Source organism: Marinoscillum sp. HNIBRBA16962, assembly GCF_057801515.1.
In genome coordinates this window covers 403,701-634,386 of the sequence record NZ_CM173603.1, presented here as the reverse complement: position 1 = coordinate 634,386, position 230,686 = coordinate 403,701, and the positions used below count along the sequence as shown (strand labels likewise).

At 43.2% G+C, this 230,686-nt stretch carries 196 protein-coding genes, 1 tRNA gene and 1 riboswitch (2 of these 198 only partly in view); of the genes, 57 read left to right on the top strand and 140 right to left on the bottom strand.

The genetic code is table 11. The features are described 5' to 3' along the window. From lacZ to AC3E9V_RS02615, 28 genes are all read right to left on the bottom strand, one after another. A protein-coding gene (gene lacZ / locus AC3E9V_RS02750; protein WP_488751656.1) for a beta-galactosidase, LacZ type crosses the window boundary here: on the bottom strand, positions 1-2,391 show its 5' portion. The gene continues 747 nt to the left of window position 1, outside the view; only the first 2,391 of its 3,138 coding nucleotides appear in the window; its start codon is at positions 2,389-2,391; its stop codon lies beyond the left edge, outside the window. Positions 2,392-2,399: 8 nt separating this feature from the next. Further along, a complete protein-coding gene (locus AC3E9V_RS02745) occupies positions 2,400-3,578 on the bottom strand; it encodes a glycoside hydrolase family 88 protein (RefSeq protein ID WP_488751655.1) in 1,179 nt (392 codons plus the stop codon). 224 nt (positions 3,579-3,802) lie between these two features. Next, complete coding sequence (locus tag AC3E9V_RS02740; protein ID WP_488751654.1) at positions 3,803-4,483, bottom strand: DUF4998 domain-containing protein; 681 nt, start codon at positions 4,481-4,483, stop codon at positions 3,803-3,805. A 19-nt stretch (positions 4,484-4,502) separates the two neighbouring features. Further along, positions 4,503-5,744 (bottom strand): DUF5000 domain-containing lipoprotein, encoded by a 1,242-nt coding sequence (locus AC3E9V_RS02735; RefSeq protein WP_488751653.1) that lies wholly within the window; start codon positions 5,742-5,744, stop codon positions 4,503-4,505. 22 nt (positions 5,745-5,766) lie between these two features. Next, entirely contained in the window at positions 5,767-7,734 is a 1,968-nt protein-coding gene (locus AC3E9V_RS02730; RefSeq protein ID WP_488751652.1) for a RagB/SusD family nutrient uptake outer membrane protein, read from the bottom strand. 45 nt (positions 7,735-7,779) lie between these two features. Then, positions 7,780-11,322 (bottom strand): SusC/RagA family TonB-linked outer membrane protein, encoded by a 3,543-nt coding sequence (locus AC3E9V_RS02725; protein ID WP_488751651.1) that lies wholly within the window; start codon positions 11,320-11,322, stop codon positions 7,780-7,782. 25 nt (positions 11,323-11,347) lie between these two features. Then, positions 11,348-12,361 carry a FecR family protein gene (locus AC3E9V_RS02720; protein WP_488751650.1) on the bottom strand — a complete coding sequence of 338 codons (1,014 nt, stop codon included), beginning with the start codon at positions 12,359-12,361 and terminating at the stop codon, positions 11,348-11,350. A gap of 194 nt (positions 12,362-12,555) precedes the next feature. Beyond that, entirely contained in the window at positions 12,556-13,590 is a 1,035-nt protein-coding gene (locus tag AC3E9V_RS02715; protein WP_488751649.1) for a FecR family protein, read from the bottom strand. 58 nt (positions 13,591-13,648) lie between these two features. Further along, entirely contained in the window at positions 13,649-14,305 is a 657-nt protein-coding gene (locus AC3E9V_RS02710; RefSeq protein ID WP_488751648.1) for an RNA polymerase sigma factor, read from the bottom strand. A gap of 334 nt (positions 14,306-14,639) precedes the next feature. Continuing rightward, on the bottom strand, positions 14,640-15,995 hold the full coding sequence (locus tag AC3E9V_RS02705) for a sugar porter family MFS transporter (RefSeq protein WP_488753649.1): 1,356 nt from the start codon (positions 15,993-15,995) through the stop codon (positions 14,640-14,642). Between the two features lie 22 nt (positions 15,996-16,017). After that, complete coding sequence (locus AC3E9V_RS02700; RefSeq protein ID WP_488751647.1) at positions 16,018-17,256, bottom strand: glycoside hydrolase family 88 protein; 1,239 nt, start codon at positions 17,254-17,256, stop codon at positions 16,018-16,020. A 377-nt stretch (positions 17,257-17,633) separates the two neighbouring features. Next, the gene (locus tag AC3E9V_RS02695) at positions 17,634-19,316 is read right to left on the bottom strand and encodes a glycoside hydrolase family 43 protein (protein ID WP_488751646.1); all 1,683 of its coding nucleotides are present in this window, start codon (positions 19,314-19,316) and stop codon (positions 17,634-17,636) included. Between the two features lie 52 nt (positions 19,317-19,368). Beyond that, the gene (locus tag AC3E9V_RS02690) at positions 19,369-20,316 is read right to left on the bottom strand and encodes an ROK family protein (RefSeq protein WP_488751645.1); all 948 of its coding nucleotides are present in this window, start codon (positions 20,314-20,316) and stop codon (positions 19,369-19,371) included. Positions 20,317-20,330: 14 nt separating this feature from the next. Then, positions 20,331-23,111 (bottom strand): endo-acting ulvan lysase-like protein, encoded by a 2,781-nt coding sequence (locus AC3E9V_RS02685; RefSeq protein ID WP_488751644.1) that lies wholly within the window; start codon positions 23,109-23,111, stop codon positions 20,331-20,333. A gap of 240 nt (positions 23,112-23,351) precedes the next feature. Then, entirely contained in the window at positions 23,352-25,298 is a 1,947-nt protein-coding gene (locus AC3E9V_RS02680) for a glycoside hydrolase family 97 protein (RefSeq protein WP_488751643.1), read from the bottom strand. Positions 25,299-25,522: 224 nt separating this feature from the next. Further along, the gene (locus tag AC3E9V_RS02675; RefSeq protein WP_488751642.1) at positions 25,523-26,536 is read right to left on the bottom strand and encodes a family 43 glycosylhydrolase; all 1,014 of its coding nucleotides are present in this window, start codon (positions 26,534-26,536) and stop codon (positions 25,523-25,525) included. Positions 26,537-26,554: 18 nt separating this feature from the next. After that, on the bottom strand, positions 26,555-27,967 hold the full coding sequence (locus AC3E9V_RS02670; RefSeq protein ID WP_488751641.1) for a glycosyl hydrolase family 28 protein: 1,413 nt from the start codon (positions 27,965-27,967) through the stop codon (positions 26,555-26,557). Positions 27,968-27,990: 23 nt separating this feature from the next. Further along, complete coding sequence (locus AC3E9V_RS02665) at positions 27,991-30,357, bottom strand: glycoside hydrolase family 2 TIM barrel-domain containing protein (RefSeq protein WP_488751640.1); 2,367 nt, start codon at positions 30,355-30,357, stop codon at positions 27,991-27,993. Positions 30,358-30,403: 46 nt separating this feature from the next. Beyond that, positions 30,404-32,287 carry a glycoside hydrolase family 97 protein gene (locus tag AC3E9V_RS02660; RefSeq protein ID WP_488751639.1) on the bottom strand — a complete coding sequence of 628 codons (1,884 nt, stop codon included), beginning with the start codon at positions 32,285-32,287 and terminating at the stop codon, positions 30,404-30,406. A gap of 279 nt (positions 32,288-32,566) precedes the next feature. Further along, a complete protein-coding gene (locus AC3E9V_RS02655) occupies positions 32,567-39,010 on the bottom strand; it encodes a cellulose binding domain-containing protein (protein ID WP_488751638.1) in 6,444 nt (2,147 codons plus the stop codon). 80 nt (positions 39,011-39,090) lie between these two features. Continuing rightward, positions 39,091-43,890 (bottom strand): LamG-like jellyroll fold domain-containing protein, encoded by a 4,800-nt coding sequence (locus tag AC3E9V_RS02650; protein ID WP_488751637.1) that lies wholly within the window; start codon positions 43,888-43,890, stop codon positions 39,091-39,093. 109 nt (positions 43,891-43,999) lie between these two features. Then, on the bottom strand, positions 44,000-45,082 hold the full coding sequence (locus AC3E9V_RS02645) for an IPT/TIG domain-containing protein (RefSeq protein ID WP_488751636.1): 1,083 nt from the start codon (positions 45,080-45,082) through the stop codon (positions 44,000-44,002). Between the two features lie 72 nt (positions 45,083-45,154). Continuing rightward, positions 45,155-46,927, bottom strand: coding sequence for a RagB/SusD family nutrient uptake outer membrane protein (locus tag AC3E9V_RS02640; RefSeq protein WP_488751635.1), 1,773 nt, complete (start codon positions 46,925-46,927; stop codon positions 45,155-45,157). A gap of 13 nt (positions 46,928-46,940) precedes the next feature. After that, complete coding sequence (locus AC3E9V_RS02635) at positions 46,941-50,117, bottom strand: SusC/RagA family TonB-linked outer membrane protein (RefSeq protein ID WP_488751634.1); 3,177 nt, start codon at positions 50,115-50,117, stop codon at positions 46,941-46,943. Between the two features lie 330 nt (positions 50,118-50,447). After that, the gene (locus tag AC3E9V_RS02630) at positions 50,448-54,614 is read right to left on the bottom strand and encodes a hybrid sensor histidine kinase/response regulator transcription factor (protein WP_488751633.1); all 4,167 of its coding nucleotides are present in this window, start codon (positions 54,612-54,614) and stop codon (positions 50,448-50,450) included. Between the two features lie 205 nt (positions 54,615-54,819). Beyond that, positions 54,820-54,894 (bottom strand) — tRNA-Val (locus tag AC3E9V_RS02625). 220 nt (positions 54,895-55,114) lie between these two features. Continuing rightward, a complete protein-coding gene (locus AC3E9V_RS02620) occupies positions 55,115-55,771 on the bottom strand; it encodes a DUF2461 domain-containing protein (RefSeq protein WP_488751632.1) in 657 nt (218 codons plus the stop codon). A gap of 102 nt (positions 55,772-55,873) precedes the next feature. Next, entirely contained in the window at positions 55,874-57,154 is a 1,281-nt protein-coding gene (locus tag AC3E9V_RS02615) for a UDP-N-acetylmuramoyl-tripeptide--D-alanyl-D-alanine ligase (RefSeq protein WP_488751631.1), read from the bottom strand. A gap of 26 nt (positions 57,155-57,180) precedes the next feature. Here AC3E9V_RS02615 and AC3E9V_RS02610 point away from each other — a divergent pair, with 26 nt between their 5' ends. After that, the gene (locus tag AC3E9V_RS02610; protein WP_488751630.1) at positions 57,181-57,558 is read left to right on the top strand and encodes a hypothetical protein; all 378 of its coding nucleotides are present in this window, start codon (positions 57,181-57,183) and stop codon (positions 57,556-57,558) included. 83 nt (positions 57,559-57,641) lie between these two features. Here the strand turns inward: AC3E9V_RS02610 and AC3E9V_RS02605 are convergent, their stop codons facing one another. Genes AC3E9V_RS02605 through AC3E9V_RS02590 form a run of 4 tightly spaced genes read right to left on the bottom strand, consistent with a single transcriptional unit; the run spans position 57,642 to position 60,110 of the window. Continuing rightward, a complete protein-coding gene (locus tag AC3E9V_RS02605) occupies positions 57,642-58,433 on the bottom strand; it encodes an amidohydrolase (RefSeq protein ID WP_488751629.1) in 792 nt (263 codons plus the stop codon). Beyond that, positions 58,430-58,981 carry a peptide deformylase gene (gene def, locus AC3E9V_RS02600; protein ID WP_488751628.1) on the bottom strand — a complete coding sequence of 184 codons (552 nt, stop codon included), beginning with the start codon at positions 58,979-58,981 and terminating at the stop codon, positions 58,430-58,432. The genes AC3E9V_RS02605 and def overlap by 4 nt, the downstream gene beginning before the upstream one ends. Further along, the gene (gene ruvX, locus AC3E9V_RS02595) at positions 58,978-59,391 is read right to left on the bottom strand and encodes a Holliday junction resolvase RuvX (protein WP_488751627.1); all 414 of its coding nucleotides are present in this window, start codon (positions 59,389-59,391) and stop codon (positions 58,978-58,980) included. Before ruvX ends, def begins: the two co-directional genes overlap by 4 nt. After that, complete coding sequence (locus tag AC3E9V_RS02590) at positions 59,391-60,110, bottom strand: iron-sulfur cluster repair di-iron protein (RefSeq protein ID WP_488751626.1); 720 nt, start codon at positions 60,108-60,110, stop codon at positions 59,391-59,393. The genes ruvX and AC3E9V_RS02590 overlap by 1 nt, the downstream gene beginning before the upstream one ends. A gap of 127 nt (positions 60,111-60,237) precedes the next feature. On the opposite strand from AC3E9V_RS02590, the gene AC3E9V_RS02585 reads away from it, so the two are divergent. Beyond that, positions 60,238-61,869: a S41 family peptidase gene (locus tag AC3E9V_RS02585; RefSeq protein ID WP_488751625.1), complete on the top strand. Its 1,632-nt coding sequence runs from the start codon at positions 60,238-60,240 to the stop codon at positions 61,867-61,869. 14 nt (positions 61,870-61,883) lie between these two features. Then, positions 61,884-63,044, top strand: coding sequence for a homogentisate 1,2-dioxygenase (locus AC3E9V_RS02580; protein ID WP_488751624.1), 1,161 nt, complete (start codon positions 61,884-61,886; stop codon positions 63,042-63,044). Between the two features lie 193 nt (positions 63,045-63,237). On the opposite strand, the gene AC3E9V_RS02575 is transcribed toward AC3E9V_RS02580, so the two are convergent. Further along, positions 63,238-65,073, bottom strand: a complete 1,836-nt coding sequence (locus AC3E9V_RS02575; protein ID WP_488751623.1) for a glycosyltransferase — start codon at positions 65,071-65,073, stop codon at positions 63,238-63,240. A gap of 318 nt (positions 65,074-65,391) precedes the next feature. Here AC3E9V_RS02575 and AC3E9V_RS02570 point away from each other — a divergent pair, with 318 nt between their 5' ends. Both AC3E9V_RS02570 and AC3E9V_RS02565 read left to right on the top strand, forming a co-directional pair. Further along, complete coding sequence (locus tag AC3E9V_RS02570) at positions 65,392-65,613, top strand: hypothetical protein (protein ID WP_488751622.1); 222 nt, start codon at positions 65,392-65,394, stop codon at positions 65,611-65,613. A 121-nt stretch (positions 65,614-65,734) separates the two neighbouring features. After that, entirely contained in the window at positions 65,735-66,655 is a 921-nt protein-coding gene (locus tag AC3E9V_RS02565) for a hypothetical protein (RefSeq protein ID WP_488751621.1), read from the top strand. A 41-nt stretch (positions 66,656-66,696) separates the two neighbouring features. Here AC3E9V_RS02565 and AC3E9V_RS02560 read toward each other — a convergent pair whose 3' ends face one another. Together AC3E9V_RS02560 and dusB are read right to left on the bottom strand one after the other, a co-directional pair. Further along, positions 66,697-67,605, bottom strand: a complete 909-nt coding sequence (locus tag AC3E9V_RS02560; RefSeq protein ID WP_488751620.1) for a DMT family transporter — start codon at positions 67,603-67,605, stop codon at positions 66,697-66,699. 11 nt (positions 67,606-67,616) lie between these two features. Further along, positions 67,617-68,609, bottom strand: coding sequence for a tRNA dihydrouridine synthase DusB (gene dusB / locus AC3E9V_RS02555; RefSeq protein ID WP_488751619.1), 993 nt, complete (start codon positions 68,607-68,609; stop codon positions 67,617-67,619). 38 nt (positions 68,610-68,647) lie between these two features. On the opposite strand from dusB, the gene AC3E9V_RS02550 reads away from it, so the two are divergent. The 6 genes from AC3E9V_RS02550 to AC3E9V_RS02525 all read left to right on the top strand — a co-directional run bounded on the left by AC3E9V_RS02550 (position 68,648) and on the right by AC3E9V_RS02525 (position 73,256). Further along, entirely contained in the window at positions 68,648-69,592 is a 945-nt protein-coding gene (locus AC3E9V_RS02550) for a CPBP family intramembrane glutamic endopeptidase (protein WP_488751618.1), read from the top strand. Continuing rightward, a complete protein-coding gene (locus AC3E9V_RS02545) occupies positions 69,585-69,791 on the top strand; it encodes a putative signal transducing protein (protein ID WP_488751617.1) in 207 nt (68 codons plus the stop codon). Before AC3E9V_RS02550 ends, AC3E9V_RS02545 begins: the two co-directional genes overlap by 8 nt. Beyond that, on the top strand, positions 69,769-70,602 hold the full coding sequence (locus AC3E9V_RS02540; RefSeq protein WP_488751616.1) for a phosphatidate cytidylyltransferase: 834 nt from the start codon (positions 69,769-69,771) through the stop codon (positions 70,600-70,602). The genes AC3E9V_RS02545 and AC3E9V_RS02540 overlap by 23 nt, the downstream gene beginning before the upstream one ends. 153 nt (positions 70,603-70,755) lie before the next feature. Beyond that, positions 70,756-72,030 carry a Glu/Leu/Phe/Val family dehydrogenase gene (locus AC3E9V_RS02535; RefSeq protein ID WP_488751615.1) on the top strand — a complete coding sequence of 425 codons (1,275 nt, stop codon included), beginning with the start codon at positions 70,756-70,758 and terminating at the stop codon, positions 72,028-72,030. 5 nt (positions 72,031-72,035) lie between these two features. Next, positions 72,036-72,692: a phosphatidylserine decarboxylase family protein gene (locus AC3E9V_RS02530; RefSeq protein ID WP_488751614.1), complete on the top strand. Its 657-nt coding sequence runs from the start codon at positions 72,036-72,038 to the stop codon at positions 72,690-72,692. 87 nt (positions 72,693-72,779) lie between these two features. Next, the gene (locus AC3E9V_RS02525) at positions 72,780-73,256 is read left to right on the top strand and encodes an RDD family protein (RefSeq protein ID WP_488751613.1); all 477 of its coding nucleotides are present in this window, start codon (positions 72,780-72,782) and stop codon (positions 73,254-73,256) included. 7 nt (positions 73,257-73,263) lie between these two features. Here the strand turns inward: AC3E9V_RS02525 and AC3E9V_RS02520 are convergent, their stop codons facing one another. Both AC3E9V_RS02520 and ribD read right to left on the bottom strand, forming a co-directional pair. Beyond that, a complete protein-coding gene (locus AC3E9V_RS02520) occupies positions 73,264-73,740 on the bottom strand; it encodes a GAF domain-containing protein (protein WP_488751612.1) in 477 nt (158 codons plus the stop codon). Positions 73,741-73,744: 4 nt separating this feature from the next. Next, complete coding sequence (ribD, locus tag AC3E9V_RS02515; protein ID WP_488751611.1) at positions 73,745-74,764, bottom strand: bifunctional diaminohydroxyphosphoribosylaminopyrimidine deaminase/5-amino-6-(5-phosphoribosylamino)uracil reductase RibD; 1,020 nt, start codon at positions 74,762-74,764, stop codon at positions 73,745-73,747. Between the two features lie 17 nt (positions 74,765-74,781). On the opposite strand from ribD, the gene prmC reads away from it, so the two are divergent. Further along, the gene (gene prmC / locus AC3E9V_RS02510; RefSeq protein ID WP_488751610.1) at positions 74,782-75,633 is read left to right on the top strand and encodes a peptide chain release factor N(5)-glutamine methyltransferase; all 852 of its coding nucleotides are present in this window, start codon (positions 74,782-74,784) and stop codon (positions 75,631-75,633) included. On the opposite strand, the gene AC3E9V_RS02505 is transcribed toward prmC, so the two are convergent. The 3 genes from AC3E9V_RS02505 to AC3E9V_RS02495 form a co-directional block, all read right to left on the bottom strand. After that, positions 75,621-77,969 carry a KAP family P-loop NTPase fold protein gene (locus tag AC3E9V_RS02505; RefSeq protein ID WP_488751609.1) on the bottom strand — a complete coding sequence of 783 codons (2,349 nt, stop codon included), beginning with the start codon at positions 77,967-77,969 and terminating at the stop codon, positions 75,621-75,623. The two genes, prmC and AC3E9V_RS02505, sit on opposite strands and share 13 nt — an antisense overlap. A 190-nt stretch (positions 77,970-78,159) precedes the next feature. Then, positions 78,160-79,536 carry an energy transducer TonB gene (locus AC3E9V_RS02500; RefSeq protein WP_488751608.1) on the bottom strand — a complete coding sequence of 459 codons (1,377 nt, stop codon included), beginning with the start codon at positions 79,534-79,536 and terminating at the stop codon, positions 78,160-78,162. Continuing rightward, positions 79,523-80,098, bottom strand: a complete 576-nt coding sequence (locus AC3E9V_RS02495; protein WP_488751607.1) for an RNA polymerase sigma factor — start codon at positions 80,096-80,098, stop codon at positions 79,523-79,525. The genes AC3E9V_RS02500 and AC3E9V_RS02495 overlap by 14 nt, the downstream gene beginning before the upstream one ends. A gap of 114 nt (positions 80,099-80,212) precedes the next feature. On the opposite strand from AC3E9V_RS02495, the gene AC3E9V_RS02490 reads away from it, so the two are divergent. Beyond that, positions 80,213-82,042 carry a vWA domain-containing protein gene (locus AC3E9V_RS02490; protein ID WP_488751606.1) on the top strand — a complete coding sequence of 610 codons (1,830 nt, stop codon included), beginning with the start codon at positions 80,213-80,215 and terminating at the stop codon, positions 82,040-82,042. 43 nt (positions 82,043-82,085) lie between these two features. On the opposite strand, the gene AC3E9V_RS02485 is transcribed toward AC3E9V_RS02490, so the two are convergent. Beyond that, positions 82,086-82,721 carry a hypothetical protein gene (locus AC3E9V_RS02485; RefSeq protein WP_488751605.1) on the bottom strand — a complete coding sequence of 212 codons (636 nt, stop codon included), beginning with the start codon at positions 82,719-82,721 and terminating at the stop codon, positions 82,086-82,088. A 50-nt stretch (positions 82,722-82,771) separates the two neighbouring features. Between AC3E9V_RS02485 and AC3E9V_RS02480 the strand changes: the two genes are divergently transcribed. After that, on the top strand, positions 82,772-83,350 hold the full coding sequence (locus tag AC3E9V_RS02480; RefSeq protein ID WP_488751604.1) for a DUF4136 domain-containing protein: 579 nt from the start codon (positions 82,772-82,774) through the stop codon (positions 83,348-83,350). Positions 83,351-83,381: 31 nt separating this feature from the next. On the opposite strand, the gene AC3E9V_RS02475 is transcribed toward AC3E9V_RS02480, so the two are convergent. Together AC3E9V_RS02475 and AC3E9V_RS02470 are read right to left on the bottom strand one after the other, a co-directional pair. After that, positions 83,382-85,829 (bottom strand): TonB-dependent receptor, encoded by a 2,448-nt coding sequence (locus AC3E9V_RS02475; protein WP_488751603.1) that lies wholly within the window; start codon positions 85,827-85,829, stop codon positions 83,382-83,384. A 60-nt stretch (positions 85,830-85,889) separates the two neighbouring features. Beyond that, a riboswitch (TPP riboswitch) is annotated at positions 85,890-86,012 on the bottom strand. Positions 86,013-86,040: 28 nt separating this feature from the next. Further along, the gene (locus AC3E9V_RS02470) at positions 86,041-86,559 is read right to left on the bottom strand and encodes an AAA family ATPase (protein WP_488751602.1); all 519 of its coding nucleotides are present in this window, start codon (positions 86,557-86,559) and stop codon (positions 86,041-86,043) included. Between the two features lie 65 nt (positions 86,560-86,624). Here AC3E9V_RS02470 and AC3E9V_RS02465 point away from each other — a divergent pair, with 65 nt between their 5' ends. Beyond that, positions 86,625-87,152 carry a hypothetical protein gene (locus AC3E9V_RS02465; RefSeq protein WP_488751601.1) on the top strand — a complete coding sequence of 176 codons (528 nt, stop codon included), beginning with the start codon at positions 86,625-86,627 and terminating at the stop codon, positions 87,150-87,152. Here AC3E9V_RS02465 and pnuC read toward each other — a convergent pair. Next, a complete protein-coding gene (pnuC, locus tag AC3E9V_RS02460; RefSeq protein WP_488751600.1) occupies positions 87,149-87,757 on the bottom strand; it encodes a nicotinamide riboside transporter PnuC in 609 nt (202 codons plus the stop codon). The two genes, AC3E9V_RS02465 and pnuC, sit on opposite strands and share 4 nt — an antisense overlap. Positions 87,758-87,845: 88 nt before the next feature. Between pnuC and guaB the strand changes: the two genes are divergently transcribed. From guaB to AC3E9V_RS02425, 7 genes are all read left to right on the top strand, one after another. After that, positions 87,846-89,312 carry an IMP dehydrogenase gene (gene guaB, locus AC3E9V_RS02455; RefSeq protein ID WP_488751599.1) on the top strand — a complete coding sequence of 489 codons (1,467 nt, stop codon included), beginning with the start codon at positions 87,846-87,848 and terminating at the stop codon, positions 89,310-89,312. Between the two features lie 86 nt (positions 89,313-89,398). Next, the gene (locus AC3E9V_RS02450; protein WP_488751598.1) at positions 89,399-91,447 is read left to right on the top strand and encodes a SpoIIE family protein phosphatase; all 2,049 of its coding nucleotides are present in this window, start codon (positions 89,399-89,401) and stop codon (positions 91,445-91,447) included. Positions 91,448-91,451: 4 nt separating this feature from the next. Beyond that, a complete protein-coding gene (locus AC3E9V_RS02445) occupies positions 91,452-91,793 on the top strand; it encodes an STAS domain-containing protein (protein WP_488751597.1) in 342 nt (113 codons plus the stop codon). Continuing rightward, complete coding sequence (locus AC3E9V_RS02440) at positions 91,783-92,199, top strand: ATP-binding protein (RefSeq protein WP_488751596.1); 417 nt, start codon at positions 91,783-91,785, stop codon at positions 92,197-92,199. The genes AC3E9V_RS02445 and AC3E9V_RS02440 overlap by 11 nt, the downstream gene beginning before the upstream one ends. Beyond that, positions 92,196-93,050 carry a peptidyl-prolyl cis-trans isomerase gene (locus AC3E9V_RS02435; protein ID WP_488751595.1) on the top strand — a complete coding sequence of 285 codons (855 nt, stop codon included), beginning with the start codon at positions 92,196-92,198 and terminating at the stop codon, positions 93,048-93,050. Before AC3E9V_RS02440 ends, AC3E9V_RS02435 begins: the two co-directional genes overlap by 4 nt. Further along, on the top strand, positions 93,004-94,356 hold the full coding sequence (locus AC3E9V_RS02430) for a peptidylprolyl isomerase (RefSeq protein ID WP_488751594.1): 1,353 nt from the start codon (positions 93,004-93,006) through the stop codon (positions 94,354-94,356). Before AC3E9V_RS02435 ends, AC3E9V_RS02430 begins: the two co-directional genes overlap by 47 nt. A gap of 18 nt (positions 94,357-94,374) precedes the next feature. Further along, positions 94,375-95,340, top strand: coding sequence for an AAA family ATPase (locus AC3E9V_RS02425; RefSeq protein WP_488751593.1), 966 nt, complete (start codon positions 94,375-94,377; stop codon positions 95,338-95,340). A gap of 1,231 nt (positions 95,341-96,571) precedes the next feature. Here AC3E9V_RS02425 and pheS read toward each other — a convergent pair. The 10 genes from pheS to AC3E9V_RS02375 all read right to left on the bottom strand — a co-directional run bounded on the left by pheS (position 96,572) and on the right by AC3E9V_RS02375 (position 106,242). Then, positions 96,572-97,582 (bottom strand): phenylalanine--tRNA ligase subunit alpha, encoded by a 1,011-nt coding sequence (pheS, locus tag AC3E9V_RS02420; RefSeq protein WP_488751592.1) that lies wholly within the window; start codon positions 97,580-97,582, stop codon positions 96,572-96,574. Positions 97,583-97,624: 42 nt separating this feature from the next. Then, positions 97,625-98,728, bottom strand: a complete 1,104-nt coding sequence (locus AC3E9V_RS02415) for a glycosyltransferase family 4 protein (protein WP_488751591.1) — start codon at positions 98,726-98,728, stop codon at positions 97,625-97,627. A 353-nt stretch (positions 98,729-99,081) separates the two neighbouring features. Beyond that, on the bottom strand, positions 99,082-100,467 hold the full coding sequence (locus AC3E9V_RS02410) for an undecaprenyl-phosphate glucose phosphotransferase (RefSeq protein ID WP_488751590.1): 1,386 nt from the start codon (positions 100,465-100,467) through the stop codon (positions 99,082-99,084). A 511-nt stretch (positions 100,468-100,978) separates the two neighbouring features. After that, a complete protein-coding gene (locus AC3E9V_RS02405; RefSeq protein WP_488751589.1) occupies positions 100,979-101,920 on the bottom strand; it encodes a GDP-L-fucose synthase family protein in 942 nt (313 codons plus the stop codon). A 92-nt stretch (positions 101,921-102,012) separates the two neighbouring features. Further along, positions 102,013-102,267 carry a hypothetical protein gene (locus AC3E9V_RS02400; RefSeq protein ID WP_488751588.1) on the bottom strand — a complete coding sequence of 85 codons (255 nt, stop codon included), beginning with the start codon at positions 102,265-102,267 and terminating at the stop codon, positions 102,013-102,015. 10 nt (positions 102,268-102,277) lie between these two features. Further along, positions 102,278-102,571 (bottom strand): hypothetical protein, encoded by a 294-nt coding sequence (locus AC3E9V_RS02395; RefSeq protein WP_488751587.1) that lies wholly within the window; start codon positions 102,569-102,571, stop codon positions 102,278-102,280. A 58-nt stretch (positions 102,572-102,629) separates the two neighbouring features. Beyond that, entirely contained in the window at positions 102,630-102,809 is a 180-nt protein-coding gene (locus tag AC3E9V_RS02390; RefSeq protein WP_488751586.1) for a PIN domain-containing protein, read from the bottom strand. Continuing rightward, entirely contained in the window at positions 102,806-103,009 is a 204-nt protein-coding gene (locus AC3E9V_RS02385) for a hypothetical protein (RefSeq protein ID WP_488751585.1), read from the bottom strand. Before AC3E9V_RS02385 ends, AC3E9V_RS02390 begins: the two co-directional genes overlap by 4 nt. 476 nt (positions 103,010-103,485) lie before the next feature. Continuing rightward, a complete protein-coding gene (gene gmd, locus AC3E9V_RS02380) occupies positions 103,486-104,598 on the bottom strand; it encodes a GDP-mannose 4,6-dehydratase (RefSeq protein ID WP_488751584.1) in 1,113 nt (370 codons plus the stop codon). 966 nt (positions 104,599-105,564) lie between these two features. Continuing rightward, positions 105,565-106,242 carry a hypothetical protein gene (locus tag AC3E9V_RS02375; protein WP_488751583.1) on the bottom strand — a complete coding sequence of 226 codons (678 nt, stop codon included), beginning with the start codon at positions 106,240-106,242 and terminating at the stop codon, positions 105,565-105,567. A 299-nt stretch (positions 106,243-106,541) separates the two neighbouring features. Between AC3E9V_RS02375 and glmS the strand changes: the two genes are divergently transcribed. Beyond that, a complete protein-coding gene (gene glmS, locus AC3E9V_RS02370; protein WP_488751582.1) occupies positions 106,542-108,386 on the top strand; it encodes a glutamine--fructose-6-phosphate transaminase (isomerizing) in 1,845 nt (614 codons plus the stop codon). A gap of 291 nt (positions 108,387-108,677) precedes the next feature. Here the strand turns inward: glmS and AC3E9V_RS02365 are convergent, their stop codons facing one another. The 22 genes from AC3E9V_RS02365 to AC3E9V_RS02260 form a co-directional block, all read right to left on the bottom strand. Then, complete coding sequence (locus AC3E9V_RS02365) at positions 108,678-110,045, bottom strand: transposase (RefSeq protein ID WP_488751241.1); 1,368 nt, start codon at positions 110,043-110,045, stop codon at positions 108,678-108,680. Between the two features lie 205 nt (positions 110,046-110,250). Next, positions 110,251-110,973 (bottom strand): WecB/TagA/CpsF family glycosyltransferase, encoded by a 723-nt coding sequence (locus AC3E9V_RS02360; RefSeq protein WP_488751581.1) that lies wholly within the window; start codon positions 110,971-110,973, stop codon positions 110,251-110,253. Positions 110,974-111,019: 46 nt separating this feature from the next. Beyond that, positions 111,020-112,207 carry a glycosyltransferase gene (locus AC3E9V_RS02355; RefSeq protein ID WP_488751580.1) on the bottom strand — a complete coding sequence of 396 codons (1,188 nt, stop codon included), beginning with the start codon at positions 112,205-112,207 and terminating at the stop codon, positions 111,020-111,022. Beyond that, on the bottom strand, positions 112,204-112,923 hold the full coding sequence (locus AC3E9V_RS02350; protein WP_488751579.1) for a hypothetical protein: 720 nt from the start codon (positions 112,921-112,923) through the stop codon (positions 112,204-112,206). The genes AC3E9V_RS02355 and AC3E9V_RS02350 overlap by 4 nt, the downstream gene beginning before the upstream one ends. A gap of 34 nt (positions 112,924-112,957) precedes the next feature. After that, complete coding sequence (locus AC3E9V_RS02345) at positions 112,958-114,259, bottom strand: glycosyltransferase (protein ID WP_488751578.1); 1,302 nt, start codon at positions 114,257-114,259, stop codon at positions 112,958-112,960. Further along, positions 114,199-115,344, bottom strand: coding sequence for a glycosyltransferase (locus AC3E9V_RS02340; RefSeq protein WP_488751577.1), 1,146 nt, complete (start codon positions 115,342-115,344; stop codon positions 114,199-114,201). The genes AC3E9V_RS02345 and AC3E9V_RS02340 overlap by 61 nt, the downstream gene beginning before the upstream one ends. After that, positions 115,328-116,629: a hypothetical protein gene (locus AC3E9V_RS02335; protein ID WP_488751576.1), complete on the bottom strand. Its 1,302-nt coding sequence runs from the start codon at positions 116,627-116,629 to the stop codon at positions 115,328-115,330. The genes AC3E9V_RS02340 and AC3E9V_RS02335 overlap by 17 nt, the downstream gene beginning before the upstream one ends. A 31-nt stretch (positions 116,630-116,660) precedes the next feature. Further along, entirely contained in the window at positions 116,661-117,512 is an 852-nt protein-coding gene (locus tag AC3E9V_RS02330) for a nitroreductase family protein (RefSeq protein ID WP_488751575.1), read from the bottom strand. A 49-nt stretch (positions 117,513-117,561) separates the two neighbouring features. Next, a complete protein-coding gene (locus AC3E9V_RS02325) occupies positions 117,562-119,232 on the bottom strand; it encodes a hypothetical protein (protein ID WP_488751574.1) in 1,671 nt (556 codons plus the stop codon). Positions 119,233-119,235: 3 nt separating this feature from the next. Further along, entirely contained in the window at positions 119,236-120,084 is an 849-nt protein-coding gene (locus AC3E9V_RS02320) for a glycosyltransferase (protein ID WP_488751573.1), read from the bottom strand. A gap of 15 nt (positions 120,085-120,099) precedes the next feature. Then, the gene (locus AC3E9V_RS02315) at positions 120,100-121,545 is read right to left on the bottom strand and encodes a lipopolysaccharide biosynthesis protein (RefSeq protein ID WP_488751572.1); all 1,446 of its coding nucleotides are present in this window, start codon (positions 121,543-121,545) and stop codon (positions 120,100-120,102) included. Beyond that, entirely contained in the window at positions 121,538-122,305 is a 768-nt protein-coding gene (locus tag AC3E9V_RS02310; protein ID WP_488751571.1) for a class I SAM-dependent methyltransferase, read from the bottom strand. Before AC3E9V_RS02310 ends, AC3E9V_RS02315 begins: the two co-directional genes overlap by 8 nt. Then, on the bottom strand, positions 122,302-123,540 hold the full coding sequence (locus AC3E9V_RS02305) for a hypothetical protein (RefSeq protein ID WP_488751570.1): 1,239 nt from the start codon (positions 123,538-123,540) through the stop codon (positions 122,302-122,304). The genes AC3E9V_RS02310 and AC3E9V_RS02305 overlap by 4 nt, the downstream gene beginning before the upstream one ends. A 10-nt stretch (positions 123,541-123,550) precedes the next feature. Further along, a complete protein-coding gene (locus tag AC3E9V_RS02300; RefSeq protein ID WP_488751569.1) occupies positions 123,551-124,492 on the bottom strand; it encodes an SDR family oxidoreductase in 942 nt (313 codons plus the stop codon). A 3-nt stretch (positions 124,493-124,495) separates the two neighbouring features. Next, positions 124,496-125,596 (bottom strand): non-hydrolyzing UDP-N-acetylglucosamine 2-epimerase, encoded by a 1,101-nt coding sequence (gene wecB / locus AC3E9V_RS02295; protein WP_488751568.1) that lies wholly within the window; start codon positions 125,594-125,596, stop codon positions 124,496-124,498. Beyond that, positions 125,593-126,645, bottom strand: coding sequence for a Wzz/FepE/Etk N-terminal domain-containing protein (locus tag AC3E9V_RS02290; protein ID WP_488751567.1), 1,053 nt, complete (start codon positions 126,643-126,645; stop codon positions 125,593-125,595). The genes wecB and AC3E9V_RS02290 overlap by 4 nt, the downstream gene beginning before the upstream one ends. 2 nt (positions 126,646-126,647) lie before the next feature. Continuing rightward, positions 126,648-127,901 carry a nucleotide sugar dehydrogenase gene (locus AC3E9V_RS02285; RefSeq protein ID WP_488751566.1) on the bottom strand — a complete coding sequence of 418 codons (1,254 nt, stop codon included), beginning with the start codon at positions 127,899-127,901 and terminating at the stop codon, positions 126,648-126,650. 41 nt (positions 127,902-127,942) lie between these two features. Continuing rightward, positions 127,943-128,398, bottom strand: coding sequence for a Wzz/FepE/Etk N-terminal domain-containing protein (locus AC3E9V_RS02280; protein WP_488751565.1), 456 nt, complete (start codon positions 128,396-128,398; stop codon positions 127,943-127,945). 560 nt (positions 128,399-128,958) lie between these two features. Continuing rightward, entirely contained in the window at positions 128,959-129,195 is a 237-nt protein-coding gene (locus AC3E9V_RS02275; protein WP_488751564.1) for a YgiT-type zinc finger protein, read from the bottom strand. Next, positions 129,192-129,509, bottom strand: coding sequence for a DUF4258 domain-containing protein (locus AC3E9V_RS02270; protein WP_488751563.1), 318 nt, complete (start codon positions 129,507-129,509; stop codon positions 129,192-129,194). The genes AC3E9V_RS02275 and AC3E9V_RS02270 overlap by 4 nt, the downstream gene beginning before the upstream one ends. A 754-nt stretch (positions 129,510-130,263) precedes the next feature. Continuing rightward, positions 130,264-130,515, bottom strand: coding sequence for a hypothetical protein (locus tag AC3E9V_RS02265; protein WP_488751562.1), 252 nt, complete (start codon positions 130,513-130,515; stop codon positions 130,264-130,266). A gap of 193 nt (positions 130,516-130,708) precedes the next feature. Next, a complete protein-coding gene (locus tag AC3E9V_RS02260) occupies positions 130,709-133,204 on the bottom strand; it encodes an SLBB domain-containing protein (protein WP_488751561.1) in 2,496 nt (831 codons plus the stop codon). 953 nt (positions 133,205-134,157) lie between these two features. On the opposite strand from AC3E9V_RS02260, the gene AC3E9V_RS02255 reads away from it, so the two are divergent. Together AC3E9V_RS02255 and AC3E9V_RS02250 are read left to right on the top strand one after the other, a co-directional pair. Then, a complete protein-coding gene (locus AC3E9V_RS02255; RefSeq protein ID WP_488751560.1) occupies positions 134,158-134,391 on the top strand; it encodes a DUF433 domain-containing protein in 234 nt (77 codons plus the stop codon). 8 nt (positions 134,392-134,399) lie between these two features. Beyond that, entirely contained in the window at positions 134,400-134,738 is a 339-nt protein-coding gene (locus tag AC3E9V_RS02250; protein ID WP_488751559.1) for a DUF5615 family PIN-like protein, read from the top strand. 1,430 nt (positions 134,739-136,168) lie between these two features. Here AC3E9V_RS02250 and cysQ read toward each other — a convergent pair. The 11 genes from cysQ to AC3E9V_RS02195 form a co-directional block, all read right to left on the bottom strand. After that, positions 136,169-136,939 carry a 3'(2'),5'-bisphosphate nucleotidase CysQ gene (cysQ, locus tag AC3E9V_RS02245; RefSeq protein ID WP_488751558.1) on the bottom strand — a complete coding sequence of 257 codons (771 nt, stop codon included), beginning with the start codon at positions 136,937-136,939 and terminating at the stop codon, positions 136,169-136,171. 247 nt (positions 136,940-137,186) lie between these two features. Continuing rightward, positions 137,187-138,488, bottom strand: coding sequence for a sulfate adenylyltransferase subunit CysN (gene cysN / locus AC3E9V_RS02240; RefSeq protein ID WP_488753690.1), 1,302 nt, complete (start codon positions 138,486-138,488; stop codon positions 137,187-137,189). Next, positions 138,475-138,843 (bottom strand): four helix bundle protein, encoded by a 369-nt coding sequence (locus AC3E9V_RS02235; RefSeq protein ID WP_488751557.1) that lies wholly within the window; start codon positions 138,841-138,843, stop codon positions 138,475-138,477. Before AC3E9V_RS02235 ends, cysN begins: the two co-directional genes overlap by 14 nt. A gap of 49 nt (positions 138,844-138,892) precedes the next feature. Continuing rightward, positions 138,893-139,798 (bottom strand): sulfate adenylyltransferase subunit CysD, encoded by a 906-nt coding sequence (gene cysD / locus AC3E9V_RS02230; RefSeq protein ID WP_488751556.1) that lies wholly within the window; start codon positions 139,796-139,798, stop codon positions 138,893-138,895. A gap of 3 nt (positions 139,799-139,801) precedes the next feature. After that, positions 139,802-140,398, bottom strand: coding sequence for an adenylyl-sulfate kinase (cysC, locus tag AC3E9V_RS02225; RefSeq protein WP_488751555.1), 597 nt, complete (start codon positions 140,396-140,398; stop codon positions 139,802-139,804). A 160-nt stretch (positions 140,399-140,558) separates the two neighbouring features. Continuing rightward, positions 140,559-141,818 carry a nucleotide sugar dehydrogenase gene (locus AC3E9V_RS02220; protein ID WP_488751554.1) on the bottom strand — a complete coding sequence of 420 codons (1,260 nt, stop codon included), beginning with the start codon at positions 141,816-141,818 and terminating at the stop codon, positions 140,559-140,561. 230 nt (positions 141,819-142,048) lie between these two features. Beyond that, a complete protein-coding gene (locus tag AC3E9V_RS02215; RefSeq protein ID WP_488751553.1) occupies positions 142,049-142,993 on the bottom strand; it encodes a UDP-glucuronic acid decarboxylase family protein in 945 nt (314 codons plus the stop codon). Beyond that, a complete protein-coding gene (rfbC, locus tag AC3E9V_RS02210) occupies positions 142,993-143,535 on the bottom strand; it encodes a dTDP-4-dehydrorhamnose 3,5-epimerase (RefSeq protein ID WP_488751552.1) in 543 nt (180 codons plus the stop codon). Before rfbC ends, AC3E9V_RS02215 begins: the two co-directional genes overlap by 1 nt. Next, on the bottom strand, positions 143,526-144,392 hold the full coding sequence (rfbA, locus tag AC3E9V_RS02205) for a glucose-1-phosphate thymidylyltransferase RfbA (protein ID WP_488751551.1): 867 nt from the start codon (positions 144,390-144,392) through the stop codon (positions 143,526-143,528). The genes rfbC and rfbA overlap by 10 nt, the downstream gene beginning before the upstream one ends. Before the next feature lie 312 nt (positions 144,393-144,704). Next, complete coding sequence (gene rfbB, locus AC3E9V_RS02200; RefSeq protein WP_488751550.1) at positions 144,705-145,751, bottom strand: dTDP-glucose 4,6-dehydratase; 1,047 nt, start codon at positions 145,749-145,751, stop codon at positions 144,705-144,707. 101 nt (positions 145,752-145,852) lie between these two features. After that, positions 145,853-146,872, bottom strand: a complete 1,020-nt coding sequence (locus AC3E9V_RS02195) for an NAD-dependent epimerase (protein WP_488751549.1) — start codon at positions 146,870-146,872, stop codon at positions 145,853-145,855. Positions 146,873-146,964: 92 nt separating this feature from the next. Between AC3E9V_RS02195 and AC3E9V_RS02190 the strand changes: the two genes are divergently transcribed. From AC3E9V_RS02190 to rodA, 15 genes are all read left to right on the top strand, one after another. Next, positions 146,965-147,618, top strand: coding sequence for a heme exporter protein CcmB (locus AC3E9V_RS02190; RefSeq protein ID WP_488751548.1), 654 nt, complete (start codon positions 146,965-146,967; stop codon positions 147,616-147,618). Between the two features lie 14 nt (positions 147,619-147,632). Further along, entirely contained in the window at positions 147,633-148,292 is a 660-nt protein-coding gene (gene ccsA, locus AC3E9V_RS02185; protein ID WP_488753689.1) for a cytochrome c biogenesis protein CcsA, read from the top strand. Beyond that, positions 148,285-148,503, top strand: a complete 219-nt coding sequence (locus tag AC3E9V_RS02180) for a CcmD family protein (protein WP_488751547.1) — start codon at positions 148,285-148,287, stop codon at positions 148,501-148,503. Before ccsA (AC3E9V_RS02185) ends, AC3E9V_RS02180 begins: the two co-directional genes overlap by 8 nt. A gap of 5 nt (positions 148,504-148,508) precedes the next feature. Then, positions 148,509-148,913, top strand: coding sequence for a cytochrome c maturation protein CcmE domain-containing protein (locus tag AC3E9V_RS02175; protein ID WP_488751546.1), 405 nt, complete (start codon positions 148,509-148,511; stop codon positions 148,911-148,913). Positions 148,914-148,919: 6 nt separating this feature from the next. Next, on the top strand, positions 148,920-151,454 hold the full coding sequence (gene ccsA, locus AC3E9V_RS02170) for a cytochrome c biogenesis protein CcsA (protein WP_488751545.1): 2,535 nt from the start codon (positions 148,920-148,922) through the stop codon (positions 151,452-151,454). Between the two features lie 185 nt (positions 151,455-151,639). Then, positions 151,640-152,197, top strand: coding sequence for a transposase (locus AC3E9V_RS02165; protein WP_488751544.1), 558 nt, complete (start codon positions 151,640-151,642; stop codon positions 152,195-152,197). A gap of 160 nt (positions 152,198-152,357) precedes the next feature. Further along, positions 152,358-153,170, top strand: coding sequence for a Rossmann-like and DUF2520 domain-containing protein (locus tag AC3E9V_RS02160; protein ID WP_488751543.1), 813 nt, complete (start codon positions 152,358-152,360; stop codon positions 153,168-153,170). Between the two features lie 120 nt (positions 153,171-153,290). Next, positions 153,291-154,166 (top strand): geranylgeranylglycerol-phosphate geranylgeranyltransferase, encoded by an 876-nt coding sequence (locus AC3E9V_RS02155; protein ID WP_488751542.1) that lies wholly within the window; start codon positions 153,291-153,293, stop codon positions 154,164-154,166. Beyond that, complete coding sequence (gene purN, locus AC3E9V_RS02150) at positions 154,157-154,729, top strand: phosphoribosylglycinamide formyltransferase (RefSeq protein WP_488751541.1); 573 nt, start codon at positions 154,157-154,159, stop codon at positions 154,727-154,729. The genes AC3E9V_RS02155 and purN overlap by 10 nt, the downstream gene beginning before the upstream one ends. A 44-nt stretch (positions 154,730-154,773) precedes the next feature. After that, the gene (gene purH / locus AC3E9V_RS02145; RefSeq protein WP_488751540.1) at positions 154,774-156,300 is read left to right on the top strand and encodes a bifunctional phosphoribosylaminoimidazolecarboxamide formyltransferase/IMP cyclohydrolase; all 1,527 of its coding nucleotides are present in this window, start codon (positions 154,774-154,776) and stop codon (positions 156,298-156,300) included. Positions 156,301-156,361: 61 nt separating this feature from the next. After that, positions 156,362-157,390 (top strand): rod shape-determining protein, encoded by a 1,029-nt coding sequence (locus AC3E9V_RS02140; RefSeq protein WP_488751539.1) that lies wholly within the window; start codon positions 156,362-156,364, stop codon positions 157,388-157,390. Between the two features lie 7 nt (positions 157,391-157,397). Beyond that, entirely contained in the window at positions 157,398-158,219 is an 822-nt protein-coding gene (mreC, locus tag AC3E9V_RS02135) for a rod shape-determining protein MreC (RefSeq protein ID WP_488751538.1), read from the top strand. Beyond that, positions 158,216-158,731, top strand: a complete 516-nt coding sequence (locus AC3E9V_RS02130; protein WP_488751537.1) for a hypothetical protein — start codon at positions 158,216-158,218, stop codon at positions 158,729-158,731. Before mreC ends, AC3E9V_RS02130 begins: the two co-directional genes overlap by 4 nt. Beyond that, the gene (gene mrdA / locus AC3E9V_RS02125; protein WP_488751536.1) at positions 158,728-160,620 is read left to right on the top strand and encodes a penicillin-binding protein 2; all 1,893 of its coding nucleotides are present in this window, start codon (positions 158,728-158,730) and stop codon (positions 160,618-160,620) included. The genes AC3E9V_RS02130 and mrdA overlap by 4 nt, the downstream gene beginning before the upstream one ends. Then, positions 160,589-161,857, top strand: a complete 1,269-nt coding sequence (rodA, locus tag AC3E9V_RS02120) for a rod shape-determining protein RodA (RefSeq protein ID WP_488751535.1) — start codon at positions 160,589-160,591, stop codon at positions 161,855-161,857. The genes mrdA and rodA overlap by 32 nt, the downstream gene beginning before the upstream one ends. Positions 161,858-162,003: 146 nt before the next feature. On the opposite strand, the gene AC3E9V_RS02115 is transcribed toward rodA, so the two are convergent. Next, positions 162,004-163,266: a DUF8457 domain-containing protein gene (locus AC3E9V_RS02115; RefSeq protein WP_488751534.1), complete on the bottom strand. Its 1,263-nt coding sequence runs from the start codon at positions 163,264-163,266 to the stop codon at positions 162,004-162,006. A 19-nt stretch (positions 163,267-163,285) separates the two neighbouring features. On the opposite strand from AC3E9V_RS02115, the gene AC3E9V_RS02110 reads away from it, so the two are divergent. From AC3E9V_RS02110 to chrA, 6 genes are all read left to right on the top strand, one after another. After that, on the top strand, positions 163,286-163,606 hold the full coding sequence (locus AC3E9V_RS02110; protein WP_488751533.1) for a 2Fe-2S iron-sulfur cluster-binding protein: 321 nt from the start codon (positions 163,286-163,288) through the stop codon (positions 163,604-163,606). Continuing rightward, positions 163,607-164,191 carry a thymidine kinase gene (locus tag AC3E9V_RS02105; protein ID WP_488751532.1) on the top strand — a complete coding sequence of 195 codons (585 nt, stop codon included), beginning with the start codon at positions 163,607-163,609 and terminating at the stop codon, positions 164,189-164,191. It abuts the gene before it with no gap. Beyond that, positions 164,172-166,343: a type IX secretion system anionic LPS delivery protein PorZ gene (gene porZ, locus AC3E9V_RS02100; RefSeq protein ID WP_488751531.1), complete on the top strand. Its 2,172-nt coding sequence runs from the start codon at positions 164,172-164,174 to the stop codon at positions 166,341-166,343. The genes AC3E9V_RS02105 and porZ overlap by 20 nt, the downstream gene beginning before the upstream one ends. After that, positions 166,343-167,032, top strand: coding sequence for a DNA repair protein RecO (recO, locus tag AC3E9V_RS02095; RefSeq protein WP_488751530.1), 690 nt, complete (start codon positions 166,343-166,345; stop codon positions 167,030-167,032). Before porZ ends, recO begins: the two co-directional genes overlap by 1 nt. A 177-nt stretch (positions 167,033-167,209) precedes the next feature. Then, positions 167,210-168,172: an isopenicillin N synthase family dioxygenase gene (locus tag AC3E9V_RS02090; protein WP_488751529.1), complete on the top strand. Its 963-nt coding sequence runs from the start codon at positions 167,210-167,212 to the stop codon at positions 168,170-168,172. Further along, entirely contained in the window at positions 168,172-169,353 is a 1,182-nt protein-coding gene (gene chrA, locus AC3E9V_RS02085) for a chromate efflux transporter (RefSeq protein ID WP_488751528.1), read from the top strand. The genes AC3E9V_RS02090 and chrA overlap by 1 nt, the downstream gene beginning before the upstream one ends. Before the next feature lie 73 nt (positions 169,354-169,426). On the opposite strand, the gene AC3E9V_RS02080 is transcribed toward chrA, so the two are convergent. The 12 genes from AC3E9V_RS02080 to AC3E9V_RS02025 form a co-directional block, all read right to left on the bottom strand. Further along, a complete protein-coding gene (locus AC3E9V_RS02080) occupies positions 169,427-169,972 on the bottom strand; it encodes an OmpH/Skp family outer membrane protein (protein ID WP_488751527.1) in 546 nt (181 codons plus the stop codon). A gap of 177 nt (positions 169,973-170,149) precedes the next feature. After that, a complete protein-coding gene (locus AC3E9V_RS02075) occupies positions 170,150-170,695 on the bottom strand; it encodes an OmpH/Skp family outer membrane protein (RefSeq protein ID WP_488751526.1) in 546 nt (181 codons plus the stop codon). A gap of 75 nt (positions 170,696-170,770) precedes the next feature. Beyond that, complete coding sequence (locus AC3E9V_RS02070; protein WP_488751525.1) at positions 170,771-171,310, bottom strand: OmpH/Skp family outer membrane protein; 540 nt, start codon at positions 171,308-171,310, stop codon at positions 170,771-170,773. A 2-nt stretch (positions 171,311-171,312) separates the two neighbouring features. Further along, entirely contained in the window at positions 171,313-173,970 is a 2,658-nt protein-coding gene (locus tag AC3E9V_RS02065; protein WP_488751524.1) for a BamA/OMP85 family outer membrane protein, read from the bottom strand. Between the two features lie 2 nt (positions 173,971-173,972). Further along, on the bottom strand, positions 173,973-174,713 hold the full coding sequence (gene uppS, locus AC3E9V_RS02060) for an undecaprenyl pyrophosphate synthase (protein WP_488751523.1): 741 nt from the start codon (positions 174,711-174,713) through the stop codon (positions 173,973-173,975). 84 nt (positions 174,714-174,797) lie between these two features. Continuing rightward, positions 174,798-175,505, bottom strand: a complete 708-nt coding sequence (gene porG, locus AC3E9V_RS02055) for a type IX secretion system protein PorG (RefSeq protein ID WP_488751522.1) — start codon at positions 175,503-175,505, stop codon at positions 174,798-174,800. A gap of 2 nt (positions 175,506-175,507) precedes the next feature. Continuing rightward, a complete protein-coding gene (locus tag AC3E9V_RS02050) occupies positions 175,508-176,635 on the bottom strand; it encodes a DUF6089 family protein (RefSeq protein WP_488751521.1) in 1,128 nt (375 codons plus the stop codon). A 53-nt stretch (positions 176,636-176,688) separates the two neighbouring features. Further along, positions 176,689-177,564: an NAD kinase gene (locus AC3E9V_RS02045; protein WP_488751520.1), complete on the bottom strand. Its 876-nt coding sequence runs from the start codon at positions 177,562-177,564 to the stop codon at positions 176,689-176,691. A 4-nt stretch (positions 177,565-177,568) separates the two neighbouring features. Continuing rightward, positions 177,569-178,234 carry a CBS domain-containing protein gene (locus AC3E9V_RS02040; protein WP_488751519.1) on the bottom strand — a complete coding sequence of 222 codons (666 nt, stop codon included), beginning with the start codon at positions 178,232-178,234 and terminating at the stop codon, positions 177,569-177,571. Continuing rightward, the gene (locus AC3E9V_RS02035; RefSeq protein WP_488751518.1) at positions 178,231-178,989 is read right to left on the bottom strand and encodes an alpha/beta fold hydrolase; all 759 of its coding nucleotides are present in this window, start codon (positions 178,987-178,989) and stop codon (positions 178,231-178,233) included. The genes AC3E9V_RS02040 and AC3E9V_RS02035 overlap by 4 nt, the downstream gene beginning before the upstream one ends. A 22-nt stretch (positions 178,990-179,011) precedes the next feature. Further along, positions 179,012-179,557, bottom strand: a complete 546-nt coding sequence (locus tag AC3E9V_RS02030; RefSeq protein ID WP_488751517.1) for a CvpA family protein — start codon at positions 179,555-179,557, stop codon at positions 179,012-179,014. A 4-nt stretch (positions 179,558-179,561) separates the two neighbouring features. Beyond that, positions 179,562-180,011, bottom strand: coding sequence for a GatB/YqeY domain-containing protein (locus AC3E9V_RS02025; RefSeq protein ID WP_488751516.1), 450 nt, complete (start codon positions 180,009-180,011; stop codon positions 179,562-179,564). A gap of 49 nt (positions 180,012-180,060) precedes the next feature. Between AC3E9V_RS02025 and AC3E9V_RS02020 the strand changes: the two genes are divergently transcribed. Together AC3E9V_RS02020 and AC3E9V_RS02015 are read left to right on the top strand one after the other, a co-directional pair. Then, positions 180,061-180,774, top strand: a complete 714-nt coding sequence (locus AC3E9V_RS02020) for a pyridoxine 5'-phosphate synthase (RefSeq protein ID WP_488751515.1) — start codon at positions 180,061-180,063, stop codon at positions 180,772-180,774. Between the two features lie 15 nt (positions 180,775-180,789). Continuing rightward, on the top strand, positions 180,790-181,551 hold the full coding sequence (locus tag AC3E9V_RS02015) for an alpha/beta fold hydrolase (protein ID WP_488751514.1): 762 nt from the start codon (positions 180,790-180,792) through the stop codon (positions 181,549-181,551). Here the strand turns inward: AC3E9V_RS02015 and AC3E9V_RS02010 are convergent. After that, the gene (locus AC3E9V_RS02010; RefSeq protein ID WP_488751513.1) at positions 181,543-181,755 is read right to left on the bottom strand and encodes a DUF2905 domain-containing protein; all 213 of its coding nucleotides are present in this window, start codon (positions 181,753-181,755) and stop codon (positions 181,543-181,545) included. The two genes, AC3E9V_RS02015 and AC3E9V_RS02010, sit on opposite strands and share 9 nt — an antisense overlap. Between AC3E9V_RS02010 and AC3E9V_RS02005 the strand changes: the two genes are divergently transcribed. The 4 genes from AC3E9V_RS02005 to AC3E9V_RS01990 all read left to right on the top strand — a co-directional run bounded on the left by AC3E9V_RS02005 (position 181,754) and on the right by AC3E9V_RS01990 (position 184,880). Beyond that, positions 181,754-182,470, top strand: a complete 717-nt coding sequence (locus AC3E9V_RS02005) for an SAM-dependent methyltransferase (protein WP_488751512.1) — start codon at positions 181,754-181,756, stop codon at positions 182,468-182,470. The two genes, AC3E9V_RS02010 and AC3E9V_RS02005, sit on opposite strands and share 2 nt — an antisense overlap. A 56-nt stretch (positions 182,471-182,526) precedes the next feature. Next, entirely contained in the window at positions 182,527-183,780 is a 1,254-nt protein-coding gene (metK, locus tag AC3E9V_RS02000; protein WP_488751511.1) for a methionine adenosyltransferase, read from the top strand. A gap of 20 nt (positions 183,781-183,800) precedes the next feature. Continuing rightward, entirely contained in the window at positions 183,801-184,535 is a 735-nt protein-coding gene (locus AC3E9V_RS01995; protein WP_488751510.1) for a TerC family protein, read from the top strand. 186 nt (positions 184,536-184,721) lie between these two features. Continuing rightward, on the top strand, positions 184,722-184,880 hold the full coding sequence (locus AC3E9V_RS01990) for a hypothetical protein (protein ID WP_488751509.1): 159 nt from the start codon (positions 184,722-184,724) through the stop codon (positions 184,878-184,880). 108 nt (positions 184,881-184,988) lie between these two features. On the opposite strand, the gene AC3E9V_RS01985 is transcribed toward AC3E9V_RS01990, so the two are convergent. The 9 genes from AC3E9V_RS01985 to AC3E9V_RS01945 form a co-directional block, all read right to left on the bottom strand. Beyond that, the gene (locus AC3E9V_RS01985) at positions 184,989-185,174 is read right to left on the bottom strand and encodes a hypothetical protein (protein WP_488751508.1); all 186 of its coding nucleotides are present in this window, start codon (positions 185,172-185,174) and stop codon (positions 184,989-184,991) included. 136 nt (positions 185,175-185,310) lie between these two features. After that, positions 185,311-185,664, bottom strand: coding sequence for a HepT-like ribonuclease domain-containing protein (locus AC3E9V_RS01980; protein ID WP_488751507.1), 354 nt, complete (start codon positions 185,662-185,664; stop codon positions 185,311-185,313). Then, positions 185,661-185,951, bottom strand: a complete 291-nt coding sequence (locus AC3E9V_RS01975) for a nucleotidyltransferase family protein (protein WP_488751506.1) — start codon at positions 185,949-185,951, stop codon at positions 185,661-185,663. Before AC3E9V_RS01975 ends, AC3E9V_RS01980 begins: the two co-directional genes overlap by 4 nt. Positions 185,952-186,223: 272 nt before the next feature. Then, complete coding sequence (locus AC3E9V_RS01970) at positions 186,224-186,376, bottom strand: hypothetical protein (protein ID WP_488751505.1); 153 nt, start codon at positions 186,374-186,376, stop codon at positions 186,224-186,226. Positions 186,377-186,588: 212 nt separating this feature from the next. Beyond that, entirely contained in the window at positions 186,589-187,059 is a 471-nt protein-coding gene (locus AC3E9V_RS01965) for a heme-binding domain-containing protein (protein WP_488751504.1), read from the bottom strand. 30 nt (positions 187,060-187,089) lie between these two features. Next, positions 187,090-187,776 (bottom strand): SDR family oxidoreductase, encoded by a 687-nt coding sequence (locus AC3E9V_RS01960; RefSeq protein ID WP_488751503.1) that lies wholly within the window; start codon positions 187,774-187,776, stop codon positions 187,090-187,092. An 87-nt stretch (positions 187,777-187,863) separates the two neighbouring features. Next, positions 187,864-188,517, bottom strand: a complete 654-nt coding sequence (locus tag AC3E9V_RS01955; protein ID WP_488751502.1) for an SDR family NAD(P)-dependent oxidoreductase — start codon at positions 188,515-188,517, stop codon at positions 187,864-187,866. 53 nt (positions 188,518-188,570) lie between these two features. Then, positions 188,571-189,215: an NADPH-dependent F420 reductase gene (locus AC3E9V_RS01950; RefSeq protein ID WP_488751501.1), complete on the bottom strand. Its 645-nt coding sequence runs from the start codon at positions 189,213-189,215 to the stop codon at positions 188,571-188,573. Between the two features lie 49 nt (positions 189,216-189,264). Next, entirely contained in the window at positions 189,265-189,690 is a 426-nt protein-coding gene (locus AC3E9V_RS01945; protein WP_488751500.1) for a MarR family winged helix-turn-helix transcriptional regulator, read from the bottom strand. A gap of 107 nt (positions 189,691-189,797) precedes the next feature. Between AC3E9V_RS01945 and AC3E9V_RS01940 the strand changes: the two genes are divergently transcribed. The 3 genes from AC3E9V_RS01940 (at position 189,798) to AC3E9V_RS01930 (ending at position 192,566) form a co-directional block, all read left to right on the top strand. Beyond that, positions 189,798-190,160 carry a BlaI/MecI/CopY family transcriptional regulator gene (locus AC3E9V_RS01940; protein WP_488751499.1) on the top strand — a complete coding sequence of 121 codons (363 nt, stop codon included), beginning with the start codon at positions 189,798-189,800 and terminating at the stop codon, positions 190,158-190,160. Beyond that, the gene (locus AC3E9V_RS01935; RefSeq protein ID WP_488751498.1) at positions 190,157-191,893 is read left to right on the top strand and encodes a hypothetical protein; all 1,737 of its coding nucleotides are present in this window, start codon (positions 190,157-190,159) and stop codon (positions 191,891-191,893) included. The genes AC3E9V_RS01940 and AC3E9V_RS01935 overlap by 4 nt, the downstream gene beginning before the upstream one ends. Before the next feature lie 274 nt (positions 191,894-192,167). Beyond that, entirely contained in the window at positions 192,168-192,566 is a 399-nt protein-coding gene (locus AC3E9V_RS01930; protein ID WP_488751497.1) for a hypothetical protein, read from the top strand. Here the strand turns inward: AC3E9V_RS01930 and AC3E9V_RS01925 are convergent. The 4 genes from AC3E9V_RS01925 to AC3E9V_RS01910 all read right to left on the bottom strand — a co-directional run bounded on the left by AC3E9V_RS01925 (position 192,483) and on the right by AC3E9V_RS01910 (position 196,296). Beyond that, positions 192,483-193,673: a sodium ion-translocating decarboxylase subunit beta gene (locus tag AC3E9V_RS01925; protein ID WP_488751496.1), complete on the bottom strand. Its 1,191-nt coding sequence runs from the start codon at positions 193,671-193,673 to the stop codon at positions 192,483-192,485. The genes AC3E9V_RS01930 and AC3E9V_RS01925 overlap by 84 nt on opposite strands. Before the next feature lie 4 nt (positions 193,674-193,677). Further along, positions 193,678-194,097 (bottom strand): hypothetical protein, encoded by a 420-nt coding sequence (locus AC3E9V_RS01920; RefSeq protein WP_488751495.1) that lies wholly within the window; start codon positions 194,095-194,097, stop codon positions 193,678-193,680. Between the two features lie 66 nt (positions 194,098-194,163). After that, positions 194,164-196,035, bottom strand: a complete 1,872-nt coding sequence (locus tag AC3E9V_RS01915) for a biotin/lipoyl-containing protein (protein ID WP_488751494.1) — start codon at positions 196,033-196,035, stop codon at positions 194,164-194,166. A 6-nt stretch (positions 196,036-196,041) separates the two neighbouring features. Next, positions 196,042-196,296 carry an OadG family protein gene (locus AC3E9V_RS01910; protein WP_488751493.1) on the bottom strand — a complete coding sequence of 85 codons (255 nt, stop codon included), beginning with the start codon at positions 196,294-196,296 and terminating at the stop codon, positions 196,042-196,044. A 125-nt stretch (positions 196,297-196,421) separates the two neighbouring features. Between AC3E9V_RS01910 and AC3E9V_RS01905 the strand changes: the two genes are divergently transcribed. Then, positions 196,422-196,718, top strand: coding sequence for a hypothetical protein (locus AC3E9V_RS01905; protein ID WP_488751492.1), 297 nt, complete (start codon positions 196,422-196,424; stop codon positions 196,716-196,718). Between the two features lie 148 nt (positions 196,719-196,866). Here the strand turns inward: AC3E9V_RS01905 and AC3E9V_RS01900 are convergent, their stop codons facing one another. The 11 genes from AC3E9V_RS01900 to AC3E9V_RS01850 form a co-directional block, all read right to left on the bottom strand. Continuing rightward, positions 196,867-197,142: a DUF2442 domain-containing protein gene (locus AC3E9V_RS01900; protein WP_488751491.1), complete on the bottom strand. Its 276-nt coding sequence runs from the start codon at positions 197,140-197,142 to the stop codon at positions 196,867-196,869. Beyond that, on the bottom strand, positions 197,142-197,399 hold the full coding sequence (locus tag AC3E9V_RS01895; RefSeq protein ID WP_488751490.1) for a DUF4160 domain-containing protein: 258 nt from the start codon (positions 197,397-197,399) through the stop codon (positions 197,142-197,144). The genes AC3E9V_RS01900 and AC3E9V_RS01895 overlap by 1 nt, the downstream gene beginning before the upstream one ends. Positions 197,400-197,522: 123 nt before the next feature. Continuing rightward, positions 197,523-197,966: a type II toxin-antitoxin system VapC family toxin gene (locus tag AC3E9V_RS01890; RefSeq protein WP_488751489.1), complete on the bottom strand. Its 444-nt coding sequence runs from the start codon at positions 197,964-197,966 to the stop codon at positions 197,523-197,525. Continuing rightward, positions 197,963-198,217, bottom strand: coding sequence for a DUF6364 family protein (locus AC3E9V_RS01885; protein WP_488751488.1), 255 nt, complete (start codon positions 198,215-198,217; stop codon positions 197,963-197,965). The genes AC3E9V_RS01890 and AC3E9V_RS01885 overlap by 4 nt, the downstream gene beginning before the upstream one ends. A gap of 70 nt (positions 198,218-198,287) precedes the next feature. Further along, the gene (locus tag AC3E9V_RS01880) at positions 198,288-200,129 is read right to left on the bottom strand and encodes a glycoside hydrolase family 13 protein (protein ID WP_488751487.1); all 1,842 of its coding nucleotides are present in this window, start codon (positions 200,127-200,129) and stop codon (positions 198,288-198,290) included. A 7-nt stretch (positions 200,130-200,136) separates the two neighbouring features. Then, positions 200,137-203,757, bottom strand: a complete 3,621-nt coding sequence (locus AC3E9V_RS01875; RefSeq protein ID WP_488751486.1) for a DUF8578 domain-containing protein — start codon at positions 203,755-203,757, stop codon at positions 200,137-200,139. Between the two features lie 265 nt (positions 203,758-204,022). Then, positions 204,023-205,480, bottom strand: a complete 1,458-nt coding sequence (locus AC3E9V_RS01870; protein WP_488751485.1) for a cadherin repeat domain-containing protein — start codon at positions 205,478-205,480, stop codon at positions 204,023-204,025. A gap of 22 nt (positions 205,481-205,502) precedes the next feature. Then, positions 205,503-206,984, bottom strand: a complete 1,482-nt coding sequence (locus AC3E9V_RS01865) for a RagB/SusD family nutrient uptake outer membrane protein (protein ID WP_488751484.1) — start codon at positions 206,982-206,984, stop codon at positions 205,503-205,505. 38 nt (positions 206,985-207,022) lie between these two features. Then, complete coding sequence (locus tag AC3E9V_RS01860; RefSeq protein ID WP_488751483.1) at positions 207,023-210,040, bottom strand: SusC/RagA family TonB-linked outer membrane protein; 3,018 nt, start codon at positions 210,038-210,040, stop codon at positions 207,023-207,025. A 709-nt stretch (positions 210,041-210,749) separates the two neighbouring features. After that, the gene (locus AC3E9V_RS01855; protein WP_488751482.1) at positions 210,750-213,632 is read right to left on the bottom strand and encodes a triple tyrosine motif-containing protein; all 2,883 of its coding nucleotides are present in this window, start codon (positions 213,630-213,632) and stop codon (positions 210,750-210,752) included. 254 nt (positions 213,633-213,886) lie between these two features. Then, the gene (locus AC3E9V_RS01850) at positions 213,887-214,132 is read right to left on the bottom strand and encodes a hypothetical protein (protein WP_488751481.1); all 246 of its coding nucleotides are present in this window, start codon (positions 214,130-214,132) and stop codon (positions 213,887-213,889) included. Positions 214,133-214,428: 296 nt separating this feature from the next. Between AC3E9V_RS01850 and AC3E9V_RS01845 the strand changes: the two genes are divergently transcribed. Next, positions 214,429-215,049, top strand: a complete 621-nt coding sequence (locus tag AC3E9V_RS01845) for an ERCC4 domain-containing protein (protein WP_488751480.1) — start codon at positions 214,429-214,431, stop codon at positions 215,047-215,049. 189 nt (positions 215,050-215,238) lie between these two features. Here AC3E9V_RS01845 and AC3E9V_RS01840 read toward each other — a convergent pair whose 3' ends face one another. The 15 genes from AC3E9V_RS01840 to AC3E9V_RS01770 all read right to left on the bottom strand — a co-directional run. Then, complete coding sequence (locus AC3E9V_RS01840) at positions 215,239-216,006, bottom strand: ABC transporter permease subunit (protein WP_488751479.1); 768 nt, start codon at positions 216,004-216,006, stop codon at positions 215,239-215,241. After that, positions 215,993-216,721 carry an ABC transporter ATP-binding protein gene (locus AC3E9V_RS01835; RefSeq protein ID WP_488751478.1) on the bottom strand — a complete coding sequence of 243 codons (729 nt, stop codon included), beginning with the start codon at positions 216,719-216,721 and terminating at the stop codon, positions 215,993-215,995. Before AC3E9V_RS01835 ends, AC3E9V_RS01840 begins: the two co-directional genes overlap by 14 nt. After that, on the bottom strand, positions 216,718-217,962 hold the full coding sequence (gene nosD / locus AC3E9V_RS01830; RefSeq protein ID WP_488751477.1) for a nitrous oxide reductase family maturation protein NosD: 1,245 nt from the start codon (positions 217,960-217,962) through the stop codon (positions 216,718-216,720). Before nosD ends, AC3E9V_RS01835 begins: the two co-directional genes overlap by 4 nt. A 1-nt stretch (position 217,963) precedes the next feature. Continuing rightward, entirely contained in the window at positions 217,964-218,386 is a 423-nt protein-coding gene (locus AC3E9V_RS01825) for a hypothetical protein (protein ID WP_488751476.1), read from the bottom strand. Positions 218,387-218,490: 104 nt separating this feature from the next. After that, entirely contained in the window at positions 218,491-219,081 is a 591-nt protein-coding gene (locus AC3E9V_RS01820; protein ID WP_488751475.1) for a hypothetical protein, read from the bottom strand. 59 nt (positions 219,082-219,140) lie between these two features. Further along, positions 219,141-221,150: a Sec-dependent nitrous-oxide reductase gene (gene nosZ, locus AC3E9V_RS01815; RefSeq protein WP_488751474.1), complete on the bottom strand. Its 2,010-nt coding sequence runs from the start codon at positions 221,148-221,150 to the stop codon at positions 219,141-219,143. Between the two features lie 54 nt (positions 221,151-221,204). Further along, the gene (locus tag AC3E9V_RS01810) at positions 221,205-221,708 is read right to left on the bottom strand and encodes a c-type cytochrome (RefSeq protein WP_488751473.1); all 504 of its coding nucleotides are present in this window, start codon (positions 221,706-221,708) and stop codon (positions 221,205-221,207) included. Between the two features lie 114 nt (positions 221,709-221,822). After that, positions 221,823-223,148, bottom strand: coding sequence for a hypothetical protein (locus AC3E9V_RS01805; protein WP_488751472.1), 1,326 nt, complete (start codon positions 223,146-223,148; stop codon positions 221,823-221,825). Positions 223,149-223,305: 157 nt separating this feature from the next. Beyond that, positions 223,306-224,382 carry a DUF8744 domain-containing protein gene (locus AC3E9V_RS01800; protein WP_488751471.1) on the bottom strand — a complete coding sequence of 359 codons (1,077 nt, stop codon included), beginning with the start codon at positions 224,380-224,382 and terminating at the stop codon, positions 223,306-223,308. 266 nt (positions 224,383-224,648) lie between these two features. Then, entirely contained in the window at positions 224,649-225,431 is a 783-nt protein-coding gene (locus AC3E9V_RS01795) for an ABC transporter permease (protein ID WP_488751470.1), read from the bottom strand. Continuing rightward, entirely contained in the window at positions 225,425-226,126 is a 702-nt protein-coding gene (locus AC3E9V_RS01790) for an ABC transporter ATP-binding protein (protein ID WP_488751469.1), read from the bottom strand. The genes AC3E9V_RS01795 and AC3E9V_RS01790 overlap by 7 nt, the downstream gene beginning before the upstream one ends. Then, positions 226,123-227,358 carry a nitrous oxide reductase family maturation protein NosD gene (locus AC3E9V_RS01785; protein WP_488751468.1) on the bottom strand — a complete coding sequence of 412 codons (1,236 nt, stop codon included), beginning with the start codon at positions 227,356-227,358 and terminating at the stop codon, positions 226,123-226,125. The genes AC3E9V_RS01790 and AC3E9V_RS01785 overlap by 4 nt, the downstream gene beginning before the upstream one ends. Positions 227,359-227,432: 74 nt before the next feature. Then, positions 227,433-228,461 carry a nitrous oxide reductase accessory protein NosL gene (locus AC3E9V_RS01780; RefSeq protein ID WP_488751467.1) on the bottom strand — a complete coding sequence of 343 codons (1,029 nt, stop codon included), beginning with the start codon at positions 228,459-228,461 and terminating at the stop codon, positions 227,433-227,435. Between the two features lie 134 nt (positions 228,462-228,595). Continuing rightward, positions 228,596-230,554 (bottom strand): Sec-dependent nitrous-oxide reductase, encoded by a 1,959-nt coding sequence (gene nosZ, locus AC3E9V_RS01775; protein WP_488751466.1) that lies wholly within the window; start codon positions 230,552-230,554, stop codon positions 228,596-228,598. Between the two features lie 20 nt (positions 230,555-230,574). Next, positions 230,575-230,686 carry the final stretch of a fasciclin domain-containing protein gene (locus AC3E9V_RS01770; RefSeq protein WP_488751465.1) on the bottom strand. 464 nt of this gene lie beyond the right edge of the window, so 112 of the gene's 576 nt are visible here — the last part of the coding sequence; its start codon lies beyond the right edge, outside the window — the gene reads right to left on this strand; it ends in the stop codon at positions 230,575-230,577.

Genomic DNA, 230,686 nt, shown 5'->3' with positions numbered 1-230,686 from the left:
AAGTCTGAGCCACGTATCCCCATTTCTGTATTGGGAAAAACCACCCCTCTCTTTATTGAAAACTCCTGAAATGGATCCGGATGAAAACTCGATCGAATTTTCTTTTTCTTCAATCTTCAAATCACCTGTTACACTTTCAGGTTTAAAGTAATTTTCTTTTTCACCCAGCAAGAGTTGCTCCCGGGCTATCTCATGGTCTGCAGGAAGTACCTCTGTGGCGGTTTTAGTATAAGCAAACAGGTTTAGATAGTATTCATCTTTTGCATTGGTTTGAATTTTTGGCAGCTTGAGCTTTACCTCCGCCTTTTCATGCGGGCCGGCTTTTACTTTGAAGGGTTGACTCTCCACGAGACTTCCGTTTTTGTACAGTTCCCATTTAAAGGTGTATTGATCAAGATTTGTAAAATCGAACAGGTTTTGTACCTCTACCACGCCCATCGGATCTTTCAATGAGAAGAGCACATTCTGGTAAACCTTTTTTACCTCTACAATCCCCGGATGTGGTGTCCGGTTAGCCGATACAAGTCCATTTGCACAGAAATTTTCATCATTCTGAAAATTCAATCCTCCCAGATCTCCACCATATGCCCAGTAAGTTCCCATATCGTCTTCAGCCTTAAGGCCCTGATCTACCCAGTCCCAGATAAATCCTCCCTGCATCTTCGGGTCACTCATAATGATGTCCCAGTACTCCTGAAAGTTACCGTTACTGTTGCCCATGGCGTGAGAATACTCACACATGATGTACGGCCTGGTTTTTTCGTCTGATTCGGCATATCGTTTCATACTTCCCATACCCGGATACATAGGGCCTACAATATCCGTATTCCAGTCTTCGCCTGCCTGCTCAAACATCACCAACCTGGATTCGTCGCGTTCTTTGATCCATTTATAAGCATCATGAAATACGGGGCCATTTCCACATTCATTACCCATAGACCAGATAATTACAGATGGGTGGTTCTTATCCCGTTCTACGGCCCTTTTGATACGATCCATGTGGGCTGGCGCCCATTGAGGGAGATATGCGGGGTGCTTATCTTTATCAAACCACCCCTGATGCTCTGCACCCATAGCATGTGTTTCTATATTGGCTTCATCCACCAGATACAGTCCATACTTATCACACAGCTTATACCAGGTTGGATGCTGAGGGTAATGACTGGTACGTACAGCATTGATATTATGAGCTTTCATCAGCTGGATATCTTTGATCATGGTTTCTACAGATGGGACATGCCCCAGTTCATCATGATGGATATGAAGGTTTACTCCTTTCATGAGGACTGGCACTCCGTTTACCAGCATCTGAGCATTTTTCAGCTCCACTGTGCGGAATCCTACCTGCTCACCGGTTACCATTAGTGTGTTACCTGAAGCATCTTTTAGTGTCAAAATGCAATCATAAAGGTTTGGGGTCTCGGCACTCCACCTGGCTACATTTTTGACAGTAGTAGAAAATTGTACAGGCTGCTGTACTCCATTAAATGATTTTTCATCTGAATATACGGGCTTTTCTTCGCCTGCTTCTATCAGGTCTAATTTGATGCTGCCCGAAGCAGGTACTTCGCTATCAAAAGCTTTGAGGTCCACAGAAGCGCTGAAGACTCCATTCCGGTAATTTTCGTCAAGTCCTGCTTTCAGGAAGAAATCCCAGATGGATAGCTTTGGTAAGCTATACAAATAGACATTTTGCTCGATCCCGCTCAATCGCCAGAAATCCTGATCCTCCAGATACCGCCCATCATGCCATCTGAAGACCTGAACAGCTATCAGGTTTTCACCAGTTTGTGCATACTCTGTAACGTTAAATTCGGAAGGTGACTTTGATACTTTTGTCATACCTGCTTCCTTTCCATTGACGAATACTCTTGCATATCCTGAGATCGATCCGAAGTGAAGAATGATCTCACGCTCATCCCAGGTAGCTGGCACTTCAAAGGTTCTCCAATAGGTTCCTACAGGATTATACTCATTATCTACGTATGGTGGGTTTTTTGGAAATGGATAGGTAATGTTTGTATAAATAGGTAATCCGAAGCCTTCTATTTCCCAGTTGGATGGCACGGTAATGTTTTCCCATCTATCTCCCTGTTCAAGCAGATCTTCTGTGCTGAATCCTTCAGGTCGATTGGCCGGTTTCTTAACAAAATTAAACTTCCACGTACCATTTAAAGATTTAAAATATGGAGACCGTTCGTACTCATCAGCTCTGGCGTTGGGAAGGTTGTCATAAGCTATAAAATCGGTATGTCCCTCTAGCTTATTCCGATCAATGATGGTCGGATCTTCCCATTCATTACTTTGACCCTGAGCACAGGCTATTGATAAACCTGCTATTACTCCAATTAAAAATGTCTTAATTCTTTTCAATGCTACGATTCTACTCATTTTCTTAATTAATCTTCTACGTACCTATGTAAAGCTTCTACAAAATAATAGTCTGAATACGAGAGTGGAACATCCACTTCTGTTCCATCAGGCATATTACCTACATTATGCTTTATTATAAACCCACCATTTGTGCCTTTTTCAGCTATGTATTCAGGACTTGAAAGCGTTTTGATCATAGTTTGTGCTGCATTGAAATAACGCTTCTTATTCTTATCACTTACGTAATCCTTTAATTCTAACAAAGATGAGGCAATTATCGCTGCTGCGGAAGCATCACGTTTCGCTTCAGGAATATCCGGAGCATTAAAATCCCAGTAGGGGATTTTATCGGCTGGTAAATTAGGGTGATTCAGTATAAAATCAGCAATGCCTTTTGCCTGATCCAGATATTTGGGGTCCCTGGTAAAGCGATACATCACTGTAAACCCATAAAGCCCCCACGCTTGTCCTCTTGCCCAGGCCGACTCATCCGCATAACCCTGATCGGTATTTTTCTTCTCGACCTCACCAGTCAACGTATCATAGGAGACTACGTGATAACTACTAAAATCCTCCCGGAAATGATTTTGCAAGGTTGTATTTGCATGAGTTATCGCAATGTTAGTCAGGGTGGTATCACTAAAGTTTTCACCGGCCCATAGCAGTAATTCCAGATTCATCATATTATCGATGATCACCGGATACTCCCATTTAGCATTCCATGGTGCTGGATCCCACGACCTGATACACCCTACTGTAGGGTCAAAACGGGTCGCCAGTGATTTAGCCGACTGATAAATTACTTCCTTATGCTCTGCCTTACCAGTAATCCTATACGCATTACCAAAGCTGCAAAACATCATAAAACCCAGATCATGGGTTGTGGTATTATACTTTTCCTTCTCCAGGACTTTCAGCATCCGGTCAGCCTCTTCCAAAAGGGCCGAGTCCCGGGTGTGTTCATATAAATACAAAAGTGTACCGGGATAAAACCCGCTACACCACCACCCGGAATTACTCGTCTTTAGTTGGCCATCTTCGTAGGTTTTGGGGAATTTGTCAGAAGAAAGGAGGCCTTTCATATGCTTATATTGTGATACAGCACTCTGAAAACTATCCCCTATCACGTGATTTTTATCCTGACCATTTTTACACGAAATGAGCAAAAACAAGATCAGGATATAAATATGAATTTTATGCCTCATTATCAAATATTATAACTGATGCGCCTTTTAATTCGAAACCTATTTAAAAACAACAATCAATCCCCACCCCTTTAAAGCCTAAAAATAAATGTACTTTTTACGATTATAATAAATTATGTCAAAATTCTTGTCATTTTTTTTCGATTTTGACGTGAAGGCATTGATTGTTGGTGACTCAGTTCGTTCAGAACTTATGCCTAAAATCTCAGTTTTAAAACAAACGGCTAATCAGTATTTATTTCCTCAAAATCCGTCCAAAACACATCTATACAGGTAGAATCAGGCCTGAAGAATGTTCTGTATTTCAGTCCGGTACCATCATAGTCCAGTATGAACGTGGTGTCCGCAGACAATGGCGTCCTCAGGGATTTTGTGTTAGTCCCCAAGTTGTACTGAACCTCAGTTTCATAGGCTCCGGTGGAGAGATCCATACCTGCCCATGCTATTGCTATGGAATCAGACTCCTCTACATACGATGTATTAATGACCGGACGGTTATAAAGTTGAGCTTCAAAGTTATCTCCATAGGATTGACCAGTAGTATTAACCACCACAGACCTGTTTCCCTCATCATCCATCGTGATAAATTCGAAGTTATGTATACCCTCCTCTGCTTCTATAACCTCATCCAGGGTATCTACAATGTTGGTCCGGGATACCGGGAAAATAATTGAATCCTGACGAATATTCCAGTAAACCAAACACTGAGTGACCTTCGGATCACTGATAAAAAGTCCATATAACCTAACCTGTCGCTTACCGGAATAAACTCTTGCATTCTCGATTTTGCCAGGATAATAAATTTCTCCTCCCTCCAGAAATTTCCTGTACTCATCTTCCTCTGAACAATTTGTGAAAAAACAAATGCTCAAAGCCGTCAAAAAAGTTATTACAAAGTATTTCATCTATCTCTATTATTAAATCTTAATCATTATTGGAAGGATCTCCGTCATCTCCATACAGTTCAATTTCGGCTATGGCCATAAAGGTCCCTCCTTCCCAGTTTTCCAAACACCTGAACCTCAAATAGCGGACTTCTGGTATAGATGGTGGAAACTCATAATCAAACCCTCTTTGTCCGGCTTCTATGTCATCATTATTTACCACCCACTCAGGAAGACCCGAGGGCTTTATACTTTCAAACTCACCCAGCTTTACCCAGGTACTGTCAAGCTCCCCGTTAGGATTATATTCTGTAGATCCCCACACCTCAAACCTTCGCATAGCTCCCCGTGCATAATATACATTCTGTCCACCATCGCCCCATTCAGGATAATCCCACAAGTGAACCCTGCTTAACTGAACCTCACTGCCAATGTCCACTGTAATCATATGAGGCACAAAAGGAGTATAGGCACTCTGGGTCAATAAGACGGTGTTTGGCCAACCTGCAATGTTCCCATCCCACAAAGCTTGTGGGTTTGTCGTAGAGTTATGCCTGGGAGCATCTTCCGGAAGCACCCTGAATGTGTAATTATCTGAAGGGATCTCTTCTTCAAATAAAGGCTTGATGGATTTGAAAATAGTATCTGTATAGTTTTCAAACCGATCTCTTATAACCAACCCAAATTTGTAAGTAGAATCCGAATCATAGCCACGTAGCGTATAATTAATTTCCTCAGCTCCACTGTACAGGGATGTAGAAAGCGCTTCCCAATCACCTGTAATCTCATCCTGCTGCAGGATCAAATAGGCCAAATCATCCCGTGCAGCATTAGTTGCCTGCAGGTTCATACCACCGAAAGTAGCCGACAATTGAATGCTTCTAAAGGTATCCCAAAAATCAGGCTCTAAAGGCTTGAAGTTAACTTCTACAGGGTCAGAACTTACTTCACTCCGGCTGACAGCATAGAGTGTAATTGAGTGCTCTTCAGTATCACCCAATCCCTCAACGATCAGGTAATTGTTATAGAAAGAGGATTTTACCTCTACCTCCCTGCCATTCGCTAACCTATACACACCTCGGATGTACAGCAGATTGTCATCGTTCGGAAGTGTGTATTGGATCAGGGCTCCTCCGGGACGTGAAGTAACCTGTATATTACTTACAACCCCGGGTTTAGTGGATTCACTATTAATGGGTTCATGATCCGGACCATTCTCTTCACATGCTAATATCAGGAGCAAGCCCGTCAATAGCCACATTATATTGTATAACTGTTTCATTGTGTAAGTTTTTCTTTCAATTCTACCATCCAACATTTTGTACGAGGTTAGGATTCTCAATTAGGTCCTGCTCCGCAATCGGCCAGAAATAATCCCTTGGAGCCACAAACTCTTTATTCCAAAGGGTGGTGGTTTGATAGTAAGAGACATATTCCTGTCCTTTTACGTACCACCCAGTGATGGGATCATTAAATTCCTTCACGGCCCGTTTCCAACGCAACAGGTCCCAGTACCGATGTCCCTCAAATGCCAGCTCGATGAGTCGTTCCTGCTGTATAATCTCTCTTCTGCCCAGCTGAGTTGTATACTTATTAGGGTTATTAGAATAGTTGGACCATGCAGTTTGGACATCTTCCAGCCCAGCCCGCTCTCTGACCTTATTAACATATTCCAGGGCCACTGTTGCATCAGCACCAGCTTCATTTAAAGCTTCCGAATACATCAGGTACAGGTCGGCAAGCCGCATTTCAGGCCAGGCATATGGTCTTACAATAGAAACTCCTTCAGCTGGCGTAGCGATATTATAGTCTACCAGTTTTTTTATGTAGTATCCTGTAACATTGAAAAAGAACGTATGGCTACTGCCACCATATTCACCGTTTAGTGCATGCAGCACAAAAGTATTTTCGTCTGATGCTTCATTGCTTCCATCTTGCTTCCCTCGTTTATACCAAACACATCGATCAAAACCCAATGAAGCATAAAACCGGGGCTCCCGATCAAAATTTAACCTGGCGGTAGTTCCTCCTTCTTCTATGTAAAAGCGTTCATCCTCAGTAGCTACCCTGGGTTCTGCTTCACCCGAAAAATCCAGTGTTCTATCCTCACTTATGGGTACGCCATTTTTGGAGTAAAACAGCCTGGCCATTTTTAATGGTGCACTAAAAACCTTTCTGGCTATTCGATGGTCCACTCCAGGCTCTAAAGGAGGAATACAATTGAATTGAAGTGTAGTGACCATGCTCTGAGTATTAGGCCAGACTACCTCATCACTCCATCGCTCAGTGACAGCCTGACGTAACGAAAGCTCTAAAAGGGTTGTGTCAGAAAGCTCAGTTGGTGTCTCATTTACATATTCAAAAAGCTTGTGTCCCGCTCCTTCTGCTGCATCAATAGCTGCCTTTGCTGCATCAGCTGCTTTTTGCCATTTTTCGACACTGACCTCTTGATTGAACAAAGGAGTTCCATCTTTATTCATAAGCCCTGCCATATCAGGGTTGCCATTGAAAAGAGGGCTAGCTGCAGTTAACAGAACTTTTGCTTTTAGCGCAAGAGCAACCGGAGCAGTGACTCTACCTAGCTCTGCTCCTCTGTTTAAGATGGAGTTTGGTAGAATCTGCGTTGCTTCATCAAGCAGGCTTACGATATAGTCCACACACTCATCCACCGGTCTCCGAGATACCTGGACCTCTTCTTCAGATGCTGAAATCGGTATATTCTCGTACATCACGGGGATCGGGCCATACATACGCAGTAAGTAGAAATGATAATATGCTTTCAAAAATTTTACTTCTGCCAGCCATCGTTCCCTGTCACTATCGTTTAGGTCGGGTATTTTGTTATAGTCAGAAACATTTTCAATAAAGGTGTTGCACTCTCTGATTGCACGATAGAGGCCATAATGGTCCCTGCCATAAGGTGCCAGCTTATGTGGTCTGTCAGTAGGTGTCGCACCATTTGTCCCTGACCACATGTTAAAATATGGATCCGCCGCTCGTTGTGCTCCTCTGGCTATAAAAAAAGGAGCTCCCTGTCCAAAACCTAATTGGTCAAACCAAACTTCATCACCACCCAGCAAACCAATGTTATAAGAAGGGTTACCGTGTCTGGGTAAATACGAATAACAATTATACAGATATCTTTCCGCATTTTGTCTTAACGAGAAGGCATCTTCAATTGTCGCTACGTTATCAGGGACAACATCCAGGTAGCTCTCACAACCAGCCAGAAATACTGTTGCTACAACTAGTATATATCTTCTGATCCTCATTTTAATAGTTGAAATGTTTATACTCATCATTCTTCTTACTCCCGATTAAAAGTTAACTAAAGCTCCAACTGCATAAATAGCCTGGATAGGGTACCCTAAACCATTTCCTCCCATTTCAGGATCCCATAACTTGAACCTGCTCCAGGCATAAAGATTGGTTCCCCGTCCGTAAAGCCTGAGACTTTCCAGGTGAAGTTTATCCGCCACCCTCTCAGGGAATGTATAGCCGATTTCCACGTTCTTCAGCCTGAGGAAGGAGCCATTTCGCATCCACCAGGTAGAAGTTCTGGTATTATTATCTACAATCGTATTGCTAAGCCTTGGCCAAAATGCATACACATCTCGATGTTCCTCTGACCAGTAGCTGTCTGCAATGGCTTTAAGTAATCCATTTTGGGCCAATCCTTCCGAACCTTCCAATCCATACAAATCAAAAGGTGTGATTTTTCTGGGATCTATGAAAAATGAGGTTCGAGCTGCTCCCTGGAAAAATACTCCAATATCAATACTGCCAAAACCGATTGTACCTCCAAAACCGTAAATGATTTCCGGAACTGTAGGGAAACCAATAGGTACCTTGTCTGCATCAGAAATAATTCTGTCACCATTTACATCACGGTATTTGATATCACCACCCTGGTAAATCCCAAACTGTCGCGGGGAGTTGGCGACCTCATAATCGTCAACAAACAGACGCTCAGCAATAAAACCAAATGTTTGGTTAACAGAGTTGCCTATGGTTGACCTGTATTCCTCACCTTCAGGAAAAGAAACTTCATCCCGGGCTAATATCTTACTGGTGGAATAAGTCATGTTCCCCCTCAGTTGAAGAAATTTATTCCTCCCGTAATACTTATTATAGATAGCAGAAAGGTCAATCCCTTTACTTTCAGCTTTTCCGGTATTAGCCTGGGGTTCAGCCACTGGATTGAGACCCATCGTAGATCCTATGTAAGTCCGTTTGTTTAGTATGTTAGTCCTGGTTTGTTTGAAGATCTCGGCAACAATGTCCAATGAATTGAACAGGGTCATGTCAACACCTATATTGTATTGCTCGGAAGTTTCCCATGAGATCTTGCTATTTGCATACCGGTTTATTAATACTCCATCTCTTTCTTCAGTAAGAAATTCCCCAAACTGAGCACCGTAAAACTCATTGGCCAGTTCAACATTAGATAAGTAGAAAAATCGATCATCGTTACCGCCAATCTGGTCATTTCCTACAAACCCGTAAGAAAAGCGGATCTTTAGATCGTCCATAAACCCTTTGATAGGCGTCCAGAAATCTTCATTAGAAATATGATATGCCACTCCTACCGAAGGGAAAAAGCCAAACCTGTTTTTCTTTGAAAATCGCTCACTACCATTATATCCAAAATTAAATTCAGCAAGATATCTATTATCAAACCCATAAGTGAACTTACCGGAAATCCCCTGGTTTCTTCTCGGTAGGGATCCTTGTAAGCCACCTCGAACATCTCCTGTTTCAAAACTTTGCAGCAAACCAATGAGAAACGCAGTTACGTCATGCTTTTCATTGAACGTTCGACCATAGTTGAGTGTAGCCTGCAGGTAAACCCTTGAGTCTGCTACATTTCCTGCAGACTCAAACCCGAGCGTTTCTGATCCCGGAGTCCCGATAGATGTATTATTCTCACCATGATTTAACAACCTCAATTCTACATCACCGGTTGTGGTGGGAGTAGAAGTATAATAAAATGGGTCATAAGATCTCTTAATAGTATATCGAGAATACCTTCTCACATATCCCATTACTCCCACTTTCAAGCCTTTAGTGAGAAAGGACAGGTCCTGATTTAGTTCTATCTGAGGTTGAAGGGTAGCAGCCTTATACACTTCATACCCTTTTACCATCTCCGCATATGGATTAACCAAAAGGGAATTCCCATTGCTACTCACAGCACTTCCAAAGAGCGGATGTTCAATAAACGGCCTTAATTCAGATGGATAGACAGCAGGAAACTTCACAGGATTGGCTGCGATTGCCAAATTAAATATGCGCTGTCCTCCACTTATACTATTTCCATCCCTGTCCTTACCGCCTAAAGGTCCTGTGTAATCATCAAACTGACCATAAACCCTGATAGAAGCATCCAGACTTTTGGTAAGCTGGATATCCACATTAGACCGTATAGAGTAGTTGATAAGTTTGATATTGTTATTAAAATCATTGATGGGTTCCACATTGAGCACTCCATTATCTACATTATAAGTGCCCGATAAATAATACCTGGCTCGTTTCCCTCCACCACTGGCACTCATATTATAAGATTGATTAAGGGTATAGGGCTTAACAAGCAGGTCTATCCAGTCATTACTGGGATACAGAAGTGGATTATCACCGACAGCAGTTCTTTCAATATCCTTAGGAAAATTAGGAGTTTGTAAAAATCCTCTGGTAAGGAAGGCTTCATTCTCCATTTCCATATAGGTTATATTATCAGCCAACTTAAAGTTCTGCGTATTGGCTGATAATTTATTTTCAGCCCTGAATTGAAACTTCGTCTCACCAGCCTCTCCGGACTTAGTTGTCACCAGAATTACTCCATTGGCTCCTCGTGCACCATAAACGGCCGCTGCTGTCGCATCCTTTAATACTGAAAAAGCTTCAATATCATCGGCCTGAAGTCTCGCAAGATCGGTAGTAGTAGACTCGATATTATCTATCAGGATCAGTGGGTCGCGTTTACCAGCACCGAAAGTACCCAGACCCCGAATGAAGAAGTCCGAGTTGTCCTGGCCCGGCTCACCTGATCTCTGGTAAGAAATCATTCCGGGAATCCTACCTGCAAGAGCTGTTGTTAAATTACTTGAAGAGACTTTAAGGTCTTTTGCACTGACCGTAGTGATAGAGCTAACAAGGCTTTCCTTCTTCTGGGTATTTCCATAACCAGTTACTACCACTTCTTCCAACGCCTGAACATCTTCTTGTAATATCACGTTTATGACACGCTGATCACCAACCGTTACCTCCTGAGGAGTAAAGCCTACGGATGTAAACACTAAAACCGAACTTTCAGAGGGCACCTCTATTGAATAGTTGCCATCTATATCCGTGACAGTACCTGTTGAAGTTCCCTTGACTAAGATATTCACGAAAGGTATTCCTTCAGGTAATTCTTCAGAATTTACCTTTCCTATCACTTTGATACTTTGCATAGGGACTGCTGATTTTCGACTGGATTCTTCATTTCCCTTGCTTCGAACATTGATGTTCTTATTTACCTGTCTAAACTGCAGGTCAGAAATTTTTGAAACCTCAAACAACAGGTCATAGAGTGAAACATACTTATGGAAAGTGAAAGAATATTTTTTTCTCAGCACTTCATTATCGTAAAAGAATTTAAAATCAGTACGTTTCTCAACTTCACCAAAAAGTTGCTTAACCGAGGCTTTCTTCAGGTCAACGTCTATATAGACTTCCTTAAGGTTCATCGAAATGTCATTTCCTGAAGTAGTTGCTGTCAGGTCGCCAGCCTGCACATAACTCATGGAAAAGACATTCATTAATAATACGCTTAATAAATTCATGTAAACTCTTCTCTTAGAGTGTAAAATTGCTTTCATAAAATTCTCATATCTTAATTTACTATTATTCACAACTTATTTTTACTTTTTTATTTTCAATGTAATAAGAGATGCCATGGGTAAACTGTACGCCTATAAGCAACTCTTCCAAAGACTCATGCTTAAAATGTCCGTTTACATTCCACTCCTTTGATGGCATTTTTTGCACCTCAATTTCAACTCCATACCAGCGTTCCAGAACTTTCACAAAGTCACGAAAACTTGTATTCTGAAATGCAAGCACACCATCCTTCCAGCCGACCTCATCAATGGCCTGAAAGCGTGTCTTTTTAAATACAAAAGAGCTCTTGTTGTACTGAAACTTCTCCCCGGGTAGGAGGAGCTGCGTAGAGGGGGTACCATTCGGAGACTGAGTATTGATCATCACTTTACCTGTCAGCAGAGCAATCCCGGTTTCCTCATCCGTTTTATAAGCGTCTACATTGAAGGTAGTTCCAAGCACCCGTACCTCAAGGCCATCAGTCTTTACCAGAAAAGGCCGTTCGTTGTACTCAACTACTTCAAAATAAGCCTCACCATCCAGCTCGACCCAGCGAAGGGAATCAGGAAATTTTGTGGGAAATGATAAACTACTCCCCGAGTTTAAATTGACCATGGTACCGTCAGGTAACCTGACTTTAGACTTCCTTCCTTCCGGATTTTTGATGGTACGGATGAGATGAGTCCCGGTAATTGAACCTCGAGATTCCCAGGGTCTGAGGAGCACTAAAAACACAGCCATAATCGCAAATGAGGCCGCCATCATAAACCACCACTTTGAGCGGTTATCAGACTTTTTTCGGGGTGTATTAAGGTGCTGCCGTCCACTGGAATCCTGCTCAGATATTATACTTGTAAGAATACCTTCCAGACGATCACTATCCAGGTAATCTTCTTTAAATCTTAGCTTTAAAACAGCATTCCTCGCCCCATTTACCAGCTCTCTTTTATCTTCATTGACTTTAATCCACTTCTCCCAATATTGATTCCGGTTTTCAGTAGGATAATTTATCCAATCCCTGAAATCCTTATTCGCCATTAAAGATTTAAATAAATGTCTATCGTTGTCCTTCACTACAAGTCTCATTACTCATAGTTATAAGGACAGCAGGCCTGAAATGATACCGTGTAAACCGAAAAAAATTGAAGGGAACCTGAATTAAGCAAACCCCAAACCACGCCCTCCCGGGAAATTGGAAGGTTTTAGTGAGTGAATAGTTATTGGGCTTGCAATTAGTCGTTAATTATTAAGGCAACTTTTTTTCCCTGGATCTCAAAGTCTATGTTGTAGGTAAACTGGACACCAAGCAATACTTCTTCAAGGGACTCATTATCAAACCGTCCATTTACCCTCCACTCTTTCTTTGGTTTATTGACGGTCAGTATTTCCACACCGTACCATTGTTCCAACCTTTGAACAAAGGCCTCAAAAGAAACATCCCTGAAAAATAAAACTCCATCCTTCCACCCCACTTCCTCTGCCGGATTAAACTCACTTTTTTGAAATAACTCTTTTTCTTTCAAATAGCTCACTTTTTGACCCGGAAATAACGTTATGCTTTCATTACTCTGGTCTTTTCTAACCACTACCTGCCCTTCCACGAGAGCTACATGAACAGAGGGTTTGGAGTCATAGGCATTCACATTAAAGGAGGTACCCTTAACTTCCACATCTACTCTATCTACGTGAACGATAAAGGGCATGGATGGTAAACCTTTCACCTGAAAAAAAGCCTCACCTGTAAGGGTCACAATTCGGCTTTTACCACTAAACCGCTCAGGGAAAGAAAGTGAGCTATTGGCGTTTAATACCACAGAAGATCCGTCCGGAAGCTTAATTTGCGATTTTTGACCAGCCGGATTAGAAACATGCTTCATCGCAATTGCAGAGCGATCACCTGAAAAAAGTGATCTCAGGTCATCCCTAAACAGGAAACCAGCTACAAATACTACTGCTAGAGAAGCAGCAACTGCCACCCAGGGAAATCGCCTTTTGGTTTTATGAAGGTCTTTTAAGTTTTGATCTGGCTTATCTTCTGAAATGATATTCGAGAGCATTTTCTCCAGTTGGTCTTCTGAAAGAAAATCTTCTTTGAAACGATAATTCAGAATGCACCGCTTTGCTTTATTGACTACTTCCAGGTGATGCTCATTTGATTCAATCCACTTATGCCAGTATTCATCCCGTTCCTTGGTTGGGTTATTAACCCAGTCGCGGAAATCCTGACTGGCCATCAAGGTAGTATAAACATCGTCCTCCTTAGACACCACGTGGTATTTTAAACTTTATAGAATTCGTCCCGGTTTAGGCAATATAACCGTTATCCTAAAACAAGCCTATAATGAACACCAAAAATACGAAAAAAAGTTCCTTAAGGTTACCAAGCGCCCTATAGATTAGCCTTCTGGCTGAAGAAACATGAGAAAATTCCAATAATTCAGCTATTTCTTTATAGCTCAGCCCCTCATAATAGAAAAAGAATACAGCCTCACGTTCCTTATGGTCAAGTTTTTCTAATGCTGCATTCAGCTTTCTGGTCTGCTCCTCCTTAGCCTGTGCATCGATGTATTTCAACTCATGAGACACTTCTACCTCCAGCTGAAATGCAAGCGAATTGCTATTTCGCTTCTTTTCATTTAAGGATTTGGTGACATACTCAATGACTCTTCTTCTGAAGGATTTAAGTAGATAAAGCTTAATGGAGGTCGTTTTACCAAGTCTTTCTCTGTTTTTCCTCAGGTAAAGGAAAAAATCCTGCAAGCAATCCTCAACTAATTCTTTGTCCTGAGAAAATTTTGATCCGTAGTTGTACAACAGATTGGCATAGCTTCTGTAAATGAAGATAAATGCTGCTTCATCTCCATCCTTGAAAGACTGCCAAATATGCTCATCGCTCTGGTCTTTAAACTCCACAGGGGTCGGCACTGATGTATCCGTATTCGGCGAATACTGGATCTCGTGTTTCTGAAGATTGCTCACCATTAGACGTACAGATTGGTTAGATAATTAACTGTAGTAAATACGATTATAGCAAAAATATATTAAAATCCAACCTGGAAGCTTAGATATTTTTTTAATTCATAAACGAAGTGCCTTAAAATAAAGGTTAAATACCATTTTTATAATCAAAGCTATTATCCGCTTCTTTCGGAACGCCAGCTACCCACATGCTGCAACAATAGGTCATGAAACAGAACCTTGCTCTCAGAGATTTCTTAGAAGCAAATGGTAAGAGTATTTAGACAAGCTGGAAGAAGGTTTTTGGTTAGGGTCTCATTCTACCGGATAATCATCAAAAGCCGGGTGGACATTTCCTTCATCTGATTACGAGTTCTTTTTCCAGCTCTTCAAGGGATTTCCTTTTTGTTTCCGGCATTAGGAAATGAACAAATAGCAGCTGCAAAACCATAAATCCACCGAAAAAGGCAAATGCAACCCATGGCTCAAAGGTATTGATCAATACGGCTCCAAACAACGTGATCAGGGCAGCAAACACCCAATGGGCACCACTCCCCCAGGCCTGTCCGTAGGCTCTGACCTTATTGGGGAAAATCTCTGATATAAATATCCAGATCACCGCGCCCTGCCCCACTGCATGAGACCCAATAAACATCAGAATAAATACCAGCTTGAATGATGCATCTGCCTCTACATAAAACCCATAAGACACCATGAACAGGCTAATAATATAACCTATGGAACCAATATACATCAGCTGCTTGCGGCCGGCTTTATCAATTAAGCTCATTCCCAGGAGCGTGAAAATGAGGTTCACTAATCCGATAGCGATAGAGCTGAAAAGAGAATCGGAAGTACCAAAACCTGCTTTCTCCAATATTTCAGGAGCGTAATACAGTATGAAGTTTATACCAGAAAGTTGATTGAAAAACGCAATCAAAAAAGCAAGTGACAGACATCTCCTATATTTTATTGAAAACAGGCCTGCTACATCGTTCGCACTTTTCTTTTTTTCAATTTCAATTTCCAGAAGCATTGATTCAGCTACATTTCTACCCTTAGTAAAGGCCCTGAGGGTATTTATCGCTTCGTTTACATCTCCCTTATGAACAACCAACCACCGGGGACTTCTGGGGATCGCAAAGACGAGCAATGTATAGACCAAAGCGGGTAAAGCCTCTACCCCCAACATAATTCTCCAATCATTCGCTCCCCCTATTCCTTCCAGCAGGTAGTTGGAAATGAAAGCTATCAAGATCCCAAAAACAATATTAAACTGGTACAAAGCTCCCAGTCTGCCTCTGTTTTCAGCGAGGGATATTTCAGAAATATAAGTAGGAGCTGCAATTGAGGAAATACCCACGCCCAAACCGCCAATAAATCGAAAAAAAGAAAACATAAAGGGATCGGTGGCTGTCGCCGAACCCACGGCTGAAACAAAGTATAAAACACCAACCCAGATAAGGGTTTTTTTCCTGCCTAACAGATCTGTTGGGTAACCTGCAAGTAAGGCACCCACTACGGTGCCCCATAATGCCATGGACATAATGAAGGTTCCATGAAACCAATCCGAAGTATTCCACAACTCTTTAATTGGAAGGTTAGCTCCGGAAATCACTACCGTGTCAAAGCCAAACAAAAATCCAGCAAGTGATGACACGACTGATGCTGCCAGCAGTTTTTTGTTCATTAGGTCGTCCTTTAGAGGGGTCAGAAACTGTGTGAATAATGTGGTCTTATTGCATTCCTGTATAGGCTGTATCTATCACTTGCTGCCCGGAATGCAGCCTTTTCAACCGCATCAATCCTTCAATGTAGTAGTAATCCGCATAGATGATCGAGTAGTCGATCTCACTTCCATTTGGATAATGTCCGGTGGAATGCAGAAGAAATGCAGGGTTTTGATCACCGCTTTGGTATTTTTCACTTGAAAGCTCAGACAACATGGCTTCAGCTTTGGTGCGGTACTCATCAGCCAGCTTTGTATTTTCCGTATAGGTGCTCAACTCCAGGAGAGCTGATGCTACCACTGCTGATGCTGAAGCATCTTTAGGCTCATCCGGAATCCCGGGAGCATCAAAATCCCAGAACGGGATCAGATCGTCGGGAAGCCGATCCAGGTACGGACGGGTTACTTTATGAGCAAAATCCAGAAATTTTGGATCCTGCGTCTCACGATATACCATGGTATAACCATAGATCGCCCATGCCTGCCCGCGAGCCCACATACTTTCATTATTGTATCCCTGGTGAGTAACTTTCTTGATAGGGCCTCCGGTCAGCGTATCATAGACCACCACATGATAAGATGTATAGTCCGGTCTGAAGTGATTCTCCATAGTCGTCTCCGCATGCGTGACCGCCATATTATACAATGATTTATCTCCCCCATTTTTGGATGCCCAAAACAAAAGCTCCAGGTTGATCATGTTGTCCATGATGGTATTGTGCTGGGGCCACTCCATATCAGGTACCGGCCTTGGCCATGACAGTATAGTACCTACATTGGGGTTAAACAGGGAAGTTAGTGTATCCGCTGACCTGAGGACGATCTCCTTATAATCCTCATCACCAGTCAAGCGATATCCGTTTCCAAAACTATTGAATACCTGGAACCCTATATCATGGTCTATAGCTGGCTGTAACGAGAGTGGAGTAAGGTAACGACTGAATCTGTCTGCCTCCTTTTTCAACTTTTCATCTCCGGTATACTCATATAGATACCAAAGCGTTCCCGGCCAGAAGCCACTGGTCCAGTCTTTATACTGTATATATTTCCATGCAGATCTATCCGGCGGAATATTTCTCGGAATCAGCGAATCTGCTGGAATAGAGTCCAGTGTCCTCAATACCTGATCAACACAGTAATCCAGGTTTTTATCAATATCAAAAACTTCTTTTTGCCGCTGCTGGCAACTTCCAACCAACACCAAAATCAGTAATACCAAGGAAGAAAAAAAAATATATGCTCTCATGTAATTTTAGTTGATCAATTTCCACAATCCGGTCAGGAAATTTTATACCTACAATGGTCGCAGAAATACCAAAAAAAGGAGATCAACTATGGCTCAGAGAGCATAACCTATGACCCATTATTAAAAAAAGCTTGCAAAAAACTTAATAGCTACCATTTTATTGTTCGCCCGGATTACTCAATGTGAAAGTTCACCTGTATGGATCCGACTCCCCGGTACCTGACCTCATTCATAGAAGATTCATATGAAAAGAAATGCCCTCATATCAATTATAATCGTGTGGTGAATAAACTATTATTATGATCATACCAATTTAGAGATTACTAATCCATGGTACTGAAGCTATGCATTAAGTTGTAGTAGTTCCTGTGCTTCGATCACTTCCCCACCCTGAACCAGTCAAAATCCGCATAGCCACCCATCCATACATCGGGCTCACTTACTGAGAAAATACCCATCTTGGCACTGATCCAGAGATCTTTTTCTGCCTTAAAACTTTTACCTATTTCTTTAAAATCTTTTCCGTTTTTACTGAAACTGAAATAGCAAGTGGCATCAGGGGAGCTCACCTTCATCCGGAGAAAGATTTCGTTGGATTCAAGTGGAATCTCTTCTATTACTTCTTCAGGATTTCCATTGATGGCATCCGGACAGGTTGTTTGCTGCACCCAATACTTTTCATCATGGTAAGAGATGCCAACATAGGCATAGGACTGCCCCATCATCATGAGCCCGGCTGTCTTGCCCGGTGTATTCCACTCAGTGGTCAACTTCACTTTGGTGGTAGCAGTAAAATCCGGAGCGGGTAGCTTCTGCATCAATAAATTAGGCACATCCCATAGATTAGGGAGACCCTTTTTGCTCATAGCGAATAATCGTAAACAGTCGGTATCCGGGATCTGCGCGCTCCATTTCACCGATGGATTCGCATACCATTGCCACTGCAATCCAGGCCTTCCATTTTCAAATTCATCCGGTTCCTGTGGTGTAGCGAGTGGATACTCTTTACCCACATTTGGTTTCTGATAGACCTTCAAAGGCTCCCCAACACCATTTCCATCCAGGTCTTCGCCCATCAGCGGCCAGCCATTTTCCCAGTTGATCTTATTTAGCCAAAGTACCCGGCCATACACTCCCTGATCCTGGAAGTGCACAAACCAGTCTTCACCGGTTTGTGTTTGTACCCAGCCACCCTGATGAGGTCCGTTGATATTAGTGCTACCCTGCTCCATTACCACCTTTTTCTCGTAAGGACCATAGATGTTTTTGGATCTTAAAGCAAGTTGCCACCCTGTGGCTACTCCTCCTGCAGGGGCCAGAATGTAATAGTAACCATCTTTTTTATATAGCTTGGGACCTTCCACGGTATGGTGATGGTCATGTCCGTCAAAGACATGCCGACCTTCGTCCAGGACTTTGGTTCCTTCTGCATTCATTTTTCGAATGGTCAAAAGACTGTTGATGCCTGCCCGGCTACCTGCCCAGGCATGAATGAGGTAAGTATTTTCTCCATCCCAAAGTGGGCACGGGTCGATAATCCCCTTCCCGGCCAGCACATGTACAGGTCCTGACCACTGGCCAAACGGATCTTTAGTTTTCACCATATAAACCCCAAAATCCGGGTCACCCCAATAGATGTAAAACACACCCTTATGATAGCGAATAGATGGCGCCCAGACTCCCTTACTGTGCTGAGGTTTATTGAAAACCTCCTCTGGGATTTGTTTATCAAGAGCATAATTCACAATCGTCCAGTTCACCAGATCTTTAGAGTGCAGGATTGGTAGGCCCGGGGTACAATTGAAGCTGCTTACGGTCATGTAGTAATCATCACCTACCCGAACCACATCGGGATCGGAGTAGTCAGCATATAAGACGGGGTTGGTAAAGGTGCCATCTCCCTGGTCTGAGACCCAGACTTCTGAAACGTATGGTGTTGCTTCACTGGTGTTTTCTTCCTGGGTGACATCCTTCTTTTGCTCACAAGCAACTATCAGAATGGCCCAAATAATGAATAGTGTGTAATGATTCCCCTTCACTTCAGTTTTATTTTTCTGCATTCCAGCAAATAATGTATCGGTAGATCTCAGCTACAGGCAACTTTTTCACCACTCATATTAATTCCATTCTCTTATTGTCTACTGTTAAAAACGCCGCACCAAAAACACCCGCACTGTCTCCCAGCATTGGTTTCACTACCGGCGCAGTAAACTCCCGGTTGAAAACTTTCCGGCTGATTGCCGCCACACCATTCGTATAGATCTCATCAATTGTGCCTACTCCTCCTCCGATCACGATCACATCGGGGTCTATAGCATTGATAATCACACTGATAGCTTCAGCAAAACCATAAGTCAGCCGACACAAAGTGGCCCTGGCTGCTTCGTTCTTACCTAATCTCGCAAGCTTTACGATCTGTTTCAGGCTTTTCTTCTCGCCTGACTCCTTTTCGTAATACCACTCCAGGGAAGGCCCTGATAAGATGCTCTCGTTATCTCCTGTCTTCCCACAGAAACATGTTCTCCCTTCAAACCCTGGCAAATAATTGTGCCCCCATTCTCCACCAATGCCATGGTGTCCGTTGATCACCTGGCCATTGACGACCAGTCCGCCACCTACTCCTGTACCCAGTATTACACCAAAAACCACCTGAGCATCAGGATACTTTTCTTTGACTACCCCCAGCTTTGTTTCTGCCAGCGCGAAACAATTGGCATCATTGGCCATTACCACCTCTATTTGTAACAGCTCCTCCAGGTCGGCTTTCATGGGCCTTCCATTGAGTGCGGTAGCGTTGCTGTTTTTCATCAATCCTGTGGAAGGAACCAATGTTCCCGGTGTGCCTATGCCGATCCTTTCAGCTCTATAGCCTGCTTCCTCTTCCATCACATCCAGCAGATAGCTGACCTGACTGAGCACGTGCTCATATCCCTGATCAGCCTCTGTGGGCACGCGGTATCTGAATAATACCTCCGGATCTGTCGCAGACTTGAGAATGGCTCCCTCTATCTTAGTGCCTCCCAGGTCTATCCCCCATATATTTAGTTCTCTGTGTAACATCTATCTCTTTCCGGTTATTTCCCTACCTTCATCTTCACTGGCATGTAATCCAACGCAGGTAAGCTGAAGTGTACTTTCCCGGCTTTTTTATTCACAGTACCTTCATAGGTCCTGCCATTTGCATCTTCCAAAACATAGTCGGCTTTCACATCATCAATATTAATGCTCAGACAGGCAGCTTCCCGGGTCATCACATACCACTGGCCGTTTTTGGATTCAAAAGCCCTGGCAGAATTAACCTCCGAAATCAGCTGATAACCTTTGTAACTAATGGATTTTCCATTGCCCAAAAACATGCTGAAATCCTCACCTGAAACGGACACCACGGCGTAAGTCCCTGCTACTTCAATCCCCTTTTCTTTCCTGATTTCAGTCCCGTCAATTGAAGAAAAGATGATATCCTCCCGACCTGACCGGCTTGTAACATGAATGCCCGTAAAAGTACCTTCTCCAAAGTAATCCACTGAAGCGATGGCCGACTCGCCATTTAGCGCTGGCTCGTAGATGGCCACAAACGGCCGGTTCCATGCTTCACCTGCCTGTCGTACCACCAGTGTTGGAACGGGTAAATCATTCAGTTTTTCCGGTAATGGTCCATGCCGAAACGCCGTGGATTTCGGGCTCCGTACCGAAAAAATTTCCCGACCCGGTGCACCTTTCATCCACAGGTTCATGGAAACCGCTCTATCTACCATTTTCAGATTAAACTGACCTTTGAAATGCTGACTGGTCTCGATGGATTTTTTATCCCACATATAATCGTAGGCCATCAGATCGCCATCACCAAAGGCCAGTTTGCTGGTTGGTAGTAACTCTAGTGCTTTTCCCTGCTGGTCAGCTAACATCAGACTCTGACCCAGGTTGTGATAGAAATACTCGTGCTTTACATCCTTTCCTTCTCTTTGTTTGGAGCGAAAAATATCAATGTAATAACCAGAAGATTCGTCGGATACAATGCCCATAACTCTTCGCTGGTCGCTGTAGGTCTCCGGCTCCAAAAAGCTGACATCTGAAAACGTAAATCCGGGTATGTTTCCTTCCTGTTTTCCGCTTTGCGGATATGCCGTATCGACTGTAAAGGCATGGTTGCTTTTCATCTCCGGGTATTTAGATTTCCCGTTCACAATCACGGTATTGTGTGCTGGAAACTGCGTGTAATACTCGGCGTACTCAATGGAAAAGTAGCTGGACCCGTGTCCCATTTCGGGAGCTAGCGGAAGGCCGTATCCGTACAATTCCATAGCAATGCCATTGGAATGCATATGATTACCAAGTGACCCGGCCTGACTGATCATGAGTCCCGAATCACCCGCTCCCTGTCTTTGCACGAGCCAGCTGGTATTGGGTGCATAGAAGAGTGGTGAGGTGAAATCTTCCAATTTTCCCGGTGAGATATCCTCAGTCATAGTATGACTCTTACGGAAAAGATCTTCAATATGTCTTCGCTTGAATTCACTGGCATAAGCATTTTCGCCAAACAGAGTCTTGACCATACGGGTAAAAAGGATTTCATCTTGCTCTTTGCCATATTTTTTGGCGTTTTCGATCATGTACAGCATCGGTCCTGCTTCCAGCCTAGCGTAATGCCCATCTCCAAATGCTACTCTGTAACCATTGGGATACAGGTACTGTGGGGTAGCAATCACTGCCTCTCTAAGCACTGGCAATGATTTTACCAGGTCAATATCAAAGGTATGGTCGTAAAATTCAGCGAAATGGACAAAATCCCTGAGCACACCCAGTGCATATCCGGGGCTTTCGTTCCAGATGCCTGTTTCAGGATCGTAACCGTAATCAAGAAGTTTGGTTAGCGACCACTGCCGGGTACTGGTATGGTTCATGATCTGATCGAGGTAGTACTGTGCACCTTTGCCATTTGCATAGGCATCATCATTCTCCAGCACCAGGGCAATGCGTGACACGTGCCCGGCCTGGAAGAGGTTCCAGTTGTTGAAACTAACCCCGTTTTTGATCACCTGGTCCGCCCACTTCTGGAGGGTTTTGGTATACAGGTTGATTTTGTCCGGCTGGTTTTTGGACACATAGCCGTGCAGGAAATCATAAATTTGAGTAACCTCCGCTATGTAATGTTCCTGGATCACTTCAAACTGGGTATATGCAACCAGTGTTTGATGGTGACCATGACTCAGGTCGATGGGTTCTTTCAGGTAATAGATACCTGTGAGGTAGGTATCCAGAATGCCGGCAGCCAGCTTCGCATAAACTTCCTCTCGCGTAAACCAAAACAAGAATGCTGCATCCCTGGCTATACTCAATATTTCCCGATTGATGGATGCCACGATACCTCCGGTAGCAGGTATGGGCACCCACTCCCACTGACCTTCCGAATCGCTCCTTTCCAGGTAAAGTCCCCCTGGATCATCCATGTAAGGCAAAACATCCTCCAGTTTAGGTCTATTGTGATAAGTTTTGGTACCTCGTCCACCAATAAACTTCACTGTAGGTGCAGGGGCTTTTCCTTCAGCATGTGAATAATTTCCTCCATTGATGTATATCTGATTGTGTCTGGATTTCCAATACATCTGCAGGCGGGAAACCAGCCATGTCGGGTCTTCCTTGTAATGAGCGATGTATGGGGCCAGTCTTTCCTCCGTCTTTTTAATGATACCGGCAGCCCATTCTTCATTTTTCACCAAAACCTTTACCTCAGCCAGATCCATGTCGCGACCGAAACAGCGAGGATGTTGGTTGCCAATGTCAGCGGGCACGGGAAGTGTCTGTGCGCCGCACCAAAAAACCAAATGTACCAATAGATATATGCCCGTCAGCCTCATGCTTATTATTTTCCAGTTTCCCTGATCCAAAATGCCGTTCCATCTGCAATTTTGTGCAAAAGACAATTAAAGGATGTCACTTATCGTTCAGGCATGATAAACTATGAGCCATTTGTGGATTATTAGGTACATGGCTATGGGCAGGGTTTTGTCTGCTTTATACTTTCTTTCTACAGGCATATTTGCCCATTGCCATAACTGCAAAATATAATTTTCTGCTCCTCCTTTTTAAAATCGTAGTTAATAGATCACCGCCCCACCCTCAGGTAGTAGTGTCAGCTTCACTTTTCCCTTCTTGTTTACTTTCAGTTTTTTGATGCCTGCTGTGCGGTCTTCCTTGTCAAACATCAGGTTCACCTCCTGATTGGCCAGCATCGGCAGGGCCACCGTCAACTCCTTCTCCTTCTTTTCACCATTCACGGCTACCATATACCATTGTTCATCCTTTCTTCTAGCCATTACGATATGTTTGCCCGGATAGCCATCGATAAACACGGTTTCATCCCATGTGGTAGGTACCTTCCGCATAAAATCAAGGACATACTCCGGTTGCTCCTCAAGGTTGTTGGGAGTGATTCCAAAATGCTGTACCGGTGAGAAGTACAATACGGAAGTCGCTACTTCAAAAGCATCGGTCGTGCGTCGAACCGATCCCCGGTTTTGGTCACGGGAAAGTTTCTTATTGAAGAAAACAGGCCCAAAATCCATAGCAGCTACCGAATTCCTGGTAAAGGGCAAGATGGTAGCCCAATAAGCATGTGCATCAGAATTTCCCTGACTAAAAACCAGATTTTCAGAAGCCAGTACAGCTTCAGAGGTTACAAAATTGGGGTACATACGCTCCCAACCTCTGGGAAGTGTGCACCCATGAAAGGTAACAACAATACCATACTCATTGGCATCCGAAAGGATGTCTTCATATAGTTTCATGGTTGCCTGCTTATCGCCACCAAAGAAATCCACCTTGATCCCTTTTACCCCAATACGCCGCATCCATGCCATTTCTTTTTTACGGGCAGGAGCAGAATCCATACCATTTTTCGGGCTCTGAGGAGCATCGTTCCAATAGCCGTTGGAATTGTACCAAAGCAGTACTTCTACATTTTTCGATGCTGCATATTTCACCAGTTCTTCCATTCGCTCCCGACCAATATTCCGGTCCCATAAGGCATCAACAAGAATGTACTCAAAGTCCATGGCGCTTGCCAGATCAATATACTTTACCTGGTCCTCGTAGTTCATACTGGCGTCCTGCCAGACTATCCAGCTCCAGGAGGCCTTACCCATCTCATAATCCTGTGAGGGTTCGTAAAGGGGCTTTACTACATCAAAGGCCACGGTGGACTCCACAATAGGCTTGAGGGTTTCACCAACGGTGATGGTACGCCATGGTGTCTGTGCCGGAAGTGCCACTGCCGCATAGGTGCCCCCAAGGAAATTGTTTTCTCCCGCCTGTGGAAACTCTAAAGGATAAAAACCTGCTTTGGTGCCTTCCCCAAGTCTGGAACCTACATAGCGGCTATCCACTCCTGTTTCGGAAATCAATGCCCAACCTTTTTCTCCTATTTTAAAGAGTGCCGGAAATGTGTAGCCTACACCATTTTTTGAGGGAGTACCCACTGGTTCATCATAAGTATAGCGCTCCTCATAGCTGGGTTTGGTTTTTTTCCAACCTGTCATTGGCAATGCCTGAGGCGTAATGAACGTCGTAGTATAGTCCGGGAGATCAAAACCGGTAGCTTCCCCATGAATCAGCAGGTTCGTCTTGTCACTGGTCACCGTCACCCGGTAAGAGAAGGCCACATCATAATTGCTCACTCGAAATATGATATGCAGTGTATCACCATTCGCGTTCAAATACCGGGATACGAGTTCATTGGCCTCATAGTTTACCTGGCTTACTTTGCTCTTCTTCGATTCATAAGTCTCCTTAACCGTCCGGGTTTCGTGGGAAACATAAGTCATCGAATCAGAAAAGTTACCAATAGATGTTTTAAGCCCCAAGGGGGAAGGCTCCAGGAAAACCTCACCATTGTAGCGAACAGTGTAAAATGGACGACCCTCGTTTAATTCTACTTTGATTTCCAGCTTGCTGTCAGGTCCTTTTACCTCAGTCTGTTCCTGGGCTACGGCACAATAGGATAAAATGTACAGAACGCTAATAAATAAATACTTTTCCCTTTTCATTCTTTGTAATTAATTTGATAATCCCCATTCTGTTTTTGAACCATTAAGGCATTAAGTGAATGAAGAGTGTTCCTAATGTTTCTTAATGGTTATAACTTTCTAATCCCGTTTCCCAAACCATTATGAAACCTGTTTCAAACCATTAAGGCATTAAGTTTGACTTATCCTTAATGTTTCCTTAAACTTCCGTCAGAGGTCGGACAGGCATTAATGGTTATTCTTTCCTACAGTACAAAATTTACCACTCCGCGATGGGTTACTTTCCGGATATTTCCTTCTGCGTCGAAATTCAAACTATCAATGACTAATTCACGGAGCAACGGCCCGCTGTTGTCCCGGATTCGGTGATACAGAATATAGTCCTGTCCTTTTTCTGAAAAGACGGTATGATGCCCCGGCCCCAGTGTGGTAGAGTCTTCGGTGGTGGCAAGTATAGGACTTTCCGCTCCTTCTGTCCAGGGGCCATAAGGTGTATCTCCCACAGAATACCTGACCTGATAGGTGCCGTTGGTACATTTTCCATGAGAATACATGAGGTAGTACTTGCCGTTTCTCTTGATCATATAGGGCGCTTCGAAATAGTGTGGAGGAGTGACATCTTGTATATCCTCTTCCTTGAAGGAAACCATATCGTCTTCAAGCTTTACTACAAAGCAATGACCGTTTACCCAATTCAGCCCTGAGCCCCAATATAAATAGGCCTGACCGTCTTCATCAATGAACGCATCTCCGTCAATCATGTGATATTCGGGAAACATGTTGCCCCTGATCAATGGGGTGCCATCCGGTTTGGCATTTTTCCACGGCCCCAGCGGGTGGTCTGCCACACCGGCCCAAAGTTCGTTGTGCACGGTTACATACATGTAAAATTTACCATCCTTGCCTTTTATGACACCCGGAGCCCATATTTTATCTTCCCTTGATGTAGGGCTGGTGCAGTCTTCCAGGTTAGGCCATTGGATGTGTTTTCTCTCCCAGTTCTTAAAATCTGACGACTCCAGCACAACAAGTTCTTCGCCTCCCCAGGGATCTACGGTTGCGTAGATGTAATACTTGCCATCATGCTTTACGAATGAAGGATCCGCGCAGGAGATTTCTGAAATCGGATTGCTGATCAACTCAGGAATTTCCTCTGATTTTCCAGACCCTGCCTCTGTGGTTCGTTTCTTTTTGCAACTGGATAATCCTGTCAAAAGCACACACGCACTAATTATGATAAGGATTTTTGATGTATTCATATTTTGTAGCATACTATTTTACTTTTTGAACTTTACATTTTCTACATACGCTCCGATGATGATATTACCCACCTCGGCATTGGTAATCTTTTCACCATTGATCTTCACATTTTCGATAGTCACCCCATTTACATTCCGGTTTTCATTGTACCCCATGATCTGAGAGGGACGCAATCCGGAACCATTGTAGGTAATTTCTTTGAAATAAATGTTCTCGATCGATCTTCCTGATTTGGTATTGTACTTCGGGTTGTTCAATACACGCAAATCAAACAAACGGCCCTCCTGGATATCTTCTATCCGGATGTTTTCATAAGTAACATTCCGCACCAGGTTGTTATCAGCTGCTATGATGGCCATGGTGCCCAGGCAGCACGGGTCATCTTCATCGTGTTCCAGGATGTCGATATTTGAGAAGATGATATTTTCTATTGTGTCACCTTCATGCTCCGTATTTCCATGGGCTCCTATATTGGTAGGATGGGCAATATCGGCCCAAAGAGTAGAATTGGAGATCTTGTAGTTTCTGGCATTGCCGAAGAAATCCCAGCGATGTGCGTAGATGGCAATGCAGTCATCGGAATTTCTCATAAACACACCATCTATCTCTACATCCGAACAGCTCATCAGGTCTATCCCGTCAGTCCATGGCCCACAGCTAAACGATGTAATATTCCTGATCTTTAATTCCTTTGACTCGCCCCCGTAAACGGTATAGTGTTTGGGATTGACGACATGGATGCCGTCAATTTCTACATTTTCCGAATGCCTTATCTCCACGCCCCGCTCGGGATTCAAGATCATACCTCGCCCAATGATCCGCACATCTTTTACCTTATCGCAAAGCAGTTTCCCCTTGACGGCAGCCCCGCCATGGATATATACGGTCTGTCCACTTTTGATCTGAAAGACATCCCCCGGTTTATCCGGCGCTTCGTGTACACCCGGGCCAAAATACACGACATTAGGGTCATTGGGATCCGGACGGCTATCCTCAACCGGCTGGGCAAACAGGTGCAGGTTGTGTAGTTTGTCTCCATTCACCTCGATGGAAATATTCCTGGACCTGTCGAGGGTAAACTGAATGATATTCCCGTTCACTTCGGGAGTAATCCCATAGTACAATGGCCGAATAGCGACTGATCCTACGAGCCCATTATTCTTTTTTATTTTTACTTCCACCTTTCCGGAAAAGTCAAAATGAACCATGGAGGCATTAGACTCTGTATCCATATCTACTTTCACATTGTACTCATAAAGGTCTTTCCATGGCCCTCCGGGCTTTCTTACCTGCACGGTAAAATCATCATTGTGCATAGAATAGAAGAGTGCTTTGGGGACATCATAAACAACCAGGTTGTCCTGCGAAAAGGCTGTATTCGCCAAGGTGATCCAGAGCAATAAAACGACAAGAAATGGTAATTTTTTCATCAACATTACATATTAATTAATTCTTATTTGGTTAAGATCTGTAAGGTCCCATCAGGCAACCCTTTGGACTTTACAATTACTTTTATATCCCCTTCTGACCGATCTGACTGAACGGTAAGCAAGGCTTTTCCGAAGTAGGTTGGCATTGAGTTTCCAGTGAAGGGGTCTCGCAGATCGCCGTTATCTAACCCCAACAATCTACCGTTTCCAAATACTTCAACCGTAATTTCCTGGTCTGCATTGGGGATCGCCACACCCTGGTCATCTACTAGTTTGACGGTAATATGTGATAAATCCTGTCCATCAGCAGCAATCTGGGTACGGTCAGCTGACAATAAGATCTGTGCAGGTGCTCCGGCTGTCTTAAGTTCATAGTGAGCGGCTTCTCTGCCACCTTTGTAGCCTTTTGCTTCAATTTTACCGGCCTTGTATTCGACATACCAAGAGATCGTATTGTTGGGATAATCTGCAGCCCTTCGAACCCCCAAAGACTTGTTATTAAGGAACAATTCCACACTATCACAATTAGTAGTGGTTTGAACCTGGATAACATGCCCTTCGTATTGAGGAAAACTCCAGTGAGCAGCCAAAAAAGGCCAGCTCCAATGAGATTTTCCGGGATCTATATCTAATGACTGATCAGCCACTGCGATCCTCACCATGGGCTTATCGTTCCAGACAGACCGATGAAATGCGGCAGATGGTTTTTCAAACATGCACACATCAAATGGACCGGTCACCCACCCGGTGCTTGGCCAGCCGGTACTCTCTCCCAGGTAATCGACCCCTGCCCAAATGAACTGGCCAAAGACATAGTTATTGTTGGCTACATCGTACCATGGGTTGACAGGGTAATAAGCATAATATTCTTTACCTTTCCCGCGGAAGTAGGGATAAGCTTCTGATATGTACATGATCCGGTCAGGGAATTGCTTCTTCTCATCTTCCAGCCACTGCTCCTGGTAGTTATATCCAACTACGTCCAGTGCCTGAGCAAACCCCGTTTTATTGTACGTTCGGGATTTATCCGGCTGAAGTGCTGCGGTGACTAACCGGCTGGGTTCAAGCTTGTGAACATAATCCCTTAACATAATGGCACGCTCTGCACCTTCTTCAGTTTTATCATGCTGCTCACCTGTTTCATTTCCAATACTCCAAAGAACTATAGAAGGATGATTGCGGTCCCGTAGCACCATGGCATCCATGTCCCGCTGCCACCACTCATCAAAGTATTTTTTATAATAACCGCTTTTCCATTTATCAAACGCCTCATCGATTACAACAAAGCCCAGGCTGTCGCACATATCTAAAAATTCAGCCGTGGGAGGATTGTGTGAACATCGGATAGCGTTGACTCCATATTCTTTGAGGATTTGAAGCCTGCGCAGGTAAGACCGATCAGGGACTGCCGTGCCCAAAGACCCTGCATCCGGATGGAGGTTCATGCCTTTCATTTTGATATTCTCTCCATTGAGGAAAAAGCCTTTATCTGCATCAAACCTGATATCCCTGACACCAAATGTCGTCTTGTATTGATCGACTGTTTTGCCGCTCACCTTTACGGTGGTTTCCATGAAATATAAGTTTGGCGTTTCGATTGACCAGAGCTGAGGTTCCTTGAGTGTTAAGAATTGTTGCAGTGTTTCCTGCTTCGATGCCCCGACCTGAAGCTTTGACTTCTCTACTGCTACCTTCTTTCCCTGCTTGTCAATGATCTGGTTTTGCACCAAAACTTCTACAGGATCCGGACTACTATTGTCAATGGTGGTAGCCATGCTGACTTTCGCTTCCTTTTCTGAAATCTCCGTAGTGGTGATATAGGTACCCCATGTGGCGACATGTATTGGATCGGTCACTTTTAGCCAAACATGTCTGTAGATCCCCGAGCCTGAATACCAACGTGATGAAGGCGCATCGCTATGGTCTACTCGCACGGCAATCGTATTCTCCCCTCCATAGTTCAAATATGGGGTCAGGTCATATTCAAATGTGGTATAGCCATAAGGGTGAAACCCTAAATGCTCACCATTGATATACACGTCGCTCTGATGATATACCCCGTCAAATTGAATGACAACTTTTTTCTCTTTATAATCCACAGGGATTGTAAAGCTTTTACGGTACCAGCCAATACCTCCCGGTAAATAGCCCATGGAGCCTTCCATCCAACCTTTGCCGGCATTCTCCTTTGACACAGGTTGCTTTATGCTCCAGTCATGGGGCAATTGCACTTCCTGCCAATCCCTGTCATCGTAATCAGGGCTCTTGGCTTCAGTGACATCTCCGAGTAAAAATTTCCAGTCAAAATCAAAATTCGTTGCCTCCCTTTGGCGCTGTGCCACGCCAAGGACAGATATAAACAGTAAAATAGTTATGTGGATAATTCTCATTTTATTCAATTTTATCTGTTTCAAAACTCCCTTACAGGTAATACTCCTACAGCTCTCTTACCCATATTGCTACTCCACCTGAAGCTTTCAAAGGCAGTTTTATCTTTGATTTACTGGTCAGTTTTTTCTGTTTCAGCGACACTTGCGTACGGGTATTAACTGATTCATCATCCTCATAAAAGGTGGCAATATACTTTTTCCCTTCCTCAAGAAAATCAAAATTCAATTCGATCTCGCGGGCTTCATTATTCGTAATCCCACCTATAAACCATTCATCACCAGAGCGTCTTGCTGTGACAATATACTCTCCTATCCGGCCATCCAGCACCTTGGTATCATCCCAAACCGTTGGAACTTTGTCAAAGAATTCGATTTCAGGCTCTCCCTGATAATCTGAAGCCTGATCGTACCAGAATAATGTTTGTAAAGGGCTATACATAATGACCGAAAGGGCCAATTGATGCGCATGCGTGGTTTTTATCCCTGGGGAATAATAACATACCGTATAATCACCCATACCAGCTATTCCCCGGGTAAAAGGCAATATGGTGTTATGTGTAGCATCGGGCATTTCTTCATTGCCACGGATACCCTCTACGGTCATGATGTTGGGCCAGGTACGTTGCTCTCCTGTCAGTCGGAATTCATCGTGGATATTGACCATGAGTTGATTTTCAGCGGCTCGCTGCACCGATTTATGCAGCCATTTGGTCCAGCGATGGGAACCTGCCTGGACGAATCCATATTTTACCCCTGCCACTCCCCATTCCTTGTATAATGGAAATAGCTCAAAATCCTGTTTAGCAAGGGCTTGCTGATTCACGTATAGGAATGTACCGATTCCTTTCTCATTTCCATATTCAATTACTTCTTTCAACCCCATATCGATTCGCACCTCCTTCGCATCCGTATCCCAACCGAAGTGCTCACCATACCAACAGCAGTCAATTAATAAATACTGCAGATTATGTTCAACTGCAAAATCTATCCATTCTTTGGAACCTTTATCCGTGAGGGACTTATCGCGAACAATTTTCCCGGGTTTAATCCATCCAGAAGTTTCGCGATCAATTTTGGAAGGAGCATTAAGATTCAATAAAATATCATTATTTTCGATCAGTTCACCAGGAGTTTCTGCCGCCATGATCACCCGCCATGGTGTTGAGAAATATGGCACCTTGTCTACGGATTCGTGCAGCACTGTTTTTACGGTATGGGGTTTATTTTCAGCCAGTTTAAATTTGGTCCTGACGAAATCTACCATAGCCGCTTCAGCCAGACAGGCATAAAGGCCGTTTTCCAACTCTAGAGTCAACGGTCTTTCACTTTCGGTGGGCCAGTCGGCCAAAGGCATCTTTGTGAAAGGACCCTGTGCCCAAGGCTCGAACCACGCTTGAGTACCTTCGGGAAAAGTGAATTCGGTATTCTCTTCAGTGATCCTGTAATAGATTCCCGTTGGGTTGGTATGGAAATAATATCGGATGGCTATACCTTCATCATAAGCGCGAAGCTGAATGTCCATTTTGTAGTTTGCGCTGGCCTTTTGCTCAAAAGTCAGGATCAACTCGTTGTACTTCTCTTGTATAACCGAGCGTTCGCCATAGACCGGTGTCCAGGAAGAATCTACCCTTCTAGTTTTCGTCTCCTTCAGCTCCAGCTCCTCCATCCAGCTACCTTCAGGTTTTTCTTTGATGGCCATGGCCCATTCGGAGAGGTGGTTGTCCAGGGAGATGGACAACCGGGATGAGTCAACTACCGGCTTCCTCTTATAATCTACCTTGTATTTGATTTGACCGGAATCATCTCCGGTTATCATCAACTGGTATGATTCATCCGGAGATGTGAATTGCTCTTTCCATTCCTGCGCTTTAGCATGATAAAATATAACCAGGGTTATTGCTACCCAAATAGCTTTAAATCGAGCGATCATTAATTTTTACTTAAAGGATTTGAATACTTTAAACATATAAACTATTTCACCATACAATTTTGCTAAAATGACAATAAAGAGTATATCACAGAAGATCCAATAAAGATAAATTATGGATCAACCCTTCTTACAGTAGACAAAGAAAAGGTCTCCCAAAATTTGGAACACCTTTTCATTCACATCATCAAGTATTGTTCTGTGCTTTCTGACCTATCAGATTTTCCATAAACACTATGGAATAATGAAGGCCGAGCTGCCCTCATTATTCCAACTAAATTCCTACTGCTTGACTATCCGTCTGAAAATGCTTCCTTGCTCATGTTTCAGAACAAGAAAATATACTCCGGACGGGATGCTGCTGAGATCAAGGGTGTGTTCTCCAATATGCATTTTAGCTGTCATGATCAACTGCCCTGATCCATTATACAGGATCAGATCGTTGGTTGCCGTTGAGTTACCGAACCGTATAGTAAGCTTGTCCACTGTAGGATTGGGATATACCTGCAACCCATTTTGAACAAGATCACCATCTTCATAGATATCTACGGACCGGGCATTTGCCCCTGAAGGCTCTGTTCCGTAGACCAGCTCCCCCTGGTAGTACACCGTGATATGATCGTTTTCGGCGAACAAAGCTTTTGGCAAATAGGAATAATCATCCGACTCCTCAAACTTCGACCAGTTTGATTTTGTGATCCGGTATTGAATGTTTCCTGAACTGCTCAATGGGTAAAGCGTACCGGCAGTTGTATCAACTGTCATTTCGAAATAAGTATCTGCGCCATCAACTGGCAGATCAAGTGCTACAAACTGACCTAATACATTCGATTTACCCAACTTCGCATAGTCTATCCAGTATTTCAGATCTGCTTCACTGTCTTTCGTAAACCAATACCTGATACTCAGGTCACTGTAATCTACCGGCACATTCCCTTCATTATTAAGTTTCAGGAAAGTATGGATCTTATTGGTGCCGGTATTCGCGTTTTTATTTTCAGAATATACCTTCAAACTCAAATCTGTAGCAACCTGTACCGGTTCTGTTCCCCAAATAAGGTATCCATTTCTGTACAGGGTGATGTGATCATTGGCAGCATAGGTCCTATTTGAATCATAAGAATAGTCATCTGATTCGTCCAGTTTTGTCCAGTCGGTATTGGCCAGCCTAGATTGTATAGGACCGGAATTACCACCGGCTGTTGAAATGCCCGCAAGTGAGCCAAAGCTGTACTCCACATAACCGAAAGCACCACTATGTGGATTTTCCAGGGCTACATAGTTCGCAGAAACCAAATCTTTACCCAACGCTGCATAGTCTACCCAGGTGTTGATACCTGCATAATTCTCCGGAGTCAACCAGTAGCGTATGGTTAGTTCATGATAAGCAACTCCAAGGCTATCTTCATTTACGATTTGCAAATGAGGCATGATCACGCTATTACTCACGTTGTTTTCTCCGCTTTTGTGCAGCACGCTGATATTCAGCGGGATTACCGTAAAGCTTTGGTTAACCGGTCCGGCAGGATAATAAATACTATCGCCTGCTTGTGAAGCTGTGATAATACAAGTGCCCACTGCATTGATGTGCAGGTTGTTGCCATCAACAATGGTAGCTACCGTGGTATCGGAGCTGCTGTAGGTAACTGGCAAACCTGAACTTGCAACAGCATTAAGTGCAAAATCGGCATCACCAATGTGTTTTGCGGGCAAGGAACTGAAACTAATGGATTGGTTTTTCTTAATTACCATCTTCACAGTATCCGTGCCTGAACCATAATAATTAGTAGCGGTGATCGCAACAGGGAAGGTTCCCGCTTCTTTAGGTGCACCTGAAATAACACCTGTGCAGGTATCTATGCTTAAACCCTCTGGCAATCCGGCAGCCACGAATTCTTCGGGCAAATCAGAAGCCACAGTCGAATAGTAAAACGCAGAATCGTAAGTACCTTTTACAACACTGTCACTGCTAACTTCCGGTAAACGCGCAGGCAGCCCATAAAACTCAAGCTCGGCAATGCTTCCATAACCGTTTGGTGACAAGTACCGAATATAGCGATAGCCCCCGCTATTGGAAATGGTTCGTTCCGTCATTACCCATTCAGCGGGTCTTGGAATAAAAAGTAGTGTTTCAGCATCACTGAAATCGGGGTTATTGGCGCCCTGGATCTGTGATCCGTTCATACGGTGTGAATGACGGGGACGTGGCGCGTAACGCACTTTTGTGATCATACTCCTGCCATCTTCACCCAGATCATACCCTACCCAGGCGGTACTAGTCGAAGCGTCGAAATACGTGCCCAAATTGCCATCTACTGCAGCTTCTTTGGTCGTAGCTGGGTTATTGCCCCCAGAGCCCTCCGTACCTATTAATGTACCTGACAGTTTGGTCCCCAACCAAGGACTTGAAGGCGATGAATCCGCGCTTTCGCCCACGTTATTAATAGTCGACACGGTGTAGAAGTACTTTTCGCAATTAACCGCAGTTTCATCTATGTAGCTGGTGTCAACTACGTTGGCAATTACCTCAAACGGACCTTCTATATCAGTAGCCCTTTTGATATTATAACCGTTTCCTCCCAACACGGCGGTCCACCTTAATGACATCTGGTTATTTCCTGCAACAATGGAAAGGTTATTCGGAGCTGCAGGTGGCAAATATGCGAAAGCCATTTCTGCTATATCTGAAGCGCTCAGTGCCTCGCTATAGATCCTGAAATCATCTACCTGCCCTGCCAGCAAAGGATCTGGCCACTGCGACTTACCGATCCAATTTTGAGGTGTATTGCCCAGGCTAGACGGGTTGAGCGTCATGCTGGTATTTCGGCCTACTTCTACGCCATCCAAATAAAGAATGGCAGTAGTACCGGATTGCGTCACAGCCAGGTGATACCATCTACCTGTGGTTAAAGTAGCACTTGTATTAATTTGCTGCTCTCCGCCACCAGTTTTAATAGCGTACCGCAATCTGCCGTTGGATCCGTTTTTTGGTGTGATAAACATGTAATTGCTTGTTCCCGAACCAAAGTCAAAGAGACGTGCCCAGTTGTTCACTTTATCAAGCTTTACCCAGGTGGTGATGCTAAAGTCCGTCAAAGAACTTACCATCCCTTCTGGGAGTGTAACATACCCATCGCTTCCATTCAAACTGACGGCATTGTCTATCAGGCCCTCTGAAAAAGTTGCTCCTGAACTCAAAATTCCATCATTTTCGCCCCAGAAATCAACAGCACTTGTGCCTGTTGTTTCATCAAATTTCAGATAAGCAACACGACCTCCATTCGGAGTACCACTTATTTCTTCGCTATAAGCACTTTCTTCGAGAGGTGTGGTAGCAGTTACTACATAATAGTAGGTAGAATCATTAAGCACTTCCGTGTCCAGATATTCATTGACTAAAGATGTGCCAACTTGTGCATAAGGCCCTCCGGAAATGCCTGATCTATAAACCGTGTAGCTGGTGGCTCCCTGAGAATTATTCCATTTCAGGGTGATCTTATTGTCGCCAGGTGCAGCCAGTAGGGAAACAGGCGCTACTGCAGGAAAATCCACCGCATTGAAAAGTGAGTCCACCTCTGCTGCTTCCAGCGCCCTGCTATAAATTTTAAAATCATCAACCAGACCTTCTAACAACGGGTCAGGATATTGTGATTTACCAATCCAGTTTTGGGGCGTATTGCCCAGACTGGATGGATTAAGGGTCATATTATCATTTCTACCTACTTCCACTCCATCCAGATAAAGAATAGCCATAGTGCCGGATTGTGTCACGGCCAGGTGATACCATCTTCCGGAGGTTAAAGTAGAACCTGTATTGATTCGTTGCTGGCCTGTTCCGTTATTTATACCATAGCGCAAAGTACCAGAGGCACCATTTCTTGGTGTAACGAACATAAAATTATCTCTTCCTGAACCAAAGTCAAAAACACGCGCCCAGGTATCTACTTCATCAAGCTTAATCCATGTAGAAATACTGAAGTCTGTCAGGGAGCTTACTATCCCTTCAGGGAGTGTCACATACCCATCACTTCCATTCAAACGCACTGCATTATCTATCAGACCTTCTGAAAATATTGTGCCTGAACTCAAAGCTCCCATATTGTCACCCCAGGAATCAGCGACATCTGATCCTTCCGTCTCGTCAAATTTCCAATAGCTTACCTGCCCGGGTGTTGCTCTCACTTCCAATGAGTTATCTGATTCTCCAAGAGCATTTATCGCAGAGATCACATAATAATAAGTAGTAGAATGTGATACAGTCATATCACTATGTAAAGTGGTATCCGGGCTGGCAATGGTGGTATAGGGTCCACCGCTTACCGTGGCACGTTTTACATGATAACTTGTCGCGCTTAAACTTGCATTCCAGGAAAGATTGATTTGCTGTCCTGATACTGACTGAGCAGTTACTTCTTCAGGCGCCGGTGCAATAGCTAATTGAGGCGCAACACTTACCTCCGAAGAGTTGACACTCTCTCCGGAAAGGTTGGCAGCTGAAACCACATAATAGTAGGTAGTACCATTCTCCAAACCCTTATCTGTATACTGAGTGACATTCAGGTTTGTAGCCACCACTTCATAGGGACCTCCACTGGTTGTAGAGCGTTTTAGGGTATAGCTGGAAGCTCCGCCTACTGCATTCCAGCTTAAAGTATCCTGTGTATTGCCTGCTACCGCTGTCAATCCGGTGGGGCTATCGGGTACCACTGTTCCACTCGAAACAACAGACACGTGATCAAATCTCGTTTCATTCAAAGAAGTGGTATTCCCCGAACTGTTAAAGAGTCCTACATAAACATCCTCAGCCATTTCTATGGTACGGCTGCCTACTTCAAACCACACATCCTTGTTGTTGGACTCATACACGGTAAAAGTGTTTCCTGTACGGGTAATCCTGAACCAGATATTGGGACGCCAGGTGTAGCGGTTTCCATCTACCCATCCCATGTTTGCTCCTGTCTCGGTACGTGATCCCATTCCAGCGATACGCCAACCACCGTCACCAATTTTCATTAGTACGGTCTTGGCATCAGGATCCAGCGATTCACGAATCATGATCCCTGTTTTTTGTACGCCTCCAAAGCCAGCTACCCTTGCGGTGATTGTGACATCACCTGAAGCAATTCCATAGGTGAATCCCAGGGCATCGGATGTTCCACCGATACTACCTGCTCCTTTGGTGATAAAGGTATGTCCGGTATTGACCGATGCATAACTTGACTCCCCTTCAACACTCACGTTGCCGATGTCTGTTCGGGTCCATCCTATTGGCATCTCTTGTACCGCATCCATAGGCGTGGCTGAGATCTCAACTGACTCAGGGCCTTCTCCCGCTTCATTCCTGGCAGAAACCACATAATAGTACGTCGTACCGTTTTCTACATCGGTATCAGTATATCGCGGGTTCGTTCTGCCTGTCCAGGAAGCAATGGTGGTGTATGGTCCGCCCGGACTTGTAGAACGCTTCACGGTAAACCCTTCTGCATCCATGGTTTCAACTGCATTCCAAATCAATTCTACCCTGCCGATGCCCTCTAGTACAGTAAGACCTTGCGGCTGGCCGGGAGGTGCTGTTAAAGCCACCGGGGAGGCGGCTGCATCCTGTGTAAAAGTGAGCGTACCATGCCCCAACTGGTCATTGGTACTGCCCGCAAACCGCATGATCTGTGCCATGGCCGCCACGTGCGGTGCTTCCAGCCCTTGTTTTACCACATAATGGTTATAAACGATTTCCCAAACAGGCTGGTCAAAATATCTTCCCAGTTGATTGCTGGCTACCCAGCGGTGCCCGCGGTTGGAGCAGGTGTTTAATTCTTCAAAAAACGGTGCTTCGAGCGAAAGAGCGCCGGTACGGGCTACATATTCCGCTCCTTTTAAGAAAAGGTTGTCGTCATAGCCATACAGATCCACTCCCTGGTTCCAGGCCATTTGGCAGGAATTGGCCATCAACCCGATACCCAGCAAAGCATGTGACTGATCCCTTCCGGATTCCTGCCATTGGCCAAAATCTCCCTGAACAAAAGGGATGGCGTTATGGATATTTCCACTACCAACCCCGCTTTTAAAATACTCCACTCCCTCGTTGAAAATATCCCGGTCATCTACAAGAATACCGATAGCTATTAGTGCGGAAATATTGTTCAGGTCCCAGTTGGCCCAATAATGTGTGGGGCAGGCACCGCGGTGGTTGGTCAGGAAGTCGTGGCTTACGGGGTAGAAATACTCCTTCATCATGAACTTGAATTTATCAAAGTCCTCCGGAGCCCAGCCCTCATAGAGCCTCATGATCTCTGCCCCCATGGCCATCGCTGTAAAACCTATACCTCCCAGCCCCAAGATATCGGTATTTCCGCCTGAGGGTATCTGGTTTACAACATTGGCGTAGGTGTTGTATATACTAATCGCCTTCTCCGCATGGGCTACGTCCCCGGAGATGTACCAGCGGAGTGCGTTCAGGTAAGCTGCCTGTGCGTCCCTGTTCATGTTTTGTCGCAGGTTCGCATTTTCCCTGGCACCATTGGTCATACCGTAAGTAGCACTCGATTTCCAGTCGGAAATCAGTGCATTCCAGCCCTCTATCCAGGGACTTTCCCCGGCGGCTACTTTTTCTTTCATACGGTTGAGGTCTTCCAGCGTATGGAGACCACCAGGGTGGACAAATGCCTGGGATAAGGCATTCCCTGCAAAAACAAGGATTATTAATAATGTGGTTAAATAGTTTTTCATAGTAATTCTAAGTTTAGATTATCATTTTACATCGAGTTAATTAGTCCTCTATTTTGCTTTACCCGATATTCAAATAGACCTTATCGTTTAATGAATTTCTTACTCCATAATTGGCCCGTATCACCTGTGATTCGCAACAAATAGACTCCCTGTTCAAGGACGTTCACGTCCACGAACTGCTTTTTCGTTGAAAGTTCCGTTTCCACTAAAAGTCTTCCACTTAGATCGAACACTTTTGCATTTCCATTCACAAATTCTGCTGGCAGATCAATCGATAAAATTGAGGAAACGGGATTAGGGTAGTATCGAGGATCTGTAACTAAGTCACTTGCCGCTTTCGCTACGTTTTTATTATTTTCAGAGGTCCCTATTCTGGCTGAACTTGCCGAAGACGAAACAGAGATCAATTCCCATTGCGCATTTGTGCTGGTGGTATTTGCCCATTGTCCGCAGGCATCTCCATTGGCTGTTCGGCCCATTCCGTCAAGGAATAAACCCGTCGCACGATTTTGAAGCCTGTAATATACGCCATCATATTGTTGCATTTTCCAATGGGAATTATGGTGAGTGGTGTTGGCCCACTGACCTACATCAGAACCATTGGCAGTTCGACCCATTCCGTCAAGGAGCATTCCTGTATTACGGTTACGAAGCTGGTAATAGTCACCTCCCTGACTGATCAGTTCCCAGTGAGAATTATGATGGGTGGTATTGGCCCATTGACCGCAGGCACCTCCATTAGTCGTTCGGCCCATTCCATCAAGAGAGAGGCCTGTACTTCGATTATTCAACTGTATATAAGCTCCATCGACTACTTTGAAAGCTGCTATTTCCGAGGCACTCAACGCTCGATTGTAGATCTTAAACTCATCGATAGCGCCCTGCAACATGGGGTCATCAGTCTTCTGTCCTTTTCCAATAAAGTTATTGTGAGTATTGCCCAGGTCTGAAGGCCGCTTAGTAAATTCGGTACTGAAAGCTACCGTATCCCCATTGATATACATAGTTGCTGTATCACCACTCAACGTCACGGCTATGTGCGTCCAGGTGTCCAGTGGCCAGGTATAGTTATACGAAAGCTTGGGATATCCACTTGTGGTCTTAATGGCAAACCGGATCCCTTCGCCGGAAGTGGAGGTCTGCGGGACCAGGAACATGGAGTTGTTGTTCACAGTGCCAAAGTCAAATATTCTTGCCCAGGTTAAAACAGTATCTAATTTTACCCAGGTGGAAATGGTAAAATCACCGGTCGAACTCATCAGACCATCAGGAAGATCCACATACCCACTACTGCTTCCATCAAGGTAAATACTATTATTGACCATACCGGAAGTCAGGCTTGCCCCGCTAAGAAGTGTTCCATCACTATTGCCCCACGAATCCGCTGCCAGCGTGCCACTAGTTTCATCAAATTTCCAGTAGTTCATTTTGCCGGACAAGGAGCTTTTCACCTCAATCGAATTACCAGAAGCTCCATATTCGTTCGCTGCTGATACCACATAATAATGGACCTCATCATTGGTAAGGTTGGCATCACTGAATATAGTACCAGAAAGGCTGCCAATGACTGTATAGGGGCCACCGCTTTTATCCGCACGTTTTACGTAATAGTTTGTTGCACCTGACACAGCCGACCAGGCCAGGGAAACCTGATTATTATTGCCAGTAATAGAAAGTATAGTCGGTGTTGCAGGGGAAGCCGGGTTGTTGGACAGGTTTGAAATTTCCGAAGCATTCAAGGCTCTCGCGTAGATCATAAATTCATCGATAGCCCCCTGTAGCATCGGGTCATCGTTCTTCTGCCCTCTTCCTATAAAATTATTGGGAGTATTGCCCAGGTCTGAAGGCCGCTTGGTGAAATCTGTACTGGAAGCTACCTGATCACCATTGATGTACATGGTGGCAGTATCACCACTCAGGGTCACTGCTATATGCGTCCAGGTGGCCAGTGGCCAGGTATAGTTATAGGATAGCTTGGGATATCCATTTGTGGTCTTAATGGCAAACCGGACCCCTTCACCGGAAGTTGAGGTTTGCGGGACCAGAAACATAGAGTTGTTGTTCTCTGTACCAAAGTCAAATATTCTCGCCCAGGTTAAGACGGTGTCTAGTTTTACCCAGGTAGCAATGGTAAAATCATTGGTGGTACTCATCAGATCATCAGGAAGGTCAACATATCCACTGCTGCTTCCATCCATGTAGACACCATTATTGACCATTCCGGAAGTCCAGCTTGCGCCGCTATTGACTGTTCCGTGGTTATCTGCCCAAGAGTCAGCAGCTACTGTGCCACTTGACTCATCAAACTTCCAGTAGGCTAACCTTCCAGGTGTTACACTTACTTCTTCGGAATCAGGGGATTCTCCCAGTGAATTGACTGCTGTAACCACATAATAGTAAGTCTCAGAAGAACTTACATTTGTATCGGTAAATGAAGCGATCGATGGACTGCCAATGGTTGTGTAAGGGCCGCCAACTGAAGTAGCTCGTTTGACATTATAGGTTTCCGCTGTAGGGCTTGCACTCCATGCCATGCCGATTTGTTGAACTGAAAAGGCTGTAATAGATAAGTTATTCGGTTCCGAAGGTATCGATAACTGAGGAGTGGCATTTACTTCTGTTGAATGACTACTCTCTCCTCCAAAACCGGATGCCGTCACCACGTAATAATAAGTAGTCCCATTATCCAGGCCGGTATCAATGAACTCAGTATCATTTAACCCCAATCCTACTAGTGTATATGGACCTCCACTAATAGTTGCCCGCTTTACTGCATAAGACCTGGCACCCGTTACAGGATCCCAACTAATGGTATCCTGGGTGTTCCCGGCTTTTGCTATGAGACCAGCAGGTACATCAGGCGCGATTAAGCTTGATGGATCAGTAATGGTAACATTATCAAATGTGACCTCACTCAATTGGTCATACTCACCCGAACAGGAAGCAAGGCCAATATAGTAGGTGTCGGCCATAGACATGGTCACACTATTGACTTTGTGCCACTTAATGCCATCTGCCGATTGGTACCCTGTAAATGTATCACCGACGCGGTCCAACCTAAACCAGGTATTGCTCCAGGTGTACCTGTTTCCATCCGTGTAGCCCATTGACCCACCAGTAGTTGTGCGAGCCCCAAAGCCACCAATTCGCCACCCGGTATCCCCTCTTTTTACGAAAGCGGTTTTGGCACTTTCATCTAAAGACTCCCGCATCATCACACCATATTTCACAATGTTGCTAACATCAGTATGTCGTACGATAATAGTGGCGTCACCGGTAATCTCGCGATAGGTGAAACCAAGCGCATCCGTCTGACCACCAATCTGACCGCCTGCTCCTTTTACAATAAATGTCTCATTAGCAGGAGTATATGTGGCCGATGCACTTACAGTGAATGGAATAGTACCGTCACTAATATCAACGGTAGACCAGCCTTGAGGAAGGGTAGATGTGGCTGCAAGAGGAGTGGCGCTCACTTCGGCTGAATGGTTACCTGTCCCTGACTTATTGTTTGCAGCTACTACATAATAATAGGTAGTCCCATTCACCACATCCCTGTCCGTATACCTTGGGGTGGTGTTGCTGTTCCACGAGGCTATGGTGGCGTATGGCCCACCACTGTTGGAGGCTCGTTTAATGGTATAGCCTTGTATGGAAGTTTCCGCAGGCATGTCCCACTCCAGGTATACCCTGGATTCCCCTGCTGTAGCCTTAAGCCCTGTTAAGGTTTGCGGAATTGAGTATCGTTTCACCGGGGATGCATTCGCATCTATAGTAAAAGCAAGCGTTCCAAAACCAAGATGATCACCACTTCCCCTTTCTGGCCGTGCCAGGTGTGCCATGCTTTCAACATTGGGTGCATTGAGGCCCTGACGTACCACGTAGTGATTGTAAAGTATCTCCCAAACCGGACGTGTAATCCTTCCTATATTATTTCGTGACAACCAGTACTGGTTTACGTTATCACAGTTATCATAAAATTCATAAGGGACCGGCTGGGACAGGTTGGTACGGGCAACATATTCCGCACCTGCCAGCAAAAGGTTGTTGTTGTAGCCGAAAAGGTCATCGCCCTGGTTCCAGGCTATCTGGCAAAGCTCAGCCATCATTCCTACCCCAAGGGTGACATGCGGCTGGTCACGGCCACTTTCCTGCCACTGACCAAGTCCGTTGGGGTGCAGGAAGAACACTGAACTATTGATATTACCATTACCAGCCCCGTTTTTGAAATATTCAATTCCTTCATTATAAATGGTGGTATCATCCACGAAAACCCCCATGGCTATAAGTGCTCCAATGTTACAGATGTCCCAATTGGCCCAGTAATGAGTAATACATGTGCCCCTGTGATTGGTCAAAAAATCATCAACCACCGGGTAGAGATAGGTAGTCATCATGTTTTTAAACTGATCGATATCAGACTGAGGCCACCCGGGGTAAATCCTGAGCACTTCTGCCGCCACCGCGAAATGGAAGGTGTAAATCCCCGATAATCCAGGTTGGTCGACACCAGAAGGCACCTGGTTTACTGTAGAGGACCAGGAGTTTAAAATATTGACAGCGGTTTCTGCATGAGCGACATCCCCTGAAATGTACCAGCGAAGTGCATTGAGATAAGCTGCCTGGGCATCCCTGGCCGCCCTTTGACGGTTGTCGCCCATATTAGCACGAGGGGCCGGCTGGTAAGAACTCTGAGCCCTACTATCCTTAATCATCTCATTCCAACCCTCCATCCAGGGACTGGCTCCTTCGGATACTTTCGTCTTCATCCGGTCCAGATCTTCTTGTGTATGCAGGCCTCCGGGGTGAACGAATGCCTGGGACAAAACAGTCCCTGAGCAAGCAAAGAATAGTAGTATCGTGAGTAATTTATTTTTCATAGTGATTCCCATTTTAGAATAATTTGACTTCTTACTTCAGGTAATCATTGTGGCCTGGTTAATAGGGGAGCGGGTATTCATTTTTAATCTTACTGTGTTCGGAATATGCTTATCCAATGTTATATGGCCGGGATACCCAGGATGAACAATTACCTTCCCACCAGTCGATCGTTCCGGATAGATCACCAAAAACAGGATCGGCCACCAGAATCTCCGCGCTTAGGCTAGCATCACTGGCACCATTTATCGTGGTTGTGTTAAGCCAGTTTGCCCTGTCAGGAAAATTTCTTAGACCATACATGTTCATACTCAAGACAGGGCGTTCAATATTATCCCATACAGCCCGGGCATCACCTCCATAAGAATTACTAGGCACATGACGCCCCATGATCACCACATCTGCTTCATTTAATTGGGCCAGGTCAGACTCCTCAATAACTGATTTTGGCAATATGGTGACGTTAAATACAACAAAATCTCCGTCCCTATAATTGTTAATACTATCAGCTACCGCTATATCAAAAGATTCCTCCGAACTGGTAACAAAAAGTACCTCTCTTATCCGTGTTTCAACAGATGGAGCCATAAAAGGACCTGCCAGTGTGTAATCGTCAAAGGTTGCGGTTATCCTGCCAGTAGCATAGCCTTCAGGAGCAATCACCTCTATTGAGGTACTCTCTAATGAAGTGATCTCCGCCGGTGTTCCATTGAATTGCACAGTTACTCTCTCAGGATCTGTATAAAAGTTTACTCCTGAGATGATTACGGTTTCACCAGGAGCAGCAACGTCCTCGCCATCACCACCTTGCGAGATTGCGGATGCTATTGCAGGCGTCGGCAGAACGGTAAATGTTTCAGTAGTGTCTGTTTTTGTCCAAACCTGGACTTCAAGTGGCCCAGTAACCGCATCTTGAGGAATGACAACTACCATTTCCGTATCACTATAACTCACAAATTCGGCAGCTACACCATTGATCGATACGGAAGCAGCTTCCACACGGTCTCCAAAGTTTGTCCCTGTAATGGTCACTTCCGAACCTAACATGCCGGCTTTGGGAGTAAAATCAGTAATCGAAAACTCAGGATAGGTTACTATATCCGCTTCATATTCCGACTGACATGACACTAGCAGTACAATGCCAAAAACAAAGGCTAAAACGCCTGTGAAATATTTTAGTTTATTCTTTTTCATGATATAAAATCTTTTTAGGTCTTTAAGGCAGGACAAATCTGACCTGCCTTAAGAAACCTTTTGATTATCAAATTAATATCCGGGATTTTGTAATAGATCTTCATTCAAATTGATCTCTTCGGCCGGGATGGGAAGCAAATAATTTGAACGACTCCAGCTTCTGTTTTCTGCAGGGTCCAAAACGATCGCTCTCCTTGGCCCCTCTGCTGTATACTCCTTTATGACTTCTCCATATTGATATTTCGATGGATCATACAAATCAGGGTTACCTTCATAGTCCGTACCTTCTATAATGGGTCCAAATACAGGTTCATTTAACTCCTCCTCTGCAATGCCCCATCGCTTCAGATCATTAAATCTGCTGTTTTCCTGGAACAACTCTACCGTTCTTTCTCTTCGGATCTCCTCCAGGATATCAAGGTCATTAGCAGTAGCCAGTGCATTTGTGAGTGGCGCTACTCCTGACCTTTCCCGCACTTTGTTCAGCGATTCATTAAGTTGCGCATCAGTTATAGATCCATTCAGTTCATACAAAGCCTCAGCATAGATCAGGTACACTTCTGCCAGCCTGATATGTGGAAAATCTGATGACTCTGTAGCCGCTTCCCGATAATTGGGATAATTATAAGACCTGAATTTACGGTTCCAATAAGGAGCTCCTCCTCCTAAAACTGGTGTTTCTGCTACTATATTTACCTCTTGTTCATTACCACCCGCATATGCATATAGCCTGTAATCCCGGTTATACCATTGTTGATAATGGTTTTGATATCCCTGGAATAATGGTGATTTATCAACGGGCAACCCATCAGTACAGAGCACCAGGTCCATAAATTTCTGATTTATAGACGAATAGTAAGAAGCATGGCTAATATTAGTTTTTCCCTGACGTAAGACATAGTCATATTTACTGTAAAATATGAATTCCTTGTTGGTAGATTTATCCAATCCAGCCGGATTGGACCCGGCATCTTCCAGGTTAAAGAGGTAGTACATAGTCAGGTTGTTCAACTCATCATTGTAATTCCACAACTCAAATCCGCCATTGTCCATCACGTCTTTTGAGAGATCTACTGCCTGTTGTAACATCTCATCAGTTGAAGGATATCCATCCGGTTTTGCTGATCCTGCCCCTGCTGATACCCCATCGCCATCTGTAGTAGTTCCCACATATTTCTCCCAGGTAGCTTCAAACAGAAGTGCTTTGGCCAGAAGTGATTGTGCAGCTTCTTTGCTGATATGGCCTTTATCACCAGAGGCGATGTTTGCCTCCCTGGGCAACCCTTCAATGGCATCTTCCAAATCACTCTTTACCTGAAAGAGGACTTCATATCGGGAGTTCCTTTTGCCCAATAACTCAGGAGAATCGACATCCGGCACAACAGTAATAACCGGAACACCTCCGAACCTTTGCATGAGGAAGAAATAATGATAGGCCCTAAAAAATTTAGCTGCCGCTACGTACTCATCGATTTCTTTAGGATCTCCGGAATATTCCTCAGCTTTTTGCAAAAGAATATTTGTTTCTCTGATATATTTGTAGGAATCTGTCCAAACAACATCTGTGTTAGGAACAGTAATATTTCCTCTTCCATAACCTGTAAAAAAACTGTTTAAGTCAGAACCCCTGTCTAAAAGAAACCACTGAGCATTTCCCCCATCGTGCCAACTCCAGGACCAAAGGCCTTTATAAAAATTATTGGCAACAGTTCTGAAGTGATCAGGTGTTTTGTAGTAGGACGTTTCCGACAGTGCATCCGGTCTTTCCAGATCCAGAAATTTATCTTCACAGGCTGTTGAAAACAATAGTCCCAACAGCATCAATATATAGTTAAATTTTTTCATTACTTCCAATTTTTTAGAATGTCACATTTAAGCCCAGTGAGTAAGTCCTGTTAAAAGGATAGGAGCTATTGCTACTGGAACCAAACTCAGGGTCCCAACCATCTTTTACGGTTGTAAATTCGAACAAGTCGTTACCTGAAAAATACACTCGAACCCTATCCACTGCATAATTTCCAATATTTAACTTGCTGAAAGTGTAGCCAACCACCAGTGTTTTCATTCTGATGTAGCGATTGTTCTGCAGCATAAAGTCATTGTTTTTCCAGTTCCAGCGAGCCCTGTTTGTATTGTACGTTAATCTTGGATACGCAGTATCGGGAGTTTCTTCTTTCCAGGTTTTGCCACGATAAGCTGTGGTCTGGTTGTTGCCCACCGTAACAAATGGATAAGCCATACCATCCGTTCTCACGATGTTTTGATTAAGCACGCCCTGAAAGAAAGTACTGAAATCAAATCCTTTGAACTGAAGCCCTAAATTGATACCGTAGGTATAGTGAGGAGCGGCATCCCCCATATATTTAACATCACCGTTTCCATCGACTATAGTGCCAGAGCCAAGGATGATATCATCGCCATCCAGATTCACTTTCTTTGTATCACCCGGACGTAGACGTTCAGACTGACTATCGGCATTAGGAATTTCCCCTCCATTACCAACTTGTTCATAATAAGCCTCCACTTCTGCTTCACTGGCAAAAAAGCCATCAGTCTGATAGAGAAAATAGGAGTTCAACGGATATCCTTCCACAAGTCCATTTAACCCGGCATGGTAACTACCAACACCTTCCATGCTAACCAACTCATTTCTTGTATCACTCATATTCAGCGACACATTATATTGTAAATCACCCATGTTTGAGTTCCACGAAAGCATGGCTTCCCAACCCTTTACTTCCAATACTCCACTGTTTGTTTTTGGGGCCTCTCCACCCAGCACATCCGGATAGTTTACCGCGATCAACATGCCATCGTTCTTCTTGGTGAAATAGTCAAATGATCCGGACAACCTACTGTCCAAAAGCCGGAATTCCACCCCGTAATTGGCCATGCCTATCCTTTCCCAGGTACGAGTCAAACTGGTAAGCTTTTCAATATATGCAGTGGTTTGAGGGGAAGCGCTTGTCCCGAAAATAGTGGATCCCAAAATTACTGCAGAAGAATAATCATGGTTGCCTATGCCAACCTGTCCTCCCATTTCCCCATAACTGGCTTTGAGTTTAAGAAAATCCAACACGGGAATATTCTGCATAAAGGACTCTTCTGTTACTACCCAGCCAACAGAGGCCCCACCGAAGTTAGACCACCGGTAATCCGGGTGAAACTTGGAGGTTCCATCCCTTCTTCCAGTTAGCTCCAGCAGGTATTTATCTTTATAGCTATAATTAAATCGTCCTAAATACGAAAGGAAGCCCCAGTTGGAAGATCCTCCTTTATTTGTAACATTCTGTTCAAGTGATGCTACATTCAAGTCATAGATTCCATTATCTTCAAATCCTTGCCGGTATCCTTGCAAATTGTCGGTTTTTCTCAGTTCAGCAGTGGACCCAACCATTACACCGAAGCTATGATCTGTCCAGAGCGTCTTATTGTAATTAAGAAACCCTCCATAGTTTTCGTAACTAATATTATTTTTTTTCTTTTCAAATGAAGGGGTAGTGTTGACAGACTCCGGTGCTTTTTCGCCAAACCAGGTGTACATCGGAATGTTAATTTTATAGATTTCCTGGTCCCAGAATTCCTTATCCACACTGGCCGTCGCTCTGAAATTCAGATCGTCGGTAATATCCCAGGTAGCTGCCATGTATAATTTTAGTTGGTCAGCATAAGATTCGTCCCGGCCACCTTCCAGGACGTTGGCTATAGAGTGCCTGTTTCCGGCAACACCAAAATTGGCATACCACTGACCATACGGGTTTTTGGCTGGGAACAATGGAGGGTCATACGCTAATGAAGTAATCCCCAGGCCACCTGAAGGACCAGAAATATGAGATCTAAAGTAAGATACTCCGGTTTCGATATTTATTCGATCGGAAATTTGATAGTCGTGATTAAACCTCAGGTTATATTGTGTCTTCCCGTCATAAGCAGGTTGAAGATTACCTACGTTTTCAGCAAAACCAGCAGAAACGCGGTATTTGGATCTCTCTGATCCCCCGGAAACACTCAGATTCGTCTGGTGTGAATAAGATGTGCCATACATATCGTCAAAGCGGTTGCCCTCGCCAAGGTAAATATCCCCCCAGTATTGGGTGGTATATACGCCGGGGCCTTCATCCCGCATTCTCACAAGTGTTTCCCTGTCTACCCAACCCCAATACCAGGCAGACCCGGCATAAGCCAAATCCTCATCAGTAGCCTCGATAATCATACCGGCATAATCGCTCAAACCGGAAACTGCAGGTCGAATCCCGATGGCATTTACCCGAAAATTGCTTGTCAGGTTCACCTTGATTTCTCCGGCAGAGCCCCTCTTAGTGGTAACCAGGAGCACACCATTAGCTGCCCTTGATCCGTAAATAGAAGCTGCTCCGTCTTTCAGGACACTTATTGATTCTATGTCATCCGGATTCATGTTATAAAAAGCATTATCATTAACAGCCGGAACCCCATCAATTACAATCAATGGCGAACCGCCGTTGACTGATGTAGCTCCCCTGATTTGCAACTTGAGATCCTCGTTACCAGGCCTGGATGAACCACGGGTCACTACCAATCCGGGTGTTTGTCCCTGAAGGGAGAGTGCGGGATTAGTGATTGCCCTACTTTCAAATACTTTAGAATCTACCTGCTCAACAGCTCCTGTGAGCGTGGCTTTACTTTGCTCTCCGTAGCCTACCACTACCACTTCCTGCAGGCTGGTGTAATCAGGTACCATTCGAATGGTAAGGTTGGTCTGATCTCCAACACTTACTTCCTGCTGTGAAAAACCCACAAATGTGATCATCAGTACCGCTTCATTTGAAACAGTCAAACTAAACTTACCATCCACATCCGTAATGGTCCCGTTTGATGTCCCCTTTTCCAGTACGGTAGCTCCGGGAAGCGATTCACCGTTGTCATCAAGGACAACTCCCGTTATGGCTTGTCCTTGTGCAAAAGCATGCATGCTGAAAAGAAACAGCATGACTACACATAAAAGCAATCTGTCCAGATGCTTTGTATTAATAGATTTAGTTCGTAATATTCTCATACAATAATTTTCTTGTCTGAATAAATTTCATTTCTTACTATACCAGAAAGTGCAACTGGTCTTAATCCTTATAAGGATATGTTTCTCTCTCCCCTCTCTTTGAAATGGTTATGCATTCCAGGTTTCTTTGTAAATGGTCTTGACATATTCGATAGGTTTTGATTGACTTTATTGATTTTCCTTTACTGGTGAAGATGCGCGCAATTTCACCTCTACAAGATTAGTATTTACCTACCCGGATGGATATGACTCATGATTCAATATTGATAAAATATGGACCATTCATGAGTTCACAATTATAAAAAATGCAAGAGCAGGGGGTTTAAACAGCTATTTATTCAGGTTGTTCTTAATGAATTCATTTGGGGTCACTTCAAAAAGTTCCCTGAAAGTTTTGGAAAAATAAGCGGTAGAATTGAAGCCGGACCTGTAAGCAACTTCCTTGATGGAGGATGTATTTTGCTTGAGAAGCTCAGCGGCATATTTGAGGCGGACAGTCCGTATGAAATTGCTGGGGTTTTGCCCGGTGAGTGATTGTATCTTTCGATAAAAGTGCGACCTGCTGACTCCTACTGTCTGGAGCAGTTGATCCAGCCCAAAAGCTGAGTCGCTCATGTTGTCAAGTATAGCCTTAGTAGCCTTGTCCAGGAACTGTTCGTCCAGCGTATTGGTAGTGATCTCACTGGATGGCAGGATGTTGGTTTGCTTTAAGAATTTTTCTTTCAGCTTTCTCCTGGACTCCAGCAGGTTGTTGATCCGAACTTTGAGTACACTTACGTTAAAAGGTTTTGGCAAATAAGCATCAGCTCCCATGCTATACCCTTCCATCCGGTCCTCCTCGAGGCTCCTGGCCGTGAGTAAAATGATGGGAATATGGCTGGTTTCCATGTTGCTCTTGAGGCTGTGGCACATTTCAAACCCATCCATTTCGGGCATCATAACATCACTGATAATAATGTCCGGATAAAATTTCAAGGCTTTGTCCAGCCCCTCTTTACCATTAGCGGCATCCTTGATCCTGTAGCGAGCTCCAAGCTCGTTTTTTAAATGAATGCGAAGCTCCCTGTTATCCTCTACGATCAGCACCGTCTGACGTACGGAAGATATCTCTTCATCATCGTTGGTGAAATCGTCGGTTATGGCCAGATCGTATTCGAGGGACCTGATACTATTCAGGTCAAATTCTTTGCCCGCACTCCTGACTTCTTTATTGGACTTAATAGCCTCGTCCACTTTCTTACTGTAAACGGGCAATCGAACGATAAACCGGCTGCCTTTTCCATACTCGCTCTCTACGGTAATTTCTCCATCGTGCTGCTCTACGAGGCTTTTGGTAAAATTCAAACCAATACCGGTACCTGTCTGAGTATTGTCCACGTGAAAAAACCGCTCAAAGACGGCATTGAGTTGATCCTTTTTCAGCCCAACACCTGTGTCCGTCACAACAATCTCGATGTATTCAAGCTTATCGGATTTTCCCATCAGTTTATCCCTGATCTGCTTTTTCTCATAGCGGCTCAATGAAAGCTCCACTTTGCCGCCGGCATTGGTAAACTTGATGGCATTGGAAAGAAGATTGCCTATGATCTTCTCCAGCTTATCCGGATCAAACCACATATAAAAGGAATCAACGGAACAGGAAAATACGAACTGAATGGATCTTGAAGATGCCAGCTCCTCATAAAAAGCAAAGATGTCTTTGGTAAACTTCACCAAATCTGCTTTGAGTGGATCTAAAGGCGCTTTTCCCAAATCGAGCTTTCTGAAATCCAATAACTGGTTGACTAAATTCAGCAGCTTTCTTGCACTTCTCCGGATCGTATAGGCCGAGTTTTTTACAATCTCGGTGTCAGAGTAGGCTGATATTATCTTGTCCACGGGGTTGAGGATCAAAGTAAGTGGAGTTCTGAACTCATGGGACACATTCATAAAGAACCTGAGCTTCATCTGATCCAGCTCATGCTTCCGGTCCTCATTCATCTTATTGACGTAAATCCTGAAGCTTCCCCAGGTAACTAAACCAACGACAAACATGTACCCAAGGTAAGCCCACCATGTCCTCCAGGGTGCAGGTAAAACCGTTAACTTAACCCTGGAACTCTCTGCGTTTTCCCACTTCCCATCCAAAGAAGCTTTTACTTCAAAAGTATATTCACCTGATGGTAACCCAGAATAGCTTGCCAGTCGATTGGAACCAATATTAATAAACTGCTTATCCAGCCCATCCATCCTGTAAGCATACTGTACCCTTTCAGGATTACGATAATAAAGAGCTACAAAGTCAAACGTTATGTAACCTTCATTATGCTTTAACACCAACTTCTCGGTTTTTGAAATAGATCTTTTGAGCAAAACCCTATTGTCAACTGTTTGGCCCACCTTTATTTTATCGTTAAAGAGCCTGAGGGAGGTAATGAAGGGTTTGACACCCTGTGAAACTACATCAATTTTATTCGGATCAAAAATATTGAACCCATTGATACCCCCTGCTAAAATCCTCCCGTCTTTTGTTTTATCAATGGACTTACTTTGGAATTCCATCCCCTGCAAGCCATCATGAACATTAAAGTTTTTGAATTCCCCACTTTCAGGGTCAAGTCTTGAAATACCACTCTTGGTAGTAATCCACAAGTCGTGATTATTGTCTTCTTTAACACCGATCACCAAATTATTTGGTAGCCCGTCCAGAGTGGAATAGGTTCTGATCGAATCCAATTCAGGACTCATCTTATGTAACCCCAAATCAGTCCCGACCCAAATATTCCCCAAATGATCCTCTGTTACATAATTAATACGTTTTCCCTGCAGGTTGTCCTTATTGATCTCCTTAAATTCAATTTTCTCAGGAATAAACTTGCTCAATTTTGCAAGATGTACCACCTCCAGCCCGATTGATGTGCCAACGAATAACCGATCGCGAGAGTCGATAAACAGGGAGAACACAAAATCACTAATTATGCTGGATGGATCATCCGATTTATGCTGGTATTTTGTGAACTTTCCATTTCCTGGGTTGTACACATTTAAACCTGCCGTTTGAGTCCCCAACCATAGTCGTTCTTTAGAATCTTCTACAGCACACCACACCGTATTCTGTCCCAGAGAAGTTGAATCATCCAGATCATGTTTGAAACGATCTACCTTTCCATCCTGGGGATAAAACCTATTGAGACCGCCATCCCATGTACATACCCATATGCTTCCATTTTTACTTTCCTCCAAATACAGGATCTTGTCAGAGCTGATTGTCTGATCATCCCCGGGATCGTGCCTAAAATGCCTGAAGCTACTCCTTTCCTCATTAAAGAGGTTTAAACCTCCTCCATCAGTCCCGATCCATATTCTACCCTGACTATCTTCCAGTACGGATTGTGCTATGGGAGTGCTTAAGGTATTTTCAGATTCAGGCACATGGAAATAGTGACCAAAAGATAATTTATTGATAGCCAGTTTATTTACACCTTTATTGTATGTAGCAAGCCAAAAAATACCATCCTTATCCTGTATTATCTTAGACGGCTGATTATTAGGCATGGAAAGGGGGTCTGCAGGGTTGTGTTCCAGATGCTGAAGGAGTCCCTTTTCCTTATCTATAATGTATATTCCATACCCATCAGTAGCAACCCATACAAGCCCATTATCATCCTGATACATATGAAAGACCGGGATACTTCTATTTACAGGGGATATTTGTTTGAAGTCTTCAGTCCTTTTATTCCATATAATCAACCTGGATAAATCATTACCGATCCAGAAATCACCCTCATTGTCTACCAAAAATACTTTAGGTAAGTGATCCAGTTCGAAAGAATCTGGTGTCTCGAGTAAGATCCGGTGAAAATTATCTGTATTGCTATTATAATGGTTTAAATATTTCCCTTGTGTACCTATCCACACATCTCCGGCTCTGTCTTTAATAATACTCACCACGTCATTGTTGTCAATCGAAGTGGAATCAGTAGCGTCATACAAATAGTGCGAAAACTCCAAATGGTCATAGGTGAGCTCCCTGGATGGATCAAGGTGTAGCTTGCTTAATCCATTCTTGGTGCCAACCCACAATGTGTTGTCAGAAGGGTCATATAGTAAGTCGTTGATTACATCTCTTATCTGAAAATCGCTCGTATACTCTTGAGATAAATTTATTCTATAGAACTTCTCAGTATTCTTATCGAGCACATTCAAGCCATTACTAGTGCCAACCCACAGGTTTCCATCTCCATCCTCTACAATTGCATTAACACGATTATTACTTATGGAATGGGGGTCATTTAATATTGGTCGGAATATTTCAAAATCATACCCATTGTATCTATTCAATCCATCGATAGTACCAAACCACAGGAACCCCTCTCTATCCTGATAGATTTCTACACATGTGCTACTGGAAAGTCCTTCCGGAGTGGAAAAATTTTGAAACTTGAGGTTTGCATACTGTGCCGATAAACACTCAGATACACAAACACTAACTAATAAAAGGAAAAGCCGAATGAACATTTTTGAAGCCCCTGCTAAACACTAACTCAATCTCACCAAAAACAAACTCATGCAATACTAAAGCAACAGCAAATTTATAAAAATAAGAATTAAAATGGTTCTATCGGTTTGGACGTCTTATTCCAACTATAAAATGGTCTGTGCGGCTCTCATCCAGCAGTGTATATAACGACAAAACCCAGCCGAATGGCTGGGTTTGTATATGTGGGCCCTGCTGGATTCGAACCAGCGACCCCCTGCTTGTAAGGCAGGTGCTCTGAACCAACTGAGCTAAGAGCCCGAAAATGTATTTGGCCTTAGAAAATTAGCAGATCACCTTAATCTGGTGCTCTGATGCCGACGATTCTGTCGGCATACTGACAAGCTTCGCTTCGTCAGTAACCAACTGAGCTAAGAGCCCTTTAACGCTGCTTTCAAGGCTGATCCCTCAAAAACGGATTGCAAATCTAGTACAGTTTGTAAGTATTGCAAACACTTTTATTTTTTTCTTGCAAAAATTTTTAGCTTACCGCTACTCCCAGGTAATCTTTGAATGGTTTCATGATCCTGAAGTACTCCAACACCTGATCTGCCAGACCCTCAGAAGTAGCTTCTTTATCGCTGATCTCAGTCATAACCGTAAAGCTCTTTAACTTCAGAAACTCCAGGTTTGGATGGTCTTTTGGATAACCCTTCGGAGCAGTTTTTAGCTTTTCACCTCTAATTGCCCCATATACATTTTTAAAACTTTCTTCCTCCACAATTTTCTTCAGCTCTTCAGGATTGTAGTCCACCTCCTGCCTGATCTTCTTAAGTACATCTGCGGGAGGCATGTAGATACCACCACCTATGAAGTTCTGACCAGGCTGTAAATGAAAGTAATAAGCAGGATTATCAGACTTTTTACCCCCCTCGGAGATGGCAGCTCCAAAATTAGTTTTATACGGACTTTTATCCTTGCTGAAACGGATATCCCGGTTGATCCGAAAGATGCACTTTTTGGCCTCCAGACCAGCAACTGACGGGTCAAAAACCTGCAAACCCTTCAAAAGCTTATCTACAAACTCAATAAACTCGGCACGAGCCTCCTGATACAACGGTTTATTGGCATCCATCCAGTCTTTATGATTATTAGAAGCAAGCTGGGCAAGAAATTGGTGTGATTTAGATAGGTTCATCTCTGAATTGATTTATTGTGTTTTTTTAATAGACGAAGATCAAGATGAAAAATGGACTATTTCCATCATTTTTTCAAAATCCGGACTTGCTTATAACAATCTTCAGCCTTTTTGTCCCAGTTCTTCTACGATCGTGTCCAGTTTCACACTCCTTGAGGCCTTTACCAAAACGGTACATTTTCCAAAATTATGACTCTTCAGGTACTCTTTTAATTCATCCAAACTACCAAACCATTTCGATGACTTTACCTCTTCATGTGCATGCTTCATATCAGGACCCATCAGCAAGACCTCATCGATCATAGCTTCCTGAATAAACCGGCCGAGCTCCCTGTGCTTTGCCGCACTGCTCTCCACTTCTTTCATTTCACCCAAAATAGCAACCTTCTTCCCATCCACCTGAGAAAGATTTTCAATGGCTGCCTGCATGGAAGTAGGGTTGGCATTGTAGGAATCGTTAATGATCTGCAGTTCACCTTTTTGTATCAATTGTGATCGTTGGTTGGACGGAGTGTATTCACCGATAGCATCCAGAATGGATTGATCATCCACCCCAAATGCTCTCCCCACAGCTACTGCTGCCGCAATATTTCCAAAATTGTATCGGCCAACGAGCTTTGTTGCCACTTCCCCACCAGCCAGCTTCACCACAAGGAAAGGCTTTGTTTCCACCAACTCCAGATCTTTATCCGGAAAAATGACCGCATTATTGAAGCGCTTTGCCATATTGGCCAACCGTTCATCATGCTGATTAATAAAAGGCACTCCTACGGTCTTTCTCAGATGATCAAACAACTCGCTCTTACCCCTCAACACACCTTCTATGCCTCCAAATGTCTCCGTATGAGCCTCTCCTATATTGGTGATCAGCCCATAGTTTGGGTTTGCATAGCTGCAGAGCTCAGTGATCTCACCCACATGATTTGCTCCCATCTCAACCACTGCTACCTCCACCTGAGGATGGATATGCAAAAGTGTCAAAGGAACGCCAATGTGGTTGTTGAAATTCCCCTTTGTAGCATGTACGATGTATTTCTTGCTTAATACAAGGTTGATCAGCTCTTTGCTCGATGTTTTCCCATTGGACCCGGTTATGGCAAGAAGCTTGCGTTTGTACCTGCTCCGGTGAAAGACCGCCAGATCCTGCAGGGCTTTCAGGGAGTCACTGGCCAGGATAATATGAGGATCATCCGCATATTTTTCCTCATCTACTACTGCATAAGCAGCTCCGTTTTCCAATGCCTTTTTAGCATATTCATTGCCATTGAAATTTGGTCCCTTCAATGCAAAGAATAAATTATCAGGCTCAATAGAGCGCGTGTCAATAGAAACACCGTCACTTTGTAAAAATTTAGAATAGAGGTACTCAATAAAATTTTCCATTATTGCAAATATATCCCGTCTCAATCATGAAGAAAGAAAACCGAGCCATCATCCTGATACAACTGCTGCCTTCCAAAGAAGATGCTAAATTCAATTCCGAACTGATGGCATTTCTTCAGCAACAAAAAGGTCAGTCAGATGTCTTATTTTCTCTGGACAACTTTTCTGATGCTATTACTACGCAATATGCCCTTCGCCTGTTGGATGAAACTGATGAAGCCATTATCATATGTGAGGTAAATGGTAAGGTTGAAAGCCTGGGTGCAGTAATGGCCATTTTAAATAAGGCAATAAGAAAAGATGTAAAGCTTTACGCAAACAAAGACCTGAACATTCTGAAACCTTTTATGAAACACCTGCAAGGAAAGGTGTTTGAATCAACGGATGAGTTAAATATATCCTAAAGAACCCGCCAAAATTCCAAGCCCGATCAAAGCAACAGCAACCAAAACAATCATTGAAGGAATAAAAATTGCTTTCCCTGGTGCTACTTAAATTCAAAACCATCCGCATCTTTCTGAAAAGGGAATCGATCCCGGAAAGCACTCAATTCTTCATGAGGTAAAGTGACGGTGATTATATCTTCCTGATCAGTAATTTTCAGCTGCTCTCCTTTATAATTGTACACCGCCGAATGACCGATATACTCGGCTCCCACTCCATCCGTACCTATTCGATTTACACCTGCACAGTACGCAGTGTTTTCTATAGCCCTGGCTGCCAGTAATGTATCCCAGGCGTTTATTCTTGGTTTTGGCCAGTTAGCCACATACAGCAAAAGATCATATTCATAAAGTCCGTCTACATTTTTCTGAGAACGGGACCACACCGGAAACCGCAGATCATAACAGATCAATGGCATCACCTTCCAGCCTTTCACCTCAAAAACAAGCCGCTTACCTCCCGGTGTATAATCCTTCCCTTCGCCAGCTAGCCCAAACAGATGTTTCTTATCATACTGGTGCGAAGATCCATCCGGATAAACCGCATAAAGTCGATTGTAATAGGTTGTGCTTTCTTTGACGACATAGCTCCCAACCACTACAGCGCCCGTCTGAGCAGCCTGCTGCTTCATCCACCGAAAAGTTTTGCTGTTTACAGGCTCGGCAACCTGCTGTGGATTCATGGTAAAACCCGTACTAAACATCTCAGGCAGGAGAATCAGATCAGTTTTCCCTTTTATTTGCCAGACCTTTTCTTCAAACATAGCCAGGTTGGCTTCTGTATTTTCCCAATGGAGATCTGCCTGGATCAACGATATGGTCAGGTCCTGTTTCACCTTTTTACTGCCACCCTTACCCTGTAGTCTGCGTCTACCTTACCTTTACTGATATTGGCAAGCTTCCCCTTAAGAAGCCGTTTTTTGAAAGATGAAATATGATCTGTAAATAAAACACCCTCTATGTGATCATACTCGTGCTGGATCACCCGGGCATCAATATCACTATACTCCTCGATATGTTCATTCCAGTCCTCATCGTAGTATTTGATCTTGATGTGGGGTTCGCGTTTTACATCCTCGCGGATACCGGGAATACTCAGGCACCCTTCTTCAAAAGCCCAGGGCTCACCCTCTTCTTCCAGGATTTCCGGATTGATGAAGGCCTTACGGATCCCCTGTCCTTCTTCATCATGCATAGGAGAAGAGTCTACTACAAACAGTCGGATTGACTTGCCAATTTGAGGAGCTGCTAAGCCTACTCCCGAGGCTGCATACATGGTTTCAAACATATCTGCTACCAGCTCTTTGATGTCTTCTCCATGAGGGATGTCTTCAGCCGGCTTTTTCAATACCGGATCGCCATAAAGTACTATCGGATAAATCATGAAATGGATTCCAAATAAGATTGTAATATGATGGTGGCACTCACCTTATCAATGTTTTCCTTTTTTCTTCGGTCCTTCTTTTTACTGCCCGCGGCAATCATTGCATCCAGAGCCATCTTTGAAGTAAACCGCTCGTCGTGCAAAAATAGTTTCTTATCGGGAAATAGTTTACGGAATCTTTTTTCTGCAGCTTGTACCAGTGGAGTGGCATTGGTAGGAGACCCATCCGAGTTTTTTGGCATTCCCATCACCACCTCACTAACCTCCTCCTTGCTGAAGTAGTCGCGCAAAAAATCAAATAAGGTGTGAGAAGGCACAGTATCCAATGCCGTGGCTATCATTCCCAAAGGGTCCGTTACAGCCAGCCCGGTACGCTTAGCGCCATAATCGATAGCCATAATTCGAGCCATCAGTTAAGTTTGCTCAGTTCTGAGATTCGCTCCCTGATTTGAGCTTCTAAAGCAATGGCTTTGGGGAAAAGGATCTTATTTTCAATTTCAGCATGGTACCACATTTCCCGGTCAAAGGATTTGATCTCCTTGCATATGACCTGCCAGTGTATGGACCTTGAGTAAGTATCTCCCTCAATCAATGCACGAATACCAGCCAGTTCGTCCTCCTCCTTATGCTCAGCATGAATGTCCCGCAGCGAAATGGCATTATAGCTCCAGAGAGCTGAGGCAGGATTAAGAAATGGTTTTTTCTTTATATCGATCAACCTTTCCACATAGTGAAAAAGCGTGTCTTCTTCTTCATAGATGTGATTGATAAATTCCTCCACAAATTCAGGAAAAATAAGCTTCAAATCATCCTGCTCAGGATATTTATTGATAAGCCGGGCTATGTAAGGCAACTTGTCTTTGATAAAAAGATGATGCGAGTGCTTCAGGTACTCCAGGACGATCTCCAAAGGATATCTATCCAATTCCTTAAACGAAAACCGGTGAGACCGATCAAACAAATAAAAGGTCTTCAGTACGCGACTCTCATCCAGTCCCATTTCAGCGCAGACCTCTTTCAGCTTCCTATCGGGATAGAGATAAAACTCCACTCCCAGATAGTTAAGTGCCCTGGCATAGATGTAGTTCTCATCTACGAGAGACCGAATCGTGAGATCAAAGACGCGCATGATCTTCAAAGATACCAATACTCTGTGAAATGTCTACCTGATTTTGGCAGAAACGATTTAGATAGTTAATGCGTTTAATTTTGATCAGAAGAAAGCTAATTTAGAGTTTGGATTAAATCAGAGAAATTTGGAAAAGGAGAAACATAACAATACCACCAGCGCAATCAGACTCCCATTATTTATTGGTGCAGCCATTGCCCTGGGCATTTTTATAGGTGCCAATATGACCTCAGGAGCAGGCACAGGCGAGAGTCTTTTTAAAAGTCTTGCTAAATTCCGTCAGGTCCTGACTCACATCCAAAATGATTACGTGGATGAAGTAAACACGGATGAGTTAGTAGAAAATGCCATCGAAGAAATGCTGGCAAAGCTGGATCCACATAGTGTTTACATTTCTGCTGAAGAGCTGGAACTCACCAAATCACAACTCGAGGGAAATTTCGAAGGTATTGGCGTGGAGTTCAATATTTTTAAAGATACAATCCATGTCGTCACCCCCTTAAGCGGTGGACCGTCTGAAAATCTGGGGATCTTAGCCGGTGATAAGATCGTCACTGTAGATGGTAAAAATGTAGCAGGCGTGGGCATAACCAATCGTGATGTCATCTCCATGCTGAGAGGAGAGAAGGGTACCGAAGTAAAAGTAGGGATCCTGAGAGGTGGTAACAACGAAATCATTGAATACACTATTGTAAGGGATGTCATTCCGCAGTATTCCGTAGATGTCTCCTACATGATCGATGAGGAAATCGGATACATCAAGGTCAGCAGATTTGCTGCTACCACCTTCATGGAGTTTAAAGAAGGTTTAAGTAAGCTCAAAAAAGCAGGGATGGAAAAGCTCATCCTCGACCTCACCGGCAACCCGGGAGGTTATATGGACCCTGCCGTGCGGATGGTAGATGAGTTGCTCGGTGGCAAACAGATGATCGTTTACACTAAAGGAAAAGATTCCTCCCACAACTCAGAGTATTACACACAGACAGATGGCGATTTTGAAGAAGGTTCTATCATTGTTTTGATTGATGAAGGTGCGGCTTCAGCTTCTGAAATTGTATCAGGAGCCCTGCAAGATCATGACCGGGCACTCATCGTTGGTCGCCGGTCTTTCGGAAAAGGACTTGTTCAGCTACCTATAGAACTTAACGACGGGTCTGCTATGCGACTCACCATCTCCAGGTATTACACCCCAAGCGGACGGTGTATCCAAAAACCATATAATGGATCTCTGGAGGATTATCAGATGGAGTTTTACAAGCGATTTGAAAATGGAGAAATATACTCCAGGGATAGTGTAAAAGTAAATGACAGTCTGGTTTATAAAACAGACAAAGGACGGATCGTATACGGTGGGGGTGGCATCCTGCCAGACTACTTCGTTCCTCTGGATACTTCAGCAAACAGCTCCTTTATGACCAGGCTCTTTAACAGCAACAGTGTAGCAGAGTTTACTGTTCTCTATGCTGAGCAGAATAAAAATGCACTTGAAAAAATGTCTCTCGCTGATTATCGGGAAAATTTTGAGGTGACTGATGAGATCCTTGACCAGCTGATCGCTACGGGCAAAGAGAACGGAGTAAAATTTATGCGCACTGATTACCTGAAGTCAAAAGAATTGCTTAAAACTTACGTGAAGGCGTATATTGCGAGAAATATCTGGAACAACGATGGCTTCTACCCCATCTTCAACGAACAAAATGAGATCTTACAAAAGGCACTGACGCTGATTGATGAAGCCAATCGATTAGCTTCAAAATAAAAAACACAAACAACATGACCTACTATCACAGACTTGGCGAAATCCCCCCGAAGCGCCACACACAATTCAGGCAGCCTGATGGCAGCCTCTATGCTGAAGAGCTGGTGTCTTCCAGGGGGTTTTCGGGAATTTACTCAAACCTGTATCACACATACACTCCTACTCGTGTGAAGTCGATAGGCAAACCAAAATCCTATGGAACGAAGATTGCAAAGGATTATGGTTTAAAACAAACCCACTTAAATACCAGCAAACTTGGTGAAACCGGAAAAGATTACCTGGGAGCGCGTAAAGTGCTTTTGATGAACAATGATGTAAGTATGGCCATCTGCAATCCCTCCAGCCGAAGCATGGATTATTACTATAAAAATGCAGAAGCAGATGAGGTAGTCTTTATTCATGATGGCAATGGCTGGCTGTACTCTCAGTTTGGGAAACTCCGGGTGAAACAAGGCGACTATGTAGTCATACCCCGAACCACCATCTATAAGTTCGAGTGGGAAGATGAGCCCCTGAGACTATTGATCATTGAATCCGCCCACCCGGTAGAAACAGTAAAGCGCTACAGAAACGAGCTCGGCCAACTGCTGGAGCACTCCCCGTACTGCGAGCGGGACATTCGACCTCCGATGGAGCTTGTCACCGAAACGGAGAAAGGAAACTACCACATGCAGATAAAGAAAGGTGGAATGCTTCACCAGTACGAATATGAGCATTCCCCTTTCGACCTGGTGGGTTGGGACGGATACCTGTTCCCATATGCTTTTTCCATTCACGATTTTGAACCTATAACAGGACGGATCCACCAACCGCCACCTGTTCATCAGACCTTCCAGGCACAGGGCTATGTAATCTGCTCATTCGTGCCCAGATTATTTGACTACCATCCACTGTCAATTCCCGCACCGTATAATCACTCAAACATTGATAGTGATGAGGTGCTCTATTATGTGGAAGGCAACTTTATGAGCAGAAAAGGCATTGACCGGGGCTCTTTTACCCTACATCCCGGTGGTTTGCCACACGGACCACATCCGGGCACAGTAGAAAAAAGCATCGGAGCAAAAGAAACTGAAGAACTTGCCGTGATGCTCGATACGTTTCGTCCCCTTCATGTAACAGAAGAAGGGCTGGAGTTTGTAGACGAGAAGTATCCGATGAGCTGGACAGAGTAACTTTTGCAGAATGTAGCCATAAGATCCTGAGGTGGAACTTTCCAGGATCTTATCTCATGTGTTCAAAAATCTACTGAAATAAGCGGTTTGCCACCCAATTTTGATCATACCCGGCCTGCCTTTGCACGCTGGCGCTGAAGCTTTAGCGTAAGAGTCCGAAAGTGCTACTGCAGGCAGGTTGGACTGCGCGTCCTCATTTCATGGATAAAGCCTTCAAATACGCCTGCTCATAATATTTGTGCAGATTAGTCCAGTCAAAGAGTGTGGAAGAAGCCTCAGTTCTGTTACGAAGGTCTATCCTTTCCCTTCTGGATAATCGCACATAATTATAGAGCCGGTTTGCCAGCTGCCCGGCAGCCTCATGGAAAGACCTCTGATTTCTTTTGATGAGATAAATTCCCCGCTTGTCATGATCTGGCACATGTTCGTAAACAAAGTCACCAAACCCTGCCAGATCACTTGTCACCGTGGGTACACCTGAGGCGATGCACTCCAAAGGAGTATAGCCCCATGGCTCATAGTAGCTTGGAAATACACCAAGATGGCATCCCCGAACAAACTGCCCGTAATCCATCGCAAAAAGTGGATTAGTATAGTTGATAAAGTCCGGGTGATAAACCACTTTCACTTTATCGTGAGGATTATTTACCAGGTTTGAGCTTCGGAGGAAATTGAGGATATCATCATTTGCATCATCCTGCAAGTTGTGGGTGATAACAGGCGGCAGATTGTTTGACTTCCAGCTCTGAAGTGTTCTGCGGTACCGCAACCTCCAATAATCATCCACAAACTTATTGAGATCGGGGAGCTTGGTATCCTTCCGATTCGCCGCATCAAATAACAGGCGCTCACCTACCTGTCTCTTTATAGAATCTATCGTGTGCCTAAACTCTTCCAGTAATGCCCGACTCTGTAAAATATCCGGGTTGATCGTATAGTAAGGTCGCTTTGTTATAAAGAACATTACTACGGTCACATCCGATTTTTCCGTCTGAAGCCGATGATTGAGACGAGCCAGCGCCTCCAGCGTCAGGTCGTAGCCTTTATTCAGGTATTCGTAACGGCCCGAAGTGAAGAAATACAGTGTTTTATCCAGATCAAATGTATAGCTGCTGAAAAAATGGGCCATGGTAAACGAATGGATCTGGTTTTTGTGCTGGACGTGCAAATTCTGAAATTCGTGCAGCGCTTCGAACCGCTCGTTGTTTATCCCATTTGGCAGGATAGCATCCGGATCTCTCCCAAGTAGCTGACGACATTCGCGTGCAGTCACATCACTTACCGTGGTGAAAACGTGAGCTCCATGTGCCGCTGCCCGCTCCAGCATTACATTGCTCTCTATATTAAAATTGCGAGCTTCTTTTTGCCAATCCATAAAGGATAAATGATTATAAAACTGCGGATCATTCATGGCCAGGTACCTGCCAAGCAACGTGGCATGTGTTGTGAAAATGGTGCTGACATTTATTCGCTCTCTTCGTATATCCGGCAACCCCGTTGCTGCCATCCATTCGTGAAAATGGGCCAGTACTTTTTTGGACTTGGATTCCTGGGCGATTTCCGAAAGAAATATTTTCACCATTTCTCCAAAAGCCAGTACGTCGTTTAGCAAGTGATCTTCTCCAGGGGTAGAAATACCGTGGTGTTCCCACAAAAGATACTTGATCTCCCCGAGGCGATGCATTACTGTACTCAGATCAAAAAGTATACACTTTGGTCTGCCTGAAACCAGCCAAACCCCATAGTGAACCCCATATCCCTTATCGCGCATTCTTTTCACAGCTTTGCCGAAAGGATCATCCAGATTCTCAGTCGGTTCAAACTCCGCAGCTACATTGTGAGGCATATATGGCCCGATCAGGCAATAGTTGCCTCCCCATTTCTCACAGACTGTAGGAGCCTTAGACCGGATCACAGTGTAGATCCCTCCTACCTGATTTAGCACTTCCCAGGCAATCTCCAGGAGGAGTGCATTATTCACATGGCTTTTGGTCAATCTTTTTAGTTTACTATTTTCCTTTATAGTCATGAGGCACAATGATTATCTGATGTATTAAATAAAGTCAATAATTGCCTTTTTCTCTAAAAGAAGCCAAAGTATTTACAGCTTCACTGTAACGTTTGACTAAGTCCGAGGTAATTCACATAGAGTCATGCAACTATTAAGATGGATTTCTCATCTTCTAAATAGCTATGAAATGAGCATGATGCCGGGACGCGTAGCCTCAACCTACGCGGTCCGACCCAAATATTGAGAACACCGAGTCGCGTAGACCGGGCCGCGCAGGCCAACTAGGTATTATCAAAATTGTGCGGCAAACGGCTGATTTTGACAACTTTTGAACACATGAAATCCAACAAAGTTATATCGTTTGTTCTTCTACTTGGCCTTTTCATGTTTCTCATGGAAGCTGAAGGCCGGTTGTCCTCCAGGATCAAAGCTGATGCACCTACCTATTTCCACATTGATTCTATTGAAACAAAAACCAGGCAAATGCTATTTCAACTGGCCGGAAAGGCACCAAAAGAAGAAAATAGCTCTGAAAAATTCCTCTCATTTCAGAATTAAATTCTAATTTGTATTCCATATTCATTAAGTTCGTACCAAACCATTTTGGGGTTTAATTGTCTTAAAAATTATTTTGATACTTGAGCCATAAGATTAACTTTAACATTCATTTGAGAGAACTATGAAGCAAAACGATTCATACCTGGCCTTTCTTGACATATGGCATGAGGTCATGTGGTACCTGTTTTTGGCAGCTGCCGGAATAGCAGTATTGATAGTAATCATCTATCTTATCCGATATGCATCACAAGATGGATATAAAGCCAAATATGACCTGGCCAGCAGGAAGGAGACTCAGGCCTATTTAAGAGCTAACTACGTATTAGCAGCTGGTATATTTTTCTTTTTAAATACGGTATATGATGAGACGGTAGCGTTAAGTAATGTCTGGCTGTTTATCCGTGCATTTATTTCATTCTGTATCGGTACACTCCATGTGTACATCACTTACCTGGTATTTAAGTACTATTATCCCGGCCCGCTCAACCGAAAACTGAAAAAGCTAAGATATACGCCCAGAATAAACCCCAATACCGGAAATAAAATGAAGCTTTTGAGTGAAGATGAAGAGGATGCTTATCTGGATGAAGGGATGCAGGCAGAAGAAGAAGCATTTTCCGTGGATTATGATGTCTGGATTGATCCGGTAACCAGTGAAACCAAAATTGAAAAGTATAAAGGGCACCTTGGAGCATTGGAGTGTGACCGCTGCGGTTTTCAAACCCTCAAATTGCAAAAAGAAGAGGTCCTTCAAAAACCCACTGATTATGCTGACGGGCTGCTTGAAAAAGAATATAAATGTGCTTATTGTGGCAGGATCAAACGAAAAACGGTCAATCTGACTAAAAACATGAACATCGAGGCAGCAACTGCTAAATTAGTGGCTGACCCCCTTGATAAAACGAAGAAAAAAGAAGTAGAGGCCATTATGATCGAAATAAATGGCACAGATGGTCATCAGAAGAAGTTTGAATTCCAAAGTGTGGAGCAGGCAAAAAGCTTCCTGGAAAAATTTGATTACCAGAAGATAAGGAATAGCTAACTTACCTAATCTAAATCCTCAAAAAGGGCCTGTTCAATCGATCAGGCCTTTTTTTGTGCCAGAGATTTATTCCTCTGACGGTTGGCTATGAATACTCCCAATAAAATCGCCGCGATCCCTACTCCATGTGAAACCAGTAATATTTCCCCATCCAAAACACCCCACACCACAGAAACAATCGGTATGATGTAGGTAACAGATGAAGTAAAAACGGGATCGGTGATGTTTACCAGCTTGTTGAAGATAATAAGGGCAATAGCTGTACCTACTACACCGAGAACCAGTATAAAAGAGGTAGCAAGTAATGTGCCCTCTACATGGACAATTTTATACGGAAAATCAGTGAAAAAGAAAAGCTGAACTGCCGCAACCGGCCCTACAGTAAGCAATGAAATGCTGGTAATTGTCATAGACTTCAGATCCTGCAGGTGGCTTTTGATCAGGTTCAGATTAAAGGCATAAAAAAGCGTAGCAAGCACTACAAAAAAGGCATAAAAGTTGAAATTGCTGATGTCACCTCCGGAACCTGCAGTGACCAAAATAGCGGTCCCAATAAAACCTACCAACACCCCTGCAAATACCTGAGAGGGTTGCTTCTTTTTATAGAGTACTATTCCTATCAGAACGGTAAATAACGGAGTTAGCGCATTGAGCACTCCTGTAATGGCACTTTCCAGCCTGGTCTGAGCAATGGCAAAGAGAAAAGCCGGGAAAAAGCTACCTACCAGGCCCACAGAAACCATGTACTTTAGATGTGATCTTCTGATCTTTTTGAGGTTTCTTATAGCAAAGGGTAACAGAAAAGCAGCCGCTGATACGATCCTGATCGAACCTACTTCAAGGGGTGTAAGACCTATCAGTCCTTTTTTGATCAATATAAATGAACTCCCCCATATCAGGGAAAGTGTAATTAGAAGGCCCCAGGCCTTCAGGGGTGTTTTTTGGGTCATGTAAATGAAGGTTACACCGGTACCACTTCAGTAAACGTTTCTGAAATCTCATCAAGAATATTCATCAGTTCATTGAAGGTATCGGTTTCCACCAGTTGGGCTCGGAATGGTTTGAAATTCGGAATTCCCCTGAAATAATTGGTATAGTGTCGTCTCATCTCAAAAATACCTTTTCGCTCCCCTTTCCACTCCACTGAAAACTCCAGGTGTTTTTTAGTTACTTTCACTCGTTCTTCCAACGTGGGTTTCTCCAAATGCATGCCAGTCTTCATATAATGCTTGATCTCCTCAAAGATCCAGGGATAACCTATGGCAGCCCTGCCGATCATAATACCATCTACACCATACTTATCTTTATACTCCACAGCTTTTTCAGGAGAATCTATATCTCCATTGCCAAAGATCGGTATATGGATGTCCGGGTGATTTTTTACTTCGGCAATATAGCTCCAGTCTGCCTCCCCTTTATACATCTGTTTCCTGGTGCGGCCATGAATGGTGAGTGCCTGTACGCCCACATCCTGGAGCCTTTTGGCTACTTCCACAATCTTTATCGTGCTATCATCCCAGCCCAACCGGGTCTTAACTGTTACGGGTTTATTTACAGCTTTGACAATTTCTGCGGTCATAGCTTGCATTTTGGGTACATCTAGTAAAATCCCCGCACCAGCCCCTTTACAGGCTACTTTTTTCACCGGACAACCGTAGTTGATGTCTATGATCTCCGGGTTAGCTTCTTCAGCTATAGCGGCAGCTTCACGCATTGATTCAATCTTATCCCCAAAGATCTGAATGCCTATGGGACGCTCGTAATCATAGATGTCCAGCTTCTCTACACTTTTGGCTGCATCTCTGATGAGTCCTTCGGATGAGATAAACTCCGTATACATCAGGTCGGCTCCATTCTCTTTACACACTGCCCGAAACGGGGGATCACTCACATCCTCCATGGGAGCCAGCAAAAGCGGGAAATCGCCGATTTCAAGGTTTCCTATTTTGACCACAGTCTAATCCTAAATTTTGCCGTAAATTTAGGGCAATTATGCAGAATATCCTCAGAAACACCACTACAGGTGACCGATCCATTACCCCCTGGATCTTAATACTTATTTTAATTGGATATGTTTTAGCAGCCCTGATCTTATTTCAACTATTGGCCCAGGTTATCATACTTCCCTTTTTTGATTTTAGTCTTGAGAAATCACTACAAGAGCTCACAAATCCGTATGGCTCGGAAAAGGCTAAGCTGCCGATGATGATCATCCAGGGAGTCACTTCTCTGGGGATGTTTATCCTGGTACCCTTCTTCTTTATACGAAGAAACCTGCACCTTCCTTTAAAAGATTTTTTCTCATTTAGCGGGACCCTGAAACAGCCCGTTTTTATGACAGTCATTATCATGTTTTGCTTTATGGTAGCAAACAGTGTCATCATCGAATGGAATCAGAGTGTGGAGCTACCCGGTGTCTTTTCATATTTTGAAGACATGGCACAAGCCAAGGAGGCACAGCTGGAAAAACTCACCAGGTACCTGACAGCGTTTAACGGGATAGATGAGTTTTTATTAGGTCTGGTAGTCATTGCCATTATCCCCGCCATAGGAGAAGAATTGTTGTTTAGAGGATTGCTTCAAAATTTATTTAACAAAGCCTTCAAAAACCCTCATGTAGCCATATGGGCTACGGCCCTGCTTTTCGGTGTTTTTCATCTCCAGTTTTACGGAGTAGTCCCCCGAATGCTTTTGGGCGCCTTGTTTGGGTACCTGTACTACTGGTCAGGGCAGCTATCTCTGGCTATGGTAGGGCATTTCGTCAATAATGGGTTTACATTGATCATGCTGTATCTTGGCCAGCTCAGTGTAATAGACTTTGACCCTACTCAGGTAGAAAGCTCTCCGCCTGTCTACATCATTTTAATTTTCTTTATTATCGGTTCGGTTTTATTATACTTGTTCAGGAACTATTTTAAAGCCAAATCTGATGCGTGACTGGCAAAGGGTGTATCGTGACCAGCTTGAATACCGTGCTGAGATGGTTAGGTCCATTCTGGATGAGCATGATTTGAATCCGGTATTGCTGAGCAAAAAGGATTCCTCTTACCAGTTTGGGCATTTTGAGGTACTTGTAGCTCCTGAGCATGTAATTCAGGCACTTAAAATCATCAATGAGAGCATTAAGTTTGAATAAGTTTTCAGATCTATACCAAAGAATCTTTTCGGCAGCTGCAGGTGCCTTTATCATCGTATCCAGTTTGATCCTGGGCGAATGGAGTTACTTTGTCGTATTCTTTATGATCTCCCTCCTTGCACAATGGGAGTTTTACCGGTTGATCAAACTCCAGAGCTATCTGCCCATCAGACTGCTGGGCGTGGTAATCGGCACTTCTTTATTTGTTTTGTCCTTTTTCATTGCCAGGGGGTCTCTCCATCCTAAATATTATTTTGCTATTTTCCCGATCGCTTCACTGATCTTTCTGGTAAAGCTTTACAAAAAGAATGATAACAATCCGTTTTTGAATATTGCGCTTTTTTATCTCGGGCTTACCTATGTGGCTTTGCCTTTTGCACTGATGAATGTAGTGGTCCACTACCATGGATGGTACAGCTACGAAATCCTGCTCGGCCTCATGCTTATTATCTGGTCCAGCGATACCGGCGCTTATTTTGCTGGGATCCGCTTTGGCAGGAGAAAATTATTCGAACGGATCTCTCCTAAAAAGTCCTGGGAGGGTGCCATTGGCGGAGCGCTTACCGCTGTAGGTATGTCAGTCCTGCTATCACATTTTTATACCGATCTTGCCTTGTGGCAGTGGATTTGTGTTGCCCTTATTGTGGTTATAGCAGGAACATACGGCGATTTGGTGGAGTCTATGTTTAAGCGTACCATGCAAATCAAGGACTCCGGCACATCAATTCCCGGTCACGGAGGGTTTTTAGATCGCTTTGACAGCCTGATTCTTTCAGTACCGTTTATTGTCGTATTTCTGAAATTGTTTTAACAAACACCCTGAAAGCCACGCTCTTGTCTAATGTACCTACAGTTAAAATTCACTTACTAAATCAACAGGCGAATGCAGGTATATATCTGGAAAAACTTAGCTTTGCACCCAAAAATAAACAAACAATAACCCTACTATAAATTTTATATAAGCATGGCTTACATTGAACCGGCTCCCATAAAGGACAAGGGAAATCCTTTCGAGTCCATGATGTCGAGATTTCATATCGCAGCACAGCACCTCGGGCTGGATGACGAAATCTACAATGTGTTAAAATCCCCAACCAAGCAGGTTATCGTGTCGCTCCCCATCACGATGGATAATGGGTCCATAAAAGTCTTTGAGGGCTACAGGGTCATTCACTCAAACATCCTGGGCCCATCAAAAGGCGGTATTCGATACGACCTGGATGTAAATCTTGATGAGGTGAAGGCCCTGGCTGCCTGGATGACATGGAAATGTGCTGTGGTGGACATCCCGTATGGTGGCGCCAAAGGTGGGATCAAATGCAACCCGCGTGAGATGTCACCAGGCGAAATTGAGCGGCTAACCCGGTCTTTTACTCAGGCTATGCATGAAATATTTGGCCCGGACCGGGACATCCCGGCACCTGATATGGGTACAGGCCCCAGAGAGATGGCCTGGCTGATGGACCACTATTCACGAGCACAGGGTATGACCGTAAATGCAGTAGTAACCGGAAAGCCGATCGTATTAGGTGGTTCTCTAGGCAGGACAGAAGCCACGGGACGTGGTGTTATGATCTCCGCTCTTGCCGGCATGGAGAAAATGAGGATCAACCCATTCAAAGCTACCTGCGCGATCCAGGGATTTGGGAATGTGGGCTCATGGGCCGCATCGCTACTTGCAGAACGTGGCGTAACGATCGTATCGGTATCTGATCTTTCAGGCGCATATTACAATCCACAAGGGATCAATATTCCGGAGGCCATTAACTTCCGAAACCAAAACAACGGATCCCTGGAGGGGTTTTCCGGAGCGGAAAAAATATCACCGGACGACCTGCTCCTTTTGGAAGTAGATGTACTGGTCCCTGCTGCCGTGGAGGATGTGATCACGCAGAAAAATGCAGAGCAGATCAAGGCAAAACTTATTGTGGAAGGAGCAAATGGACCCACCTCCGCCAAAGCCGATGCGATCCTGAACGATAAAGGAATTTTAGCTGTTCCTGATATCCTGGCGAATGCCGGTGGTGTAACAGTATCTTATTTCGAATGGGTACAAAACCGGCTGGGCTACAAATGGACAGCAGAGCGTGTAAACCGACGGTCAGACCGGATCATGAAAACGGCATTTGATAAAGTCTATGAAACCGCTCAGGAATATAATGTATCCCTGAGAATTGCAGCCTACATAGTAGCCATTGACAAGGTCGCCAAGACTTACAAATTCCGGGGAGGTTTTTAAAAATTATGAATATTCACAAAGAAGGGTACAAAATAATCCCAATAGCAGCGCTGATCCTGGGGCTGCTATACACCGGACTTTATTTTCTCATTCCGGTTCAGGTCGTACAGATCACTCTGGCTGTGGCAGCCATTATTTTTTTCATTTTGATCGTTCGTTTTTTCCGGGATCCGGATTTTCCTGTAGAAAAAAATGACAAGCATGTCCTGGCGCCCGCTGATGGCAAGGTGGTAGTCATTGAAGAAACCGAAGAAACTGAATACCTGAAAGAGAAACGGATACAGGTGTCCATTTTCATGTCACCTCTAAACGTACACGTAAACCGAAGCCCGGTCAGGGGGGAGATCTCCTACTATAAGTATCATCCGGGTAAATTTTTAGTGGCCTGGCACCCAAAGTCCAGCACCGATAACGAGCGCACGACCATCGGTCTTAAGCTGGAATCCGGGCTTGAAATCGTCATGAGGCAGGTTGCCGGGGCTGTGGCCAGAAGGATATGCTTCTACTCAAAGGTAGGGGATCAGGCAGAGCAAGCGGAGAAGTTTGGGTTTATCCGTTTTGGCAGTCGTATTGATCTTTACCTCCCGCTGGATGCTGATATAAAAGTTAAAATCGGTGATACTTCAAAAGGCGGCAAGACTATCATAGCAGAGCTCCCATAAGCCAACGCCGGTAAATCAGATATTTTTGCTTTTATGGTAATTTGAATATTGCTATATTGAAAGACAAACCTTAAACTATCTAACAAAATGTCTGATTCTAAATATGCCGGTTTCTGGCTGAGATTCGTCGCTTACCTCATCGATGGGTTTATCATCGGAATTGTACAATCTTTTATCATCGTACCTATGCTGGCCATGTTTGGCATGGGACTAGCCACCATGGACAATATGGAATACATGTCTGAAGATGATACCATTGCAATGGTCATAGGAGCTTTTAGTGCCTTCAGCGCTGTTCTTTTGGTCTCCTTTGTAATAGGGATCATCTACTACACTATTATGGAATCCAGTAAGCACCAGGCTACTTTAGGAAAAATGGCTCTGGGACTTAAAGTCACCGACATGGATGGAAAAAGACTTGATTTTGGTCGCTCCCTCCTGAGGAACCTTGGAAAGATCATCTCCCAAATGGTGCTGATGATCGGATACATCATGGCAGGGCTTACAGCCAAAAAACAGGCTCTCCACGACATGATTGCCGGAGCATTGGTTGTAAAAAAATAATCTGCCTTTATCTGGAGAGGCTCTCGGCCAGTCTCTCCAGATATGCTTTATCTACTTCATCAAAGGTGTTTAACTGATCGCTGTCCACGTCCAGCACACCAATCACCTGTCCTTCTTTGATCAGGGGCACAACGATCTCCGACTTACTATCCGAGCTGCAGGCAATGTGGCCCGGATATTCATCCACATTTGGTACAATGATCGTCTCGGCCTTCTCCCAACTCTGACCACAAACCCCCTTACCTTTCTTAATTCGTGTACAGGCGATCGGTCCTTGAAATGGGCCAAGCACTAACTCATCATCTCTTACCAGGTAAAACCCCACCCAGAAAAATCCCATGCCATAACGAAGAGCAGCTGCTGCGTTAGCCAGATTTGCCACCAAGTCTTCCTCTCCTGATACGAGAGCTTCAACCTGGGGGATCAATGCTTCATATTTCTCTTTCTTATCCGTGCTCTCTACTATGTGTAGTTCTTCAGCCATTTAGCTATGTATTATTTCTATAATAAGTCAACCTGTCTTCCAAAACGCTTTCCTCACAAAAAGGGTTTCTATTTATTTTGGGTGCAGCTATCCCTTTCCCAAATGATTGATTTGAGGTAAATACCCTTGCTTCGTCCCATAGGTTTTCATTCAGAAAAGACTGCAAAAGCTTGCTCCCACCTTCTACAATCAGGGACTGCACACCCCGTCTGTTGAGGTGATCCAGCATCCCTGACAAATCCACTTTTGGCAGGTTGACCACCTCGCAGTTTCGGCCGTCAGTTTCTCGCTCAGCAAAGCAAATAGTTGGGACTGCTCCGTCAAAAAGATGCATTTTCAGATCAAGGGCTAAATGCTTATCAATCACAATACGCATAGGGTTTTTCCCATGCCAGTCACGAGTAGTCAGAGATGCATTATCATACCTGGCCGTGTTGGTCCCGATCATGATAGCATCCTCCTCGCTGCGCCATTTGTGGACCAATTGCCTTGAGTATTGGTTGCTGATCCACTTGCTATCATAATTTTCGCGGGCAATAAACCCATCCATGGTTTCTGCCCATTTCAAAATAATATAGGGCCGCTTCTTAACCATAGAGGTGAAAAAACGACGGTTAAGATCAAGGCCTTCTTTTTCTCTAACTCCTGTCAGAACTCTTATCCCTGCATCCTCAAGTTTTTTAATACCCTTTCCTCCTACCAGCGGGTTAGGGTCCGTATTGCATATAATGACCTCCTTCACGTGATGACTCACCAGCAAGTCTGCACACGGAGGGGTTTTCCCCTGATGAGCACAAGGCTCCAACGAGACGTACACCACCGCCTCTTTCAAAAGAGACTTATCCCTTACTGCGTCTATTGCATTTACTTCAGCATGTGGTCCACCATATTTTTGGTGATACCCTTCCCCAATGATCTTTCCTTCATGCACAATGACACAGCCCACCATCGGGTTTGGACTCACACTTCCCCTGCCCAGCCCAGCCAGCTCTAAAGCCCTTCCCATAAACAGATCATGCATCATTTTGGTAAATTCGTGCTGTGAATACAAAAGTGTCTGCAATTTACAAAGAAACCGTGCAGCGGCTGACTGAAATCTATGGAGAAAGTGAAGCACAGTCTGTGGCTAATATTCTCTTTGAAGATCTTCTCAGAGTGAGTAAGATCCTGCGGCTTACAAATACTGATCTGTCACTTTCTGAGGAGCAAATGAAGCAATATGAGCCAGCCCTTTCCCGGTTACTCAGTCATGAACCTATCCAGCACATTCTTGGCTATACCTATTTTTATGGCCGCAAATTTCAGGTAAACCAGCACACCCTGGTCCCCCGACCCGAAACTGAAGAGCTGGTGGAACTGATCATTCTCGAAAATTCAAAATCAGGGCAGAAAGTACTCGATATCGGCACTGGAAGCGGATGTATTGCCATTTCACTCGCCCTTGGTTTGAAAGATCCGGAGGTTACATCCTGGGACATTTCGGCAGAAGCATTAAAGATGGCAAATGAAAACGCCCAGGCTCTCGGAGCGAATGTGTCATTTAACCTGGTAGATGTGCTGAATTACGCGGGGGAAGAAACCTTTGATATCATTGTGAGTAACCCACCCTACATTCCGGATCAGGAAAAAGTATCAATGCATGAAAATGTACTCCACTATGAACCGGAAATGGCACTTTTTGTACCGGATGATGATCCCCTGCTTTTCTATAGAAGAATAGGGGAATTAGGGCAAAAGAACCTTACCAAAGGTGGAAAACTCTACTTTGAGGTCCATGAAAACTATGGAGCGGATGTCAAAAGGCTTTTGGAAAATCAGGGTTATCAACTGGTAGCTGTTTTTAAGGATATGCAGGGAAAAGATCGGATGGTGCGGGGGAGTCAGGTTAAATAATTACTAATTGTTTGGTCCTCTATTCCATTTAATAGTTCTGAAATTTCTTCCTTCTGAGGATTTTTTAAAGATTTCAATAGCTCATTTTTGGGCTTCTCATTATCTAACAGCTCAGAAGCATATTCTGGCCATTTCGAAGTAAAAATAACCCATTTGACTAATTCCTTACTGGATATACCAACCAAGCTTTTACCCTCTAAAAGCAACTCCTGCCTTTTGAGAGAAAATTGATTATTCAATCGTATAATTTGTCTGGGATTGCTAGGAATATATTTCACGTAATCGAGCAAAATATGAGTGACCTCTTCTTGGTGGTCGCTATCAATCTTTGACAATTTCTTTGACATTTCTTCAATCATTTTTTGACTGTGCTGAACTTCGTTCCTTTGAGATATCTTATCGAGATCTTCAACACTTGCAGCTGATTTTATCTCGTTCATAACTGCTTCTTTATCTCCAAGATTATCAGTTGTGTTTTCATCCATTTTTAAAACTTTCCTTAAATAGGACTCTTTTAATTCATCTGAAATTTTTGGGACGTTAATAGATAATTGGAAAGATTTCTCTAAAAACTGATTACCAAGAGAATGCCCAGTAGGAGATAAGTCGGTGAAAACTGAATATGTTTCCTCGAAACAATTCTTAATCCATTTAGCGTCACCGGAGACGATGTATAAAACTTTTGACTCCTTAAATAGCGTCTGAATACCTTCCAAAAGTTTAACCGTAGGCCCAGGATTACAACGATCTAGATCATCGATAAAGATTGCTAAATTATTATCCTCAGTGACCGATTTAAATCTATCCTTTATTGGTTTAAACGGATCAGAGGCATTTGACTTAATATATTCTAATGAAGAAATACTTTTATGAAATGCACTCTTCAATATTGATTTAAATATCAACCATACAGCACCCCCAATAGACAAATAAGTGGTTATCAGATTAAGTGTTTTTTCAAATGGATCATTTTCAGAGACCGTAAATCTTAATATATCTGTGAAAAATAAAATCAAAACAAAAAACGCGAATGTAAGAACCCCAACCAGATTAAAATGCAATGATTTGAAGGTCCACCAGAAATGCGAAATCTTACTGGAAGCTGACTTACTAATCTTATTTATCAGCACCCACCATGGATGTTCCAGTCTTTGATGCTCCCACGCATTGAATTCAATAACTTTCCAATTCTTCTTCTTCTTCAAACGCTCCTTAAAAAATCGAAGGATTGTGCTTTTACCACTACCCCACTCCCCATTCAAATGGATCATGTATGGTTCATCCTCACTGTCTTCCCATACTTCAAAAACTTTTTCAAGGACCCTATCCACAAAAATTTCTCGCCTCAATTCATCAATATTACTTGGATGATCAGTTTTTAGACGAGTCCTTTCTAATTTGTTAATTATTGAGCTCTTAGATTCAGAATCTGGCTCTTCTAATGGCGTAAAGAGCCTAATATTCAAGTCCTTTGAAAAAACATAAACCGGCTCTAAATCAAGATCTTCTTTTTTATTAGCATGTAGATATACTGATCCAAGAATGTGATTCTCTGGTTCATATTCATATTTGTCTTCCAACTTTTTGGTATCAGGTCGAGTACAATAAAAGTGATCTGATTCTTTAAGCGACTTACTTCTTCTAAAGTACCTAGCCAAGCGATTAGAACTTTTTGAATCTTTAGTCAAGTACCCTACTAATTTGGGATCATTGAATTGATGACCCTGGAGTTTTTCGTTCTCCAAATTGGTCACATATAAGTAATCATCCTCATCTTTTAGGTAGTATTCCCATAATGCTTTATTATCAGTACTTTCATTCTTTTCTATATAACCAATAAGCCCCTGATTGTAGAAACCTTCCTTCAACAAATTACTATCACTTTTAACTACTGATAAGGCATGTTTTAAAACCATTCCATCTTGGTTCGTAGGGTTGGTTTCCTTTGGTAAACCCAATAATTCGTTAATTAAAGGCACATGGGAGGAAATTATATCGAAGCTTAACTCATCAACCTTTTGTATGGATGCTTCCGAATCAAATTTAAGGTCAATTCTCTGTCCTTTATCAGAGATTTTATGCCACAGATTTACTCGAAGAGCATTGTCATATTTCTTACTTACAATTCCTAAAGCCATGATAGTTGGCTCTACGAAGTTTCCAACCTCTCCCCAAAGAATAAGAAGGTCTCCAACCTGGACCGTTTCAACTTGTTTTGAATCCCTGTAGGCATTCGAGAAAGGAAATTTTGAGTTAATAGAAGGTTCATAAACCTTGTCATTGATAATCCTTTTAAGCTCTGATTGATTAGAGTATTTTACGGCATAGTATTGCATAGTCATGAAAATACCATAAAACGGAGCTCAATGCAAGTTTAGGATGACGGAACACTGAGTTTTGGATTTCTTTCGCATTACCAGGAAAGATTTTAGTCTTTCAAATGCTTATTAGCCTGTCAGGGGACAGGCTTGAAGCAGGGCTAAGGCTAATTTTACATGACTGTCTCTCCCTGACAGCCAATCAACCCTACAACTCAAATTTAACCTTCACCCTCACCGTACTTTCAATAGCCTGGTTATCTCTTTTCGCGGGCTTCCATTCAGGCCCCTCTCTTACCAGCCGGATCGCTTCCTCATCACAGCCATAGCCCACACTTCGCTTTATTTCAATATCGGTTATTTCACCAGCAACATCAATAGTTAACTTCAAAACTACCTTGCCCTCAACTTCTTTTTCTTTGGCTTCTGTTGGATATACCAGGGAATTTTCCAGGTAGGATTTAAAAGCATCTAATCCTCCGGAAGGTTGAGGTTTTTCATAATTATTTGTGAGGTCTTCCGTATCTACAGTCGTAACAGCTCCTGTAACACTTTTTTTCTTTGATACTCCATAGCCAACTACCACGACCTCACTCAAAGCCGCCACATCAGACTCCAGCTCCATATTCACTTCAGACTTGCCGTTTACAGGAGTTTCAGCGCTTTCCATTCCTATGAATGAAAATCGCAATACCGCATTTTCATCAGGAAGGGTTAATTGATAGTTTCCATTGAGATCAGTCACCGCCCCGGTAGTGCTACCCTTTACCACTACACTAACTCCGGGAAGGGGCTCCCCTACCTCATCAGTCACCTGACCTGAAACCTGCAGATTCCCCATGGAGCTGGATCGGGAGACACCAGAGGCTGCTCCTCTTATGGAGAGGGCTGCCGGTTCTGCTTCATTGAGTTCCTTGGCAACCCCATCGGCTTTTTTGGACCTTTCAGTTGCCACGGCTTCCGTAGCCTTTAACTTCAGCTCTTCGTCCAGCATCTCCTCATTGAGGTCGAAAATGATCTCATCCTTACCTTCCACTGCCATATAATCCTGAGCTTCAGCCGAAGTAGATTCCTCCTCAGCAGATTGGTGTAGCGGAACAGTTGCATCTGCTAATGGCTTTGCTGAAAATGTTGGGTGGGCTTCGGCTTTTGGTTTTTCTTGTAATGGCTCACCAGTTTGTTTCTCTGGCACATCAGGAGGCCTGATTTCATCCTGATCTTGTGGTCCGTGAGGTGGTGTGACTGTCTCTTCCTTCATGGCAATAGTGCTGCCCGAATCGCTTTGCGTACCCAGAAGCCACCATACAACTGACACAGAAACCATCAGGAGGACAACAGCTACAGCCACCCGTAACCAGGGAGTTCCCTTCCGTACAGACCTGTCCATAACTCTTTCCCGCAAGTGACTTAGATCCTGAAAAGTATCGATGTTTTGCTCAAAGCCTTCCAGAGCTTCCTGATCAAAGGAACTGTTGAGTAGGTGGCGTTCTATCTCATGAGCTTTCCTGCCTGAAATTTTACCAGCCAGATAATCTCTGATCTCCTCCTCAGATAATGTACGATATGTCTTTTTATCTTTCGACATGATGTTTTTCCAGACAGACCTTCAGGTTTCTTTTTCCATTCTGGATATAGCTTTTCACTTTACTCATTTTAAACGAACACAGATCCACAATTTCCCGGTAGCTCTTCTGCTGTAAATAAAACAGCCGGACACACCGCTGCTGATCCTCACGCAGTTCCTTTAAACATCGCTCCAAAGCTTCCAGATCTGAATCGATCGTATCTTGCTCTTCTACTATAGGATGCACCATCACCTCATTTTCCATAAAACTGCCATTGAGTTTTTCAGTTTTCTCAGCTTTGCGAAGCTCCATGAGGCAGTGGTTCTTCGATACCATGTATAGCCAGCTTTTAAAATAGGTTACCTCATGGGTCTTTAGCTTTTCAGCCAATGATTCAAAAACACTCATCACAGCATCCTGTGCATCTTCCCGTGATTTCAGGTATTTCAAACAAAGGCCGTAAATCAGGTGGATATAGCGATTATACAGCACTCCCAAAACCTCCTTATCCGAAGATTTCCGGTAGTGCTCCAGCAACTCCTGGTCACTGTACTCATCCCTATTTATCCGAAATAAACCCAATTTTAACTCTCTGTAAAACAGAAGTTTAACTTACTATTTAAAAAAATTAAATCTTTTTTATGGAAAATCAACGGGTTTCCCATCTCAAGGATACAAATCAAAAAGTATACCGACATGCAAAAGATCATACTATTACTCGGAATCCTGTTGATCTCAACAGCGCAAACGCAGGTGATAACCGTAACCGGCACAGTATATGACGAGCAGGGCAATTCATTGCCCGGCGTATCCGTTATGGAAAAATCCACCACAAATGGTGCCATTACAGACGTCAATGGAAAATATTCAATCCAGGTCAATGGTGAAAAGAGTACCCTGACTTATTCATTCGTAGGTTTTAAAACTGAAGAGATCAAAGTTGGGAGCAAGCGAAAAATTGATGTGATACTCAAGCCCGATGTGAAATCACTTGAGGAAGTGGTTGTAGTAGGCTACGGAGAAGCCAAAAAGTCCCGCAGCGTTGCGGGCGTCAGCTATGACCAGGCTGGAAACGGAGCAGTAAGTTACATGATGTCGGCTCCTGCAGAAGCCGATCCATATTTCAACACCGAATCTTATGATGCTATTGAAGAAAATATCTTCCACACCAGTACTGACAAACCACTCTCTACTTTCTCAATAGATGTGGATGCAGCTTCTTACAGCAACATGCGTAGATTTCTGAATATGGGACAAATGCCTCCGAAGGATGCTGTGCGGATCGAGGAGATGATCAATTATTTCAACTATGAGTATGAAGGACCGAAAGATGAGCATCCATTTGCCATCCATACTTCCAAAATGAAAGCTCCGTGGAATGAAGATCACTTCCTGGTGAAAATAGGGATACAAGGGAAAAAACTGGAAATGGAAGAACTACCCCCTTCAAACATAGTTTTTTTACTCGATGTGTCCGGCTCCATGAACAGCCCCAACAAATTGCCTTTGCTGAAGTCTTCTTTAAAAATGCTAACCAATGAGCTACGCCCGCAGGATAAGATATCCATCGTAGTGTACGCAGGTGCAGCCGGTCTGGTCCTGCCACCTACAGATGGCAACAATAAGCAGAAGGTCATAGATGCCCTGGAAAACCTGCAAGCGGGTGGTTCAACTGCCGGAGGAGCAGGCATCAAACTGGCTTATAAAACCGCCAAAGAGAACTTTGTAAAAGGAGGCAATAACCGAGTGATACTGGCTACTGACGGTGATTTTAATATTGGTGCTTCCAGCAACGGGGAGATGCAACGTCTGATTGAAGAAAAAAGAGAAGAAGGGGTATTCCTTACAGTCCTGGGCTTTGGAATGGGTAACTATAAAGACTCCAAGATGGAAATCCTGGCAGATAAAGGAAACGGCAACTATGCTTATATTGACAATATAATGGAGGCTAAAAAGGTCCTGGTAACAGAGTTTGGTGGCACACTCTTTACCATAGCCAAGGATGTAAAGATCCAGGTAGAATTTAACCCCAATGTGGTTCAGGCCTATCGTTTGATCGGATATGAAAACCGAATGTTAAAAGATGAGGACTTCAATGATGATAAAAAAGATGCTGGTGAGCTTGGAAGCGGACATACCGTCACTGCCTTATATGAAATTATTCCGGCAGGGGTGGAAAGCAGCTTCGTAAAAGATATCGATCCGCTAAAGTACCAGAATCAAAAAACTATCGGAAACACCGATGAAATGCTAACTGTGAAGTTCCGCTACAAAGAACCTGATGGGACAAAAAGCAAGCTCATCGTAAAACCATTGAAAAATGATGACCGGCTTGACAATGACCAAAATCTCAAATGGGCGGCCTCAGTTGCCGGGTTTGGAATGTTGCTCAGGGATTCTGAGTTTAAAAATGACCTTACCTATTCTGAAGTGATCAATCTGGCCCGGTCTGCCAAAGGCGCCGATGAGTTTGGCTATCGAGCCGAATTTATCAGCCTCGTGGAGGTTGCCGGTCAATTGCAATGACACACAGGTGAATCAGCATCCCGGTCACACGGATCGGGATGTTTTATTGAAACTCTTCACTGATTAGATAAGGGGCCTTGTTACAATTGATAGAAATGTCTCCTTCCCGACTCTTTTTCAGCTCGATACCTTCCTGTAGCCACTCCTCCTCAAGGTCAAGGTCAAAACCTTTAGTGGAAAAATAGCTTCGATCCTTCAAGGGCATGACTGATATTTCTGAAAATGATGGCAGCCATTTCTTATACAAAAGGCTTTTCTGAAGGATATGTCGCTTACTTTCCGTATGGATTACCAAATCAAAGGAGGTGATCCATTGTAATGAAAGTCGAATCACTTCAAACAGGGAAATGTCATCTGTAATGATATTTACTGCCTTATGTCCCTTCTCATGCAGGAGAGAAAGTGCGGTATAAAGGAAGCGATCCTCTTCCACAGCAATGATCCTCACAGGCATTTGTTGCTTTAGCTCTTCTTCATATTTCACAACCTGCTGAAAACCAACCAATGCCACATCCAGTTTATGTCCATACTTCGAATATATGTCAATGGAAGGTTCGCAGCATATGACTGTAGGGGACCATTCGAGCAAAGCGTGCAAAACTTCGACCGGAAAATACTCTAATTGGTCGATTATTAGAGCTGGTTCTTGCTGATCACGGACAATATGATGTGAAGACATTTCTATTTGCGGAAATTCATGACTAAATTATAATGCCTAAATGATAAAAGATGAAAAATTTACTTGCAATAGGAACAATGATTTTCCTTTTCAGCTGTGTGGCTGAAAGAGATTTTGTGGTAGAGTACGACTACAGTTACCGGGGAAAATTTAAAAAGTACGAATCCTTTGGTTTTTTGAGCTCCGGGGATACGGTAAACTTTAACGGGCTGAGTGATCAGCTGATCAAAAAGGAAATTGAAAGGCGCATGCAATCACAGGGCTATCGGTACAAGGAGAAAAACCCATCACTTTATGTTGCTTACAAAGTCTTTTCAAGTGACATGAAATTCAGAGGGTATGAGCAGCTGGACCTTGAAAGCTGGGACAACCTGTACAGTGAGCGAGCCGAGAACGAAAAGAACCTGGAGTATATCAAAGAGGCCAAGTATGATGAAAAGAAGATAGATCTGAAGGAGGGGACTCTTTTGATCGACTTCATTGACCGTAAAAGTCACGGGGTGATCTGGCAAGGATATGCCAGTGGGCTTTTTGATAACCGTACATATTTCAGTAAAGACGTGAAATATGCTGTCAGAAGTATCCTGAATCAATACAGACTACTTGCTGCAAATTATCAGTATAATTAAAGCTGCCCCGAAACGAGGCAGCTTTAATTTGCTAAAACTTCAGAGATAGTGATGCCAGAAAATTAATACCCGCCTGTGGGTAGTAATAATTTTCCCTAACCACGTAATCTCCCCCTCTGTAACCAAACGTATATCCGTTTGAAACATACTTATGGTCAAATATATTGTTTACCATAAGCGAGAAAGTAGTTTGCTTCAGCAGCTTGATGTCAAAGTCGTAATCCAGTTTGAAATCATTTACAAAATAAGGGTCAATACTTCTGTCATCATTTGAGGTATTGTCCAGATACTGTTTTCCTACATATTTAGAAAACAAGGATACCTCAAGATTTCTGAGTGGAGAAAATGAAATCTGGCTACCTGCGATGACATTGGGAGAAAATGAAATATCTGTATTTTCATATTCATTTTCGATAATGTTAAACTCATCAAATGCAGGTCCATAATCGTAAATGACTTCTGTGAACTTTTTGATTATATTTCTACTCAAAGTCAGATTTGCGGTCCACCTCAGGTTGTCGAAAATTTCTACACCACCAACCAATTCTATACCAGTGCGGTAGCTATCCGGCACATTGACCCGCACTGAAGATCCCACGTCATTGAGTTCTCCCGTTAATACAAGCTGATTCAAATAATCCATCAGGTAATAATTAGCAGAAAACGAATAATCTGAAGACCGTGTGCGATAACCCACTTCCAGGTTACGTAATGTCTCTGCCTTTGGCACTTCTCCGTTTGGTGCATCAATAAAGTCATTCCGAACCGGCTCACGATGCCCTACAGCAAATGAAGCATATAAATTACTGTTCTGCTCCAGTGAATAAGTCAATCCGGCTTTGGGATTGAAAAAAACATATTCATCACCGACATCTATCATTCGCTGATCATTATCTATACCCACCGTATGATAATCAATGGTTCTCAGCTGAGCATCAGCAAATAGATTAAGCCCACTGGTAAGCTGGTAATTTCCTTTTAGATAGACGTTGAAATCCTTCTTCTCACCCACATTATCGTAATAGCGCTCCCTGATTTCACTGGTACTTGCATATTGAGCCCAGATGATTTCTCCAAAATGATCTCCTTCATAATTATTCCAGGCACCTCCTAATGTAAGATTCCACTTGGCTTGTGAGTAATTGGCTGAAAACGTCATTCCGTAAAAGTCATTATCAAGCCATCTCCTACGTATCAAATCAGTTGAAGTGATGGTACTGTCTCCAATAGTCACATCCGGAAGATTATAATCAGCAAACTCGTCATCATTCCTGTACTGCTCATAATATCCTCGCCCATATGTATAATGCAAGGCGGCATTGATATTGAAGCTGGAGTTGAATGTATGATTGAAATGAAGCTGGTAATGATCCTGCTGATAGTTATCCACTTCATTTTCATAAAGGTAATAATTGAAAGTCCTGCCGGAATTTAATAGGTTTTCAGCCTGCTCTTCCGTATAGCCATTATTAGCAATAACCTCTTGCATACCTTCCATATCATTTTCCAATCGGGACTCAGGGGTACCCCACCAGGATTGATAGGTTACTTCCTTGCCGGCAAAGGTCAGTACTTTGATAGTTGTGTTCTCGCCATAATAGCCTCCTGCCAGGTAGTAAGACTTGAGATCAGATGAGGACCTGTCAATGTAGCCGTCTGATTTTAATCGGGATAGTCTTCCTTCAAATGACCAGCGGTTATTGATAAGACCTGTATTATATTCTACAGTGTGTTTTCTGGTGTTAAACGAGCCATAGCTGTTATCCAGTCGGGCAAATGATTCCTGAGAAGGCATGTCTGTCTGCAAATTAACTGTAGCCCCAAAAGCCGCAGCACCATTAGTGGATGTTCCTACTCCCCTCTGTATCTGTATATTATTTACCGATGAAGCAAAATCTGGCATGTTAACCCAAAAAACTCCATGAGATTCAGAATCATTTAGCGGGATACCATTTACAGTCACATTGATCCGGGTAGGATCACTCCCTCTGATTCGCATTCCGGTATAGCCTACACCATTGCCAGCATCAGAGGTAACCACCATAGAAGGAGTATACCTAAGCACAAATGGCATATCCTGGCCTAAATTCCGTTCTTCTATCTCTTTATTAGAAATATTCGAGAAGGTGGTAGGTGTTTTTTCATTTGCCCGCGTCGCATAAACAATTACCTCCTCTCCTCTTATTACACTCTCTTCAAGCGAAATGGATAAATTCAAGTCAATAGATACCTTGATTTCCTGTGCATGTGTTTTGTAACCCACATAAGAAACTTTGAGTGTATAATTCCCTTCAGGTACCTTCTTTAAAGAAAAATTGCCCTCGTTATCCGCTGCTGTTGCAAAACGAGTGTTTTCCAGAAGGACATTGGCTGCCGGTAAGGGAGCGCCAGCCTGGTCAATAACCTTACCGCTTACTTCATACTGCGCATAAGCCCATATAGGTAGCAATGCGACGATAGCCGCAATTAACGTTTTCATAAAATTGAACAATTAACTATTTAACCATATGGGAAGCGGGGAACTCCCCTACCTGGTTATCATACTCGTTCCTCTAAGGTCCCTACGCCGGCATTACCCGGATCAGGTTTATGGGTATGATCTCAGCCCGAATTCACCCCTGACTCATTCACTTGCCAGGGAAGGGCACCCCTTTGAAATACAAACATAGAAGAAAACTTATTGTTCCTGCTCAGTCTTTAAAAAAACCTTCGATTAACGCTTTTGCACAATGCACTCTATCCTCTTCAATGCCTGATACAATTCCGTAGGGAAGGTCATGATCTTTCAGGTAATTTTCATAGATATCAAAAAAGTGTTTACGCAGCTTTGGGTGTTCTCGCTGCGGGTCCGGTCTCCAGATGAGGTCTGTATTGCCCAGAAGGTAAAAATCATAAGACCGTTTTTCCAACTCGTTCAAAATCCAGGGATGTGTCTCACCGTACTTGTGATCACTCCAGACCTTCATCACGATCAGGTTGGTATCACAAAAAAGGTACTCTCCTGCGTACCCGGCTTTATCATCTTCCCAGGCCATTTGACCCTTCGCTATTTCCAGCAGGTCATCTTTCTCATAGGGTCGCCCTAGCCGGTCCAGGTAAAATCGGGCGTATTCGGGTACCCATTCCGTATCATATATCCTTGCCAGATGCTGACACAATTCACTTTTCCCGGTAGACTCTGGCCCAATGATGGCTATTCGTTTGGTCATAAAGGCTAAAAAACGCCAAAACTATATTATTTTTGATACACATGGACAATAAAGGCAATCTGAGGATGAGAGTAAACCAACTTGAAGAACAATTGAGTAACACTTTAAAAGCTGTCGATAGTTTCCATGAAGAAATGAAGGTTTTTAAAGAATATCTCCTGGAAAACAGCAAAGTAGTGAATGGCCTACTACGAAAACTGGACGACCATGACGAAAAATTTGACAAGAACCATGAATTTTTGAAAGCTCAGGAAAAGAAGATTGATCTGAGATTTCAAAAAATGGAGGAAAGGCTTGAGAAAAATGACAAGAAAATGGAAGAGAGGTTCCGAAAAAGTGACCTTAGGTTTCAGAAAATGGAAGAGCAGTTTCAGAAAAACGATCTGAAGTTTCATAAAATGGAGGAAAGGCTTGAGAAAAATGACAAGAAAATGGAAGAGCGATTCCGAAAAAGTGATCAGAAAATGGAGGAAAGATTCCAAAAGTCTGATGAAAAGATCAATTCCATTTTAAAAGCAATGGAATCTGATCGTAAACTTCAGGAGGCCCGATTTGAGTTGGTTATGAAAAGGTTTGAAAAACTGGACTCTTAGCCATCAGCCTCTTCTAACAATGATCTCCTCCAGGAGAAATACCCCCAGGTTGCCAGAATCGTAAACACTAAAAACTGAAAGCTGAAAAAGTAAAGCTCCTTGTAAAAATATAGCGGAGTAGCAATCAGGTCCGTTAATATCCAGTAGATCCAGTTTTCTAACTTCTTTTTGGCCATAAGCCACATCCCGGTAATCGCAGTAGCAGTGGTAATTGCATCCAGGTTGGGTACATCACTGTCCGTATAGTCCAGCCCAAACCGGATCAAAAAAAATGACCCCACAGTTATTCCGGCTGCAATCAAATGCTCCCGCAATGAAGACCTGGTCACGGGAACCTGAGGCCTGTTTGGGTCCGCATGAGTCCAGTAGTACCAGCCATACACGCTCATTATGAAATAATACGTATTGATACCGGCTTCTGCATATAGCTTTGAGGTAAGGGTGATGTATACAGCAATAACGACACTTACAATCCCGGTTGGATAAACCAGAATATCCTCTTGTTTGGAGTACCAAACACTTAATAAACCAAAAATTACTGCAATTCCTTCCAGCCAGGAGGTATTTGAAGCTTGCTCCAGTAGGGTAGAAAAAAAATCCTGCATTCAGCTATAAATTAAATCTTCAATTAAGTTTCAGAATCTCGTGTAACTAGCTAATTTTGCACGGCAAATAATAATAAATGTTATTTGCATGAATCTCGATAACAAATTTCTCTTTGAAGCGCTCACCTATGATGATGTGCTTCTGCTCCCCGGTTTTTCTGAAGTACTTCCACGAGATACCGATACATCTTCTAAAATCACGCGCAATATTAAGCTGAATATTCCACTTGTGTCCGCCGCAATGGACACAGTGACGGAAGCCGGCCTGGCTATTGCCATGGCTTTGGAAGGAGGCATAGGGTTTATCCATAAAAACATGCCGGTTGATAAACAGGCAGCCCAGGTACGAAAGGTGAAGCGATCGCAAAGCGGAATGATCCTGGACCCCATCACGCTGAACGATGACAGTGTGGCCGGTGATGCAGAGAAGATCATGCGTGAAAACAAGATTGGGGGGATTCCCGTCGTGAATAAAGACAAAAAGCTGATCGGGATCATTACCAACAGGGATTTGCGCTTTCAAAAAAACATGAAGCGCCCCATCATCGAGATCATGACCAAAGAAAACCTCATCACCGCTGAGGTGGAAGTTGGCCTGAAAGAAGCTGAAGAGATCCTGCAGGAGTACAAGATCGAAAAACTACCAATCGTAGATAAGTCCGGAAAACTTACCGGCTTAATCACTTATAAAGACATTTTGAAAAATAAAGACCGGCCAAATGCCTGTAAAGATGAATTTGGTCGTCTGAGGGTAGGGGCAGCTGTGGGTGTCACACCGGACCTTCATGATCGCATTATAGCTTTGATCAATGCCGGGGTTGATGTGGTTAGTATAGATACGGCTCACGGGCACTCCAGGGGAGTGATAGATGCTGCCAAACGGGTGAAAAAAGAATTCCCTGACCTGGAGCTGGTGGTAGGAAACATCGCTACACGAGAAGCCGCTGAGGCCCTCATGGAGGCCGGAGCAGATGCTATCAAGGTAGGTGTAGGCCCGGGAAGTATCTGTACCACCCGTGTAGTAGCCGGAGTAGGTGTGCCTCAGCTATCCGCAGTTTATGAATCTGCACAGGCTGTGAAAGGTCAGGTACCAATTATCGCCGACGGGGGCATCAGGTTCTCGGGAGATGTGGTAAAAGCTTTGGCCGGAGGCGCCAGCAGCGTAATGATCGGCTCACTGCTGGCGGGAACAGAAGAGGCCCCGGGGGAAATGATCATTTATGAAGGCAGGAAATTTAAGACCTACAGAGGCATGGGCTCAGTAGAAGCCATGGAAGAAGGCTCGAAAGATCGATATTTCCAGGATGCGGAGGACGACATCAAAAAACTGGTCCCTGAAGGAATCGTGGGACGCGTACCCTATAAAGGTATGGTTTCGGAAGTACTTTATCAGCTCACTGGCGGTTTGCGGGCTGGCATGGGCTATTGTGGTGCAGGAACGATTGAAGACCTGCACAATGCCAAATTTGTCAAAATATCAGCAGCCGGAGTAGCAGAGAGCCACCCTCATGACATCACCATAACCAGAGAAGCTCCAAACTACAGCAGACGTTAAAAAGCGTTAATAATATCGAAAAGCCCTCTACATCCAATAGAGGGCTTTTTTATTAGTGGACACCCCCCTATTTTTGTACCACCTAAATGCTATCGAATAAACTCAAAATAAGGCTCAGTTTTCTGGCAGGTCTCCTTTCGTGGTTGCTCTTCACGTTTTTTGATCTTTACCTCCTATTTGTTGAGCGGTATGAGCTAAATGTAAACCTATCGGAGATACTTCCCCAGGTCTTTCTTACGGCTTTTATCGTATCCACTTTATTCTATTACCGGTATGTTATCACCAAAGCAGATAGCATCAATTTCATAGATCTGCTTTGGAGGGTGTTTATTACGGGTTTGGTAACGACAATCGGCTCACTGATCATTCGGTTGTTCTTTTATGTGTTTGGCAACTCCGCAATCAGTGAAAACCCGCTCACGATCAACCTGCTTTATCACATCCTGATCGGCCTTGTCACAATCTACCTCATCTCCACCTTCGTCGTATGGAAGCGGCTGATCCTGTATCAGAAGTCGAAGAATCTCATTCAGCTCTGGGGCTTTTTTGAATATAGCTTATTGGGTAGCCTGGCTTTTGACTTCATTGGAAACAGGTTCATGAGTGTCAATTTCAATACGGCACTCATCTTTCTTGGCGGCATGGCGCTGATCCTCTCTTTTAACCTGAAATGGATCGCTTACCTCAACTTCAAGCAGAAATGGAAAAGTATCCTTTTCATCCTTCTTTCGGGGATCTATATCTACCACTTCATGCTCAACCTCATCACCTTTTCACAAACTGAGGTTCTCACCATTGATCTGCTCGACCGGGTATTTATAGTTGCCATCTTTATTTTCATATTCCTTTATGCAGGCATTTCCATACTGGTTACATTGTTCAACCTGCCCACCTCCTCCGTTTTTGAGCGAAAGCTTCAGGAGGCTATAGATTTCCAAAAGCTTAGTCAGTCTATTCCCTCCGGTCAAAGTGCAGAGCAAACTTATGACCTGTTACTGGACAGTTCTATGAGCGCGGTCTTTGCTGACGCCGCCTGGCTCGAGATCAAAAACGACCATCCTTCCCTGATCACCCGGGGAATTCGTGAAGCTACGGTAGAAGATATCAAAGGAGTAGTAAAGCAGGATCTCCTGAAAGACATACTCTTTTATCAGTTTAAAGGTGACTTTTCATCCAGCAAAGTCATTGGCTCCATCAATCACCCCGACTTCAGAAGCATAATAGCCCTGCCCATTATGGTCAAAGGCAAACAGGTGGGGACGCTGGTCCTTTTGCAGGAAGTGGCAGATGCTTTTAATCGCGAAATGGTAGAAATCATTACGACTTTTGTCAATCAGGCGAGCATCTCTCTTGAAAACTTCATGCTGATCCAGGAAGCCATTGAGAACGAGCGTTACAAAGAGCAGCTCAAAATTGCCAAAAGCGTCCAGAAAAGCCTTCTACCATCCGAGCTGAAAAACAATAGCTCCTTTGACATCACCGCATACAGTATGGCAGCAGACGAGGTAGGAGGTGATTATTATGATATTCTGGAGCCCGTTTCAGGAATTTACAACCTGATCATTGGGGATGTTTCAGGTAAAGGAACTTCGGCAGCCTTTAACATGGCCCAGATGCGGGGCATTTTTCACAGCCTTGCCCAGGTGAAGAAAAGTAGTCCGCAGAAGTTTATCATGCAAGCCAATGCAGCCATGGCAAGGTGTCTGGAGAAGACGTCTTTCATTACTGCATTCTACTTTCAAATAGATACCAGAGAAAAACAGCTCAGCTACTCGCGTGCAGGTCATTGTCCGGCTTTATATTACTCTGTGGAAGAAAAGAAAACCTGCTACCTGGAAAGTGACGGACTTGGATTAGGAATAATAAGAAACTCAGAGTATGATCAATACGTTGTAGAATCTACGCTGACCTACACGCCTGGAGACTTGTTGGTTCTCTACACAGATGGCATAACTGAAGCCAAAAATCACGACAACCAACAATATGGATCTGAGGGACTGGAAACCTCGCTGCTCAAACACATAAACCAACCGATAGAAAAGATAAAAGAAGGTTTGATTGACGATCTTATTAGATTTTTAAATGGAAATAAACTGGACGATGACTATACGCTGACCATCGTCAGGTTCAAGTAAGGATATGGTAAATATTACAACACAAGAAGAACAAGAATGTCAGATCATTTCAGTAGAGGGAGAGATCGATGCGAGCTCCTCTATTGAACTTGATAATGCACTGAAAGAGGCTGCTGAAAATTACAAGAAGATCATCGTGGATCTGAATCAGCTTGAATATATATCCTCTGCAGGATTAGGTGTTTTTATCTCCTATCTGGAGGATCTGAAAAAAGAAAACATAAAGCTTGTTCTTTTTGGGCTACAGGAGAAAGTCCGGGAAGTCTTTGATATCCTGGGGCTACAACATTTGATGAATATCACAACAAACAAAGAAGAGGCCATCAAGCAGTTAGATGAAATATAGTCTCACGATATCATGTAATAAATCAAACCTCGTCAAGATCAGGCATTTTGTAGCAGAAGTGCTGGAGCAAAATCACCTGAAAGAAATTGAGGCGCACAAGCTCGTTCTTGCAGTGGACGAAATATGCGCCAACCTGATCATTCACTCAAACCAGTGCAATCCGACTAAAAAGATCGATGTGCTTGTGGACCTTCACCCTACAGATAAGGTGATTTTTATTATCAAGGACAAAGGCATAAGTTTTGATATCCGTACTTATTCTGAGCCTACAATGGACGAAATCATTGCCTCCAAACGAAAAGGAGGCATGGGTCTGATGCTTGTCAAAAGAATAATGGACAAAATAGAGTTCTCTACCGAGAAGAATTACAATATTTGCAGGTTGACAAAAAAGCTAACAAAATGAGGACTGGATGGATTCTGCTGATCAGTTTATGCATCAGCTGTGAGTTTTTCAAGCCCAAGGAGGTCATCACGGAACAACCCGTCGCGGGTGCAATGGACCAGCTCCTGTATCCTTCAGACCTGGATGGCCTGTTTCCTGAAAATGTATCTGATGCAGATAGCACCAAGCTTGCTGAGAAATATGTGGAAGACTGGATCAAGAAGCAGCTTATGATCTCCAGGTCTACACAGGAAGTGGATTTTAATGAAGCAGAGATCGAGCGAAAAGTACTGAACTACCGATATGCCCTGATCGTACATGCATTTGAGAAAAAGTACATTGAAGAAAACCTGAACAGGCAGGTGAGTGACTCGGCAATTGTAAAATACTACGAGGAAAAGTCCGATAACTTTCTGCTACGCCAAAATATCATGAAAAGTATTTTTGCCCAGGTACCCAAAAACGCCCCAAATCTGAATCAATTCAGGAGAAATTTCAGAGCATACCCTGATAGCAACATAGAAGACCTGAAAACCTACATAAGCCAGTTTGCTATCAAATCTTACCTGGAAGACACCACCTGGATTATCTTTGATGAGGTTATTTTAGGCACTCCGCTTCAAGACATACAAAATAAAACGCAGTTTCTGAGACAGAATACGTTTTCTGAAACCTCTGACGAAGATTACATTTATTTTTTAAAAATCTTCGACTATAAAATCTCAGATGAAGTTTCACCGTTGGAATTTATCAGAGAAGACATAGAAAATATTATAATCAACAAACGAAAAATTGCACTGAAGAAGGAGCTTGAAGAAAAAATATATGAGGAAGCAAAAGCAAACGATGTTTTCAAGATATATCGCGATTAGCCTTTTGGCTGTCATCCCCTTTTTGGGATCTGGTCAGTCCGAAGGAGTGGTCGTAGACAAAATCATCGCGAAAGTGGATAATTATATTGTCCTGAAATCCGATCTGGAAAAAGCCTATCTGGATTATCTGTCAAGAGGGGAGTTTCGCGGAAGCAATGCCAAATGCCAGATACTGGAGCAACTGGTTGTTAACAAAATGTTAGTGGCTAAAGCTGAAATTGACTCAGTGATTGTTTCTGACGCAGAAGTACAGGCTAACCTGAGCCAGCGGATGGAGTACATGATCTCTCAGATCGGTTCTCAGGAAGAGATAGAGCAGTACTATGGCAAAACTGTGGAGCAGCTGGAGGATGAGCTCTTTGAAAGCATCAAAGAGCAGATGGTCATCCAGAGAATGCAGCAGGAGATCACTTCCGGTTTAAAAGTTTCCCCAGCCGAAGTGAAGAAATTTTTCAACAAGATCCCTCAGGATTCATTGCCTTATTTCTCCACTGAAGTGGTAGTGGGACAGATCGTGAAGCAACCCAAGCCAGGCAAAAAGCAAAAAGAAGCAGTCAAAAAACTTATGTATCAGCTCCGGGGACAAATTCTGAGTGGAGCCTCCTTTGCGGACCTGGCCAGACAGTATTCGGAAGACCCGGGATCTGCGGCAAGAGGTGGTGAGCTTCCTTTTTATAAGCGAGGAGATCTGGCGCCGGAGTTTGAAGCCACTGCGATGACGTTGGAGGAAGGTGAATTATCCAACCCTATAGAAACGCAATTTGGTTATCACCTGATCGAGCTCCAGCAGAAGAGAGGAAATACCTTTAAGACCCGTCACATTCTGATCTCCCCCGAGCCCTCGCAAGAAGACATAGAGAAAACGGAACGGTATCTGGATAGCTTGCGAACTGCTATTATTAACGACAGCATTGACTTTGAGGAGGCAGCCAAAGAGTATTCGGATGACAAAAATACCTCGTCCAATGGTGGGTTTTTCCTCGATAACAACGGCTCTAACCGGGTATCTGTGGACCAGCTGGACCCAACGATCTTTTTTACGTTAGACACCATGACTGTGGGAAACATCACCAAACCCGAGAAGTTTCAGCAGCAGGACGGAAGTGATGCTTTTAGGATCCTGTATTTCAAAAAAAGGATTGCACCGCATCAGGCCAACCTGAAAGATGATTATCAAAAGATTGCCAGTGCGGCTTTAAACAATAAAAAGAACAAGATCCTTTCAGATTGGTTTGCAGAGGCCAGGGAAAACGTATATATAGAAGTAGACCCGGAGTATAATTATTGCAACCTTCTGGAACAATAACTTAAGAGACTATTGCATATGGCAGAACTAGAAAATGAAGTAGAAGCAGCAAACGAACTACATAAAGCTTACACAAACCTTGAAAACGAAATAGGGAAAACGGTAATCGGCCAAAAGGAGGTGATCAGGCTACTGATCATTTCTATCTTCTGCGGCGGCCATTCCCTGTTAGTGGGGGTTCCCGGGCTGGCAAAAACTTTACTGGTTCAAACCATCTCCAATGCATTGGGGCTAAACTTTAACCGGATCCAGTTTACGCCTGACCTGATGCCGTCAGATGTTATAGGAGCTGAAACCCTGGACCAGGACCGTAATTTTCGATTCATAAAAGGCCCCATCTTCTCCAATGTGATCCTGGCCGATGAGATCAACAGAACTCCTCCCAAGACCCAGTCTGCCTTACTGGAGGCCATGCAGGAGGGGGCCGTAACCACCGGTGGTAAAAATTATGTTTTAGATAAGCCATTCTTTGTGCTCGCCACCCAAAACCCCATAGAGCAGGAAGGAACTTATCCGCTGCCTGAAGCCCAGCTCGACCGTTTTATGTTTATGATCAAGCTGGAATACCCTTCCCTGGCCGAAGAGCTGGATATTGTTAAGCAAACCACCTCGGGTGAAGATAATGAGATCAATAAAGTATTAAGCAAAGATGAGATCCTGAAATTCCAGAAGCTGGTCAAAAAGGTACCCGTTCCGGACAATGTCTTTGAATATATCGTCAACCTGGTTCACAAAACCCGGCCTGAAGGCGAGCGCGGAGCTGATGAAAGCAAAGAGTTTTTGGAGTGGGGAGCAGGTCCCAGAGCCAGTCAGTTTCTGGTGCTGGCCTCAAAATGCAATGCGCTTCTGAAAGGTAAATACTCGCCTGATATTGAGGACGTGAAAGATATTGTTACTCCTATTCTTCGTCATCGCATCGTCCGCAATTTCAAAGCTGAAGCCGAAGGAATGACCGAGGAAAAGATCATTGCAGCATTGTTGTAATTGACCTTTAATTATAGAATTAACTACCAATCATAAGCTAAGTAACTCCCCACCTGGCCTTCATAATAACAGAAAAAACCAGAAATCAGAGGCTCCCTTCTCCTGCAGGAGAAGGGCTGGGGATGAGGTCTGGCCTTGTCAATATATGTAAGCCGACATCACTGATTGGGATAGTCTGTCACTCATAGGGGAGAATCTATGGGCCAGCGCTTCTTGTCAGTCACTCATAGTTCAGTCCGCCACAAGGAAAACAACCCCCCAACCCCCTTTGGTAAGGGGGAGCCGTGCACGTTTTAAATTATAATCACCTGAATTCAGATAACAGTATAACTACCAACCATAAACGCAAACGACTCCCCTCCTGTTTTAGGGCCCTGTTTTAGGAGGGGCGCCCGGCTTAGGGGCTGGGGGTGGTAACCTCCGGAATCCTCATAATGACAGAAAAGAACTGATAATCAGAGGCTCCCTTCTCCTGTAGGAGGCGGACGGCTAGTCGCGGACAGCTAGTCAAGGGCTGGGGATGAGGTCTGGCCTTGTCAATATATGTAAGCCATGGACATCACTGATTGGGATAGTCTGTCACTCATAGGGGAGAATCTATGGGCCAGCGCTTCTTGTCAGTCACTCATAGTTCAGTCCGCCACAAGGAAAACAACCCCCCAACCCCCTTTGGTAAGGGGGAGCCGTGCACGTTTTAAATTATAATCACCTGAATTCAGATAGCAGTAACTACCAATCATACCACTAAACAAAAGGATGGGCCCATCACCCGCCAGCTGGTGGGAGCTCCCCTTGCCAGGTGAAAAACCTTCCTTTTTTTTTATGCACCGTAGCCACCGGTGTAGGTGTACCAGGCAAACCCCTCAGTCCTGCGGACAGCTCCCCTACGAGGGGAGCAGCATGCATTGCGAAAATTATAATCACCTGAATTCAGATAGCAGTAACTACCAATCATACCACTAAACAAAAGGATGGGCCCCTCACCCGCCAGCTGGTGGGAGCTCCCCTTGCCAGGTGAAAAAACCCTCCTCTTTTTTTTATGCACCGTAGCCACTCGGTGTAGGTGTACCAGGCAAACCCCTCAGTCCTGCGGACAGCTCCCCTACGAGGGGAGCAGCATGCATTGCGAAAATTATAATCACTTGAAATCAGATAAGAAGTCACTGCCAATCATAAACGCAAACGACTCCTCTCCTGTTTTAGGGCGGGAAGCTTGTTGTCTGAGTCAACCTCAGAATTGCTTTAAAAAACGAAGATCATTCTCTGAAAACAACCGGATATCATCTATCTGATATTTGAGCATGGTAATGCGCTCTATCCCCATACCAAAAGCAAAACCGCTATACTCCGCGGGATCAATATCACAGCTGGCCAGGACATTCGGGTCCACCATGCCAGACCCGCCAATTTCTACCCATCCGGAATACTTACAGATCTTACAGCCTTCTCCCTTACAGATAAAGCAGCTAATGTCTATCTCAGCGCTCGGCTCGGTAAAAGGGAAAAAAGAAGGCCGAAAACGGATCTTTGTATCCTGCCCGAACATCTCTTTGGCGAAGTGATAGAGGGTCTGTTTCAGGTCTTTGAAACCCACATTTTTGTCCACATAAAGTCCTTCCACCTGATTGAAAAAACAATGCGCTCTGGCTGAAATGGCCTCATTGCGGTATACTCGCCCGGGCATAATCGACCTGAATGGTGGCTTAGCCCTTTCCATCAGCCTGATCTGCACATTAGAGGTATGGGTACGAAGAAGGATATCAGGATCTTTTTTGATGAAATAGGTATCCTGCATCTCGCGGGCCGGGTGGTTTTCCGGAAAGTTAAGCGCCGTGAAATTGTGCCAGTCATCTTCTATCTCAGGGCCCTCCTCTACATTGAACCCCTGCCGCTCAAAGATCTGAATGATACGATTTTTGGTCCTGGAAAGTGGATGTATAGAACCGCTCTCATCCACTCCGGGCAGTGTTACATCGATGGATTCCCTTTTTGCCGAGCTCGTCTTCGCATTGACCTCCTCGATCAACGCTTTGAATTTCTCCTGTGCGGTCTGTTTCAGGACATTCAGCTCAGCTCCCAACTCTCTTTTCTGCTCATTGGGCACTTTTTTAAACTCGTCAAAAAGATCAGTTAACACACCTTTCTTACTGATGAACCTCAGCCGAAATTGCTCCAGCTCATCCTGAGTAGCTGCGGAGGCAGCTTTGATATCATCAATATACGCCGCTATTTTTTCCTTCATAAGAATCTATGTAGGGCGCAAAAATAATAAAGAGAATGACTCTTAAGCAGATTTCGGGAAGTAAACGTCCTTTCTTTCCACCACCCTGGCAGTTTTATGAGTGTATTTTTTCTGCAGCAGCAGAACATCCAATACCGAACAGACGACTATCGTTACACCAAAGACCACCAATAACAGCTCTCCATTGAGGAGGTATTGGTTGAGGTAGAGCGTCACCAGGACCATTGAGACGTTAAATGAAAGCAGGGTAATGGTCGCCTGGGCGTGAGACATGCCGAGTCGAAGCAAACCGTGATGCAGGTGATTTCTGTCGGGGTCAAGCGGGTTTCGGCCCTTCATAAAGCGAATGGCAAACACCCGAAGTGTATCGTAAATAGGCACTATAAGCAATGCCACAGCTATAGCTACCGGTGCGTTTACATCTAAAAATGAAAACAGGCGAACTCCGTCTGCGTGATTGATAAACTGTATGGCTATGGTCGTAGCGGTAAAGCCCAAAACCATGGATCCGGTATCACCCATAAAAACCTGAGATGGATTCCAGTTAAAATAAAGGAATGCTATGAGGGCTCCCACCAGCGACACGCATAGGATAGCATAAGGTAACTGCCCTGAAGCTAAGAATGTCCAGCCAAAGAAAGTAAGGATAAATATTCCCACAGTTCCTGCCAGCCCGTCTATTCCATCGATCAGGTTAAAAGCATTGGTCATGGCCACCAAAACAAAGACTGAAAAAGTGATGTTAAACCACGTTGGCATATCGTAAATGCCCAGCACTCCATAAAACCCGGTCAATCGCAGATCCGCAAAAACCACCACAAGAAAGGCCGCAAAAATCTGAGTGAAAAGCTTGTGTCTGGCCTGAAGGCTGGATATATCGTCCCGCACCCCGAGGATAAAAATGATCAGCGCCCCTGCCAGAATAAATTTCAGCTGTACCAGGTCTATCAACGGAATGGCTATCAGCGTAGCCAGGATAAAGCCCGAAAAGATAGCAACACCACCCAGTGAAGGGGTGCCTATACTGTGGATCTTACGACGGTCGGGGGCATCCAGCAAATCAATGGAATTGCTCACTTTAATAATGATCGGCAACAAAATGAATGTTACCAGGAAGGATGCGACAATGGCGATAATCAAATACATTTATCAGCTTTTTAACACATACGAAATTATGAATATTTTCAGTTACAATATCATTATTTCGCCTAATGCCTTATTTACGTAGATAAGCTGGCCGATAAACGGGGTAATTAATTTACCATGCAGTTCAAATTTAGCCTATTTATGTGGATAGTAAAGCAACGGCTTCAGGATTATTAGAAGTAAGATAGGCAAGGCATCGGTGATTTTAGTGAATTGGTAAGTTGGAGGTTTTGCTTGATAATCCGTTGGCAGATTGGTGTTTCTTCGCTTTAGTGGTTATTGGCTCAGCACGCGTCAAAGCCAAAGGCCAACAGCTAACAGCCGTCCCGAACCGTAAGGCCTCGGGAGCCAAATCAATATGCATTCTCGCTACCCCGGAGGATCGTCACGATGGTGAGGAGGATGATCTTAAAATCCAGGATCAATGACCAGTTTTTCACATAGAAGCGGTCCAGACGCACTCTTCCACTCATATCTGAAAAAATGGATGTTTCTCCCCTAAACCCTTTGGCCTGAGCCAGGCCTGTAATCCCGGGTTTTACAGCGTGCCGCTGGATAAATCGATCAATCTTAGGCTGGAATTCCTCATTCAACTTAATCGGATGAGGTCTCGGCCCTACTACAGACATATGACCAAGAAATACATTTATAAACTGTGGGAGCTCATCAATACTGGTTTTACGCAGTATCGCTCCTATTTTGGTCACCCTGGGGTCATTTTTGGTAGCCTGCTTTGTATCGGCATCTTTATTAACCACCATGGTCCTGAACTTCCAACAGAGGAACGGGTGATTATCCCGGCCATTTCTGTACTGCTTAAAGAAAATGGGACCTTTTGATTCTAACCGGATAAGCAGAGCAATAATGGGAATCAACCAGGAAAAAATGAAAAGGATCACCAGTGAAGAAAAAATAACATCAAAAATACGTTTTACCACCTGATTTGCCCGGCTGTCTAGCGGAATAGCGCTTACATTTATAATAGGGATATCGCCATACCGCTGAATGGTCAGATTCCTGTTGCCCAGGCGGCTAAACTGAGACATAATCTTGATCTTGATGAGATTATTCTCAGCAAAATCTATAAGCTTTTTGATCTCTTTATCATAAAGCCTGGGCAGGCAACAAAAAATAACATCTACGGTATTTTCCTTTACAAAGGACTTTATCTCCTTAACCGAACCCAAATACCTTCCTTTAACCTCCTCTTCTTGATTATCAAAGTATCCAAGGACATTATAGCCGATTCCGGGATTTTTCCTGAAATAGGTTTCCAACTCCAACGCAAGGTCCCCGTAGCCCACGATGACCACATTGCGGAGGTTATATCCTTTGGCCCTGTAGTAGCGAATGAAGTAATGCCAGATACTTCGCCAGAAAACCAGTAAAAGGGTAAAGACGAGGTAGGTGACGAAGAGGTGCTGTCGTGAGTAATAAAACGGCTTGGCAATAAACCATAAGGCAAAAACTACAGACAGATTAATCACCAATCCGGTAAGCACCTTATTCAGGTGATCTATCAGCCTGAATTCCCTGCTTATCTCATGAAGCTTTGTAGAAAAAAAGATCAGCACCCAGACAGCATTCAGAACGATCTGAAGGGTCAGGTAGCTTTCATTGGTGTAAAGAAAAGCGCCAAAACGTTCATAGTTTGCCGCAAAGATCCCCAGGTTTAAGCAGACTAAATCCGCAAAAAGGAATAACGCTGGAAAATATTTACTGTAGCGGTGAGCTGGCATGTCTTAAAAATATGGAGCACAAAGATAATGAATTCTTTATAAGTTGCTATTAATGGGCTGATTTCATTTTGAGATTAGTAAAAGAGACGAGAGATTTGAGGCATAAGACGAAAGAATTCAGGTGGTCCCTCCGTCTCCGATCTGTTATCTCTCCTTTTGTTTATAGGCAGCAAGTCAACAATTGATCTCCCCCGCTGGCGGGGGATAAAAGGGGGTGGACTATAAAAGCCCATTTCCAGCTGGCGGGAGCTCCCCTTGCCAGGTGAAACCCCTCCGCCTTCCAGGCACCTCCCCTTGTGGACCCCTCACCCGCCAGCTGGCGGGAGCTCCCCTGCGAGGGGAGCAGCGTCCACTGCAAAATTATAAATTCTAAAAAGTTGACAGTAAACTACCAATCATACCGCTAACCCAACTCCCCTCCTGTTTTAGGAGGGGTTGGGGGTGGTCAAGTTGTCTTGTCTGTTTTAGGAGGGATGGTCGGCTTAGGGTGACCGTGCCCCTTTCGTCTTTCTTATTTCCAACCGGACTTATCCACTTCCTGATAAACACTCCGGATTCCGGATCTCAGATCAATCTTTGGCTGCCAGCCCAGGCTTCTCAGGCGAGAGCTGTCCATCAGCTTACGAGGGGTCCCATCCGGTTTGTCGGTATTAAAAACCAGCTCGCCTTCAAAGCCAACAACTTCCCTGACCAGCAAAGCCAGGTCTTTGATCGAAAGATCCTCACCAAACCCGACATTGATGGTCTGGCCGTCCGAATAATTTTCCATCAGGAACAGGCAGGCCTCGGCAAGATCATTTACATGCAAAAACTCCCGTAATGGCGAGCCCGTCCCCCAGATCTCTACCTCTTTGACTCCATTTACTTTGGCCGTATGAAACTTCCTGATCAGGGCCGGCAACACATGCGAATTGTTCAGGTCATAATTGTCATTGGGACCATAAAGGTTAGTAGGCATAGCGCTGATAAAGTCTACTCCGTACTGATCCCGGTAGGTTTCACACAACTTGATGCCGGTGATCTTGGCGATGGCATAAGGTTCATTGGTGGGCTCCAGCGGACCGGTCAGCAGACTATCCTCATGGATGGGCTGAGCTGCCAGCTTGGGGTAGATACAAGAGCTTCCCAGGAAAAGTAGCTTTTTCATCCCGAAGCTTCGGGATAAATAAGCCTGATGGATCACATTGGCTTCTATCATCAGGTTTTCATAAAGAAACTGTCCACGATAGACATTATTCGCGTGGATGCCCCCCACTTTAGCTGCGGCTAAAAAAACATACTCGGGTTTTTCCTTTTCAAAAAAAGCACTGACTGCTGCCTGGTTTGTCAGGTCCAGTTCGGCGGAAGTCCGGTAAACAAGGTTTGAAAATCCTGCTGATTGCAGTTTTCGAACAATCGCTGACCCCACCATGCCCCGGTGACCTGCTATGTATATTTTTGCGTTTTTGTTCATGTCCTCATCCTGTTTCCTTCTCCATGAGGAGAAGGACTTCTTTCAAATTTTAAAGTCATTCCCGAAGGGAATCTATCCTTCATGATACGTTTCTAAGCATTTTCATAGACTCCCTGTGGGAGTGACCCAACGGTTATTTTTACCGCCCCACATTGTTGATCTCTGACCAATAATTCAAACTTCAAAGTCATTCCCGAAGGGAATCTATCCTCCATGGTAAGCTTTCTAAGCATTTTCATAGACTCCCTGCAGGAGTGACTCCACGGTTTATTTTTACCACCCCCATTGTTGATCTCTGACCAATAATCCAATTTCAAAGTCATTCCCGAAGGGAATCTATCTTTCATGGTACGCTTTCTAAGCATTTTCATAGACTCCCTGCGGGAGTGACCCAACGGTTATTTTTACCGCCCCACATTGTTGATCTCTGACCAATAATTCAAACTTCAAAGTCATTCCCGAAGGGAATCCATCCTTCATGGTACGCTTTCTAAAGCTCTCTATAGACTCCCTGCGGGAGTGACCCCACAGTTTATTTTTACCGCCCCTCGTTATTGGTTTTTTTACCAACAATCCAAATTTATGCATGAAACTGCTGGTGAAAACACCAATAGGGCGAAAAGTCATTCCCGAAGGGAATCTATCCTTCATGATACGTTCTAAGCATCTTCATAGACTCCCTGCGGGAGTGACTCCAGAGTGTTTTTCTCTAAGGCCTTCGGGTCAATATTCTTTTTAATTTTCCCGAATGTTTATGAATTTCATCTATTAAAACTTTGGTAGCATAGAAATTCAACCCTGATTTGGGCTTAAGGAGTATAAATGAAATTTTACTGTTTGTATTTAGCATAGCGCTAAATATAATGTTGGTATCAACCACTACCTTCATAGGCCAAGTTTAGCCCTGGTCTTTTTCCATCTTCCTTTTTTAGCAACCTTTGCGAGCTCATCCACTTCTTTTTGAGTAGCTTTTGACTTGTGGGAAATTTCTTTTACTTCTAAAAGGTCAGCCATTTCCTGCAGCTCTTCTATATTGAGGTTTGCTGGCAGTTTGAAAATTATTTCATCTTTAGTTTGTTCAATAATCATTATTATGCCATTTACATTAGATAAAGGTAACAATTTAAATTTCAATTCAGTTTTTACTATGCTCGCTCAGACACCTAATCCAAAATTTCAAAGTCATTCCCGAAGGGAATCTATCTTTCATGGTACGCTTTCTAAAGCTCTCCATAGACTCCCTGCGGGAGAGACTCAAACAGTTATTTTTCCCGCCCCTCGTTATTGGTTTTTTTACCAACAATCCAAATTTATGCATGAAACTGCTGGTGAAAACACCAATAGGAGAAGAAAGTCATTCCCGAAGGGAATCTATCCTCCATGGTAAGCTTTCTAAAGCATCTTCATAGACTCCACATGGCTAATAGCTAAAAACCAATCACTCCGCCTGATTCAGCACATCATGACCACCTGACCTCACCCCTGGTCGGGCACCCTAGCCCTCTCCAACAGGAGAGGGAATTCTTTCGGGTCTATGACCGACAGTTGCTCTAGCCAGGGCTGAATCATTCGGCTTGTTTTAAAACATCATGCCCTCCTTCCAATAAATATTTATCTCGCTCGAAGAGCTTCAAATCACTCTCCATCATTTCTTTGACCAGGGCTTTCAGGTCATATTCCGGTTCCCAGCCCAGCTTTTCCCTGGCTTTGGTAGGATCACCAATGAGCAGGTCCACCTCCGTAGGACGGAAATATTTCGGATCGATCCGTACCACTTCCTGGCCTGGTTTAAAAACATAATCCTTATTGGATGCAGACTTTACCAGCCCCACTTCGTCCACACCCTGGCCTTTAAACTCCAGCTCCACACCTACTTCTTCAAAAGCCATCCGCATAAAATCCCGAATGGAGGTTGTAGTCCCTGTGGCGAGTACAAAATCTTCCGGTTCATCCTGTTGGAGCATCAGATACATCCCTCGTACATAGTCCCTGGCATGTCCCCAGTCTCGCTTCGAATCCAGATTCCCCATATACACAACATCCTGAAGTCCAAGAGCCATCTTGGAAACAGCACGCGTAATCTTTCGGGTCACAAAGGTTTCACCTCTAAGTGGAGACTCGTGATTAAAAAGGATCCCATTGCAAGCGTACATGTTATACGCTTCCCGGTAATTTACGGTGATCCAATAGCCATACAGTTTAGCTACTCCATAAGGCGATCGTGGATAGAAAGGCGTTTTCTCCGTTTGAGGCACCTCCTGAACTTTACCGTAAAGTTCAGAGGTAGAAGCCTGATAGATCCGGGTCTTCTCTGTAAGTCCTAATAAACGTACAGCTTCCAGCAGCCTTAAGGTACCTGTTGCATCCACATTAGCCACATATTCCGGCGTATCAAAGCTTACCCGTACATGGGACATGGCGCCCAGGTTATAGATCTCATCCGGTTTGATCTCCTGGATCAGCCGGGTCAGATTCATGGAATCTGTTAAGTCACCATAATGTAGAAACAGTTTTGTTCCTTGCTTATGGGGATCTTGATAAAGATGATCAATTCGGTCTGTATTGAAAAGAGAAGCCCGACGCTTTACTCCATGCACTTCGTAGCCTTTTTCTAAAAGTAGCTCACTTAAGTACGCTCCATCCTGACCGGTGATCCCCGTGATTAATGCTTTTTTCATATTGACCGCAAAGGTAGTATAGAATTGCTTTTGTCACCGGTGTAGGCATTCAATTTTAATAGGCAATAGGCAAGTTGAAAATGGTGAATTGTGAATTGAATGAAAGCCAATGGCCAACAGCTAATGTTAGTAGGCAATAGGCAAAAAGACTATAGACAAAAGATTAAGGATTAAAACATAAAATCAAATTGTCAATGGTCAATTGCTAACAGCCAAAGGTCAACGGTCAGGCAATAAGCAAGCAATGTTTTCTGCTCTTTGGGAAGGATGGGTATATTTTACCTTGCAAAATGGGAATAGTAATCCGAATATACAAGGTATGATATCGCGATGGATTACAAGTAAACTCAGTAAAAGCCTGGCCCAGGTTCCTGCCGTAGCACTGCCTAGCGCTCGTCAGGTGGGAAAGGCGACCCTTGCCGGAAACTGAAAATCAGAGGCTCCCTTCTCCTCTAGGAGAAGGGTCGGGGATGAGGTTCGGCCTTGTCAATATATAAAGTCATGGCATCACTGTTTTGGACAGGCTGTCACTCATGGAGAGAATCTATGGGTCAGCACTTCTTGTCAGTCACTCCTCAGTCCGCCACCTGGCAAACAACCTCCAACCCCCTTTGGTAAGGGGGAGCCGTGCACGATTAACATTATAATCACCTGAATTCAGACCAAACAGCCAAAAAAGTCCTTGTAATCTGCATTACAAGCATGAAAAGTGCTTTACAATTTCATGTAAAGGGGTTTTCACGCTTTAAATCCCCATTACAAAACCTTGTAACATGCTTTCCAAGGTTGAAAAGTATATTACGACGGATTGTAATGCTGTTTGCAAGTTTTGAAAGGACTTTACGACGAATTGTAATGTGCTTTTCACGCTTTGATGGTGCATTACGACGCGTCGTAAAGGGGTTTTCATTAATGAAAAGTGCTCTACAATGAATTGCAGAGCACTTTTAAAGGTTGAGAAGTACTTTACGCCGCTATGTCCTCCTGGCTAACCGGTGGAGTATCCCCCAGAGAGGCCTTTGGAGATGACAAGCTGGGGTACAGCCGTTCGGCAAGGCTTTTACCCAGGTTCATCCTGGCTTCCAGGTAGTTTGATTCATACTGCCGCCTTAGGGCTGCCTGCGCGATCTCTTCTTCCGCCTCTGCCAGCTTTTCGTTCCGGACCGCCTCGGTATAGCTATTGATTGCCGTCCTGCTTTCCTCCGTCCGTGTACGGAGTATAGCTGCCTGCGGGTAGAGGGTATGCTCTTCCCCTAACGACTCGATCCGGACGGCCAGCCCCTCTACCAGATCCGGTTCTTTCAGGAGTGGGGCTCTTACGATGTCTCCAAATTTCTCATCAGGAAACACCCTTCGCATAACCGGTTTTCCCGGATTCTGACGATCATAAGTTTCGGTTGCTGCAAAAGCGTTCCGAACGGCATCATCCAGCGTATCATCCGCCAGCCTCATGTCATCGTAAGCATCCTCCCTCAGGTTTGACTTACCGGTGGTTGCTTCTTGGCTTTCCAGCAGAGCCTCGTAATGAGGGTTCATCTGGTCCGCCAGGTTGCCCTGGTTGTGCCGTCGGCAGAGTCGCATGTGCCTTCGTGCCGCATTCAAGTGTTTAGCCGTGGAGTCACGGTCATAAAGCAATTGTGCCATAACAATGGGTTTGGTTAAAAAAACAATTTTACGTTTATCAACTTCGCATGATTTCCATAAAACGTGAGGAGCATTCCAGCGACAGGCAAATACATGCTCTGTGATCTAATAAGGAACCAATATATATCATTTTCACAAAAGATATAGGCGTAATACGAATTATTTTACAAAACGCTTTCGATGACGGTAGAATTGTACATGAATGGATCAACAATCCACCCCGAAATTTCCCATAGCCTATGGCTTTCACAATGTCTCTGAAAGGTTAACTTTGCAGCTTAATCTATAAAAACCAGACTATGTGTGGTATAGTTGCGTATAAAGGTGAAAAAAATCCGGCCGAAGTGATCATAAAAGGACTAAAACGGCTGGAGTACAGGGGATATGATAGCGCGGGAATTGCCGGGTTTACCAAGGGCAACCTTCATGCCTGTAAAAAACAGGGGAAAGTTGCTGAGCTGGAACATAAGCTGAACTCAGAACACTTCAAAGCCGAAAATGGTGTAGGTATCGGGCACACCAGGTGGGCCACACATGGTGGACCCAATGATGTAAATGCACACCCACACCTTTCCCAGGACGGAAGCCTGGCCATCATCCACAATGGTATTATTGAAAACTACGGATCGTTGAAAAAGGAGCTTCAGACCAATGGTTTTACTTTTCAAAGTGAGACTGATACCGAAGTGCTGGTCAACTTTATTCAGTTTATCCGGGATACTGAAAAAATTTCAACTGAAGAAGCCTTTCGAATAGCCCTGAAAAGAGTCATTGGCGCTTATGCGGTGGTGATGCTTTCAGCAAATGATCCGGATCATCTTTTTGCAGCACGGAAAGGAAGCCCCATGGTTCTGGGTATAAAAGATAACGAATACTTCATTGCTTCCGATGCAACACCTATCATTGAATACACCAATGAAGTCATTTACCTGAAAGAAAATGAAATGGCTGTAATTGATGCCACCGGCTATACGGTCAAGGACCTGGATAACACACTGCAAAACCCGCATATTCAGACCATTGATATGGAGCTGGATGCCATCGAGAAAGGAGGCTACGATTATTTTATGCAAAAGGAGATCTTTGAGCAGCCCGAATCGATCGCCAACTGCATGCGTGGACGACTGGTCCCCGAAAGAGGCCAACTGGTTTTAGGAGGAATTAACGAGTACAGCAATCACCTCATTAACGCCAACAAAATCACATTATTGGGCTGTGGCACTTCCTGGCATGCGGGTCTGGTAGCTGAATACCTTTTTGAAGATATTTGCAGAATCCCCGTAGAGGTGGAATATGCTTCTGAGTTCCGATACCGAAACCCTATTATCAAAGAAGGAGATGTATTTATAGCCATCTCTCAATCCGGCGAAACTGCTGATACTTTAGCAGCTATTGAATTAGCTAAATCTAAAGGAGCTATTGTTTTTGGGGTAGTAAACGTTGTGGGCTCTTCCATTGCGAGAGAAACACACGAAGGGGCTTATTTACATGCCGGACCGGAAATAGGTGTAGCTTCTACCAAAGCATTTACTGCCCAGGTTACGGTATTATCTATGATTGCGATTAAAATTGGGCTGATAAAAGGCACTATTTCCCAGTCTCAATTTCAAACCCTCATTACAGAACTTGCTCAAATCCCGGATAAAGTAGCTAAAGTATTAGAAAGCAATGTGCTTATTGAAACCATTGCTGAGAAGTTCAAAGACGCAAAAAACTTCTTGTACTTGGGGCGTGGCAACAACTTCCCCGTAGCCCTGGAAGGCGCCTTAAAACTCAAGGAGATCTCCTACATCCATGCCGAAGGATATCCGGCTGCCGAGATGAAGCATGGCCCCATAGCGCTTATTGATGAAGATATGCCAGTAGTCTTCATCGCTACAGAGGATGCTTCATACGAGAAAATTGTCTCCAATATTCAGGAGGTAAAATCCCGAAAAGGTAAGGTGATTGCCATCGTTAATGAAGGAGATGAAACTGTTGCCTCAATGGCTGATTATAGCATAGAGATCCCAAAAGCACACCATGCACTTTCACCATTGCTGGCCGTCATTCCGCTTCAGATCCTATCTTATCATATCGCACTAAAACGAGGCTGTGATGTGGATCAGCCAAGGAATTTGGCTAAAAGTGTTACTGTAGAATAGTGGCGATATTCTTGTTAAAGTGCTAAAGGGTGTTAGGTTTATTATAACATGATAAAGTGAGGAAAAGCATTAAGTTAGGCCTCCCTTGTAATTAGGTTTTGTTCCAAACAAGACGTTTTTTGTAAAGTATATTTGAAGGGCTTTGTCCTTGACCAAGCATAACCTGTGGTTGTACATGGGGATTTGATTTCTTTAAAAAATACAATTTCAACGTTAAGAATAGGTGCAGAAAGCATATAAGACATGTATGGGCACAATTATCCCATGTACACCTTTGGTGAAGGTGTAGTTTTATGCTGCTAATTGAAGGGCTGGTTCTTTGTTGTTTGTTTTAAACCTCCTGTCAGCGATTTTTGAGGCATTGGCTGACATTACTCCAAAAAACACCCAGATGCGTTCGGTCTTTTCGCTGAGAGCCTTGACTTTTCTTAGCCCATAATGATTTTTATGGTTGCCAAAAGCCCCTTCCAAGTGTGTGGACCGGACTTTGTTAAGTTCTCCCCTGAGCACAGCTTCCGGTTTTGCTTGTTTGGGATCTTTAACGGGCCGTCCCTTTGGGGCAAAGCTTTGAAAAACCCCTTTTCCTTTTAGGAAATTACGGTTCTCATTGGTGGCATATATCCTGTCAGCAGCCAGTTGGAAACACGACCCAAAATGCTTGGTATGTTTGAAGAAGCTGGTTTTGAGTGATTTACATTCATTAAAGGCTTTGAACTCCATCTTGTCAAACCAGACGACCCCTCCTGACTGGAGCATATGTGCCTTCATTCCAAACTCAACTGGCTTGTTCTCTTTCCCTCTAACGATGGGGCGTATATAAGGCTTGTGCAAAGAGACGATACGCTCGGGTATCTTGGCCGAGGAGTCTTCCTGGATTACTTTTTGCTGTGATAAAACCTGTTTAATGGTCTTTAAATAAATGGTCTGCTTCCCAGTAAGTACTATTGGGTGGTCATCAAACAACCCTTGCAGCTGGTCCAGGCCCTTCTCAAGCAGGTATACCAATGACCGGTGGCGTCTTCTCCCTTTTTTATAGGTTTTCCGGCGCAACTTTGAATACGCCTGCTGTTTCCTTTTCTGGTCAATGAATTTGTTGCGAGGACGCTTGATGCCCAAAAGCTTGCAAAGCTTAAAAATAAGGTCGTAGATCCATTGACAGCATTCCCATAGCAGGTTTACGTCTGTGGGGAAGCGGATGTAACTCTCATAGCAGGTGGCATCCATAAACAGTATATGTAACGACTCCATGTCCTTCTTCCAGTGTTCTAAAAGCACCTGCTGGACAGCTTCCCAGTCCGCATGTTCCGCCATATACCCTCGAACCCTGGAGGCCATGGCCTGATCCCTGATCATCTCCCCTTCACCGAGCAATTTGCCACAGAACAGTTGCAAAGACCAATCGGTATTGAAACGGTCTATCAGTTTTTCATCACTGGTATCGATCAAATGCTTTAGGAACATCAACCCAAACATCCCCTTATTGGAGAACCAGGGCTTCGGGCCAGGCTTGCTGGTATCCTGGACGGGCAAACAATCCTCCAGCTCTTCCCACGGGATGGTATCATGGATGCGGCCAAGTTTGGTCTGCTTGAATAAATACAATTTTGGGTGTCGGTACTCCTTAGGTTGGAAAAGAGCTTGCTGCATGCTATCTTTCAAGTGTTGAATTATTTTGTACGTAACTGTAATTTAACACCAAACCCCGAAAAAAGCCATATTTGGCCGATTTCGGGGTTTACCTATCCAATACCAAGGATGTAAATATCTATGTATCTGTAAGTTATGTGATTACAAGGGTGGCCTAAGTTAAGTAAAGTAAGTATGAAGGCTAGCCTTTCGCCAAAAGGGTAAATGCTAGATTATATTACCTGAAGATTCTAATGAATTCTTTTATTAATAACCAACAAAAATAGGTGTTTGTGACCAAATATCTCTTAATCAAACGTTTTGGCTCCAACATTAACCTGTATGCCCATTCCAACCCCATATTACGCATAAATTTTGGTGCCCTTGTATCAATCCCTGCAAAAAGCAGGAATGCTCCACCGACTCCAAACATAGGAGCCTTTAATTTGTCATTCATTTTTGCCATCCAAATTTCCTGTTTTGGACAGCCAAGACCAACGACAACAATGTCAGGGGAGTATTTATTAATGATCGCAGCCTGCTCTTCAAAATTAAAATTTTCAATAGGGATAAACGGTGGGGAAAGCGTTTGATTCATAACACCGATATTATTCAGTTTATCCGAAATAATGCTTAGTACTTCTTTACTACCTCCTATCCAAAACATCTTTAGCCCCTGTTTATGAGCCTTTTTGACTAAGTCGAAAATAAAATCATTCCCAGCTATTCGCTCTTGATGTTTCCCTAAGAAAAACCTTAATGCATAAACTAAGGGCATTCCATCTGGAAAATTGAATCGTGAATTTTCTAAAATACCCTCAAACGTAGGGTTACGATGGTGCTCGTAGATCATATGAGAATTTACAAAGCAAATGTATCCTGATTCATCAAAACTTTCATTTACTGCTTTCCCATACGTTCCCTGATAAAAGTTTATCCCAAAAACGTCAGTTCTGATCATAAAATGTTTGGTTTATTCCCCCATCTTTATATAAGGTGCTAAATCACTATACACTTCCTTCTTTATCAAGACATTTCTTATAAATCGACATTAGAATTTGATAATTTATTTCATCTGAATATTGCTCATTAAACTGTCTTATTGTATTTTGAGACAGTTGATTATAAAAGTCATTGTTTTTTAAAACCTGCAATGCTTCAACAAGTGTACTATCATCAAACGGGTTGTAATGAATACCGCTTATTGAATCCTCCACAATTCTTGATTGATTCCCCATATTGCTGGTTATAACTGGTTTACCAAAACTGAACGCTTCTACGATAGTCATTGGAAATCCCTCAAACCAAATAGATGGAAATATCAATGCTCGGCAGGATTTCAAAAATTCCATTGTTTTGATATGAGAAACTCTACCTAATAGCTTTATTTGATTATGATTTGCATATAATTCATGTAGACGAGATTCTAATGGCCCTCCACCAATTACAATCAAGCTATCCTCAATCTTGCGCTTTTTCCAGGTTTCTAAAAGGAGTTCGATTCCTTTTTCTTCTGAGAGTCTACCGATGTACAAATAGTATTGGCCTATTTTTGGTGTATTTTTAATTTTTTCAGTTAGTTCTAATTTTATGAAGTTGGGTTTAACAAAAATCTTATCTTCTTGAATTCCAAACTCAATAAATTTTCGTTTAGAAAAGACGGTCAAACAAATGAAGGCATCCACTTTAGTATTCCATGTATTTAAAAACTTATGGTATTCAATCATGGCCGCTACAACAAATGTCTTAATATATGAATTTTGATAAACCTTGTCAGGTACTGTAACAAATGCATTTCCATTAACCGTTCGTTCATCAATTTTCCCGTCATGGAATAAGAGACCATTTGGGTACATGATTCGGAAATTATGCAATGTTTGAACAACTGGAACCCCAGCATCGTGGCAAGCATCATAAATACTAGGAGTTAACAACGGAAAAAAATTATGGACATGTATTATATCCGGTTTCTTTTCTTCCAAAACAGTCGCTAGCCTTCTTTTGCTTTCTGAATTATAATGAGTCCTAAAAAAAAGCCTAACTCTATCATAAACGCGTTTCAGTGATGTGGTGTTATCCACAGTAAACTGAATAACCTCATTTCCATGTGCTTCAAGTAGTGACTTTTCTTGAGTTAATACTTGATCTTCACCACCAGGGGTTCTATAAAAATTATGTACCTGAAGAATTTTCATTTCATGATGAGATTGTAAATATTGTTAGCTTGCACCAGCAATAAAGCTAATTCTTGATTATCCATCAGGCACTTTATAATTTCCTTTTTCCTTTCGACTTTCCTATTAGTGGGAATTGAAACTGTAAGTTGGTTATGTTCAGAGGTCCCTTGATCTAATCTGTCAAGACGTTTGATTTCATCATTAACTTTATTTTTGAAGTTTTCATCATATTTGGCCAATTTGAAAGGCAGGCCATATGTATTTGATATTTCATTAACCAAATAGGCTGGCTCTTGGATCACCCTATCAAAGTTCGTAACGATTACTTTGTTTTTTATCCTTTTAACGTATTCATAGTAAGCTATATAATATATCAAAGCCCTTCTCAGACTTACAAAAGGTTGTCTTACCACATAGGAAGCAATTGCTTCAACAGGCTTCCTAATCAGAATAACAGCGGGTATATTGTTTTTAACAGCAAACTTAATTTGGGCCAATGAATGAATATGATGGGCATAATTTAGATCATTTACTGCTGCAAATTTTAGTAACACAAGGGCGAAAGTATTTCCACTTCTCGGATATCCTTCAATAATTAGATCTGTGGACTTGGATACTATCCCAAAATTTCTTCTCGTTAGAAATTTATAAAATCTAAAAAGAAAAAGCATAGAGGGAAACCTTCCCAAGTAAAACCAGATTACATTTTTTATTTTCTTAGAAAAGTTCCCCATTCCTTATCTTGTCATATCCCCTCTTGAATCTGAATTATATATATATATCATCTAAAAAAAGGTCCTTAAACCTGCTTTTCACAAAATGTTCAGACCCAAATCTGGAAATTTTTTCTCTATCAAACTTTTTTGAAACAACTCCTTTTATTGCTTTAATTTTTTCTTGATGAGAATCCTCGAAATTCATACACGCTCCCAAATCATATTTGCTAATTATTTCACTGTAATCTCCTAAATTATTGTTAACAAGCACAGGTAGTCCACAACATAGATATTCAGCAATTTTCACTGGAGATGCCACACTATTAATAGTGTCATTCACTCTCACCCCAAATCCAATATCAGATGCACTTAAGTAGCCTGGGATTTCTTCAATCTGCAAACTCCTTAAGATAATTTTTTCTGGAGGTATGTTATTTTTCTGTATTTGCTTATAAGCAATTTCAAAATAGTTATCCGTGGTACACACAAGGACCTTAGCATTTTTCAAATGTTGAATCATCAAAGCAAAACATTCAAAAATATAATCCGGACTGCTGTAATATTTTAAGCTTCCTGAATAGACAAATACAATATCTGAAGCTGAAAAACCGAGATCTTTTCGGATTGCCTCTCTTTTCATACTGTTGAAAGAAAACAGGTTCCCATCAACACAAGTTGGTATAACGTATTTTTCAATTCTCATTATTTGAGACGCAAACCTACTTTCTACATCCTGAATAAGCTTTTTACTAACCGCGATAATAGCATCTGACCCATTTAGTGCATTCTTTTCTTCAAGGTATGCTTTCCTATATCTTAGCCAGCCTATTATTTTTTTAAAATTCTTTATTTCACCCCTACTAATTTCTTCAGTTATTGTACCTCTGCAGTCATAAATAAGTTTAAATCTTTTACCAAGCCAATCATTAACTTTCTTAGCCAGATTTGTAGCTGAACTACCTCTTCCATGAAGTATGGTTCTTCTATCGTTATATCCTTTTAGATATAAGAATAATTTGATCAAATAAACATATCGATAAATAATGAAATCAAACCGATGAAACGCTCGGAAAGAGAATACCTTAACAGGAACCTCATACTTTTCTGTAATAAAGCGAATATTACTTGCTAGGTTAGCCTTAGACTTTGCAGAATTTGAATGCCTAAGAAATAGAATTACTTCAATATCTAAATGTTTTGCTTTCAGTATTGTTATCCAATTTATTACCTGAGACAGAAAAACGCCTTGTCTGATTGAATCTACATTTTGATCAGTTATTATATGAAATATTCTTATCGATTCATTTGCATTGCGCTTTCCACTCTGTGTCTTACTTGTTCCCAAGTTGGCCATTCTATTGAATTTATGTTTGAATTCCCCACTTCTTTTGCCTGATAGATCTTGGAAATTATGTCTTCCTCAGTTCTGTCGGAAAAGTAAAATCCATTATAACTTTTGCTAAGTTCATAGATTACTTCTAAATGGGTGCTAATAATTGATTTCCCGAACACCATGGCATCAATGACTTTCATTGGAATATAAGTGTGATTTACCTCATTAATAGGTCTTAATAACAATACCACATTTGAGGAATGTAATTGTTTTATATATTCGTCATAATTTAAAGCTCCAAGAAAAGTCAAATTTGGCAGACGGGTTGCTTGGTAGGTGATTTCCTGTTGAAGAGGACCCTGACCCGCGATCCTGAATTCTATTGCTGGATTTTTTGATGCAATTACAAGAATCAGGTCCAATCCATTTTGCTTACTTAAATGTCCTCCATAAAAAACGCAAAAATGATTTAAATTCGATTTTACACCTGCAATCTTCGCGGTTTCAAATTCTCCCCGCCCATTTTGAGCCAAAACCATCTTTTCCTCGCGAACTTGATAATATTCTTTGAGTCTTTTCTGAACTTTATTAGTCTGACAAATAACAACTGACGATTTCTCCAACAAAAACCTTTCAACTCGAAGCATATAATTAAAATAATACTTCTTCAGCCACTTAGGCAGAAAATTTCCTTTTGTATCTAGGAAAATATTGTATTCAAACCTTAATAGGTTGTGTGGTTCATAGACCATCCTAAGATTTGAATTTGTCTGAAATATCTTTTTAGCAGCTAAAGCAGGGATAAGTGGATTGTGAGCATACAAAATATCGATCCTATTGTTAATGATTAGGCTTGTAGCATAGCAACCAAGTTTTCTTGCAATAAGATGATTGGAAATTTTCCCCAACATCCCCTTTTTAATTTTAACAAAGTGGACCTCAAAACCCTCTTTAAATTCTATGATTTTATTCTCATTATCGGGTACTATGATGTAATTAAAGAAGCCTTTTCTTGGAGCAGTTTGAAAGATCCGCTGTGCTGTTCCTGTAACACCCTTAGGAAAAAAGGTATGGCATACATGTAAAACTTTAATCACGTCTTTCATTTGAACTGTAAGTATTTACACCAATAAGACAAAGAGCTATTGGGAAAGTTATTTGGTCTACAAAGATGGGATGCATAATGCCTATTACTAAAATTATAACTATGATTGATGAAGTAATAGGTTTTAAATACACCTGACTCCTAATTTCCCCTTTCATCATAAAAGCAAAGATCAAAAAGTATGATACTAGTCCAAATAATCCACAATTTAAAATCAAATCAATATAGCCGCTAGAAGGAACATCAAGTATTCCGTAAATTCCTGTTACCGGTATAATTTTAGACAACCTTTCAGGATAATATTGAAGTCCCAAAGCACTAAAATCATTTGTTGGACCCCAACCAAAGAAAGTATCAAGACCAAGATTTCCAGAGAATATATCCAGGTACATTTTGACTTTCTCGCTTTCGAAGAACAAATGAAACTTATATTCAAGAAGTGGTAAAAAATTGAAAATCTGTTCAAAAAATGTTAGACTACCTTTTCCACCAAGGAAAAATACTACGGAAAGTAAGATGGTTAAAGCAAATACAATGATTATTGCCCCTATAATGACCAATTTAGTTTTTAAACTGATCGTACTTGAATCTACAATGAAGAATAGAATAACTACAGATGAAAAAAGAAGAATAAAAGCTGCATGGTTTGTTTCTGTCAGAATGAAGTTTGCTGCCAAAAACAGAATAACCAAAATGTTAGCATAACGGCGATTAAAGATGTTTATTCTATTGATGTGTAATATTGCAACCGAAATGATCAGAATAATCATGAAGTAAGCTTGCTTGGTACTACTTCCAAAAGTACCAACAGCATTGTCTCCAGATGTATGGTATTCTCCAGGACCTACTGAGGTCTTTGTATGTGGTAACGGATTTAGATCCAAAAACCAACCGCCATTCATTAACAAATGAACAACTCCAAGACAAATAAAAACTTTGTAAATTAACAGGTTGTCCTTGCCGCCTAACAGATTGTTTTCCAAGATTAAATATAAAAAAATGACAGGTTTCAAGTAAAGAACCAAAAATTGGATCAACCTTGAAAAATGAATCCCATTTATTAAAGATGAAATAAAAGCAACCAGAATAAACGGACCAATGATTACAAACAAGTCTTTTGCTTTTTTCTTCCAAAGCAAAAGATAAAATGCTGAGAAAAGTGCAAATTCATCTAGTAAACTAAACCCTGGGATTCCAAGCTTAAGTCCAAACTGGATATATTCATAAAAAACAATATGGAACAAATAAAAAATGATTAAATACCGAATTATACGATCGATATTCATATCAAGAAAAGTAAGGTTATAAATATTAAATTTATGGATACTTAACCCCCTTTTCATTCAAGTATTCTCCTTTTTCCAGGATTATAAAATCTTCTAATGGTTTGCGAGGTGGTTTTTCAGCATTTTCCAAAGGATACCCCATAGCAATAGCCAAGTAAAAGTAATATTCATTACTCAGGCCAAACATTTTCCTCAGTGCCTTTTGGTTTGCCGACTCACTTCGATACATCTGACAACTTTTTATTCCAAAAGCTTCAGCAGCTAAACAGAATGTTGCTCCAAAATTACCAACATCTAAAGGACCTTCATATTCTCCATGGTAGTATCGAGTATCTGCGGCAATATAAATCACTACCGGTGCTTTTTTGAACATGCTTTTATTTAAACTCGATCCTACTTCGAAACTATTAACCGGGTTCTGCCTGACACAGATTTTAAGTGTTTGTCTGTCACATGTGTTTGATGCGGAGAGTCCAACGGTTATTAATTCCTTTACAATAGACAATTTCACAGACCTTGCAGTCCAAAACCTGGTCGAAGTTCTCTTTTTTATTTTATCCAAATATTCTTTATCAACCTCAAAACCATCATCTTTATAAACTTCAATATTAGGATCATCACCGGGTTTCCTGGAATCAAAGATTATGATAATTTTTTTCACCCAATTGATTAAGTCTGTCTCCATATCCAGACCTCTCCTTTCATACTCTTCCAATAACAACATAACTCTATTTCTTCTATCTACACCTCTTCCCTCAGCATACTGAACCTTTGTTGCTTTCTCTAAATGGTGTGTGTGATATCCAAGTTGTGACTTGAGTAACTGATCATCCAACTTTTTGGGTGAGAGAACCTGAAGTAGTGGGAACGTGATTCTTTTCAAGGTTTGAAATTTTATACTTTCAAGAATCAACCTTACGTAAGTCCTTAACTTAATTTTCCAACTTATTAATGAAAGATAGTTCAATCCTTAATCTTTTATTACGTTTAAAAAGAAGCGAAATTAAAGAGATTTGACCTTTACTTGAAGGAATAGATCCAATTGTTTTCATTTTGAATCGATCGTTGGAATTAATTTGAATGACAGCTCGGCCATCTTCTGTTCGTATTTGGTTTGGTCTGCTAGTAATTTTCCAGTATTTTTTTACTCTAATCAGAAAATAACAAGTTAAGTGGAATTCATCTAAAATATAGACCAGTTGGTTTTCTTTTATTGTAACAGTAAGGTTAATCAGATTATTATTTGTAAGTAGGTAGGTTAAATGAATAGTTTCATCATTCAATGAATAGTTCTTTAGTTCTTTTAAATAGATATTTCTTCTGCCCTCTTTGAAGAAAAATGTGTAACCACCTAAAACGGGGATATAAGGGCGATACAAGAACTTATAAATCTTATGTTTAAGAAAATAGTAATAATTTCTTGGTCTTACCATGTGGTAGAGAGGCTGAATTAAATAGCCAATACCGGGCAGATAATCCTTATTAAAAATACTAACAAAACAAATGGATAAGGGAGCTACTCTCGGATCAGATGAATGCTTGATGCTATTCTGATGTCCTTTAATATTAAAGACTAACTTGAAGGATTCTGATTGATATCTTACAAAACCACTATTCTCATATATTTTAATACCATATTCCAGAGAACTTCTTTCAACACTTACATTAGTGCTATTATCAATATGTATTCCAAAGGACATAATGGCATTGGAATAGGCATTATAAACTGTCTCATACATATAACTATCATATCCTTTTCTAAGATTATCCTCTTTATTAAAGTTCAGATCAAGTTTACCTTCTTTATTTAACATACTGGAAACCCGGCGCTCAATAAGACTTAAATGATCTGAGTAGATATCTCTTTTATAGTGTTTCCTAAACAGTATGAGAACAAGGAATAAACAAGCAAGGCCAAATATGGCATTATTGCTTCTTCCGTAAAAGAAATACTCTCCGGCAGGATTATAAATATCTAGTAAGCAATTTAATCCCGTTTCTATATTAGAATAAAATCGTGAATCATTTTCAAAATAATCAGCCAGTGCAAGACACATTAAGATTTTTGCGTGATATGACAGGTGAGGAATCCCCTGATTTTTTACAAGCTCATGACTTTTAGTCATGTTTGAGTCAGGATAGAATCCGTCAGTAAATTGAAACTGACTTAGTTCTTCAAGGTATTTAATGCCATCAACTCTAATTTGAGGTGAACTTAATACCTTACCTTTCAGAATCAAGTTTAAAGCTTCCAGAAACTTGAAATTGTTATTTAATAATGTAATCTCATTTCCTCTTGGTTGAATGTTCTCAATATAATGGCTGAGACCTTCTGGGATTTCATCAACCTTGATTGAACTTAGGAGCAGAAAAAAATCATTAAACTCTTTTGAGACATTCTTCTGCATTTTACTGAATTGGCTGAACTGATCAAATATTTTTGAATTAAATGTCCTCTCCCTAATACATTGTAAAAAAATCAAAGCTGTATAATGATACTGAAATTCAAGAGGAGACCTCAATTGCTTATCTATTATCTTGCCATCTTTTCTAACAGTTTTCTCTAAAAAAAAATAGTTTTTATCTAAGAGTTTATCAATCATAAACTATTTTATTAGTTTCTTTATCATTGAGGGATACGGAACAAAATATTTTTCATTGTAATCCATTAAAAATGGATACACATTGGAAATCATGTATTGATCCGCAGCTTTTTCCATGTTACATGTGTTATATTTTGCCTCAAGCTTACTCTTTACGTATGATTCCAGAGTTGGAAACTTTGCATAATTACCATCTTCTCTCCAATTGGTACGTTCTGATCTCAACAAATAATCAATTTTTTCTTTTAGCTCGCAGTGAAAGTAATAAACGTTATCAAGGTCAATTTTTTTATAAAATTTCTGAAGATTCATGCCTTCCCAACGACCTAATCTTGTAAACTTCATACCTGGAACATATTGATAGATTCTGTTTCCTAAAAATGAAATCACTGGAGGGATATACCATCCTAGTCCCCGTGGGTTTTCACGGGAAAGTCTTAGTGTACCAGTTGTTTTATAATCTAAAACCAAATTAACTGTAGGCATTCCAAAGGAGATTGGTCTTAAACCTCTTTTTTGACCTAACACAAGCTCTCTTAATTTAGTTATTGAAAATGGCCCATCGGTATTTGCTATGAAATCTGCGTCTCCACGCATTATCCAGTTATAAGATGATTTAGTTAAAGCAAACTGGCGATTATGATATAGGTCAGGAAGCTCGGGCACATCGAAGAATTTTAAATGATCGTACTCCTTGGCAAGATTCCTCACTATCATTTTAGTATTATCTGTGGAGCCATTATCTACTGCAATAATTTCATCAGCAAATTCTGCAAACGATCGAATACTTAATTCTACTGTTTTCTCTGTATTCTGGGTTGCCAGAAGCAGCGATATCCCTTTTTTTCTCAACTTTTCTATATTTTTTTAACTTCTAATAAAATTTGAAATTTCTTTTCTAAACCCAAAAGCAATTATGAATATAAAAAATAAAAATAGCCCAATTTCCATAAATATTGATGGACTGAATAATTGAGTAGAAACCATCAACAAGAATGGAGGCCAATAATAAAAGCTTTTATGAAGATTCATCTTATACCTATATATCTTTTGGGCCAGGAAAAAATTAAAACATCCATAAACAAGAAAAGAGCCTAGAGTTGTCCAAGCCGCTGCTATAGCACCGTAGATCGGAATAAATATGAAATTCAACCCAACATTAATGATTGCTGTCAATATACCTGTAGAAGATATCCAAAGTGTTTTCTTTTCAAAAACTAAAAAGTTAGCAAAGAACTTCCGGTAACCTAAAAAAATAAATGATACAGAAACCAACGCAATGTATTGTACTGCATCTTTGTAATCATTAGTCGTCAATAGATTAAGTATTTCTCCACCGAAGAAGATTAGAAACAGGGAGATACATAACATACCTACTGTATAAACCCTAAGAAAATCAGATAAAGTACCTGCTGATTTTTCAGCATTATGAGGTTTCAAATACTCCATCATCATAGGACCATAGGCCATGAAAATCCCCATTGTAAAGATGTTCACAATTTCCCCAAACTTGTAGCCTAGCGAATAAAAGCCTGATTGGTTAAGCCCTTGGTAATGGGTAATGATCAAGCGATCTGATAGATTGGTGATCCAAGAAGTGGCCGAAAGGGGTAACAACCCTAGGCTAAGCTGAATCGAATGAGTGAAAATCTTTCTTGAAAATTCTATCCCAAGAAGTTTATTTCTAAGGAGATAAAATAGGTCGAAACCAAAGGCTAGAATGGTTGCTATAACCATCGAATAGAAGAAAGAGAGGGTTTGTAACCCTTCAAAAAGAAAAAAGAGGGATAAGGATATTTCGATGGCAAACTTTAAAATAGACCTTAGAAAATTTGTTCTGGCTTTATGGAAACATTTAAGGTATCCATTTACTATAGTTCCTGACTGATTGAATAACAAAATTAGTGGAATAATAAACGATATTGGCAGTGCCTCTCTTTGCCAAAAGCTTTCATTAAGGTGAGCAAGAATGAAAAAAGAGGCTACTGCCACAAATAGCCCCCACAAAACCAAAAAGAAGAAAATTGTGCTCGTAAGTTTCCTTAACTCCTTATGATCGTTCGTATCAAAAATTAATCGTGTGTAAGCAGAATCAACGTAAAGTGTGAAAAAAATAATGAGTACCTGATTTACAGCCAACAAGTTTTGATAGTAGCCATATTCATCCGGATTTAGCTTCAGCGTAACTATTGGCAATATGAAAAAGCTGACACCTTTTGTTAGAAAATTAGAGATAATGTACCAACTGCCTTTTTTAAAAATTCTTTTGAAAGGATTGTCGCTGATTAAAAAAGAGGTGCTGCTCCTATTCACTGCTCTTAATCAAATAGACATTGACACTTGATATTATTTTCCCAAGTCTCTTTCTAAGGCCTAGAAATTTTCCAGGGAAAATTTTGTTCATACTATATTGAAAAGAAATGCCAAAAACCGCTTGAGTAGTTAATCCATTTCTCCGAAATATTCTGATCCAATACTTGCTTCGCCAAATATATAAAGCTCTTAATCTACTTTTACTTTCCCCATGTGGAGGGCCCCATATTAAATTTAATGGTTGTAAGATTTTTATCAGATACTTTATCCGGATAATTAGTTCACGATTCTTTAATGAATTATAGTTGGGATGATTACCTCTTAATATCCAATAAACATTTCTGAAATAGGCCAAGGGCTGAGTAATTATAGTCCAGAGGACATTGCCTGGGGTTGGCATTGAATGAACCTGATATGCTCCTGGTTTACCCACCCTTTGAAATTCCAATAGTGCTTTATCAATATTTTTTATGTGTTCCAATACATTAGAAGAAAAAATTATATCAAAGGTGTCGTCTCTAAAGACAAGATTTTCTCCGTTCATTTTTTGAACATCGTAGACAGATGGCTCTCGAGGGTCGGGATCAATTGAAATAATATTATAACCTCGTTGGGTCATAAAATCTGCCATAAACCCATCTCCCCCACCTATTTCTAAAATTTTTGGGTTATCCAATTCTAAATCAGAAAGGACTTGTAATATTTTATTTGCCTCGAGTGTCCTTAGGTGATGTATCCAATCTGTATATATATATTTCATTTTTCTGCAATAACTGAAGCTTCAACATAGCCAAGAAACATTTTTACTTGTGTCCCCTCTCTATATAAAAGGTCAGTATAGACCGGAAGAATGAATGAGGGAATAATTAAAGTAAAGTTTGAGTCAAGAAGTTTCTGTACTATTCTAAATAGACCATTATCCAAGATTAGAATCTTTACTTCTTTTCTGTTTTCCTTACTAATCGATTCAAAGTATAGGTCAAGATTTACCTGAAAAGACTCTAAAAGATCTGGATAAAGGTTGAACGCTTCAATGTATGAATTTGATTTCCTAATGAAGATTTTGCTTACTTTCTTTTCGACAAGACTAGAAATTTGCTTGGAGAATCCAAATAAAATCAATTGATCTTGGAGTATAGCTAGTGAACGTATTTTGTTTAACTCATTCCATTGATTCAGTTTCTTAAGATATTTTTTAATTAAGAACACAAGCTTTCTTTTTATTAGAGGTATAATCGATTTAATTCGAGCCCCAATCACAAAAAAGTATCTTTTGTCTATCAATCCTTTTGCAATTACATAAGATAATGAATTCCTGACTTTTCCTTTTCCATGCCAAACTGTAGAATTATGTCTAAGAAACGAGTCATTATACTCAAGCGGTAATGGAAAGAGCTTAAGAGCTTTATGCTCCAGCATTGCTCTGAATAAGTATTCCTGTTCAATAAAGGTATCAACTAACCCAGATTTTATCTTGACTTGTCTGTCTTGGTGAAAATGATTTTTGCAATACTTAAATACGTCTAGGAAATACCTTTTTGTAAGTTCATTGTTCTTAAAAACAATTACCCCCGAATTAAACTCAGAAGAATGATTTGTTCCTCCAGGTCCGGTAACTATTACATCATTTCTATACAAAATGGATATGTCCACATCCTTAATCAACTCGAAAAGTTCATGAAATTTTCTCCGCACTATAATGTCAAAATCCAAATAAATATTCCATTCATCATTAGAGCTATTTAGTACATCACAAATGGCATGATAGCGAGATACTGATTGAATATATTCTCTTGAATGAAATTGTATGTTGTCTTCATAAACGATTTCAAGAGATAGATTTAACCTACTAATGACACTTTCAAGCCGTTTGTCTTCCTTTTTATCAAATACATAAATTCTAACCAAATCATTTATATGTATTCTATCTAAGGATTTTAATAGATATAATCCTTCAGTCAGAATATATTTAATATCACCCGTAAGAATGATCATTAGCCTAGGTTTAGATTTTCTCTATTGATTTTATGGTTAAATCCAATCCCTCTGTAAAGCCGATTTCAGGCTTATATTCAATATATTTTTCAGCTTTAGAAATATCAGCTTTTGAGTGTCTTATATCACCAGACCTTTCAGGTAAGTATTGTGGTTCAATTTTTTTTCCGGCAAGCTTATTTATCCTTCTTGCTAGTTCATTCACACTGATGCTATTATTCATAGCACAGTTAAATATGCTTCCTGGAGCAACTTGAGAAAGTGCTACATTTATATTTGCTTGCACGACATTTTGTACATAAGTAAAATCTCTTGACTGCTCACCGTCACCGTAAATTGTCGGAGCTTGACCATTTATAATGGACTTAATAAATTTCGGTATTACAGCAGCATATTGGGAGTCCGGAGACTGTCTTGGACCAAAAACATTGAAATATCTTAAGATAACTGTATCCAATCCAAGCATTTTGGCATAAACATCACAATATTTCTCTGCTGCGAGTTTCGTGACAGCATAAGGGGACATAGGGTTGGTCGGATCATTTTCATTCTTCAACTCTTTTTCCGTTTCCCCATAGACGGAAGAAGATGAAGAAAATATAAATTTTTTAACACCCATTGCTTTGGACAAATCAAGCAAATTCAGAGTTCCACTTACATTAACGTCGTTTGAAACTAATGGGAACTCAATTGACCTTGGGACAGACCCCAGCGCTGCTAAATGAAACACATGAGTTGAATCTTTCAGTGCTTTCTTTAAGGTTTCCCTATCACGAATATCACCTTCGATAAACTCGATTTGATCAATTACAGAACGAAGGTTGTCTATCGAGCCATTGGACAGGTTATCAATCACCTTGATTTTCCATCCTAATGCAACCAATTTATCTGTCAGATGAGATCCGATAAAGCCGGCTCCTCCAGTGATAAGTGCTGTATTTATATTATTCATAAGCTAAACTAATTCCTTAAGGATGTTCACTATTCTTTCAGCCGCATGGCCATCCCAATACTTAATTTCTATTTCTTCAGTCATCCTGTTCGAGTCTAATAATTTCTCACTTTCAACCTTTAGTCTGACAATATCTCTTCCTAAGAGTTGGTTAGTTCCTTCTTCAATTGTGACAGGACGTTCGGTATTTTCACGAACTGTGAGACATGGAATACCCAAATATGAAGTCTCCTCTTGAATCCCTCCACTATCAGTGATGATAAATCGAGAGTATTTGATTAATGATAAAAAATCAAAATAACCAAGAGGGTCAAGTAGCATACTCCTTGTGGACTGAAGCCTTGAAAGTAACCCGTGCTCCTCTAAGTTTCTTTTGGTTCTGGGGTGTAAAGGAAATACTACCTTTATTTTTCGGCTAAGCTCCTCTATAAATTCGGTCAATTCTAGTAGGTACTTCGGATCATCTACGTTGGAAGGTCGATGCATGGTAATAATTACATAACCGTCCATTTTATCAACCCCGAAAGATTTTAAACGGTCCAGACTCAATTTGCTTTTACTAGCCACCAAAGTGTCTATCATTGTATTGCCTACAAAAAATACTCTGTCTGATTGTATCCCCTCTCTACTCAAATTTTCATTTCCAGAAGCTTCCGTTGTAAAAAGATAATCAGATATCCGATCCGTCAAAATCCTGTTTATTTCCTCTGGCATAGTTTCGTCAAAACTCCTCAATCCTGATTCGATATGACCAATTTTGACACCAAGTTTTTTTGCCACAATGCTACACGCAACAGTTGAATTAACATCTCCATAAACAAGAATTAGATTCGGTTTTTCTTTCAGTACAACTTTCTCAAACTGGATCATAATATTTGCAGTTTGCACTGCATGTGAGGCGGATCCAACGCCTAAATTGTATAGAGGTTTTGGAATGTTTAATTCTTCAAAGAACACATCAGACATTTTTCCGTCATAGTGTTGCCCGGTATGGCAAATTATATGTTCTATCTCCCCGTTAGCATTTCTCACCAATGCATGATGTATTGGAGCCATTTTCATAAAGTTTGGCCTGGCACCAACAACCGAAATGATTCTCTTCATATTTTTCGTCTTATTAATATGTAAATTAAAAAGAAGGTAAACGCCAAGAATAATGAAACTAATACAATCAATGTTCTCCGTGGTTCGGCCTTATACACAGGTACTATAGGGCGTTCGATAAATATGAAGTAAAGTTTCTTCTCCTCTTGTTTGATCTTGAATTGTTTAAGCTCCTGATTTAACGAATTATATAAATTATACGATACATTGTATTCAGCCTTAATTCTCTCTTCGTCTACCTTGGATTCCAGGGATACAACATTCCTGTTTCTATCCTGATATATAGCCAATTCTTCCTGTTTTGAGAAGAAATCCTGTCTTGCGTCGCTTACTTGTTTTTCAATGAATGAAATCAAATGTTTAGTTTTCTCCTCATTCTTCTCATCCATCTTGTTTCTTAGCTTTTCAGCTATTAAAAGTGCAAGATGCGCAGCTAATTCAGCATCTGGCATTTTCACTTCGATTGTGACTAATCCACTCTTTATATCATATACTACTGATACTCTGTTTTTTATCCACTCAATTGCTTCGGCCTCTTCAGCGGAAAGATAGGTTAATGCAGCGTTCAACTTTTCTTTCCCTACAGTTTCATCTTTTCCTTCCCCTTTTCTAATAAATGTTTTAAATAAACCTGGTAGCCCTATAGTGTATTTCTTTAACCTTTCAACTGGTGTTAAATTTAGATTTTCTTTATAAGTTAACAGACTTATAGTATCATTCGATTTTCTAATAAACTTTTCTGAAAGGAGTTGTTTCAGAAACTCACTACTTCCTATGATCTTGTTGTATAAATCGGGTTCGAATTCTGTTGTAACACCGGCTAAATCAATCCCCGCCATGGCAGAAAATTGTCCTAGTAACGAAGAAGGGATTCCTGAATTATTATTGTTCATTGGCCGAAGAATTGTTGTTGAATTATATTCAATCCGACTACCAAATGCCACAAATAATCCAATTGCAATTGCAATTGCTATAAAGTAAATCAAAGCCCGTATTTGAGCAACAATGTACTTTAATATATCTCCAATTTTAATTTCATTCCCAGGCATTCTTAAAGTCTTTTTGAAATAATTGTCCTGTCTAAATAGCTTTTCATATCGTAAATAATGGCATTAATTTCACTTAAAGCTTCATAATCCAACTCAATAAACTTTTCATGAGCAACTGCGAGTACAATTGCTTGATATTTTTTATTTGACAATTTATTAAGGAGTGAAATTCCATATTCGCTATTAACTTCATCTTTGTCTGCATAAGGGTCGTATACATCAATCGCCATCCCGAATGATTCCAGTTCTCTGATTAGATCAATTACCTTAGAATTACGTATATCCGGACAATTTTCTTTAAATGTAATTCCTAGCATAAGTACTTTCGAATCTTTAATAGTGTGTTCCTTTTGTACCATCAACTTTACAATTGAATTGGCAACATAGACCCCCATACCATCATTTATTCTACGTCCTGATAGAATTACCTGCGGATGATATCCTAAAGATTCAGCTTTATAAGTCAAATAATAAGGATCTACTCCAATACAATGACCTCCAACTAATCCAGGCCTAAACGGAAGGAAATTCCATTTGGTCCCAGCGGCTTCCAGAACCTCGGTGGTGTCAATGTTCATTCTATCAAATATTAAAGCCAATTCATTTACAAAAGCAATGTTTAGATCTCGTTGAGAATTTTCAATGACTTTTGCCGCTTCCGCAACTTTGATGCTAGAGGCTTTAAAAGTCCCAGCTGTAATGATTGTACTATAAAGCTCATTCACTTCTTCAGCGACTTTAGGTGTGCTCCCTGAGACAACTTTCTTTATATTTGGTAATCGATGAACTTTATCTCCCGGATTTATTCTTTCAGGTGAATAGCCACAGAAAAAGTCTTTATTGTACTTTAATCCACTTGCTTTTTCCAACACCGGGACGCACTCCTCTTCTGTACACCCTGGATAAACAGTTGATTCATATATTACTATATCGCCTTGCTTCAAAATTTTACCAACTATTGATGACGCAGAAATTAACGGATTTAGATCTGGCTGCTTGGATTTATTAATAGGGGTAGGTACAGTAACAATAAAAATTTGAGCCTCAGATAGTTTCTCTTCAGAGGTTGTGAATTCCAGATACTTTGCAGAAAGCAATTCTTCTCTTTCAACTTCATGAGTTCTTTCAACTCCCTTTTTTAACTCATCAATCCTTGATTCATTAATGTCAAATCCAATTACGTCTCTTTTTTTTCCAAATTCAACAGCCAGAGGTAATCCTACATAGCCTAAACCAATTACTGCAACAGTCTTCATTTATTAATAAAATAGTTTTTCAATTAAATTAATTACTTGTACTAAGAATTCATCTGATCATAACGCACATTACCGGAATATAATACTTCTTCTCCCTCATACTCACTTTTTGCAATCCATGTGGAGTGGTGACTACATTTCCTTTCTTTCAATATCAGATCGAACTTGGGGCCTAGTTCGCTTAAAATTTCCTTCAGTTGAATGTCAATCAACTGCGTTATCACATAAAAAGGAACCTCAACCAAGTCAATATCCACTCCACTTAGTTCTCCCCAATTGCCTTTCACCCCTTCCTGGCTTTCGGGCATGAGTTTGCAAGAAGCTTCATGCTCTACTTTTGAGGTAAAAGCGATCAGCAGGCCGAGTGCTACAAAAATACCGGTGACTTTCAGGATAAAGCGGCGTTTGGACCAGATGACTTTAGCCAGTTCGAGGAGGTCTATTTCGTCTTCCTGTATGATTTTTCGGTTGTCTGTATTTTGAGATTGTTCGCTCATGTATTTTATGATGCGCAAAGATAGTGTTTTAGATTTTCCACGTCCCTCTCCGCTTGCTACAAATGTTCGACGGAAAGGCCTAGGGAGAAAATTTTGATGAGTCTAGTCTATTTCGTCTTTCCGAATCCTCCCCCTAACCCCCTCTAGAGGGGGAAAGTCTATTTCGTCTTCTTGTCCCGACACATCGGGAGATTTTTTTGGTTCTTCCATGCTAATCAAAGCGCAAAGCTAAGAAGATGTGGGTAAAAAAGCAGGGTTCTGTACAAGTTCGTTTGTTTAAAGGTTGCGGTTGCCTGTGAAACGAGTTGTGAATTGAGGAGTTGCGGGTTCCGAAGTTGCGGGTTGATGAGTCATCATTGCCGTTTTACCGATTACTGATCACAGCTTACTGTTTCACAAAAGTTGCGAGTTGCGAGGTTGTGGAGTTGCGGGTTGAGTCGGTTCGCATTGCCAGTGAAGGAGTAGGCGGGTGAGTATAATGAGTTGCTTGGTTGTTGGGTATTAGGTTAATTGGTTATTGAGTTGCGAGGAGGTTGCGGGTTGCGAGGTTATTGGTTGTGTTAAGACGCTAAGGTTCTATATACATCACCAATCTTGGAAACACCTACCTTTTTCTCTCTAACTTTTTTCCGCATATCTTCCAGCCTGGTCATAGTGGCTCGGTCGTAATACCTTTCACCACAAGAATTACACACGAGTACTTCTACCGGAAATAAGACAATATCAGTGCCTGACTTAATTTCCTCTTCAGTCTTTCTTCTACTAATATCTTCGCTACTGCAAATAATACATTTCATTTTTTTCTCCTTTCAAACTCAATCCATTTTTCAGGACTTGGCTCGTAAACAGTGATTACAATTACAAGATCATCCGAGTCGGAATAAGCAAATACTCCATGCAATGGACGGTTATCCTGTGTCTTTCCATAAACGAGACAACTGGGATATGGTTTATCTTTATCGTACTGCTCAATAATTTTACCATTTGTGACAGCTTCAAAGACCTCATGTTCCAAAATCTCTCCTAAGGGCTCATTTTCCATTTCATCTCTGGCGTGCCTTGAATATAACAATTTGTCATTAGTGAAACAAGACCTGATCTTTGATATCATGATACTCAAGTGCAATGAGAAAAAATTTTAAACGGAGATCATCTCAAGTAAGTCTGGCTTGAGTAAAAGTACTCAATGAAGATGAATATAGCTCGCATCTTCTTAGCTAGCAAGATAAAAAGATAGCCATTACTTTCAGGATAAAGTGGCGTTTGGACCAAATGACTCGTACGAGTTCGAGGAGGTCTCCCGATAGCTATCGGGATTCGTCTTCTTGTCCCGACACTTCGGGAGATTTTTTTTCAGCTGCCATTTATCAGGGTGCAAAACTAAAGAGATGTGGGTAAAAAACGGAGTTTTTATTAATATCATTTATTCAGAGGGCAAGCTGTTGGGTTAGTGGGTTGCGAGGTTGTGGAGTTGCGGGTTGAGTCGGTTCGCATTGCCAGTGAAGGGGGAGTATAATGGGTTATTGGGTTTGCCATTTAAGGGTTGCGAGTTGCGGAGTTGCGTTCTCCACTGATTACCGATCATCGTTTTTTCACCGACCGTTTACCGTTTGCTGGCTACGTAGTTACGGGTTGCGGGTGACGTGTTGATCAGGGTTCGCATTGCCAGTGAAGGTGAGTATATTGGGTTATTGAGGGGACTGCAAACCATATCACTTCATAACACTTAACCTCATAACTTCTTAAAGGCGCCAGGAATGTCACCGAAAACATAAAATACCACACCTCTAAAAACCTCCGCTTATCCTTCTCCGCTGGGAGAAGGGAAGGGATGAGGCCATTAAAAAGATGGTTTTTAGAGGCGATCATAAGAGGTCTGACCCTTCAATTTGACGATTAGTATATCGGCTTGATCTGATTTCGCTGATCATTTCTTCGGCTGTTTGGTCGGACTTAAACGCTCCGAACAGGTCTTTCCAGGAAGTGTCAACTTGATTTTTCTTTGTTTTTGTAAGTGATGCCTTGATTTTAGCAATAATGTCCAACTTAACATCGTCACTAAAGGTTTTGATCATGTCAACGAAATTGTCTGCGATTTTTATGTTTTCAGTATCCATAGTTCCTGTCGTTCATTCTAAGATACCGAAAATTCAGAAATTAAGATTTGAATCTGGCTGAGTCCGATATGGCGATGACTTTTGCCAGTTCGAGGAGGTCTCCCGTCCCGATAGCTATCGGGATTGTCTTCCCGGATGATCTTTCTGTTGTCTGTATTTTGAGATTGTTCGCTCATTGCGAGGGGAAATTCCTTTAAAGTTGATCCACTAATCTTAGTATAACCAAAGACAATGTGGCCACACCGGAAGTTAAGGAAATTAACGATTGAGGACTTAATCTCTGCCTTTGTACTTTTTGTGGTATAATGATCTCCGCTCCCGGTTCCACTTTCGGATAATCTTTAAACCACAAGAAGTGTTTGGTGCGTTCCGCTGATCCATTGGCATAGACCACATAAGCTTTCCCCTTCTTGGCTTCATCCGTAAATCCTCCTGCCTGGGAAATAAAGTCCCTAAACGCATTGGAGTCATCATAACGCACGTTGCTTGGATAAAGTACTTCTCCACGTATGCGCACGGTTTGTAGTTCTCTGGGAATACTGATCACATCGCCCTCCTTTAATATCATGTCGTATTTCGAACCCGGATCAGCAAGGATCTCCTCCAGCTGGATCCCGATGGACTCCTGGGTTTTAAAGGCTCTCTGATTCTTAGCGATCAATGTATCACGCTCCAATAAACTCTTCAGCTCTTCCCTCCGGATCCTTGCAGCTTCATCGCCCTCGTCCTCACCTGTCGTGTAGTACTCCGTCCTCCTGATCAGGGTTGCTCCTTTCAGGTAGGCATACTTCGTAGCTCCACCAGCTCTTCTTAACACATCAGAGATGCGCTCATTTTTTGCCTCTAAGACATACTTTCCGGGATACTGAATCTCCCCTTCCACCTCCACGATGGCCTGCTTTTCATAAAAGGGTGACTTCCGGATCACTACCAGGTCAAACGGCTTCAATTCAAATTGGGCGTCCCCTCCCGCTAAACTCAGGTCGCTGCTGATCGGGAAGTTAAAGATCTTGGCCGTGTGCTCCCCGTTGATTTCATTTTCTGTCACCCGTCTTGCCACTTCTACGAAAGATTTGGCCGCTGTTTCTTTAAAGCCATTCGCCAGGTAGATCAGGTTTTCTACCGTCATGCCGTCCGCATACGGATACACGCCCGGAGCAAGCACTTCTCCCTGGATGGAAATGGAATAGTCCTCCCGCAGATCAAAGATCGACTGGATCTTGACCAGGTCTTCTGACTGAAGTGTTACATCCTCCGCTCCATTGACCACAGCCTGCGGGTTGAATGCGAGGTTTGCCAGGGAAAGGTCCTCATTTTGCCGGATGATCACTCCACGCTGGAGAAAAGCATCCGCCCTTAGTCCATCTGCAGCCTCTGCTAAAGCCTCAGAAAGCAGCATGCCGTCCTTTAGCTCAAACTCTCCCGGGTGATTTACGGCGCCTTCTATGCGTATCCTTCCGGTGAACTGATTTTGGATCTTGCCTACTTCCAGCTCATCGCCACCTTCCAGCACAAACGCATCAAACTGATCTTTGCTAACCGTCTCAATGGTCTTTCGGTTAGCCAGGTTCCGTCGGACCGAAATGCTTTTGGTATAGGCAGCAGCTGTAAAGCCCCCTGCAAATTCAATGGCTTTGGATAGTGACTCCTCTGCTTTGGTTTCATAATATGCCGGTCGTTTCACCTCCCCGGTGATAGTCACCCGGTTCACGTAAGGTTTCACCAGGAGGATGTCCTGGTCCTGCAGCATAATGTTTGGTCCTTCGCCATACACCAGGAAATTATAGGCATCCAGCGTAGCTGCTTTTTTCCCGCCTCTAAACACCTGGATATCTCTTAATGATCCGCTTTCATTGGGTCCTCCTGCCAGGTACAAAGCGTTAAACGCCGTCCCAAACGAGGATATTTGATAAGTTCCCGGGTTTTGCACTTCGCCTACGACATTGACACTGATCGTTCGGATCTGCCCCAGGCTTACCTGGGCAAAGGTGTTACTTCCAAGCGTGCTGTAGATTGATTTCAGTCTGGACTTGATCCTGGCCTCCGCACGGTCCATGTCCAGGCCATTTAAATAGATCGGTCCCACACTGGGGACAATGATAGATCCTTCCGGGGAAACTTCGAGCTGGTAGGTCTGCTCTGAAGCGCCCCATACATCGATGATGATCTGGTCTCCGGCGCCTATTACATAATTCTTCGGAGTAGCGATGTTCAGGCTCGGCTCGAAGGTTAAGTTTTTATTTTTGAAAAAGGAAAGCCCGAAGATCTGCAGCTCATCTTTCGCTTTCAGGGTGTCTTCCGGAAAGATCGTAGCGAAGGGATCAAAAGTCGTGGACCGTTCCTCATCGTTGGCCTGCCGGTTGTAATCCGGAGTGGTTCGGGAGCGGGTAATCCCTGTGTCTGCACCGCCGGTCGTACCACCAGCTCGCACTTTAGCAATTCTTTGTCTGAGTTTGGCAATCTGAGAAGCAGACATGCCCCGTGCGCGGGCCAGCATTTCCAGCTGTTGCTCGGAATAGCCACTGGCTTCTACTCTTTCTATAAACTTTTGGATCTGCTCATCGGTGAGCTGATCAACATCCAGACTTTCAAGGTTTTGCAGGTTGGGGGCGTCCTGTGCATATGCTTCTACACCTCCTCCTATCGCTACTATCATCACCAACAAAACCCGGAAAATATGCTTCCTCATAGTCGCTTATAAAATTTCGGAGGCAAAGGTAGTAAAAGGTTTTTATTATTGGCTATTAGCTTTCAGCTTTTGGCTGTCATTCTTACGGAGCTTATTGCATAGTGACCTGGTTGGGATGGCTTGCCGGCTAACCCCTCAGTCCTGCGGACAGCTCCCCTTGCCAGGGGAGCAGCATGCACGTTTAAAATTATAGTCACTTGAAATCAGATAGAGGTAACTACCAATCATAACGCTAACCAACTCCCCTCCTGTTTTAGGAGGGGCGCCCGGCTTAGGGGCTGGGGGTAGTAAAATTCCAATTCACCAAAACACCCTTCATAAGGATAGGAAAGAATTTAAAATCAGAAGCTCCCTTCTCCTGCGGAGGCGGACGGCTAGTGCAATGTCACATCTACATTGACGGGTTTACAAAAAACTATTTTTTATTAAAACACCCTCCTACACCTCCCTCAATGGAGGAATAGTGGTGTTTTTTGTAAACCCTCACCGTTAATCAAGCGTTGACACGACACTAGTCAAGGGCCGGGGGGAGGTCTGGCCATAACATCACTGATTGGGATGGTCACTCATAGGGGGACTATGGTCCAGACCGTAGGTCGCCTCTTGTGACCCCTCAGTCCTGCGGACAGCTCCCCTGAGAGGGGAGCAGCATGCACGTTTAAAATTATAGTCACTTGAAATCAGATAGAGGTAACTGCCAATCATAACGCTAACCAACTCCCCTCCTGTTTTAGGAGGGTCGTCCCGGATAGGGTGGCCGTGCTCGTTCGCTGAAGCTTCGGCGCAAGCGAAAGGCCGGGGTGGTAAAATTCCACTTTACCTCCTAAACCCTTCATAAATTATAAAAAAAAGTCAGCACTGAAAATCAGAAGCCGGGGATGAGGTCTGGATTTGCTATTGCTAACATAAAAATTATAGAATTTTAAATGACTTGTTTTTGTTACTTTTAAAGTATGGAAAAGAATTTATTGGACAGAATAACACTTGATCCTGATATATGTAATGGGAAACCCACCATTCGAGGGATGCGGATTACGGTAAAGACTGTATTAGAGTATCTTGCTGCCGGTGATACCATTGAGAATATTCTTGATGCCTACCCAATTCTGGAAAGAGAGGATATTTATGCAGCTATCCAATATGCTGCCAAACTCTCAGATCATGAAATAACTGCGCAGACTGTCTGAGAAGTCCTTTGAAATTTTTAGTCGACGTAAACCTTCCGAAGCGGTTCTCTTTTTTCAACAGTAAAGAGTTTATCCATGTCTCGGATATTGATCCAAAGATGAAGGATATTACTATATGGGAATATGCTAAATCGAATAATTTAGTCATCCTTACAAAGGATGCTGATTTTTATCACAGATCCATGTTAGATGAGGCAGGGCCTGTAGTAGTTTACTTTAAACTAGGAAACCTGACCTTATCAGAACTCCACACTTACTTTTCATCTTCCTGGGACTCTATTCTAAAGAATATACCTAAAGCCCGGATCATTACTGCTCTTCCCAATGGTCTAAAGGTTATAAATTAGCAAGGTAAATCCGGGAAGGCTGGAACAATCACATAGATGCCCTTCGGGCATGACAGGAGGTTGAATCCCTTAATACCCCTCAGTCCTTTGTATGCACTGTAGCGCCAGAGAAGCGTAACTTACGTCTTCGCCGGAGCTTCGTGGCACGCGTTAGCGAAGGTGTACGGACAGCTCCCCTTGCCAGGGAGCACTGCAAAAATTTTAGATCATCTAAAAATTTGACAGTGAACTACCAATCATAACGCTAACCGACTCCCCTCCTGTTTTAGGGGTAAAACCCCACTTAGCCATGGCATCACTGTTTTGCATCGTCTGCACTCATAGGGAGATAAATTGTCAACAACCCCCCATCCCCCTTTGGTAAGGGGGAGCCATTCATGTTTAAAATTATAGTCACTTGAAATCAGATAGAGGTAACTACCAATCATAACGCTAACCAACTCCCCTCTTGTTTTAGGAGGGGCGCCCGGCTTAGGGGCTGGGGGTGGTAAAATTCCCAATTCACCTCCGGAATTCTCATAATGACAGAAAAGAACTGATAATCAGAAGCTTCCTTCTCCCTGCGGAGGCAGACGGCTAGTCGCGGACGGCTAGTCAAGGGCCGGGGTTGAGGTCTGGCCATAACATCACTGATTGGGATGGTCACTCATAGGGGGACTATGGGCCAGACCGTAGGTCGCCTCTTGTGACCCCTCAGTCCTGCGGACAGCTCCCCTTGCCAGGGGAGCAGCATGCACGTTTAAAATTATAGTCACTTGAAATCAGATAGAGGTAACTACCAATCATAACGCTAACCAACTCCCCTCCTGTTTTAGGAGGGGCGCCCGGCTTAGGGGCTGGGGGTGGTAAAATTCCAATTCACCAAAACACTCTTCATAAGGATAGGAAAGAATTTAAAAATCAGAGGCTCCCTTCTCCTGCGGAGGCGGACGGCTAGTCGCGGACGGCTAGTCAAGGGCCGGGGATGAGGTCTGGCCATAACATCACTGATTGGGATGGTCACTCATAGGGGGACTATGGGCCAGACCGTAGGTCGCCTCTTGTGACCCCTCAGTCCTGCGGACAGCTCCCCTTGCCAGGGGAGCAGCATGCACGTTTAAAATTATAGTCACTTGAAATCAGATAGAGGTAACTACCAATCATAACGCTAACCACTCCCCTCCTGTTTTAGGAGGGGCGCCCGGCTTAGGGGCTGGGGGTGGTAAAATTCCAATTCACCAAAACACCCTTCATAAGGATAGGAAAGAATTTAAAATCAGAGGCTTCCTTCTCCCTGCGGAGGCGGACGGCTAGTGCAACGTCACATCTACATTGACGGGTTTACAAAAAACTATTTTTTATTAAAACACCCTCCTACACCTCCCTCAATGGAGGAATAGTTGTGTTTTTTGTAAACCCTCACCGTTAATCAAGCGTTGACACGACACTAGTCAAGGGCCGGGGATGAGGTCCTTCCCACTCACTAAAAAATAAGGGTTCAGCAGGTTCTCTTTGTTGTAAGCGACCGGGTCCGATGTGTCTTTTATGGTCACAGTTCCGCCTGCTTCTTCTACCACTATTTGTGCAGCAGCTGTGTCCCACTCCATGGTTGGTGCGTACCGGGGATAAAGGTCTGCGTCCCCTTCAGCCACCATCAGCAGCTTCAGTGAGCTGCCTTTTGAGACTATTTCAGGGTTTTTCAGCCCTTCCACAAACGCCTTTGTCTCATCATTTAGATGCGAGCGAGATGCTACGACCTTAAGCCCTTCATCCTCCCGGCTGAAAGCATTGACCTGAATTTTTTCTCCATTCTTAAAGGCTCCTTTACCCTTCACTGCCCAGAAAAGGTCATCCAGCACAGGGGTAAAAACAACACCCATTACAGGATGGTCTTTATGGATCAATGCAATATTAACAGTGAACTCGCCATTCTTTTTGATGAACTCTTTGGTGCCATCCAAAGGATCGATCATCCAGAAGTATTCCCAGTTTTTGCGTTCATCAAAAGGAATCGCTTTGCCTTCTTCGCTCAGAATCGGAATTCCGGTTCCTTCCAGCTCTGCTACGATGGCCTGGTGTGATGCCTTATCTGCCAGGGTCAAAGGAGAATCATCCGCTTTAGCCTCGATGGAAAAGTCCCCGGAGCTGTAGATCTTTAAGATCTCCGCTGAGGCTTTTCTGGCGGCTGTTTTTGCTGTTTCGAGTAAGTTTTGAAAATCCATATTTATCTCAATTCACAACAAATTTAACTAGAACCCTTTTTGGGTCTTTCCTAGTCTGAATTACAGGCTTTCCTGTTGGGGTGATTTGTAAAGTAAAGGGGCCCAAAGTCCTTATTAAACAAGCTATATTGTAGTATTACGAAGCTATATGGCATTTGCCACACTACCCCTCAATCCCCTAAAGGGGATGTCAGCGCACTGTCCCATTTAAGCCAAAGGTCAATAGTTAAAAGTCAATAGTCAATTATCAAATAATCATCCCTGCAGCGACCGTTTCATTTGTAGCATCATCCACCAGGATAATGCTTCCCGTCTGCCTGTTTTTACGGTATGAATCAGCTAACACCGGCTTGGTCGTTCTCAGCTGTACCCTGCAGATATCATTCATTGAAATATTTCTATCTTCCTCATTCCTGTGGAGTGAGTTGATATCAAGCTTATAGCGAACTTCTTTGATCATGGCCTTCATCTCTGCCGAGGTATGTCTCAAGGTATACTTAGCTCTTGGCATGGGTCCCTTCTGGTTCAGCCAGCAAAGCATTACTTCCAGATCCTGCTTAGGTTCCGGCTGATTATTGCTTCTGACAAGCATATCTCCCCGACTGATGTCGATATCGTCTTCCAGGGTGATCGTCACTGACATAGGTGCAAAAGCCTCGTCCACCGGTCCGTCAAACGTATCAATGGATTTGATCTTAGAGCTAAATCCTGACGGAAGCACCGTCACTTCATCTCCCGGCTTGAATATGCCACCCGCAATCCGGCCTGCATAGCCACGATAATCGTGGTATTTGTCTGATTTTGGTCGGATGACCGTCTGAACCGGAAAGCGGCAATCGATGTGATTGTGGTCGCTACCGATATGAAGATGTTCCAACGTATAGAGGAGTGTTGATCCTTCATACCACTTCATGTTTTCACTTCGATTCACCACATTATCGCCTTTCAGCGCACTGATCGGGATGAACCGAACATCCTTTACATCCAGCTTTGCCGCAAAATCTTCAAAGTCCTCTACGATCTGATCATATACCTCCTGGCTGTAATCCACCAGGTCCATCTTGTTGATACAAACAATGATGTGTGGGATCTGCAGCAAAGATGCAATGATGGAGTGGCGACAAGTTTGATCCACTACGCCATTCCGCGCATCTATCAGGATCAGCGCTGCATTGGCCGTAGACGCTCCGGTCACCATATTTCGGGTATACTGAATATGGCCTGGTGTGTCAGCGATAATGAATTTCCGCTTCGGTGTAGCAAAATACCGGTACGCCACATCGATGGTGATGCCCTGCTCCCGCTCATCTTTCAGCCCGTCAGTCAGAAGGGCCAGATCCGTAGCTTCAAGCCCTTTACGTTCACTGGACTGCTTTACCTGCTCCATCTGATCCTCAAAAATAGATTTGGAATCAAAAAGAAGTCGACCTATCAATGTACTCTTTCCATCATCTACACTACCTGCCGTTGTGAAACGCAGGAGTTCCATATCGAGATAGCTATTTGACTGTTGACTTTTAACTGCTGACTTTTGACTAGAGTCCTTCATCATTTACTTTAATTTTTTTCCTTAATCCATTTAATCTCTTTGCTAAGCTTTCAATCACAGCTAAAGCTTCTTTAAAACCACTTTCATTTAAAAACCCTAATCTATTTGCAATAATAAGTTGGGTTTTGACCTCAAAGGCTGATCCCAAAGACATTTCAATAAACCTCAAGTATTCCTTTTCTGAAGATCTGCTACATCCTTCAGCAAAATTTGAAGGAATTGAGATAGCCGCCCTTCTTAGCTGTGAAGTAAGTCCGAACTTTTCTTCATTAGGAAAGGATTGTGTTTGACTATAAATATTTCTAGCAAAGTCAATTCCATCGTGCCAAATATCGTATTTGGTAAAATCTCTCATAACCTGTGAAAATTTTCAATAGTCAATGGTTAAAAGTCAATGGTCACTACTAAAAATATCCCTCGCGTTTTCTATCCTCCATGGCCGTCTCAGACCTTTTATCATCCTCTCTATTACCACGCTCGGTCTGGCGGGCTGCTGCTACCTCTTCTACGATCTTTGCCAGATCATCGGCATCTGATTCCACACCACCCGTAATGGTGATGTCTCCGAGGGTCCTGAATCTGATCTTCTTTTCAACGATCTCTTCTTTCGGGTCCATTTGGATAAAATCCGATACAGGAAGCCACGTGCCGTTCCTTCTGATCACCTTCCTGGTATGCGCAAAGTATAATGAAGGAATGTCAATATTCTCCGCAAGGATATATTGCCAGACATCCATCTCCGTCCAGTTGCTCAGCGGAAATACCCTGAAATGCTCGCCGTGATTCTGTTTTCCATTGAAAATATTCCATAACTCGGGACGCTGGTTTTTAGGATCCCACTGTCCAAACTCATCCCTATGGGAAAAGAAACGCTCCTTGGCGCGAGCTTTTTCCTCATCTCTCCGTGCGCCTCCGATACAAGCATCGAATTGATTTTCTTCCACCGTATCTAAAAGTGTCACTGTTTGGATGGCATTCCTGGTTGCGTTCTTGCCTTTTTCTTCAGCGGCTCTTCCATCATCGATCGATTTCTGCACCGATCCTACCACCAGCTTAGCTCCCAGTTTCTTCACCAGGCTGTCACGAAACTCCATGGTTTCAGGGAAATTGTGCCCGGTATCTATGTGAACCAATGGGAATGGGATCTTTGCCGGATAGAATGCTTTCCTGGCCAGGTGGGTTACCACTATTGAATCCTTCCCACCTGAAAAAAGTATTGCAGGATTTTGAAACTGAGCGAATACCTCGCGCAACACGTATATCGACTCTGCCTCCAGCTCTTTGAGGTGTGTTAAATTATAGCTCTTCATTTGCTATTTTAATTTTGGTACGATTTGATCGATTAATTCCTTTAACGACTCTTCTACGGTCTTATTTGCTGTCTTAATATGAACATCGGGATTTTCCGGTTGTTCAAAAGGTGAATCTATCCCGGTAAAATTAGGGATCTTGCCGGCTCTGGCCTTTGCATAAAGCCCCTTGACGTCCCGTTGTTCGCAGATCTCCAAAGGAGTATCCACAAAAACTTCCACAAAGTGCTCAGCGCCTACCAGCTCTTTGGCTTGCTGACGATCTTCTTTAAAAGGCGATATAAAGGCGGTCAAAACCACAATGCCAGCATCCACGAAAAGTCCGGATACTTCGGCAATCCTGCGGATGTTTTCTTTACGACTTTCATCAGAAAAATCCAGGTCTTTGTTCAGGCCCGAGCGCACATTATCGCCATCCAGGATATAAGTCTGAAAATCATTTTGAAACAAATACGTTTCGAATGCTCCGGCCAAAGTAGATTTACCAGACCCGGAAAGCCCAGTAAACCAGATCAACTTAGGAGCATACCCATTTTTCTCTATGCGATCCTTTAGCTTGATGGCATGGTCATGGGGGATTATATTTTCTTTTGCGTCCAATTGCCGGAATGCTTAATGTTTAAAGTTTTACAAAAACACAAACAGAAAAGTTTTTGCGTAATCTCCGTTTCTTAGATAGTACAGTTCAATTTTTCATCCAACTCTTCTGATGAAGTCCTCCATTTCCGAAAAAAGCCGAATAATTGAAATATTCTATGCTTTAAAGGCGCGAATCTACAAATTTAACAGGTAAAATGCCTTTCACATCAAAGATTATTGAAACATTCTTTCGGATTTGCTCCCAGGACATCTCTTTGAATTCTTCGTGAGCCACAGCTAAAATAACTGCCTGATAATTACCCAAGCCATCCATAGCATTCAACATTTGAATTCCATATTCCTTCTTCACTTCTTCCAGGTCAGCATGCGGATCGTAAACGTCTGTGCTAATACCGTAATCCTGTAGCTCGCGGTAAATATCAATCACGCGGGAATTTCGAATATCGGGACAATTTTCTTTAAACGTGATCCCCAATATCAGAACCCTGGTGTTCTTATTTAATTCCTTCCTTTGAGACAGCAACTTTATCGTTCGCTGTGCCACATAGGGTCCCATGTTGTCATTGATCTTTCTGCCGGAAAGGATCACCTGGGAATGATACCCCAGCTCCTCTGCTTTGTAAGTCAGGTAAAAGGGATCTACCCCTATACAATGCCCGCCTACAAGCCCTGGAGAAAATTTCAGAAAGTTCCACTTGGTCCCGGCAGCCTCCAGCACTTCTTTGGTATCTACCCCAATCCGCTCAAAGATCAGAGAAAGCTCATTGACAAAAGCAATGTTAATATCCCGCTGGGCATTTTCGATCACTTTTGCCGCTTCTGCCACCTTGATGGAGGATGTTTTGTGAGTGCCTGCAGGAATAATTGACCTGTAAAACTGATCTACCCGGTTGGCAGTCTCAGGTGTGCTCCCACTTGTCACCTTCAGTATGGAGGTTAGCCGGTGGACTTTATCGCCCGGATTGATGCGCTCCGGGGAATAGCCGCAATAAAAGTCTTTATTGAATCTTAAACCACTTCCCGCTTCGAGTATGGGTACACAAACTTCTTCTGTACAGCCGGGATACACCGTAGATTCATAAACCACGATATCTCCGTTTTTTAAATAAGGCGCAAGGGTTTCGGAAGCTTTCTTTAAAGGGATCAGGTCGGGTTTCTTGTGGTTGTCTACAGGCGTAGGTACGGTAACTATGTAAAAGTTACTCTCCTCAAGACTCTCAGGATGACTCGAAAATTTCAGGTTTTTTGCCTCGAGCAGCTCTTCCTTATTTACTTCGAGGGTTTTATCAATTCCCCTTTCAAGGTCAGCAATCCGGCTAGGATTTATATCAAAACCAATAGTCGGATATTTTTTGCCAGCCTCCACCGCTAAGGGCAGACCTACGTAACCTAAACCGATGATTGCTATTTTGTAGTTCATAACAGGGAATAAAAGTCATCCCGAAACTAAAATTTATAATGCAATTTTTAACATCCAAAAAATGTCATACCGTAATGAAATGGAGGTATCTTTCTTTTATTTGAAATTAGTTTAACCAAGTTTGAAATATTTGTGAATTCGAGAAAGATTTCTCCTTCGTCGAAAAGACATTTTTTGGGTGAACAAAAATTTTAGCGCCTGAAAATCTTGAAATATCAAAATTCAAGCGCTTATCCAAGCACTTTCTCCTTAAAATAATCCAAAGTCGGCTTCAGGCCTTCAGCCCTGGTAAACTTTGGTTCCCAACCCAGCACTTCTCTCGCCAGTGAAATATCCGGCTTCCGCTGTTTGGGGTCATCTCTGGGAAGGTCCAGGTACTTGATCTTTGAATTACTGCCGGTCAGACGAATGATCTCCTCCCCAAATTCATTGATGGTGATCTCTTCCGGGTTTCCGATGTTAACCGGGCCTGAGTAATCGCTCATTAACAATCGGTAAATCCCTTCTACCAGATCATCCACATAGGTAAAAGACCGGGTTTGTGATCCATCACCAAATGCTGTGAGGTCTTCGCCCCTCAACGCCTGCGAAATAAAAGCTGGTAAAACGCGACCATCGTCCAGCCGCATGCGTGGACCAAACGTATTGAATATCCTGACGATCCGTGTCTCCAACCCGTGATAGGTATGATAGGCCATGGTCAAGGCCTCCTGAAAGCGCTTTGCCTCATCATACACGCCCCGCGGACCTACGGGATTTACATTGCCCCAGTAATCTTCCTTTTGCGGGTGTACCAACGGATCTCCATAAACCTCGGAAGTAGAAGCAATAAGCATTCTGGCCCCTTTATCCTTTGCCAGGCCCAGGCAATTGAGCGTCCCCAGTGAGCCTACCTTCATCGTCTGAATAGGCATTTTCAGATAATCGATGGGGCTGGCAGGGGATGCAAAATGGAGAATGTATTCCAGATCTCCCGGAACATGGACAAACTTGGATACATCATGATGATGAAATTCAAAATCCTGATTCCCCATCAGGTGTTCTATATTCCGTATATCGCCAGTCAAAAGGTTGTCCATGGCCACCACATGATAGCCTTCTTTGATAAATCGATCACACAGGTGAGATCCCAGGAAACCGGCGCCTCCGGTTATGAGTACTTTCTTTTTTGCCATTAGTCAAATAGTTCTGCGTTAGCCAGTGAAGGTTGCTGTTTATCCTTCTCGGAAATTATAGGCAAACCTACCACTCCCCAGTCAATTTTCAGTTCAGGATCGTTATAAATAACACCTCCTTCGGATTGGGGTGCATAGAAATTATCTACCGCATAGTAAAAAACCGTATCATCTTCCAATGTATAGTAGCCGTGAGCAAACCCTTTAGGTATTAAAAGCAGGGTGTCCTGAGAGGTAATTTCCAACTTGAAATACTTTCCAAAAGTTGGGGAGCTTTTTCTCAGGTCTACAGCAATATCAATCACACCCCCGGATATGACCCCCACCAGTTTAGACTGCGCATGAGGCTGCCTTTGGTAATGTAGTCCCCGAAGTACATTTTTACCTGACTTGGCAAAATTGATCTGCTTTACGTCAAAATCTAAACCCGTCTCAGCAAATTTCTTCTTATTGAATGATTCCAGGAAAAAGCCCCGATCATCACCATAAACCTTCGACTTAATGATATAGCAATCCTTAAGAGGCGTGTCTATTACTTCCATTTCAAGACCTGTTTTAGGTAAGCACCATAACCACTTTTCATCAATGGTTCTGCTAACTCCAATAGCTGATTTTCATCGATAAAACCCATCCGGTAAGCGATCTCTTCGATACAGCTTATTTTTAAACCCTGACGCTCTTCTATGGCATGGACAAACTCACCCGCCTGAATGAGTGACTTGAAAGTACCTGTATCCAGCCAGGCGGTACCCCGATCCAGCTTCTCAACCGACAATTTTCCTGCTTTCAGGTACTGATTATTAACTTCTGTGATCTCCAACTCTCCCCGTGCGCTGGGTTTAATGGATTTCGCAATTTCTACCACTTTATTATCATAAAAGTACAGTCCGGGTACCGCGTAATTTGATTTAGGACTTTGTGGCTTCTCTTCAATGGAAATGGCTTTACCATATTGGTCAAACTCCACTACACCATAGCGCTCCGGGTCCTGTACCCGATAGGCGAAAACGATCCCGCCATTAGGATCTACACAGGACTGGAGCTTCTTGGAAAGACCTGACGCATAGAAGATATTATCTCCAAGGATCAACGCTACAGAATCTTTGCCGATAAACTCCTCACCTATAATAAATGCCTGGGCCAGTCCTTCCGGCCGCTCCTGTACAGCATATGTAAAATCACAACCCAGCGACTTGCCATCTCCCAATAGTTCTTTAAAGAGCGGAAGGTCTCTCGGTGTGGAAATAATTAGAATTTCACGGATCCCTGCCAACATTAGAACTGACAAGGGGTAATATATCATGGGCTTGTCGTAAACCGGCAGTATCTGTTTACTGACTGAGTAGGTTAGTGGATGAAGTCTGGTCCCGGATCCTCCGGCTAAAATAATTCCTTTCATAATGTTTGCTTTTAGCTTTTGGCTGTTAGCCAATAGCTTTCATTCAATTTTTCATTCACAATTCATCATTTTCAACTTGCTTATTGCGCATTGCTTACTGCCTACTAACATTAGCTGTTAGCTGTTGGCTTTTAGCCTTTAGCTATTTACTATTTTATTTGAGATTTAAAAAAGTTCAAATTTAGACTAACTAGTGTTTGTCCATAAAGTAAGCTTAGTGAGAAAAAGAGAAACAAAAAATACCAATATTCCCCTTTAGAAAAAGGGGTGAAGGGGAATGTTAATATGAAATTCATTTTTTGTTTCTCAACTCTAATTAGCGTAATGTTCTTCATAGTAGTTTTTATAATCCCCCGATGTGACATCACTGAGCCACTTTTCATTAGCTAAGTACCAGTCTACCGTCTTTTCCAGCCCTTCCTCAAACTGCAGTGACGGTTCCCAGCCAAGCTCATTTTTGATCTTAGTGGCATCAATGGCATAGCGGAGATCATGGCCTGCCCGGTCTTTCACGAAAGTGATAAGCTTCCGGGATGCTCCGGCCGCTCTTCCTAATTTCCGGTCCATAATATCACAAAGGAGGTTTACAAGATCAATGTTTTTCCATTCATTGAACCCCCCGATGTTATAAGTTTCGCCTGTTCTTCCTTTATGGTAAATCACATCGATAGCCCGTGCATGGTCTTCTACATATAACCAGTCCCTGATGTTTTCTCCTTTCCCGTAAACAGGGATCGTCTTCTCATTTTTAATGTTGTTGATGGTTAAAGGGATCAGCTTTTCAGGGAAGTGATACGGCCCGTAGTTGTTAGAGCAGTTTGAAATGATCACAGGCAAACCGTAGGTGTTTTGGTATGCTCTTACAAAATGATCTGATGATGCTTTGGATGCCGAATATGGAGACTTAGGGTCATAGGGTGTCTTCTCCGTAAAGAAGCCCTCATCCCCTAAAGAACCATAAACCTCGTCTGTAGAAATGTGGTAAAATCGCTTTCCTCCGAAATCACCCCAATTTTCGCGGGCTGCATTTAGCAATGTGACGGTCCCTATAATATTGGTTTCGATAAAAGTCAGTGGGTTTTTAATGGACCGGTCCACATGGGACTCCGCTGCCAGGTGGATCACCCCGTCAAATTGCTCATCCTGAAAAAGCTTTTCTATAAATGCTTTATCACAAATATCTCCCTTAACAAAGGTATAGTTTGGAGCCGATTCCACATCCCGGAGATTTTCCAGGTTTCCGGCATACGTCAGTTTATCCAGATTGACTACCTGGTAATCGGGATAATTCCGAACAAAGCGACGGACTACATGTGACCCGATAAATCCTGCACCCCCGGTGATTAAAATCTTTTTCATGATTTAAACATTAATGACATTAAGTTAAGCAGGTTTCTATAAGTCCTCTCCCTTAATCCCTCTCCAAAGAGGGACAGGTGGAACTTAACTAATGGCATGATTTATACATTATAATAATCCCTGTACCAGCTTACAAAATTTTTTATCCCCGTTTCTATGCTTGTAGAAGGCTTGTAACCAACCGCCTTCTGCAACTCTGATACATCTGCAAATGTAGCCGGCACGTCTCCCTTCTGAATGGGCAAATAGTTGATCCTGGCTTTCTTCCCAATCTCTGACTCAATCAGCTGGATAAATTGCATCAGATCGATAGGCTTGTTGTTGCCAATATTAAAGATACGATACGGCACATAGCTGGTGGCAGGGTCCGGATGGTCAGAGTCCCATTCTTTGTTGGGCTCAGACACGTGACCTATGAGCCGAAAAACACCTTCCACCACATCATCAATGTACGTAAAATTCCGGGTCATTTTTCCCTGGTTAAAGACGTCAATAGGCTTCTCTTTCAATATTCCTTCTGTGAATAGAAAAAGGGCCATATCAGGCCTTCCCCATGGTCCGTATACAGAAAAGAAACGCAACCCGGTGGTAGGTATACCAAAATTAACTCCATAAGCATGCGCCATAAATTCATTACACTTCTTAGACGCGGCATAAAGTGATAATGGGTGATTAAGGCTTTGATGCTCTGAAAAGGGCATTTCGGTATTGGCACCATATACGGAACTGGATGATGCAAACACCAGGTGCTTAATTTCAAAATACCGGCAGCCTTCCAAAATATTCAGAAACCCGGTAATATTCGCATCTATATAGTCCTGCGGATGGGTCAGGGAATGCCTCACTCCTGCCTGAGCCGCCAGGTTTACTACATAATCAAAAGCATGATTCCGGAATACATCCATCAATTGCTCCTTTTCAATAAGGTTAAACCGGTAAAATGTAAACGTTCCGGATGATTCAAGGATTTTAATGCGGTCTTCCTTTAAGGCTACGCTGTAGTAATCATTCACACAATCTATACCTACTACCTCAAATCCTTCATCCAGCAACCGTTTTGCTAAATGAAACCCAATAAAACCCGCTGTCCCGGTAACTAAAATCGGTTTTTCCTTATTCAAATTCTGATCAGTTTTTACAATGCTAGAAGCAATTCTGGCTTTTTACAAATAAACCAGGGGGTAAGTAATCGTTTAGTAAGTAATTTTGCGCGATGATTACCCAAATCAAGTGGCTAATTTATAAAGACCTGCAAATAGACTGGCGTACCCGGTATCCTGTAGCGGGAATTTTGTTATACATCACTTCGCTGATCGTCACTTCATACATGGCTTTTACCGGATTTATTGAATGGGAAACCTGGAATGCCTTGTTTTGGCTGATCTTGCTGTTTATTTCCATCAATGCTGTGGCAAAAAGTTTTTCCCAGGAGGATGACCGCACGCTGTATTACTTTCACCTGATAAAACCGGAGAGCATTATTGTAGCAAAACTGGTTTATTATAATCTTTATCAGCTGGTCCTGGTGAGCCTTTCCCTGATCCTTTTTAGCTTGTTTTTAGGTTTCCCTGACATGCTTACCGGCGCTTTTATCCTAAACCTTGTACTGGGATCTGTGGGCCTTTCCTCAGCTTTTACCATGGTCTCTTCTATTTCTTCGAAAACCAACAACAATGCGGTCATGATGGCCATCCTTGGTTTCCCGGTGATCATTCCCATGCTGATATTGGCTATATCCAATTCTCAGGTGATTGTTTTAGGAGGGGCATTAAGCGACATCTCGGGGAACTTAATTACACTCCTGAGCGTGAATATTATTATCATTGCGCTGACTTATATTTTGTTTCCTTTTACCTGGAAATCTTAGTTATGGATTATTTGTTGCGGACAGATTGGTGGAAATGGCTGGCAGTAGTTTTGTTAGGGTATGTGTTTGTGGGTGGCCTGCTTTTTACTGTCCCCCGGCTACCTATCCTCAATGAGACCATACGGGTGTTGCATTTTCATGTGCCCATGTGGTTTGGGATGCTTTTCCTGTTTTTAGGTTCGGTAATTCAAGCCATCAGATACCTGGCCAACGGCAATACAAAAAACGACATCTACAGCAATCAGCTGGCGCAAGTGGGTACTGTGTTTGGAATCCTGGGAATGCTTACCGGAATGTTTTGGGCTACTTTTACCTGGGGTGAGCCGTGGAGTAGTGACCCAAAGCAAAATGCTTCAGCCATCGGCTTGCTGATCTACTTTGCTTACTTCATTCTGAGAGGATCCATCCAGGACGAGCAGCAAAGAGCCAGGATTTCAGCAGTGTATAACATATTCGCTTTTGCGGCATTGATCCCATTGCTCTTCATCCTGCCAAGAATGACCGATAGCCTGCACCCTGGTAGCGGTGGTAACCCTGGTTTTAATGCTTACGATCTGGATAGTAACTTGCGACTGGTATTTTATCCTGCAGTTATTGGGTGGACCTTGTTGGGTTTTTGGATTGCTACGCAAAAAATTCGATTAAAAATATTATCAGAAAAAGCAGATGATTAAGATCATATATCTATTAGTGAACTTCTCATGGATAAAAGCGGTTGGTTTTGGCAACTTGCTGGCCCAAATCCCAATGGCCGATACTTTTAGGGCAGATGGAAAGATCTATGTAGTGCTGGCCGTTATTTTGATCATTCTGGCTGGTCTGTTTGTTTATTTATTCAGGCTTGACAAAAAGATTAGAAAACTGGAAGAAGAGATAAAAAAGTGATAAGAATGAAAAAGAGTCACATTTTAGGAATTATCATCATCGCAGTGGCTATTGTGGTAATTATGTCCACTGCGGGCGATGCCAGTGCCTATGTCACTTTTAAAGAAGCAAAAGAGCTGGCTGAAGGCGGAAACAGCAATAAGATCCATGTGGTTGGTACGCTGAAGAAAAACGCAGAAGGGGAAGTTGTAGGGATAGAAACCAGTCCGGATATGCTATCTTTCAAGTTTGAAATGGTTGATGAAAACAATGTGACGCAGGAGGTTTTTCACCCAAACCCCATGCCTACTGATTTTCTAAGATCAGAACAAGTGGTGGTGGTGGGATCCTACCAGAACGGCAATTTTGTAGCAGAAAAAATACTCCTTAAATGTCCTTCCAAATACCAGGAAGAAGGAGTAAATGTCTAAGCGATTATGATTCATCTCTTTGTTGGAAACCTCGGCCACTTTCTGGTCATCACTGCTTTTGTCTCTGCTCTTCTGGCAACATACGCATTTGCCAAAGGCATAAACCCCACCGGCTTAGATGAGTCTGATAAAAAGTGGGATGACTTTGCAAGGTGGGCATTTTATATCCATGCTGCTTCGATCTTCTGTATCGTCGCAGTGCTATTCACCATCATCAGCAATCATTATTTCGAATACCATTACGCTTACAATTACACCTCCAAAATATTACCAGTTTATTATCAGATCTCCAGTTTTTGGAATGGTCAGGAAGGTTCGTTCTTACTGTGGATGTTTTGGAACGCCCTATTAGGATTGATCCTGATCCATACCAATAAGTCCTGGAGAGCATCTCTGATGGCCGTGTTTTCTTTCACTCAGGTCTTTTTGGTCTCTATGATCCTTGGGGTAGTGATTTTTGATGTGAAAATTGGCAGCTCTCCTTTCTTGCTGCTCCGTGATGTGGTAAATGACCCCATTTTTGACGTGGACCCAAACTTTGTACCTGAAGATGGCCGTGGACTAAACCCTTTGCTGCAGAACTACTGGATGGTGATCCACCCACCTACATTGTTTCTCGGATTTGCCACCACAGTGATCCCTTTTGCTTACGCCATTGCCGGACTTATAACGGGCAAGTTTAAGGAATGGATAAGACCTGCTTTACCGTGGGCACAATTTTCAGCAGCCGTGCTGGGTGTAGGGATATTAATGGGAGCATACTGGGCTTACGAGACGCTCAACTTCGGTGGCTACTGGAACTGGGACCCGGTCGAAAATGCCATTTATGTGCCCTGGTTGGTACTGGTAGCTGGCATCCATACCATGATCGCCTTTAAGAAAAACGCGAGTGCATTAAAAGCCTCTATCCTCCTGGTAATAGCTACTTATGTCCTGATTGTGTACTCTACATTTCTGACCAGAAGTGGAGTTCTGGGGAATGCGAGTGTACACTCATTCACAGATCTGGGACTTTCAGGACAACTACTGATATACCTGTTTGTCTTCATTGGGCTCTCCACTTGGCTATGCATTAGATCCTGGAAAAAACTCCCGGGCGGTGATGAGGAAGTTTCAGCATACTCTCGTGAGTTTTGGATATTTATGGGAGCCACCATTCTGTGTCTTATGGCTTTCCAGGTTATTCTGCCTACATCCATCCCGGTTTGGAATGAGCTGGTGTCTGCATTTGGAGGTACATCCAATATTGCTCCTCCGGCTGACCAGATTGCTTTTTATTCTCAGTTTCAGCTCTATTTTGCGATCGCACTGGCCATTTTATCCGGAACGGGTCAGTTCTTTTGGTGGAAGAAAATGGACAAAAAGAAGCTGAAAGAGGCCCTTACCATTCCCGTACTTCTGGCGTTGATCATTTCAGCATTGATCTTCGTTATAGGCAAGATCCATGACATCTGGTACATGCTACTACTGACGGCCTCAGTTTACTCCATTGTAGCAAATGGAAAGATCCTGATCTCCGTTTCAAAATCAAACTTCAAGCTCTCGGGGGGTTCGATTGCCCACATAGGCGTTGCTTTCATGCTTATTGGAATTCTGTTTTCGTCCGGATATTCTAAAATACTTTCAAAAAATAATACCGGTCTTCTTTGGAGTAAAGAGTTTCCCGATGAGGTCAACCAAAACAACCTGCTGCTTTTTCTGAATGAACCTCGCCAGATGAGCGACTACTCTATGGTCTACAAGGGATTGAGAAAACTTACTGCGGACTATGGGTATGTGGATGCCAATGACGTCCTGGGAGCTTCAAACCCTTTGGAACTGATCATCGAAAATGATACAAAAACCAGCTCCGGAAAAGAGCTAAAGGCAGGAGATACCGTTGGCATCATCAACCCGGAAAACAGCTATTTCGAGGTGGAATATGAAAAACTGAACGGAGAAAAGTTTACACTATATCCCAGAGTCCAGGTCAACGAGACCATGGATATGATTGTCTACTCTCCGGACATCAACCGAACGCTGAAAGCCGATCTATACACGCATGTAAGGACCTTCCCGGACCCTGAGCAGGAAACCGAATGGAGTGAAATTGAGGAGATCACTGTGTCACCGGGATCACAGTTTTTTATCAATGATTATGTGGCGCGATTTAAGGAGATACTACCCGTAAGGAACATTCCCAATGTTACTCTAGGACCAAATGATGTCGCGGTGAAAGCTATTATAGAAATAGAAGGTGAGGAAAAAACGTACCTGGCAGAACCAATCTACGTGATCAAGGACAATATGGCGGGTCGTATTCCTGATGTGGTCAATGACTTAGCTTCCAGAATAACCATCCAATCTATTCACCCTGAAGAAAATGCCTTTGTTTTTGGATTAAGCACTACTCAGAAAGACTGGATTATCATTGAAGCTGTTGCTAAACCATGGATCAATGTCCTTTGGCTGGGGACGTTGCTACTTGTAATTGGTTTCGGCGTAGCTATATCTCGCAGATATTCTGAATTTAAAAAAATGCGGGATAAAGGAATGGAATGAGTCTTTTGGCCGAGGGTCGGTAGTGGTCGGACGACTGTTTTAGATCGATACCCGAAACACAATATTAAACGTAATTTTTTCGAAAAGTCGTCCGACCACTACATATTAGCATTAAAAAACCGTCGTCCGAACGCTATGCCTTTTATATATTTCCAGCTCATCGTCAGACAACTAAATGTATTATTATGCAACTCCATCCCAATTCGATTTTTCATTTATACAACAGAGGGAATAACCGTCAGCCAATATTTTTCAGGGATTCGAATTACCGGTTCTTTCTGAAGAAAGTCAGACAAAAACTAACTCCTTATTCAGATATCTTCGCGTATTGCCTTATGCCAAACCATTTTCATTTTATGATCAGTACAGAGGATAATTTTAATAAAGATGGGTTTGTTAAAAACTATCGAATTATATTAAGTTCCTACACCCGAGCCATTAATCTTCAAGAAGGAAGAACGGGATCCCTTTTTCAACAAAAATCGAAAACGAAAGAAATTCAATCCGATGAATATGCCCTTATATGTCTCAATTACATCCATCAAAATCCTGTGAAGGCGGGCCTTGTTGAACAAATGGGTGATTGGGAATACTCTTCTTTTAAAGATTATACTGCTATGCGAAAGAATGGGATAAGTGAATGTGAGAAAGCCATCGAACTACTTGACCTCCCAAATTCAGCATCATTTCAGAATTTTTCGGAGAGTATTCTCCCTGAGAACTATTACGAATCAATTTTCTAGAGCAAGTGGTCGGGCAACGTTTCAGAGTGGTGGTCGTTGGACGTCAGCAGTGGTCGGACGACTGTTTTTAGATCGATACCCGGAACATACAAAATTAAAAACGTGATTTTCGAAGAGTCGTCCGACCACTACATACATCGTCAGACGATTGTCCTTAACTATGAGAAAGCAAACAAAATTAAAAACATCCTATTCTAAAGAGTCGTCTGACCGATATCAGGTCACCATTATTGGTACTGGAAATGTGGCTTACCACCTCGCTGATCGATTTAGTAATAGAGGACATCATATCACCATTGTGAGCCGCTCACGGGAAAAAGGAGAATCTTTTTGTTCAGAGATTGGCAAGGAATTTTCACTCATTTTTGATGATAGTCATCTTGTTTCTGACCAGGATTTTGTGATCCTTGCGGTTCCTGATAAGCAGGTTTCCAAAGTGCTGGAGAAATATAATTTTGAGAATACCATTCTTTTACACGCCAGTGGAGCACTTGATATGGAAATTTTTAAAGGCAAGAGCTCATCACACGGTGTACTCTACCCATTTCAGACATTTACCAAAAAGAAAACAGTTGATTTTTCAGAAATTCCGATCCTGATCGAGGGGTCGGATAGAAGAACGCTGACGGAGATCCAACGCCTGGCAGAAGAGCTTGGGCCCAAAATTTACAGACTTACCTCACCGGAACGACTCAAAGTACACCTGGCAGCTGTCTTTGCATCTAATTTCACCAACAATCTTTTTACGATAGCAGACAAGCTTCTAGAAAATTCCCCCCTTCAGCTCGGAGACTTCAAACACCTGATTTGTGAGACTGTAGAAAAGGCCATGGAAATAACTCCTGAAAAAGCCCAGACAGGACCTGCTATCCGTAATGACCATGAGGTGATGCATAGGCATCTGGAGGTGTTAGAGGATGAGGATTTAAAACAGCTTTATATGCTACATAGTAAGCTAATCCGGGGAGATTAATTCGTGTCTGCTCTTGCTCATAATAAGCATTTCCTAATATCACTTTTTACATTAAATGTGATAAAAGTCGTTTCTTTGTTATTAAGGATAATATTAACTCCTTTAGTAAACAACCTTTTTTTGAAAAAGCTCCTGAAATATGATTTTATCGGCTTTCTGCAGGCCAGCAGAATCCCCAACCTGATCATCATTGGAGCAACCCAGTATTTTACAGCTATTTTCTTAGTGGATGATTATTCCGGGAAGGAAGAAGCCATTTTTTCAATTGGCTTTTTTTTCATGATCTGCAGTACCGTGATGATTGCAGCAGGCGGGTACATCATCAATGATTATTTTGATCAGAAAATTGACATGATCAACCGGCCCGACAGGGTGATCGTAGGTATAAAATTCAGACGCAGGCTGGCCATCCTGGCTCACCTCGTTCTCACCTTTTTCGGCATTAGCCTGGGTTTTTATCTGGACATTAAAATTGGTGTCATTCACATTTTTTCCGCCTTCGGTTTATGGTATTACTCCAATTACCTCAGACGTCTGACTTTGCTGGGAAACCTGGTTATTGCGTTTTTGACGAGCCTTACACTATTGCTGGTTCCTGTTTACATGGGCCGGAATGAAACCCTGGTATACCTTTATTCACTATTCGCGATGGCCATCATCCTGATCCGTGAAGTCATCAAGGATATTGAGGATGTAAAAGGTGAGTCTGCTGTGGGCTGTCAGAGCATTCCGGTGATCTGGGGGATACGGGGAGCCAAAATTTTTATCTACCTGGTAGCATTTGCCAGCTCGGCTGTCCTGATCTCATTTTTAGTCACTATCAACAACTGGATCGTTATTGGATATTTCTCTCTGCTTCTGCCGCTTTTTGTCTGGTTTATTTACAAGCTTGTCCGTGCTGATCGTCATGCTGATTTCAAAATGCTGAGAAACTTCACAAACATTGTCATCTTTACGGGCTTATTGAGCATGATAATGATAAAACCATGGCTGTAAACCTAGTGATCTTCGCGTCCGGAAGCGGATCCAACGCTGAGAATCTTATAAAATCGTACGAACAAGAAAAGGACCTCAATATCTCTGCGGTTTTTTGTAATAACCCAAAAGCCTTTGTCATTGACCGGGCAGAAAGACTGGATATCCCGTGTGAAGTCTTTGACCGGGAAAGCTTCAGGTCTGCACCCTTCCTTAATAACCTTAAAGCTTACAAAGCTGATTATATCATCCTGGCAGGTTTTCTTTGGAAGATCCCCCAGTATCTGATCGAAGCTTTCCCTGATAAAATCATCAATATTCACCCGGCGCTTCTTCCGAAATTTGGTGGAAAAGGCATGTACGGCGCTTATGTTCACCAGGCTGTTATTGAGAGTGAGGAGCCAGAGTCAGGAATCACCATTCACCTGGTCAATGAAAACTATGACGAGGGAAGGATACTTTTCCAGGCAAAATGTCCCGTTACCCCTACTGATACCCCCGATACCCTGGCAAAAAAAATCCACGAATTAGAATACAAACACTTTCCTGAAATAGTAGCAGATTACATACGAAAAACCACTTGAGAAAAGTTGATAAATCTTTAGCTTTGCAGCTTATTTTCAGGCACATGAGTGAAGTAAAGATCAAATCAGCACTAATTTCAGTTTTTTATAAGGATGGTCTCGGACCAATAGTTGACAAACTCCACGAGCTAGGCGTAGCGCTATACTCCACCGGAGGTACACAGAAATTCATAGAAGAAAGAAACATCCCTGTAACTGCGGTAGAAGATATCACAGAGTACCCTTCCATTTTCGGGGGCAGGGTGAAGACATTACACCCGAAAGTCTTCGGAGGTATTCTGCATCGCAGGGATCATGAAGGAGATCAAAAAGAAAAAGAACAATACGAGATCCCTCCTATTGACTTAGTGATCGTTGATCTTTATCCTTTTGAAGAAACGGTAGCGGGCGGAGCAAGTGAAGAAGACATTATTGAGAAAATAGACATAGGAGGAATTGCCCTCATCAGGGGTGCTGCTAAGAACTTCAAAGATGTCCTCATTGTAAGTTCCAGAAATTATTATGATGAGTTTCTCGATCTGCTAAACACACAGGAAGGCAAAACATCGCTTGCAGACCGTAAGCTTTATGCCACCAGGGCGTTTGATACTTCATCGCACTACGACTCTGCAATTTTCAACTACATGAATGGTGATGGAGCAGTTCCTTCATTCAAAATCAGCGCCGGAAACGGACAGGTTTTACGCTATGGCGAAAACCCGCATCAAAAAGGCGTTTTTTACGAGGATTCCAAACCATACTTCAAGCAGATCCATGGTAAAGAAATTTCCTACAATAATCTTGTAGATATTGAGGCTGCCATTCAGCTGATCGGAGAATTTGGAGATGAGACGGCTTTTGCCATCCTGAAGCACAACAATGCCTGTGGTGTCGCCCTGGCTGATGATGTGAAAACCGCTTATGAAAAAGCTTTTTCTGCCGATACCATTTCTGCTTTTGGGGGAATTTTAGTCACCAACAAAGAGGTTACAAAAGAAGCAGCAGAAGCTATGCATAGTCTCTTCTTTGAGATCCTGATCACCCCATCTTTTTCAGATGAGGCGCTGGAAGTTCTGAAACAAAAGAAAAACCGGATCTTACTGGTGTTGCAAAAATCCTGGGATAGAAAAACTACCTATAAAAGCATGCTGAATGGTACTTTGGTACAGGATTATGATTACATTACTGATAGCAAAGAAGACCTGAAAATAGTCACCAAAAAGGCACCTGCAGCTGAGGAAGTTGAAAGCCTGCTGTTTGCCTCCAAAGTATGTAAGCAGTCCAAGTCAAACACCATCGTACTGGCTAAAGATGGTCAGCTTTATGCAAGTGGCGTAGGCCAAACCTCACGGGTAGACGCTCTGGAACAAGCCATCGAAAAAGCCAGGAAATTTGATTTTGATCTTAACGGAGCAGTAATGGCCTCTGATGCTTTTTTCCCGTTTCCTGATTGCGTGGAGATTGCTCATAAAGCTGGAATTACGTCGGTTATTCAGCCAGGTGGATCTGTAAAAGACCAGCTTTCTATCGATTATTGTGATGAAAATAATCTTTCTATGGTGTTTACCGGAACGAGACATTTTAAACATTAGTAAAACCAAGGAATAGATACTAAATTCGTAACTTTCCCGACCAAAATACAGCGAACAGAACATGGGTTTTTTCGATTTCTTTAACAGTGATATTGCCATCGACCTGGGTACGGCAAACACCCTCATTATCAGCAAGGATAAGATCGTGGTAGACGAACCGTCAATCATTGCCATTGACAAGCATAACAACAAAGTCCTGGCGATCGGCCGTGAGGCAATGCAGATGCACGAGAAGACTCACGAAAACATAAAAACCATCCGTCCGCTGAAGGACGGGGTAATTGCCGACTTCCATGCGGCAGAGCATATGATCCGGGGAATGATCAAAATGATCGATAATGGCAGCAAAAAATGGATGCCGTCTTCTCACCGCATGGTCATCTGTATCCCCTCAGGAATTACCGAGGTGGAAAAGCGAGCTGTACGGGACTCTGCCGAGCATGCAGGAGCTAAAGAAGTTTACATGATCCACGAACCCATTGCTGCGGCAATTGGTATAGGTATCAACATTGAGCAGCCTGTTGGCTCCATGATCGTGGATATCGGGGGAGGAACTACGGAAATCGCTGTGATTGCTTTGAGTGGTATCGTCTGTGATCAGTCCATCCGCGTAGCGGGTGACTCTTTCAATAAAGACATTCTGGATTACATGAGACGCCAGCATAATCTGCTGATAGGTGAGCGTACAGCAGAGCGTGTGAAAATTGAGGTAGGTTCTGCACTCACGGAGTTGGATGATGGACCCGAGGATTACGAAATCAGGGGGAGAGACCTGATGACGGGTATCCCAAAGGTGATCAAGATCTCTTATTCGGAAATTGCTTTCGCCATTGATAAGTCTGTTTCTAAAATTGAGGAGGCAGTGCTCAAAGCGTTGGAAATCTCGCCACCTGAGCTATCAGCGGACATTTACGATAACGGCATCTACCTGACCGGAGGAGGTGCTCTTTTAAGAGGTTTGGATCGGAGGCTTTCTATGAAGACGAAACTTCCTATCCATATTGCTGAGGACCCCCTGAGAGCCGTAGTAAGAGGCACGGGTCTGTCCCTCAAAAACCTTAATCAATACAAAGCGGTATTAATGACCTAAAGATTGAATGCAGAGATTATTTAACTTCCTTTATCGGTTTAGAACCTTCGGGTTATTTCTGTTATTGGAAGGATTCTGTGCGTGGCTCATTATAGTATACAACAATCGTTACAATGCGGCATTTTTGAATTCCTCAAATGCGCTTGTTGCAAGTATAAATCACGTCTCCAGCAACACCAGTGACTATTTCAAGCTCAAAGAAATCAACCAGCGGTTGGTAGATGAGAACCTTCTGCTGCGATCGCAGCTGGCAAAAATAAATCGAGGCAACCTCCTGGTAAACACAGATACCAGTGAGTCTCCGTTTGTTTTCTTTGATGCCAAGGTTATCAATAATACCTTTCGCCGATCTATGAATTATCTCACCCTCGATGTAGGAGCAGAAGATGGAGTAGAACCAGGGATGGGTGTGATATCCGGACTGGGGGTTGTCGGGCAAGTGAAGTCGGTTTCCAAACATTTTACAACGGTCACCTCACTTCTTCACAGAAACCTGATGATTTCAAGCTCAATACAGCGAACAAATACCCTTTGTACCGTGCAATGGGATGGTCAGTCTCACCTGGAAGCTGAACTAAAATACATACCGCGACATATTCAAATCAGGGAAGGAGACACTGTGACCACATCAGGCTACAATGCGGTTTTCCCGGAAGGAATTATGATAGGAACCATCAGCGATTTTAGCCTACAAGAAAACGACGTATTCTATGCTGCCAAAGTAAAGCTTGCTGTAGATTTCAGCTCATTGCATTACGTGTACCTGATCGAAAACAAACTAAAAGAAGAGCAGGATAGCCTGGAAATGGAAAGTGAGGTGATCCAATGATCAGGGTTAATTACATACAACAAGCACTGAACCTGATCATCTTTTTGATCATACAGATCCCCCTGCTCTATAAAACAATCCTGTTTGATAAAGCTTTTGGGTTCTTTTATATCGGTTTCATTCTGCTTTTGCCGTATGACTTAAGCCGTAGCTGGACAATGGTAATTGCCTTTCTGTCCGGATTGATCATAGATATTTTTTCCAATACACCTGGCATACATGCTTCGGCTTGCGTACTTATAGCCTTCATCAAAGATTACTGGTATGACGTGGTGATGGGCAATTCCGATGATGACGTATACCTCGACTGGAATGAGCTTGGCATCTGGGGGTCGTTAAAGTACCTGATGCCGCTGATCCTTTTCCATCACCTGATTATTTTTACTGTAGAAAATGGTGGATTCTCCGCTTTTGGATTTTTATTTTCCAAAATTCTGTTAAGCACCATATACAGTTTTATAATTGTTTTTGCGCTGGTTTTTTTAACAGCACCCAGAGGTAGAAGGATATGAACGGAAGAAGTCTCATCATACAGGCAATTATTATTCTCTCTGCTTTGATCTTCTCGATCAGGCTCTTTTCCATTCAGGTGGTAGATGACGAGTACAAGCTTGCAGCTGAAAATAACATCATCCAAAAAATCGTAGACTATCCTTTTAGGGGTTTGGTTTATGACCGGTTTGGGGATCTCATCGTTTACAATACTCCCGTTTATGACCTGATGATCGTCCCAAAAGAGGCTAACCTGAGAGACTCAACAGCCATTTGTAACCTGCTGGGTATTACCCATCAGCAGTTTGAGGAAAAGTTTGCCAGGGCCAAAAAATATTCGCCTATTCTGGCTTCAAAGTTTATGGAACAGCTGCCCAATGAGCTTTTTGCCCGGGTCCAGGATAAGATGGTAGCTTATGAAGGATATTATGTGCTCCCGCGTACTGTGCGGGAATACCCCCAAAGCATCCTCGCAAACACCCTGGGCTATATGGCCGAGGTAGACCGGACTGATCTGCGACGTGACACCACCAACTACTACAAATCCGGTGATTATATTGGTAAAATCGGTCTGGAAAAACAATACGAATCGTACCTGAGGGGAAAGCGCGGGGTACGCTATAAAATTGTCAATGTACAGGGAGTCGTTAAAGGTGAATTCAGAGAAGGGGAATACGATACGGCATCCATCCCGGGCAAAAACATCAAATTGACCATCAATACGGAGATCCAGCAGTATGCTGAGAAACTCCTTGCCGGAAAGGTCGGCAGCCTGGTAGCCCTTGACCCAAAAACAGGAGAGATCCTGGCTTTGGTCTCCACGCCATCTTATGACCCCAATCTGCTCAGCGGTCGTGATGTGAGTAAGAATTATACAAAAATTGAAAAAGATAGCCTTAAACCACTCTTTCACCGGGGGCTTCAGGCTCAATATCCTCCTGGTTCAATGTTTAAGACTGTCCAGTCACTTATAGCCATGCAGGAAAGGGTAGTTACTCCAAACGAAAAAATCATGTGCGATGGGGGGCCGATGGGGGATCTTGCACCTCCCGGACTTTACGATATAGAAAAGGCCATTACCTATTCTTCCAACACCTATATGTACAAGATCTACAGGAGGATGATCCTGCAAAACGAGCATGAAGATATGTACATAGATTCGAGGATCGGGATGGAACGGTGGCATAATTATGTCAGCGGATTTGGACTGGGAAGTCCGTTGGGAATAGACCTGCCAAATGAGCAAGCTGGCTTTGTACCAAACATTCAGTACTATGACAAAGTGTATGGTACCAATCGCTGGAAGTTTTCAAATGTATACTCATTGAGTATTGGGCAGGGGGAGCTGCTGGTAACACCCCTCCAAATGGCTAACCTTGGCGCCATCATTGGCAATAAGGGCTTTTATTATACACCGCACATTGTCAAATCAATCGACGGGGAGCCAGAGCTTATCTTCGAAAAAAATAATGCGGGTATTGATTCCATACATTATCAATACGTGATCGACGGAATGGAACGAGTGGTACGGGAAGGTTCCGGAAGAAGGGCTTTTATCCCGGATCTACCCATTTGTGGAAAAACAAGTACTGTACAAAACCCGCATGGTGAGGACCATTCCGGCTTTATGGGCTTTGCACCTAAAGATGATCCCCGGATTGCTATCGCAGTATACGTGGAAAATGCCGGGTGGGGTGGACGAGCAGCAGGTAGCACTGCCAGCCTCGTTATCGAAAAATACATCAAAGGAGAGATTAGCCGCCCCTGGGTAGAGGAGTATGTACTCAAAGGAGACTTTGCTGATCCTAAACCTAAGAAAAAGGAAGTCAAGAAAGACACCGCCGATCAAACAACTGAAAAACCTATAATTGCAGCCAATGAGGGAGAATCAGCTGATATATCGAATTGATTGGCTTACTGCCTTTATCTTTCTGATTCTCGTGATCAGCGGGTGGCTCAATATCTATGCAGCCGAATACGATCCTGATCAGGCACTCAGTATCTTCAGCCTCAGTACCAGCGCCGGTCGTCAGCTCATATGGATAGGAACGAGCATTATATTAATTGCCGTGATCATGATGTTGGACTTTCGGTTTTACGGTTCCTTTTCTTATATCATTTACGGAGCTATCATCCTATTGCTTATTGGAGTTTTGATATTCGGACAGGAAGTTGCAGGCTCTAAAAGCTGGTTTCAGCTTGGCAGCTTTAAGTTTCAGCCATCAGAGTTCTCAAAATTTGCCACCGTTTTGGCTCTGGCCAGGTTTCTAAGCAAACCCACTCGAAAAACCAATGCATTAAAAACCCAGGCTATTGGGTTTATGATCTTTTTATTGCCCGTTTTACTTATCATCATCCAGGGAGATGCCGGTACTGCAATGGTTTTTTCCGGATTGGTACTGGTCCTATTCAGGGAAGGTATGCATCCGGTTATACTTATTGTAGCGGTTGGTGTGGTGGTTTTGTTTTTACTAACATTACTTGTGAGTCAGATGGTATTGCTCATCGGTACCGTGGTGGTAACGTTACTTGCTCTGGGCCTGGTTGCAAAATCACCATCAAAAGTGGCCATAGTTATCATCTCAGGAATACTGGCCGGGGGGTTTATCCGAAGTGTGGATTTTATCCTGACGGACGTCCTCAAGCCACACCAGCAAAAGCGAGTAATGTCCCTTATTAATCCCAATGCTGATCCGCTTGGGATTGGGTGGAATGTGACTCAGTCCAAAATCGCTATCGGTTCTGGTGGACTGACGGGCAAAGGTTATCTGGAGGGCACGCAAACGAAGTTTGATTTCGTTCCCAAGCAGACCACCGACTTCATCTTTTCCACCATTGGCGAAGAACAAGGCTGGTTTGGCTGCTTCGTCCTGGTAGCCCTTTTCGTAACCCTCTTCCTACGGGTTATTTATTTGGCAGAGCGCCAAAAATCAACTTTTGCCAGGATCTATGGGTATGGAGTTGTAGCTATACTTTTTGTTCACTTTGCGCTGAATATAGCTATGACGATTGGTCTGTTTCCGGTTATTGGCATTCCTCTGCCATTCTTCAGCTACGGAGGATCTTCACTTTGGGGGTTCACCATCCTGCTATTTTCCTTCCTGAAGCTGGATGCTCACAGGATGCAGGTCCTGCAAAGGTGGTAGTCCATTGGGATTGATTGAGAAACTTCGCAACCTGTATGAAACTAATCAGTGAACGGTGATCGGTGAAACAGTAAAACGTTGATCAGCAATCGGTGATCGGTGTGAACCTCCGCAAACCCGTAACTTCGCACCCCATAACGCAAACTCTAACGAAACTTGCGGAAAACCAATTTTAGCAGTTCTTTGACCTCATCGCTATTCATGTCCCACTCGCGCTCCCGGGCAAAGTCCTGAACCAGCAGCTCCACTGCATCATCGAATGATTCGCTAGCCTCTACCTTTTCAATTGCAGTATTAAAAGCATCCCGATCTCCATCAAACAGCTCCTTGGTAAACATATATCGGTGGTTCACGGAGATGGCTTCCATGATATTGGTGACTTTCTTCTTCTGTAGCTGGTCCGCTACGGTCTGTTTCTCCTCTCCGGAGCTAAACTTGTCATTGAGAGTAGAGGGTGAAGAGGCATATTGCTCATTTACAGATTCCTCCCCGTCAAAATCCAGCTTATCAGCATCGTCAGGCTCCTCCTCTGTTTCTGATGCTGGCGCTTCTCTTTCCTCCTCTTTAAAGTCATCATCTTCTTCAAAGTCATCCTCTTCATCAAAAGCTTCCTCAGAGGCGAAGGTATCACCTTCTGATTCTACTTCCTGGTCCCAACTGGCCTGATCCCCGGATTCCTCCTCAGGCTCATCTGCTTCAGGTTCATCCACAATATCATCCGCATCCGGCCCGGGGACATCCTCCTCATCTTCATCAATCGGGAAGTCAGTGTTTTCCTCCCCTGATAGCTCATCGCTTACCAAAAGGTTTTCCCAATTGATTGGAACAATTTCTGAAAGCAATCTGAGCTCATCGTTCAGCGAATCGCTCGCCTCCGGATCATAAAAATGTGAAGCGGCCTCCTCTAAAAACTCGTCAATATTCTCACCTTCATGCTCATTAAAGAAAGCTTCGAGTTCTGATTTATGAAGCTTGATATACTTGAAAACCGGTTTGGTCACCTTGGCAGTAACCGAGGAGATCTTTTTATCCTCAAACTCTTTCTCAAGAAACCCGGCAGGATCAACCAGGAGCCTCAACGTACTCTCAACGGCTTCTTCAGCCAGCGTGATAAAGTAATCCCCTCCTACCTCAATATGCTGCGAAAGGGTGTTCATGAAGTCCACCATGGCCCTTCTCACTTCTGCACTTCTATAATTGAAGTACGGGCTTTCCAGCTTTTTCATCTCTTCCTGCCACTTTCCAAAGAGGATCTTAAGTATGAAAAAGTTGACCTGCCTGGATGGGGTCACCTTCAGGATCTCCTTCCCGGTAATTTCATTTTTGTCCGTAAAAAAATTAGAGGTGATTTTTTCAGAAAACTGCGCGCTGTATTCTTTAATAAATTCCTCGTTTAGTTTCCTTTGCATAAGATTTGGAAAATTAGAAATGCCAGAAGTAACTATAGAAAACCTCCATAGTAAAACTATTCATTGCAAAGCTAAAACGGAAAAACTTCTGGATATTTTACTCAGCGAAACAGATTGGATGCACGCCTGTGGGAGAAAGGGAAGGTGCACTACCTGTAAAGCAATCATCGTTTCCGGATGGAAGCATCTGGGTGAAATCACCGAAGCTGAAAAGAGATTTATTAAATTGGGCAAATTACAGGAAAGTGAGCGACTTGCCTGCCAGGCAGAAGTACGTGATGATATAACGATTCGGGTCCCGGAACTTTATAAGTTGCCACACTTAGATTATAGCAAATAGATGTTTTTAGAACCACATATTGGCAATCAGGCATTACGCGGATCCGGCTGGATAGAGGTAGTTTGTGGCTCAATGTTTTCAGGTAAAACTGAGGAGCTCATTCGAAGGTTGAACCGGGCGCTGATTGCTCAGCAAAAGGTGGAAATCTTCAAGCCGGTAGTGGACAAGCGCTACTCAAAAAAGAAAGTTGTTTCACATAATGAAAATGAAATTCATTCCACTCCTGTAAATTTTGCCAACGACATTCTGCTCAGGGCTGATCATTGTGAAGTGATAGGAATAGATGAGGCTCAGTTTTTTGATCATACTATCGTAGATGTGGCCAATGAGCTTGCTAACAAAGGAAAACGAGTAATTATTGCCGGCCTGGACATGGACTTTATGGGGAAGCCGTTTGCCCCCATGGACCAGCTGATGGCCATTGCAGAATATATCACTAAAGTGCATGCCATCTGTATGCAATGCGGTAAAATAGCATCTTATTCATACAGAAGGACTAAAAGCAAACAAACGGTCGTTTTAGGAGAGAAAGATATTTACGAAGCACTTTGCAGAAGATGTTTTTATGAAAAAATGCATAAGTAGTTTATTTACCATTTTACTCTCCTCCTGTCTGCTGGCACAAAATATTCCCCTGGATTCCTGGAGGACTCATTTTAGCTATACCAACGGACGATTACTCACTAAAAGTGAAGATAAAATTTTCTGCGCAGTAGAAAACGGCCTGTTTTCACTTGACCTTACCGATAACAGCCTCAACCCCATCAACAAAACCGATGGACTCTCTGATGCAGGTATCTCTGCACTTGAATACGACCAAAACAGCAGGACACTGGTCATTGGATACCCATCAGGGCTGGTGGATTTGGTGACAGAAAATGAAATAGTCACACTCAGAGAAATAAATGAGACAAACAAACTGGGCGACAAGCAAATTGAAGATGTATCCTTTTATAATGGAAACGCCTTTTTGTCTACAAACTTCGGTATCCTGGTGATAAACCTGGAGTTGCAGGAGATAACGGACACATATAGTTCAATAGGCCCGGATGGAACGGATGTCACAGTGTTTGAAACGGAAGTCATAGGCGAAGATCTATTTGCAATAACAAACCTGGGGATACAGTGGGGGGCACTTGACGACAATCTGCTGGACTTCAATAACTGGACTCACTACGAAAACCCTGAAAACAATGAGTACAAGGGTTTTGCTGTTTATGCAGAGCAGATCTACAGCATAGAAAACAACACGTCTCTGGTAACTCTCCAAAATCAATCTTGGGAAGAAGTGCCCACCGGCATCACCGAACCGCTGGTAAGGCTTTATGCAAAAGAGGATGGCTTATTCATCCTGACCACGACAAAGATCTACCAGTATACCCAATCTGAACTGACTATCATACGTGATCTTGGCAATACCTCAGAAGGAAATGACCTGATCTTTTCTGGTGGTTTTTGGGTAGTTGATAGGGCCACCGGCTTACTGGACCCTGAGGGGGAAAGTATTTCACCGAATGGGCCTCTTGCTGACGGGATCAGTAAGATTCGATTCACCGGCAACAAAGCATTTACCTTTTATGGACCTGCTCCACTTAACTACTTCGGGCAGACAACACATAATCAATACAGTGTTTTTGAGAACGGCACCTGGACCACAAAAGCGATTGAAGGTTTTCATAACATTTCCGATGTTGCAAATTTCAGAGGGGAGCTATATTTTTCATCAATCGGGTTTGGATTGTATCATGAGGCTTCTCAAGAGATACTGAATCACACTTCAGGTTTCTCAGACAGCAAATCCGGCCTGGGAGTGATCATCCCGGAGCTGGCGGTCAGCAACCTGCTTTATATTCCTGCTTTTAATAGCTCCTATTCACTGTACGTCCTAAATACTGATGGTGAACTGACAGCCTACCCTGAAAGCTATGTAGGGACAGATGACCCTGTAGCTATCAACTTATCCCAAAACAATGTGCTCTGGCTCACGAGAAGTACTGCCGACGGAGGGGGCATAATCACGCTGGACCTGGATTCTGATGACTTTCGGTTGATCACCGCCAATGACAACCTTCCTTCTGCTAATATCCAGGATATCAGTATTAATCGTTCGGATGAGGCATGGGTAGCAACCTCCGGAGGGCCATCTTTTTTCAGTGAAGCATCATTTATATTCCAGCAGGTCGAAGGAGTAAGCCCCATTTTTGAAGGTTTTGACCTCTTTGAAGGCCAACAGGTTTCAGCTATTGCCACTGACGGAGGCAATAGGATATGGATGGCTACCAGGGAGGGAGTTTTTGTCTTTGATGAAGCTATCTCAGAGCAAATCCATCACTTTACCATTGAAAATTCTCCCCTTCCCTCCAATACGGTAAGGGAGTTTGCTTACGATCCGGGTAGTGGCGAAATGTTTATTCTGACTGACAAAGGACTTGTTTCCTACCGAAGCAGCTCATCAAATCCTTCCCCGGCATACCAGGATGTAAAAATTTTCCCTAATCCCGTGCGGCCTGGTTACATGGGTCTTGTCGGGATCTCAGGAATCGCAGATGGAGCTGATGTGAAAATCACCGATGTAAACGGTAAGTTGATCAGAGAACTGAAGGTGAACGGTGGTACAGCTTCCTGGAACCTGCGAGACTACAACAACAGAAGGGTTTCGGATGGAATCTATGTAATCCTCAGCGCCTCCGGCGATGGTAGTGAAAAATTTATAGGAAAAATAGCTGTGCTCAACTAATGGTATCCAAGACTCGTGGTATCGTAATCAAATATGTGAAATACCAGGAAACGAGCATCATCGTGCAGATTTTTACAGAGGATTATGGGCTCACATCATTTATCATAAACGGCATCAGAAGTGCACGATCCAAACGGAGTATAGGGTACTTTCAGCCATTTTCTCTGTTGGATCTGGTTGTCTATATCAAGCCGAACCGTGACATACAGAGACTTTCCGAATATAAGTTCTATCAACCTACTCATCGCCTGCAGCAGGATATCCGAAAAAGCACTATTGCACTATTTCTTTGTGAGGTGCTCAGCAAGTTGCTGGTCCATGAGCCGGATGACGAGCATAAAGCGCTGTTTGGTTTTCTTTCAGACTCTATACAGACTCTTGATCAGCTAAATACCGGTATTGAAAACTTTCACCTTCATTTTTTGCTAAAACTCTTACCTTATATGGGTATCGGAGTAGAAGATGGAGATAAGCTGGTTCACAGTATGGAGCTTGAAATGATAGAAGGGGATGAAAACCTGATCCATTTTATATCCCAACTCATTAGGAGACCGATGGATTCACCTGTGGAAAGTTCTGGTCGTATGCGGCTTAAAGCACTTGAGTTGGTGCTAAGGTACTTTCAGCATCACACCGCACCTTTTGGGGAGATCCGTTCTTTAAAGGTACTACATGAAGTTTTCCGATAACCCTTACCCCTGATTTATAAAATCGTGATCGTAAGAAGTCAGTGTCTGCTGAAACGAATGGATTTGAGAAAAGATTGAATAAATCGAGCTAAACAGATACCATCTGTGAATTTATGGTTAAGCCCTGAGTTGTTTTGATAAAATGCTTTTAATTTTGGTAACAACCCACGTTGAACTATGAGTGATATTCTATACAGTGAAATCCCATCTCTTGATTTGGCGGATTTTACCTACGGAGATGTAGATAAAAAGAAAAAGTTTGTAAGAGCTCTGGGTGATGCTTACCAGAATATTGGCTTTGCAGCCATCAAAAATCATGGACTCTCTACTGACCTGACTAGAAAACTTTACGACTCTGTTGAGCGATTTTTTGCGCTTCCTGATGAAGTGAAACAAAAATATGAGAAGCCAGAGCTGGCTGGCCAGCGGGGGTACATCAGCAAAGGTCGGGAACGAGCCAAAGGGAGAAATACAGGCGATCTGAAAGAGTTTTATCATGTAGGTCAACCAACGGAAAATAAGCTGGAAGAATATCCTGAAAATATCTGGCCTGAAGAGATACCAGCGTTTAAGAAATACAGTTTGGAAGCGTATAAAACGCTGGAAAGTGCCGGTATTCAAATGTTGCGGGCCATTGCTCTTCATCTTGGTCTTGAAGAAACTTACTTTGATGACAAAGTGAGTAAAGGCAATAGTATCCTGAGGCAAATCCATTACTTCCCTATCGAAAATCCGGAGGAAATTCCTGAGGACGCTGTAAGAGCAGCAGAGCATGGAGATATTAATCTCATCACCTTGCTTATGGGCGCCAGCGCAGATGGCCTGGAAGTGCTCAGACGGGATGGTAAATGGATACCCATTACTGCACTGCCTGAGCAAATAGTAGTTAATGTGGGAGATATGCTCTCAAGGTTTACTAATAATAAGCTTAAGTCAACGATACACCGGGTAATCAACCCGCCCAGGGATAAAATGGGCACATCCCGGTTTTCGATTCCATTTTTTATGCACCCTGTGTCATCAATGGATCTCACCTGCCTGGAAAGTTGTGTGAATGGTGAAAACCCAAAACAATATGATGACATGACGGCAGGGGAGTTTTTAGATGAAAGGCTTAGGGAAATCGGACTGAAAGCTTAATGTCAGTACGGCGAGTACGATACATTATTTTCTTACGAGATGTGCTCGTCCTCTCGATCACAGCATTTGGTGGCCCTCAGGCACATCTGGCTATGCTCTTGGATCTGATGGTCACTAAAAGAGGATATCTTACAGAGAAAGATCTCATTGAACTCCACGCTCTTTGCCAAATCCTGCCTGGCCCTACTTCCACTCAGACTATAACAGCACTGGGATTTAAGATCGGCGGCCCGGGTCTGGCCTATCTGACACTCCTCGTTTGGATCCTTCCCGCAGTAACAATAATGATCTGCCTTGGACTTATGGTAAATGCCTTTCAGGAGCTGAATATATCGCTCAGCTTCCTGAAGTTTATCCAACCCATAGCAGTAGGTATTGTGGCTTATTCGGCTTATAAGATTTCAAGTAGCGTAGTAAATACCACAACGGGCTTTTTCCTGATGATTATCTCGACCATGGCCGCTTACATTTTCCGTACGCCATGGGCCTTCCCAATCATGCTATTGATAGGTGGATTCGTAACAGCTTTCAAATTCAAGAAGCAGCCCATTGAAGAGAAGTCCCGGATCAAGATTAACTGGTCTAACTTTATTCTCTGGTTATCAGTATTGATTTTTGCTGCAGTACTGGGCGGTGTTACTCAGTATTTGCCCGTCCGGCTTTTTGAAAACTTCTATCGAAATGGTAGTCTCATCTTTGGTGGTGGGCAGGTTTTAGTCCCGTTACTATACACTGAGTTTGTTGAGTTTAAGGATTACCTTACCTCTGAAGAATTTCTATCAGGTTATGGGTTTGTCCAGGCTCTTCCCGGTCCTGTATTTTCATTTAGTGCATATGTGGGTACCTTAAGTATGAGAGAGACGGATATATTTCAGCAGGTACTCGGGGGTATAATGGCTGCAGCCGGTGTTTTCCTGCCTGGAACCTTTTTGATTTTCTTTGTTAGCCGGTTTTGGGAGGACCTGAAAAAATACCGGGTGGTAAAAGCCTCACTGGAAGGGATCAACGCAGTAAGTTCAGGTATGGTGATCGCGGCTACTTTTCTGTTGTTTGAGCCTATCCAGCCAACTACTCTGAACTACATACTCATGCTGGGTACCATGAGCCTTATGTTTTTCACCAAAATCCCCACTCCGGTTATCATTATAGTTGGATTGATCACCGGGATTATTTTTAAGTGACTTTAGCAGTTGGTAAAAAGAAAGGGCCCTGACGATGCCCTTCGATCAAATCACTCAAATAAATTCTATCTCTTTATTGGCCTTCCTCATTTGCAGGGGGAGTAACACCCAATTTTTTAAGAACAAGGTCAGTAATGTCCTCTTGCTCTCTTGCATACAGCAACACATCCATGCCAGGTGTCCCGGCGTTGAAAATGTGAGTATACCCGTTTTCCTCAGCTACCTGTTCGATGGCTTTACTGATTTTTTCATAAGCCGGCTTCAGCAGCTGATTTCTTTTCTTTGCCAATGAGGCCTCAGCATCCTGGCTAAACTTCTGAAGTGACTGTTGCAAATTGGTAATTTCCTGCTCCTTATCAGCTCTGATCAACTCATCATATGTATTCACATTCGCTTCATAATCCGCTACTTTGGCTTGCAAATCTTTGTATTTTGCCTCAATCTGAGTTTGTAGCTTTTTCTCATATGACATTAACTCTGCTTCAATCTGCTTAGCTTCAGGTAATGCGCTTAGTATGTAATCCGGATAAGTGTATCCAACTTTAAGGTCATTCTGAGCTAAAGCTGTAAAACTTTGAGCCAGCCCGGCAAAAAGCAGGATTAAGATTGTTCCTCTCATATTCCTAAATAATTTACATTCATAACTCTCCCAAACATATGTATATCTTGAGTTGGAACTCCTGATGCGGTGTTAAAAAACCTTAAATTTAAGTAAATGAACGGGTTGAAAGCCAACAAAAAAAGGGCACCATCTGATGCCCTTTTTTTAAATAAGTCAAATAAAAATTCCGCTCGTTTATTGGCCTTCCTCTTTTGCAGGAGGGGTGATCCCGAGCTTTTTCAGAATGAGATCTGAAACATCATCTTCTTCTCTTGCATATAGCAACACATCAAATCCAGGTGCTCCGGCACTGAAGATATGAGTATACCCATTTTCCTCAGCTACCTGTTCGATGGCTTTGCCAATCTTTTCATAAGCCGGTTTCAACAGCTGATTTCGCTTATTGCTGAGTGAGGTCTCAGCATCCTGGCTAAACTTCTGAAGTGATTGTTGCAAATTGGTAATTTCCTGTTCCTTGTCAGCTCTGATCAACTCATCATATGTATTCACATTCGCTTCATAGTCCGCTACTTTGGCTTGCAAATCCTTGTATTTAGCCTGAATCTGAGTTTGTAGCTTTTTCTCATATGATTTCAGCTCAGCATCGATTTGCTTTGCCTCTGGCAGCAGACTCAAGATATAATCAGCGTTGGTATAACCGATTTTAAGATCGCTTTGAGCTGAAACACTAAAACTGCATGCCAATACAGCTACAACTACGACTAGATTTTTTGCTTTCATATCCATGTTATTTGATGTTCTAAGACAAGTCCTCCAAAAGACGTGCCTAATTTCATTATTTTAAAATGATCAACTTTAATTACTATTATCTTTGGCCTCCTCTCCCAACCCAAGCTCCTCAATCACATAATCTGTGTAATCATGGATCGGATCAGTATAGATCATCACCAGATCTCCTGATTTATCAAAAACAATCTGGAGTCGATGATTTTTCGCTACTCTTTCCACAGCATCAAAAACCTGATCCTGAACAGGCTTGATCAGCTCTTTCTTTTTCAAAAAATACAGGCCGTCAAAACCAAAGATCTGTTTTTGATATTCCTTTACTTCTTTCCACTCCCTGTCTATCTCCTGACGCCTTTCATCTTTCATTTCCTGAGTAAGGAGCACTTCCTCTGCCTGCAGGCCTGCTTCCATTTCTTCAACATCCTTGTACATTTCCTGGATCTCAGCCTCCCAGCCTTTGGCCAGTTTTTCTATTTCAGCCTGAGCTTCCTTATACTCAGCCATTTGGCTCAGGATATATTGGGTGTCAACATATCCAAACTTCTGAGCAAAAGTATCATTTATTGCGAATAATAACAGGAATAAGCCAAAGACAACTAATTTCTTCATACCTATCTTATTTGTTGACCAATTGAGAAGTGAAACTGTGGTCCACTTACCTCCAGGCTGCCCGGAGCAGGATCCAGCCCATACCCCCAATCTAACCCTAATAATCCAAAGGCCGGCATAAATATCCTAACGCCAAGACCGGCAGATCGGTATAAATTGTATGGATTAAACTCGCTAAAGTCATCCCAGTTATTACCACCATCAAAGAACGAAAGTACATAAATAGTGGCTGATGGGTTTAAAGAAACAGGGTACCTGAGTTCCATAACGAACTTCGTAAATACCGTACCCCCCCTAATTCCATCTGCCCCGGCTGGTGGCGTAATCACGTTGTTCTCATACCCCCTCAAACCAATTACATCGGTTCCGAGTATAAAGTTCTGCCCGGTGAGTCCGTCACCCCCCAGCTGGAATCTTTCGAAAGGTCCCACCCCTACTTCGTCTGAATATGACCCTAAGAAACCAAAATGCACTCTGGGAGCAAGCACCAATTTATCTACCAATTTTAAATAATATTTGAAATCCAGATTCCACTTATGGTACTCAAGAAACTTGTAGCGTTCAGAATTCTCTATATTGTCGTAATCTTTGTTGCTCAAAAGTGAATATGGTGGAGTGAACGATGCACTTACTGAAAGGGATGAACCTGACCGGGGATACATTGGATTATCCACTGAGTTTCTGGCAAACGTATTGTTAAAAGTCAAACTGTGAGAGTCCCCTAAAAATCCGTAAAAACTTCTATACGATTCACCTGCAATATTATATTTCTGATAAGAGAGCGAATTACTAACCGTGAAATAGTCATCCGGCCAGGTTACTCTACGCCCCAAACTCACCGTGGCTCCGGTCACTGATAGCCTCCCGAATGCCTCTTGATCCCGGGAACGAAAATTTATCTGTCGAGATACCGAATGACTAAAGTTGATTCCAAAGTTATTTGGTTTCCTTCCGCCTAACCACGGCTCATTAAAGCTCATGGAATAGCTTTGATATCTTCTTCCGTTTGCCTGCACACGTAGTGATAGTTTTTGTCCATCGCCCATCGGTAATGGACGCCACTTGTCAAAGTGAGGGATATTCCTGATGGAAAAATTATTGAAGCTAAGACCCAGGGTACCTACAAAACCAAATGTACCTCCCCAACCTCCGGAGAGCTCAATCTGGTCATTCGGACGCTCCACCAGCTGCCACTCGATATCCACCGTTTCGTCCACCGGATTTGGAGTAGGAACCGGATTTACCTGCTCAGGGTCAAAATAACCCAGCTGAGAAAGCTCTCGTTGAGTTCGAATGAGAAGTGAACGATTAAATTTATCACCAGGGAGTGTCCTCAACTCACGGCGGATCACATGCTCATTAGTCTTTTCGTTTCCGGAAATAATCACCTCATCTATCGTAGCCTGTGCTCCTTCGTAAACACGCATCTCCACATCGATAGAGTCTCCCGCCACTCCTATCTCTACTGGTGTTACGCTGAAGAAGAGATAGCCGTCATCCATATAAAGAGAGCTGATATCCGCACCTGTAGGGTTATAATTTAATTTTTTGTTTATCAGGTCCAGATCATAAACAGCCCCCTTCTCTAGCCCAAGCACCTGGTCAAGCTGCTCATCTTTGTAGATATAATTCCCTGACCAGGTAATGTCTCTAAAGTAGTATTTTCGGCCAGGGTCTACTGTAATATCAATGTTCAGGTATTTGCGATTGATGCTATAAACCGAGTCTGAAACAATCTCCGTATCCCGATAACCCTTTGATTGGTAAAAGGCTAACAATGTGTTTTTGTCTTCCTCAAAATCAGACCGGATAAACTTGGAGGATTTGAAAAAATTCACGTTAACCTGTTCACCAAGGTATTCCTTGGCTTCCTTTATGCTCGTCTCTTCTTTATGTGTCAGGAAATGAAATAAATTGACCGGATTCAGCAGGTTTATCGTTTTTGCGATCAGGTCCTTTGGTAGTCTGATCCGGGGAACCTCTCCCGTGTTTTTCAATTTGCTTCTTAGCTTACTGCTCGCGAAGTTTTCATCCCCGTAAAAGTTGATGTTCTTGACTTTGACCTTTTGGTTTTTATCGACCAGTATTCTGATATTCACGCTATTGGCAAGAACCGTATCTTTCTCCTGAACGATCCGCACATCAGCATTCAGGTACCCTTTGCTCTCCATATATCGCTTCACGGCCAGTTCCGTATTTTTGATCACTACATCTGTGAGGATCTTGCCCCGTACCAGGTCAATCTTGTCTTTTAGTTCTGAAAGCTGCCCTTTGGTCACTCCGTCAAACTCGTATCGTGTAAGCCTGGGTCTTTCAGTGAGCTCAATGGTCAGCCATACCTTGTCTCCTTCTACCTTATCGGCTATGATGTTCACATTGCCTATAATCCCTTGTTTCCAAAGTTTTTTAATCGCCCCGGAAATATCATCTCCCGGTATCTTTATCTTATCCCCAACCCGCAAACCTGAAAGTGAGATCAGTGCATTATTATCAAGGAACTGTACTCCAGTGACCTTTATATCTGCTATTTCATATTCACGGGGACTGGAGTAATTGATAGATAAGCCACTATCATCTTCAGCGTTCCTCCTGCCAAAGCCTATCTGAGCTTCAGCACAATAGCCAAGTAAAATTGCGATAATTACAATGTATTTCTGCATGATTAGAGGTTCACCTGTTCGCTTATTTTTCCAAATCTTCTTTCTCGCTTTTGATATGAGATTATGGCCTCATACAAATGTTCTTTTCTGAAATCCGGCCAAAGTACCTCTGTGAAAAATAATTCCGTATAGGCCAACTGCCACAGAAGAAAATTACTGATCCGCATTTCCCCGCTGGTCCGGATGAGAAGTTCCGGGTCCGGGAAAGCCTTTGTGGATAAGTATGAACAAAAAAGCTCTTGCGTCACTTCCGCATCTTCTTCGAGAACTCTGGTCTTTTGATCACTGAGCATTCGCTGAGCCGCCTGGGTAATATCCCATTTGCCACTATAGTTTAGCGCGAGAATTAAGTTGAGACCATTATTCCCGGAGGTATTGTCCTTAGCTTCCTGCAATCTTCGCTGAGCCTTGTCAGGAAGCTTACTAATATCTCCTATAGAGTGCAATTGAACATTGTTTTTCATAAGTGTATCCATCTCATCATTGATTGTGGATACGAGTAAAGTCATAAGCCCTTCCACTTCTTTCTTAGGCCTTGACCAGTTTTCCGTAGAAAATGCATAAAGCGTAAGACAGTCCACACCAAGTTCAGCACACCCTTCAGTGACCTCACGAACCGCTTTTATCGCATTTTTATGGCCGAAAATACGTGCTGCGCCTTTCTGTTTGGCCCATCTTCCGTTACCATCCATGATCACGGCAATATGTGATGGTAACTTATCCGTGTTGATGTTCTCCTTCATCCCTTCTTTTGCCTGAAAATGCGAAAGACCACAAAGTTGTGGTTTTTTTTACTAATCCAGAATATTTAAACAATTTTTAACGATTTAGTAGGGCCTGATACGATCCAGGATCGCCCTGTTAGGTACATAAGGAAACGGACAAGGGATATTATATAGTACATAGGTGATGCTAATGCCCGAGTAAAAATACCAGTCATCGTCGTTTGGGTTGCCAAATTGATAGTTTTTAATGGTCTGGTCTCCATCAGACAGACCATCCAGGTTATCAAAAAAAGTCTTACGAGCGCCCGCTTCAAAACCTAACGTCAATCTTTTACTGAGCAGGTATTTCACGCCACCGCCCATCGGCAGGACAAATTGCAGCCTGCTGTAATCTTCATAGGAGGGTTCTGTGTTATTGAGTTTCATAAAAGCAATTCCCAGGAAGGCATATGGAGACCACTTTATTCGTTTGTTGTCTGAGCGATAATCGATGAAATGATACTCAAAGACCGAACTGAGTTCTAAAAAAGAATGCTTAAAGTTGTATTGCCGCTGCACCCCAAGCTCATCGATAGGTCGCTCATCATCTCCTGAGAGACTTCCGGCAGTAAACCCAAACTTCAAACTAACAATTTCGGAGAGGTTCATACGGTAGATTGCCGTACCCGCCAGATGTGATTTACTGATCCTGGGATAGTGATTCAGATCACCTGTATAATGAGAGGCACCTATCCCCCCGCCAAACTCAATGAACTGAGCATGACAAACCAGTGATATCAGAAAAAGAATTAAAGAAAAGCCTATTCTCAAGTCTATCTAAATTTGGCCGACGTTCTGGTTTGTCCAAGAATATAGGTCAGTTTTAATGTTGTCACAAAGATCATGTCATTGTCATCAGGGTTACCTCTCCTTGTCTGGATTCCCTGGTCTATGCCAGCCAGCCCGCCACCGACAGTTGATGAGTAATACGTAACACCATCTCTCAGGCTCTGACTACTAATATCCACCCCTACTCTTTCCACTTCTGCCCAGGCAGCCGTAGGCTCGGCACTTCTATCTGCCATGATTCTGGCGAGATCATCCTCAAAGAGATCGTGACCCACATAATATCCACTTACATCATCTATGTAATCTGTAAATAAAAACCTATAACCGAACTCAATGCCCGCATCAAAGGGACCAGGCAGTCGGAATTTTGCACCAATGGCTATGGGTATGGAAAGCTGAAATGGGCTATATGTCTTCACCTCATAATCAATATCCGTTCCCGCCTGACTTTCAACGAAATCTTTCAGTACAAATTGCCCTTCGGTACCAAGTGGACGCAGCCTCACCCATTCGCCGGCCTGAGGTACAGGTTCCGTACCACCAGTAGTGTAATCAAATTCAGGAACAAGACCCTTCGGTTCGTGATGAAAAACGGCTGCTCCGACAAACAGATAAGCGTTTATGTTTGGTCGCATATTCGGACCGCCATAGTTTGGAAACAAATAGATCTCAAAACCGGTACTTAGCTCCTTTATATCATTTCGGAAATGAAGGTTTCTCAAATACCTTGGACGTCCCTGTTCTTCATTAGGATCAGATGTGATGTCATCCCCTTTTACCCTTCCGTAGTTGAATGAGACCCTCCAGGCCATTCTGGGATTAAACTTATAACCAAAATTACCGCCAAACCCGGGTCGGGTAAAGGAAACATCCGTACTGGCTGCTTTATTGACAGGGGCTAGATCGCCAAAATAGTTCAGCGCATTGATATTAAAAGTAGCAAAATAATAGGGGTGAAACCTGCCCCCTATAGAACCCCCACGATAGCTTGATATACTCTTGTTCTTGGTTTTCCTTCTTTTATACTTATTTCTCCTTTGGGCATCAGCATCGTAAGCACCCGCAAGAAAAATAATTAGAAAAATGAACGTAAAGACGGTTTTGATTCTCATCACACTTCCGGTTATAATCTAAAATTAGGAATTAGACTTAATTTTTTCAAAAATCAATTCCTTTTGTCAAGCCCCCAGGTCAGCTTATTTCTCAGAGTATCTAAAAAAGAGCTCCCTTCAATTTTTATCAGCCTGGCACAAAAATCAGCTTTTTCTACTGAAAACTCAGCATGATCGCTCACCGCCACAGATCTCGAATCCAGAGAGACCTGATGCGACTGGTTGTGTGACTCGATCTTGAAGGTCAGCTTACTTTCCTCTGAAATGATCAAAGGCCTGACGTTCAGGTTATGAGGACTGATGGGCGTAATTATAAAGTTTTTTGTGTTTGGGATCACTACAGGGCCACCACAACTTAACGAATAGCCTGTTGAGCCTGTGGGTGTAGAAACCATCAAACCATCTGCCCAGTAAGTATTTAAATACTCTCCGTCCAAATAACACTTTACCACAATCATAGAGGAAGTATCCTTGCGAAGGATAGCAAATTCGTTCAATGCATAGTTTTCCCCTTTGAAAAGTTCTAAGTTGCTGTTTAGGGAAATCAAAGTGCGGTCATCATAAGTAAACTTATCAGCAAAATAATGGTCCAGTGCTGTGGTTATGTTTTCCTTGGATATCGTGGCAAGAAACCCCAATCGCCCCAGGTTGACACCCAAAATGGGCACCAGTGAACTTCCCACATGAGTAAGGGTATGCAGCAGGGTGCCGTCTCCACCCAAACTAAACACCGCCTCAAAATCACTCATGTCTTCTCGGGGATTGTATACCTCAAACCCTTCAAATAGGGACCTGCTCTGAGGTATATCTCTCAGATCCGGACTGATATATATCTGTCGATCATTGTTGAGGACGATCTTGATTATATCCTCTACATAGGGAATAGAATCCAATGAAATCCTTCTCCCGTGAATGGCAATTTTGCGCATTTTCTTAGAGTTTCAGGTACTTCATCAGACTATCGATCCGTTCTTTTTCATCAAAGCTGGAGGTGGCTGCGTTAAATGACGTCTCTACATGAAACCCTGCCTGTTCCAGGGATGCGATGATATGGGAAATGTCCTGTCTGTTAATTTTGAGAGTAAGCAACAAGTCTCCAGGCTCCTCAGAGTGAGGGCTTAGGTAGCTACTCAGTATTTTAGCCTCATCAGACTCAATGATACGACTGATTTCAGCCAGCGAATAATCGTGAAATTTAAGCCTGAGCCCCAGGATAGCGCCAGGAGTGCTTACTGAGGAGCTTTTAGCAAAAGCCTCAACCACATCTTCTATGGAAATCACACCCAGGTATTGCCCCATATCATCCAAAACAGCCACAATACGGAAGCCCTCATGGTTTGAGGTCTTAAGCACATCATAATAATGAACTCCTGCATTTACTTTGCAATGATGCCCCACTAATGGATAGTCTGACACATTTTTGTACTTCAGCTCATCATTAAACAGCAGCTCCTCATCAATGATCCCCAGAAATTTCCCATCTTCCGTTACTGGCAGTTCAGAGAGTCTAAGCTCCTCCATCCATTGCTTTACTTTAGCGATAGAGTCCTGGGGTTTCAGGGGAGGTATCATATAATTGATCAGGTCTTTAGCTATCATACCATCACCTCTTTTTCCAGAAATTCTTCCAAAATAACATTAAACTCTTCAGGGCGCTCCATCATTGGTGCATGACAACACTTATCAATAAACCTAAGGGTAGTATTTGGAATAAGTCTGTCAAACTCATGGGCTACATATGGCGGAGTAATGGTATCATTAAGTCCCCATATCAAAAGCGTAGGGACCTGAATTTTTGTAATCTCCTCAGCCATATTATGACGCTGGGCAGATTTCGCGATAGCCACTATGCGTAGCGCCTTTTGAATGCTTTTTGTTGTTTCAAAAACCTCATCCACCAACTCCTTAGTGGCCGTTTTGGGGTCATAAAAGGTATAGGCCACCCGTTCCTGAATGTATTCATAAGAGCCCCTACGCGGGTAGGATCCTCCCATGGCATTTTCAAATAAACCGGAGCTTCCGGTCAGAATAAGCGTTTTAACTTTATCCGGGTTTTTCAGTGTGTATATCAAACCAACATGACCTCCTAAAGAGTTACCAATTATATTGAGATTGCTGATTTGCTGGTCTGCCACAAACCCTTCAACAAACTTGTTCAATGTACCCAAGCCAGCCTCTTTTACCGGCATTGTGTAAATGGGAAGCAAAGGAATGATCACCCGGTAGTTTTGCGAAAAACGTTTCACCACTCCATCCCAGTTACTTAAGGCACCAAATAAACCATGCAAAAGCAACAGGATTTCCCCTTCACCCTCGTCGATGTAACTGTATCCGTTTTGTTCTTTGACTTCCATCTAGTATAAATAAACTAAGAATTTACAAAAAGGTATATACTGATCGGTGTTTATCTCCAATATTTTTCAGTGAATCGATCATATCCTCTATGAATGGCAACATTTCCGACAGCCACTGAAAGGTAGCCGGGCCAATCCTTTTTACAACCGGGTAGATCAGCGATGTATCCGTCTGACCTGAAGGCAATCTTAAACCGATTGAGTCAAATACCCAAAAGACTACACTCACTATAAATGCCCATTTGAATACTGACGCTAAAGCCCCCAGAATGTTATCAAAAATACCAATGAACGTAAGGTCTACGGCTTTTTTGATGGTTTTAGCAGCCAGATTTATGAGTACCACAGCTCCCAGAAACAACGCCACAAATACACCCACGGTAAGTAACTGAAAGTAGTCACTTTCCTGGAAAAACCTGTTTGACAAAGGAATGGTAAGCTCAATAGCAGCAAAAAGTCCAATGAAAAAAGCCAGGAAAGAAAACAATTCCACGATCAACCCTTTCATGTACCCTTTGACTGCCCCCAGGATAAAAATGACCACAAAAAATATGTCAATATAATTCACCGAATCAGCTTAAGAGTTTTTTAGCAAGCGTAGAGATGGTTTTTCCATCTGCTTTGCCTGCAAGTTTTTTAGTAGCAGCACCCATAACCTTTCCTATGTCCTGAGGGCCTGCTGCCCCCACCTGATCGATAATTGCTTTTAGTTCTGCTTCGATTTCCTCTTCACTCATTTGCTTGGGCAAAAAGTCCTCAATTACTTCCAGTTCGCCCTGTTCTACAGCGGCCAGGTCATCACGACCCTGTTCTTTATAAATATCCAGAGAGTCTTTCCGCTGCTTGGCTGCCTTCATTAGCAATTTCATTTCAGCATCCTCTGATAGCGCTTCCTTTCCTCCCTTCTCTGTCTCTGCCAGCAGGATCAGAGATTTGATGGCACGAAGCGCTCGCAACCTGTCTTTATCCTTATTAAGCATCGACTGCTTGATCTCCGCTTCTATTTTTGTTTTTAAACTCATATTCTATTTTTTTCTAAACAAATTTGCCTTGAATGCAATGTTAAATCAGATGACCAAACTTAGTGTAAACATTAACAAAATTGCAACTCTGAGAAATGCCAGAGGCGGCAATAACCCGGATGTTATTAAAACAGCCATAGATTGTGAAAAATTCGGTGCGCAAGGCATTACCGTACACCCGCGTCCGGACGAACGTCACATACGATATGACGATGTGATGAAGCTCAAAGATATTGTTACCACGGAATTTAACATAGAGGGATATCCTGATGACCGATATTTGGAAATTATCGAAAAAACCCGACCTGCGCAGGCCACACTGGTGCCTGATGGTCCTGACGTGCTCACCTCCAATGCCGGATGGGATACGGTACAGCACAAAGAAAAGCTAACCGGGCTAACCAGACAGTTGAAATCTCTTGGCGCCAGAGTTTCGATCTTTGTAGATCCGGATACAGAAATGGTAGAAGGTGCAGCCACAGTTGGTGCCGACAGGATAGAGCTTTATACGGAACCTTATGCATCCAACTACCACAAAAACAGGGAAAACGCCATAGCTGACTATGTAAAGGCTGCTAAAAAAGCCAAAGAACTGGGGCTTGGTCTCAATGCCGGTCATGACCTTGATCTGGACAATTTAAAATACCTCATTGACAACATTCCTGACCTGGATGAGGTTTCCATAGGTCATGCTCTGATCTGTGACGCCCTTTACTTTGGTCTGGAAAACACCATTCAGATGTACTTACGGAAATTACAGTAACACGCTTTTTATAAAATGAAATTAAATTTTAGAAAATACGGAGAGGGTCATCCTCTTTTTATCCTGCATGGGGTTTTTGGATCATCTGATAACTGGCAGACGCTGGGTAAGGAGTTTGCGGAAAAGTATACAGTGTATCTCATAGATCTGCGAAACCACGGAAACTCCCCTCATGATGACCAAATGAACTATCAGGTCATGAGTGATGATATCCTGGAACTAATGGATGATGAGCGCCTTTCATCCATTCACCTTTTGGGTCATTCCATGGGAGGGAAAACAGCTATGCATTTTGCAACGGCTCATCCGGAAAAAGTGGATAAGCTGATTGTGGTGGACATAAGTCCCAGAATGTATCCACCTCATCACCGGGAGATCTTTGAAGGTTTCCACTCCGTAGACCTGGCCTCACTGGAAAGCAGGAAAGACGCTGACCGTCAAATGGCCGGAAAAATCTCAAATTTTGGGGTGCGGCAATTCATCTTAAAAAACCTGACCCGTGATGACAACAATGACTTTGCCTGGAAAGTCAACCTAAAGGCCCTGGAAAATAATGCTGAGAAAATTGGAGCTGCTTTACCGGAAAACGGGCACTTTGGAAATCCAACATTGTTTATTGGTGGTTCTAAAAGTGATTACATCCGTGATAGTGATCATGAGTTGATCAGGAAGCATTTTCCTTCCGCCGATGTGAAAATGGTTGATGGCGCCGGTCACTGGGTGCATGCTGAAAAACCCAAAGAGCTGTCTAAGGTTATTTTTGAGTTTTTATCCTAGTTTTCTGATAATGTAAAAAACGATAGTGAGGATAATGCTGATGATTATGGAAGTGGTCAGTGGAAAATAGAATGTGAAATTTTCTCTTTTGATAATGAAATCACCAGGCAGCTTACCAAAGAAGTTTATCTTTTCACCATAGAGGACAATAAGTCCAACGATAATCAGCACTATCCCTATATAAATCAATGTTCTCCCTATCATGGCAAAAGGTTGCATTTACTTAATCCCCACATACCTTTCTGAAACCAATGATGCAAGTTTTCTTGCGCCAATGGTTTTGGATGTAATCAAACATACAACTTATTTCCTGGTGGAAAATGTTCGTACGACCCGCAGATTTATCAGCAGCCTTAACCTGGGGATAGATATTTCTTCTCTACGCTTTGAAATAGTAGATAAGAAAACCTCCCCTCAGACAATCTCCAAACTGACAGGCCCTGTATTGGATGGAGAAAACGCAGGCATAGTATCAGAAGCGGGACTTCCCGGTCTGGCGGACCCGGGAAGCATTATAATCAGCTGGGCACACAAAAATGATGTAAGGGTCATACCACTCCCCGGAGCCACATCCATCCACACGGCAGTTATTACTTCCGGGTTCAGTGGTCAGCAGTATACGTTTCACGGATACTTGCCCATTCAGAAAAATGAACGGATCAAAGCCATAAAAAGCCTGGAGCAGGCGGTAAACAAAACCGGATTTACTCAGGTATTTATGGAAACACCATTCCGAAATATGCAACTCCTGGAAGATCTCCTCAAACACTTAAACTCAGGCACCCAACTACACATCGCTTCTGACCTGTTTGGCAAGCAACAACTTGTGAAAACAATGCCTGTCAATGCCTGGAAAAAACAGTCCGTTGATCTCCACAAAATCCCCACCGTGTATTGTCTGGGTCAAATAATTGAATAATCTTCCGTTAATTCGTCGAATCTTATAAATTTGCACCCGCTAAAAATCAAGACATTATGCCATATCTATTCACCTCAGAGTCAGTATCTGAGGGCCACCCTGATAAAATTGCAGATCAGATCTCCGATGCTTTGGTTGATCACTTCCTGGCATTTGACCCACAGTCAAAGGTGGCATGTGAGACCCTGGTAACCACGGGACAGGTTATTTTAGCTGGGGAGGTAAAATCCAAAACCTACCTGGATGTACAGCAGCTCGCCAGGGATGTAATCAAAAAAATTGGCTATACCAAGTCTGAGTATATGTTTGAGGCCAACTCATGCGGCATCCTGTCTGCCATACATGAGCAGTCTCCGGACATCAATCAGGGAGTAGATAAGCAGGATCCCAAACTACAGGGAGCAGGCGACCAGGGCATGATGTTTGGTTATGCCACGGATGAAACTGCCAACTACATGCCATTAGCGCTGGACCTTTCGCACAAGATCCTGATCGAGCTGGCAGCTTTGCGCCGTGAGAACAATGAGATCCAATACCTGAGACCAGATGCCAAATCCCAGGTTACCATTGAATACTCGGATGATAATCAGCCTCAGCGCATTACCAGCATTGTGGTGTCTACCCAGCATGACGACTTTGATGAGGAATCGAAAATGCTCCAAAAGATCAGGAAAGACATTATCGAAATTCTGATCCCGAGAGTAAAGGCACAGTTAGGCCCTGAGCTACAAAAACTATTTGAAGGCGACATCAAATATCACATAAATCCTACCGGGAAATTTGTGATAGGTGGTCCTCATGGGGATGCCGGATTAACTGGTCGAAAGATCATCGTGGATACTTATGGGGGAAAAGGCGCTCACGGCGGTGGGGCTTTCTCAGGCAAGGATCCTTCTAAAGTAGACCGGTCAGCGGCATATGCCACCCGCCACATTGCAAAAAACCTGGTAGCTGCCGGGCTTTGTAAAGAAGTTTTGGTTCAGGTTTCTTACGCCATTGGAGTGGTGGAACCAATGGGCTTATACATCAATACCTACGGCACAGCCAATGTAGACCTGACAGATGGAGAAATCGCGAGGAGGGTCGAAAAGATCTTTGACATGACCCCTTATGGGATCGAAACACGCCTCAAGCTGAGAACTCCCATGTACCAGGATGCCGCGGCTTACGGGCACATGGGTCGAACCCCTGAAAAGGTAACCAGGACATTTACCAATGGAGATGGGGAAACCAAAACGGTAGAGCTTGAGACTTTCACCTGGGAAAAGCTGGATTATGTAGATCAGGTAAAAGAAGCATTCGGATTATAGTCTATTAACCATCATTAGCTATGGAAATCTTCTTGCAGGCAGAAACGTGGGTGGCATTATTGACGCTGACTTTTCTGGAGATAGTACTGGGGATCGATAATGTGATCTTTATATCCATTATTTCAAATAAACTCCCACAACACCAGCAAGGTAAAGCAAGAAAACTCGGGCTACTACTCGCCCTGGTGTTCCGTATAGGGTTGCTTCTCGGGATCACCTGGATCGTGTCGTTTAAAGAGCCTCTGTTTACCGTTTTCTCCCATGAGATAAGTGGACGGGATCTTATTCTGCTGATCGGCGGGCTTTTTCTCCTGGCTAAAAGCACCAGAGAAATTCATCACAAAATAGAAGGAGAAACTGAACATGAAAGTGGCAAACAAGCCAGCTCGTTTTTTAGCGTGATCTTTCAGATCGTCCTGCTAGACGTGATCTTTTCTTTTGATTCCATACTTACGGCAATAGGCCTGACCGAAGAAATCATCCTTATGATCATAGCGGTAGTGCTCTCCATTGGGGTTATGATGGTTTTCGCCAAGAAGATCAGTGACTTCATTAGCAAACATCCAACACTTGAGATACTTGCATTGTCTTTCCTGATCCTGATCGGATTTATGCTGATGGTGGAGTCATTGCACTACCATGTACCAAAAGGGTACATATACTTTGCGGTATTTTTCTCTCTGATCGTGGAGCTGATCAATATGCGCAGGCGGAAGAAACGTAACCCTGTGAAGCTGAGGAAAAGGATGGATTAGGACTCCTGCTCCATACACCTTTCCGTGATCCGTTTTGTGCCTTTTTGTATTTCTCGAAAGGAGGTACCATTAAAATCCGGAAAGCACTTTGGCGAATAACTGCCAGTGTCTATAGTTTCCACCTTTCTTATTGTTTTTCTTTGTTACATGAGTTCAATCGTTATTAATCCGAAAAACCCGCAAGAATTGCAATTTCTTTCAGAACTCCTTCAGAAGTTGGGAGTTGACACTAAAGTCCTGTCTGATGAAGATACCGAGGACTTGGGGTTATCAGTGCTTATGAAAGATGTTGACCGTACAGATATAGCTTCAGAAGAGGAAGTTATGGCAAAGCTAAAAGGTTAATGAATGTTCTCTTCTTAAAGAAGTTTAGTAAAGATCTTGACAAGATTAAACAACCAAAAGATCTCAAGTCCATCTGAAATTGTTGAGTTAGTAAAGGAAACCGAGAGTTTAGAAGAAGTTCCTGGGGTTAGGAAATTGACAGGGTTTAATGATGCCTTCCGAATCCGCTCCGGTAATTACCGGATTGGAGTATTTGTTAATGGAGATGTCGTAGAGTTCGCCAGAGTTGCTCACCGAAAGGATATCTACAAAATTTTCCCTTAACTGATGCCCTGAAGGGATACTGATGTCCAACTTGTCGTAGAGCTGATCAACATGCGCAGGCGAAAGAAACGTAACCCTGTGAAGCTGAGGAAAAGGATGGATTAGAACTTTGGTGTGTGATGGACTTCAAAATTCTTAATTTCAACCCTGTTGAGGCTAGCTGACGTCATCCCTCGTTTTCTCTTTCTAATACTTCTTCCAATTGAATCTTATTTTCAATCAGATGATCCTCCGCAATTTCCCACAAAATCTGCGGATCAATCGTATGGTATTCATGTGCAGCAAAGTTTCTCAGACCGTACATTTGTCTCCATGGTAAATCTGGATATCTATCTTTGACTTTATTGGGAATCTGATTAGCTGCTTCACCTATAATTTCGTAATTTCTGGTGACTGCATCGATGACCATTTCATTTTGCAAAAAATCTTCAAGCCCATTTACCGTATCAATATAGCGGATGATCTTGTCAATGGCTTCTATCATATCCTCAATGTAAGCCAAATATCCTCTGTCTTTCATATGTATTTCACTTGCTGTAATATGGCTTGCCTCCACTGCTTTTTTAACGATCTTTCAGTCACCAAATCTACTTTTCTACCGATAGCAGATTCAAGATAATCTTTTAAATCAAAGAATTTCCAGCCAACCTTTCTACTAAATGCTACCAAAATATCTATGTCTGAATCTTCACGATAATCACCATTAGCAAAGGACCCGAAATAGCCGATTTGCTCAATGCCAAACTCCTCTGCTAAATATGGCTTTACTGCCTTGAGCTTGTTTTCTATTTCTTGAGGTGTTTCCATACCTTAAATTTAGCGGTTTCTTTCTTCAATTCAATGAGTGGTAACCAGCCACCGATCGTATGCCTACAGTTGTGAATCGCACTTAACTAGTGAAACCTGCCGATCCCGATCCAATGAAGCAAACAACGGTTTCAAATGGGCATTTCGTTAAGAAAGATGAACGCAGAATACAATTCTTTTTTCCCAGGGCAGATTTAGTGGTGAAGTTTGGCAGAGAAGTGGCGAAGAACCACTTTAGGTCATTCGGCTCTAACCAATGTTTTAGAGCGTTTTTATCGGTAATATTTTCGTTGGAAAGTGAGGTTCGTGGAAATGTCCTGGTTACCATGAAGGTCTTTGTTGACAATCACGTCAATGGAATATTGAATGTTGTATTTCGCCAGAAGTTCGTCCAACTCATTCTTCTTGTTTGTAGCTATTTTCATTCCCCACCTGTATTTGTTAAGAGGCCCAGAAGCCAATGGAAGAATCAGTACTCCAGTTCCCATTATAATGAGTGGAACAGTTGAAATCACTCCCTTCTACATGCAACACCCATTGCACATAGCCGACTACATCATTCCAAATCTAATGGATTCTGATTTGGTCAGGCCACGCAATTATCCTTTAAAGCGGTGATCGTACCCACTACAGCTATTTATTCATCCCCGGGGTTTAGCTGACTCATATAATCCTTCGCCCAGGCAATCAGCTCTTTGGTTTGCTCTTCCGACAGCACCGCATCGCGATGGACCCATGTGTATGAATTGAGTGGCATTTCTCCTTCCTCTACCTCCTCGATAAGCTCTTCCATTTTGTGGTGCCTGCGCTTTTCGCTGTAAGACGCCCACTCTGAAAAGTTGAGGTGCTCGCTACCCTCTTCGATATGATCAATAAGCCACCAGGAAACAGGAGCTACACCGGCATACCAGGGATAAACGGTTTCATTTGAGTGGCAATCGTAGCAGGCCGTTTTCAGTATGCTACTTACACCTGAAGAGATAACTACCTCTTGATGAATATCTCCCGGGTTTTCTTTTTTTGATTCAGGTTTATCACCAGGAAAAAACTGAATAACAATGAGAGCAGCCAGTAAAATCAAGCCACCGATCTTCAATCCTTTTTTCATACCGATAAAAATATAAATAACCGGGACTTTCTACCAGTCTATTACCTTTTTATCCCGTAAAAATTTTCCGGAGGGGATACCGGGCTCCAATGCCAGCCACACCGGAGTTTCAGCTCCTCTTTGTACGGTTCTTGAGGCTCCGGCACCTCCCATTTCCGTTTTTACCCATCCCGGACAGACACTATTCACTTTTAACCATGTTTCTTCAGCAGCCAGTATTCCTGTAAAGGCATTGACCGCTGCTTTGGAGAGCCGGTATGCCGGATTCCCTCCGGACATCCCGTTTAAGGCCCCCATCCCGCTGGATAAGTTTATCACTCGCGGGTCATCACTTTCTTTCAGCAAGGGAAGTAACCCCTGAGTGAGTTGGATAGGGCCATGCAGGTTAATTTTCAGCATTCGCTCCATCAGCTCCGTGGGGATGTCTCGTACATGGAAGTGGCTGTCTTCGAGTATGGCTGCATTATTGATCAGCACATCCAGTCGGTCGTGTGATCTGAAAAATTCCTGAACAAATGCACGTATGCTGCTTACCTGTTCCAGGTCAAGGCTCATAAAAATGACATCCCCACCATGGTCTTTTAATTTTTTAGCCGCCTCAATCCCCTTTTGTGCCGACCGGGCAGCGAGGATCACCCTGTGACCGCTTTCAGCAAGTTGTTTACATATCTCGAAACCAATTCCCCGGTTTCCTCCAGTCACCAAAATAGTCTTCATGAGTTGTTGGTATTGAAAAGTGGTATTGTTTGGTTTAACTATTGATGATACCGTTCTTTTGCTGAGGATAACATGCCTTCTATTAAATTAATATTCCACTATGTCAATGGATTTTCCATCCTGAGAATGGATCTTCCAAAACTCCTCCGCAATAGAAGTAGGATTGTATTTCAGGTCCTTAGGCTGAACGTAACCCTTCACAACCACGGTTCCTACTTTTATGTGAGTATAATGAAGTTCATTTACCAACTGCTTTACCAGGTTAAGAAGTCCGGCTTTACCTATAGCCAGGGAACCGTAGTTTGGGTTTGGGTCTAAAGCGAGCCCTCCTCCGGTAAACAGAAGCGTTCCCCGATTATATTTTTTCATCGGTTTGATCACTTCCCTGACAGCATGTAGCGCTCCGCCTACATTTACTTTAAAGTCTGCGGCCAGGGAGGATATGGATTCTCTGAGAATGTTCTTATCCTTGATCCTTGCCGCATTGTAGAGCAAAACCTCCGGATCCCCCAACTCTTCTTTTAATGAAAGGATGGCCTCACTAAGCTGGGACTGAATACTGGCATCAGCCACTGCATAATGACTTATAAGGCCGTCTCCGGACATGAGCTGCTGATATGCGATCAGTGTTTCTTCATTTCTGGATATCATACCAATTTTATATCCGGCCCGGACAAAACGTAAGGCAACAGCATAGCTGATTCCACCCCCCATGCCCACAATGATCATCGATTTTTCCATTCTTTAGGTTTGACTTTCTATATTTAAGTTAAGTCAAAAACCCCAAAGGATGTTTATTTGGTTAGCCATTTAAAGGCCTGGGTCCATTGGTTTTCCCTAAAGCCGGGAATACACCAAAGCATGCATAGCGGCTCAATGGCACGAGCGGCCTTAGCGGTCCCCATATCTTTCGTTTCCCAGCCGAATTGATCCAAAACTTTGACTACCTCTGCCTTGGCTTGCGCTTCATTTCCTGCGATAAACATGGTAGGTTTTCCTTCTTCAAACTGTGGATTGACCATCAGGTGGGCTCCTACACTGTTAAAAGCTTTTACAAAGTTTGCATTCGGATAAGTGTTTTGCAATTCTTCCATCAAAGACCCATTCTGTTTGGTGTAAAACTTCAGCACACCATCTTCAGGTGCGGTGTTATCATCAATCGGGTTCCCTGCGTCTATGATTGTTTTACGATCGAGGTTTTGCTCTTTAGCAGCTCCTAAAACATCAAGCGAATATTTCCCTTTCACTGCCAGCACCAAAAGATCCCCGAAAGAAGCAGCTTCCTCAAGGGTTCCTACTAATGCACCGGGATTTTTATTTTGCCACTCTTCCAGTTTGGAAGGTGTTCGTGTTCCCAGTTTCACCTCATAGCCATGCTTCAGAAAACCTTGTCCTAATGATTTGGCTACTGTACCTGAACCTAAAATTCCAATTTTCATAATAATTATTAGTTAGTTGTATGTACAAGCAATTATTAATTAAATTCTTTTATTGCATTCGGTCATTAGCGATTACCATAGCATTTGCGAGGTCTTTCGCCATTTCACTCCCAAGCATTTCTTTATAGCGATCATAAAGGGCTTCCCAACATTCCTGCAGTTTTACATTTATCTCCAAACTTTTATCCGTGGGATACACCCTGATTGATTTTCCCTCCGATTCACGTCTTAAATAGCCTTTTCCTTCCATTTTATCCAAAAAACGTGTGATGGTAGAGGGCTGCATCTGTAACTCCTGTGCAATGGCTGATGGACTAATACCCGGTACCCGGTTTACCGTCATGATCACAAAAGCATACGATGGGGCCAATCCCGAAGGAGCAAAAGACTCCTCGGCCAGGCGGTTAAGTCGCCTGGCCAGCGCACTGGTCGAAAAGTACAGGCAATTACAAAAATAGGATCGCTTTTTTTCCATTATTTGTATATACAAATGTAAAAACGAATCAATTCAGGAAATGGTTTCATTTTATTTCAACTGAAATTTCAGTTGTATAACTGATTTATCCGTTATACTTTTACGGCATGGAGAAACTCACAAAAGCCGAAGAACCCATTATGCAGATGCTCTGGAAGCTGAAGAAGGCATTTGTAAAAGATATCATTCGCGAGTTACCGGAGCCCAAGCCTCCTTATAATACTGTATCATCCATTATAAGAATATTGGAAGAAAAAGGAATGGTAGGTCATGAGGCTTTTGGAAAAACCCATCAATATCACCCATTGGTGAGTAAATCCACTTACAGCCAAAAGGTGTTCCGGTCTTTGGTAAAAGATTATTTTGATGGTTCTGTTTCTCAAGCTATGTCCTTGATGATCAAGGAAAAAGAACTAACGCAGGAAGAATTGGCTTCACTCAAAAATCTCATCAAAAAAATTGAAAAATGAATGCACCCATAAACTACATCTTAGAAGTATGCGCTGCATCGGGTATCCTCTATTTGGGATACCTTTTATTAAGGAATAAAGTCCCGGCCTCTATCAATCGAATTATATTGCTGGGAATTGTCTTGATCCCCCTTATTCTTCCTCATCTGGAAATAAAAACAGGCTCGCCCTCCATGTCGTCTACACAGATTACCGAGGTTTTCTCTCCGGAGTTGAGCAGGTCAGATGTAAAACCTCTTCCTTCTTCCACAACTCTTCCGGCTAGTGAATCGTCCAATTCAGATCCCAGGCCTTCCAATTTTGATTGGTTAACATCGGTATTTATTGCCTATTCTGCTATTTCTCTTTTCCTGCTTTCTAAGCTCCTTTTATCCATATTTTCGATTTTATCACTAAAAAATAAAGGGAGATTTGAAGAAAGAAATCCTAATTACTGGCTTGTCCAAACTGACCGATTTATAGGAGCCTCCTTTTTTAATCTTATTTTCATCAACGAGAATTATAAAGAATCTGAAAAGCTTACTCACATTTTACAACATGAGAAAATCCATAAAGAAAAATGGCACAGTCTGGATATCCTTCTAAGTGAAATCTATTGTGCGGTTTTCTGGTTCAATCCCATTGTATGGTTCCTGAAAAAAGAAATCAAAAAGAACCATGAATACGAAATTGATGAGATCCTTGCCAGAGAACTTGGTCATGTAAACTACTCTCATCTCCTTGTCAGTTTTTCAGCCAATACTTCCCGATCCACTCCACTTAATCTTTTTAGTTATAGTCGCATCTCCAAACGCATCAACAGCTTACTGCATAAGCGAAAGAAAAAAAGCAATCTTTTCCTGGGTACTCCATTTTTGGCTTTAGCCATTTGGCTGATCAGCTGTGAAACGGATGTTACGGATATTTCATTGCTGGAGGCTGAAGCAGCTCTTAAAGATGTGAAAAAAATTACAACCACGTATATCAGTCATCAGTCAGATACTCAGCATAAAAGCGGGAATATCATTGCTGAAGCACACTTCCTGCCAGACGGCTCTCTGGATCGTGTAGTACAGCATATGACCTATCCTTACGACTATAAAGACCCCTTCGAGATTTCTTTTATGACATCTCCCAAAGCCACCGGAGTGCCATACATTATGGACGGCTTAGATGTAGGTCCAATAGAGAAAAATCTGCTCTATGGAAACGACTGGCCCAGGATCTATGCATCTAAAGCAGAAACCAATCACCCAAGATTCAGGTCGAGTGAGCTTTTTAAATATTCAACAGAGATTGAGTATGCTGATGAAGAATTACCTGCAAGAATCACTGTAAAAGAACAATTTACCAAGAACTCAAACCTTTCTTATTATGATGCAAATGGTAAAAAAGTAGGTTCCAGGTCCAGACACTCGTATCTAGAAACATTTGAATATGCAGGTGATAAAGTTGTTTCGTATAGTTATGGTGCTAACCATAGCGCTGGGGAGATGGATGAAAGCGATCTCAACGAGCAAAAATTTACCTACGATAACAACAACCTGACAGATGTCAAGCTAAAAGAGTGGAATCACAAACACTACTACAACCATGATCTTCTCGTAAGATCAGAATACTACAAAGGGGACAAACTCTATACTTACAGGGAATACTTTTACAATGGCTCAGGCCTGAAAGTCCGAACTGAAATGTTTAACCTCTACGGGGATCCCGAGTACACCATTAAGTATGACTATGATTTTTACCAGTAAATTTTCTTTCCAAGTCAGTTTTAGGTAACTATTTAGTTCTTTAACGGAAACAATGGCAGAATCCCTGTCCTGGGAGTATTCCTCCAACTGTAACTGATCTCCAAATGGATTCATCAGTGGCCTTTCAACCTTGAAAATAAACAATCTTGCGTTCTAAACATTCTGTTGTACCAAATAATACCCATTCATCGATATTCCTTCCCTGCTAATCTAATCCTTTCGTGAAGTAATACCGGATTGTCTTATTATCGTAATCCAATCAGCCTGAAACACGATGAAACGGTTATTTCTTCTCGGATCATGCTTATTTCTCTTTCTGACAACATCAGAAGGTGACCTTCTAAAGGCAGAATTGTCTTTAGAAAAGCCTGTGAAAAAAGATAAGTATGCCATAAGAAAAGCCAGGCTGGATTCTGTCATCAGCCACAATCACTTAAAAAACGGATTTGTGGTATTTGATGATGCCGGTGAGGCTGTGGCCTCCGGAGAGTTGAATGGAGGTGTGAGTTCTGTAGTAAAGTCTCTGGATCCGGGAAATTTTCACATTTACTTACAGTCAACCGGCCGGGTATTCGAGCTCAGGAAAACGTTAACCCAAAAAGGAGATCAACACCCCGGCAGCAACCGCCGAACCGATCACACCGGAAATATTACTGGCCATAGCATACTGTAGCAGATGATTATTGGGATCATGCTTCAGGGCTATTTCATTGGCAACTCGAGATGCCATAGGCACCGCACTGAGGCCCGTTGCCCCGATCAGCGGATTAATTTTCTTTTTGGCAAACAGGTTGTAGATCTTAACGGCAAATATTCCGCCGGCTATGGAAATAGCAAACGCAATAAACCCACCAACAATTATCAGGATAGTTTCCACATTAAGAAACGCTTTAGCGGTCATCGTAGCACCTACGGCTAGGCCCAGAAAGACCGTTGCCGCATTCAGTATAGTATCAGACGCAGCTTTATGCAGACGTCCTGTAGCCGCGCCAATCTCTTTAACCAGGTTTCCAAACATCAGTAGCCCGATCAGCGGAACCGATGATGGCACCAACAAAGCTACAATTGTGGCAACACCGATCGGGAATAAGATTTTCAGGGTTTGGAGGTTTTTGATCGGCCTCTTTGACGGAAACAGCTTGTCCTGCTGCTTCATGTTGATCATCAGGTCCTTTTTGGTAGTGGTAAAACGGACAACCAGTGGAATAATAACCGGCACTAAAGCCATATATGAATAAGCCGCAATGGCAATAGGACCTAAAAGATGGGGGGCCAGCTTGATCGTGGTATAAATAGCCGTAGGTCCATCCGCTCCGCCAATGATCCCCAGCGCTCCGGCTTCCTTCAGGCTAAAGCCAAAAGCTACCGCTGAAATGAGCACAGTGAAAATGCCAATTTGGGCTGCTGCGCCAAAAAAAGCCAGCCTCAGATTTCGCAACATGGGTCCAAAATCCGTCAAGGCCCCAACTCCCAGAAAGATGATCGGTGGCAAAAAACCGGTCTTGATCATTGAATAATAGATAAAATTCATGATCCCATGCTGACTGGCTATTTGATACAGTGTCAGGTTTTCATCAATCTTTTCTACTCCCATTTGTCCTCCCGGGAAGTTTGCGATAAGCATCCCAAAAGCAATGGGAACCAACAAGAGGGGCTCGTACTGCTTTTTGATCCCCAAATACATCAAAAAGAATGCAATGAGGATCATTAATAATATTTGCGGCTGATCCACAATGTTCTGGATAGCCGTCATTTTGTATAGCTTATCGAAAAGATCCACCTTGCTAGTCGTTAAACAAATACCTGAAGCCGAAAGAGCCGCGGAAGATTTGACGGTCCGCATCCACATCAAACATCACGGCTGACTCAAACGTAAACCCGAAATTCTTTGTGGAAAATGGGAAAGCGTTGATCCCGGAAGCTAAAACCACCCCCGGAAACAGATTGAAGCGACCTCCCAGGGCTCCGTACAGATCCACTTCTTTGCTTGAAATGAAGTTATAAGCCCCCAGAAATTCAGGTGAAAAATTGGATGATTCTACATCCATGGAAAACCTGGCCTCTCCCCAAAAAGTGTTAGCTGAGTTGTAGTTAACAGCCAGGTTAGGATGAACTGTGGAATAAAGGAATCCGGTACCGACCTGCGCTTTAGCGCTTACACAAAAAAATACAAGGAAGGTTGCAATCAGGATTTTGTTATTCATATCTATCTGATCTTTGGATTTATTTTTTTGAAATCAAAGCTTAACTTAATGACATTATTTCGAAATCTATTTTAATTTGATCAATACGTCATCATCATAGACATCCTCCCCTTCATTTACCAACACCTCAACCACCGTTCCTTCTACATCCGATTTTACAGCATTGGTCACTTTCATGGCTTCTATATATAAGACCACATCCCCTTTTCCGACCTTATCTCCTACTTTCAATGCTTTTTCTCCGGCTTCTTTAGTCAGGTAAACTTTTCCTTCAAGCGGAGCTGTAATCTCCTTTACAGCCCCATTAGGTGAAGGTGAAGTCTCCAATGATTTTGATTCCTGAGGCTTCGCTTGGGTACCATTTGAGGTACTGTATGAAACCGTAACTTTAAACTTCTCCCCATTTACATCAATATCAAGATGTTTAGGCTGACCGCCATCTCCAGCCGAAACTCCAGGTGCTTGTGGGGTTTCAGACCCTGCTTTTCGTTTTGCCAGGTCAGTTTCAAAATCCTTTTTCGCTTTCCCTGATTTATAGGCCTCATACTGCTGAGGGTGCATGGCGTATTCAAACAACTCCTCATCATCCTGTCCGGTATCCCACCCCTGCTCTTTCATCTTCTGGCGGAATTCTTCCAAAGCATCCGGTTGCAGGTCCTGAGGATCTCCCTCGAAAAATTCTCTGTCCTGTTCTTTCGCAAGATCTTTGAGTTCATCTGCCAGTTTACCAGGAAGTCTTCCCGACTTGCCAAGCAACATATCCCAGGTATTGTCATCCAGCAGCGACCAGCGTTCTTTGCCTTTTTCCATCTGCATTACGTTGACCAAAGCAGCATTTTTGACATACTGGCTATATGGTGTTACCAGTGGTGGATAGCCCATTTTTGGCCAGATCTCCTCTACCTCCTCAAAGAGCTTGATCAGCAGGTCATCCTGGGTTAGAGCTGGCTGATTATGCTTTTCTTTCCACTTATTCAGGCTTTTAAGGTTATTTTCCAGATCGGCCATAAGACTCCCCATCATACCGCCAGGTAATCCCGGACCGATAAGCAAAGCGTTCATCAATCGGTTTTTGGGGTTGATATAGTAGCCTAAAAAGTCATCGATAAACTCCTGCGTCAGTGAGCGAGCCTGCATGTAGGCTTTCATATTGATATCGGGGAGGCTAAATCCGGCATCCCGAAGTACCTCATGCACGGTGAGCAGGTCCGCGTGACCCGTACCAAAGGAAAGAGGCTCCATACCAACATCAATAAAATCAGCTCCGGCACGGGCGGCCTCCAGGGAAGAAGCCACAGAAAAGCCGGGACCTGAGTGCCCATGATAGCTGACGGGTATGTCCTTCTTGATGCTTTTTATCCCTTCTACCAGCTTACCCATTGAAGCTGGCCGGCCGATCCCGGCCATGTCTTTGATGCAGATCTCTTCTGTACCCATCGCGATGAGCTCCTCGGCCATTTTGATGTAATAATCTACCGTATGAAGCCTGGAGTGGGTAATGCACAAAGCCGCCTGGGCGATCATGCCGCCCTCCTTGGCATAGTCTATGGAAAGCTTAAGGTTACGGGTATCGTTTAGTCCGTCAAATGATCTCGAGATATCCGTTCCCTGTATTTTCTTCAGTCTGAACATTAGCTTTCGGACATCCCGGGGAACCGGATACATCCGTAGCCCATTCAGGCCCCGCTCCAGCATGTGGGTCTGAATGCCTGAATCATTAAACGGCTGAGTCCACTCCCGGACAGACGTATTCGGATTTTCTCCGTATAAAAGGTTGATTTGTTCAAAGCCACCTCCATTGGTTTCTACGCGCTTAAAACAACCCATATCAATAATCGGCTCTGCTACGCGTTTCAACTGATCCACGCGAGGCATATATTTACCGGATGATTGCCACATATCACGGTAAACCAAACTAAGCCCAATTTCTCGTGCCATTATTTTTTATTTTTTCCGCTCAATTTTACTAACCCTGCCCTGGCCTTTTGTTATGATCTCAACAGCCGCATTTATTGCTGCTATCTTTTTCTTATTTACCTGATCCCCCTGCTTTTCGGCTGGAATGACCAGCTCCGGGATAAAAGCATTTACAAATCGAATCAACAGGTTTCCAGTGATGACGACAAGCAAAAGGACTGTAAAAACAGTAATCATTCCCGTAAGTAAAAGCATTAAGGCTGTTGAAAGTTCAGCTTCCATGTGATTGATTAATTATCCCCCCAAATTAATGAAATAAATACAGGACAACATCACGGCGAATTTGAGATTGTCCTTGTAGAATAAAAAACTCCTTTGTTAGCTTAGTCAATGATTTTGGTCACTAAATGTTACTTTCATCAATTTATATTGCTTTACTGATCATTCTCACTTTTGTGAGGGCTTACCTGAATCTGGAAATCTATAATTCTAATCACCAAACTGACTATGCCTTGTTTTATGTCAAAAAGAATTTTAGCATAGAAGAAGAAAACAAAAGCGCTGAGTCTCTATTACTTTTCATCTATTTAGTCCTGGTGGTTGTTTGGTTTAAATGGAAAAAAGAAAAGAGAAGGTACGTAATGTATAATCTTGTACTATCTCTCGTTTCGCTTGCGCTGATCTATTTACTTTCTATTCTTTAAGGTATTTGCTTTTGTGGATTATACGTTGCTGTTTGTGTCTTTAAGATTGTTAGTAACCTTGATGAAAATGTGGGTGCACCTTTTTATCAATAGCTCAGAATTTCGCTTTGACTTCAAACCTCTACGAAGAAGGTAAGTGTATTTATTTTTATCTGACCTTATGTGCTTTTTCGGATTGCTTCAGGGTGAGTTCATGAAGGAATTCCGGGGCAAAATCTGCTCCACAATCCCAACCGATTGTCCAGCGATCTTTGGTGAAATTCTTGAAATAATTTATATCCTTCAATGGTTCGAAAACCTCTCCCCATATTTCGTCTTTTAAATCTACTATCCCGGTTAGACCGTCCGAAAAAGTTAACTTTATTTGGTAATCGGTCAGGTATTCAGCTTGCTCTACTTTTATAAGTAATGTATTGGTCGCCATTAGTCTAAGGGTTTAATCTTGTTAAGTGGTTTACGTTCTTCTATTCGTTTCCAGTTTTCAAGCAAGGCATCTTTGTTTTGATCCAACCAGTCATATACTAAACCAAGTGCTCTCCTTGACATTTTTCCTGTTAATTCTCCTGTTTCAATATTCATAACAGCCTCATAATCTTGATATTCTATGTGGAAATGAGGTGGATTATGTTCATTAAAGTACATTTTGATAATAATCCCATAAAATCTGCTGATCTCTGGCATTCCTGTCCATTCAAAAATTTAAACAATTTTAAGATACAAAAATTCCTTTATAATCATTCGAATTTTAGGTAAGCGTAAAGTGCAACTTTTTAGATTTTTGTGTTAAAAAATTCTGCGACTCTCTCAATTGCCAATAACTCCATGTTTCCTTTCAATCATATACCTTCTGAAAAAGTCCTCACAGGTAAGAACTTCAATATTGGAAAAATAAAAGTCTCCGGGATTTTCGGTTATGATGCAGGTACATTCTGCATTCTCAGCGGCGTAATACTGCATACCATCCTCCAAATCATTTACCGCAGGATTTCTTAACGATTCATTCACTACATCTTCAGACACTACGGCAAGTGAAACATGTTCCTTGAGCCTGTTAATTTTTTGCTTTGCCTGCTTCTCTCCACTCTTTTTTGAGACAAAATAAAAACAAATAGCAAGTGAAAGCGCTGAAGTATAAACTTTGAATCGGGGATTATCAGCAAGAGACAGTATCCTGGAAGAAACGGTAAATACGGGATACTCCTTGTTCAATACTGAAATGATCACATTGGCATCCAGAAAAATTTTCATTTTCTTCTGGAATCATAGTATCCTTTTTTCGATTCTTTCCTGGACCTGGTTTTATACTCGGCCTTACCTTCGGCAACTTCATTTACCCAATCGGCGATGGGAAAATCCTCTAACCCATAGTAGTTGCCCGAAGTGATCTGCTTGTACAGGTATTCTGTAAGTCGTGATAAGCTTATATTATGCCTATCTGCAAACTTTTTAGCAGAATCTATTACTTCCTTCTCAAAACTTAAAGTAACCTTAGCATCCATAGCATTAAGTTATACGACAAAGATAAAAAATCTATACGTATAACCAAGCAACTCCAAATATCAGAAACAGTTAATTCGCCTCCTCTTTTTCCAGTGTTAATATAAAACTACTGTTTCCAGGAATAGATAGTTGATCTCCCAGTGAAACATTCTTATTGGTCAACACATCAGTACCCTTGTCATAGCCTTCCAGAATCTCAGCAAATCGATCCAGCTTCAGCTCCTTATCCTCCTCATTGTTGTTCATAAACACAACTACCTTTTCATTTCCAGCACTACGGCTATAAACGTAAATATTATCATACGGAACAAAGTGCTTTAAGTCGCCAGCCTGAGCTGCTTTGCTACCTTTCCTCCAGTTGAGCAAGGTTCGCAGATGGTTAAAGGCTTCATTCTCTTCGGCAGTACGCCCTTCCGGGGTAAAGGCATTCCGATCATCCGATGACCACCCACCCGGAAAATCTTCTCTCAGCACGCCATGTTCTCCAAACTTTCGCATCAATATCTCAGTGCCATAATAGATCTGTGGGATACCCCGTGTAGTCAGCAGAAAAGTCATCGCATTCTTGAATTTGTCCAGGTCTTCACCGACGGTATGGTAAAATCGATCCATGTCATGATTATCGGCAAATATCTTGTTAGCAAAAGGCTGATGGTAAGCAAAATCTTTGCTCAGCACATCGTACAGGCTTCTTAAGTCCCCTTTTTCGCCGAATGCGGCATGGATGGCATTGCAAAGCGGAAAATCCGTAATACTTGTCAGTTTTGAATTATATGGTGCATTTGGTTGGGGAGCCCAGTAAGCCTCCTGCAGCTCGCTATGGATCCAGGTTTCACCCACCAGGTAAAAATCCGGGTACTCTGCCAGGACCCGCTCTGCCCAGCGCTGCATGGTTTCTATTTTATTGTAGGGGTATGTGTCCATTCTGATGCCTTCTAATCCGGCATATTCTATCCACCAGATACTATTTTGGATGAGGTATTCTTCCATGAACGCATTGTCATGGTTGAGATCAGGCATCACGGATACAAACCAGCCCTGCTCCATGAGCTTTTCATCTGCTTCAGAGCTGTAAGGATCCGGAATGGATGCCATGGCATGGTTGGTGTTGGTGTAATTCCCCTGAAAATGCACCCAGTCAGAAAACGGAGGCTCTTTGATCCACCAGTGCTCAGAGCCGGAGTGATTGAAAACCATATCCATGATCAGCTTCATGCCTCGCTTGGACAACTCCTCGGACAATTGTCTGTACATTTCATTGTCTCCGTACCGCTTGTCTACATTGTAGTAATCCGTGATGGCATAGCCATGATAAGTAACGCGGGGCATCGCATTTTCTAAAACAGGATTGAGCCAGAGTGTAGTGACACCCAGATCTTCCATGTAGTCAAGTTTGGAAAGGATGCCTTCCAGGTCGCCACCATGCCGCCCGTTGAAGTGCTCTCTGTCAAACTTATCTTCAAGCTCTTCTACTGAGTCATTGCCTGTATTCCCATTTGCAAACCGATCCGGTGTGATCAGATAGATCACATCCTCATTACCGATCACATCCCGCTCCCCCGAGCGTTCCTTCAGCTCGTAGGTAGTTTTAGCAATGACCTTCTTTCCTTTTTTAAATTGAAGCGTATAAGTTCCTGCCTTTATACCTGCCAGATTGAGGTCTACAAACAGGTAACCGGGGTTTTCCGCTTTTTGAATCCTGGTAACCTCCGGACCATCATTGTCCTTTATCTCCACTGCGGTTGTCTCTCCGATCCCATCACTTTTGATGAGCAACTGAAGGTTATCATTTTGCATTCCGCTCCACCAGAAGGGCGGTTCGACACGCTCAAGGTCCTGGGCTGCCAGTCCGTTTACATGAAATGAAATGAAAAGAATAAACGCGATTTTAAGTATCGATACTTTTGTCATTTGAGTCTCATTTGTTGATTAAAAATCGAACTGCCTGAAAAGAATCAGGAGCTGTTTTCAAAATATAAAGTCCATTGGTTAATTCTGAAATATCCACCGTGCCATCGAGGGATACGGCTAATTTCAAAATGACCTTACCACTAAGATCATAAATGTAGCAATGATCTGCTTCACCAAAATTCCTAAGGCGGATACTGTCTTTCGCCGGGTTTGGGAAGATCAAAAGGCTGTTGTTTTGCTTGTCTACAGAGTTGACAATGGCTTTACGGTGAGGTATACGAATAAAAATGTCGCCATTAGTGGCTATAAATCCACCTTCTATGTTTCCGGAGACACCCGTTCCCTTTTTATCTCCGGAGGCATCACGAAAGATCATAGCCAGCCAGTAAGCATCTCCAGGCAAGGTGTAATAGTCTTTTGGGATGAGCGTGATCTTCCACTGGCTGGTTCCGGCAATTTGAGTCATCTTTCCCACTCCGTCATCAGTCCCCCAGGTGCCCACTACATTGGCCCAATCGTCACTGGTAGGCTCAGAAATATCAGTGATCACCACTCCTGAATGCATGTAAACTTTTTCGGCATTTACCAGTCCTCGATTACCCAAGGCCGCATTAAAGGTGATTGTAATTTCATTCTCAACTGAGAAGGTCGCCGGATTCACTGAAATCAGTGTGCCCTCCTGAATGATATCCACAAAGATCAATTCATCACGAAACCCTTTCCCCACATTATCATTGGCAGCATCCCTGAAATACATCCCTATTCGAAAGGCTGCTTCCGTATCCCCCAGACCAAAGTACTCTTTTGGGGTAATCACTATTCTCCATTTATCAGAAGCACCCTCCACTTTGGTCATTTCACCTACCCCATCATCCGTTAAGTTTCCAACAATGTGGGTCAGGTCTGTGCCCTCCGGATCATCCGTAACCAGGCCGGCTTGCATATACACTTTTTCTGCACCAACAAGTCCATTGGTCCCATCGGGACTTGCCCTGGTAGCATCAAACTCTATGACAATTTCATCGTCCACCTTAAATCCGGAAGGATTGACAGTAACCGGGTTTTGATAGGTTTTGACCACATCCGGAAACCCCACAGAGATCTGGCTGCTGGTATACACATGAAACTCACCTGCCTTCAGCTCCATGGAGTTATTGGGATTTGAAACTTCAATAGTCTCGCCACTGAAGTAATCATACCAGGTGCCCGTGGATGGAAAGTCAGGGTCTACCGAACCCGGCTGGACCCCAAAATTCCCGATCACACAAATATCAAGGGTCTCATGATCAATAGACAATTGCTTCAGATCTCCGCTTAAGCTGGAGGTATATGTTCCGGCATCTATCACATCGTTATACTCATTTCTCAACTCAAGAATTGCGGCGTAAGCATCGTAAACATATTGCCGCAGATCATCCTCATAATACTCTAAGTTACCTTCTCCCCAGGGCAATGGCTTTTCTGCCAAACGACTGATGTAGTTGATATCAATATCATAACCAAGCTCTCCAAACTGCCAGATCATTTTAGGGCCTGCCTGCAAAAAATGAAAAGCGGCAGCCATCTTGGCCCGTTCCAGCATAATGGCTTCTTTTTTTACATCATAGGAGCCACTTGCCCTGCCATTTGTAATCATTTCATAGGCGGTCCGCTGCTCATCATGACTCTCCATAAAAGTCACATGCGTCAGGTCTTTAGAGCCGGATATATCTGCGGTTTCACCTTTCAGCGCTTCAGCATAAAAGTAGGTAAAGCCTTTCCATAAGATCATGCCTTCATTAGAAAGGGCAGCTTCTTCACTGGCATCACCAAAGTGCTCAAGGATCACGTAGGCATCCTGGTCATAGGTCCGGATCTTTTCCGCCATTCGCTTCAGCAGATCGATCCTGCCCTGGTCATAACCAGACCAGGCATTCACATCGTCTCCATAGTACGTTTGCGTAAAGCCCTTAGACAAGTCAAACCGAAAACCATCGAAGTGATACTCCTGTATCCAGTAGTGATTGACACTATCCACGAGAGCTTTGGTGTACGGACTTTCGTGGTTGAAATCGTAACCTACGTTGAACGGATGTTTTGCAATCGGATTGAACCAGGGGTTATCTGCACTCACCGTATTGCTAGCAGCGTCCCAATACATCTGCACCATGGCATTCTGGCCAAAGGCGTGGTTTAAAACCATATCCAGGATTACAGCAATGCCCTGCTGGTGTGCCGCTTCTATGAAAGCTTTCAGATCCTCTTCGGTTCCATAATATTTATCCGGGGCAAACTGGTAGGAAGTATTGTATCCCCAGCTGGAGTTACCTTCAAACTCCATAACAGGCATAAGCTCGATGGCATTAATGCCAAGCTTTTTCAGGTAGGTGAGCGTATCAGTAAGATCCTGGTAGCTATGTGAGCCAAGGAAGTCCCTGATCAGCAACTCATAGATCACCAGGTCCTCTTTCGCCGGAGGTGTCCAGGCAGCCTCTGAGGCGGCCCAGTTGTATTGGGTTTGCGCTGTTTGAAGTACGGTCGCGATCCCATAATCAGTTCTTGTATATTCGGGTAAATCCGGGTACAGTGAATCCGGGATGTACTGGTCGTTCCATGGGTCAGCAACCTGCTCAGCATACGGATCACCTATTTTGACCGTACCGTCTACCCAGTATTGAAAAACATAATCCTGACCTGGAGTGAGTCCCGTGACTTCCAGCCAAAACAACTCCCCGTCAGAAGTCTGGTTCATTAGATAATCTGCAGAAGTCAGCCAGGCATTAAAGTCCCCTACCACGTAAACAAACTCCTTTCCGGGAGCTTCCAGCACCAACGTTGCTTTCGTTTCATCAGTGTGGTAATTAATCCCTTTCTTTAATCCTGCCGGAAGGTCGGCGGTAGTAGTAGCTGGTCTCAGGTTGATGACCAGGTTCTTTATCGCTTCTGTCACTTCCCCGTTTATAGTTGCAGTAACTTTTAGCTCGATGGTATCCGAAACAGCCGGAGTGAAATCATATGAAATGGTTGTTCCCGAACTCACGGAAGTCTTTTCATCACCATCAATAAAGAGACTCATTGCAGAAACCTCGCCTGACGCTTCAGCTGCCATGGTGATTGGTTCGCCTTCTTCCGGAAAAAGGTTTTCTTCCCGGGGTGAAGTAATGGTTACGTAAGCGCTTACATCAAGATCCACATAGATGTCGCCATTTGAAGCGACCGTTCCCCAGCTGTAGGTTCCGGGTGTTCCTTTGCCCTCTGCCGAGCCGTTCGCATTTCTAAAAACCATGGCCAGCCGAAAGATGTTTTCACCCTGAGGTACTTCGTAATAGGTTCTTGGAGTCATGGTGATCTCCCAAAGATCCTCCGATCCGGAGACTTTGGTCATCTTGCCAATCCCATCATCCATTCCCCAGTTTCCAACCACGTATTCCCAATCCGTACCACCGGGTTCACTGGTTACCACTCCGGAATGCATATAAACAGTGCTTGCCCCGACCAGCCCACCAGTCCCTTCAGTAGCATCAAAAGTAATGGTGATCTCCCCGTCACCTGAAGCGCTTTCAGGTTCGATGGCAATCAGCTGGCCTTTAAGTGAACCAGCCAAAAGGAACGTGGCAATAATCAAAATGGATCTATAAAACTGCTTCATATACAAAATCAAAAAGATGAAAATAAAGGGCCACAAAAGCTGTGACCCCTTACCAAATACGAATAGTATTGAAGAAATACCCTGAACTATTACTACTTTGTCAAGTTGCGATTTGGGAGTATGGGTTTGATAAATTTTTCTATAACCCCCATCGGCCCCCTTTGAAAAGGGGGAATATTTGTGTCAAACCCATACTCCACTATGATCATTCAATATAACCTGACAAAGCAGGACTATTCAGGATGTAATTATTAACCTTCAGTGCTTATTGCCCGGATAGCTGGTAAGTACCATTTCCCTCGGTAAAGTCCACTGATATGGTATACGTTCCGGCCTCAATTCCTGCAGTAGACAGGTTTGGTCCGTTACCCTGCACATCAAAAGTACCCGAAAGAGCATCACCGGAACCATAGGCCCATTTATCTCCCCATTGTCCGTAATCAGGCAGCAGGAGATATTCAGCATCAGCATTCAGAGCGATTGTTATCTCATAGGTGCCGTCACCGGTTTTGGTAAAATCCTGACCTGAAGAAGCACCCCAATCACCGGGACTTGCCGAACCTACGATCACAATTTTCTCACCCAGGGTGAAAGTAGCGCCCTCAAATGTTCCGACAGTTACCTGCACGGGATTGGTCTGTCCATCCCATGTTGCAGACTGCTCAAAGCCATAAGCATTTGTGCCGATGGCGCTTGCTTCGCCTTTCACCACGATATATTCCACTTCGCTTTTCGGTACGGCAGCTGCTACCATATTTTCCTCCTCAAACGGGATCATTTCCCAGGCATTATCCAGGTTTGCAGCACCTTTCTCTACCACATAGTAAGTGCCGTCATTGGCATCCGGACCATTGAGCTCAGCTACGAATGTCAGCATGCCCGGCTGAATGGCTCCCGCAGGTACAGCCAGTGTTTCCGCTTCAGCGGTTTCCGGAACTACGGTCTCTCTGTCAGCCCAGTTGTAAGCTGTGATGGTAATCTCACTTTCGCCATTGTAGACAAAGTTGCCGGGTATAGAGCCTGTAGCTGTTGCCATCTCTTTGCCCCAGTTACCACGGGTGATCTTGAAGTTGTCCCCGCTTTCCAGATTGATAGCGAGCTCATAGCAGGTATCATCCAGCTGATCAAAAACGAATGGTGAGGCGCCATCACCTCCTCCGTCCCAGTCACTTCCTCCTTCGCGGGTACCGAAGCTACCGGTTAGATAAATGTTGTCATCATCTTCTGGCAGATCTGCTCCCTCTGGCACATAAAGTCGGATCCAAACGCTTGTACCGGAAGGCAAACCGTCAGTATAATCGCAATAGACTGGATTTACGTTGTTGATCACATTGATATCGTATGATCCGGTAGCTGCTTCACCCGAACCGTTCATGGAATAACTAACGGTATAAATACCCGTTGGCGCTACATCATTACTGGGAAAAGGAACATTGAACGATACTCGATTTAGCTTATCTGCTGTGATGTTTCTCAATGTATTGGTGGCAACCACTTCCGTACCTCCCTGTGCCGTGATGTTTACCGTTACTTCCTCCAGGTCTGAGCCTTGAGCTGAAAAGGATACAGGTACATGCTGGCTGCCACTGGAGATCACCACCAGATCATACGACTGGTTTCTAAGCTCCGCCAGCATTGGTTCTATGGTATCCTCGGCACAACCCCAGGCGATCAAGCCCAGGATCATGCTTACAAGAATGTATGAATATTTATAAAATTTCATGCTTTTAAAATTTTTAGGTTGATTAATAGCCTGCATTTTGATCCAAAGTTGGATTATTAGCTATAGCGTCCGCAGGGATAGGAAACAACTGGTAGGTATCAGTACTTGCCTGCTTGAAGCTTCGGGCATCAGTGAACGTCCCGAAACGGATCATATCCTGTCGTCTGTGTCCTTCCCAGCAGAGTTCGCGGCCCCTTTCATCCAGGATCTCATCCAGCGTCAGTGTGCCCGCAAAATCATCAAGCCCTGCGCGATTTCTTACCTCATCTACCAACGCTCTTGCGGCACTCTCATCTCCTCCGTTTCTCAGGATCGCTTCAGCTTTGGTAAGCAAAACATCCGCATGCCGGAAAACCGGAAAGTCATTTGATGAACTGGCACCATCATAAGGTGGTACAGGTAAAAACTTGGCGTTCCTGGCTCCTTCTTCAAGTCCCGCGCTTGTCAGCGAAGAAATATCTAACTGATAATTGACTCCTCCGGGTTGTGCACCTACTAACCATTGACCTTTTCGCTTGTCCATATCATCATACATATTGACAAAGTCCTGGTGCACAGTTGCTCCGTTCCAGGTACTGAAACCAAAAAGTGCATTTCCATGAGGACCGTGTAGCGAACGGATACCTATGATGTTTCGAGGAGCATCGTTTGCATCCACAAAAACAGAAAGGATCACTTCCTGGTCTGGTAGCACATCGCCAAATATGGCTTGCGAACCTGCATTGTCATAAAGGTCCTGTACCAGAGAAAATCCACCTTCATCGATGATCTTATCGCAGGCTGCGATAGTCTCCGTCCAGTAGGTATTGCCGGTGTATACCTCTCCGTTGAGGTAAACCTTAGCCATTAGGGCATAGCCTGCCCATTTATTGAACCGCCCGTAGAAAGCACCTCCTTTTGTTTCAGGGAGCTGATCCACATAGGTCTCCAGCTCATTGATCACAAAGTTGAAGATCTCTGCTCTGGGCGTTTGCGGGATTTCCTCAATCGTCACGTTGTTTTCTGTATAGAAAGGTACGTCTCCCCAGCCATCCATCAGCATGTAGTAGAAATATGCTCTCAGCACTCTGGCTTCTGCAATTCTGGAAGCGTCTGCTTCTGCAGTTTCAAGCAACTCTACAGCCAGGTTAGCCTTAAACACACTTCGGTACAGCCAGTTCCAGGTATTGCCAATAAACTCCTGCGAACCCGTCCAGGTGTGAGTATACATTGCTCGCCAAATGCCATTATCATCCCAGGCTCCATCAGACCGAGTAGGAATAATCATCTCATCGGTGCAGGTTTCGTTGAGGTCATACCATCCACGGTCTGCGCCCGCAATCCCTTTACCGTTCCAGTCACCTCTCACCTCATTGTAGATATTGGCCAGTGCGGCATTTACTCCGGTCTCGCTGGCATAAAACTCATCTGCTACCTGCTGACCGTATATTCCCTCTTCCAGATCTGTACAGCTTGTAATAAAAGCTGCAACTGCTATTATCATTAAAGAAATATGCTTCTTCATACTCGTATTTTTTAGAATCTTAAAAGATCTCATGATGTCTATTGAAAAGTGGCATTGATGCCGAAAGCGAAGTTTCGGGTACGTGGATAAATACCATAGTCAATACCAAAACCATTTCCGCCGTTTGTACTTAGCTCCGGATCAATCCCCGTATAATCCGTAATTACAAACAGGTTGTTGGTGGTAAATGAGAATCTCAGACTTTTGATCACATTCCAATTGCTTGTCTCCACATTATAACCTAAAGTCAGGTTCTCCATTCTGATAAAATCACCATCTTCCAGCCACAGATCGCTGGCATAAGTAATGTTATTGATGCCGGTTTCCAGTGCGCTTTGCAGCACGTTACCCTGGCCTAAAGTACCCAGCGCACTCAGTGAGGCTTTTCGGGCATTGTAGATCTGGTGACCATGTGCACCTCGCAGTACCATACTCAGGTCAAAGTTTTTAAACCTTACAGTAGGTGTAAATGCCCACATGTATTTTGGCAAAGCCTGACCTGCTTTGTAACGGTCGTCGTTTTCACGATTACCATCCTCTACTGACCCGTCTCCGTCCAGATCATCTATAATCTGTGATCCGCCATTGTCTACTCCGGCGTGCTTAAACAGGTAGAAAGTGCCTAATTGCTCTCCGATGATCAGGTGAGAAATGGCATTGTTAGTGGAAGCTACTCCAGTAGTACCTCCACTACCCCATACCACATAGTCGGTCTCCAATGGCAGGCCATTCAGCGTACCGTTCAGTTCCTGCACTTCGGTATTGAGCGCCGTGAAGTTACCTCCCAGTGTGAGTGAGAAATCGCCGTTATCAATTGCTATATAATTTAAGCTGGCCTCAATTCCCTGGTTCAGCACATCCCCAATATTGGCTTTGATGGTTCCGAACGGATATGGAGGCTGAGGCACCTGGTAGTCAAATAGCAGGTCGCTTGTCAGGCCATGAAACACATCTACCGAACCTGATAGCCTGCCATCCAAAAAGGCATAATCAATTCCGGCATTGTACATTTTCTTTACTTCCCATCGGAGATCGGGGTTTTCGTTTTGAGTGATGGAAAAGTTGGGGATCAATGCTCCACCGAAGTAAGTAGTACCAGCATTATTTGCCAGCCTTACGGAATTCAATGGTCCAAGGCCTTGCTGATTACCGGTTTCACCGTAACCCAACCTGATCTTCAGATCATCAATAAAAGAAACTCCCGACAGGAATCCTTCATCAGAAATTCTCCATGCAACAGAACCAGCATAAAAGTTTGCCCATTTATTATTAGCTCCAAAAACGGAAGATCCGTCTCTTCTTACGCTTGCGCTGACGTAATAGCGATTGTTGAAATCGTAGGTTGCTCTTGCAAGGAAAGAGGCCAGGGTCCTGTCATTCTTGTAAGAAGAAATATCGCCCTGACGAAACTGCGTAGGATCACCGGACTGTAAAGAGCTCAGATTGCCTTCAGTGTCCACAAGGAAAGCTCTCGCAGTAGCAGTATAGCCATCATAGACCTGCTTTTGCCATTCATTTACTCCGGTAAACTCCACACTGTGATCACCAAAATCTTTTTTGTAGTTTATGATCAGGTTATAAAGTTTCTCATCTGCATTTTCAGTGGTTTTGCTGGCAATGCCATCCGGCAGGTCATTCACATTTTGTACGGCATCCGGATCACCAATATTCCTTGCATCTTCTCGCGTCGTACGTGCAGATACGTAGTTTTGATATTGCCGCTTTGTCTTTCTCCATGTACCAAAAGCAGTGGCTGTCAGTCCGTCAATGATCTCATATTCCAATCGGATGCTTCCGAAAATATTGTTAATCTCATCACCATCCACAATTTCCTTAGTTCGTGCTACGGGATTGATGTAGGCAAACGCATTGGGATCTATAAAATAGTTTCCGACATCCTCAAATAAAGGACTACCGGTATAAATGGGATCAGTAGGTCTTCTGGTTATAGCCTCATTGATTCGCCCGCCGTTATTGAAATCTCTGCTTAGGTTAGACAGGTTAAAATTGACGGTGGTAGTAAACCGGTCAACTTTTTGGGTCCCCTGAAACCTCGCAATGTAGTTTTCGGAGTTGGAGTTTTTGACAATTCCCTCCTGCAAGATCCCGGTCACAGAAGCCCGGTAGGTAAATGACTCACTTCCACCGGAAAATGCCAGGTTATGGGTTTGGGTATACCCCCGGCGGGTAACCTCCTCAAACCAGTTGGTATCACCGCCATAGTCGGCAGCTTCTGAGATGCCTCTGTCAGCAGCAGCTGTCCGCCACTCTTCAGCAGTCAGCACGTCGTAAGATTTTGCTATAAGTTCTACAGAACCTACCCCACTGTATTCAATGGTTGTGGTTCCGGCTTTTCCGGTCTTGGTGGTAACCAAAACCACACCAGCAGCACCTCGCGAACCATATATGGCTGTGGCTGATGCGTCTTTCAGGATCTCAATCGACTGGATCTCACTGGGTGGCACCTGTCTCAGCAGCTCGAGGTTACCCTGCACTCCATCTACCACTACCAGCGGATCGTTTCCTCCGATGAGCGAGGTAATACCCCGTATCCTGATATTGGGCGCCTGGCCGGGCTCACTCCCTACCTGGTTAATTGAAACACCGGCTGCTTTACCGGTGATCTGCTGAAGCGGGCTGGTTACCGGTCCCTGGTTGAAATCCTTTTCGCCAATGGAAGCAACTGCTCCCGTCACATCTTCTTTTTCCTGCTGTCCGTAACCCACTACCACTACTTCAGAGAGTGACTGAATATCCAAAGCCATAGACACGTTGATCTCGCTTTGTGAGCCTACTTCCACTTCAGTCTTTTCATAGCCTATAAAAGAAAAAACCAAAGTGGCTCCTTCATCTACGGATAAACTATAGTTTCCGTCAAAATCTGTAACCGTACCACTGGTGGTACCCTTTACAATGACATTTGCGCCAGGGATGGGACTTCCATCCTCCGTATCGGTTACCGTACCACTAACTGTCCTGCCCTGAGCAAGTAGTGTGCTGCTTCCCAGCAGCCAGATCATGGTTGCAACCAACAGTTTAAAGTAACTCTTCTTCATACTTCGTCTATTTTGGTATACACTTTTAATTTTTAAAAAATCTCAACAAGAGCTTTCAAAACGGATGTTGCTTTGAAGTATTCGCAATTATTGATAGATGAAATATGAAATACTTTAAGGTCCGGTCCTATGCACCGAGGGTCACAATAAGTTATCACCTTGGGGACCAATCAAACCTTCATCGGAGGTACATAATCAGTCATTTTAATCGATTCAATCGTTTTCAAGGTCATTAAAATGGCACAATGAAGGGGTTAACAAAAGGTTAACAAAATACTTTTTTTAAGGCTATGAGAGGTCGTTTTCAGAGAGGAGGGATTTTGTCGATGTTAACCATTTGATAACCTAAACGGATGTATTTATTATGTACGATTTACACGGAAGGTTTACTATGTCATCTGGAAAATCTGACAGTAAACTACCAGGCACCTCCCCTTGTGGACCCCTCACCGGCCAGCTGTCGGGAGCTCCCGTTGCGCAGGAAAACCCCTCCGCCTTTTCTTATGTGCCGTAGCCTCAGGCGGAGGTGTACAGGCAACCCCTCAGTCCTGCGGACAGCTCCCCTGACACAGGGGAGCAGCGTGCACTGCAAAAATTATAGGTCATCTTAAAATTTGACAGTGAACCACCAATCATGACGCAAACGGCTCCCCTCCTGTTTTAGGATAGTCCCGCATTTTGCATTTTGCGTCTTAGCGTGAAAACTTATTTACACAGAAAGAATGAAGTCCGTAAGGCCCTGACCATGGTCCAGGTCCAGCTTTTTTCGGATACGGGCTCTGCTCACTTTTACACTGTCCGGAGAGATGCCAAGGATGGAAGCACACTCAGGTATAGACAGGTTGAGACGGATCAGCGCACAGTGACGAAGCTCCTGATTAGTAAGTGAAGGGCAGTTGATCTTGAGCTTGGTGTAAAAGCCTGTATAGACCTGTTCAAAATAGAGCTTAAACTCATCCCAGTCTCTATCCAGCTTAAAGCTTTCGTCAATAATCTTTAAGGTCTTTCGCAGCTCTGTCTGCGGGACACGTTGTGGAGACTTGATAATCCCCTCCAGCTTATCCCGGAGCTCTTTCAGCGTTTCGTTTTTCTGAATGATATTCAGGGTATGAGTGGTTATTTGCTTATTTCTGAATTCAATCTGATCCTGTAGCTGCCTTTCTTTTAAATGGAGGAAATTCAGATCTGCTTCTGATAGTGCCTGCTGAGATTTATATACGGCGTTATTCTTGGCGATCAGCTCTTCCTTCTGTTTAATGATGTGATTTTTCTGCTCGATAATCTCATTTTTCTGACGATTGATCTGCTCTGTGCGCTCCTCTATAATCCGCTGCAGCCTTCTTTTTTGCCTGATCAGGCTATAGTGATAGACCCTTGCACCAAGCGCGAAGACCCCGATGGTAGTTACGGAAAATAAAAAGTAAGCCCACCACGTCTTAAACCATGGGGCAGCCACATTAAACCGGAGCGTCGTTGGCTCACTCCATAAGCAGCCCTTTTCCTGAGCCCGCACCTGTAACTCATAACTACCTTCAGAAAACCCTAAAAAGGAGACCTGCCTGCTGGTGGTTGCTTTTGACCAGGAGTCTTCCAGGCCAGTTACTCTGGACTGATAAAGGATGTCTTTGCCAGGATAGCTGAGTGCAACAAATTCTGCCTGCAGCCTGCCATGATACGGGAGCACCATCACCCCGGCTTCATTTCGTTCAAAAGAGGAGTATTCTGCTATTTCCTTAAATATCGGGGAAGGTGTTTTTTTGAACTGAACCTGGCTAATATCCACCTTTGCCAGCCCTTTTGCTGTGGCAATCAATAGCTCTTCGTCCCTGATAAGAATACCGCGCTCCTTCAGGATCTTGGATGGTAGTCCGTTTTCATTGGTAAAAAGTATTGCATCCCGCCCATCAAAAGCAATCAACCCATGATTACTGGCAGCCCACGTAATACCCTGCTTGTAGACTACCGCTTTGTAGCTTTCACCGGGATCCATCTCGGGCACGGTGATCCGGCTAAGTAATCCATTTTCCAGGTAGAGCAAACCCTCACTGCTGGCCAACCAGACATTTCCGGAAGGCTCGATAGCAATATCTTCAATAGAAATATTGGCCTCCGGATGAAAGTCCGGCTTATAAGGTACAGGATGAAATGAATCTTCCCCGGAGCTAAGTTTATAGATGAAGTTCTCCTTCCCGTATATGCCGCAATAGATCGATCCGTCAGGTCCTTGTTTCACTACATTTGATGAAGTGATGTTTTCATAAAAGTGAAGGCTATCACTACCATCTATCCTTATCAGGCCACCCTGATCGCCGGCAAACCATTTGTTTCCCTGCCTGTCCGGAAAAACCGATTTTATGGCTCTGCCGGTACTATCCTTAAGCGTGATCAATTTGCCACTGGCCAAATCATACTTGTAAATAGCTCCAAAAGAATCCCCTATCCACAGATCACTTTCATCTGCGGTGATACAGTCGAAGTATTTGTTTTTAGAGACTAAAACCTGAGTCACCGGCCCGGAGCTCCCCAGCTCCGTCTTCCTGACCTCCTGGCCGATGGAGTAATAAAGGTCATCTCCGGATAATCCTAAAGACTCTATCCGGTATCTCCCTACATTTGCCAGCATGGATATGGGCGATTGGGAAAATAGACCTACGTTTTCACTGCCGATCACCCACAGCTCCCCTGTTTGCCGGTCAAAATAAAAGTCCACCACGTCGTTGAAATTGACACGGGCAATCTTTTCGATGGCTTTGCTCGAAAAGTCAAACCGGAACAGTCCCTGGTCCCAGGTGCCTACAAATACTTCATTTTCTATCCCGATCAGAGCGGAGACGTTTTGAGGCTCGTCATAAAAAGCGGTGGCCAGGATCTGGCTGTAACTATCTATTTTCAGCTGATAAAGGCCTTCTTTCCCACCGATCAGCAGATGGTCTCCTTTAATGATGGAAAACCCCGTGACATCAGTCAACGGCAGGGAGGTCACCTCTTCCAGCTCATCCTTAGCTTTATTGTACCGTAGCAGATCGCCCTTGAATGGCGCCATCCACAGGTTCCCAAAAGCATCCTCATCAAACAAAAAGGTACGATGATAGCTGATAGACTGGTACTCAGTGCCCAGGTTGTACCGCTTCATCCCGCTTCGGTTTATTCTGACTACCGAATTCACCTCACCTATCCATATAGTACCTGACTGATCCTGGTAAATCGACTTAGGGTAATTAAGCTGCTCTCCGTAGACCTTATTTCCTAGCTCAAAAGGTTTGAAATACGCACTGTCAGCGGTTTTTACTACCTCTTTGAGGCCCAGGTCATTGATCACCAGCAGGCGACCGTCAGCAGTGCTTAGAAAATTTTTAGTGAAGGTACTCTGCAGGCCCCGATCGTATAGCTCGGACCAGGTCCCGTCATAGTTCAGGACTCCCTGATCCGTGGCAAGCCAGATATAGCCTGTAGTGTCTTTGATGATGCCTTTGATAATCTCATTTGAAACCACCCCTTCCAGCTCGTGATAAATGTACCTGTCATCCTGACCCCAAAGCTGAAGTGAGGGCAGAAGGAAGAATAGCAACTGAAATAATGATCTATAGGACAATTTCCAGGGGATTTTAGGTTGTAATTTAGATAATGCGACGAAATGGTGACAGGTTCCATCCAAAAGGATGTATGACAAAAAAGAAATTTTCTCCCCAAGACGACAGGACACACTGTTTTTTGATAATTTAAGTTGCGATTCAAAGTCGTGCAACTACTCGGAGTGGTGGCACGACTGCTACCTTCGATTATCCTTTCACCTCCACATTAGCAGAGGCGAAAATTCTTGATACTACTTTTGTAGATTTAATATATTTACTTCCAAACACCAATCCGTCCGCGTCCGCAGGACCTGACGGCATTGGTGAAAATAAAAAACGAAAATCCCCAAACCCCACCCGCCATTTTTCCCATCTCTGCAATGCCTATGCGAAATATATCAACGAAAAGTACGATCGCCACGGCAGTCTTTTTCAGCGGCCATTCAAACGAAAACCGGTAGAAGATAATCATTACCTGCAGCAGGTGATCCTCTATATCCACAACAACCCTGTACATCATGGTTTCATATCGGATCCAGCTGACTATCTATGGTCATCGTACCACACCTGCCTGAGCGATAAACCTACAAAACTGAAACGCGGAGAAGTGTTGGGCTACTTTGATAATAGTGTGAATTTTAAAGCCGTTCACCGGGACTATTCCGGGTACGAGGCATTGGAAGCCTGGCTGGAAGAAGCAGAAAAAGATACAGGAACCTAAGGGCCATTACTTTTCCTACCTCCGGGAAGCTTTAAAAAACAAATTCTTTTTTTGTAATTTATCGGCAAGTAAAATGTTCATTAAATCACCTGGCCATGTTCATTGTCGACTATCGCGAAAAACCCTCCGGAATACCTGACCTGCTCTTAAGGCAGGCAAAGCCCGTAAGTATAAGCGAATTAAAAAACGGTGATTATCAGGTAAATGATCAACTGCTCATAGAACGTAAATCGGCTGAAGATTTTGTGATTTCCCTCATTTCAGGGCGGCTGTTTAACCAATGCGCGAGGTTGTCCCGTTCAGCCTTGAGACCACTGCTGCTGCTCGAAGGAGACCCTTTCCAAACCGGGCACCAGATTGATCCCAATGCGGTAAAAGGAGCCCTGTTGTCCGTTATTACCTCCTGGCAAATACCTGTTATTTATACTCGTAACCATAAAGATACAGCTGAGCAGTTAACCATGTTAGCTGAGCAGGCTTATCAAAAGGAGTTTCCTATACGATTGAATGGTTACAAATCAAAGCGGATACAGACACAAAGGTTTCGCTTTTTGCAAGGGCTCCCTAAAGTGGGAGCGGTGATGGCCCATCGGTTATACGACCATTTCGGATCTGTGGAAGCGGTGGTAAATGCCAGTAGAGAGGAGTTACAGCAAGTGAAAGGTATGGGCAAAAAAGGCGCTGAAAAGATCAGAGAATTTATTACAGGGGAGTAGTTTTGACGAATCCGTTAGTGTCTGCACATTTACTAATAATGATAGTAAAGCATCATTAGTTGAGCCCTTTCCCCCTTTCAGCCTAACCTCAAAACCTTGGCCCAAAACCTCCAGCCTTTGAGTCACGGGCCAGCGGAAAAGAAACCAAGCCTGTCTTTCCCCTCTCTTTTAATCACACCATCATCTCCATTACATATCCTTTTTCAGAAATCTCCTCTTCGCCAGATAGAATGGCGTAAGGGTCCACACCAGTAATACCCCCAGAGCCACCAGGGTACCAGCCACGCTGCCGAAAAAATCGATAAATACAGCTCCCGAAAGCCCAAGCATCGCTGATGCTTCTGTCTTCAGGATCACAAGTATCCGGGCTATGTCTATCGGGTTGAGCATGGTAAGCCCCAGCACTACCCCCTCAATAGGGTAATCACTGTATTGATACATGAAAAAGATGAGCAGTCCGTCAAAAAGAAAGCTGAAAAACGCCCAAACAATAAGGGTCATGCCCATGCCTTTGGATTTATCATTCATCAGCGTACTGATGTACAGCGCCAAAGCGATGAAGAGAACCGTAAGCATCACCCCGCTGATGATCAACAATAGGCTCTCTATGGTTGGATAAAAGATCATCAGGGGCAGACCCACTCCCAGTAAAAAAGTAAGTGAAAAAGCTGCGGATAACCCTGCATAAAGCGCTTTGATGACAGCAGACCTTGCTATGGGCTGAGCCAGTATGAGCATGATAAACTCCTGTGAGTTATAATAATAGATGGTGGCAAAAACCAAAACGATCAGCGGAAGCGCCAATAAAGTGACCTGCATCAGCACCAGCAAGGCCTTTTCGGGTTGGCTCTCCAAAACAAACACTCCCCAGCCTGATAAAGCCATAAGGACGAAGTATCCTAAAATTACCTTATTCCTGATCAGATCTCCCAGGATAAAATGACTAACCCTCCACATGACCGAATCCCTGATTTATTAAACTTACAATAATTTTATTGAGTTGAGTCTCAGAAGTTTGTTGTCTCAATTGCTCAATCTCTTTGAAAAACAACACTTCACCATTCATCAGATAGATCACATGATTGGTAATATCATCCAGATCATTGAGGATATGAGAGGTGATCAGCATCACCCTTTTTTCTTCAATGCATTTTCTGATCTTATCCTTGAGCAATTCATTTGATACCGGATCCAGAGCTGCGGTGGGCTCATCTAAAATCACGATGGCAGGATTATACAAAAAAGCCATTGAGGCGCTGACCTGCTGACGCATACCACCTGACAAAGAACCGAGAGATTTATTCCGGATCTTCTCTATTTCAAATGCCTGATAAAGCTCCATATCATACTCTTCGGGAGGAAGTCCCGGTCGCATTTTACGGATCATCGTGAAAAGCTGATGGACCTTCATATGCTCCGGAAACCGAGTGATCTGGGGCATGTAGCCAATGTTTTTTCTATAATCCTTCCCTTTTGAGGTGTCCTGATCGTTTACCAGAATGCGTCCCTTATCAGGCACTACCAGGCCCAATACAGCCTTTATCAAAGTGGTCTTACCAGAGCCATTGGGACCTATCATGGCTACACTTTGCCCTGGAGTCAAACTCAGTGAAATGTCCTTTAAGGCCTGCTGTGACCCAAACGATTTGTTGATGTTCTCTATCCTGATCATAACTCGTACGGCTCCATTTTGGGTGCTTTATCCACCAGCTCCTCCGGAATGATATCGGGAAAGATACGCTCGCTAAATTCCAGGAGATTCACAAAAAAACTATGGATCATAATGGTGGCTGAGGGGATCTCATTGGTAATTTTGGCAAACAGATTGACCGGACGATAGGGCACATCCCCTACGCCATCTCTGTCTAAATCATACCCATTGTACGAGCTCCAGTAATTCCTTTCATAAAGGTTGGTGTTTCGCTGGGAGTTAGTTACCACCTCAAAAGTATTTGCCAGAAAGTTATTGCCTGTTATTTTGTTGTCCAGACAATTTCCCTTGATATCCAGGGCCGTACCATTTAGCGTAAATTGATTACCTGCTATCTCCAGCCTGTTTGCGCCCTCCGCAAGGATCCCGATGGTATTCCGTATAAACCGGTTGCCCGTAATCTCACCATCGCTGATCTCCTTGAGCAAAAGCCCGTAAGCTGCACCACCCCAGTTTTTTGAAAAAAGATTTTGTTCCATTATGATCTCCTTCGAAAACATTACAGCCACTCCCGCTCCATTTTCTGAAAACTCGTTGAATGCATACCGATCACGATTTGAAAACATAAAGTGAAGACCGTATCTGAGGTTATCATGGCTGTGGTTGTGATGAATCTCACTGTCATTGACAAATTCAAAATAGATCCCGTCCCTATGGCCCGTTACCGTATTATCAGCCACTTCGATATGATCACCTTTCCAGATGTGAATGGCATTTCCGGCGGATGCCTCATCTTTAGCAGTGCCGGAGATACTGTTACTAATGACTTTATAGTCAGACCCATACTCCAGGTATATTCCAAAATAACAGGATAAGATCTCATTATTACGAATAGCCCCTCCGCCAGCTTGTCTAACCCTGATGGCGGAGTATTCACTCAGGTAGCTCACCGCTACATTTTTCAAAACAAACCCTTCAATAATAACAGAGTCAGCCCCCACAATAAAAATATCTGCCTGCTCCTGACCGGCATCTATGACCGGTTTTTCCAGTCCCAGGATCGTAAGTGGCTTAAGGATGGTTATACCAAACTCCCTGTAGGTACCAGAGTGTACCTTGATGGTGTCAAATGGCAAGGAGGCCATCACGGCCTGACGGATGCTTTCAAAACGATGGCCGGGTCCTGCTTCAAGCACATTAGCCATGCTGTTGCACAAGCTTATTGTAAAAAGGACTGAAAATACCAGAAGTCTGACTTTCATCTTATTTTCTTAATTGTTCAACCACTTCGCCCCAGAGAAGCATATCCGTCTTTACGGAATCAGAAATGTTTTTCACCTTTAGAAACCCTGCCAGATATGCGCCCATCGGACTCCTGTATTCCTCTGAAATCACAAAAGACAGCGAGTCAACATGGTGAAGATGCTGCGGATCATCATACGCTACTGCCAGAAGCATTTTATGCTCCGGCGCACCTTCCTCCAGGTGATTTATCAGGCACTCAGCCGCATCGTATTTAAGCACCCGCCCTTTTGTTGTCACAAGTTCAGCGCCGTATTTAGGATTAGCAATAGTCATCCGACAAAACTCACACTGGTCTCGCCCATACCTGATTGGTTCGGGTCCGGAACGGCACCCTGACAATCCCAGACACAGAATGACTACAGCTACATTAATCTTTTTCATATACTTGAAAGTTAGCTCTTAGCCTTTGGTTTTTTGGCCGTTAACTGTTGACTTCATCATGAATCATTTTTCAATCCTCAACTTTCAATTCTCAATTCAATTACCTACTGCTTATTGAGCTTTTTACTTCTCCAGGTAGCCAGGAAGGCAGACAAAATAGAAAGGGACAAAAAGACGGTACCCAGGTGAGGATACGACTTTACATAAAAATTCAACAGATCCTTCTCTCCCAGCAATGGGGGCATATACGTCATGCCCGGCACTTTTATAGGCGCATCGGGGTCAAGGTTATGTCCGTAATCATACATCCACAGATAGAAATCATAAACTCCAAGAGCCCCCAGAATCACCAACACCAAAAACCAGGTTCCATACATCCAGGTTCTGTTTACTGCAATACTTCCCAGCCCCAGGGCCATCATACCGTAAATCACCCAGGGAAAATACCGGAGCTCCGGAATGGAATCAGGCTCTATGTATTGCATCCCGATGTAGTGATTCAGGATGTTAATGTTTTGGATAATCTTATCTGTCCCGTCTGCTCCGGAAAACTTATCGATCCAGATATACAGCTGTAACCCACCGGGAAACTGAGCCGCCTCCAAAGTAATCTGCCATAAAGGGAAAAGAAATACCCCTCCTAACAAAATTATACCTAACAACATAATCCATCTTGGCTGCAAAAATCTTTTCATACCTTGCTTCAGGTTAAAGAATAATACAAGAGCGGCTCAGTGAGCCGCTCTGCAAGTGTTTATTGATTTTCTGCCTTATCCAGCATCTCTCTCAGTGACTCTTCGTCCTGATTTTCATTGTTGAGACCCCAGACAAGTTTCACATCCGAATTTTCCGGTGAAACACGGACGTACCCGGACATTTCCTGGTGTAATGCTGAGCAAAAGTCCGTACAGTAAAATGCAAACACACCGGGTTTTATCGGGCTCCACTTCAAAGTTCTGGTTTGTCCCGGCATGACCAGCAGCTCGGCATTGTTAGCTCCCTGGATCGCAAATCCATGTGGCACATCCCAGCCCTGCTCCAGGTTAGTCACGTGGAAGTAAACCTCATCTCCCATTTTTATGCCCTCTATATTGTCCGGTGCAAGGTGACTTCTGATAGCCGTCATGTATACATGGACTTCTTTACCATCCCTTATCACTTTGGCCTGACCTTCACCTTTCGCGACATAAGGGTGCTCATTGTCTTCTATTTTATAGAATTTTTTAACGTTTGGCAGGATCTTATCCGCAGCAATCGCCTGCGCATAGTGCGGCTCACCTTTGGTAGGAAAATCCAGGATGAGTTTCATTTTGTCGCCGCTAATGTCAAATAGCTGCGCACTGTGTGCCAGCTCCGGGCCCGTGGGTAAGTAGCGGTCCTTGGTGATCTTGTTCATAGCCACCAGGTATTTTCCGTCAGGTTTTCTGGTCTCCCCGCCAGGAATCACCAAATGCCCCGGGGAATAAAACGTAGACTGTCTGTCTACAATTTCGAGGTTTTCTACATTCCATTTCACCACCTCTGACGAAATAAAGAAGGTAGTGTAAGCATTGCCTCTACCATCAAACTCCGTGTGCAAAGGACCGAGCCCCGGCTTTTGTAAAACTCCATGTAAGCCGGACTCATAGTTAATCACCGGAATGCCTTCTACCTCTCCTGCAAAATCTTCCTCCTCAATGGCTTTCATAAGTTTATCAAAAGAGTAGATGGACATATCGGCAGAGAGTTTTCCATTTCCTACAATGTACTCTCCGGTAGGGTCCACGTCACATCCGTGAGGAGACTTTGGCACCGGGATAAAATACACCATCCCCGGGCAGTCCTTTGGATTCAGGATATTAGTCGTGGTGAGCTCTGTGGATTCGGCTATTCCTGTTTTCTCATTGACCTGGTTATGCAGATAGGACGTTTTGCGTTCCCTGGCTTTTCCCTGTTCGATGTACTCCTCGGCCTTCTTCCAGTTGATAATGGCCATCAGGTCTTTATCTTTTTTTGAAGCATTTACCTCTAAAAGGGTATAAGCCTGCTCGGAATTGTAGGTAGTCAGAAAGCTCCATCCATGGGACTTTCCTTTGCCGTTTCTCGCCAGATCATAATTAAATCCAGGCATCTCTATTTGAAAGTCCAGGTTCATGTGCCCTTCCTCAGGATCCACAGAAACGTAGTTGATCAGTCCCTTGAAGTTTTCTTTGTAAGAAGTGATCGACACATCTTTCTGGGGTATGGGCACACTAAATCGGGTCCCGGAAACCAGGTATTCTGAGTTTTCGGTAATGAAAGGAGCACAATGTAACCCTGCCACATCCGGTATCTCCAGGATCTCTACTGTTTCGAATGTCTCCAGGTCTATCCGGGCAATCCTCGGTGTATTATTGGCGTTAACAAAAAGCCATCGCCCGTCAAACTCTCCGTTAGTCTGAGAAAGCTCAATGTGATGGGAGTCGTCCCAGGGCACTTCACCATAAGAGGTTTTAAACATAGCTTTTGTTTCCTCACTGTAGCCATACCCATTTTCAGGGTACTTTGAAAATACAGGTATCTCCTTTAGAAGTCTCCCGGAAGGCAAACCGTACGCGGTTATCTGACCGCTATAACCTCCGGACATAAACGCATAAAACTCATCGTATTCGCCAGGAGCAACATAAGCCTGAGCGGCAGCATCGCCCTCTATGACAGACTTTGCATCGCGCTTGCTGCACGAGGTGAAAATCAAAGCCGAAACAGCCAGGACAATGGAAAATTGATTTATTAAGTTCGTTTTCATAGGTAAAATTTCTTTTAAGGTTTTAAAATGATCAAATAAGTCTCAGCTCAGGTTTTAACTTTCTGCAGCCTCGTCTTTTGATCCTACTGTTTCCAAATCATTTTTCCGCATAAACTCCAGTATGTCACGTGCATCACCAATGGATACTCCCTGGTTAGGCATTCTTGTAAGGCATTCTTCCAGTAGCTTTTGTGCCTGTGGATCCTGATCTAACATCACATCTACATTAGTGATCATATTCATGATCCATTCGGGACGTCTTTTATTCGTAATGCCTGCCCACCCCGGACCAACTACGCGCTGATCGGTAAGCTTATGGCAGGCCGAGCACTTCATTTCATAAATGGCCTTACCACTTTTGATCATCCCCTCTTCCAGTGGGTCCGTCAGGTTGACATTCTTCACCTCACCAATCCCTTTGGGATCAGCTTTGGGGGCTTTCTCTGTGGCTTTTGCCTGGTCCGCTGTTGAGCTTTCAGCGCTTTGTTGACCTCCTCCGCCACATGAAGCTATGATCAGCATCATGATGGCCACTATTGTAATCTTTGAGTTTTCCATAACATTATTGGTTTAGTTAGTTGTTTTTGAATTTATTTCTATGTCTGTTTCATTTGTTTAAAGTCTCAAAATTTGACATTTGGTACATACATTAATCCCGGCCGGGCAGGCATATCAGTTGGACTGCGCGTCCCGGTGTTGCTCAATAATTGGGTCGGACCGCGTAGGTTGAGCATTATGCTCATTTCTGTTATCTGACCTTCTGTAAGCGCCGAGAACAACCCCAATGCCTACAGGAAGCAAAGCCGTGATCACAAATAATAATTCATGATAGTAATCAATGAACCCTTTTTTCATCCAAAGGAGCGTACCCTGTCCAAAAAGGATGATTTCTGTTCCTAAAAATCCAGCGACTATAATCATCCATCCGATCTTTGAACCCTTATTAGCCGGTAGCAGTCCATTTTTTAGCAGCAATGATGCACCTGTGAGTGAAATCGATCCCAGCATGATCAGGTGTATGAATCCTATCACGTAATTTCTTATGGTGTAAGAGATGGTAGCCACAGCGGGGATTGCAACTGCCATCTGTACGATCACTTTCACAATCAGGCACAGGACACCAAAAGCAAGAAGCCAGTCTGTCCAATGGACCAGTTGTGTAAAGGGATTTGACACTTTGAATATCTCCCTGAAGATCAGGAAAAAGGCAATTGCATTGATCAGGACCCCAGCTGTATTAAGGTAAAAGATGATGGAGAGCGGGGTGCTCCACGTCACGGATAATGCATACGTCAACAGTAAGGAGAGTTGAAGTAACCAAAATACATAACCGGGTATCTGTATGGTTTTTTCACCTTTTGAAAAGTGATAGATCCATAACCCGATAATTGCGTAAGTAAACCAGCCGTTGAACTGAAAGTGCAAAAAAAACTGGATACTCATGTAGTACAATGGGTGAAGCTTGCCCAGCAGAGCGCTGATGGGAGCAATGGCCCAAAGTCCGAGTGTTGAAACCAGCAGCCAATAGACACTCCACCGAATAAACCGGGTATGTGAATTCAGGTTGGATTCATCCAGGTTTCGTAAAAACGAAATAGCAAAAACATAAACAGAGGCCAGATGCAAAGTAGAAAAGGCAATGCTGTATGGCCCATATCCCTGGTAGAGAAAGAAAGCAGCCATCCCAATGGTAGCGACAATATTGACTGTAAGAAGAAACCGAAGAGTTCTGTTTTGCTGTGATTTCTGCTTAAGGAGAAAGAGCATTGCGCCCGAAACAAACATATAGCCCCACCCAAGCAAAGCCACATGAGAATGGGCATGCAATATATGTTTATAGTCCAGGAAGGGAATTTCAGCTATATAGATATACCGCATCATAGTCCCTAAAACGGCAGCAAGCAAAAAAAAGGCTAGCGCAGATTTCATCCACGAATTGTGAAACTGAGATCCTATTGCCAGATCATGGACGGGTAATCCGAGGTGTTTGTCTTTCATTGATACGAGTATTCTGAAAGGCAGGGTCGCAAATGCCTCTACTTATCCACCCACATTATGTCATTTACAACAACCCGGGTAACTTAATGTTCATTAAATAGTCGGTAAGTACAATTTAATTGAAATAAATCAGCAAAACAACTCAGAGAAATCCTGATCACCTTTTTATTTCGGCAGGGTGGTTAGATAAGCTTTTGTATATGATAATAGCTCCCATCACCAAAAACATTACGAGGATCGCCACGCCATTAAGTGCGCCCAGAATTTTCCGAAACTCCATTTGTCCTGTCATGCTGAAGAGGATACGTCCTACTAAAGTCAGCTGGAAAATTCCCCAGAAAAGCCAGATGATGGGATGAAAAGGACGATATTTCAAACGTAAAATAGCAGGTAAGATCAGCGGTGCATGAGCCCAGATCATAGAAAATGCAAACCCCAGGAAGATGGTATGAATGAAGAGGTCATACTGCAGGGGCCTGTTAGCAAAAAATAACGATATGATCCCATGAAAGATGAGCCACCCGTACCCCACCAGGATCCCGATCCCTATATACTGATAGTGACCTTTTTTCATGGCAGTAATGCGAGCTACGTCATACCTGATCAGCCACCCTGATATAAGTAGGACGCAGCCACCATAAATGATGCTCCCAATGCCATGAAATGAAAGGAGCAAGCTTAAAATACAAATGATGATCATCCCCCAAAAGACTTTTTTTGCCTCTGATGGCACGGGTAGGAACTTTGTGAGTTCCAGCCGCTCCCCCACGATCGTAAATAGTATGAATCCTGCCCACCAATTAATCGCAGCAGGAATAAAGGAGGACTGAAGTACTTTGAAATTCCCTATCAGCCAAAACACAGCCCCGATCATGAGTATGTACCAATACCTCTCTTCATACTTGATGGTCTGCATAAAGTAAAAAGCTACCAGTCCAGCAGAGCTCAGCACCAGTGAAACAGTACCTGCCCTTTCCTGATCCAGCAGAAAGAGAACCGTAGACAAGCCGCAAAGGAGAGGAAAAATCAGCCACCACCTATTTTTTGATGTGATAGTTCGCTCCAGGGTGATCAACCCACCTATAAATCCTCCGGTCATCAATAGACCATGATGGCCGGCCGCTGCAGGTAAGCTGATATCCCAGCCCATGCGTACCCATCCTCCCAGGATCCCTGATATCAGGGCCACTAAGAAAAATGGGAATATGAAATATGGCCTGAACGTGTTTTTCATGTGCTTAAAAATTGGCTTTTAGCTATTGGCTCTTAGTTATTGTCTTACATCTATTGTTCATTGTCTTTTTTGCCTCTATTACTCATTGTCTGTGCCTATTGCTTACTGCCTACTAACATTAGCTGTTAGCTATTGACCATTTGACTTCATTATGATAAATCCTTAATCTTTTGTCTATGGTTTAGCTTTTGGCTTTTGGACTTTAGCTCTTAGCTTTTGACTGTTAATGGTCAGCGGTCAATGGCTAATGGTCAATGGTCAGATGATTACATATCTTTTTTGGCAAACTGGTGTCTTGCCAGTAAAAAGGGCGCCAGCACCCACAATATCAGCATCACTCCCGACAGAGAAATCCCCAGGTAGCCCCCGAAAAATTTCTGGAAGAGAGCCCCCGTATAACCCAGCAGGGCAGAAATATCCAGCTTTAAGAGGATCATGATCCGCGACAGATCAATGGGATTAAAGAGACTGACCCCAAGCGCAAAAGTATCAAGCGGGTAATCACTGAAAATGATCAGCGCTATCATGATCATCCCGTCATAGATCACCGCAAAAAACAACCACATAAGGATGGCATAGCCAAAGCCTTTCAGCTTATTGGAATTTGACAGGGCAATTAACATGGCCAGGGCTACGAAAATGAATGTGAGTAACCCTCCGGACACTAATAGCATCAAAAAATTGATGATCTCGCCAGACTTGAACAGTCCGTAGAAGATGAATGGTATCCCCAGTCCAAAAAGAAGGCTTAGCGTCAATGATCCGGAAATACCCAGATATTGTCCCATAAAGATCCACGAACGCTTGATCGGCTGTGCGAGTAACAGCTCTGTAAACTCCCTGGAGTTGTAAAAATACATCACCCCGAAAATGGTCCCGATCATGGGTGTCAGCACCACGATAATATTCATCAGCGTAATGACAGCCTTGGACAAGTCGTTGTTCAGAAACAGAAGTGCGAATCCCAATATCAGGTAAAACCCAAAATAGATCAGGGTCCATCTACTCCTGATAAGGTCCGCGAAACAGTATTTCAGGATTTTTAACATGGTTCCAGGATTGAGGCTATTGAATGTTCCAGATCTTCCGTTTTGGTCTTTTCCCTGAGACTCTGCAGTGTACCCTGAAAATAAACCTTCCCTTCCAGCAGGAAGATAATCTCGTCTGCCAGCTCCTCCATCAGACTCATAATGTGCGAAGTGATCAGGATCGTTTTACCGGCTTCTCTGGCTTTTACCAGCAGCTCCTTAAGCTTTATCAGGGAAACGGGGTCCAGCCCGGCAGTCGGCTCGTCCAGGATGATGATCGGAGCATCAAACATAAAGGTCAAAACAATATTTACCTTCTGACGAGTCCCTCCGGATAAGTTGCCGAGGCGCTTATCAAGAAACTGCTCCAGCTTAAACAGTTCTATAAGCTTTTCAGGATTTGCCTTTTCCCCTTTGATGTCCCGGATCATATCGATCAGCTCTTTTACTTTCAGATTGTCAGGGAAGCGCGCGATCTGAGGCAGGTAACCGATCTGCTTGCGGTATCCCCAACCTCCCATAATGCTCTTCTTATCAATGAGGACTTCCCCACTATCAGGGATCACCATGCCCAGGATGATCTTAAGAAAGGTCGTCTTACCGGATCCGTTTGGCCCCAGCACAGCGAAGATCCCGCCCCGCTTCACATCAAAACTTACATCATCCAGTACGGTAAGCTTCCCAAAAGATTTGCGCAAATGGCTGATCGTGATCATTTAAATACAGTTAAAGAAGGTGAATCATCTACCAGGTCGTCCGGAGTGAAAACCGGCGAAACACGTTCTGAAAAATTGATAATATCTACAAAGAGACTTCTCAGCAGAATGATCGTCTCCGGCGTGCGGTTTACCACATAGGAAAAGAGTTTGACAGGTCTGTATGGCACATCTCCTATCCCGTCCTTATCCAGATCATAACCTGTATAATCACTCCAGTAGTTGTTTTCAAAGACATTGTCATTCATTCGGGAATTATATGATACCTCAAATGAATTGCCGATGAAGTTATTCCTGGAGAACCGATTGGCATAGCAACCACCGGAAACCTTTATGGCCCATCCGTTTTGTTTAATGGTATTTTCCAAATAGTCTATCCTGGTAGAACCGTCGATAAATATTCCTGTAGTGTTTTTTTCAAAACGATTGCCTATGACCTGTCCGTCATAGATCTCTTTGAGTAAAAGGCCATAGGAGGCTGTACCCCAGTTTTCCAGAAAATGATTGTTTTTCATCAAGATCCATTTGGAAAACATCACCGCCACACCGGCACCATTGTTCTGAAAAGTGTTACCCACATAATCGTCATGATTGGAAAACATAAAATGCAAACCATACCGAACGTTTCCATAGGTATAGTTGCCGGTAATGTGGCTATCATCTACAAACTCCAGGTAGATACCGTCCCGCATGCCGGAAACCTCATTGCCATGGACCAATACATCTTTGCAATGCCAGAGATGGATTCCGTTTCCTGAGTCATCTTCCCGCCTGGAAGTACCGGCTACTTTATTGTTTTTGATTATACCATGCCCGCTCTTCTCCACAAGCAGCCCAAAGAATGAATCGCTGATTTTATTATCTGAAATCAGGAAGCTATCTGCCCTGTAAACGTAAACAGCCGCATAATCCCGGGTATAGCTCTTTTGCGTATTGCGGATCTCAAATCCTGACAGGGTAATGCCATCAGCCAGAAGTTTTAAAACATATCCTGTTTCATTTCCATCCAGTACCGCTCCCGGCTCCCCGATCAGTGTTGCTTTTTTTGTTATTTCCAGGTTTTCACATCTGTACACTCCTGGTTTTACCAGTATGGTGTCTCCGTTTTCCGCCTCAGCCAGTGCCGCGGAAACCTCGCCATAGGCACAGTCCTGGCAGACCTCCAGAGTTCCGGCCTGCAATACAGGCGGCAGCACCAGTAAAAGAAAGACAGAAAAACCTTTGATACTCATGATAAAATATTTAATCCCTGTGGCCCATGTATCTTTTTCTTGCATTTGAATGTCCCGGACGACTACCGGTTTCCTCATTGCTTTGCAAGTTCCCGTAACTCAAATCGTCGCCTCAGTTCTTTCCACTGAAGGGTAGTTCCTCCGGCCTTTTGGTGGATTTCACTTCTTGCTCTTTCTTCCGCAAATGCTGTGAGATTAGCGCCCATAGGACTGGGGAGTTTTTCACTGATCAGAAAATGGGCTTCAGAGGCATCGGTAAGTTTGCCAGGGTTTGCATAGTCTGCCACGAGATAAAAAGCCACAACAGGCCGGTCCCATTCTTTCAGATCGTTGAGCATACACTCTATAGCATCATACTTGTAGGCTTTACCTGTCTCAGTTACCAGTTGGGAGGCGTGCTGACGATCTACTATGGTCATGTTACAAAAAACACAGACCTCTTCACCATAAGCTATGGGTTGCTCTTTTACCTCACAGGAGAATAATGGCAGCAAACAAAGTAGTAGCAATGCTTGCGGAAATACCTCTTTCCTGGCTCTGAAAAAAGCAAATACAGAAAGTGCCATGCCCAATACAAGTAAGAAGGTACCAATACGCGGCATGGAGATCGCCCTGAAATTCAGGATGGTTTTAGCGCCGATCAGCGGAGGTTGGTAACTCATGGGCTGACCATGCTCATCCGTAAATTTTATGGCCGCATTTTCTTTCAGATTATGACCGTAATCGTACTCCCATTGGTAGAAATCGTACATCGCTATACTTCCTAAAACCACAACCAGGACAAACCATGTGATGTACAAGGAGCGCTTACCAATAAAGGCAAAAAGCACGCCCAGGACAATAATCCCTCCTACGAAATACGGGAAAATAGCAAACTCCGGGATCTGATCGGGAATCTCTTTCATACCCACATAATGATTCATAATGTTTATGTTCTTGATATCATTCTCTCCGGTCCCTTTAAACTTATTGATATGAATATCCATCCCGATAGAATCCGGATATTGAGGTGCTTCCAGTGTGATATTCCAGATAGGAACAACAAACAGACCACAGAGTAGCAGCGCACCTACAAGCATGTATATTTTAGATAACTTCTTCATGATTTTGAGAATTTGACTTTATCAAAGGCTGCCCCGTGGGAGAGGCAGCCTTTTCTTCAAACAACCAACCTAATCCGGCAATCCGGGAGATCATTACTGAGAATATTTATCTCACAGTAAATGATGCAATCTGATCATTCGCCATCCAGGGTCCACTTCAGCGGAACATCGGATCCTTGCGCTGACACTCGCACATATCCCTGCATCTCCTGGTGTAAGGCTGAGCAGAAATCGGTACAATAAAATGGCCAGACACCAAGCTTTTTGGGCTCCCACACAAACGTCTCTGTTTGACCCGGCATAATCAGCAACTCGGAAGTATTAGCTCCGATCATACTGATGCCGTGCGGCACATCAAAGTCCTGTTCCAGGTTCGTCACATGGAAATATACTTTGTCACCCACCTTGACTCCCTCTATATTATCAGGAGCAAAGTGGCTTCTGATGGTAGTCATATAAATGTGAACCTCGTTGCCATCCCGCTCTACACGCGTGTCCTTTTCACTCAAGGCAGCATAAGGGTGCTTATTATCTTCAAGCCTGTAAATCTTCTTTTGATTGGACTTGATCAATTCCGCCGGACAACCAGCTGCATAGTGAGGCTCACCGATCGTTGGGAAATCCAGCAAGAGCTCCATTTTCTCTCCGGAGATATCATAAAGCTGCGCTGACTGACAGAGCTCAGGGCCTGTGGGTAGGTATCTGTCTTTGGTGATCTTATTCATAGCCAGGGCATACTTGCCAAATGGTTTCCTGGAGTTACCGCCAGGGATCATCAGGTGGCCCACAGAATAATACGTAGGCTTTCTGTCCAGCACCTCCCAGGTTCCTACTTTCCACTTGACCAGTTCTGAGGAAATAAAGAATGTGGTGTATGCATTTCCTTTACCATCAAATTCGGTATGCAATGGCCCAAGACCTGCCTGCTGCACTACTCCACCCACCACATCATCGTAGTTGAGGATAGGAATCCCATACACATCGCCATCAAACTTTTCATTCTCTATTGCATCAAGCATTTTAGTGAATGAATGCGCTGTGAGTGAAGCAGAAAGTTTACCACTTCCTATGATATATTCTCCGGTAGGATCCACATCACACCCGTGCGGGGATTTGGGAGTAGGCAGGAGGTAAACCAGACCTGGATGCTTCGATGGATCGATTATGCGAACCTCATTTTTCATAGTGGAGGTAGCCGAATGGGTAGACTCATCATACACGTTATGAGCATACTCTGTCGGCATGGTTTCAAATTTGCCCTCAGCTATAAGTTCTTCAGCTTTCTTCCAGTTTATTGCAGCAATAAAGTCCTTATCATTTTGTGAGGCATTAACCTCCAGCAATGTGTTTGCCTCTTCCGTATTGTAGGTGGTGAAAAACATCCAGCCATGTGACGCGCCTCGGCCAGGGTGAGCCAGATCATAGTCAAAACCAGGCATCATAATCTGGAATTCCAGATTCATATGGCCGGACTCATCATCAACTTTTATGAAAGAAATAGCTCCCTTAAATGTGCCTTTGTACTCATCGATAGAAACATCACGCTGTGGTACAGGTACGGAAAAACGTGTTCCGGCCACTACATACTCAGTATTCTCAGTGACGAAAGAAGAGCTGTGATTACCGGCGCTATTTGGCAATTCTATGATCTCTTCGGTTTCAAATGTAGAAAGGCTTATTCTCGCGATCCTCGGGGTATTATTCCCATTGATAAAACACCATCTTCCATCTATTTCTCCGTTGGTCTGCGAAAGGTCAGGGTGGTGAGCGTCATCCCAGGGCACAAAGCCAAACGATGTGTTTAGCATAGGTTTGGTCTCCTCATTGAATCCATAGGCTTTTTCAGCGTCTACAGAAAAAACAGGAATCACTTTAAACAACCGGCCTGAAGGCAGGCCGTGAATGGCCAGCTGGCCACTGAAACCACCCGATACAAAAGCGTAATATTCATCATGCTCTCCCGGCGGCACATATACCCGCTCAGCAATGTTATTACCAAGCGCTCCGGATTTATTTCCTCCCTGTTGCCCACAGGAAGACAATATCATTCCAATGATCAGTACACCGGAAAAAAGTTGAAATAAGGTTCTCATAATTGTTTATTTAAGGTATGTCAGTTTGGTAGAATTACTTTATCTACCACATTGATGATTCCGTTTGAAGTTTCTATAGTAGCCAGAATCTCGGCTCCACCTACTTTTACCAGATCGCCGTTTACCTCTACC

What these genes read in the sequence shown, in the direction of transcription:
- AC3E9V_RS02740 (WP_488751654.1), bottom strand. Translation starts at nt 4,483, where the DNA reads ATGAAATACTTTGTAATAACTTTTTTGACGGCTTTGAGCATTTGTTTT.
- AC3E9V_RS01910 (WP_488751493.1), bottom strand. Translation starts at nt 196,296, where the DNA reads ATGGAAGCTGAACTTTCAACAGCCTTAATGCTTTTACTTACGGGAATG.
- rodA (WP_488751535.1), top strand. Translation starts at nt 160,589, where the DNA reads ATGAGGGAGAATCAGCTGATATATCGAATTGATTGGCTTACTGCCTTT.
- AC3E9V_RS02480 (WP_488751604.1), top strand. Translation starts at nt 82,772, where the DNA reads ATGAAAAATTTACTTGCAATAGGAACAATGATTTTCCTTTTCAGCTGT.
- AC3E9V_RS02350 (WP_488751579.1), bottom strand. Translation starts at nt 112,923, where the DNA reads ATGGGGAACTTTTCTAAGAAAATAAAAAATGTAATCTGGTTTTACTTG.
- AC3E9V_RS02550 (WP_488751618.1), top strand. Translation starts at nt 68,648, where the DNA reads ATGCAGAATATCCTCAGAAACACCACTACAGGTGACCGATCCATTACC.
- AC3E9V_RS02280 (WP_488751565.1), bottom strand. Translation starts at nt 128,398, where the DNA reads ATGAGCGAACAATCTCAAAATACAGACAACCGAAAAATCATACAGGAA.
- AC3E9V_RS02045 (WP_488751520.1), bottom strand. Translation starts at nt 177,564, where the DNA reads ATGCGCAAAATTGCCATTCACGGGAGAAGGATTTCATTGGATTCTATT.
- AC3E9V_RS02475 (WP_488751603.1), bottom strand. Translation starts at nt 85,829, where the DNA reads ATGAAAACGTTAATTGCGGCTATCGTCGCATTGCTACCTATATGGGCT.
- uppS (WP_488751523.1), bottom strand. Translation starts at nt 174,713, where the DNA reads ATGAAGGAGAACATCAACACGGATAAGTTACCATCACATATTGCCGTG.
- AC3E9V_RS01935 (WP_488751498.1), top strand. Translation starts at nt 190,157, where the DNA reads ATGAATGCACCCATAAACTACATCTTAGAAGTATGCGCTGCATCGGGT.
- mrdA (WP_488751536.1), top strand. Translation starts at nt 158,728, where the DNA reads ATGAACGGAAGAAGTCTCATCATACAGGCAATTATTATTCTCTCTGCT.
- AC3E9V_RS02285 (WP_488751566.1), bottom strand. Translation starts at nt 127,901, where the DNA reads ATGAAGACTGTTGCAGTAATTGGTTTAGGCTATGTAGGATTACCTCTG.
- AC3E9V_RS02680 (WP_488751643.1), bottom strand. Translation starts at nt 25,298, where the DNA reads ATGAAAAGGGAAAAGTATTTATTTATTAGCGTTCTGTACATTTTATCC.
- AC3E9V_RS02345 (WP_488751578.1), bottom strand. Translation starts at nt 114,259, where the DNA reads ATGGCCAACTTGGGAACAAGTAAGACACAGAGTGGAAAGCGCAATGCA.
- AC3E9V_RS02650 (WP_488751637.1), bottom strand. Translation starts at nt 43,890, where the DNA reads ATGAAAAATAAATTACTCACGATACTACTATTCTTTGCTTGCTCAGGG.
- AC3E9V_RS02405 (WP_488751589.1), bottom strand. Translation starts at nt 101,920, where the DNA reads ATGAACAAAAACGCAAAAATATACATAGCAGGTCACCGGGGCATGGTG.
- AC3E9V_RS02575 (WP_488751623.1), bottom strand. Translation starts at nt 65,073, where the DNA reads ATGACTATAAAGGAAAATAGTAAACTAAAAAGATTGACCAAAAGCCAT.
- AC3E9V_RS02690 (WP_488751645.1), bottom strand. Translation starts at nt 20,316, where the DNA reads ATGTTACACAGAGAACTAAATATATGGGGGATAGACCTGGGAGGCACT.
- AC3E9V_RS02300 (WP_488751569.1), bottom strand. Translation starts at nt 124,492, where the DNA reads ATGAATAATATAAATACAGCACTTATCACTGGAGGAGCCGGCTTTATC.
- ruvX (WP_488751627.1), bottom strand. Translation starts at nt 59,391, where the DNA reads ATGGCTCGAATTATGGCTATCGATTATGGCGCTAAGCGTACCGGGCTG.
- AC3E9V_RS02525 (WP_488751613.1), top strand. Translation starts at nt 72,780, where the DNA reads ATGTCTGATTCTAAATATGCCGGTTTCTGGCTGAGATTCGTCGCTTAC.
- AC3E9V_RS02685 (WP_488751644.1), bottom strand. Translation starts at nt 23,111, where the DNA reads ATGAGGCTGACGGGCATATATCTATTGGTACATTTGGTTTTTTGGTGC.
- AC3E9V_RS02255 (WP_488751560.1), top strand. Translation starts at nt 134,158, where the DNA reads ATGGAAAAGAATTTATTGGACAGAATAACACTTGATCCTGATATATGT.
- AC3E9V_RS02005 (WP_488751512.1), top strand. Translation starts at nt 181,754, where the DNA reads ATGGCAAAAGGTTGCATTTACTTAATCCCCACATACCTTTCTGAAACC.
- gmd (WP_488751584.1), bottom strand. Translation starts at nt 104,598, where the DNA reads ATGAAAAAAGCATTAATCACGGGGATCACCGGTCAGGATGGAGCGTAC.
- AC3E9V_RS02450 (WP_488751598.1), top strand. Translation starts at nt 89,399, where the DNA reads ATGCTATCGAATAAACTCAAAATAAGGCTCAGTTTTCTGGCAGGTCTC.
- AC3E9V_RS02635 (WP_488751634.1), bottom strand. Translation starts at nt 50,117, where the DNA reads ATGAGAATATTACGAACTAAATCTATTAATACAAAGCATCTGGACAGA.
- mreC (WP_488751538.1), top strand. Translation starts at nt 157,398, where the DNA reads ATGCAGAGATTATTTAACTTCCTTTATCGGTTTAGAACCTTCGGGTTA.
- AC3E9V_RS02275 (WP_488751564.1), bottom strand. Translation starts at nt 129,195, where the DNA reads ATGAAATGTATTATTTGCAGTAGCGAAGATATTAGTAGAAGAAAGACT.
- AC3E9V_RS01865 (WP_488751484.1), bottom strand. Translation starts at nt 206,984, where the DNA reads ATGAAGAAGCATATTTCTTTAATGATAATAGCAGTTGCAGCTTTTATT.
- AC3E9V_RS01960 (WP_488751503.1), bottom strand. Translation starts at nt 187,776, where the DNA reads ATGAAGACTATTTTGGTGACTGGAGGAAACCGGGGAATTGGTTTCGAG.
- AC3E9V_RS01875 (WP_488751486.1), bottom strand. Translation starts at nt 203,757, where the DNA reads ATGAAGCAGTTTTATAGATCCATTTTGATTATTGCCACGTTCCTTTTG.
- AC3E9V_RS02395 (WP_488751587.1), bottom strand. Translation starts at nt 102,571, where the DNA reads ATGAAGGATAGATTCCCTTCGGGAATGACTTTTCGCCCTATTGGTGTT.
- AC3E9V_RS02730 (WP_488751652.1), bottom strand. Translation starts at nt 7,734, where the DNA reads ATGAGGATCAGAAGATATATACTAGTTGTAGCAACAGTATTTCTGGCT.
- chrA (WP_488751528.1), top strand. Translation starts at nt 168,172, where the DNA reads ATGTCAGTACGGCGAGTACGATACATTATTTTCTTACGAGATGTGCTC.
- AC3E9V_RS02725 (WP_488751651.1), bottom strand. Translation starts at nt 11,322, where the DNA reads ATGAAAGCAATTTTACACTCTAAGAGAAGAGTTTACATGAATTTATTA.
- AC3E9V_RS02075 (WP_488751526.1), bottom strand. Translation starts at nt 170,695, where the DNA reads ATGAAAGCAAAAAATCTAGTCGTAGTTGTAGCTGTATTGGCATGCAGT.
- AC3E9V_RS01850 (WP_488751481.1), bottom strand. Translation starts at nt 214,132, where the DNA reads ATGATGTACAGGGTTGTTGTGGATATAGAGGATCACCTGCTGCAGGTA.
- AC3E9V_RS01780 (WP_488751467.1), bottom strand. Translation starts at nt 228,461, where the DNA reads ATGAAGAAGTTATCTAAAATATACATGCTTGTAGGTGCGCTGCTACTC.
- AC3E9V_RS02165 (WP_488751544.1), top strand. Translation starts at nt 151,640, where the DNA reads ATGCAACTCCATCCCAATTCGATTTTTCATTTATACAACAGAGGGAAT.
- AC3E9V_RS01845 (WP_488751480.1), top strand. Translation starts at nt 214,429, where the DNA reads ATGTTCATTGTCGACTATCGCGAAAAACCCTCCGGAATACCTGACCTG.
- nosZ (WP_488751466.1), bottom strand. Translation starts at nt 230,554, where the DNA reads ATGAGAACCTTATTTCAACTTTTTTCCGGTGTACTGATCATTGGAATG.
- AC3E9V_RS02615 (WP_488751631.1), bottom strand. Translation starts at nt 57,154, where the DNA reads ATGGAAAATTTTATTGAGTACCTCTATTCTAAATTTTTACAAAGTGAC.
- AC3E9V_RS02435 (WP_488751595.1), top strand. Translation starts at nt 92,196, where the DNA reads ATGAGGACTGGATGGATTCTGCTGATCAGTTTATGCATCAGCTGTGAG.
- AC3E9V_RS02050 (WP_488751521.1), bottom strand. Translation starts at nt 176,635, where the DNA reads ATGAGAATCAAAACCGTCTTTACGTTCATTTTTCTAATTATTTTTCTT.
- AC3E9V_RS02355 (WP_488751580.1), bottom strand. Translation starts at nt 112,207, where the DNA reads ATGAAAATTCTTCAGGTACATAATTTTTATAGAACCCCTGGTGGTGAA.
- AC3E9V_RS02325 (WP_488751574.1), bottom strand. Translation starts at nt 119,232, where the DNA reads ATGATTGATAAACTCTTAGATAAAAACTATTTTTTTTTAGAGAAAACT.
- AC3E9V_RS02390 (WP_488751586.1), bottom strand. Translation starts at nt 102,809, where the DNA reads ATGAAGGTAGTGGTTGATACCAACATTATATTTAGCGCTATGCTAAAT.
- AC3E9V_RS02430 (WP_488751594.1), top strand. Translation starts at nt 93,004, where the DNA reads ATGAGGAAGCAAAAGCAAACGATGTTTTCAAGATATATCGCGATTAGC.
- AC3E9V_RS01945 (WP_488751500.1), bottom strand. Translation starts at nt 189,690, where the DNA reads ATGGAAAAAAAGCGATCCTATTTTTGTAATTGCCTGTACTTTTCGACC.
- rfbA (WP_488751551.1), bottom strand. Translation starts at nt 144,392, where the DNA reads ATGAAAGGAATTATTTTAGCCGGAGGATCCGGGACCAGACTTCATCCA.
- AC3E9V_RS02440 (WP_488751596.1), top strand. Translation starts at nt 91,783, where the DNA reads ATGAAATATAGTCTCACGATATCATGTAATAAATCAAACCTCGTCAAG.
- AC3E9V_RS02160 (WP_488751543.1), top strand. Translation starts at nt 152,358, where the DNA reads ATGAGAAAGCAAACAAAATTAAAAACATCCTATTCTAAAGAGTCGTCT.
- AC3E9V_RS01805 (WP_488751472.1), bottom strand. Translation starts at nt 223,148, where the DNA reads ATGAAAGACAAACACCTCGGATTACCCGTCCATGATCTGGCAATAGGA.
- AC3E9V_RS01825 (WP_488751476.1), bottom strand. Translation starts at nt 218,386, where the DNA reads ATGAAAAAGATTAATGTAGCTGTAGTCATTCTGTGTCTGGGATTGTCA.
- AC3E9V_RS02660 (WP_488751639.1), bottom strand. Translation starts at nt 32,287, where the DNA reads ATGATCGCTCGATTTAAAGCTATTTGGGTAGCAATAACCCTGGTTATA.
- rfbC (WP_488751552.1), bottom strand. Translation starts at nt 143,535, where the DNA reads ATGGAAGTAATAGACACGCCTCTTAAGGATTGCTATATCATTAAGTCG.
- AC3E9V_RS02290 (WP_488751567.1), bottom strand. Translation starts at nt 126,645, where the DNA reads ATGCCTGGGAATGAAATTAAAATTGGAGATATATTAAAGTACATTGTT.
- AC3E9V_RS02670 (WP_488751641.1), bottom strand. Translation starts at nt 27,967, where the DNA reads ATGAAAAAATTACCATTTCTTGTCGTTTTATTGCTCTGGATCACCTTG.
- AC3E9V_RS01890 (WP_488751489.1), bottom strand. Translation starts at nt 197,966, where the DNA reads ATGAAAATTTTTCTGGATGCCAATGTGATCATTTCAGTATTGAACAAG.
- AC3E9V_RS02110 (WP_488751533.1), top strand. Translation starts at nt 163,286, where the DNA reads ATGCCAGAAGTAACTATAGAAAACCTCCATAGTAAAACTATTCATTGC.
- AC3E9V_RS02410 (WP_488751590.1), bottom strand. Translation starts at nt 100,467, where the DNA reads ATGCCAGCTCACCGCTACAGTAAATATTTTCCAGCGTTATTCCTTTTT.
- AC3E9V_RS02270 (WP_488751563.1), bottom strand. Translation starts at nt 129,509, where the DNA reads ATGATATCAAAGATCAGGTCTTGTTTCACTAATGACAAATTGTTATAT.
- AC3E9V_RS01970 (WP_488751505.1), bottom strand. Translation starts at nt 186,376, where the DNA reads ATGAAAATAGCTACAAACAAGAAGAATGAGTTGGACGAACTTCTGGCG.
- AC3E9V_RS01980 (WP_488751507.1), bottom strand. Translation starts at nt 185,664, where the DNA reads ATGAAAGACAGAGGATATTTGGCTTACATTGAGGATATGATAGAAGCC.
- AC3E9V_RS02010 (WP_488751513.1), bottom strand. Translation starts at nt 181,755, where the DNA reads ATGATAGGGAGAACATTGATTTATATAGGGATAGTGCTGATTATCGTT.
- AC3E9V_RS02520 (WP_488751612.1), bottom strand. Translation starts at nt 73,740, where the DNA reads ATGGCTGAAGAACTACACATAGTAGAGAGCACGGATAAGAAAGAGAAA.
- AC3E9V_RS01790 (WP_488751469.1), bottom strand. Translation starts at nt 226,126, where the DNA reads ATGATCACGATCAGCCATTTGCGCAAATCTTTTGGGAAGCTTACCGTA.
- recO (WP_488751530.1), top strand. Translation starts at nt 166,343, where the DNA reads ATGGTATCCAAGACTCGTGGTATCGTAATCAAATATGTGAAATACCAG.
- AC3E9V_RS01800 (WP_488751471.1), bottom strand. Translation starts at nt 224,382, where the DNA reads ATGAAAAACACGTTCAGGCCATATTTCATATTCCCATTTTTCTTAGTG.
- AC3E9V_RS02215 (WP_488751553.1), bottom strand. Translation starts at nt 142,993, where the DNA reads ATGGCAAAAAAGAAAGTACTCATAACCGGAGGCGCCGGTTTCCTGGGA.
- AC3E9V_RS02020 (WP_488751515.1), top strand. Translation starts at nt 180,061, where the DNA reads ATGACCAAACTTAGTGTAAACATTAACAAAATTGCAACTCTGAGAAAT.
- AC3E9V_RS02040 (WP_488751519.1), bottom strand. Translation starts at nt 178,234, where the DNA reads ATGATAGCTAAAGACCTGATCAATTATATGATACCTCCCCTGAAACCC.
- AC3E9V_RS02545 (WP_488751617.1), top strand. Translation starts at nt 69,585, where the DNA reads ATGCGTGACTGGCAAAGGGTGTATCGTGACCAGCTTGAATACCGTGCT.
- def (WP_488751628.1), bottom strand. Translation starts at nt 58,981, where the DNA reads ATGATTTATCCGATAGTACTTTATGGCGATCCGGTATTGAAAAAGCCG.
- AC3E9V_RS02490 (WP_488751606.1), top strand. Translation starts at nt 80,213, where the DNA reads ATGCAAAAGATCATACTATTACTCGGAATCCTGTTGATCTCAACAGCG.
- AC3E9V_RS02620 (WP_488751632.1), bottom strand. Translation starts at nt 55,771, where the DNA reads ATGAACCTATCTAAATCACACCAATTTCTTGCCCAGCTTGCTTCTAAT.
- AC3E9V_RS02590 (WP_488751626.1), bottom strand. Translation starts at nt 60,110, where the DNA reads ATGCGCGTCTTTGATCTCACGATTCGGTCTCTCGTAGATGAGAACTAC.
- AC3E9V_RS01895 (WP_488751490.1), bottom strand. Translation starts at nt 197,399, where the DNA reads ATGCCAGAGATCAGCAGATTTTATGGGATTATTATCAAAATGTACTTT.
- AC3E9V_RS02310 (WP_488751571.1), bottom strand. Translation starts at nt 122,305, where the DNA reads ATGAAATATATATATACAGATTGGATACATCACCTAAGGACACTCGAG.
- AC3E9V_RS02190 (WP_488751548.1), top strand. Translation starts at nt 146,965, where the DNA reads ATGATTACCCAAATCAAGTGGCTAATTTATAAAGACCTGCAAATAGAC.
- cysD (WP_488751556.1), bottom strand. Translation starts at nt 139,798, where the DNA reads ATGAAGAGCTATAATTTAACACACCTCAAAGAGCTGGAGGCAGAGTCG.
- AC3E9V_RS02580 (WP_488751624.1), top strand. Translation starts at nt 61,884, where the DNA reads ATGACCTACTATCACAGACTTGGCGAAATCCCCCCGAAGCGCCACACA.
- AC3E9V_RS01905 (WP_488751492.1), top strand. Translation starts at nt 196,422, where the DNA reads ATGTTACTTTCATCAATTTATATTGCTTTACTGATCATTCTCACTTTT.
- cysQ (WP_488751558.1), bottom strand. Translation starts at nt 136,939, where the DNA reads ATGGATTTTCAAAACTTACTCGAAACAGCAAAAACAGCCGCCAGAAAA.
- purH (WP_488751540.1), top strand. Translation starts at nt 154,774, where the DNA reads ATGAGTGAAGTAAAGATCAAATCAGCACTAATTTCAGTTTTTTATAAG.
- pheS (WP_488751592.1), bottom strand. Translation starts at nt 97,582, where the DNA reads ATGAAGGAAAAAATAGCGGCGTATATTGATGATATCAAAGCTGCCTCC.
- AC3E9V_RS01820 (WP_488751475.1), bottom strand. Translation starts at nt 219,081, where the DNA reads ATGAAAAGATTTTTGCAGCCAAGATGGATTATGTTGTTAGGTATAATT.
- cysN (WP_488753690.1), bottom strand. Translation starts at nt 138,488, where the DNA reads ATGAAGGACTCTAGTCAAAAGTCAGCAGTTAAAAGTCAACAGTCAAAT.
- AC3E9V_RS01880 (WP_488751487.1), bottom strand. Translation starts at nt 200,129, where the DNA reads ATGACAAAAGTATCGATACTTAAAATCGCGTTTATTCTTTTCATTTCA.
- AC3E9V_RS02675 (WP_488751642.1), bottom strand. Translation starts at nt 26,536, where the DNA reads ATGAATACATCAAAAATCCTTATCATAATTAGTGCGTGTGTGCTTTTG.
- AC3E9V_RS02470 (WP_488751602.1), bottom strand. Translation starts at nt 86,559, where the DNA reads ATGACCAAACGAATAGCCATCATTGGGCCAGAGTCTACCGGGAAAAGT.
- ribD (WP_488751611.1), bottom strand. Translation starts at nt 74,764, where the DNA reads ATGATGCATGATCTGTTTATGGGAAGGGCTTTAGAGCTGGCTGGGCTG.
- AC3E9V_RS01885 (WP_488751488.1), bottom strand. Translation starts at nt 198,217, where the DNA reads ATGGATGCTAAGGTTACTTTAAGTTTTGAGAAGGAAGTAATAGATTCT.
- AC3E9V_RS02610 (WP_488751630.1), top strand. Translation starts at nt 57,181, where the DNA reads ATGAAGAAAGAAAACCGAGCCATCATCCTGATACAACTGCTGCCTTCC.
- AC3E9V_RS01940 (WP_488751499.1), top strand. Translation starts at nt 189,798, where the DNA reads ATGGAGAAACTCACAAAAGCCGAAGAACCCATTATGCAGATGCTCTGG.
- AC3E9V_RS02630 (WP_488751633.1), bottom strand. Translation starts at nt 54,614, where the DNA reads ATGTTCATTCGGCTTTTCCTTTTATTAGTTAGTGTTTGTGTATCTGAG.
- AC3E9V_RS02260 (WP_488751561.1), bottom strand. Translation starts at nt 133,204, where the DNA reads ATGAGGAAGCATATTTTCCGGGTTTTGTTGGTGATGATAGTAGCGATA.
- guaB (WP_488751599.1), top strand. Translation starts at nt 87,846, where the DNA reads ATGAATCTCGATAACAAATTTCTCTTTGAAGCGCTCACCTATGATGAT.
- AC3E9V_RS02720 (WP_488751650.1), bottom strand. Translation starts at nt 12,361, where the DNA reads ATGGCGAATAAGGATTTCAGGGATTGGATAAATTATCCTACTGAAAAC.
- AC3E9V_RS01915 (WP_488751494.1), bottom strand. Translation starts at nt 196,035, where the DNA reads ATGGCACGAGAAATTGGGCTTAGTTTGGTTTACCGTGATATGTGGCAA.
- AC3E9V_RS02425 (WP_488751593.1), top strand. Translation starts at nt 94,375, where the DNA reads ATGGCAGAACTAGAAAATGAAGTAGAAGCAGCAAACGAACTACATAAA.
- AC3E9V_RS02090 (WP_488751529.1), top strand. Translation starts at nt 167,210, where the DNA reads ATGAGTGATATTCTATACAGTGAAATCCCATCTCTTGATTTGGCGGAT.
- AC3E9V_RS02385 (WP_488751585.1), bottom strand. Translation starts at nt 103,009, where the DNA reads ATGATTATTGAACAAACTAAAGATGAAATAATTTTCAAACTGCCAGCA.
- AC3E9V_RS02025 (WP_488751516.1), bottom strand. Translation starts at nt 180,011, where the DNA reads ATGAGTTTAAAAACAAAAATAGAAGCGGAGATCAAGCAGTCGATGCTT.
- AC3E9V_RS02540 (WP_488751616.1), top strand. Translation starts at nt 69,769, where the DNA reads ATGAGAGCATTAAGTTTGAATAAGTTTTCAGATCTATACCAAAGAATC.
- metK (WP_488751511.1), top strand. Translation starts at nt 182,527, where the DNA reads ATGCCATATCTATTCACCTCAGAGTCAGTATCTGAGGGCCACCCTGAT.
- AC3E9V_RS01930 (WP_488751497.1), top strand. Translation starts at nt 192,168, where the DNA reads ATGAAACGGTTATTTCTTCTCGGATCATGCTTATTTCTCTTTCTGACA.
- AC3E9V_RS02015 (WP_488751514.1), top strand. Translation starts at nt 180,790, where the DNA reads ATGAAATTAAATTTTAGAAAATACGGAGAGGGTCATCCTCTTTTTATC.
- AC3E9V_RS02180 (WP_488751547.1), top strand. Translation starts at nt 148,285, where the DNA reads ATGATTAAGATCATATATCTATTAGTGAACTTCTCATGGATAAAAGCG.
- AC3E9V_RS02560 (WP_488751620.1), bottom strand. Translation starts at nt 67,605, where the DNA reads ATGACCCAAAAAACACCCCTGAAGGCCTGGGGCCTTCTAATTACACTT.
- AC3E9V_RS02140 (WP_488751539.1), top strand. Translation starts at nt 156,362, where the DNA reads ATGGGTTTTTTCGATTTCTTTAACAGTGATATTGCCATCGACCTGGGT.
- AC3E9V_RS02745 (WP_488751655.1), bottom strand. Translation starts at nt 3,578, where the DNA reads ATGAGGCATAAAATTCATATTTATATCCTGATCTTGTTTTTGCTCATT.
- AC3E9V_RS02220 (WP_488751554.1), bottom strand. Translation starts at nt 141,818, where the DNA reads ATGAACTACAAAATAGCAATCATCGGTTTAGGTTACGTAGGTCTGCCC.
- AC3E9V_RS02695 (WP_488751646.1), bottom strand. Translation starts at nt 19,316, where the DNA reads ATGCAGAAAAATAAAACTGAAGTGAAGGGGAATCATTACACACTATTC.
- AC3E9V_RS01995 (WP_488751510.1), top strand. Translation starts at nt 183,801, where the DNA reads ATGGAAATCTTCTTGCAGGCAGAAACGTGGGTGGCATTATTGACGCTG.
- AC3E9V_RS02445 (WP_488751597.1), top strand. Translation starts at nt 91,452, where the DNA reads ATGGTAAATATTACAACACAAGAAGAACAAGAATGTCAGATCATTTCA.
- AC3E9V_RS01785 (WP_488751468.1), bottom strand. Translation starts at nt 227,358, where the DNA reads ATGAGTATCAAAGGTTTTTCTGTCTTTCTTTTACTGGTGCTGCCGCCT.
- AC3E9V_RS02340 (WP_488751577.1), bottom strand. Translation starts at nt 115,344, where the DNA reads ATGAAAGACGTGATTAAAGTTTTACATGTATGCCATACCTTTTTTCCT.
- AC3E9V_RS02500 (WP_488751608.1), bottom strand. Translation starts at nt 79,536, where the DNA reads ATGTCGAAAGATAAAAAGACATATCGTACATTATCTGAGGAGGAGATC.
- AC3E9V_RS02465 (WP_488751601.1), top strand. Translation starts at nt 86,625, where the DNA reads ATGAGAGTAAACCAACTTGAAGAACAATTGAGTAACACTTTAAAAGCT.
- ccsA (WP_488751545.1), top strand. Translation starts at nt 148,920, where the DNA reads ATGATTCATCTCTTTGTTGGAAACCTCGGCCACTTTCTGGTCATCACT.
- AC3E9V_RS02115 (WP_488751534.1), bottom strand. Translation starts at nt 163,266, where the DNA reads ATGCAAAGGAAACTAAACGAGGAATTTATTAAAGAATACAGCGCGCAG.
- porZ (WP_488751531.1), top strand. Translation starts at nt 164,172, where the DNA reads ATGAAAAAATGCATAAGTAGTTTATTTACCATTTTACTCTCCTCCTGT.
- AC3E9V_RS02400 (WP_488751588.1), bottom strand. Translation starts at nt 102,267, where the DNA reads ATGAAAGATAGATTCCCTTCGGGAATGACTTTGAAATTGGATTATTGG.
- AC3E9V_RS02505 (WP_488751609.1), bottom strand. Translation starts at nt 77,969, where the DNA reads ATGCAATACTATGCCGTAAAATACTCTAATCAATCAGAGCTTAAAAGG.
- AC3E9V_RS02360 (WP_488751581.1), bottom strand. Translation starts at nt 110,973, where the DNA reads ATGATCAGAACTGACGTTTTTGGGATAAACTTTTATCAGGGAACGTAT.
- AC3E9V_RS02265 (WP_488751562.1), bottom strand. Translation starts at nt 130,515, where the DNA reads ATGGATACTGAAAACATAAAAATCGCAGACAATTTCGTTGACATGATC.
- purN (WP_488751541.1), top strand. Translation starts at nt 154,157, where the DNA reads ATGGCTGTAAACCTAGTGATCTTCGCGTCCGGAAGCGGATCCAACGCT.
- AC3E9V_RS02175 (WP_488751546.1), top strand. Translation starts at nt 148,509, where the DNA reads ATGAAAAAGAGTCACATTTTAGGAATTATCATCATCGCAGTGGCTATT.
- AC3E9V_RS01860 (WP_488751483.1), bottom strand. Translation starts at nt 210,040, where the DNA reads ATGAAGAAGAGTTACTTTAAACTGTTGGTTGCAACCATGATCTGGCTG.
- nosD (WP_488751477.1), bottom strand. Translation starts at nt 217,962, where the DNA reads ATGAAAGTCAGACTTCTGGTATTTTCAGTCCTTTTTACAATAAGCTTG.
- AC3E9V_RS01950 (WP_488751501.1), bottom strand. Translation starts at nt 189,215, where the DNA reads ATGAAAATTGGAATTTTAGGTTCAGGTACAGTAGCCAAATCATTAGGA.
- glmS (WP_488751582.1), top strand. Translation starts at nt 106,542, where the DNA reads ATGTGTGGTATAGTTGCGTATAAAGGTGAAAAAAATCCGGCCGAAGTG.
- AC3E9V_RS02375 (WP_488751583.1), bottom strand. Translation starts at nt 106,242, where the DNA reads ATGGCACAATTGCTTTATGACCGTGACTCCACGGCTAAACACTTGAAT.
- AC3E9V_RS02700 (WP_488751647.1), bottom strand. Translation starts at nt 17,256, where the DNA reads ATGAGAGCATATATTTTTTTTTCTTCCTTGGTATTACTGATTTTGGTG.
- AC3E9V_RS01795 (WP_488751470.1), bottom strand. Translation starts at nt 225,431, where the DNA reads ATGTTAAAAATCCTGAAATACTGTTTCGCGGACCTTATCAGGAGTAGA.
- AC3E9V_RS01965 (WP_488751504.1), bottom strand. Translation starts at nt 187,059, where the DNA reads ATGAAAAAAGGATTGAAGATCGGTGGCTTGATTTTACTGGCTGCTCTC.
- AC3E9V_RS01870 (WP_488751485.1), bottom strand. Translation starts at nt 205,480, where the DNA reads ATGAAATTTTATAAATATTCATACATTCTTGTAAGCATGATCCTGGGC.
- AC3E9V_RS02415 (WP_488751591.1), bottom strand. Translation starts at nt 98,728, where the DNA reads ATGTATTTGATTATCGCCATTGTCGCATCCTTCCTGGTAACATTCATT.
- AC3E9V_RS02105 (WP_488751532.1), top strand. Translation starts at nt 163,607, where the DNA reads ATGTTTTTAGAACCACATATTGGCAATCAGGCATTACGCGGATCCGGC.
- wecB (WP_488751568.1), bottom strand. Translation starts at nt 125,596, where the DNA reads ATGAAGAGAATCATTTCGGTTGTTGGTGCCAGGCCAAACTTTATGAAA.
- AC3E9V_RS02305 (WP_488751570.1), bottom strand. Translation starts at nt 123,540, where the DNA reads ATGATCATTCTTACGGGTGATATTAAATATATTCTGACTGAAGGATTA.
- AC3E9V_RS02655 (WP_488751638.1), bottom strand. Translation starts at nt 39,010, where the DNA reads ATGAAAAACTATTTAACCACATTATTAATAATCCTTGTTTTTGCAGGG.
- pnuC (WP_488751600.1), bottom strand. Translation starts at nt 87,757, where the DNA reads ATGCAGGATTTTTTTTCTACCCTACTGGAGCAAGCTTCAAATACCTCC.
- AC3E9V_RS02530 (WP_488751614.1), top strand. Translation starts at nt 72,036, where the DNA reads ATGAATATTCACAAAGAAGGGTACAAAATAATCCCAATAGCAGCGCTG.
- AC3E9V_RS01955 (WP_488751502.1), bottom strand. Translation starts at nt 188,517, where the DNA reads ATGGAAAAATCGATGATCATTGTGGGCATGGGGGGTGGAATCAGCTAT.
- AC3E9V_RS01835 (WP_488751478.1), bottom strand. Translation starts at nt 216,721, where the DNA reads ATGATCAGGATAGAGAACATCAACAAATCGTTTGGGTCACAGCAGGCC.
- AC3E9V_RS02335 (WP_488751576.1), bottom strand. Translation starts at nt 116,629, where the DNA reads ATGAATATCGATCGTATAATTCGGTATTTAATCATTTTTTATTTGTTC.
- AC3E9V_RS02710 (WP_488751648.1), bottom strand. Translation starts at nt 14,305, where the DNA reads ATGGTGAGCAATCTTCAGAAACACGAGATCCAGTATTCGCCGAATACG.
- AC3E9V_RS02065 (WP_488751524.1), bottom strand. Translation starts at nt 173,970, where the DNA reads ATGCAGAAATACATTGTAATTATCGCAATTTTACTTGGCTATTGTGCT.
- AC3E9V_RS02640 (WP_488751635.1), bottom strand. Translation starts at nt 46,927, where the DNA reads ATGAAAAAATTTAACTATATATTGATGCTGTTGGGACTATTGTTTTCA.
- AC3E9V_RS02485 (WP_488751605.1), bottom strand. Translation starts at nt 82,721, where the DNA reads ATGTCTTCACATCATATTGTCCGTGATCAGCAAGAACCAGCTCTAATA.
- AC3E9V_RS02570 (WP_488751622.1), top strand. Translation starts at nt 65,392, where the DNA reads ATGAAATCCAACAAAGTTATATCGTTTGTTCTTCTACTTGGCCTTTTC.
- AC3E9V_RS02080 (WP_488751527.1), bottom strand. Translation starts at nt 169,972, where the DNA reads ATGAGAGGAACAATCTTAATCCTGCTTTTTGCCGGGCTGGCTCAAAGT.
- nosZ (WP_488751474.1), bottom strand. Translation starts at nt 221,150, where the DNA reads ATGAAAACGAACTTAATAAATCAATTTTCCATTGTCCTGGCTGTTTCG.
- AC3E9V_RS02235 (WP_488751557.1), bottom strand. Translation starts at nt 138,843, where the DNA reads ATGAGAGATTTTACCAAATACGATATTTGGCACGATGGAATTGACTTT.
- AC3E9V_RS02735 (WP_488751653.1), bottom strand. Translation starts at nt 5,744, where the DNA reads ATGAAACAGTTATACAATATAATGTGGCTATTGACGGGCTTGCTCCTG.
- AC3E9V_RS02645 (WP_488751636.1), bottom strand. Translation starts at nt 45,082, where the DNA reads ATGAAAAAGAATAAACTAAAATATTTCACAGGCGTTTTAGCCTTTGTT.
- AC3E9V_RS02535 (WP_488751615.1), top strand. Translation starts at nt 70,756, where the DNA reads ATGGCTTACATTGAACCGGCTCCCATAAAGGACAAGGGAAATCCTTTC.
- AC3E9V_RS02665 (WP_488751640.1), bottom strand. Translation starts at nt 30,357, where the DNA reads ATGAGAATTATCCACATAACTATTTTACTGTTTATATCTGTCCTTGGC.
- AC3E9V_RS01920 (WP_488751495.1), bottom strand. Translation starts at nt 194,097, where the DNA reads ATGAATAACAAAATCCTGATTGCAACCTTCCTTGTATTTTTTTGTGTA.
- AC3E9V_RS01840 (WP_488751479.1), bottom strand. Translation starts at nt 216,006, where the DNA reads ATGTGGAGGGTTAGTCATTTTATCCTGGGAGATCTGATCAGGAATAAG.
- AC3E9V_RS02565 (WP_488751621.1), top strand. Translation starts at nt 65,735, where the DNA reads ATGAAGCAAAACGATTCATACCTGGCCTTTCTTGACATATGGCATGAG.
- AC3E9V_RS01975 (WP_488751506.1), bottom strand. Translation starts at nt 185,951, where the DNA reads ATGGAAACACCTCAAGAAATAGAAAACAAGCTCAAGGCAGTAAAGCCA.
- AC3E9V_RS02035 (WP_488751518.1), bottom strand. Translation starts at nt 178,989, where the DNA reads ATGGAAGTCAAAGAACAAAACGGATACAGTTACATCGACGAGGGTGAA.
- AC3E9V_RS02130 (WP_488751537.1), top strand. Translation starts at nt 158,216, where the DNA reads ATGATCAGGGTTAATTACATACAACAAGCACTGAACCTGATCATCTTT.
- rfbB (WP_488751550.1), bottom strand. Translation starts at nt 145,751, where the DNA reads ATGAAAAAGATTTTAATCACCGGGGGTGCAGGATTTATCGGGTCACAT.
- AC3E9V_RS02070 (WP_488751525.1), bottom strand. Translation starts at nt 171,310, where the DNA reads ATGAAGAAATTAGTTGTCTTTGGCTTATTCCTGTTATTATTCGCAATA.
- AC3E9V_RS01900 (WP_488751491.1), bottom strand. Translation starts at nt 197,142, where the DNA reads ATGGCGACCAATACATTACTTATAAAAGTAGAGCAAGCTGAATACCTG.
- AC3E9V_RS01810 (WP_488751473.1), bottom strand. Translation starts at nt 221,708, where the DNA reads ATGGAAAACTCAAAGATTACAATAGTGGCCATCATGATGCTGATCATA.